The sequence below is a fragment of the Asticcacaulis sp. AC460 genome (assembly GCF_000495795.1).
GTDB lineage: Bacteria > Pseudomonadota > Alphaproteobacteria > Caulobacterales > Caulobacteraceae > Asticcacaulis.
In genome coordinates this window covers 1-222,417 of the sequence record NZ_AWGD01000032.1, presented here as the reverse complement: position 1 = coordinate 222,417, position 222,417 = coordinate 1, and the positions used below count along the sequence as shown (strand labels likewise).

At 57.1% G+C, this 222,417-nt stretch carries 196 protein-coding genes and 4 pseudogenes; 119 read left to right on the top strand and 81 right to left on the bottom strand.

Annotation, left to right across the window (positions count from 1 at the left end):
• The first annotated feature begins 11 nt into the window (after positions 1-11).
• Genes ABAC460_RS42375 through ABAC460_RS42335 form a run of 9 tightly spaced genes read left to right on the top strand, consistent with a single transcriptional unit; the run spans position 12 to position 10,825 of the window.
• Positions 12-3,158: a nitrate reductase subunit alpha gene (locus ABAC460_RS42375; protein ID WP_304412724.1), complete on the top strand. Its 3,147-nt coding sequence runs from the start codon at positions 12-14 to the stop codon at positions 3,156-3,158.
• Positions 3,155-4,687 (top strand): nitrate reductase subunit beta, encoded by a 1,533-nt coding sequence (narH, locus tag ABAC460_RS42370; RefSeq protein ID WP_023454899.1) that lies wholly within the window; start codon positions 3,155-3,157, stop codon positions 4,685-4,687. The genes ABAC460_RS42375 and narH overlap by 4 nt, the downstream gene beginning before the upstream one ends.
• A 2-nt stretch (positions 4,688-4,689) precedes the next feature.
• A complete protein-coding gene (gene narJ, locus ABAC460_RS42365) occupies positions 4,690-5,397 on the top strand; it encodes a nitrate reductase molybdenum cofactor assembly chaperone (RefSeq protein WP_023454898.1) in 708 nt (235 codons plus the stop codon).
• A 2-nt stretch (positions 5,398-5,399) separates the two neighbouring features.
• The gene (gene narI / locus ABAC460_RS42360) at positions 5,400-6,107 is read left to right on the top strand and encodes a respiratory nitrate reductase subunit gamma (protein WP_023454897.1); all 708 of its coding nucleotides are present in this window, start codon (positions 5,400-5,402) and stop codon (positions 6,105-6,107) included.
• A 4-nt stretch (positions 6,108-6,111) separates the two neighbouring features.
• The gene (locus tag ABAC460_RS42355) at positions 6,112-7,191 is read left to right on the top strand and encodes a peptidylprolyl isomerase (RefSeq protein ID WP_023454896.1); all 1,080 of its coding nucleotides are present in this window, start codon (positions 6,112-6,114) and stop codon (positions 7,189-7,191) included.
• A gap of 2 nt (positions 7,192-7,193) precedes the next feature.
• Entirely contained in the window at positions 7,194-8,390 is a 1,197-nt protein-coding gene (locus tag ABAC460_RS42350; protein ID WP_023454895.1) for a hypothetical protein, read from the top strand.
• Between the two features lie 9 nt (positions 8,391-8,399).
• The gene (locus ABAC460_RS42345; RefSeq protein ID WP_023454894.1) at positions 8,400-8,960 is read left to right on the top strand and encodes a hemerythrin domain-containing protein; all 561 of its coding nucleotides are present in this window, start codon (positions 8,400-8,402) and stop codon (positions 8,958-8,960) included.
• The gene (locus tag ABAC460_RS42340) at positions 8,957-9,568 is read left to right on the top strand and encodes a carbonic anhydrase (protein ID WP_023454893.1); all 612 of its coding nucleotides are present in this window, start codon (positions 8,957-8,959) and stop codon (positions 9,566-9,568) included. The genes ABAC460_RS42345 and ABAC460_RS42340 overlap by 4 nt, the downstream gene beginning before the upstream one ends.
• A 48-nt stretch (positions 9,569-9,616) precedes the next feature.
• Positions 9,617-10,825 (top strand): molybdopterin molybdotransferase MoeA, encoded by a 1,209-nt coding sequence (locus tag ABAC460_RS42335; protein ID WP_023454892.1) that lies wholly within the window; start codon positions 9,617-9,619, stop codon positions 10,823-10,825.
• Here ABAC460_RS42335 and mobA read toward each other — a convergent pair.
• The 6 genes from mobA to ABAC460_RS42310 form a co-directional block, all read right to left on the bottom strand.
• A complete protein-coding gene (mobA, locus tag ABAC460_RS48555) occupies positions 10,803-11,405 on the bottom strand; it encodes a molybdenum cofactor guanylyltransferase (RefSeq protein ID WP_023454891.1) in 603 nt (200 codons plus the stop codon). The two genes, ABAC460_RS42335 and mobA, sit on opposite strands and share 23 nt — an antisense overlap.
• A gap of 51 nt (positions 11,406-11,456) precedes the next feature.
• Positions 11,457-11,957 carry a cyclic pyranopterin monophosphate synthase MoaC gene (moaC, locus tag ABAC460_RS42330; RefSeq protein ID WP_023454890.1) on the bottom strand — a complete coding sequence of 167 codons (501 nt, stop codon included), beginning with the start codon at positions 11,955-11,957 and terminating at the stop codon, positions 11,457-11,459.
• Positions 11,954-12,427: a molybdenum cofactor biosynthesis protein MoaE gene (locus tag ABAC460_RS42325; RefSeq protein ID WP_023454889.1), complete on the bottom strand. Its 474-nt coding sequence runs from the start codon at positions 12,425-12,427 to the stop codon at positions 11,954-11,956. The genes moaC and ABAC460_RS42325 overlap by 4 nt, the downstream gene beginning before the upstream one ends.
• Positions 12,424-12,672: a MoaD/ThiS family protein gene (locus ABAC460_RS42320; RefSeq protein ID WP_023454888.1), complete on the bottom strand. Its 249-nt coding sequence runs from the start codon at positions 12,670-12,672 to the stop codon at positions 12,424-12,426. The genes ABAC460_RS42325 and ABAC460_RS42320 overlap by 4 nt, the downstream gene beginning before the upstream one ends.
• Entirely contained in the window at positions 12,669-13,331 is a 663-nt protein-coding gene (locus ABAC460_RS42315; protein ID WP_023454887.1) for a hemerythrin domain-containing protein, read from the bottom strand. The genes ABAC460_RS42320 and ABAC460_RS42315 overlap by 4 nt, the downstream gene beginning before the upstream one ends.
• A gap of 214 nt (positions 13,332-13,545) precedes the next feature.
• Positions 13,546-13,974, bottom strand: a complete 429-nt coding sequence (locus ABAC460_RS42310; RefSeq protein ID WP_155914716.1) for a hypothetical protein — start codon at positions 13,972-13,974, stop codon at positions 13,546-13,548.
• Positions 13,975-14,454: 480 nt separating this feature from the next.
• On the opposite strand from ABAC460_RS42310, the gene moaA reads away from it, so the two are divergent.
• The 11 genes from moaA to ABAC460_RS0125040 all read left to right on the top strand — a co-directional run bounded on the left by moaA (position 14,455) and on the right by ABAC460_RS0125040 (position 29,948).
• Positions 14,455-15,447, top strand: coding sequence for a GTP 3',8-cyclase MoaA (moaA, locus tag ABAC460_RS42305; protein WP_031237266.1), 993 nt, complete (start codon positions 14,455-14,457; stop codon positions 15,445-15,447).
• Between the two features lie 72 nt (positions 15,448-15,519).
• Complete coding sequence (locus ABAC460_RS42300; RefSeq protein WP_023454884.1) at positions 15,520-16,389, top strand: universal stress protein; 870 nt, start codon at positions 15,520-15,522, stop codon at positions 16,387-16,389.
• Between the two features lie 215 nt (positions 16,390-16,604).
• Entirely contained in the window at positions 16,605-18,596 is a 1,992-nt protein-coding gene (locus ABAC460_RS42295; protein ID WP_023454883.1) for a ribonucleoside triphosphate reductase, read from the top strand.
• 4 nt (positions 18,597-18,600) lie between these two features.
• The gene (locus ABAC460_RS42290; RefSeq protein WP_023454882.1) at positions 18,601-19,314 is read left to right on the top strand and encodes an anaerobic ribonucleoside-triphosphate reductase activating protein; all 714 of its coding nucleotides are present in this window, start codon (positions 18,601-18,603) and stop codon (positions 19,312-19,314) included.
• 15 nt (positions 19,315-19,329) lie between these two features.
• Complete coding sequence (hemN, locus tag ABAC460_RS42285; RefSeq protein ID WP_235075841.1) at positions 19,330-20,802, top strand: oxygen-independent coproporphyrinogen III oxidase; 1,473 nt, start codon at positions 19,330-19,332, stop codon at positions 20,800-20,802.
• 545 nt (positions 20,803-21,347) lie between these two features.
• Complete coding sequence (locus ABAC460_RS42280; protein ID WP_023454880.1) at positions 21,348-21,773, top strand: hypothetical protein; 426 nt, start codon at positions 21,348-21,350, stop codon at positions 21,771-21,773.
• Between the two features lie 69 nt (positions 21,774-21,842).
• On the top strand, positions 21,843-24,371 hold the full coding sequence (locus ABAC460_RS42275) for a type IV secretion system DNA-binding domain-containing protein (protein ID WP_081716639.1): 2,529 nt from the start codon (positions 21,843-21,845) through the stop codon (positions 24,369-24,371).
• Between the two features lie 3 nt (positions 24,372-24,374).
• Positions 24,375-27,815: a MobF family relaxase gene (mobF, locus tag ABAC460_RS42270; protein ID WP_023454878.1), complete on the top strand. Its 3,441-nt coding sequence runs from the start codon at positions 24,375-24,377 to the stop codon at positions 27,813-27,815.
• A gap of 96 nt (positions 27,816-27,911) precedes the next feature.
• A complete protein-coding gene (locus ABAC460_RS42265) occupies positions 27,912-28,166 on the top strand; it encodes a hypothetical protein (protein WP_023454877.1) in 255 nt (84 codons plus the stop codon).
• Between the two features lie 72 nt (positions 28,167-28,238).
• Positions 28,239-28,658, top strand: coding sequence for a MucR family transcriptional regulator (locus ABAC460_RS42260; RefSeq protein ID WP_023454876.1), 420 nt, complete (start codon positions 28,239-28,241; stop codon positions 28,656-28,658).
• An 18-nt stretch (positions 28,659-28,676) separates the two neighbouring features.
• Positions 28,677-29,948 (top strand): DUF1173 family protein, encoded by a 1,272-nt coding sequence (locus tag ABAC460_RS0125040; protein ID WP_023454875.1) that lies wholly within the window; start codon positions 28,677-28,679, stop codon positions 29,946-29,948.
• Positions 29,949-30,161: 213 nt separating this feature from the next.
• Here the strand turns inward: ABAC460_RS0125040 and ABAC460_RS0125035 are convergent, their stop codons facing one another.
• A complete protein-coding gene (locus ABAC460_RS0125035) occupies positions 30,162-30,449 on the bottom strand; it encodes a helix-turn-helix domain-containing protein (protein WP_162150341.1) in 288 nt (95 codons plus the stop codon).
• Positions 30,450-30,975: 526 nt separating this feature from the next.
• On the opposite strand from ABAC460_RS0125035, the gene ABAC460_RS42255 reads away from it, so the two are divergent.
• The 11 genes from ABAC460_RS42255 to ABAC460_RS48550 all read left to right on the top strand — a co-directional run bounded on the left by ABAC460_RS42255 (position 30,976) and on the right by ABAC460_RS48550 (position 46,940).
• The gene (locus tag ABAC460_RS42255; protein ID WP_023454873.1) at positions 30,976-31,734 is read left to right on the top strand and encodes an ImuA family protein; all 759 of its coding nucleotides are present in this window, start codon (positions 30,976-30,978) and stop codon (positions 31,732-31,734) included.
• Positions 31,649-33,172 (top strand): DUF6504 family protein, encoded by a 1,524-nt coding sequence (locus ABAC460_RS42250; RefSeq protein WP_031237259.1) that lies wholly within the window; start codon positions 31,649-31,651, stop codon positions 33,170-33,172. Before ABAC460_RS42255 ends, ABAC460_RS42250 begins: the two co-directional genes overlap by 86 nt.
• A 2-nt stretch (positions 33,173-33,174) precedes the next feature.
• Positions 33,175-36,402 (top strand): error-prone DNA polymerase, encoded by a 3,228-nt coding sequence (locus tag ABAC460_RS42245; RefSeq protein WP_023454871.1) that lies wholly within the window; start codon positions 33,175-33,177, stop codon positions 36,400-36,402.
• Between the two features lie 177 nt (positions 36,403-36,579).
• Positions 36,580-36,837, top strand: a complete 258-nt coding sequence (locus ABAC460_RS42240) for a hypothetical protein (protein WP_023454870.1) — start codon at positions 36,580-36,582, stop codon at positions 36,835-36,837.
• Positions 36,838-37,165: 328 nt separating this feature from the next.
• The gene (locus ABAC460_RS42235) at positions 37,166-38,368 is read left to right on the top strand and encodes a DNA cytosine methyltransferase (RefSeq protein ID WP_023454869.1); all 1,203 of its coding nucleotides are present in this window, start codon (positions 37,166-37,168) and stop codon (positions 38,366-38,368) included.
• An 87-nt stretch (positions 38,369-38,455) separates the two neighbouring features.
• Positions 38,456-39,382 carry an Eco29kI family restriction endonuclease gene (locus ABAC460_RS49210; protein ID WP_200863694.1) on the top strand — a complete coding sequence of 309 codons (927 nt, stop codon included), beginning with the start codon at positions 38,456-38,458 and terminating at the stop codon, positions 39,380-39,382.
• Positions 39,366-39,845 (top strand): very short patch repair endonuclease, encoded by a 480-nt coding sequence (locus ABAC460_RS49205; RefSeq protein ID WP_369794126.1) that lies wholly within the window; start codon positions 39,366-39,368, stop codon positions 39,843-39,845. The genes ABAC460_RS49210 and ABAC460_RS49205 overlap by 17 nt, the downstream gene beginning before the upstream one ends.
• Positions 39,838-42,189, top strand: coding sequence for an ATP-binding protein (locus ABAC460_RS42225; protein ID WP_023454866.1), 2,352 nt, complete (start codon positions 39,838-39,840; stop codon positions 42,187-42,189). The genes ABAC460_RS49205 and ABAC460_RS42225 overlap by 8 nt, the downstream gene beginning before the upstream one ends.
• The gene (locus tag ABAC460_RS42220; RefSeq protein WP_031237255.1) at positions 42,186-43,862 is read left to right on the top strand and encodes a DEAD/DEAH box helicase family protein; all 1,677 of its coding nucleotides are present in this window, start codon (positions 42,186-42,188) and stop codon (positions 43,860-43,862) included. The genes ABAC460_RS42225 and ABAC460_RS42220 overlap by 4 nt, the downstream gene beginning before the upstream one ends.
• A gap of 529 nt (positions 43,863-44,391) precedes the next feature.
• The gene (locus tag ABAC460_RS42210) at positions 44,392-45,534 is read left to right on the top strand and encodes a PIN-like domain-containing protein (protein WP_031237254.1); all 1,143 of its coding nucleotides are present in this window, start codon (positions 44,392-44,394) and stop codon (positions 45,532-45,534) included.
• A gap of 281 nt (positions 45,535-45,815) precedes the next feature.
• Positions 45,816-46,940, top strand: a complete 1,125-nt coding sequence (locus tag ABAC460_RS48550; RefSeq protein WP_023454862.1) for an HNH endonuclease — start codon at positions 45,816-45,818, stop codon at positions 46,938-46,940.
• 386 nt (positions 46,941-47,326) lie between these two features.
• Here ABAC460_RS48550 and ABAC460_RS50230 read toward each other — a convergent pair whose 3' ends face one another.
• The gene (locus ABAC460_RS50230) at positions 47,327-51,541 is read right to left on the bottom strand and encodes an nSTAND3 domain-containing NTPase (protein ID WP_023454861.1); all 4,215 of its coding nucleotides are present in this window, start codon (positions 51,539-51,541) and stop codon (positions 47,327-47,329) included.
• A gap of 748 nt (positions 51,542-52,289) precedes the next feature.
• Here ABAC460_RS50230 and ABAC460_RS42200 point away from each other — a divergent pair.
• The 13 genes from ABAC460_RS42200 (at position 52,290) to ABAC460_RS42150 (ending at position 60,957) form a co-directional block, all read left to right on the top strand.
• Positions 52,290-53,345 carry an ArsO family NAD(P)H-dependent flavin-containing monooxygenase gene (locus tag ABAC460_RS42200; protein ID WP_023454860.1) on the top strand — a complete coding sequence of 352 codons (1,056 nt, stop codon included), beginning with the start codon at positions 52,290-52,292 and terminating at the stop codon, positions 53,343-53,345.
• A gap of 48 nt (positions 53,346-53,393) precedes the next feature.
• Positions 53,394-53,726 (top strand): ArsR/SmtB family transcription factor, encoded by a 333-nt coding sequence (locus ABAC460_RS42195; protein ID WP_031237251.1) that lies wholly within the window; start codon positions 53,394-53,396, stop codon positions 53,724-53,726.
• Positions 53,687-53,920, top strand: a complete 234-nt coding sequence (locus tag ABAC460_RS49900; RefSeq protein WP_155914714.1) for a hypothetical protein — start codon at positions 53,687-53,689, stop codon at positions 53,918-53,920. The genes ABAC460_RS42195 and ABAC460_RS49900 overlap by 40 nt, the downstream gene beginning before the upstream one ends.
• On the top strand, positions 53,920-54,426 hold the full coding sequence (locus ABAC460_RS42190; protein WP_023454857.1) for an arsenate reductase ArsC: 507 nt from the start codon (positions 53,920-53,922) through the stop codon (positions 54,424-54,426). Before ABAC460_RS49900 ends, ABAC460_RS42190 begins: the two co-directional genes overlap by 1 nt.
• Positions 54,426-55,121, top strand: coding sequence for an aquaporin (locus tag ABAC460_RS42185; RefSeq protein ID WP_023454856.1), 696 nt, complete (start codon positions 54,426-54,428; stop codon positions 55,119-55,121). The genes ABAC460_RS42190 and ABAC460_RS42185 overlap by 1 nt, the downstream gene beginning before the upstream one ends.
• Positions 55,118-55,540 (top strand): arsenate reductase (glutaredoxin), encoded by a 423-nt coding sequence (gene arsC, locus ABAC460_RS42180; protein ID WP_023454855.1) that lies wholly within the window; start codon positions 55,118-55,120, stop codon positions 55,538-55,540. Before ABAC460_RS42185 ends, arsC begins: the two co-directional genes overlap by 4 nt.
• A gap of 22 nt (positions 55,541-55,562) precedes the next feature.
• Entirely contained in the window at positions 55,563-56,255 is a 693-nt protein-coding gene (gene arsH, locus ABAC460_RS42175; protein WP_023454854.1) for an arsenical resistance protein ArsH, read from the top strand.
• A 17-nt stretch (positions 56,256-56,272) separates the two neighbouring features.
• Complete coding sequence (locus ABAC460_RS42170; protein ID WP_023454853.1) at positions 56,273-56,785, top strand: arsenate reductase ArsC; 513 nt, start codon at positions 56,273-56,275, stop codon at positions 56,783-56,785.
• A gap of 8 nt (positions 56,786-56,793) precedes the next feature.
• Positions 56,794-57,771: a thioredoxin-disulfide reductase gene (trxB, locus tag ABAC460_RS42165; protein ID WP_023454852.1), complete on the top strand. Its 978-nt coding sequence runs from the start codon at positions 56,794-56,796 to the stop codon at positions 57,769-57,771.
• Positions 57,772-57,928: 157 nt separating this feature from the next.
• Positions 57,929-58,228, top strand: a complete 300-nt coding sequence (locus ABAC460_RS42160) for an AbrB/MazE/SpoVT family DNA-binding domain-containing protein (RefSeq protein WP_023454851.1) — start codon at positions 57,929-57,931, stop codon at positions 58,226-58,228.
• On the top strand, positions 58,228-58,599 hold the full coding sequence (locus tag ABAC460_RS0125020) for a type II toxin-antitoxin system PemK/MazF family toxin (RefSeq protein ID WP_031237245.1): 372 nt from the start codon (positions 58,228-58,230) through the stop codon (positions 58,597-58,599). Before ABAC460_RS42160 ends, ABAC460_RS0125020 begins: the two co-directional genes overlap by 1 nt.
• A 323-nt stretch (positions 58,600-58,922) precedes the next feature.
• Positions 58,923-59,909, top strand: coding sequence for a glycosyltransferase family 2 protein (locus tag ABAC460_RS42155; RefSeq protein ID WP_031237243.1), 987 nt, complete (start codon positions 58,923-58,925; stop codon positions 59,907-59,909).
• A 55-nt stretch (positions 59,910-59,964) separates the two neighbouring features.
• Positions 59,965-60,957, top strand: coding sequence for a hypothetical protein (locus ABAC460_RS42150; RefSeq protein WP_031237242.1), 993 nt, complete (start codon positions 59,965-59,967; stop codon positions 60,955-60,957).
• A 326-nt stretch (positions 60,958-61,283) separates the two neighbouring features.
• On the opposite strand, the gene cueR is transcribed toward ABAC460_RS42150, so the two are convergent.
• Positions 61,284-61,730: a Cu(I)-responsive transcriptional regulator gene (gene cueR / locus ABAC460_RS42140; RefSeq protein WP_023454846.1), complete on the bottom strand. Its 447-nt coding sequence runs from the start codon at positions 61,728-61,730 to the stop codon at positions 61,284-61,286.
• A 13-nt stretch (positions 61,731-61,743) separates the two neighbouring features.
• Positions 61,744-64,248 carry a heavy metal translocating P-type ATPase gene (locus tag ABAC460_RS42135; RefSeq protein WP_023454845.1) on the bottom strand — a complete coding sequence of 835 codons (2,505 nt, stop codon included), beginning with the start codon at positions 64,246-64,248 and terminating at the stop codon, positions 61,744-61,746.
• Between the two features lie 231 nt (positions 64,249-64,479).
• Between ABAC460_RS42135 and ABAC460_RS51225 the strand changes: the two are divergent.
• A pseudogene (locus ABAC460_RS51225) lies at positions 64,480-64,620 on the top strand (helix-turn-helix domain-containing protein); the annotation flags it as partial.
• On the opposite strand, the gene ABAC460_RS51075 reads toward ABAC460_RS51225, so the two are convergent.
• Positions 64,621-64,746, bottom strand: a complete 126-nt coding sequence (locus ABAC460_RS51075; protein ID WP_006270749.1) for a hypothetical protein — start codon at positions 64,744-64,746, stop codon at positions 64,621-64,623. It lies immediately after the preceding pseudogene.
• Positions 64,747-64,826: 80 nt separating this feature from the next.
• Between ABAC460_RS51075 and ABAC460_RS42130 the strand changes: the two genes are divergently transcribed.
• The 5 genes from ABAC460_RS42130 to ABAC460_RS42110 all read left to right on the top strand — a co-directional run bounded on the left by ABAC460_RS42130 (position 64,827) and on the right by ABAC460_RS42110 (position 68,785).
• Entirely contained in the window at positions 64,827-66,152 is a 1,326-nt protein-coding gene (locus tag ABAC460_RS42130) for a type II toxin-antitoxin system HipA family toxin (RefSeq protein ID WP_023454843.1), read from the top strand.
• A 165-nt stretch (positions 66,153-66,317) separates the two neighbouring features.
• Positions 66,318-66,515, top strand: coding sequence for a heavy-metal-associated domain-containing protein (locus ABAC460_RS42125; protein WP_023454842.1), 198 nt, complete (start codon positions 66,318-66,320; stop codon positions 66,513-66,515).
• A 69-nt stretch (positions 66,516-66,584) separates the two neighbouring features.
• Positions 66,585-66,908 carry a copper-binding protein gene (locus ABAC460_RS42120; RefSeq protein WP_023454841.1) on the top strand — a complete coding sequence of 108 codons (324 nt, stop codon included), beginning with the start codon at positions 66,585-66,587 and terminating at the stop codon, positions 66,906-66,908.
• 65 nt (positions 66,909-66,973) lie between these two features.
• Positions 66,974-67,648, top strand: coding sequence for a DUF2231 domain-containing protein (locus ABAC460_RS42115; protein WP_023454840.1), 675 nt, complete (start codon positions 66,974-66,976; stop codon positions 67,646-67,648).
• Between the two features lie 57 nt (positions 67,649-67,705).
• The gene (locus tag ABAC460_RS42110) at positions 67,706-68,785 is read left to right on the top strand and encodes an acyltransferase family protein (RefSeq protein WP_023454839.1); all 1,080 of its coding nucleotides are present in this window, start codon (positions 67,706-67,708) and stop codon (positions 68,783-68,785) included.
• 259 nt (positions 68,786-69,044) lie between these two features.
• Here ABAC460_RS42110 and ABAC460_RS0125010 read toward each other — a convergent pair whose 3' ends face one another.
• Positions 69,045-70,163 carry a copper resistance protein B gene (locus ABAC460_RS0125010; RefSeq protein ID WP_031237239.1) on the bottom strand — a complete coding sequence of 373 codons (1,119 nt, stop codon included), beginning with the start codon at positions 70,161-70,163 and terminating at the stop codon, positions 69,045-69,047.
• Positions 70,160-71,989, bottom strand: coding sequence for a copper resistance system multicopper oxidase (locus tag ABAC460_RS42105; protein WP_023454837.1), 1,830 nt, complete (start codon positions 71,987-71,989; stop codon positions 70,160-70,162). The genes ABAC460_RS0125010 and ABAC460_RS42105 overlap by 4 nt, the downstream gene beginning before the upstream one ends.
• A gap of 280 nt (positions 71,990-72,269) precedes the next feature.
• Here ABAC460_RS42105 and ABAC460_RS42100 point away from each other — a divergent pair, with 280 nt between their 5' ends.
• The 7 genes from ABAC460_RS42100 to ABAC460_RS42065 all read left to right on the top strand — a co-directional run bounded on the left by ABAC460_RS42100 (position 72,270) and on the right by ABAC460_RS42065 (position 80,376).
• On the top strand, positions 72,270-72,560 hold the full coding sequence (locus ABAC460_RS42100) for a hypothetical protein (RefSeq protein ID WP_155914713.1): 291 nt from the start codon (positions 72,270-72,272) through the stop codon (positions 72,558-72,560).
• The gene (locus tag ABAC460_RS42095; protein WP_023454835.1) at positions 72,557-72,997 is read left to right on the top strand and encodes a Spy/CpxP family protein refolding chaperone; all 441 of its coding nucleotides are present in this window, start codon (positions 72,557-72,559) and stop codon (positions 72,995-72,997) included. The genes ABAC460_RS42100 and ABAC460_RS42095 overlap by 4 nt, the downstream gene beginning before the upstream one ends.
• Positions 72,994-73,563 carry an RNA polymerase sigma factor gene (locus ABAC460_RS42090; protein WP_023454834.1) on the top strand — a complete coding sequence of 190 codons (570 nt, stop codon included), beginning with the start codon at positions 72,994-72,996 and terminating at the stop codon, positions 73,561-73,563. Before ABAC460_RS42095 ends, ABAC460_RS42090 begins: the two co-directional genes overlap by 4 nt.
• Positions 73,564-74,124: 561 nt before the next feature.
• Complete coding sequence (locus tag ABAC460_RS42080) at positions 74,125-75,357, top strand: TolC family protein (protein ID WP_023454832.1); 1,233 nt, start codon at positions 74,125-74,127, stop codon at positions 75,355-75,357.
• Complete coding sequence (locus ABAC460_RS42075; RefSeq protein WP_023454831.1) at positions 75,354-76,835, top strand: efflux RND transporter periplasmic adaptor subunit; 1,482 nt, start codon at positions 75,354-75,356, stop codon at positions 76,833-76,835. Before ABAC460_RS42080 ends, ABAC460_RS42075 begins: the two co-directional genes overlap by 4 nt.
• Positions 76,832-79,981 (top strand): efflux RND transporter permease subunit, encoded by a 3,150-nt coding sequence (locus ABAC460_RS42070; protein WP_023454830.1) that lies wholly within the window; start codon positions 76,832-76,834, stop codon positions 79,979-79,981. The genes ABAC460_RS42075 and ABAC460_RS42070 overlap by 4 nt, the downstream gene beginning before the upstream one ends.
• Positions 79,978-80,376, top strand: coding sequence for a copper-binding protein (locus ABAC460_RS42065; RefSeq protein ID WP_023454829.1), 399 nt, complete (start codon positions 79,978-79,980; stop codon positions 80,374-80,376). Before ABAC460_RS42070 ends, ABAC460_RS42065 begins: the two co-directional genes overlap by 4 nt.
• A 124-nt stretch (positions 80,377-80,500) precedes the next feature.
• Here ABAC460_RS42065 and ABAC460_RS42060 read toward each other — a convergent pair whose 3' ends face one another.
• Complete coding sequence (locus ABAC460_RS42060) at positions 80,501-81,598, bottom strand: acyltransferase family protein (protein ID WP_023454828.1); 1,098 nt, start codon at positions 81,596-81,598, stop codon at positions 80,501-80,503.
• A 276-nt stretch (positions 81,599-81,874) separates the two neighbouring features.
• On the opposite strand from ABAC460_RS42060, the gene ABAC460_RS42055 reads away from it, so the two are divergent.
• The 8 genes and pseudogenes from ABAC460_RS42055 to ABAC460_RS42030 all read left to right on the top strand — a co-directional run bounded on the left by ABAC460_RS42055 (position 81,875) and on the right by ABAC460_RS42030 (position 90,931).
• Positions 81,875-82,228, top strand: a complete 354-nt coding sequence (locus ABAC460_RS42055; protein WP_023454827.1) for a four-helix bundle copper-binding protein — start codon at positions 81,875-81,877, stop codon at positions 82,226-82,228.
• Position 82,229: 1 nt separating this feature from the next.
• A pseudogene (locus ABAC460_RS49195) lies at positions 82,230-82,909 on the top strand (IS256 family transposase); the annotation flags it as partial.
• Positions 82,910-83,601: 692 nt separating this feature from the next.
• Positions 83,602-86,034 (top strand): heavy metal translocating P-type ATPase, encoded by a 2,433-nt coding sequence (locus ABAC460_RS42050; protein ID WP_031237235.1) that lies wholly within the window; start codon positions 83,602-83,604, stop codon positions 86,032-86,034.
• Entirely contained in the window at positions 86,031-86,819 is a 789-nt protein-coding gene (locus tag ABAC460_RS49190; RefSeq protein ID WP_200863693.1) for an MFS transporter, read from the top strand. Before ABAC460_RS42050 ends, ABAC460_RS49190 begins: the two co-directional genes overlap by 4 nt.
• A 39-nt stretch (positions 86,820-86,858) precedes the next feature.
• The gene (locus ABAC460_RS42045) at positions 86,859-87,602 is read left to right on the top strand and encodes an HAD-IIB family hydrolase (protein ID WP_023454825.1); all 744 of its coding nucleotides are present in this window, start codon (positions 86,859-86,861) and stop codon (positions 87,600-87,602) included.
• Between the two features lie 21 nt (positions 87,603-87,623).
• The gene (locus ABAC460_RS42040; protein WP_023454824.1) at positions 87,624-88,709 is read left to right on the top strand and encodes a type II glyceraldehyde-3-phosphate dehydrogenase; all 1,086 of its coding nucleotides are present in this window, start codon (positions 87,624-87,626) and stop codon (positions 88,707-88,709) included.
• Positions 88,699-90,000 carry a glycoside hydrolase family 130 protein gene (locus ABAC460_RS42035; RefSeq protein ID WP_023454823.1) on the top strand — a complete coding sequence of 434 codons (1,302 nt, stop codon included), beginning with the start codon at positions 88,699-88,701 and terminating at the stop codon, positions 89,998-90,000. The genes ABAC460_RS42040 and ABAC460_RS42035 overlap by 11 nt, the downstream gene beginning before the upstream one ends.
• Positions 90,001-90,202: 202 nt before the next feature.
• Positions 90,203-90,931 carry a Crp/Fnr family transcriptional regulator gene (locus ABAC460_RS42030; RefSeq protein WP_023454822.1) on the top strand — a complete coding sequence of 243 codons (729 nt, stop codon included), beginning with the start codon at positions 90,203-90,205 and terminating at the stop codon, positions 90,929-90,931.
• A gap of 21 nt (positions 90,932-90,952) precedes the next feature.
• Here the strand turns inward: ABAC460_RS42030 and ABAC460_RS42025 are convergent, their stop codons facing one another.
• Positions 90,953-91,852, bottom strand: a complete 900-nt coding sequence (locus tag ABAC460_RS42025; RefSeq protein ID WP_023454821.1) for a universal stress protein — start codon at positions 91,850-91,852, stop codon at positions 90,953-90,955.
• A gap of 276 nt (positions 91,853-92,128) precedes the next feature.
• Here ABAC460_RS42025 and ABAC460_RS51220 point away from each other — a divergent pair, with 276 nt between their 5' ends.
• The 12 genes and pseudogenes from ABAC460_RS51220 to ABAC460_RS41975 all read left to right on the top strand — a co-directional run bounded on the left by ABAC460_RS51220 (position 92,129) and on the right by ABAC460_RS41975 (position 100,610).
• On the top strand, positions 92,129-92,614 hold the full coding sequence (locus ABAC460_RS51220; protein ID WP_023454820.1) for a heavy metal-responsive transcriptional regulator: 486 nt from the start codon (positions 92,129-92,131) through the stop codon (positions 92,612-92,614).
• A 9-nt stretch (positions 92,615-92,623) separates the two neighbouring features.
• Complete coding sequence (locus tag ABAC460_RS42015; RefSeq protein WP_023454819.1) at positions 92,624-93,370, top strand: Bax inhibitor-1/YccA family protein; 747 nt, start codon at positions 92,624-92,626, stop codon at positions 93,368-93,370.
• A gap of 35 nt (positions 93,371-93,405) precedes the next feature.
• Complete coding sequence (locus ABAC460_RS42010) at positions 93,406-93,903, top strand: hypothetical protein (protein WP_023454818.1); 498 nt, start codon at positions 93,406-93,408, stop codon at positions 93,901-93,903.
• 8 nt (positions 93,904-93,911) lie between these two features.
• Entirely contained in the window at positions 93,912-94,241 is a 330-nt protein-coding gene (locus tag ABAC460_RS49185) for a DUF2933 domain-containing protein (protein WP_081716637.1), read from the top strand.
• A gap of 2 nt (positions 94,242-94,243) precedes the next feature.
• Entirely contained in the window at positions 94,244-94,912 is a 669-nt protein-coding gene (locus ABAC460_RS42005) for a methyltransferase family protein (protein WP_023454817.1), read from the top strand.
• A gap of 52 nt (positions 94,913-94,964) precedes the next feature.
• On the top strand, positions 94,965-95,237 hold the full coding sequence (locus ABAC460_RS42000; RefSeq protein ID WP_006270843.1) for a metal-sensitive transcriptional regulator: 273 nt from the start codon (positions 94,965-94,967) through the stop codon (positions 95,235-95,237).
• Positions 95,238-95,248: 11 nt separating this feature from the next.
• Positions 95,249-95,380: pseudogene (locus ABAC460_RS51250) on the top strand (hypothetical protein); the annotation flags it as partial.
• 18 nt (positions 95,381-95,398) lie between these two features.
• A complete protein-coding gene (locus ABAC460_RS41995; protein ID WP_444551272.1) occupies positions 95,399-97,846 on the top strand; it encodes a copper-transporting P-type ATPase in 2,448 nt (815 codons plus the stop codon).
• A gap of 53 nt (positions 97,847-97,899) precedes the next feature.
• A complete protein-coding gene (locus ABAC460_RS41990) occupies positions 97,900-98,520 on the top strand; it encodes an L-2-amino-thiazoline-4-carboxylic acid hydrolase (protein ID WP_023454815.1) in 621 nt (206 codons plus the stop codon).
• Positions 98,507-99,040: an SRPBCC family protein gene (locus ABAC460_RS41985; RefSeq protein WP_023454814.1), complete on the top strand. Its 534-nt coding sequence runs from the start codon at positions 98,507-98,509 to the stop codon at positions 99,038-99,040. Before ABAC460_RS41990 ends, ABAC460_RS41985 begins: the two co-directional genes overlap by 14 nt.
• A gap of 179 nt (positions 99,041-99,219) precedes the next feature.
• On the top strand, positions 99,220-99,417 hold the full coding sequence (locus tag ABAC460_RS48545) for a hypothetical protein (protein WP_023454813.1): 198 nt from the start codon (positions 99,220-99,222) through the stop codon (positions 99,415-99,417).
• A gap of 716 nt (positions 99,418-100,133) precedes the next feature.
• Complete coding sequence (locus tag ABAC460_RS41975; protein WP_023454810.1) at positions 100,134-100,610, top strand: DUF305 domain-containing protein; 477 nt, start codon at positions 100,134-100,136, stop codon at positions 100,608-100,610.
• Positions 100,611-100,621: 11 nt separating this feature from the next.
• Here the strand turns inward: ABAC460_RS41975 and ABAC460_RS41970 are convergent, their stop codons facing one another.
• The 5 genes from ABAC460_RS41970 to ABAC460_RS41950 all read right to left on the bottom strand — a co-directional run bounded on the left by ABAC460_RS41970 (position 100,622) and on the right by ABAC460_RS41950 (position 104,651).
• Positions 100,622-100,828, bottom strand: a complete 207-nt coding sequence (locus ABAC460_RS41970; protein ID WP_023454809.1) for a hypothetical protein — start codon at positions 100,826-100,828, stop codon at positions 100,622-100,624.
• A 256-nt stretch (positions 100,829-101,084) separates the two neighbouring features.
• A complete protein-coding gene (locus tag ABAC460_RS41965) occupies positions 101,085-101,501 on the bottom strand; it encodes a hypothetical protein (RefSeq protein ID WP_031237226.1) in 417 nt (138 codons plus the stop codon).
• Between the two features lie 5 nt (positions 101,502-101,506).
• Complete coding sequence (locus ABAC460_RS41960; protein WP_023454807.1) at positions 101,507-102,652, bottom strand: cysteine desulfurase family protein; 1,146 nt, start codon at positions 102,650-102,652, stop codon at positions 101,507-101,509.
• Complete coding sequence (locus ABAC460_RS41955; protein ID WP_031237223.1) at positions 102,649-103,914, bottom strand: MFS transporter; 1,266 nt, start codon at positions 103,912-103,914, stop codon at positions 102,649-102,651. The genes ABAC460_RS41960 and ABAC460_RS41955 overlap by 4 nt, the downstream gene beginning before the upstream one ends.
• Positions 103,911-104,651, bottom strand: a complete 741-nt coding sequence (locus ABAC460_RS41950) for an MBL fold metallo-hydrolase (RefSeq protein WP_023454805.1) — start codon at positions 104,649-104,651, stop codon at positions 103,911-103,913. The genes ABAC460_RS41955 and ABAC460_RS41950 overlap by 4 nt, the downstream gene beginning before the upstream one ends.
• A 195-nt stretch (positions 104,652-104,846) precedes the next feature.
• Between ABAC460_RS41950 and ABAC460_RS41945 the strand changes: the two genes are divergently transcribed.
• Together ABAC460_RS41945 and ABAC460_RS41940 are read left to right on the top strand one after the other, a co-directional pair.
• Positions 104,847-105,443: a metalloregulator ArsR/SmtB family transcription factor gene (locus ABAC460_RS41945; RefSeq protein WP_200863692.1), complete on the top strand. Its 597-nt coding sequence runs from the start codon at positions 104,847-104,849 to the stop codon at positions 105,441-105,443.
• Between the two features lie 116 nt (positions 105,444-105,559).
• Positions 105,560-106,003 (top strand): methyltransferase family protein, encoded by a 444-nt coding sequence (locus ABAC460_RS41940; protein ID WP_023454803.1) that lies wholly within the window; start codon positions 105,560-105,562, stop codon positions 106,001-106,003.
• A gap of 89 nt (positions 106,004-106,092) precedes the next feature.
• On the opposite strand, the gene ABAC460_RS41935 is transcribed toward ABAC460_RS41940, so the two are convergent.
• Both ABAC460_RS41935 and ABAC460_RS49895 read right to left on the bottom strand, forming a co-directional pair.
• Positions 106,093-106,422, bottom strand: a complete 330-nt coding sequence (locus ABAC460_RS41935) for a YnfA family protein (RefSeq protein ID WP_023454802.1) — start codon at positions 106,420-106,422, stop codon at positions 106,093-106,095.
• 32 nt (positions 106,423-106,454) lie between these two features.
• Positions 106,455-106,724, bottom strand: coding sequence for a hypothetical protein (locus ABAC460_RS49895; RefSeq protein WP_155914711.1), 270 nt, complete (start codon positions 106,722-106,724; stop codon positions 106,455-106,457).
• A gap of 94 nt (positions 106,725-106,818) precedes the next feature.
• Between ABAC460_RS49895 and ABAC460_RS48530 the strand changes: the two genes are divergently transcribed.
• Positions 106,819-107,214: a MerR family transcriptional regulator gene (locus ABAC460_RS48530; RefSeq protein ID WP_023454801.1), complete on the top strand. Its 396-nt coding sequence runs from the start codon at positions 106,819-106,821 to the stop codon at positions 107,212-107,214.
• A gap of 154 nt (positions 107,215-107,368) precedes the next feature.
• On the opposite strand, the gene ABAC460_RS41925 is transcribed toward ABAC460_RS48530, so the two are convergent.
• From ABAC460_RS41925 to ABAC460_RS41865, 13 genes are all read right to left on the bottom strand, one after another.
• Positions 107,369-109,777, bottom strand: a complete 2,409-nt coding sequence (locus tag ABAC460_RS41925) for a heavy metal translocating P-type ATPase (RefSeq protein WP_081716636.1) — start codon at positions 109,775-109,777, stop codon at positions 107,369-107,371.
• Between the two features lie 184 nt (positions 109,778-109,961).
• Positions 109,962-110,387, bottom strand: a complete 426-nt coding sequence (locus ABAC460_RS41915; RefSeq protein WP_023454798.1) for a hypothetical protein — start codon at positions 110,385-110,387, stop codon at positions 109,962-109,964.
• Positions 110,387-111,316, bottom strand: a complete 930-nt coding sequence (locus ABAC460_RS41910) for a cation diffusion facilitator family transporter (protein ID WP_023454797.1) — start codon at positions 111,314-111,316, stop codon at positions 110,387-110,389. The genes ABAC460_RS41915 and ABAC460_RS41910 overlap by 1 nt, the downstream gene beginning before the upstream one ends.
• Positions 111,316-111,639 (bottom strand): DUF190 domain-containing protein, encoded by a 324-nt coding sequence (locus tag ABAC460_RS41905; RefSeq protein WP_023454796.1) that lies wholly within the window; start codon positions 111,637-111,639, stop codon positions 111,316-111,318. The genes ABAC460_RS41910 and ABAC460_RS41905 overlap by 1 nt, the downstream gene beginning before the upstream one ends.
• Before the next feature lie 63 nt (positions 111,640-111,702).
• The gene (locus ABAC460_RS41900; protein WP_031237214.1) at positions 111,703-114,942 is read right to left on the bottom strand and encodes an efflux RND transporter permease subunit; all 3,240 of its coding nucleotides are present in this window, start codon (positions 114,940-114,942) and stop codon (positions 111,703-111,705) included.
• A 2-nt stretch (positions 114,943-114,944) separates the two neighbouring features.
• Positions 114,945-116,099 (bottom strand): efflux RND transporter periplasmic adaptor subunit, encoded by a 1,155-nt coding sequence (locus ABAC460_RS41895; RefSeq protein WP_023454794.1) that lies wholly within the window; start codon positions 116,097-116,099, stop codon positions 114,945-114,947.
• The gene (locus ABAC460_RS41890) at positions 116,096-117,352 is read right to left on the bottom strand and encodes a TolC family protein (protein WP_023454793.1); all 1,257 of its coding nucleotides are present in this window, start codon (positions 117,350-117,352) and stop codon (positions 116,096-116,098) included. The genes ABAC460_RS41895 and ABAC460_RS41890 overlap by 4 nt, the downstream gene beginning before the upstream one ends.
• Positions 117,353-117,418: 66 nt before the next feature.
• A complete protein-coding gene (locus ABAC460_RS49890; protein WP_155914710.1) occupies positions 117,419-117,892 on the bottom strand; it encodes a hypothetical protein in 474 nt (157 codons plus the stop codon).
• 97 nt (positions 117,893-117,989) lie between these two features.
• Entirely contained in the window at positions 117,990-119,081 is a 1,092-nt protein-coding gene (locus tag ABAC460_RS41885) for a flavin-containing monooxygenase (RefSeq protein WP_023454792.1), read from the bottom strand.
• Between the two features lie 162 nt (positions 119,082-119,243).
• Complete coding sequence (locus ABAC460_RS41880; RefSeq protein WP_023454791.1) at positions 119,244-119,498, bottom strand: hypothetical protein; 255 nt, start codon at positions 119,496-119,498, stop codon at positions 119,244-119,246.
• A gap of 190 nt (positions 119,499-119,688) precedes the next feature.
• Positions 119,689-122,853 (bottom strand): efflux RND transporter permease subunit, encoded by a 3,165-nt coding sequence (locus ABAC460_RS41875; protein ID WP_023454790.1) that lies wholly within the window; start codon positions 122,851-122,853, stop codon positions 119,689-119,691.
• Positions 122,854-122,862: 9 nt separating this feature from the next.
• Positions 122,863-124,143: an efflux RND transporter periplasmic adaptor subunit gene (locus ABAC460_RS41870; RefSeq protein WP_023454789.1), complete on the bottom strand. Its 1,281-nt coding sequence runs from the start codon at positions 124,141-124,143 to the stop codon at positions 122,863-122,865.
• Complete coding sequence (locus tag ABAC460_RS41865) at positions 124,143-125,435, bottom strand: TolC family protein (protein ID WP_023454788.1); 1,293 nt, start codon at positions 125,433-125,435, stop codon at positions 124,143-124,145. The genes ABAC460_RS41870 and ABAC460_RS41865 overlap by 1 nt, the downstream gene beginning before the upstream one ends.
• A 646-nt stretch (positions 125,436-126,081) precedes the next feature.
• On the opposite strand from ABAC460_RS41865, the gene ABAC460_RS41855 reads away from it, so the two are divergent.
• Positions 126,082-127,143: a DMT family transporter gene (locus ABAC460_RS41855; protein WP_031237213.1), complete on the top strand. Its 1,062-nt coding sequence runs from the start codon at positions 126,082-126,084 to the stop codon at positions 127,141-127,143.
• A gap of 161 nt (positions 127,144-127,304) precedes the next feature.
• On the opposite strand, the gene ABAC460_RS41850 is transcribed toward ABAC460_RS41855, so the two are convergent.
• Positions 127,305-127,709, bottom strand: a complete 405-nt coding sequence (locus ABAC460_RS41850) for a helix-turn-helix domain-containing protein (protein ID WP_031237212.1) — start codon at positions 127,707-127,709, stop codon at positions 127,305-127,307.
• Between the two features lie 61 nt (positions 127,710-127,770).
• Here ABAC460_RS41850 and ABAC460_RS41845 point away from each other — a divergent pair, with 61 nt between their 5' ends.
• Positions 127,771-127,971, top strand: a complete 201-nt coding sequence (locus ABAC460_RS41845; protein WP_023454784.1) for a hypothetical protein — start codon at positions 127,771-127,773, stop codon at positions 127,969-127,971.
• A gap of 155 nt (positions 127,972-128,126) precedes the next feature.
• Here the strand turns inward: ABAC460_RS41845 and ABAC460_RS41840 are convergent, their stop codons facing one another.
• From ABAC460_RS41840 to ABAC460_RS41830, 3 genes are all read right to left on the bottom strand, one after another.
• Positions 128,127-130,049 (bottom strand): cytochrome c/FTR1 family iron permease, encoded by a 1,923-nt coding sequence (locus tag ABAC460_RS41840; protein ID WP_023454783.1) that lies wholly within the window; start codon positions 130,047-130,049, stop codon positions 128,127-128,129.
• A gap of 99 nt (positions 130,050-130,148) precedes the next feature.
• Complete coding sequence (gene lspA / locus ABAC460_RS41835) at positions 130,149-130,637, bottom strand: signal peptidase II (protein ID WP_023454782.1); 489 nt, start codon at positions 130,635-130,637, stop codon at positions 130,149-130,151.
• Positions 130,634-131,278, bottom strand: coding sequence for a cation transporter (locus ABAC460_RS41830; RefSeq protein WP_023454781.1), 645 nt, complete (start codon positions 131,276-131,278; stop codon positions 130,634-130,636). The genes lspA and ABAC460_RS41830 overlap by 4 nt, the downstream gene beginning before the upstream one ends.
• Before the next feature lie 37 nt (positions 131,279-131,315).
• Here ABAC460_RS41830 and ABAC460_RS41825 point away from each other — a divergent pair, with 37 nt between their 5' ends.
• Positions 131,316-131,768 (top strand): MerR family transcriptional regulator, encoded by a 453-nt coding sequence (locus ABAC460_RS41825; RefSeq protein ID WP_155914709.1) that lies wholly within the window; start codon positions 131,316-131,318, stop codon positions 131,766-131,768.
• Positions 131,769-131,869: 101 nt separating this feature from the next.
• On the opposite strand, the gene ABAC460_RS41820 is transcribed toward ABAC460_RS41825, so the two are convergent.
• Entirely contained in the window at positions 131,870-132,259 is a 390-nt protein-coding gene (locus tag ABAC460_RS41820) for a hypothetical protein (protein ID WP_023454779.1), read from the bottom strand.
• Between the two features lie 150 nt (positions 132,260-132,409).
• On the opposite strand from ABAC460_RS41820, the gene ABAC460_RS41815 reads away from it, so the two are divergent.
• Entirely contained in the window at positions 132,410-132,730 is a 321-nt protein-coding gene (locus ABAC460_RS41815; protein ID WP_155914708.1) for a hypothetical protein, read from the top strand.
• Between the two features lie 3 nt (positions 132,731-132,733).
• Here ABAC460_RS41815 and ABAC460_RS41810 read toward each other — a convergent pair whose 3' ends face one another.
• The 18 genes from ABAC460_RS41810 to ABAC460_RS41725 form a co-directional block, all read right to left on the bottom strand.
• Positions 132,734-135,652, bottom strand: a complete 2,919-nt coding sequence (locus ABAC460_RS41810) for a conjugal transfer protein TraG N-terminal domain-containing protein (protein ID WP_023454777.1) — start codon at positions 135,650-135,652, stop codon at positions 132,734-132,736.
• A 7-nt stretch (positions 135,653-135,659) separates the two neighbouring features.
• Complete coding sequence (locus tag ABAC460_RS41805; RefSeq protein ID WP_235075837.1) at positions 135,660-137,051, bottom strand: conjugal transfer protein TraH; 1,392 nt, start codon at positions 137,049-137,051, stop codon at positions 135,660-135,662.
• Between the two features lie 10 nt (positions 137,052-137,061).
• The gene (locus ABAC460_RS41800) at positions 137,062-138,015 is read right to left on the bottom strand and encodes a conjugal transfer protein TraF (RefSeq protein ID WP_031237209.1); all 954 of its coding nucleotides are present in this window, start codon (positions 138,013-138,015) and stop codon (positions 137,062-137,064) included.
• Positions 138,012-139,880, bottom strand: a complete 1,869-nt coding sequence (gene traN / locus ABAC460_RS41795; RefSeq protein ID WP_023454774.1) for a conjugal transfer protein TraN — start codon at positions 139,878-139,880, stop codon at positions 138,012-138,014. The genes ABAC460_RS41800 and traN overlap by 4 nt, the downstream gene beginning before the upstream one ends.
• Positions 139,881-140,600, bottom strand: a complete 720-nt coding sequence (gene trbC / locus ABAC460_RS41790; protein WP_023454773.1) for a type-F conjugative transfer system pilin assembly protein TrbC — start codon at positions 140,598-140,600, stop codon at positions 139,881-139,883.
• A complete protein-coding gene (gene traU / locus ABAC460_RS41785) occupies positions 140,590-141,630 on the bottom strand; it encodes a conjugal transfer pilus assembly protein TraU (protein WP_023454772.1) in 1,041 nt (346 codons plus the stop codon). The genes trbC and traU overlap by 11 nt, the downstream gene beginning before the upstream one ends.
• Positions 141,627-142,268: a type-F conjugative transfer system protein TraW gene (gene traW, locus ABAC460_RS41780; RefSeq protein WP_023454771.1), complete on the bottom strand. Its 642-nt coding sequence runs from the start codon at positions 142,266-142,268 to the stop codon at positions 141,627-141,629. Before traW ends, traU begins: the two co-directional genes overlap by 4 nt.
• Positions 142,268-142,699, bottom strand: a complete 432-nt coding sequence (gene lepB / locus ABAC460_RS41775) for a signal peptidase I (protein WP_023454770.1) — start codon at positions 142,697-142,699, stop codon at positions 142,268-142,270. The genes traW and lepB overlap by 1 nt, the downstream gene beginning before the upstream one ends.
• 67 nt (positions 142,700-142,766) lie before the next feature.
• Positions 142,767-143,237, bottom strand: coding sequence for a TrbI F-type domain-containing protein (locus ABAC460_RS41770; protein ID WP_023454769.1), 471 nt, complete (start codon positions 143,235-143,237; stop codon positions 142,767-142,769).
• Positions 143,230-143,532 carry a hypothetical protein gene (locus ABAC460_RS41765; RefSeq protein ID WP_023454768.1) on the bottom strand — a complete coding sequence of 101 codons (303 nt, stop codon included), beginning with the start codon at positions 143,530-143,532 and terminating at the stop codon, positions 143,230-143,232. The genes ABAC460_RS41770 and ABAC460_RS41765 overlap by 8 nt, the downstream gene beginning before the upstream one ends.
• A complete protein-coding gene (locus ABAC460_RS41760; RefSeq protein ID WP_023454767.1) occupies positions 143,516-146,266 on the bottom strand; it encodes a TraC family protein in 2,751 nt (916 codons plus the stop codon). Before ABAC460_RS41760 ends, ABAC460_RS41765 begins: the two co-directional genes overlap by 17 nt.
• Positions 146,267-146,273: 7 nt before the next feature.
• The gene (locus ABAC460_RS41755; protein ID WP_023454766.1) at positions 146,274-146,717 is read right to left on the bottom strand and encodes a TraV family lipoprotein; all 444 of its coding nucleotides are present in this window, start codon (positions 146,715-146,717) and stop codon (positions 146,274-146,276) included.
• Positions 146,714-147,547 carry a DsbC family protein gene (locus ABAC460_RS41750; RefSeq protein ID WP_023454765.1) on the bottom strand — a complete coding sequence of 278 codons (834 nt, stop codon included), beginning with the start codon at positions 147,545-147,547 and terminating at the stop codon, positions 146,714-146,716. Before ABAC460_RS41750 ends, ABAC460_RS41755 begins: the two co-directional genes overlap by 4 nt.
• Positions 147,544-148,872, bottom strand: coding sequence for a TraB/VirB10 family protein (locus ABAC460_RS48525; RefSeq protein ID WP_023454764.1), 1,329 nt, complete (start codon positions 148,870-148,872; stop codon positions 147,544-147,546). Before ABAC460_RS48525 ends, ABAC460_RS41750 begins: the two co-directional genes overlap by 4 nt.
• Positions 148,869-149,585: a type-F conjugative transfer system secretin TraK gene (locus ABAC460_RS41740; protein ID WP_031237204.1), complete on the bottom strand. Its 717-nt coding sequence runs from the start codon at positions 149,583-149,585 to the stop codon at positions 148,869-148,871. The genes ABAC460_RS48525 and ABAC460_RS41740 overlap by 4 nt, the downstream gene beginning before the upstream one ends.
• Positions 149,585-150,184 (bottom strand): type IV conjugative transfer system protein TraE, encoded by a 600-nt coding sequence (locus tag ABAC460_RS41735; RefSeq protein WP_023454762.1) that lies wholly within the window; start codon positions 150,182-150,184, stop codon positions 149,585-149,587. Before ABAC460_RS41735 ends, ABAC460_RS41740 begins: the two co-directional genes overlap by 1 nt.
• 3 nt (positions 150,185-150,187) lie before the next feature.
• A complete protein-coding gene (gene traL / locus ABAC460_RS41730; protein WP_006270802.1) occupies positions 150,188-150,469 on the bottom strand; it encodes a type IV conjugative transfer system protein TraL in 282 nt (93 codons plus the stop codon).
• 117 nt (positions 150,470-150,586) lie between these two features.
• A complete protein-coding gene (locus ABAC460_RS41725) occupies positions 150,587-150,931 on the bottom strand; it encodes a hypothetical protein (protein WP_023454761.1) in 345 nt (114 codons plus the stop codon).
• A gap of 587 nt (positions 150,932-151,518) precedes the next feature.
• Between ABAC460_RS41725 and ABAC460_RS41720 the strand changes: the two genes are divergently transcribed.
• The 13 genes from ABAC460_RS41720 to ABAC460_RS41665 all read left to right on the top strand — a co-directional run bounded on the left by ABAC460_RS41720 (position 151,519) and on the right by ABAC460_RS41665 (position 169,122).
• Positions 151,519-151,944 carry a hypothetical protein gene (locus ABAC460_RS41720; RefSeq protein ID WP_023454760.1) on the top strand — a complete coding sequence of 142 codons (426 nt, stop codon included), beginning with the start codon at positions 151,519-151,521 and terminating at the stop codon, positions 151,942-151,944.
• The gene (locus tag ABAC460_RS48520; protein ID WP_023454759.1) at positions 151,941-152,774 is read left to right on the top strand and encodes a transglycosylase SLT domain-containing protein; all 834 of its coding nucleotides are present in this window, start codon (positions 151,941-151,943) and stop codon (positions 152,772-152,774) included. Before ABAC460_RS41720 ends, ABAC460_RS48520 begins: the two co-directional genes overlap by 4 nt.
• Positions 152,775-152,901: 127 nt before the next feature.
• On the top strand, positions 152,902-154,140 hold the full coding sequence (locus ABAC460_RS41715; RefSeq protein ID WP_023454758.1) for an AAA family ATPase: 1,239 nt from the start codon (positions 152,902-152,904) through the stop codon (positions 154,138-154,140).
• A gap of 12 nt (positions 154,141-154,152) precedes the next feature.
• Positions 154,153-155,202, top strand: coding sequence for a ParB/RepB/Spo0J family partition protein (locus ABAC460_RS41710; RefSeq protein WP_023454757.1), 1,050 nt, complete (start codon positions 154,153-154,155; stop codon positions 155,200-155,202).
• A gap of 261 nt (positions 155,203-155,463) precedes the next feature.
• On the top strand, positions 155,464-156,594 hold the full coding sequence (locus ABAC460_RS41705; protein WP_023454756.1) for a replication initiator protein A: 1,131 nt from the start codon (positions 155,464-155,466) through the stop codon (positions 156,592-156,594).
• Positions 156,595-157,081: 487 nt separating this feature from the next.
• Entirely contained in the window at positions 157,082-158,020 is a 939-nt protein-coding gene (locus ABAC460_RS49180; RefSeq protein ID WP_081716635.1) for a toprim domain-containing protein, read from the top strand.
• Positions 158,021-158,053: 33 nt separating this feature from the next.
• Positions 158,054-160,105, top strand: a complete 2,052-nt coding sequence (locus ABAC460_RS41695; RefSeq protein WP_023454754.1) for a ParB/RepB/Spo0J family partition protein — start codon at positions 158,054-158,056, stop codon at positions 160,103-160,105.
• Positions 160,106-160,247: 142 nt separating this feature from the next.
• Positions 160,248-164,495, top strand: coding sequence for a strawberry notch family protein (locus ABAC460_RS41690; protein WP_023454753.1), 4,248 nt, complete (start codon positions 160,248-160,250; stop codon positions 164,493-164,495).
• Between the two features lie 83 nt (positions 164,496-164,578).
• On the top strand, positions 164,579-165,481 hold the full coding sequence (locus ABAC460_RS41685) for an ArdC family protein (protein WP_023454752.1): 903 nt from the start codon (positions 164,579-164,581) through the stop codon (positions 165,479-165,481).
• A 746-nt stretch (positions 165,482-166,227) separates the two neighbouring features.
• The gene (locus ABAC460_RS41680) at positions 166,228-167,145 is read left to right on the top strand and encodes a DUF2493 domain-containing protein (RefSeq protein ID WP_235075836.1); all 918 of its coding nucleotides are present in this window, start codon (positions 166,228-166,230) and stop codon (positions 167,143-167,145) included.
• Between the two features lie 103 nt (positions 167,146-167,248).
• The gene (locus ABAC460_RS41675) at positions 167,249-167,545 is read left to right on the top strand and encodes a hypothetical protein (protein ID WP_023454750.1); all 297 of its coding nucleotides are present in this window, start codon (positions 167,249-167,251) and stop codon (positions 167,543-167,545) included.
• Between the two features lie 91 nt (positions 167,546-167,636).
• On the top strand, positions 167,637-168,488 hold the full coding sequence (locus ABAC460_RS41670; protein ID WP_023454749.1) for a restriction endonuclease: 852 nt from the start codon (positions 167,637-167,639) through the stop codon (positions 168,486-168,488).
• Positions 168,489-168,540: 52 nt separating this feature from the next.
• Entirely contained in the window at positions 168,541-169,122 is a 582-nt protein-coding gene (locus tag ABAC460_RS41665) for a hypothetical protein (protein WP_023454748.1), read from the top strand.
• Positions 169,123-169,381: 259 nt separating this feature from the next.
• On the opposite strand, the gene ABAC460_RS41660 is transcribed toward ABAC460_RS41665, so the two are convergent.
• The gene (locus ABAC460_RS41660; RefSeq protein ID WP_023454746.1) at positions 169,382-169,630 is read right to left on the bottom strand and encodes a hypothetical protein; all 249 of its coding nucleotides are present in this window, start codon (positions 169,628-169,630) and stop codon (positions 169,382-169,384) included.
• Between the two features lie 616 nt (positions 169,631-170,246).
• On the opposite strand from ABAC460_RS41660, the gene ABAC460_RS41655 reads away from it, so the two are divergent.
• Both ABAC460_RS41655 and ABAC460_RS41650 read left to right on the top strand, forming a co-directional pair.
• Positions 170,247-170,675, top strand: a complete 429-nt coding sequence (locus ABAC460_RS41655; RefSeq protein ID WP_031237195.1) for an antirestriction protein — start codon at positions 170,247-170,249, stop codon at positions 170,673-170,675.
• Positions 170,676-170,894: 219 nt separating this feature from the next.
• Complete coding sequence (locus tag ABAC460_RS41650) at positions 170,895-171,620, top strand: phosphoribosyltransferase family protein (protein WP_162150339.1); 726 nt, start codon at positions 170,895-170,897, stop codon at positions 171,618-171,620.
• Positions 171,621-172,183: 563 nt separating this feature from the next.
• On the opposite strand, the gene ABAC460_RS41645 is transcribed toward ABAC460_RS41650, so the two are convergent.
• Together ABAC460_RS41645 and ABAC460_RS41640 are read right to left on the bottom strand one after the other, a co-directional pair.
• Positions 172,184-172,807 (bottom strand): type IV toxin-antitoxin system AbiEi family antitoxin domain-containing protein, encoded by a 624-nt coding sequence (locus tag ABAC460_RS41645; protein ID WP_023454743.1) that lies wholly within the window; start codon positions 172,805-172,807, stop codon positions 172,184-172,186.
• A gap of 95 nt (positions 172,808-172,902) precedes the next feature.
• Entirely contained in the window at positions 172,903-173,589 is a 687-nt protein-coding gene (locus ABAC460_RS41640) for a hypothetical protein (RefSeq protein WP_155914707.1), read from the bottom strand.
• 476 nt (positions 173,590-174,065) lie between these two features.
• On the opposite strand from ABAC460_RS41640, the gene ABAC460_RS41635 reads away from it, so the two are divergent.
• Together ABAC460_RS41635 and ABAC460_RS41630 are read left to right on the top strand one after the other, a co-directional pair.
• The gene (locus ABAC460_RS41635) at positions 174,066-174,473 is read left to right on the top strand and encodes a single-stranded DNA-binding protein (RefSeq protein WP_023454741.1); all 408 of its coding nucleotides are present in this window, start codon (positions 174,066-174,068) and stop codon (positions 174,471-174,473) included.
• A gap of 98 nt (positions 174,474-174,571) precedes the next feature.
• A complete protein-coding gene (locus ABAC460_RS41630) occupies positions 174,572-175,162 on the top strand; it encodes a DUF6927 domain-containing protein (protein ID WP_023454740.1) in 591 nt (196 codons plus the stop codon).
• 16 nt (positions 175,163-175,178) lie between these two features.
• Here ABAC460_RS41630 and ABAC460_RS48515 read toward each other — a convergent pair whose 3' ends face one another.
• A complete protein-coding gene (locus tag ABAC460_RS48515) occupies positions 175,179-175,928 on the bottom strand; it encodes an SOS response-associated peptidase (RefSeq protein WP_023454739.1) in 750 nt (249 codons plus the stop codon).
• A 305-nt stretch (positions 175,929-176,233) separates the two neighbouring features.
• Between ABAC460_RS48515 and ABAC460_RS51065 the strand changes: the two genes are divergently transcribed.
• From ABAC460_RS51065 to ABAC460_RS41615, 3 genes are all read left to right on the top strand, one after another.
• The gene (locus ABAC460_RS51065; RefSeq protein ID WP_255346544.1) at positions 176,234-176,365 is read left to right on the top strand and encodes a hypothetical protein; all 132 of its coding nucleotides are present in this window, start codon (positions 176,234-176,236) and stop codon (positions 176,363-176,365) included.
• Between the two features lie 482 nt (positions 176,366-176,847).
• Positions 176,848-178,263 carry a tyrosine-type recombinase/integrase gene (locus tag ABAC460_RS0124980; protein WP_023454735.1) on the top strand — a complete coding sequence of 472 codons (1,416 nt, stop codon included), beginning with the start codon at positions 176,848-176,850 and terminating at the stop codon, positions 178,261-178,263.
• A complete protein-coding gene (locus tag ABAC460_RS41615; RefSeq protein ID WP_023454734.1) occupies positions 178,250-179,449 on the top strand; it encodes a tyrosine-type recombinase/integrase in 1,200 nt (399 codons plus the stop codon). Before ABAC460_RS0124980 ends, ABAC460_RS41615 begins: the two co-directional genes overlap by 14 nt.
• Before the next feature lie 127 nt (positions 179,450-179,576).
• On the opposite strand, the gene ABAC460_RS41610 is transcribed toward ABAC460_RS41615, so the two are convergent.
• The 11 genes from ABAC460_RS41610 to ABAC460_RS41555 all read right to left on the bottom strand — a co-directional run bounded on the left by ABAC460_RS41610 (position 179,577) and on the right by ABAC460_RS41555 (position 200,922).
• Positions 179,577-180,950, bottom strand: coding sequence for an IS1182 family transposase (locus ABAC460_RS41610; RefSeq protein WP_023454733.1), 1,374 nt, complete (start codon positions 180,948-180,950; stop codon positions 179,577-179,579).
• Positions 180,951-181,144: 194 nt separating this feature from the next.
• Positions 181,145-182,233: a hypothetical protein gene (locus ABAC460_RS49885; protein ID WP_155914706.1), complete on the bottom strand. Its 1,089-nt coding sequence runs from the start codon at positions 182,231-182,233 to the stop codon at positions 181,145-181,147.
• Positions 182,234-182,567: 334 nt separating this feature from the next.
• Positions 182,568-185,159, bottom strand: coding sequence for a hypothetical protein (locus ABAC460_RS41600; protein WP_023454730.1), 2,592 nt, complete (start codon positions 185,157-185,159; stop codon positions 182,568-182,570).
• The gene (locus ABAC460_RS41595) at positions 185,156-186,664 is read right to left on the bottom strand and encodes a hypothetical protein (RefSeq protein ID WP_031237188.1); all 1,509 of its coding nucleotides are present in this window, start codon (positions 186,662-186,664) and stop codon (positions 185,156-185,158) included. Before ABAC460_RS41595 ends, ABAC460_RS41600 begins: the two co-directional genes overlap by 4 nt.
• Positions 186,665-187,307: 643 nt before the next feature.
• Positions 187,308-189,944, bottom strand: coding sequence for an AAA family ATPase (locus tag ABAC460_RS41585; protein ID WP_023454727.1), 2,637 nt, complete (start codon positions 189,942-189,944; stop codon positions 187,308-187,310).
• Positions 189,941-191,065 carry a metallophosphoesterase family protein gene (locus tag ABAC460_RS41580; RefSeq protein ID WP_031237186.1) on the bottom strand — a complete coding sequence of 375 codons (1,125 nt, stop codon included), beginning with the start codon at positions 191,063-191,065 and terminating at the stop codon, positions 189,941-189,943. The genes ABAC460_RS41585 and ABAC460_RS41580 overlap by 4 nt, the downstream gene beginning before the upstream one ends.
• Before the next feature lie 103 nt (positions 191,066-191,168).
• Positions 191,169-194,237, bottom strand: coding sequence for a type III restriction-modification system endonuclease (locus tag ABAC460_RS41575; RefSeq protein ID WP_023454725.1), 3,069 nt, complete (start codon positions 194,235-194,237; stop codon positions 191,169-191,171).
• A 10-nt stretch (positions 194,238-194,247) separates the two neighbouring features.
• Positions 194,248-196,110, bottom strand: coding sequence for a site-specific DNA-methyltransferase (locus ABAC460_RS41570; RefSeq protein WP_031237185.1), 1,863 nt, complete (start codon positions 196,108-196,110; stop codon positions 194,248-194,250).
• Positions 196,111-196,121: 11 nt separating this feature from the next.
• Positions 196,122-196,829: a DUF4391 domain-containing protein gene (locus ABAC460_RS41565; protein ID WP_023454723.1), complete on the bottom strand. Its 708-nt coding sequence runs from the start codon at positions 196,827-196,829 to the stop codon at positions 196,122-196,124.
• The gene (locus ABAC460_RS41560; protein ID WP_023454722.1) at positions 196,826-200,098 is read right to left on the bottom strand and encodes an SNF2-related protein; all 3,273 of its coding nucleotides are present in this window, start codon (positions 200,096-200,098) and stop codon (positions 196,826-196,828) included. Before ABAC460_RS41560 ends, ABAC460_RS41565 begins: the two co-directional genes overlap by 4 nt.
• Positions 200,099-200,304: 206 nt before the next feature.
• The gene (locus ABAC460_RS41555) at positions 200,305-200,922 is read right to left on the bottom strand and encodes an HTH domain-containing protein (protein WP_155914705.1); all 618 of its coding nucleotides are present in this window, start codon (positions 200,920-200,922) and stop codon (positions 200,305-200,307) included.
• Between the two features lie 75 nt (positions 200,923-200,997).
• Between ABAC460_RS41555 and ABAC460_RS41550 the strand changes: the two genes are divergently transcribed.
• The 7 genes and pseudogenes from ABAC460_RS41550 to ABAC460_RS48510 all read left to right on the top strand — a co-directional run bounded on the left by ABAC460_RS41550 (position 200,998) and on the right by ABAC460_RS48510 (position 207,334).
• A complete protein-coding gene (locus tag ABAC460_RS41550) occupies positions 200,998-202,554 on the top strand; it encodes a recombinase family protein (RefSeq protein ID WP_023454720.1) in 1,557 nt (518 codons plus the stop codon).
• Entirely contained in the window at positions 202,551-203,453 is a 903-nt protein-coding gene (locus tag ABAC460_RS41545) for a plasmid partitioning protein RepB C-terminal domain-containing protein (RefSeq protein ID WP_031237179.1), read from the top strand. The genes ABAC460_RS41550 and ABAC460_RS41545 overlap by 4 nt, the downstream gene beginning before the upstream one ends.
• 3 nt (positions 203,454-203,456) lie before the next feature.
• The gene (locus ABAC460_RS41540; protein ID WP_023454718.1) at positions 203,457-204,374 is read left to right on the top strand and encodes a plasmid partitioning protein RepB C-terminal domain-containing protein; all 918 of its coding nucleotides are present in this window, start codon (positions 203,457-203,459) and stop codon (positions 204,372-204,374) included.
• Between the two features lie 378 nt (positions 204,375-204,752).
• Positions 204,753-204,890, top strand: a complete 138-nt coding sequence (locus ABAC460_RS50225; RefSeq protein WP_162150338.1) for a hypothetical protein — start codon at positions 204,753-204,755, stop codon at positions 204,888-204,890.
• A pseudogene (locus ABAC460_RS51215) lies at positions 204,862-205,152 on the top strand (Arm DNA-binding domain-containing protein); the annotation flags it as partial. The gene ABAC460_RS50225 and the pseudogene ABAC460_RS51215, both read left to right, overlap by 29 nt.
• Positions 205,153-205,161: 9 nt before the next feature.
• Positions 205,162-206,073 carry a tyrosine-type recombinase/integrase gene (locus ABAC460_RS41535; RefSeq protein ID WP_162150337.1) on the top strand — a complete coding sequence of 304 codons (912 nt, stop codon included), beginning with the start codon at positions 205,162-205,164 and terminating at the stop codon, positions 206,071-206,073.
• Positions 206,060-207,334 carry a tyrosine-type recombinase/integrase gene (locus ABAC460_RS48510; protein ID WP_023454716.1) on the top strand — a complete coding sequence of 425 codons (1,275 nt, stop codon included), beginning with the start codon at positions 206,060-206,062 and terminating at the stop codon, positions 207,332-207,334. The genes ABAC460_RS41535 and ABAC460_RS48510 overlap by 14 nt, the downstream gene beginning before the upstream one ends.
• 82 nt (positions 207,335-207,416) lie before the next feature.
• Here the strand turns inward: ABAC460_RS48510 and ABAC460_RS41525 are convergent, their stop codons facing one another.
• Together ABAC460_RS41525 and ABAC460_RS49175 are read right to left on the bottom strand one after the other, a co-directional pair.
• Positions 207,417-207,653 carry a hypothetical protein gene (locus ABAC460_RS41525; protein WP_023454715.1) on the bottom strand — a complete coding sequence of 79 codons (237 nt, stop codon included), beginning with the start codon at positions 207,651-207,653 and terminating at the stop codon, positions 207,417-207,419.
• Between the two features lie 255 nt (positions 207,654-207,908).
• On the bottom strand, positions 207,909-208,679 hold the full coding sequence (locus tag ABAC460_RS49175) for a DMT family transporter (protein WP_235075835.1): 771 nt from the start codon (positions 208,677-208,679) through the stop codon (positions 207,909-207,911).
• A 386-nt stretch (positions 208,680-209,065) separates the two neighbouring features.
• On the opposite strand from ABAC460_RS49175, the gene ABAC460_RS50905 reads away from it, so the two are divergent.
• Complete coding sequence (locus tag ABAC460_RS50905; protein ID WP_023454712.1) at positions 209,066-209,443, top strand: hypothetical protein; 378 nt, start codon at positions 209,066-209,068, stop codon at positions 209,441-209,443.
• Between the two features lie 185 nt (positions 209,444-209,628).
• Here ABAC460_RS50905 and ABAC460_RS41510 read toward each other — a convergent pair whose 3' ends face one another.
• The 5 genes from ABAC460_RS41510 to ric all read right to left on the bottom strand — a co-directional run bounded on the left by ABAC460_RS41510 (position 209,629) and on the right by ric (position 213,172).
• A complete protein-coding gene (locus tag ABAC460_RS41510; protein ID WP_023454711.1) occupies positions 209,629-210,375 on the bottom strand; it encodes a sulfite exporter TauE/SafE family protein in 747 nt (248 codons plus the stop codon).
• Positions 210,366-210,764 carry a SirB2 family protein gene (locus tag ABAC460_RS41505; RefSeq protein WP_023454710.1) on the bottom strand — a complete coding sequence of 133 codons (399 nt, stop codon included), beginning with the start codon at positions 210,762-210,764 and terminating at the stop codon, positions 210,366-210,368. The genes ABAC460_RS41510 and ABAC460_RS41505 overlap by 10 nt, the downstream gene beginning before the upstream one ends.
• Positions 210,761-211,870 carry an FAD-dependent oxidoreductase gene (locus tag ABAC460_RS48505; RefSeq protein ID WP_023454709.1) on the bottom strand — a complete coding sequence of 370 codons (1,110 nt, stop codon included), beginning with the start codon at positions 211,868-211,870 and terminating at the stop codon, positions 210,761-210,763. The genes ABAC460_RS41505 and ABAC460_RS48505 overlap by 4 nt, the downstream gene beginning before the upstream one ends.
• Before the next feature lie 109 nt (positions 211,871-211,979).
• Positions 211,980-212,516 carry a molybdenum cofactor synthesis domain-containing protein gene (locus ABAC460_RS41495; protein ID WP_023454708.1) on the bottom strand — a complete coding sequence of 179 codons (537 nt, stop codon included), beginning with the start codon at positions 212,514-212,516 and terminating at the stop codon, positions 211,980-211,982.
• A gap of 2 nt (positions 212,517-212,518) precedes the next feature.
• Positions 212,519-213,172, bottom strand: a complete 654-nt coding sequence (gene ric / locus ABAC460_RS41490) for an iron-sulfur cluster repair di-iron protein (protein ID WP_023454707.1) — start codon at positions 213,170-213,172, stop codon at positions 212,519-212,521.
• 1,062 nt (positions 213,173-214,234) lie between these two features.
• On the opposite strand from ric, the gene ubiT reads away from it, so the two are divergent.
• From ubiT to ABAC460_RS41470, 4 genes are read left to right on the top strand one after another with little or no spacing between them, the layout of a single operon-like run.
• On the top strand, positions 214,235-214,750 hold the full coding sequence (gene ubiT / locus ABAC460_RS41485) for a ubiquinone anaerobic biosynthesis accessory factor UbiT (RefSeq protein WP_162150336.1): 516 nt from the start codon (positions 214,235-214,237) through the stop codon (positions 214,748-214,750).
• Positions 214,740-215,744 carry a ubiquinone anaerobic biosynthesis protein UbiU gene (gene ubiU / locus ABAC460_RS41480; RefSeq protein WP_023454705.1) on the top strand — a complete coding sequence of 335 codons (1,005 nt, stop codon included), beginning with the start codon at positions 214,740-214,742 and terminating at the stop codon, positions 215,742-215,744. The genes ubiT and ubiU overlap by 11 nt, the downstream gene beginning before the upstream one ends.
• The gene (gene ubiV / locus ABAC460_RS41475) at positions 215,744-216,631 is read left to right on the top strand and encodes a ubiquinone anaerobic biosynthesis protein UbiV (protein ID WP_023454704.1); all 888 of its coding nucleotides are present in this window, start codon (positions 215,744-215,746) and stop codon (positions 216,629-216,631) included. The genes ubiU and ubiV overlap by 1 nt, the downstream gene beginning before the upstream one ends.
• A 53-nt stretch (positions 216,632-216,684) precedes the next feature.
• Positions 216,685-217,869: an NnrS family protein gene (locus ABAC460_RS41470; protein WP_023454703.1), complete on the top strand. Its 1,185-nt coding sequence runs from the start codon at positions 216,685-216,687 to the stop codon at positions 217,867-217,869.
• Between the two features lie 113 nt (positions 217,870-217,982).
• Here the strand turns inward: ABAC460_RS41470 and ftrB are convergent, their stop codons facing one another.
• Positions 217,983-218,753 carry a transcriptional activator FtrB gene (ftrB, locus tag ABAC460_RS41465; protein WP_023454702.1) on the bottom strand — a complete coding sequence of 257 codons (771 nt, stop codon included), beginning with the start codon at positions 218,751-218,753 and terminating at the stop codon, positions 217,983-217,985.
• 323 nt (positions 218,754-219,076) lie between these two features.
• Here ftrB and ABAC460_RS50505 point away from each other — a divergent pair, with 323 nt between their 5' ends.
• The 3 genes from ABAC460_RS50505 to ABAC460_RS41450 form a co-directional block, all read left to right on the top strand.
• Positions 219,077-220,399, top strand: coding sequence for an MFS transporter (locus ABAC460_RS50505; protein ID WP_031237168.1), 1,323 nt, complete (start codon positions 219,077-219,079; stop codon positions 220,397-220,399).
• Between the two features lie 12 nt (positions 220,400-220,411).
• On the top strand, positions 220,412-221,818 hold the full coding sequence (locus ABAC460_RS50500; protein ID WP_023454700.1) for a NarK family nitrate/nitrite MFS transporter: 1,407 nt from the start codon (positions 220,412-220,414) through the stop codon (positions 221,816-221,818).
• 2 nt (positions 221,819-221,820) lie between these two features.
• Positions 221,821-222,417, top strand: a 597-nt coding sequence (locus ABAC460_RS41450) for a molybdopterin-dependent oxidoreductase (protein WP_023454699.1), incomplete at its 3' end; no start/stop codon positions are given.

Genomic DNA, 222,417 nt, shown 5'->3' with positions numbered 1-222,417 from the left:
CGGCGATGTCGATGGTGTCCTACGCGGCCGGCGCGCGCTATCTCCAGCTTCTGGGCGGTGTCTGCGGCTCGTTTTACGACTGGTACTGCGACCTGCCACCTTCGTCACCGCAGACCTGGGGCGAACAGACCGATGTGCCGGAATCGGCCGACTGGTACAATTCAGGCTTCCTGTTGCTGTGGGGATCCAACGTCCCGCAAACCCGCACACCTGACGCACATTTCTATACCGAAGCACGTTACAAGGGCGTCAAGTCGGCGGTCATCTGCCCTGACTATTCAGAAGCCTCGAAGTTCGGCGACATCTGGCTCGCCGTCAAGCAGGGCACGGACGCGGCACTTGGCATGGCATTCGGCCACGTCATCCTGAAGGAGTTCCACCAGGACCGTCAGGTGCCGTACTTCCGCGATTACCTGCGTAAGTACTCCGACATGCCGATGCTCGTCCGACTGATTAAAAAAGATGGCTACCTCATTCCAGAGCGCCTGCTGCGCGCCTCCGATTTCATCGGCGATATGCACGAGGCCAACAACCCCGATTGGAAAACCGTTGCGATCGATGAGACGAGCGGCCAGGTCGTCGTGCCGCAAGGTTCGATCGGCTTCCGCTGGGGCGAGGACGGCAAGTGGAACCTGGAAGAAAAATCAGGTGCCGGTGAACCGACCTCCCTGCGACTGGGCCTGAACGGCGTCCATGACGAGGTCGCCGGTGTCGGATTCCCCTATTTCGCCAATGCGGCGACCGTCGGTTACGCCTCGACCGACCATCCCGACGTCCTAGTGCGCAATGTCCCCGTCAAGCGTATGGCGCTGAAAGAAGGCGATGCCATAGTCGCCAGCGTATACGATCTGTTCCTGGCCAATTACGGCGTCGATCAGGGCTTCGGCGGCGACTTCATGCCGGAGGATTTCGACGATCCGCAGCCGTATTCGCCGGCCTGGGCCGAAAGCATCACGACGGTTTCGCGCGACAAGATCATCGCCGTGGCCCGTGGCTTTGCGACCAATGCCGAAAAGACCAATGGCAAGTCCATGATCATCATCGGCGCTGCGATGAACCACTGGTTCCACATGGACATGAACTATCGCGCCGTTATCAACATGCTGGTCATGTGCGGCTGCGTCGGTCAGTCAGGCGGCGGCTGGGCGCACTATGTTGGCCAGGAGAAGCTGCGTCCACAGACGGGTTGGGCGCCTCTGGCCTTCGGCACCGACTGGGCCAAACCGCCCCGTCAGCAAAATGGCACGTCGTACTTCTACGCCCATACCGATCAGTGGCGCTACGAGACTGTATCGACCAGTGAATTGTTATCGCCGACCGCGCCAGAGGGCGACTGGAATGCGTCCCTGATCGATTACAATGTCCGCGCCGAGCGCATGGGCTGGCTGCCATCCGCGCCCGCCCTGGAAACCAATTCCCTGGAAATCGCCAAGGCGGCGGAAGCAGCCGGCATCGACACAAAGACCTATGTCGTCAATTCCCTGAAGGACCGGTCGCTCAAACTGTCGTGCATGGACCCCGATAATCCCGTCAACTGGCCGCGCAACATGTTCGTCTGGCGCTCCAACCTGCTTGGCTCGTCCGGCAAGGGCCATGAATATTTCCTGAAGCACCTACTAGGCGCGTCCCACGGGGTCCAGGGAAAGGATCTGGGCGTCACGGGCGAGCAGAAACCGATGGATGTCGTCTGGCACAAGGATGCGCCGGAGGGAAAGCTCGATCTCCTGGTAACGCTCGACTTCCGCATGTCAACCACGGCGGTCTATTCGGACGTCGTTCTGCCGACAGCGACCTGGTACGAAAAGCATGACCTCAACACCTCGGATATGCACCCCTTCATCCATCCCCTGACGGCAGCTGTCGATCCGGCATGGGAGGCACGTTCCGACTGGGCCATCTTCAAGGGCCTGGCCAAAACCTTCTCGGACATCGCGCCGGAAGTCTTGGGTGTCGAGCGGGACGTCGTCCTGACCCCCATCCAGCACGACACAGCCAGCGAAATGGCGCAGCCTTTCGATGTGCAGGACTGGTACAAGGGCGAATGCGAGCCCGTCCCCGGCAAGACCATGTCGCAGATCACAGTGGTCGAACGCGACTACCCAAATCTCTATAAGCGCTTCACCTCGCTCGGACCGCTGCTGGCCAAGACAGGCAACGGCGGCAAGGGCATCTTCTGGGAAACCGGCCACGAGGTCCAGTTGTTGAAGGAACTCAACGGTGAAGTGACGGAAGAGGGCATCAGCCACGGCCTCGCCAAAATAGAGACCGATATCGACGCCTGCGAAGCCATCATGATGCTGGCGCCTGAAACAAACGGGGAGGTGGCGGTCAAATCCTGGCGGGCGCTTGAGAAACAGACGGGCCGCGACCATGCCCACCTTGCCTTGCCCAAGGAAGACGAGAAGATCCGCTTCCGCGATATCGTCGCCCAACCGCGCAAGATCATCTCTTCGCCGATCTGGTCCGGCATCGAGAGCGAGCATGTCTGCTACAATGCCGGCTACACCAATGTCCACGAACTGATCCCGTGGCGCACCCTGACCGGGCGTCAGCAGCTTTATCAGGATCACCTGTGGATGCGGGCCTTTGGCGAAAGCCTGTGCGTTTACAAGCCGCCGGTCGACATGAAAACGACCTGGGTCAAGGGCGGGAAGAGCAACGGCGAGGCCGAAATCGTCCTCAGCTTCATTACCCCGCACCAGAAATGGGGCATCCACTCGACCTATTCCGACAACCTTCTGATGCTGACGCTCAATCGCGGCGGGCCGGTCGTGTGGATATCGGAAACCGACGCGGCCAAGGTCGGCATCGTCGACAATGATTGGGTCGAGGTCTTCAATTCCAACGGTGCCCTGACGGCGCGCGCCGTCGTGTCGCAGCGGATGCGTGAAGGCACGCTCTTTATGTACCACGCCCAGGAAAAGATCATCAATACGCCGGGCTCGGAGATCACCGGCCAGCGCGGCGGCATCCACAATTCGTGCACACGCATTGTCCTGAACCCGATCCACATGATCGGCGGTTACGCCCAGTTATCCTACGGGTTCAACTATTACGGCACGGTCGGTTCCAACCGCGACGAGTGCGTCGTCGTGCGCAAGATGAAAAAAGTCGACTGGCTCGAAAAGAAGCTCAGCAAGAAGGAACAGGCACAATGAAGATTCGTGCGCAAATCGGCATGGTGCTCAATCTCGACAAGTGCATCGGCTGCCACACTTGCTCGGTAACCTGCAAGAATGTCTGGACCAATCGCGAAGGCGTCGAATACGCCTGGTTCAACAATGTCGAGACTAAACCCGGCATCGGCTATCCCAAGGAGTGGGAAAACCAGAAGAAGTGGCACGGCGGCTGGACACGCAAGGCCAACGGCAAGATCGAGCCGCGCATGGGCGCCAAATGGCGCATCCTGTCGAAGATCTTCGCAAACCCCGACCTGCCGGAAATCGACGACTATTACGAGCCCTTCGATTTCGATTATGGCCACCTGCAGACGGCGCCGGAAATGAAGGCCTTTCCGACCGCGCGGCCGCGTTCGAAAATCACCGGCCAGCGCATGGAAAAGATTGAGTGGGGGCCGAACTGGGAGGAAATCCTGGGCGGCGAATTCTCAAAGCGCTCCAAGGACGTCAATTTCGAAGGCATCGAGAAGGAGATGTACGGCGCCTTCGAGAACACCTTCATGATGTACCTGCCGCGTCTGTGCGAGCATTGCCTCAATCCGACCTGCGTCGCTGCATGTCCGTCGGGAGCCATTTACAAGCGCGAGGAAGACGGCATCGTTCTGATCGACCAGGACAAGTGCCGCGGTTGGCGGATGTGCGTTTCGGCCTGTCCATACAAGAAGATCTATTACAACTGGAATTCGGGTAAGTCGGAGAAGTGCACCTTCTGCTTCCCGCGCATCGAGGTCGGCCTGCCGACCGTATGCTCGGAAACCTGCGTCGGCCGCATCCGTTATCTCGGCGTCCTGCTCTATGACGCCGACCGTATCGAAGCGGCGGCCTCGGCGGACGAAAAGGACCTCTATCAGGCCCAGCTCGATGTCTTCCTCGATCCGCACGACCCCCAGGTCATCGCCCAGGCGCGGCTTGACGGTATCCCTGAAGCCTGGCTCGAAGCGGCACGCTTCAGCCCTGTTTACAAGATGGCCATGGACTGGAAGATCGCCTTTCCGCTTCATCCGGAATACCGGACATTGCCAATGGTTTGGTATGTCCCACCCCTGTCGCCCATCCAGGCGGCCGCCTCGGCCGGCGCCCTCGAAATGGACGGCGAAATGCCCGACGTCAAATCGTTGCGCATCCCGGCCAAGTACCTGGCGAACCTGCTGACCGCCGGTGTCGAAGCGCCCGTCATCACGGCGCTTCAGCGGATGATGGCGATGCGGATGTTCATGCGCGCCAAGACCATCGACGGCCGCATTGACGCCGCAATTACCGAAAAGGTCGGCTTAAGCGTCGCCCAGGTCGAGGACATGTACAAGATCATGGCCATCGCCAACTACGAGGACCGCTTCGTCATTCCGACGGCCCACCGCGAAGTGGCGGAAGACGCGTACGACCTGCGCGGGTCCTGCGGCTTTACCTTCGGCAATGGCTGTTCCGGCGGCCAAACCGAGGTCGGGCTGTTCGGCAAAATCAGGAAGCCCAAGGCCGTTCCGATGGCTGCCAGAGCGAAGGATCTGTAATCATGGCTTATACCTATCAAGGCCTGGCCCGGCTGCTGGCCTATCCGACTGAAGACATCAAGGCGGACGCCGAGGCTATCCGTGACGTTTTTAAGCTCGAAGGCATGTTGAATGCCGGCGTGGTTTCGGACCTGTCCAAATTGATCGACGATCTTGGCGAAGGCGACCTGTACGATTTGCAGGAGGCATACATCGCCATCTTCGACCGGACGCGTTCCTTATCCCTCAATCTATATGAACACGTCCACGGCGAAAGCCGCGAACGCGGTCAGGCAATGGTGGCTTTACTGGAGCTTTATCGCAGCCGAGACCTGGAACTGTCCGCCAACGAATTGCCGGACTTCCTTCCGGTCTTCCTCGAATTCCTGTCGACCATGGCGCAAGCCGAGGCCGCATCATTCCTGGCTGAAGCTGTGCACGTCCTCGAAGCCATGGGCGCGCGACTGAAAAAGCGCGACAGCAAGTACAAGGCTGTCTTCGACGCGCTCGTCGTGCTCGCGGGCGTCCGCGCCGAAGCCCATGTCCTGGCCGCCCTGCTGGCGGAACCGGAAGAAGACCCGGACGACCTGGAGGCGCTCGATAAGACCTGGGAGGAGACCGCCGTGACCTTCGGTCCGGGTGAGGCCGGCTGCCCGAAGGCCGAAGCTCTGGTCGAAGCCATGCGTTCAACGCCTGCCGTCAAACGGTCGGCTGTCGCGGGAGGCTTGTAGTCATGGAAATCCTCAACAGCTTTCTGTTCGGAGTCTATCCGTACATCGCCCTTTCGGTCTTGGCCCTGGGTTCGATCCTGCGGTTTGACCGCGAACAATACACCTGGCGCTCGGGCTCTTCCCAGCTCCTTCGCCGCAAGCAACTGGTGTTGGGCTCGGTACTTTTTCACCTCGGCGTGCTTGTAATTTTCGTCGGGCATCTCGTTGGTCTTTTGACCCCCATCGTGGTCTTCGACTATCTCGGAGTGCCGCACGGTGCCAAGCAATTTCTGGCCATAGTCGCTGGGGGAATTGCCGGCGTTTTCGGACTGGCCGGCGCGCTCATTCTGCTCCATCGCCGCCTGTTCGACGCCCGGATCCGCAAAACCTCGAGCTTCGCCGATATCGCCATTTTGGCCTTACTGACCCTTCAGCTATGCCTTGGCCTGGCGACCATTCCCCTATCAGCGCAGCATCTCGATGGCTCGGAAATGATCAAGTTCATGACATGGGCCCAGGGCATATTCACCTTCAAGGCTGGCGTCGCCTCCCACGTTGCCGACGTGAACCTGATCTTCAAGGCGCACCTGGTCCTGGGCCTGACGATCCTTCTCGTTTTCCCGTTCACACGTCTCGTCCACATGCTGTCGGCGCCGATCTGGTACCTCAATCGCCGCGGCTGGCAGCTGGTCCGCACGCGCCGCGACATCTCCGACATCCGCAGGAAGTAAACTCATGGCATCCCTTGTTATCGAAGGCGTCGAAATCCCGGAACAACTGATCCGCGACGAAATGCCCAACCATCCTGCGGCGACCTCGGCGGAGGCTCACAAGAACGCGGCGCGCGCCCTGGCCATCAAAGCGTTGTTGCTCAATCGGGCAGCCGAGTTATTGCTTACGCCCGAGCCCGAGCCTGACGAAGCCGGTCGTCTGGAAACTGCGGAAGAGGCACTGATCCGGCAGGTTTTTTCGCATGAATTGACACCTCAGGTGCCGTCCGAAGCGGAATGCCTTCGTTTCTATGACGCCCGGCCGGACAACTTCTTCACCCCCGAGCTTTATGAAGCGTCGCATATCCTTGTGCTGGAGTCATCGCGCGAACTGGCTTTCGATCTGGTGAAGCAATTGCTGGCCGATCAAAGCGGTTTTGCCGGCCTCGCCAGGTCTCTGTCCGTTTGTCCATCGGGCCAGATTGGCGGGTCGCTCGGCCAGCTCCAGCGCGGAGACCTGGTGGCCGAAGTCGAAGAAGCCCTACTATCGACACCGGTCGGGGCGATTTTCCCCGAACCCGTTGCCTCACAGTTTGGCTGGCACATTCTGCGTCTGGACCGCCGTGTCGTACGTCAGCGCCTGCCGTTTGACGCCGTCAAGGCCAAGATATTGATGCATCTGGAAAGCCGAGCCTGGATCGCCGCCTCGGCGAAATATGTCGAAGGCTTGCTTGACGCCTCGAAGGCCAAGGGCGTTGCCCTTCGGCTGGGCGAGGCCGGTGATATCGAAAGGCCCAGCCTTTCCCTCGGTGGACTTGTCGACGACGATCGGATGGCGGCGAGAATCGAGCCGTGGCTGGCCGCCGTCGATCCCGATCTGTTGTCCCGCGTCCGTGCGGCTTCTGAAGCCCAGGGCAAGTCGGTCGTCGAACTCGTGCGCGGCGAGGTCCGCCATTTCCTCGATCATGCCGACGATGAAGCCTTCACGCAACTGGTCTCGGCGGCGCAAGGGTCGGACGATCCGATGCTGGCCAGCGTCGCCTGTATCCTGAAGTCACGCCTGACGCCACCTAAACGCAACTTCACGCTCATCCGGAAGTCCTGACGATGCTCACCTCCACAGCCGCCCTTACCGTTCTTGCGAGCCTTATTGCGCTCGCCCCGCCGGCGCTTGCAGATGATAACGGCAAGCTGATCTTCAACAACCGTCTACGCTCCGAGACGGTTGATCAGGAGGGCTTCGTCCGCGACGCGGAGGCTCTTACGACGCGGTTGCAATTGGGCTGGCAATCACCGCAATGGGGCAAGTTCCGTGTCCAAATCGCCGGGGAAGCCACCTATGCCCTGAACGAAAGCTATAACAGCACGCTCAACGGCAAGGCCGCTTATCCCACCGTCGCTGACCCGGAAACGGACGAAGTCAGCCGGCTCAACGTGACCTATAGCGGCTTGCCGAAAACCGAGATCACGGCCGGGCGCCAGACCATCGCTCTCGACAATGCACGTTTTATCGGTGATGTCGGTTTCCGGCAGACGGAACAGACCTTCGACGGCATCAAGGCGGTGACGACCGCTGTTCCAGGTGTCACCTTGACCTATGCCTGGGCAGGCCAGGTCAACCGCATCTTCGGTCACAAGAGTCCGCAGGGGCAGTGGGACGGCAATGTCCACATCCTCAACGCGGCCATGAAGACGCCTTTGGGCGCGCTCAGCCTTTACGACTACGTGCTCAATTTCGATAATGCGGCGTCAGCCTCGACCGGGACCTACGGTGCGCGGCTGACGGGCGGGGTCAAGGCGTCCGAAAAACTTGTCTACACATACACCGCCGAATGGGCGCGCCAGAGTGACAACGGCCGCAATCCGATGCACTTCAGTGTCGATTATGCGGCGGTGAGCGGCGGCCTGACGCGCGGCCCCCTGTCGGCCTCGCTGGCATTCGAGCGACTGGGCAGTGGCAACGGAGTGGCGTTCCAGACTCCGCTGGCGACACTGCATGCCTTTCAGGGCTGGGCCGACGTCTTTTTGACCACACCCAATGACGGCATCGACGATACCTATGCTGGCCTCGGATGGACGCTGTCGCCGGGTGGACGGATCAAGTCCGTCAAACTGACGGCCGTCTATCACGACTATCGCGCGGCGCGCGGCGGGGCGCGATACGGCAGCGAGTGGGATGCCGGCATGACCGTTGCGCTCGACAAGCGCTGGAGCGCCGGCGCCAAGGTGGCCATGTTCGACGGGCGTCAGTCCGCCATGGCAGACCGTACCAAGGTTTGGGTGAATCTCGACTACAGCTATTGAGGAATCGATATGACACATATGCCGGATTTCGAACCGGAACTGGGCATTGAGAGCATTCCGGAAGCCCTCATCAGTGAGCCGCTCAACTGGCTGTTTGCCGAACATTACAGGCACAGGCAGCTCTGCAAGATCATTGAAGGACTCGTGCGAAATGGCATTTACGACGAGGATCGGCTAACGCTCGTCATCGAGTTTCTGCAGCACGATCTGCCGCTCCACGTCCTTGATGAAGAGGAAGATTTGTTTCCGCTTTTGCGCAGACGCGCGCAGCCGGAGGATGATGTCGAACGGATCTTGGGAATTCTGGCGTCGGATCATCGGGCGGACCAAGAGCGCGTCTGCAACATCCTTGTTGGCTTGGAGCAAGCGAAAGCAGCACGAAAGCCGCCCTCGTTTGATGCGAATCTGCGCGCTTTGCTGACGGAATTCGTCGGCCTGGAACGCCGTCACGTTGCCCTGGAGAATGCCATCGTGATTCCGATTGCGCGCCTGCGGCTCAAGGCGGAAGACCTCGAGTCACTAAGTGAACGTTTGGCTGCTCGCCGTGGAAAAGTCATGGGCAGCCAATGAATGACCCTATCATTTCGCGTAATCTGAACTGGGTCGTTCATCGGACGCACGACGACCCGGAGATTTTCCGGCGGCGCGCATCCATTGAAACCAAACGTCTGTGGATCGGTTGCAGTGACAACGCGTCTGCCACGCTTGAGACTGGCGCTTTCGAGGAAGACGGCTGCCTTGTTTATCGAAACCTTGGTAACCAGGTATCACCGCATGATTTTGGGCTCATGGCCACGATCGAGTATGCGCTTCACATCGTGAAGATTAACGAAATCGTCGTCTGCGGTCACTACCGCTGTGCCTGTCTCAAAAGCGTTATTCAGAATGAACCTCCGAGCCTCTCGAATTGCTGGTCAGGCCCTATCCGGGTCATTTTCGACGAGCGCCGTCGTCAGTTCGAAGAGATTGTAAGCGAAGATGCTCAAATTCAGAGCTTATGTGAGTTGAATGTCCGCATGCAGATCCGAAATCTGCAGGAAAATGTGTTGATCAGACCGCTCCTCGCGACCGGTCGCATCCGACTGCAGGGGCTTATCTGGTCGCCGCGCGACGGACTTCTTCGGGATCTCGGAGCTGGAGTTTCCAAGCCGAAAAAGTCGAGCAAGAAACGGGACTGACGGTGGAACCGTCCCTTGAGGCGCCACAGTCCAGCGAGATATGAAATTATGACACCGATCACTATGAACGATGCGATAGAGATCGTCGTTTCCCACTCACCTGCCGTGAGCCGGATATCCAAAGGTCTTCGACACGCCTTCGGACGCGTCGCCGCTGAAGACATAGATGCGCGCCGCGACCAGCCACCTTTCGCATCGTCGGCAATGGACGGATACGCGATTATCAAACCGGACGCGCCGTCCGGCTGGGAAGATACGTTTGTTGCCGTTGGCGAGAGCCAGGCAGGCGCTCGCTTTCGCGGTGTTCTGGCAAAGGGTGAAGCCGTCCGAATTTTCACCGGGGCGCCGGTGCCCGAAGCGGCGACTGCCGTGGTTCTGCAGGAAAACGCAATCGTAGCAGACGGCGGGATAAGGTTTGAAAAGGACGCCAGTACCGACAAACCGCATATCCGGTCACAAGGGCATGACTTCCATCAAGGGGACATTCTCATCACCGCAGGTGAGCGACTGGATGCTTGGCGGCTGGCGCTTGCGGCTGCCGCGGGGCGCGGTTCGCTTTTGCTCGCAAAGCGACCGAGGATTGCGATCCTGACCACGGGAAACGAACTCGTACCCCCAGGCGGTGAGGCGGGGACAGATCAGATATTCGAGTCGAACTCTGTCGCCTTATGCAGCCTTGTCACCCAGTGGGGAGGAAAACCCAGAGTTCACGGGATCGGGCCTGACGACGCGGAAGTCTTGATTGGTCGAATAGCGTCTATTGACGCAGATCTTATCGTGACGGTAGGCGGCGCTTCGGTCGGTGATTACGATCTGGTGAAACCCGCGCTCGCCCGTCTTGGCTTTCGGGCACTATTTGAGAAGGTCAATGTACGGCCTGGTAAACCTACATCTTTCGGACGATTGCAGGATGATCGGCTAGTTTTGGGATTGCCCGGCAATCCGGGGGCGTGCCTGACAATGGCCCAGCTATTGTTGAAACCGTTCATCAGGGCAGCGCTTGGGCAGGCGCGTGACAGCGCGTCATGCCTGCCATTGGGTTCGGCCGTGCCGGCCAACGGGCCGCGCGAGGCGTATCTTCGCGCACAGCTGGCATGCAGTCCCCAGGGCCAGACGGTCGTACATCCATTTGCTGATCAGGATTCGGCAATGATCCGCAATTTTGCAGAGGCGGACGTTTTGATCAAAAGACCAGCGAATGCCCTCTGCGCCGATATCGGTGAGTGTGTTCCGGTCATCCCGCTTGAGCGACTTTGACCGGTGCATTCAAATTGACGAATGCCCTATCGTCATCGATCTCGATCCTGCGAGTTCGACAGTCAGCTAGAAACTGCATGACAGATAAACCGCCGCTCTCGCGCGATGTCTCCAGCGCCGCCTCCAAGGCCAGTCGCAGAGCGATACTCCAGGCAGCGCAGAGCGGATAGTCTCGCGCGCCGTGAAAATAGGTCACGTCTACGTCTTGTCCATGGCTGTCCAACAACGTCCCAATCATGTTCGAGGGAAGGTTCGGCATATCGCAGGGGGCGGTTATGACAACGTCCAGGCCCTGACCTTGTGCTGTCAACATCGCGGCATGGACGCCACTCAGTGGGCCAAGCCCTTCAAATCGCGGTGTATCAAAGCACAGGCCGATACCCAGTCGCGCCAGTGCGCCGGCCAGGGCGGAGTTTTGCGGTCCCGCATTCAAGATAAGTCGGGACGCCTGGGGGCGGAGCGCATCAAGCACCCATTCGATCAACGGGCGGCCGTTGAAGACGTAGAACGGTTTGTTCCCCCCGATTCTGCGCCCAGCACCTCCGGCCAGGATGACCACCATGCCTTGCTGCGCAATCATGATGGGACGATCGCGATGCAGACGAGCGAGTGATCGCGGCTCCGTTGTCTGTCAGTCACATTGCTGGACCGCTGTAAGGTAGGGCAGTCCGGAACGCCCGCCGGATTTCATGACGACCGCCAAACCCTCAATCCTCATATGTTTGTCGACCGCCTTCAGCATATCGAACAGGGTGAGGGCGGCGACGCTTGCCGCGGTCAAAGCTTCCATTTCTACGCCGGTTTGTCCGTTCGTCTTTGCTTCCGCCAGGATGTCAAAACCTGGAAGACTGGGATCGAGGTTGATTTCCACTGTTACCTTGGTCAGCGCAATTGGATGGCAAAGCGGTATCAGTGTGGAGGTTTGCTTGGCCGCCATTATGCCGGCGAGCTCGGCGGTCGATATGACTGATCCCTTCGGAGTGCGGTTGTGACGGACCAGATCGAGGGTCTTCGACGAACAAACGAGGCGGCCGCGTGCGATCGCCGTTCGGCTGGTGATCGCCTTTTCCGAAACATCCACCATCTGGGCGCGGCCCTTCGAATCGAGGTGGGTAAGGTCGTAGGCATTCATGCAGGTATACTCCAGCGTTGCATGTCCAAGGCATCCTTCGGTGTCGGTTCGACCCATTGGTTCAGGTGCGGTCCGCATTCGCGTTTCCACAGCGCTGCATTCGACTTGAGTTGATCCATCATGAAGTCGGCCGCCTCGAAAGCGGCACGCCTGTGCTCGCTTGCGGCGGCGACGAACACAACGGCGTCGCCGGCTGGAACCTTTCCACAGCGATGGACGGCCGAAACGGCGAGAACATCGAACGTTTCGCGCGTGGTCTGAGCGATGCGATCAATGGATGCTTCCGTCATGCCCGGATACCAATCCAGGAAAAGGTAGTCGACCTGCTGCCCTTTGAAGTCCGGGCGGACAGAACCGGTAAAAGTCACAATCGCCCCGGCGTGCCCCCAGTCGCGATGAAACTGCTGTGCGGCGTCGACGGGTTCGAAGGGTTCAGACACAAGCGATGTGGAAATGATGTTTGGGTTCATCCGCCGGAAAACACCGAAAAAAATGCGATTTCGTCCCCTTCGGACAGGACAAGGTCCTCCCGCGTCGTGACTTGATTAACGCTCATGTGTATCGCGTCGGATTGAACCTGGCCGAGAGCCAAAGGCGCTTCGAATAGCGAATCGCGCAGCCTGTACAGAGTTTGACAATCGCTCGCCAGGTCCTGACGGAGCCTGCGTTGGCGCATGATATCCGCCATACGGCCAAAAAACAGAACGTCGATCATGCCGCACCTCCGGACTTCATGTATCGGCTGTAAAGCACGGTATTCTCGAGGTGCATGTGAAACCGCATTTCGCAGTCGATCACCTGGCATGAGCTGTAGAGCGTCCTCCAGGATTTCGGTGCCTTCGGTGGCGGGGTAAAATTGCCGGTCAGCCGGGCAATTGAATCGAGTTCTTCACAAAGCTCATCATGTTCGGTGATTGCCCGCAGGACCGGGAAGCGAAGATTATGCCGCGGACTGAAGAGAATTGCGGGAAAAACAGTGTCTTGTTCCTTCTGTTGATGCTCTTCGGCAAGGTCCACCAGCGTGGTCAAGTGGGCAGCCATTCCGTGAGGGACGCCCGGGTGGTCCGCGAAAGCCGCTTCTACCGAGCGCGCCAGATGTAGCGCGGTCTGCAGATGGTTCAGGTGGACGCGATGATAGCGTTCTTGGACGTAGTCTATCAGTCCACGTTGGTTTGTTGGAACCTTCTGAGGGTCTAAAGGCATTTCGGACAGTTGCGCTGTTAGTTCGTCCAGGTTCAACTTACGCGCTGTCGCGGCTTGCGAAAGGGTAAGGTTACCGGATCGATAGTGATCGATCCCGTATTCCCGCAGGATGGCGATAGCACCGGGTCGTGTGTCGACAAGTTCATGAATGAATGCCGAAGTGATGTTCATATCGGGTACCAACAATGAGAACGTTTCGCGACTATTGTTACAATCCACCGGGCAGATGTCCTTGGTCGTGGATCAAGCGTTCGCGCCATTTTTGCCGCTTTCACTCTTGATCAATATCATTCGTCCCGCGGCGGCGCTTTCGCGTGCCCGAAAGGGCAAAGCGCGGTTCGCGATCAATGACCCGGCAAATGCAGGGGGACGCGGGAGCCCTGTTTCAAGTCGCGTCGGGCAGTGACGTGCGAAAGTCCTCCCACCAAGGCAGTTTCATCCCGAGCCGCAAGCCGCACTCGCTCAGGGCCGAACAAATGTTCAAAATTGTTTTGCCCGCGATGCCACGGTGACGAAGAAGCGCTTTTTCGGTCATCGTGCACAGATCGCCAGTAAATCGCAGCCGTTCATGATTGAACGCTTCTTGAACCCGGGGGGGCCACTTCGAGTAGTCTATGGGACGGGCCAGAACGTCGCGCTTGCTGTAGAATTCGCCTTCCAGCCTTTCGACCTCAAGCGTGTATACAACAGCGGGCGGTAGCTTGTTCAAAGCCAGAAGTTTTATAAGTTGCTTGCCATCGGATAGTTGCGAGCGTCCAACGACAGCGCAATCGAGCAATACACGTTCAATTGCGGAGTTCACCTGCCTCTTCATGATCCGATCTCCCTTGCGAGCCAACGCAGCCAATGCAGGCCCCCTTTGTCAGGAGGGTGCGGCACAGTTGCCTCAATGCAAGATAGCGCAACGGCCTGCTAAACATTTGACAATCATCAACTAAGGAAGGGCATTCGATCGGCGAGGCGATTTGACGCGGGAGATACATAATAGTGCTGTCGAAATGACGGCTAAGCCCCGTTTGCTTATGCGTTATCGGCAGTCCTCCGTATGGCGCGCTCCGCGAAGGCCATTTTGTTTCGACGCGATCGCTGGTGTCCGCACTTGATAAAGCTCAAGTGGTCATAGCGGACCCGTCAATAGAGCTCGTGTGGTTTCATCCTATATCGTCATGGTGAAGCCGGGAACGAGGTGACTGACACCTTTCGCCACCCGTGGCAGCAGGAAACGGGCAATCGTCCGCATCTGTTGGTCACGGTGGCGAGGAAGGCGCGGCTTTCCGCTTTTGAGGATGTTCTGATGGCCTTCGAGGCTCACAACCTTGCCGATGGGTTCGGCCGGCGTTTCTCCTACGTCCGTTTGTCCGTCACCGAAGTGTGCAATTTTCGCTGTACCTACTGCCTGCCCGATGGATGGAAGAAAACCGGCCCCCTTAGCTTTCTCACTCCGTCAGAGATCGCGAACCTGGCCTCTGCCTTCGCCGGAGTCGGTGTCACCAAGTTTCGACTAACCGGAGGAGAACCGAGCGTTCGCCCTGACCTTATCGATATCATCGCCAATCTCGCGGCGGTCGATGGAGTCAAAAAGATTGCCATGACGACGAATGGCTGGAACCTTGATCAACGCGTGAACCGCTGGCGGAATGCCGGCCTGAGTCACCTCAATGTCAGCGTCGACTCCCTGGACCGGGAGACATTCCGCACTATTACCGGTCACGACAAGTTGCCGGCCGTCATGGCAGGCATAGACACGGCACTTGGCCTCGACTTCGCGGCCGTGAAGATGAACGCCGTCCTTCTTAGGAGCACTGCCAACACGGGCTTCGACACCTGGGCCGAATTCGTTCGCGAAAGGCCGGTCGCGGTCCGATTTATCGAATTGATGCGGACAGGTGATAACGCCGAATATTTCGCGGCGAATTACGTCAAGGGCAGCATTGTCACGGACTGGCTGGAAGAGCGGGGCTGGGCGCCACAGGACAAACACAAAGATGGAGGTCCGGCAGTCGAATATGCCCATCCGGACTATGCCGGTCGTATCGGGCTGATCGCGCCTTATGCGGCGGGGTTTTGTGACGGATGTAATCGGTTGCGCGTCACCGCACGAGGCAAGCTGAGACTTTGCCTGTTTGGGGAGGGCGGCTGTGATCTGCGCGATCTTCTTCAGGACGCAGAGGACAAAGAGCCCCTTACACGCCGTATTGCACAGGCGCTTTCAGGCAAGGCCGCGGGGCACCGTCTGCATGAGAATTTGCCCGGCGACTTGCTCCATCTGGCGCAGCTCGGCGGCTAGGTTCCGGCTGTTTTCTGCCCCAACGGCAGGCTGAAGGAGCCACTTTCGAAGGCTTTGCAAAGAGGTGAACCTGTGACCGGACTGAAATCGATACTTTGCCTCTTTGACGGAGACGAAACGCAAGCTCCAGCGCTCGATTTTGCCTTGGCTTTATGCGTTCGGCACAAGGCATTCCTACATGTTCTGCATGTCACAGAGCCGATTGATCCTTATCTCGAACTGAATTCCGCACAGGAAGCGAATGTGGTGGACTCTCAAAGCCATATTTCCGATCAAATCGCGTGGGTGGTGAGAATGCGTGCGCAAAAATTTGGCGCAGCCCTGTGGCGAGGACATTTGAACTCGAGAGAGTTTCACGAAATGGGCGTCGGTTACGAAGCCCTGACGGGATATGTCGAAAAGGTCGTTCCTCGGGTCGCTCGCACAAGCGATATCGTCATATGCTCCAAAACGCCGGCAAAGAAAGACGCGGCGTCGGATGTCTTCATGAGTACACTCATGCGCTCCGGAAGGCCTGTTCTCCTCGTCAAATCCTATGGCAACAGCGCCGATCCCGGAATGCTTTTCGATCAGGATGTTGCCGTGGCGTGGGACCGCAGCGTGCAAGCCACGCGTACGATTCATAATCTCCTGCCGTTTCTCCAAGCCAAGGCGAGACTTCACATTATGTCCGTGGCCGAACAGAACAAGAAGATCGACGTCCGTGACGATCCGGCTGTTATGTACTGGCTGAAACGCCACGGATTTGTTCCAACGCTCCATCTGATGGCGCAAGGAGACACACCTGTAGGCGAACTCTTGCTGGCGAAAACACGGGACGTCGGGGCAGGGGTCCTTGCCGCAGGAGCCTATGGGCAAAACGCTTTGGTCGAGAAACTGATCGGTGGCACGACGATCGATCTATACAAACAGGCTCATGTTCCACTGTTTCTGACTCATTGACCGCCACCCATCCAGGCTCGACACCTGAGCGACCGTTTTGGTGCCGGTGCGTTTAGCGAATGTATGCGCGCAAAAGCCGCGAGAATAGCTGCGCGATTTTGCCGGTTCGTCGAATAATTTCAATCAGGGGATTGACGCCTGTCAAATGCCTCCCGACCAATCAACATATAGTGGCCCGAGTGTTTACCCACCCCATATTTTGATTGGAAACCTCCATGGCTGACAGCGATAGCGGGCTGCGCGCCCTCGAATTCGTTCTTTCTACACAGCCGGAAAAAATATTTCCGGAAGCTCTGGTCGACTGCAAACAAACCGTCGAGGAATATGTTCTGCGGCAGGATTGGCGCGTCAACGCCAATGCCAATACGTCCTACAGTAATGCCGGCCTTATCAATAACGCCGCAGGCAAGATTATTGCGAATTACTGGCTGGACCATGTCTACGCTCCGGATGAAGCGCGGGCCCATCGTCGAGCCGATCTGCACATTCACGACCTGGACTGTCTGACAGGATATTGTGCGGGGTGGAGCCTGCGGGCCTTGCTCGATGAAGGCTTCAACGGTGTGCCAGGCAAGGTGGCCAGTCGGCCGCCGCGTCATTTCCGGGAGGCGCTTGGCCAAATGGCTAATTTCCTCGGCATCCTGCAGTCCGAATGGGCCGGAGCCCAGGCGTTCAGTTCGTTCGACACCTACCTGGCGCCTTATGTGTTCAAGGACCAGCTGTCATTTGGAGATATAAAGAAGGCCATCCGGAGTTTCGTTTACAATCTGAATGTTCCCGCGCGCTGGGGGCAAAGTCCGTTTACGAATATCACCTTGGATATCACCGTGCCGCCGGACCTGCGTGACAACTTCCCGACGGCTGACACCCTGCATCTGTTCAAAGGTATCGAGGACGAGACGTTGCTGTCCGAAGCCAAACGGCGCGGCGCGGCCGCGCTTGAAGACATGAGCTACATCCATTTCCAACCCGAAATGGAGCAGATCGTCATCGCCTATTACGAAGTCATGACCGAGGGCGACGCACAGGGGCAACCTTTCACCTTCCCGATTCCCACCGTCAATGTCATGGAGGATTTCGATTGGGATAGTCCCGTGGCGACAGCGCTGTTTGAGAACACCGCCAAAATCGGCAGCTCCTACTTTCAGAACTTCATCGGGAGCCAGTACCGATTGAATGCTGCGGGCGAACGTGAGCCCAATCCGGACGCCTACGCACCGCATGCAGTGCGCAGCATGTGCTGTCGTTTGCAATTGGACCTGCGCGAACTTCAAAAAAGAGGCAACGGTCTCTTTGGCTCAGCTGAAATGACGGGGTCTATCGGCGTCGTGACATTGAATATGGCGCGTCTCGGTTACCGCTTTAAAGGCAACAGGCCGGGGCTACTGGCCGAGATCGAAATGCTTATGGATCTGGCACGGTCGTCATTGGAAACAAAGCGAATCTTCGTCCAGGAAATGTACGATCGCGGTCTTTACCCTTACACGCGTCGTTACTTGCCGCACTTCCGCAACCATTTCAGTACCATCGGCGTCAACGGAATGACCGAGATGGTGCGGAACTTCACCGGCGACGCCTACGATGTTACCGATCCGCGGGGTATCGCTTTCTGCCAGGACATTCTGGATGTCATGCGGGCACGCCTCAAAATCTACCAGGAAGAAACCGGCCACCTGTACAATCTCGAAGCCACGCCGGCCGAAGGGACGACCTACCGTTTCGCCAAGGAAGATGCCAAGCATTATCCGGGAATCCTGCAGGCCGGATTTGACGAAAACATCTACTACACCAATTCCAGCCAGTTGCCGGTCGGCTTCACTGAGGATCCGTACGAGGCGCTCGACCTCCAGGACGCCTTGCAGTGCAAGTATACCGGCGGGACGGTCCTTCACCTTTATATGAGCGAACGGATCTCCTCGGGAGAGGCATGCAAACGCCTGGTGAGAAAGGTGATCGAGAACTATCGGCTGCCCTATATTACCATAACGCCAGTCTTTTCGGTATGTGAGACCCATGGTTACCTCGCCGGCGAACAAAGCCATTGTCCGACCTGCCGCAAGGAGACGCTCGTCTGGACGCGGGTGATGGGGTATCATCGTCCCGTCGCCAGTTTCAATCTTGGCAAGAAGGGCGAGCACAGGGAACGCCTTCATTTCAAGGAAGGGGCTACGAGCCTCCCGTTATTCCGCTGCGAGGCCGCGGAGTAGGGCGATGTGGCGCAAGTTGCCGATCACCAGTTTGACGCCGTTCACCTTCCAGGACTACCCGGAGCACACTGCCTGCATCCTGTGGTTCTCCGGCTGCAACATGGCATGCGGCTATTGTCACAACCCCGAACTGGTGAAGGGCACGCTGGCCAAGCTACCCCACGAAAAGATCGAACGGTTTCTGGCCTCGCGCCGGGACCGTCTCGAAGGGGTCGTCCTATCGGGAGGTGAATGCACGCTGTCGTCGGCGTTGCCGCAATTCGCCGGATATTTGAAAAACCTGGACTTCAAGGTCAAGATTGACACCAACGGAACGCGTCCGGAAATGATCGCGGGACTACTGGATGCCGGGCTGGTTGATTTCATCGCGCTTGATTTCAAGGCGCCGGCGGTAAAATTCCAGGCCATCACCGGTATGTCGGCTTGGCCGGATTTCCTTCGTTCGCTTCGTTTGGTGGCTGCGGCGGCGACCGGCAAGGAATTGCGCACGACGGTCCATGCCGATCTGCTAGATCGCAGCGACATCGAGACGATGATCAGCCTTCTGGAAGACGTTGGATTCCGTGGCACCTTCGTCCTGCAGAACTTCAGGATGGGCCGCACACTCGGTAATCTCAAAGCCCCATCCCAGCGGCTGGATCTGACGGGCCTGGCCGGGGCGGGACTGGACATCCGGTTCCGAAACTTTCCGGAAGCGCATGGTCTTGTGGATTCGTAACGCGCTTGCTCTTGCATGAATGTTTTGGGTCGGTTGATTGATATTCTTGATTTTTCCGGGCGCCGGGACGTGCTGTGCTTGCGTCGGCGATTTGACGCGCTCCGCGCGGGACGGGACTCAATGCAAAGGTCGTGGCAAGAACAAGATGTGCAGCGCTTCCTCGGTAAGGAGGCGCCGCGGTATACTAGCTATCCGTCCGCTCACCATTTCGGCGCCATGCCGGCGGCGGCCTATGAAACCGCGCTTCAATCGCTACAGCCGCACCAAAGTCTCGGTCTTTACCTACACGTGCCGTTTTGCGAGCAGATGTGTTATTTCTGCGGATGCAATACCCACATCACGAAGCGATATTCGCCGGTCTCCGCCTACGTTGAAAGCCTGGTCCGGGAAATTCACATGGTAGGAGGGCTTCTGGCTTTTCGACCTAAGGTACATTCGATCCATTTTGGCGGCGGTTCCCCGGGGATTCTGTCGCCTGAGGACATGGCCGAGGTCTTCAACGCCCTAATGTCGAATTTTTCGATCGGGTCAGGCGCGGAAATTTCGATCGAACTCGACCCGCGGCGGATCACGTTGCCCAAAGTTCAATCCTATGTGGCAATGGGGTTTAACCGCGTCAGCCTCGGGGTTCAGGATACTAATCCTGCTGTTCAACGGGCAATAAATCGCGTTCAGCCGATCGAGCTCATCAAGGAGAGTGTCGATTTGCTCAGGTCGTATGGCCTAAAATCCATCGGAATGGATCTCATCTACGGATTGCCACTTCAGACGTTGGAGAGTCTGGCGGTCACCTTGGCTGAGGTTCGGCGTCTTGAACCCACTCGCATCAGCGCCTTTTCCTATGCGCACGTGCCCTGGATGAAGAAACATCAGACGCTGATCGACCGCGACACACTGCCGACGACCCAGGATAAGGCCGAATTCTTCATGCTATTCGACCAAACTCTTCAGGAGCAAGGCTATAGAGCCATCGGCATCGATCATTTCGCCTTCCCAGACGACGGCCTGTCCAAGGCGCTCGACAATCATACCTTGCGGCGCAATTTCATGGGGTATACGGACCAGCCGAATGACCGTCTGCTCGCGTTCGGCGCCTCCGCGATCAGTGAACTGGACGGCGGCATATTCCAGAACATTCCGCAGAGTACGACGTACCAGAACACGATCAACAAAGCAAAGTTCGCAACGAACCGGGGGTGGCTTTTCAGCGGCGAAGACCAGTTGCGCAAGGCGATCATAGCGGAGCTGATGTGCTATTTCGAGATCGATATCGGTAATATCCTTATCGATCATGAATTGCCGTTCGGCTATCTCGATGGAGAGTTGGCGCAACTGGGCGAGTTTAGTTCCGCTGGCGTAGTGACGGTCCGGAATCGCAAGGTCGTGTTTCATTCGCCCTTGAGGATGCTCGTCAGGTCCGTCGCCAGCGTCTTCGATCCGCATGCCGCCGACACGACGGATGATCATCGTTATTCCAAGGTCGCCTGAGCAGAGTTCGTCAATGCAAAATCCAGTCGACGGATAAATGACTTGCTCATGGTCCTTACCCATTCTTGATGCCGGCCAAAATCTGATTTCCCGATTTTATTTGGCCCTTAAAATTTGCGTCAGAGGGGCGCAATTTTGGCATTTTGCCCGGAATCGAATTCACCCCTTCTAAGTGGCTATTCTGTCACGTGAGCGGAACAGAACAAGAATTTGTTGACATGGAATGCCGGATCGGGCCATCAACGGACAAGATCAGGTGCCTGGCGGCTGGCGCAAAGCGTTGTATTTCCAGCCTTAAACAATGACCGAGCGTAACAGGTAATGTACGCGAATAGGTCTGTTTTTATTACACACCTTACGCCCACCCGGCGGTTGTCTAAGTCTTTGAAAGTTAAGCGAAAAAACAACACGTATTAGGCGTCATTCATGACGCCTATAAAAATGGACTGCTTCACGAAAATTCTCTTTACGCAGTGGAATCAATGCCTTAAACCTTTCATAGCAGGCGTCATCAATGACGCCTGCGAGGATTGAAAGGGAAGATAATGGCAGGAAAGCCATCAGGCCTGAATCGCAATGAACGATTCCAGCTACGTCTCGATGGTGCCACGCTGGACGCATTGAAGCGCAGGGCGGCGCGCGAAGAAGTGCCAATCAACCATCTGGTCGTTAGCATCCTGGAGCGCGAACTGGATGACACATCTCGGTATCACCAACAGATGGCCGCCAAGCAGAGCTTTATCAGCGCGGCGTGGCTCAATGTGATCGCCGCCCGGCTTCTTCCCGTAGACGTGCGAAAGGAGGTTTTGCGGTCAATTCAGGATCAGGCCAGCCGTGCATTCGGGGCCAATCCGGAGATACCCCGCGGCCTCCTTGAGAGCAAAAGCGCGGACGATTCCGAATTCGTCACAGAGCTATTCGAGTTGTTCGAGCGGTACGCCGAGAACCGTTGGAATATAAGGCCTGAGTAGGTGCGTGACGTCCTGATTTGTGGTATGGTGTTAGCCCCTCACACCTCCTAAAATCCGGACGACACCTCAATGGACGCATCTCTCACTGCGCAGAAGAAACGTCCCGAAAACAGCGCTGGCAGCGCGTGGCTTCGGGGCGGACAAACCATCGCACACACCGCTGACATGATCGTGGAGCTTTGGCGGAAGCTGCGATGGCTACTGCTGTTATGGGCCGTTGTCTGCTGGGCGATCGCCGACCATGCAGCTCCTAATGAAGACCAGGTGTATGCCGGCCTGCACGTCGTAGCGTGGCTCTACACGCACATCGGCGCACCCTTGCCTGACAAGTTGAATGTCCCTGACCCGGCTGGCGTCAGCCACGTCGTTGCCGCCAAGATGTACGACGCGCTGCCATTCGTGAACGCGGCGGTCGACCGCTACTTCGGCTACATGTGGCAGGGCTTCTGGCTTTGGCTGGTCGGCAGCATCGCCACCCTTACCCTGGTCTCCTATGCGTTCATCAGGTCGGGGATAGACAAGCTTGAGAGCCACGACATCCGTGGCCAGCAGATCGTTCCCTTGCGGACACTGCTCGAACTCATTGGCAGCTACAACCTCTCCAAGGCCCGCGACATCAACCAAGACACGCTGCGGGCTTTGTCGCTGCCGACGGCGAGCATCAAGAACGACCTTCTGCATCGAGCCTATATGAAAGTGCGCGACGTCGCCCAGGGATTTGCGGATGCGCGTGACGATGTCATCTCCATGTTCGGACGTGTCTCTGGGAAATCATCCAACACCGAAGGCGAGGTTCAAGCGCTTTTGACCGATGGCGATCATTACAATCGCCTGCTCGACGAGGTCCGCGCCAACTCAGACCTGCCACACGCGATCCTCAAGGATCGGCGCTGGGCGGAAGGCCGGCTGGACAAGCATCAGCGCGATATCCTGAATTGTATCGCGCACGAGGCGGCTGATCGCGGGCTACCCTTTTATGTTCGTCCCAGCGATTTCCGTCGGCCGACGATTGGCAAGGTGCCTTACCCCTATAAGGCTGAGTTCGAGCACACTCTGGTTGTTGGCGGCACCGGCTCCGGCAAGTCGGTGGCGATCCATGACACGATCGACAACATCAAACGTTGCGGCGACTCCGGTGTCATCTACGATCCTGAAGGTGAATTCATCCGAGCGCATTACCGCGAGGGCGTCGATCTCATCTTCAACCCCTTCGATATGCGCTCCGTCGACTGGTCGCCGTACATGGACCTGCATGACCTGACGCATTGGCAGTCGAGCGCCGCCGATCTCTTTCCAGACCCGAAGACGGGTGATCCCTATTGGACCCTGGCGACACGGACCATCTATTCCTACACCGGCTGGCTGCTCGGCACCAAGATGCGCAGCCGTGCCGGTCGCAACCCGACGATCAGCGAACTGCTGGCGCTCCTGGTTGGCCCGCACGACAAACTCTACGAGCACCTGAAGAACACACCGGCCGCCAACACCCTGGGTGAAAAAGCGGGCCCGAGGTCGGATAGTCTACGTTCCGTCCTGATCACGGGTGCGGAACGTCTCAGCCATCTCCTCGGTACCAAGGAGAACTTCTCGATCCGCAACTGGATCAACGATCCCAATCAAAGAGGCTTCCTGTTCCTGAGCGCTCCGGAGGACCTGGCCGCGACCATCAAACCGATCCTGGCGCATCTCTCGTCACTGACGATCACCGCGCTCCTGTCACGTGACCCGGAGCAGTCGAAGAAGACAACATGGATCATCCTCGACGAGTTCACCTCCCTTGGCAAAATGGACAGCCTGGCGGACTCGCCGGCGCGCTTGCGTAAGTTCGGCGGCTGCATGGTCGTCGGTATGCAGCAGGTCAGCCAGATCGAAGAGATTTATGGCGAGCCAAAGGCGCGCTCGATCGTCGGCCAGTTGCGTAACAAGCTGATCCTCGCCTGTAACGATCCGCGCACCGGCGAGTTCATGTCCGATCTCATCGGCAAGCGCGAAGTGCGTCGCATAGAGGAGACGACCTCTTACGGCGCCAACAATATCCGCGATGGCGTTGGCCTGGCGCCGAAGGATACGGTCGAGCCCATCGCCATGCCTGAACAGATCCAGCGCCTGCCGACACGCACCGGCTACATCATGTTCTCTCCGGGACAACAGGGCTCAGCCTTCCCGGTATCCCTGGTGACCTATCCGTTCGTCAAACGGCCGCACCGGGCGCCGTCCTTTGTTCCGCACAATAGGCAGAACCCGATCGAGATTCACTATCTCCAGCAGTTGTCTGCGAAGGATGAAACTCTGGGCGGTCTGATGACACCTCCAGAGGCGAAGGGGCTTCCAGGTGTCGAAGTGACGGGACAGCAGGATCTCGACAAGGAGGCGACACGTGATGACGTCGCCGATCTCGCGCCTGTCGAATCCGAAGCTGTGCGGTCGGCGCCGCACCAGGCGCTGGTCGAGGAAGGTAGCGTCACCGGGCTGACTGTCGAAGATGCCGCCGGGAAGAAGGCAGGCAGGACAGCCGTATTACCGCAAGCCGACAACCGGGCAATTCTCGACTCGTTGAACGACATGGTCAACGGGCCCGACCTGTTCAGTGGCATGTAAGTCATGTTGAGCGTGTCACGGATTGGCTCTCCCGGCGGAGCCGCGGGCTACTACACGAAGGAAGACTATGCGCGCAGCGGCAGCCTCGACATGCGCGATGGCGGCGCTGTTACCGAGATCGAGACGAGCGACGGTGTTGTCTCGTACTATGCTGTGTCTGAGGACGAACTGGGCACGCCGCTTTCCTGGGACGGGGAGGGAGCAAAAGAGCTTGGTCTGGAAGGTCCGGTTGACGAGGCCGATTTCCGTGCGGTGCTTTATGGGTTGAATCCCGATCCTGAAGGCGAGGCCATCAGCAAGCTGGAAGTCGCGTTGCGCGAGGCAGCTGAAAAGGAAATGGCGGAAACGGCCGGTGCACAGGAACAGCCGCAAGCCGACCCCATGGTCGACTACACCGCAGCACCAGAAGTCGATGTTCCGCCGGCGGTGCCCGAAGAAGACAAAGCCAGTGGCGCCGAACCGAAAAGCGCGTGGGCATCGATGTCGGCGGAAGAACGGATCAAGGCGGCGGAGGACCATCATGAAAAGCACGCCGCCGGCTGGGACCTGACCTTCAGTGCGCCAAAATCCGTGTCCATCGTGGCTTTGGACGCAGAGGGAGATACCCGCCTGCAGGAGGCTCATCGCCTGGCGGTCGATGCCGCACTCGGCTATATCGAGCAGCACTTCTCGGTTTATCGGGTCAGGGACGGCGATGGCGAACGCCGGGAGGAAATCAGCGGCAACCTGCTGATGGCGCGCACGACCCATACGCTTTCGCGCGCCGGTGATCCTAACCTCCACGACCATGTCATCGTCCTAAACGCCACCAAGGACGAAGATGGAACCTGGCGGGCGCTGGAGAGCGAACACATCTTCAAGCACATGAAGCTGGCCGGCGCCGTCTATCAGGCCGAATTGCGTAACCTGACCCAGGAGATCGGACATGATGTCCGTGACGGCGACACCTTAAATACGTTCGAAATCGCTGCCGTGCCGGCTGCCGCCTTGGCGCTGCACTCCAGCCGCAACACACAGATCAAGGCCAATATGACGGCGATGGAGGAAGACAAGGGCCGACAACTCACCCAAGCCGAGAAAGAGGCCGCTGTCCTGCTTGACCGGCCTGGGAAGGTCCAGCTTACCCGCGAAGAGTTGCAGGAGAAATGGGCGGCGGCGAACCAGTCGATTGGCCTGGAGGTCGGGGCGATCAGCCATGCGGCCAGGGACGCAGAGGCCGGCCTGGATCTGTCATTTACCAAGCCATCGCCGTTCCTCAATGCCATCGAGAGCTTGAAGGACTTGTTTCACGGCGGGAAGGGCGCCTTCCAACGGCCAGAAGAGGCTCTGGCCTATGGCCGGGAGGCCGCGTTTCACACCTCTACGGTCGCAACCCAGCACGACATGCTCTTCCGCGCCATCGTCGCCAATGGCAATCGCCTTCGTGCCAGCGACTATATCGAGACAGGCTTTTTCGACCGGCAGGAATTCCAGCAGGCTGACAGGAAGGTCCTGGCCGGCCTGACGACGCAGGACAATACCGACCGCGAAAAAGGCATCAATGCCCATATCCAGGAACGGTTCGGCAAGGCCAAGGGTTTTGAACCCGAGGCCGTATCAGAGAGTCTTTCCACCGAGGCGTTGAGCCGGCGCGGTATTGACGTCGCTTTGACAGATGACCAGTACAGGGCGGTATTTGTCGCTCTAACGAGCCGCGATGGCGTCGTGGCCATCCAAGGTTTTGCCGGAACCGGAAAGACAACGGCCTATGAAACCCTGGAAAGCGTCTATTCGGCTTTGACGGCGCTGGCTGACGCGCGCGCCGATCTTGCTCCGAAGACGGCGCCGGTGAAGGTCGCCCTGGCGAGCCAGCAGCAGCTTGATGATTTTCGCCAGATCGCGGGCGGTCTGAAGGGCGCAGCGCCGACCCACGCGGCCGTCAAGGAGCTATCCGATAAGAACATCCAGGCCGATACGCTTTCGTCGATCCTGTCACGCTATGATTTTGGCAAGACCAGCGCACCTGAAGCCCTGACCAAAATGCGCAAAGAGTTCAAGGGCGCGACCCTTGTTGTCGATGAGGCGTCGATGATGGGAAACCGGCAACTGGAGAAGGTCTTTGAGATGCAGACCGATCTCAAGATCGACAAGGTCATCCTGTCGGGCGACATCCGCCAGATCGCTTCGCTCCAGGCCGGCGCGCCCTTCAAGATGGGGATGGAGCACAATGAGCAGATGGCCAAGGCCGATTTGTCGACCATCATGCGCCAGAACGCCAACCCGACCCTGAAGGAAGCTGTCGTCGCCTTCGCCGAAGGAAAGTCGGCCGAGGGCATGAAGCGCCTGAAGCCCTTCATCCATGAACAGGGCAGGGGCGCCAGCGACGAAGTCATCGCCGACAAGGCATTCGAGCTTTGGAAAGACACGGGCGGAACTGGAAAGGTCGTCGTCGACACCAATAAGATGCGCGGCCTGATGAACAGTCGCATCCGGGGTGAACGTGTCCGCGAGGGCTCCCTTTCCGAAGACGGCTTCAGCCAGGCGACCTATCGCGACGCCGGCATGTCGAACCACGACAAGATGACCTCGCGGCTCTACCAGTCGGGCCAGACGCTGTACTTTTTTGCCAAGGTCGGAAAATTCAAGGCTGGCGACACGCTGACCATCTCGGCGCTCAATCATAAGCGCAATGTGCTTGAAGGGACAGACCGGGAGGGCAAGGCGGTAAAGATGGACATCAAACGCAATCTCGGCGGCCGGTCCGATGTGCCGTTCGGCGTCTATCAGCGCACGACCACTGAATTTGCCGTCGGCGAGCTGGTTCTATTCAACAAGACGGACAAGATGCGAGGCATCAAGACCAATGACGAATACCGGATCACCGGCTTCGATGACAAGGCTGTCCAGGTCCAGGCGAGAGACGGCAGCGACCGGAGCCTGAGCCTGCCGCGGTCCGATCCGCAGCTTGAATTCATGACCTATGCCTACGCCGTCACGGCGGATAAAGCCCAGGGCAAGTCGTTCGATAGCGTGATCGCCGTGCTGAAGGCGGCCGGCCAGGGCGATTTCGTCAACCATGCCCGCGCCTACATTATGTCGTCTCGCGCCAAGGAAAACCTGAGCCTGGTAACGGACAGCTTTCGCGACCTCATGCGCAAGGTCACCGAACACGATGGCATCAACCTCGTCGGCCTCAACAATCTGAGGCTGGATGATGTGATCAGGATGCCCAAGGGCTTTGGCGAAGAGGACAAGAAGAAAGACCCGATCGAAAAGGACCTTGTATCCGCTGAAAGCCTTATCAAGCCACCGGACCTAGTGGGCGCCAAATCCGATCTTGCCAATGTGGCGAAGGGATCGAAAGAGCAACCTGGCGACGCGGCACGGTACAAGACAGACGGAGCGATGGACATGGGCGACAAGCAAAAGGCCATGGAACGGCCGCAACCGGAGCGCAGCATGTAATCCTGATTAAAGCCCTGAATTAACGTATGTTTTAGATGTTGGAAACCGGACTTAAATCATCACGCGGTAGCATGATGTATCTTTTCGGAGGCCCCAATGCTCAACTATATCGTCGATCAGGTTGGAATCATCAAAACTATATGCCTGTTCGCCGGCACGATCCTGATGATCGGCGGGGCGCAATACCTGTCATTTCGTGAGACCTGCGCTCAGAACGGCTTCGAATGGAAGCAAAAGCCAGTCCGCAGCTTTCTGAGGCTCGTCGTAAAGCAAGAGCTGAACTACGCCCGCAAGATTCCAGCCATGATCGGCGCGATCTTTCTGGCAACCACCCTGGCCGTCTATTTGTGATTGACTTGGCGCCTCGCCGGTCTCACGGGTTTGATGGTCAGTCCCCTAACCCGCTGAAAAGCAAAGGCCCCTATGGAAAACAATCAGAAGCTCCTTGAGCATACCGCAGATATCATCTCTGCTTACGTATCGAAAAATCCCGTGCCAGGCGCAGACCTGCCCGGTCTGATCAAAAGCGTCCACGCATCGCTCAATCAGACCAGCGTGCCAGACGCACCTGTCGCCGAGGTGAAGGCGCCGTCCGTTTCCGTCAAGAAAAGCATCACCCCGAATTACTTGATTTGCCTGGAAGACGGCCGTCAGTTCAAATCCCTGAAGCGCCACTTGCAGAGCAAGTACGGCCTTACACCCGACGCCTACCGTGCGAAGTGGGGATTGCCCAAGGATTACCCAATGGTGGCGCCGGCCTATTCCGCCGCGCGCTCGGCCATGGCGAAGAGCATGCAATTGGGTGTGAAAGGTCGTCAGACCCGGGCCAAACGCAAAGCCTAAGACGGAAGAGGGGGGACCATGCGGGGAATTATGTTGTGTGACGGGCAGCTGGCTGAGAACGTCGATGACGCGACTCTTCAGGCGCAAATGGCTCGGCACTATGCCGGCTTCAAAGGCAAGCCGCCCTTATGTCTCTGCACCGACATCCATGTCCGGATGTACATCGCCAAATTCGGCGAGCGTTACCTGCTGAAACGCTGGCCCGGAAGTGGTCACGAGCACGCTGTTGTTTGCGATCGGTATGAAGCGCCGCCGGAGGCGTCGGGCCTGGGCAAGCTGATGGGTTCGGCGATCCGTGAGGACATGCTCACCGGCGACATCGAGTTGAAGCTGGGCTTCCCCCTGAAAAAGCAGCCGCGGACCGCCATTACCGCGGATTCGGTGGAAGCCCAAGGCCAGGAAAGCGACCTCAATGAGAGCGCCGCCGGCTCGACGAGCAAGGTGAGCTTACGGGCCGTGTTGCATTACCTCTGGGACCAGGCCGAATTGACGCACTGGAAACCGGGCATGAAAAACAAGCGCAACTGGTGGGTCGTTCAGAGCCGTCTACTCGATGCCGCTGCGCGGATGACGACAAAGGGGCTGCGGCTTCAAAAGCGGCTCTACATCCCCGAACCTTTCAAGCCCGAGGCTAAAGATCAGATCAGGTTGCGCCGGCGAGGGTTCTTTCAGTCCGTCGCAAGCCAAAAGGCCGCGCGTGAACTCCTCATGTTCCTTTTCGAGGTCAAGGAGATATCGCCGTCGCCCTATGGCTACAAGCTCGTCGCCAAGAATGTGCCCGACGATAATTTCTATCTGACGGCCGACCTCTACAAGCTTTTGCGCAAGCGCTTTGCCACCGAATTGGAAATGTTCGAACGCGCGGATGGCCAGTGTCATTTGGTGGCGCTCGGGACGATTTCGGTGAAGCCCAGCGGGATCGTCAATATCGAGGAAATGACGTTGATGGCGACGACGGGCGACTGGATACCCGTCGCGGATCAACAGGAGGCCGTGGTCGTTGACTATTCCGTCACGACCGGCCGGCAGTTCATCAAACCCCTGAAATACAATATGGGCGCCGGCCGGGCGCTGGCCGCGATGTTATATACCGACACGCCCGGGCAGCCGACTGCGCTCTATATCGTCAAGCCCGACGACAGTGACGTTTTAATTGAAGCGCGTCGGGAATTGCAGGACGCTGGTCGATCCTTAAGTGTCGAGTGGCATGTGTCGGACGATCCCATTCCGACGTTAGTTATTGACGCAATTCCGTCGGCCAGGTTTGAGCGGGATATGGCCAAGGCATAGTCGTGGTCACGGACTATTACCAGTTGGTCCAATACCCTGGCCCTTTGTGATCGCTTCAGGATAATTGACACTTGCAATTGCTGCGTTGCAGCATAAATTAGACTTGTTCGACGTTCTTACGTCGATGCCCTTCCTGGGCGTTTCCTCCCTGTAAACTTGGCCTAGCTGTGTAGCTGGGCCTTTTTTTTGGAATTCGGGGTCTAGACGTAAGCCTTAAACATCATTGTCGGCCGACGCCATGTAGCCGTCGAAAAAGAAGCGCATAGGCACTTTCAATATTCCGCCGATGTCATGGAGTGTGCTTGCCCTGATGCGCACCATCCCTTCCTCGAAAGCATGAATAACCGCCACCGGCATAAGGAGCCTGCGAGCCAGGGCGTCTTCTGAAAGTTTCAGCATCACCCGGCGTCCACGAATCCGGGCGCCAATATAAGCGTCAACGGTCGACGTTTCGGCCGGTTCAGGACATTTCTGGAGGGTCGCTCCCGGCGTCTCAATCATGACGAGGCTCATAGGGGGCTTTGTCGCGGTTCGCCCCCGCGTAAAGCCCTCCTCTGATCTTTGGAGATCGGGGAGTTAGAAAACCGGGTTTACTCGGTCCCTGTGGCCTTTAGCCGGGGCCTGTTGCATACGCCACAGGCTCCCCGACCATAAGGTCAAAGGAGGTTCGTGCCGAAATGGTCGGCATCAACCAATAAACCCGGGGCTTTCTACGACCCCAGTGCCGCGCGTACGGCACCGGGGAAACACATAGCGCAATCGTTTCGCTATTGCATCACCATTCCAAGCCAACCGCTCTCAACGAGGGTTCGCCCACTATTTTTTTGACAATGAAATCTGGGAATATAAGCCCTTGTTTTGATGGGCCTAACTTCTGTCTCAAGCCTCAAGACAATACCGCGTGACTTAAGGAGACGCTCAGCGGCCAGCTTGACTCTCGTTTTAAATGAGAACAAATAAAGAACATATTTCGTAAACGCAGGCGATTTTACGCCCATAAACCACTCCAGAAAGGACAATTTATGCCATGCCCCCCGCTGACGCCGCCGTCATTTCCGACCTCAGGCAACGCATCGAAGGCATTGGCGGTATCGCGGCCAGGACCAAGACTGTCCTCCCATTCGGCGTTCCTGGGATTGACCGGCGCTTACCCAAGGGCGGGCTTGCGCTCGGGGCCCTTCACGAGGTCGCCGGTGGCGCCAATGGAGCGGTAGACGGCGCGGCAGCGGCGTCCTTCGCCGCCGGGATCGCGGCGCGCACCGGCGGAAAGGTCCTGTGGTGCTACACGCAGGCCGACCTGTTCGCGCCGGCGCTGGCGCAATCCGGACTGGCCGAGGAGCAGGTTGTCTTTTTCGAAGCCAAGGACGAGGCGTCTATACTCGGCTGTTTTGAAGAAGCACTGCGGCACGGCGGCCTCTCGGCCGTCGTCGCGGAGTTGGCGGGCTTGAGCCGCGTATCGTCGCATCGCCTGCAACTGGCCGCCGAAACCTCCGGCACAATGGGCCTGGCCGTGCGCCGATGGCGCCGGCATGTCGATGCGCGTGATTTCGGCAATCCAACCGCGGCGTTTACGCGCTGGCGGGTGACAGAATTGAATTCAGCGCCCTTGCCGGTCCGCGGCGTGGGTCGCGCCAGGTGGCAACTCGAATTGATGCGCTGTCGGGGTGGTGAGAGTGCGGACTTTGAAGTGGAAGCGTGCGATGCCCAGGGTTTTATCGCTTTATCTTCCGACTTGGCCGACAGATCGGCTGCGACGGAAGCTTGGCGACACCGCGCCGCCAGCTGATATCCCGTTCGCCCTCAAAGGCTCGGACGGCCGGCGTCGCGTCATAACGGCCATTGATGAATTCGCCCGGGCCAACGGCATCTATGTTGGCATGCCGGTCGCCAAGGCAGAATCCCTGTTCGCTGACCTGGTCATCATGGATGCCGACCCTTCCGGCGACGCGGTCGCGCTGGAGAAGCTCGCCATCTGGGCTTTACGACTCTATTCTCCGATCGTTGCGACCGATCCGCCCGATGGCTTGGTTCTCGATATCCAAGGCGCCGCCCACCTGCACGGCGGCGAAGCGGGCTTGATCTCCGATGTCATCGCGCGGCTGGCTGACCTCGGCATTACGGCGTATGCGGCCCTTGCGGACACGTGGGGGGCGGCCCATGCTCTGGCGCGTTTCAGTTGCCAGACGACGCGGATCGTGGAACCCGGCGGACAAGCGGACGCGCTTCTGAAGCTGCCGATCGCGGCCCTGAGGTTGCCGGCAGAGATGACGCCGGACCTGCTGCTCCTGGGCCTGGACACGATCGGCGAATTGGCAGCCAAGCCACGCGCGCCGCTCACCCAGAGTTTCGGGCCCAAGCTGTTCCGTCGCGTCGACCAGGCCTTTGGCCGACTAGCGGAGCCGATCGAGCCAGTGGAGTCGCCGGCATTGATTTCGGTGCAGCGAATTTTCGCCGAACCCATCGGGGCGCCGGAGACGCTTGAGAAATATACCCGCCGATTGACCGATGCGATCTGTGACCGGATGGAAGAGGCCGGTCTCGGCAGTCGGCGCCTGGATCTGCATTACACCCGCGTCGACAACCGCATCGAGACGATCTTCGTGGCGACGGCCAAGCCTGTCCGCGACCCCAAACGGCTCGGTCGCCTGTTGTGCGACAAGATCGAAACCGTCGATCCAGGGTTTGGAATTGACAAGATGACTCTCACGGCCGCCTTCGTCGAGCCGCTGGTCCCGAAGCAGATCGGCGCTCAATATTCGGCGCCGCCGCGGCCGGATGTCGAAGAGTTGTGGGACACGATCACCAACCGCTATGGCCGGGAGTGTCTATACCGAGCCGTGTCCGTCGCGACCGACATTCCCGAGCGCGCCGTGAAGCGCGCATCTCCGACCTCGACTGAAGTCGGTTCAAAACGCAATGCTGGCTATCGCCGACCACAGCGGATCTACCGCAGACCCGAACCCATCCTCACTCTTGCCGCGCTGCCGGATCATCCGCCGCGCGCCTTCACCTGGCGGGGTCAACGCTACAGCGTGCTTTGTTCCGATGGGCCTGAACGGGTGCGCGGTGAGTGGTGGCGCAATGACAACGAGAAGGGCAAGGTCCGGGACTATTTCATCCTCGAAGTCGACAACGGTGAGCGCTTCTGGGCGTTCAGGGCCGGCGATGGCCAGCATGAAGGCACCGGCTCGTTGAACTGGTATCTGCATGGAAAGTTCGACTGACCATGCCGGATTACGTCGAACTGCAATGCGCCTCCTATTTTTCCTTTTTGCGCGGCTGCAGCGCGCCGGACGATCTGTTTGCGCAGGCCAAGGCCCTTGGCATGGAGGCCCTGGCCATTGCCGACCGCAACACTTTGGCCGGCATCGTTCGGGCGCATGTCGCCGCCAAGGAAACGGGCGTCCGCTTGATCATTGGTTGCCGCCTCGATCTTACAGACGGTATGTCGATCCTGGTCTATCCGGTCGAGCGTGCGGGATATGGACGACTCTGCCGCTTGCTTTCCCTGGGCAAGAGCCGGGGAGGGAAGGGCGCCTGTGATCTGGAGTGGTCGGACGTCGAAGATTTCTGTGACGGGCTAATCGCCATCTTCATTCCCGACGAGGCCGACGAACTGTGCTCCGTCCGCCTGCGCAAGTTCAAGCAGGTCTTCGCCGACCGCGCCTATATGGCTCTGACCTTGCGCCATCGGCAGAACGACCACATGCGCCTGCATGAACTCTCGAATCTCGCCTTCAAGCACCGGGTTCCGACTGTCGTCACCAATGATGTGCTCTACCATATCCATGAGCGCGCCATGCTGCATGACGTTGTGACCTGTATCCGCAACCGCTGCACCATCGACACCATGGGCGATCTTCGCCACCGGTATGCCGACCGTTTCCTGAAATCGCCGGAAGAAATGGGGCGGCTGTTTTCCGAATACCGCCAGGCCATGGCTCGCACGATCGAGATCGCCGACCGCTGCCGGTTCAGTCTGACGGAACTGGAATACCAGTACCCCGAAGAAAAGCTGATGCCCGGAATGTCGGCCATCGAGGCGTTGAAGCGTTTGTCCTGGGCAGGAGCCAAGTGGCGCTACCCGGAAGGCGTGCCCGACAAGGTCATCAAGCTGCTGAAGCACGAGCTGGATCTGATCGAGCGGCTCGACTACGCGCCCTACTTTTTGACGGTCAACGCTATCGTCCAGTTTGCCCGGTCGAAGGATATCCTCTGCCAGGGCCGCGGCTCGGCCGCCAATTCCTGCGTCTGTTACGTGCTGGGCGTCACCTCAGTCGATCCGGATCGCAACGACCTGCTGTTCGAGCGCTTTATCTCGGAAGAGCGCAAGGAGCCGCCGGACATTGATGTCGATTTCGAGCACCAACGGCGTGAGGAGGTCATGCAATGGGTGTTCAACACCTACGGCCGCAACCACGGGGCCCTGACGGCTGTCGTCACGCGGTTCCGCACGCGCGGGGCGCTTCGCGATACCTTGAAAGTCCTGGGGTTTCCGGAAGACACGATCAAGACCCTGGCCACGTCTATCCGGCACTGGCACTCGACCGGCTTCAGCGAAGAGGATGCGGCCGAACTGAATCTGAATACCAAGGACCGGCGCCTGAAACTCGCCTTCGAGATTCATCTCCTGCTGCTCGACGTCCCGCGCCAGCTTTCCCAGCATCCCGGCGGGTTTGTCCTGACCCACGATCGTTTGGACGAGCTGGTGCCGATCGAGCCGGCGCGCATGAAGGACCGCCAGGTCATCGAATGGGACAAGGACGATATCGACGCGGTCAAGTTCATGAAGGTCGACTGTCTGGCGCTGGGCATGATGTCCTGCATGAAACGAGCGTTCGATCTGCTGGGAGAGCACAAGGGCATCCATATCGATATGTCCTGCATCCCGCCGGAGGATCCGAAGACCTACACGATGATCCGCAAAGCCGATACCATCGGCACCTTCCAGATCGAATCCCGTGCCCAGATGTCGATGCTGCCGCGGACCAAGCCGCGCACTTTTTACGACCTGGTCATCCAAGTGGCGATCGTCCGCCCGGGGCCGATCCAGGGCGACATGGTCCATCCGTACCTACGCCGGCTCGAAGGTTTGGAGGAGGTGACGTTTCCGACGCCGGAGTTGGCCGCTATTTTGGGCAAGACGCTGGGCGTGCCTCTCTTCCAGGAACAGGCCATGAGGGTGGTCATCGTCTGTGCTGGCTTCACGGCTGGCCAGGCCGATCTCGTCCGCCGGGCGCAGGCGACGTTCAAGAAGACCGGCGGCATAGGTCCCCTTGCGCAGGACATTATCAACGGCATGAAGGGCAACGGCTACACTGAAGAATTCGCCCTGACCCTGGTGAAGCAACTGGAGGGCTTCGGCAGCTACGGCTTCCCCGAGAGCCATGCTTTCAGCTTCGCCATTATCTCCGAAGCGAGCGCCTGGATGAAGTGCCACCATCCAGACGTCTTCCTGGCCGCGATCCTGAATAGTCAGCCCATGGGTTTCTACGCGCCAGCGCAGCTCATTCGCGATGCGAAACTGCATGGCGTCGAAGTCAGGTGGTTCTGCGTCAACAATTCACGTTGGGACTGCACCCTGGAGCCAACCGAGCGCCCGGGCAGGTTCGCCGTTCGGCTGGGCTATCGCTTGGTCAAGGGCATCCGCAGCCAGGAGATAGCCGAGATGATCCTACGCCGTGGCGACCTGCCATATAAATCGATCCCCGATTTGTGGCGCCGAGCCAAGACCCCGGTCGCGACGTTGCGAAAACTGGCCAGGGCGGACGTGTTTGAGCAGGCTTTCAAGGTGTCGAGGCGCGAGGCTTTGTTTTCAATCCGGGCACTCCGGGACGACGCTCTGCCCCTGTTCGACAGCCTGCTCGACGAAACCGGCCGGAGCCTGTCCGAAATCGATCAGCCGGATATGGATTTCAAGCGAATGACCGACGGTGCCGAAGTGGTCGAGGACTATAACCAAGTCGGTTTCACCAAGGGCGCCCATCCGGTCGCCTTCCTGCGAGCGGACCTGAAAGAGCGCAGCATCATCACCTGCAATGAGGCGATGGCCTCAAAGGACAAGCGTTACGTCCAGGTCGCCGGCATGGTCAATGTCAGGCAGCGGCCGGGATCGGCCAATGGCGTCATCTTCATGACAATCGAAGATGAGACCGGCGATGCCAACATCGTGGTTTGGGAAAAGGTCGGGCTGGAATACAAGCGCGCCGTCTATGGCTCAAGCCTGGTCTTGATCACCGGCTATACCCAGAAGGAAGGCGACGTTATCCATCTTATTGCCCGCACCGTCGTCGACTTGTCGCATATGCTGGCCAGCGTCGGCGACCGTGACACGCCGCTTCAGGTGCCGCACCAACCAGGGGACGAATTCCGAAACGGTGGGCCAGGCGTCGATCCACGGGTAATGCGCGAGGGCAAGGCGCAAATTCAACACCGGAGCCGGGATTTCAAGTGATGTCAGTGAAAATTGGCGTCGAGAAGTTGAAAGGAAGAAGGGGAGGGGAAATCGATGTGAATTGGCCGAGCGGCAAGAGTGGCCAGGCTGTGTTCTTACCCGCACCCTTTTATATCTGCCGCCCTTGACCAAAATTGCATCGGCAGCAATACTTTAAACCAACTAGGAGCATGAACAATGACCGTGATAGTGGACATAGCCGACCGTTTGTATGACTATACGGACGAGGAAAAGGCAGCTGACGCGGTTGCGTCCTTTCAGACCGATATGAATATTGGCGATGAGGCGGTACTGGCAATCTGGCAGGACGAATCTGACCCACGACGCTCCGAATTGGAACGAAGGATATTCGACGCCGTAGATTTAAATGGTTCGACGAAGCGGGCCCGCGAGAGCGTTCCCGGTGGGGTGTCTCTGGTTATGGCCGATGAATAGGCTGACGAACGGATTGGATAACAGTGGCGTATAATTGCCACCCCCTCCCGATAGGGTTAAATTTGCTTGCTTCTGTTCTGTTTTTGTTCTATGTCAGCAGCGGTTTTTAATTGAACGGTAATTGATTCGATCCTAACGTGATCTGCCGCGGAACGCCGCGGATTGCAGCGAGGCTTTGAATTGGGCAAAGATGGCCGAGATGCGGAAAGAGTGACCACAACACTTTCTCGCAGGCAAAAAGTCGAACTCGACCGCTTGGCAAAGGTTCAAGGGGTGAAGGTCGCTTGGCTCGTCCGCCGAGCCGTTGAGAAGTTTTTAGAAGACGCCGATGGCGGCCCACGATTACCCCTTGATATACCTGGAGGCGAAGATGAAAAGCGCTGAACTCTTCGCCGGTTGCGGAGGCTTAGCTTTGGGACTTTCCCACGCGGGCTTCAAGCACAGCTATTTGGTGGAATTCAACAAGGAGGCAGTGAGCACTGTCTTGCATAATAAGCACAAGGGTGTCGCGCATATCCGCGATTGGCCAATGCACCTGCAGGATGTCCGCGACATTGATTGGCGGAGCTTGGGTGCGCTCGATTTAGTTTCAGGCGGCCCGCCTTGTCAGCCTTTCGGCATTGGCGGAAAGAAGCTTGGTCAGAATGATCAGCGCGATATGTGGCCGGAAGCAATTCGAGCAATTCGTGAAACCAAACCCCGATTTTTCCTGTTTGAAAACGTGCGCAATATCGCGGGACCAAGGTTTCGCCCCTATCTCGACTGGATAATCGCTCATCTGGCTCGCCCAGACATCGCCCGTGAGGCGAGCGAATCCCATGACGAGCATCGAGTTCGGCTTTTAGGATCCGGTAGCGCTGAGGATTATTCTGTTATTTGGCAGCTCGTTAATGCTGCGGACTTCGGCGCGGCACAGATTAGGCATCGAGTGCTCATATTTGGGGTTCGGAAAGACCAGGGCGTATATCCGTCACCAATGCCAGCGACCCATTCGCGTGATAAATTACTCTGGGACCAGTATGTTTCGGGAATATACTGGGACAGACACGGATTGAAAAAGCGGTATACGGCAACGATGCAGCAAGACCAAGTCCGAGTGGACCGATTGAGATATTTGGGAGTTGAGCCCGCAGGGCTTCCGTGGGTTACGCTTAGAGACGCCTTAAAAGGGCTGGGCGAGCCGAATGGGCAGCGTAACCACGTTTTACAGCCCGGGGCGAAAATATATCCAGGGCATACCGGTAGCCTCCTTGATTTGCCCGCGAAAGCTTTGAAAGCCGGCGATCATGGCGTTCCGGGTGGCGAAAATATGATGGTTAGGGATGACGGCTCTGTCCGATACTTCACAACTCGTGAGGCGGCAAGGCTTGTAGGGTTGCCGGACGACTATGAATTTCCAGGGGCGTGGTCCGTCAGCATGCGCCAACTTGGGAATGCCGTTCCATCAGAATTAGGGGCAGTATCCGGCCAGTGGCTTAAACAACAGATCGGCTCACCCAAAAGTGTAGCTTCAATGCGTCGCGTGGCGTAGGTTGCGGCAATGAGTCGAAAACGAGGTTGATCAAGCGCCTATTGTCGACGGGAAAGGTAACAACCCATGGCGCTAGCCCCGGATCGCTTGGCGATCAAGCAACTTGAGGATGCTCTTTCCGCAGTGTTGGCGCTTGGAGGCAATAATCCTCCGGCCCAGGTTGTTCGCCGGATCCGCGACGGGTTGGCGACACATGCGGCGGCCGTCGAGGCAGCGAGAGCTGCCACCGATCCTATTCAAATGCCGATGGTTAGCTTCGATCCAGCGGATCCAAAAGCAATTGGGCGCATGGTATCAATCGCGCTGCTTGCGCAGCCATTGGTTCGACTAGGATCTGTGCAGCCTGCCTATGGCTCGGGAGTTTATGCGATATATTATCGCGGCGACCATCCGCTTTACGCAGGCATAACGCGTACGGAGACGCCAATCTATGTGGGTAAGGCGGACCCAGCGAATGATGACGCTAGTACAGTTCGCGAACAAGGGGCCAAGTTGACAGGCCGCCTATTGGAGCATGCGGGTACCATAGCGACAGCCGCCACGTATTCCCCGCAACTGCCTGACTATTTATCACCCTTAAAGCTCGATGATTTTCTTTGCCGGCGCCTGGTATGTGCCACCAATGCCCAGCTAGTGGCAGAAAAGCATTTGATCCGAACGTTTTGGCCCATCTGGAATGCGGAAACAAAAGCTTGCTGGGGAATGAGCAAGCACGGTGATGCGGCAACGACCCGTGCCAATAAGCGTTCTCCTTGGGATGTTGTGCATCCTGGGAGGGCGTGGGCTCTTGATGAGCGCCTAGTCGACTCTCTGACGCCAGCCGAAATCCAGGAACGTATCAACGCGACTTTACAAAAAGTGCCGGCCAAACGCGATCACGCGGCATTGTTAGAGGAGTTATTGGAAGGGTTCCGGCAAGAAGGCCCGCCATTAACTGAGCCGGAGGTGCCTCCGGTGGGCGAAAATGTCGTGGGCCCGGAACTGAACGAGGCTGGCGGTGTCGACGACGTATGACACGGATTTAGCGAGAAGTGTGCATATGTCGCGCATACGAGGGCGCGATACCAAACCAGAAATGCGCGTGCGTAAAGCGTTGCACGCGGCAGGATTGCGATACAGGCTCCACGCAAGGGAGTTGCCCGGAAAGCCCGACATGGTTTTTCGGAGCCGACGGATGGCGCTATTCGTCCACGGATGTTTTTGGCACCAACATCCAGATCCAAGCTGCAAGCTGGCTAGAATGCCAAAGTCGAGGCTGGAATTCTGGCGGCCAAAACTTGAAGGCAACAGGGTTCGAGATGAAAAGACACGCGCCGCACTTGAAAGCAGTGGTTGGACCGTCTTGGAGGTTTGGGAGTGCGAGACAAAAGCGGGTGACTTAACGCGATTGATCGCAAAACTTCAAACTTCAATACCGCCGACCGAGGCGGAAATAAATCCCGTTTTGAAGACGGGACAAAGGCAAACAAATGAATAAGGAACTTGATCTCACACCTGCGCCGCGGGTGCTGCAGATGCTCGGTGAAATTAATCTCGAGCAATGGCGATGCCTGGCCGAGCTAATTGATAATTCCATCGACGGATTTATTGATGCCGCAAGGGCAGGCGCCCCCATAACTAAGCCTGAGATAGCAGTTAGCATACCGACCGCCGATACCGAGAGCGCACGTGTGTCCGTTAAGGACAACGGACCGGGCATGTCCCTAGAGACCTTGGAAAACGCTTTACGGGCGGGCTGGTCGGGCAATGATCCGCTGTCAAAGCTTGGGCTTTTTGGAATGGGATTCAACATCTCGACCGCGCGGCTCGGTATCGTTACCGAGGTCTGGACAAGTCGACGCGGCGATCCAGAGCAGGTTGGTGTTCGAATTGATCTGGACGAGCTCCGAGCGTCCGGAAATTACAAGGTACCCCGTCAGACTAGGGCTAAGTCGAACCACGAAGATCACGGTACCGAGATCGTTATTACACGGCTGAAACCCGAACAGCGCGGCTATCTGGCTCGTGCGAACAATCGCGCGACCATCAAGAAACATTTGGCCAAGACATATTCGGCTCTGTTGTCAAATTCAGAAGCGGGAGCCATCAGACTGATCCTGGGAGGAGCGAGGGTTATGCCGCTTCGCCCCTGTGTCTGGGATGCAAGCCGTACGGTCGAGCTTCCTGATGGTACAATGGTCGGGGCGGTCGAACAGTTTGATGTCGCTTTAGCCCCTCGGCGATATTGCGAGCATTGTATGCGTACGTTGACGAGCGATCAGGAGCAATGCCCTACCGGAAGCGCGCAATGCACAATCGTAGAGACGCCGCGAAGAGTGAAGGGCTGGGTCGGTCTCCAAAGATATTTGGATAAGACCGACTTCGGAATCGACTTCATCAGAAATGGCAGAAAGATTGAAATTGGGAGTAAGGACCTTTTCGTTTGGAACGATGGAGAAACTCAGGAGGTCGAGTATCCAATCGATGATCCGCGAAGCCGCGGCCGCTTCATAGGAGAAATCCATCTCGACCATTGCCAGGTAAGTTACACCAAGAACCGCTTCGAACGGGACGATCCAGCTTGGACAGAGATGATGCGCGTGGTTCGTGGCGAGGGTCCATTGCGACCCAATGCGGCGCGCCAAAAGGGCTTCGATGGCAACCAAAGCCCACTATACAAGCTGTTTCAAGCGTTTCGCCGCACCAGCCCTCAAGGCAAGAATGGTCTTTGGTCCCGGATTATGGTCGTTCAGGATAATGATCGCGCTCAGCAAATGGGAGGTTTCTTCGCCAATGCTGAAGCTGACTACCTGACGGACGAGCGTTGGTGGCAGCTTGTCGAGGAGCAGGACGCAAAGATTTTGGGAGACACCTCCAGCGGGGGCGACAATTCAGCGATTCCGCCAGGTTTTCTTGGTGGTGACGCCGATGCGGAAGGGCAGGACGGCAACGACGGTGACGACACGGCAACCAGCGGGGAAGAGGCTCCTGCAGTCAGCCCAATTATCCCCGCGCCGCCTCCCGCGAGGCGCCCGATTTTCGAGCTCACGCGAAAGTACGTTCATCCGACCTATCGCGCCGAGTTTGATGTAGAAGCCTTTGTCGTCGATCCCGCTGACCCGCAATTACCGACAGGTCAACCATGGGCGATCCGCTTGGATAATGTGGCGACGCGCACCTATTCGTATCTCGTCGATACGGCGCATGACGTATTTCGATCTTCAACAATGACGCCCTTAGACGCTTTGCTCGTTGATCTGACCTATCGCACAATCGAGTTTCTGCGCGGGCACAGTCAGGATGCGACACCAGCAAGCGTGCTCTCGGATTTTCGTGCCGAATACTGTCGTGACACTCGGTTAGACGAGCAGGAAATTATTGCACTTGCAGGCAATACACTGAGCGACATCTGTCGTTCCGTGGCTGGCCTCATGGGTGGAAATTCGGCAGAGGGTATGTATGGAGAACTAACTGATCGTGAGAAAGAAGGAATCGCACGCCGAATGGCTGGTCGAGGCGTTGCCGATCCAAGAGCGCTAATCGAGGACGGCCGATACTGGGATTATGCGGACGGCGGCACAGTTCGCCGGTTATTCTTGCGGCATCCCGAGTTATTTCTTGATGGAAAATACTGGGAGGATGCATATCACGTCCTTGACTTCGGGGCGGCCGAAGTAACGAACGAAGCCAAGGCTGCTACAGTCGCCCGTTACGAGGCTTATCTTGGCGACGCCATATGGCTCGCTGATCAAACGCCAGCGGATCTTGCGCGCGCCTCGCGTGATACTGTCATCCGAGCGACTTGCTCGCTTCGACTCCTAAGACCGGATGTTGCAGAGTGAGAGCAGAACCGTTCCTCCATACCCAACGACTGCTGAGGGGGCCATGGCAGGCCTTTGAGCGGGATGTCGCGCGACTGCTTGTATGCAACGGGTTTGAGGATGTTAGGCTAATTGGCGGATCAGGCGATGCGGGTGCGGATGTTCTCGGCGTAAAAAACTCCGAACTGTGGGTGATCCAGTGTAAATTCACTACGAACGGCTATCCTTCGTCAAACGCCGTAGATCAGGTCGGCGAAGCGGCACGTTACTATCAAGCTGATCGGCTCTACGTCGCCACAAGCCGCCGCGCAGGACCGGCGATGTATGCGGCGGTTCGGCGCTGGGCCGCGCTGGGTATAGAGATCGGCATTCTCGAGCCGGCTACGTTGCTAGAGATGGCGCGACGTAGTCCGGAATATCCGACCAGCAGACGCGATCTCCGCGACTATCAGCTTGACGCCGTCGATCGCTTTGTCGGCTCTTTGCGTGAAACCGGACGCGGGCAAGTTGTACTCGCGACCGGTCTTGGAAAGACGGTAGTCCTCGCTGAGAGCATCGCCCAGCTTTTTCGAGATGAAGCAATCCGCAGTGGGCGGGCGTTGGTGCTCGCTGGAACCAGAGAGTTGGTTGATCAGCTGCAAAGAGCTTTTTGGGACCAACTTCCAAAATGGGTCCCGACGCACCGTTTGATCGGGGGCGAATTTCCAAGTGAGTGGAATGGAATAACATTCGCGACTGTCCAAAGCGCTGTGTCTCGGCTGGACGATTTACCCGAATTCGGGGTCGTGCTGATAGACGAAGCCCACCATGTCGGCTCCGATACTTTTCGCCGGGTAACGGATAAAATGGCGGAGGCGATGATCGGCGGCGTCACGGCGACACCGTGGCGAGGCGACGGCTATGATATTGACCAGTTGTTGGGGCCGCCTGTTATTCGAATAGGTATCGCGGAAGGACTCAGACGGGGATTTCTTTGCGAGGCCGATTATCGGTTGCTCGCGGATAATATCGACTGGTCGTTTGTGCGATCACACTCACGTAATAGCTATTCAATCACGCAGCTCAACAAGCTGCTACTGCTACCAACGCGCGACGAGGAGGCGGCGCGAGCGATTCGGGAAACCTTCGACAAAGAAACTCGGCGCTCCGCGATAATATTCTGCTCTTCCGTGACTCATGCCAAAAGCTTCGCTGCGATGCTTAGGCTTTTCGGTTTTCGTGCTGAGCCGATAACCGGCGACATGACGTCGCGAGAACGAGATCGTACAATGGCCGCTTTTCGAAAGGGCTCGTTGGATGTCGTCACAACCCGCGACCTTTTCAATGAAGGTGTTGACGTGCCGGACGTTGATATGATCGTCTTCATGCGCGTCACGCATAGCCGACGGATTTTTGTGCAGCAATTAGGTCGAGGCCTGCGAATTAGTCCGAGGAAAAAGAAAGTTGTCATTCTCGATTTCGTGAGTGATCTACGCCGTCTTGCGGAGGTGGTCGAGCTTGAGAAGGCAGTCAGAGGGGACGTCGAGCGACTTCGTTTGCCCGGCGTAATCCAGTTTCGCGATGAGGGTGCCGGCACTTTCATGCTTGATTGGATGAAGGACCAGGCGGACCTATTCACGCGCGAAGGCGATCCTACACTTGAACTGCCCGCCTTTGATTTCCCTGCGCCTCATACACGGGGCGGAATTCAATGACTACTATTTCAACAGCCCTACGTGACGCATTAAGGGATACGCTCTGGCAACAATGCGACGAGCTCGGCTGGATGTCCCTCCAGGATGTCGAGCGTGCGCGCTACTACGAGCTTTGGACGCGAGACGCCTCGATTGGTGGGCAGTTGGCCCACGTGATGGATCCACGAAAAGTACGCGTCTACATCAAAGATTCCCTTGTAAAGCCATATGTTCGGGCGCGTTTATCCCTAAGCGAGGCCGAGGTCTGGCGGTTACTCGGGCTTACGAGTATTGACGCTGCGGTTCACACTTATATTAAGCCGCACGGTAGGAGGACTGAGGACGGCCGTGTAATCGGGTGGGGCCGGAGCCGGGATTGGAAATCCGTTTTGATGGCGGTTTTCGAACGCGGTCGGGCGAATAAATCATTTTCGTCGTTTGGCGTTGTACTCCTTGAGAGCGGGAAGACTGAGGCAGAGCGATCGCGCGGCCTCGTAAGAGAAGCCGCTCAACGACTCGGCATTGAAAAGCTTGCTTGGATGGAATGATCATGAGGGACAAATATCCAGGCTGGTATCCAAAATCGGCAGCCGAGGCCTCGGCACTTTGGGGCACTGCGATTTTTGTGCCCGATGCGAACGTCTTGCTGCACTGCCTCAGGCATCCAGCGGAGGTACGTGAGGAGCTCTTGAGGCTATTCGATGCGCTCAAGGATTCCCTCTGGGCTCCTTATCAAGTTGGATTGGAATTTCATCGCAATCGCTTGGATGTCGAATTTGGAGCGCAAGATACCTACGATGTCCTGATTAAAGACCAGGAAGCAACGATCGAAAAGGCCCGCGAGAGACTGAGGCAACTACGCGCTCATCCGACGATTAACGTTGCCAAGGAATTGGCCGCTTTGGATATGTTCGCAACGGATTTTCGAGCGCGAATGGCGGCCTCGCGTGCTTCGCATCCGACTGAAGAAATTGCAGCCGACGTCGCACGTCTCACCCAACTACTGGAAGGGCGGATTGGTGAAAAATGGAAACCAGAGCAACTGGTCGCCGTCAAGAAAGAGGGGGACGATCGTTACGCTAAAAAAGTTCCGCCTGGATACAAGGACGCGAAGAAGGACGCAGGTGAGTTCGATAAGTACGGCGATCTCATTATTTGGAAAGACATGATTGCCAAGGCAAAGGAAGAGAAACGGCCAATCATTTTCATTTCTGACGACGCTAAGGAAGATTGGTGGTGGATTCACAAGGGAAGGAAATTAGGCCCTCGCCCCGAATTGATCGAGGAGTTTCAAGCCGGTTCGGACCAAGATTTTCACATGTATGAATTTGGGCAATTCCTACACTTCGCGGCAGAGCGTTTTCCCGAAATCAAGGCCGGCGTTAATCAAGTTGAAAAAAGTCTACGGGACGACGAGCGCGCCAGGCGCAAACAAAGCGAAGCCGCCGAGGCAAGCCAGGCGCGAGCAAGGTTGGAGGAGCTCGAAGATGAAAGAGATCAAATCGTTGGTTTGCTTTCAGGTGCACCGGGAACAATGACGCCGATCGCGGCAACCGTTGACCGCGCATCACTCAGAGCCAGACTAAGCGAACTGAATGCCGAATTGGAGTCAACTACGCTGTCGACCGACCACTCCACGCCTTTGGCTCCCGAACAAGCGAGTGACCCAGCGGCCGGCGATCGAGATTCATGAGTGATTTTTTGCCACGTTTCCCACCCTTGCCACAAATCTATGCCATTCATTACAGCGGGCCTGGCCGGTTTTCTGCGTGAACCTGTTGTCTCTCAGCTCGGTGATATCGTCATCAGTTCTGTGAAGCAGCCTGAAGAGAGCACTGTGCGAGAAGACATTCTCATTTCCATCTTCGCGCAGGCGCACACCCTGTATCGCTCAACTGATCAGGAATAGGTACTAAAGCAGCGACGTCACCGGGGCGAGCGGTTTACCTCAGGTTCATTTGGGTTGGTAAGGATATGTTATACGGCATTCTGGACGACGACGGCGCTGGACACCTTGATGCAAAAGTGGAGCTGGAGGGAACTGCGGTGCTTCTGCATAGCCGTGGAGGCGCGGCAGGTGGTAGGCCGCCGCGAAACCCCGACTACCAAAAGGCGTTTCGCAAGATCATCTCCAGGCTGCGGGGGGAAGCCGCAGCCAATCCCGCAATAGACCGAATACTTCTGGACAGCACCGTTGGTCGCCGTCTGCCGGAAAATGAACGTGTACTTCTTGAGGTAGGCGAGCTTGCCCGACTTTCGAACGAGGAAGCAGCCGCAACCGCAGCACATAGAGCTAGGGGCATGGGGCAAGCACCCGACGCTAAGGGCGGAAACTCAACGAAAGCCCTTCGAATCGAGACCTTTGCACAAAATCAGCAAGATCTAATATCCCTCCTGCGCTTGGTGACATGGACTGACACTGTCGAGGCTGCGGCATCACACTCCCGCTTGGCGAACAGTGATCAGCGGCGGGTAACTGCATCCAATATCGGGCAAGCTGTCTTCCGCCTGCTATCGGGAGAGCTGCCGGCTCGCTTCGATTTGTCCAAGGATTATGATGTTCTCCTCGACGACGGCACGCGCCTAGCGCCAAAACAAGTCTTTGCCCTGGCGTTGGAGGAAGCCCTCAACATCGAAATACATCCGTCGCATTTCAGTGCCGGTTGGGGCCAACCTTGCTTCGATCTCATCCAGGCTGCTGGCTTTCGAATCGTGCATAAACGTAACGCCGGCGCCAATGACGAACAATTCAGCAACGAGCTAGCCACACGGCCACCCGACGAGGGCGACAAGGAAGCCGCCGAGGGCAACTTAAAGGTCGTCACGCACATTCGACGAGAGCGCGCGAGTGGTCTCGCTCAAAAAAAGAAAGCGGCATTCCTGGCAGAACACGGTCGTCTGTATTGCGAGCGTTGCCTACTAGAGCCCGCGAAAGTATATGGCGTGGCGGTTGGCAACGCTTGTATCGAAGTGCACCACGCCTCAGTGCAAGTAAAAGACATGGAGGCTGGCCATGTCACGAGGCTGGAGGATCTGCAATGCCTATGTGCCAATTGCCACCGGGTCACACACAAAGAACTGGCCAGTTCATGGCTTTGAAGGCGTGTCGAACTCGCGACAGAGCAAAAGTTACGCTAGAGAGGCGGACTCGTTCTTTCGGCGGTCGGTTTCTGACGCGTAGGGGGCCTTGGCACGCCTAAAGTCTTCTGTGTGCCGCCCTTGGCGTAAGAAGGATCTGAGCTAAATTGGCCGGTGATCGAGTGCGGTCTTCTGTAACGCCTTTAGATACCGCATTTTCCTGAAGCCGGTGGCCGGTATTCTTGAGGTCGGAGTGGAATAACACCTTTCCGCTCCTTTATCTCTAATCGGTGATGGCAAAGCGTTGAAAATGTGGCTGTTCTCTTGACCGATCTCCCGGATTCAGAATGTCGACTAAAGGCTCGGTGACGTCCCACGACAACATGAAGTCGCGTCTTGACACCCCGCTATTCCAGCCCGAACATTTCGGACGTTGTTATTATCGGTATCGTCTCCTGCCTCTTTACGTCGTCTGGATCAAAGTCTTTGTCACCTATATCAAGACCGGTTCGACCTCTCGCAATCCATTGCAAAAGCGGGACTACGTCGTCTTCGGATCCAGAAAAGAGGAGCCAGTTGCGTCCTGCTTCCGCCATCGGCCACCGCTCAAGTTTCGTTTGCGTGTCCGAAAGGTCTGGTTCGTCTATCCAAAGCGGGTGTTCGGCGGGCAGCAGGCTGTATCGAACTGCAAAGGCTTTGGCTTCGGCTTTTTTGTTGAACATCAGTAACGCTAGCGCCGTTCTGATTTCAGATCGGTTTGAACCGCGGAGGGCCGCGAGCGCGGACCCACTACTTTCATTTGCCAATAGGATACCGAGCGCACAAAGCGCGGGACCTGCAAGTTGAGGATCGATGTGATCGGCGGCGACCTCCAATTCTAGCCAGGGAGCATTCTCAAATTCAGCTGGATGCAGGGGAAGTCTTTTGATGATGGTCCAAGCTGCTGCATAACGGGCGGGATACAGGTTTTCGCCCTTGCCGCCGACCACCCGGTCATCTTGCAATAGACCCTTAAGTACCGGCCAAACTTCGACATGATCAAAATTTTCAAGTAGGCGCGTGAGGCGAGTATGCACCTCGACATCTTCTGATGAACTCGCCCTTCTCTTCAAAAATTGAATCACATGATCGACCATCTCGGGCGGCAGCGCGTCAAATTTTCCCAGGGCGGTCGCAGCGGCTTGCGCAACGGCGAACTTTGGCTCGTTGCGGATTTGGTGTTCCGGATGCCGCGAATAGTCTCGCGTATCGCCAAGCAAGGAAATTAAAATGGGGAGGCCTTCCGGCCAATGCCGTTGGCCTATCGTCTCGGCCAACTTTTCCCGTACAAGAGCGCTGACGTCATTTGCCAAGTTCAAAATTTCCGCAACCTCTGGGCTATCAGCTTGCGGAGCAAGATATTCCAGGGCTTCGCGCCGTACCTCGTAGTCTGGATGTTTCATCGCGCCGGCGATCATCGATCGGGCCTCAGGGCCTTGAACGAATGACAATGCCTTCATCGCCGCTGTCGAGTCTTGGACGTTGTCCGAAGCGAGCCAGTTGCCGGCCGTCTCTCGGACATCTTGACCTTCGGCCGCCGAAACAATCAGCATTAGACGCGCGAGCCGTCGCGGGCCGTTAGCGATCAAATTCTGGGCGACCGATGGCGGCAGCAGACGAAAGGCTTCAAGCGTCTGCTCATTGGGTAGTTCAAGGTAGTTCGCAAGTGCAAGCGCAACGGCTGCTCGCGCGTCGGCCGAAGCTGCCTCAACGATTTTCCTAGCGCACGCCGCCCTCTTCGTAGGTCCAATTGGCTGACCAGCGATTAAGGGGGCCAAGGTTGCAGCCTTGATCAAGTCGAGGGTCGGAAATAGCTCAAAAAGAGTGGCGTCGGATTGATCTTCGTCCCGCTCCAGCCAATTCAACGCTCTCAAGGCCGCTTCCTGGACGCCAGGACCGCCAGATGTCAATGCAGCAATGACTCGGTCCTTGGCAAAAGCCAAACGCCGATCACCAATCACCTGGATACCTATTGCGTGCAAATCCTCATCGTTGCCCGCGCACTCAAAAAATGCCTCCAGTTCTGGCGGTTGAATAGTGTTGGAATCTGTCTTCATCACCTCGGCCCAGAGGGGGATGATTTCGTCAGGCCTAACGTGGGTTTTGACCCACTCAAAACCTTCTCGCTGCCGTCTTCCCCGAACATAACCCTTGCCGAAGTGCCTTGGGGCAGGGCCAGCCTCATCGTTTTCGTCCAAGATGCGAAGCTGCACCGCAAAATCAAGCTCCCCTTGCAACGCTTTTCGACGGTTCTCCCGGTTGGCGGTGAGCACAATGTCAACGGCGCTTTCAAGTTCTTCGAATTGCGTCCAGACCTGTTGATAAGGGGTGCTTTCCCATATCAGTGCTCCTTGGGAAATCGTGTCGGCGCTCATAATAAAGGTCGGCGTATTGGCAACTTCGTTGCCGGCCTCCAGAAAGGCTTCCATCAGGTCGACGCCGAAGGGTTTTAACCACGGGAGAAATTGCTCGGCATCATAGTCCTGAGAACTAGCGGGCAGGACATGGGCCACGAAGCCTTTGAGCAATTTGCCGTCGGGGTCAGCCGCTAGGATGTCGCTTCGGTCAGAGTCGGAGACCGGCGGTGGCCGCCAGCCGAGATCAGCGAATCCCCCTTTCTTATCTTTTTTTGGTGCTCCACGTTCCAACCAGTGCACTAAACGGCCCAGCGCGGATCTCCCGCTGTTGTGCCAATTCGCGGCTTGCCAAGCCTTGCGAAACTGCGCGGGTGTAAGATCGGGAATGAAAAGTGCGTGGATAAGCAATTTGTCTATCGTGTCGAGGACGTCGGCGTCCAGTTCAACGCCACTGTGCTCCAAAGCCTTGGCTCCTGACACCAAGCGATACAACTCATCGTGCCATTCTGCTCCCGAACCGATCAAGTTCAGTATCGCGCGAGCTGCGGCGTTGAAGGTATTTTCGACGATCCGGGGAGAATTATTCAGCAAGGCTTCAAGGGCTTCGATTACCTTGCCATGCGCATTGTAGCTCCCATCCTCGCGGCTTGTGAACTGAGTTGGTGCCATGTAGGCGGCCAACTCATCCAAGTGGATGTCCGGCAAGCCGACGCGCTCGATTGCGCGACGGAGCGAGCGGAGTCTTCCAGGGGCCACATCTCTGGAAAAGCGCATCAATGCCCATAGCACTGCTGCACCACGCAAACCTGGGTCTCCAAACCCACGAACCTGGTCAGAAACGACTTGCTTACGGCCTTCTGTTTGCGCGCGATCGATTAGCTGACTGACGTCGGCGAATTCAGGGCGAGCTAAGAGTTTGAGTTGTCGGGTGAACCCATCCAGCTCCATGGGGCTGCGCAGTGTGTCCAGAACTCGCACTTCGTGTTCGCGAGCAAGGTCACGTTGCCAGCTGGCTGCATCCAAAAGCTTTCCCTCAAGAATTTCCCGTCTAGTCCGCTCGTCATAGGCCTCGTCATCAATAGTCACAGAGATGTCGGTCCAAATGGGTGCAGGGTTGCCATCCATGGCAAGACGGAACACCTCCGTTCTAGAGGTGATGACAAATTGCTTGTCCGGCGACGCTTTTCGGAGGAGAGCCGGCAGGTGCCTTGTCCAGCGCGCAGCTTCCTCACGATTTAATCCGGTTTGCCCCCAGGGATCGTCGAGATAGAAGAAAAATCTTCCAGCTTTCGCGAGAGCTTCCTCGATCGCTGCAATGCCGCTTGTCTCACGGATAACTTCGAATGGCGGCGTGGCGATGCGGCGATCATATGCGAGGCTTTTCGCCGTCAACGACTTTCCGTAGCCGGACGGGCCAATCAAAAGCACGGAATTGTAGCTTGCTAAAGCGCGGTCCACATCTTCGCGAGATTTCGGTTGAATATAGTGAGCTAGGTCCGCATCAGGATGAGGCAGGCCACCAAGGCCTTCGACCACCTTGGCAATGTCTGTCTTTCGCAGAGGGTCGGGAACTTCAAGAAACCGGTCCTCCACCAATTTTTTGAGACGCTCGACAGCTTCGCCGATCTTGTGGGAGGGCAAGTGGAGTTGGTGCGTAAGGAGTTTGCCAATGCGGGTTAGCACCTCTGTTGGCGTAAGCAGTTCGATAATTGCGAACCGGCCTGCAAGCGACGATTTATCGGCGTCATTTCTGAGATTGAGACTGGTGGGGAGGAAGGTTGGCAACGGGCGCCCGGCGGGCGTGGCTACACGGCCAGCGGCCAAGGCGGCATCGACGCTCGTGTTTGTTATAAACAGATAGCGCCGGTTGGGATTTTTCAAAAGAAGTGATTTCGCACGCTCCCGCACTGCCGGACCGCGCGAGCCGGCCTTTTCCTTGTCGTTGACGACGGCCGCAAACTCCTTTGCGCTCCAATGGCCAGCCCCCTTGAATTTGATCTGGACGTGAAGCTCCACGCTGCCGATGTTGATGTGCGCGTCTGCGTCCTCGGCCGGTACGTCCAGGCGTGCCTTTACGTCGTCGTGCGATGCAGGTTCGACAATGATTTCCTGTGTCGTCGCGCCATCGCCCCACATTAGTTCCAGGGCGATCCAGACCGTGACCAACTTCTGGTAATCGTAGCCGCGGTAGGATGGGTTCGCACCGCCGGTATCGTCCTCTTGCACGTCAGAGCCCTTATTTTAGCAATGCCACATCGCGTCAACGGACGCGGCCGGCGTGGTATTGAATCGCAACCCAAAGCAGATTTTCTACTTTGATCATAAATTGGCAATGGATCAATCTACCGTTTGAATTACATTGCTTTTTGGAACCGTACGCGCGGTTCTGGGGTGTTAGAAAACCCCTATCCGTAGCAGTTTGATGCCGGCTGATCCGGCAAAACCTCCTTGACCAATTCGGTCGGGGAGCCTGTGACGTAGTCCAGGCCCCGGCTAAGCACTAGTCAGCGGGGAGGTGAATGACAGCAATCGATCAACTTTCGAGCAAACTTCGCTCGACCGACGCGCAAGCCAGGGCAGGGCAGGGCAGGAGTTCAGCGCTCGTGGGAAAGGCCCTTGACGACGAGGTCGTCGCTTAGATTAAGTTCTCCCTTTGTCCGCTTATGCTACAAATCTGCACGTTCGGTTATCGCTGGCCACTTTGCTGCTCCCAGAGCTTAAGATCACCAGATTCTATAGGAGAGTCAGGGGCTTGTCAAAAGACGCATAATAAACACTCTGGGAAATTTGTTATAGCTTGACCTTACTGGAGGGGAGGGGGCGCAAACCTCCAAATTGGCTCGGCAACTACAAAAAATGGCAAATGGCGCATGGCTGAATTGCCGCATTGTTGTTTGATGAGTGGGCTGCGATAGTTGCCACTTGTTCTCCAATTGAGCCGAGAATCCTTCCATCAAATCAAAGGTACGCGCCCATGTCGGAGCAATACGACATTATCGTTATTGGCGGCGGACAAGCCGGCCTCGCGACAGGTTACTACCTTCGTCGCACGGGCCTCAGCTATCTGATCCTAGATGCCGAAACTCTGGCAGGTGGCGCTTGGCGCCACACGTGGAATTCCTTGAATCTGTTTTCACCGGCGGGTTACAGTTCGTTGCCAGGCTGGCCGATGCCGCCGAGTAACGGCACCGGATTTCCGACACGAGACGAGGTTTTGGACTACCTGACCAAGTACGAGGCCAGGTACACGCTGCCGATCAAGCGCCCGGAGCGCGTGACCGCGGTGCGTAAGGTGGCTCAAGGATTTTCGGTAGAAAGTGATCGCGCACAGTACACTGCACGTGCTGTCGTCAGTGCGACGGGAACATGGTCGCGTCCGTTCATTCCAGCCTACGTAGGACGAAACCTGTATTCCGGCTTGCAGGTCCACTCTGCCTCTTATCGCAACTCAGATCCGTTTGTGGGCCAGAGGGTGCTCGTCATAGGCGGCGGCAATTCAGGGGCACAAATCCTGGCGGAGGTGTCTCAAGTCGCCGATGCCAAATGGGTGACCCTCCACGATCCGTTGTTCCTGCCCGACGATGTCGACGGCAGGGTGCTTTTTGAACGCGCCTCGGCACGAATATTGGGCAAGGACCTCACCATGCCACAAGGCGGTCTGGGCGATATCGTGATGGTTCCACCCGTCCGCGAAGCCCGGGCGAGGGGTGTGCTGACGACCGTCAGACCTTTCACACGGTTTACACCGGATGGTGTCGTTTGGGCGGATGGCAGCGAAACCGCCGTTGATGCGGTCATATGGTGCACCGGATTTGGGCCAAACCTCGGCCATCTTGCGCCACTGAACGTCATTGGAGCCGATGGCCGTGTAGAATTGACGGGTCAGCAGGCGGTGAAAATGCCCGGCCTTTGGCTCACCGGTTACGGTAACTGGGTTGGGGCAGCCGCCGCAACCTTGATCGGTGCCGGGCGGATCGCCAGGCATATGGTTCCAGAAATAGTCCAGGCGCTCGCGGCATCGAATGCCTGAAGGGCATTTTGCCTTGCAATACATCCATATATCATGTAATCGCGATGTATGGAAAAGAAGCAATCCCTCGATGCCTTTGCTGCGCTTAGTCAAGAAACACGCCTTGATGTGTTCCGCCTGCTGATTAAGGTCGGACCGGAAGGTATGTTGGCCGGGGAAATCGGCGACGCGCTTGGCGTCAAGCAAAACACCATGTCTGCCAATTTATCCGTGCTGACCCACGCCGGCTTGATCCGCAACCTCCGTGAGGGGCGCTCGATCCGATATTTTGCCGATATGGACGGGGTGAGGGTGCTGCTTCAGTTCCTGATGGAAGACTGCTGCGGCGGCCGCAAAGAGATGTGCCAGCCGATCATAGAAGAAATTGCCTGCGCCTGCTGAGTTTAAAACCAGCGATCAAGCCGAAAGTGTTTGGTGCGACGATGGAGGGTAAAATGCGTTCAGAGGTCTCAAAACGTCGACTGCTGGTCTTGGGGGAGTGGCAGCAATCCGCGCTCAGCCCCGATGATGTTCCCCTGCCGGATAAATTGAAGGTCCAGGTCGAGATCTACTGGACAATGGATATTCAGCACTAATGGAAGCGACAGCCCTTATTTATAATGTCCTCTTTGTCTGCACGGGCAATTCAGCCAGGTCGATTCTGGCCGAAGCCATTTTGAACCAGATCGGGCAGGGACGCTTCAAAGCCTATTCCGCAGGGTCGCAGCCGCGCGGTGAAGTCAACCCCTATGCACTCAATATGCTCGACAGCCTTAATATTCCAACGGATGATCTTCGTTCAAAAAGCTGGGACGAGTTTGCGGGCCCAAGCGCGCCGAAGCTCGATTTCATCATAACCGTTTGCGACAATGCAGCAGGCGAAGTCTGTCCTGTGTGGCCAGGCCAGCCGATCACAGCCCATTGGGGCCTGCCCGACCCGGCTACGGCGTCAGGCACTGACGCGGAGATCAAACTTGCCTTTGCAGACGCTTTCAAGGTCCTGCGGAACCGCATATCTGTCTTCATGATGTTGCCGATCAAAAGTCTCGACAGGCTGTCGTTGCAAGCAAAGCTTTCCGATATCGGCAAGGACCAAGCCTAATGTTTTCTACCTCTCGTAAACTGTTCGCCGAATTTCTCGGCACGGCTCTGCTGTTGGCGATTGTCATCGGTTCCGGCATAATGGGGGAGACCTTGGCTGGCGGCAACACGGCCATAGCGCTTCTAGGCAATACGATTGCCACCGGCGCCGGCCTTGTCGTGCTGATCACTATTTTCGGACCCATCTCCGGCGCCCATTTCAACCCGGTCGTCACGCTGGCTTTTGCTGCCCGCCGCGACATCGGTGTCTTCCTCGCGCTGGCCTATATCCTCGCCCAGGTTGCTGGGGCCGTCGCCGGTGTCTACGCCGCCCACGAGATGTTCGGTCAGGCGATCATGCAGGTCTCGTTGAAACTCCGAGATGGACCTGCGCTGGCCTTTTCTGAAGGTGTTGCGACGTTCGGCCTAATGGCCACGATCTTCGGCTGCATCAAATTCAAGCCGGACTTCACGCCGATCGCCGTCGGGCTTTATATCACGTCCGCCTATTGGTTTACCGCGTCGACCTCCTTCGCCAACCCGGCCGTTACCTTTGCCCGCAGCCTGTCGAACACCTTCGCCGGCATCGCACCCCATTCCGTACCACTGTTCATTGCCGCACAATGCGTCGGGGCAATTGTCGGCGTCGTCGTCTTTTCCTGGCTTCTCTCTGAACAGAAGAACGCCAAACCGATCAATCCGAGTGCCGAGCTATGACCTTTACCATCTATCATAATCCCGACTGCGGCACCTCCCGCAACGTCCTGGCTGTCCTCGAAGCAGCAGGCTACACACCGACCGTGGTTGAATACCTGAAGACGGGGTGGACGCTAGACCAATTATTGAAGCTTTTCGCCCACGCCGGTCTTACGCCCAGAAGCGCGCTGCGCGAAACCAAGTCGCCTGCTAAGGACCTGGGACTGCTGGAGACTAGCGTGAGCGACGAGACCATCCTGTCCGCCATGCTCGAAGAGCCCGTTCTCGTCAATCGCCCGATCGTCGTGACGCCGAAAGGCACCAAGCTGTGCCGTCCGTCGGAGGTCGTTCTTGACCTGATCGACGCTTATCCGCCTGGGCCCTTCTACAAAGAAGACGGTCAGTTGATGATCGACGCGGAGGGCAAGCGCGTTGTCTGATCCCTTGAGCGATATGCCCCAAATGGACGAGGCCTGCTTTCAGCCCGTCGACCAGGATCAACTGCTGCGCCCCGAACGCGCCAGCCACGCGCCGCGTATCCTGTTGCTTTACGGCTCCGTGCGGCAGCGCTCCTTCAGCCGCCTGGCCACTCAGGAGGCCGCGCGCATTCTTGAAGCCTTCGGTGCGGAAACCCGCATCTTTAATCCGTCGGGGTTGCCGCTGCCGGACGATGCCGAACCAACGCATCCCAAAGTCCAGGAACTGCGCGACCTGGTGCAATGGTCCGAAGGCATGGTCTGGTGCTCGCCGGAACGCCACGGCGCCATGACCGGCATTATGAAAGCGCAAATCGACTGGATACCCCTTTCGATCGGCTCAGTTCGTCCGACACAGGGCAAGACCTTGGCCGTGATGCAGGTGTCAGGTGGCTCGCAGTCCTTCAACGCCGTCAACCAGCTACGCGTTCTCGGCCGCTGGATGCGGCTGATCACCATACCGAACCAGTCATCGGTCGCGAAGGCCTTCACCGAGTTCGATGACAACGACCGCATGAAGCCATCACCCTACTATGACCGGATCGTCGACGTGATGGAGGAACTGGTCAAGTTCACCCTGCTGACCCGCGACTGCGCTGATTATCTGGTCGACCGCTATTCCGAGCGCAAGGAAAGCGCCGAAGCCCTATCCAAACGCGTCAACCTGCGCTCAATTTAATCCGAAAGGCCGCACCCATGAACGTCCTGTTCCTTTGCACTGGTAATTCCTGTCGCTCGATATTGGGCGAAGGCACGTTCAACCACCTGGCGCCTGAAGGCTGGCGGGCCATGAGCGCCGGCAGCCAGCCAGCTGGCTATGTCCATCCGCGTTCCTTGGCTCTGCTGGAACGCGAAGGCATCTCGACGGAAGGATTCCACTCGAAATCCTGGGACGATCTCCCCGTTGTCCCCGATATCGTCGTCACCGTCTGCGCCAGCGCGGCCGGGGAGGTGTGCCCGGCCTACATCGGTAACGTCCTGCGCACACACTGGGGCGTTGAGGACCCAGCCCACGTGACCGGCACCGATGAGGAAATCGACGCCGCCTTCATGACGGCCTATCGGATTCTTCGGACCCGCATCGAGGCGTTTCTTGCTCTGCCGCTTGATGAACTGACGTCCAACAGGTCCGCATTCAAAGCCGAACTGGACCGGATTGGCACGCTGATGCCGGACGACCAGACGTCTCCAAACCTGCAAAGCGCTTAGGTACGGCTATGTCAAAAACCTTCCGCACCAAGTTTCTGGTCATCGGCGCCGGCCCTGCGGGGTATACGGCCGCGATCTACGCCGCGCGAGCCAATCTTGAACCCATCGTCGTTCAGGGAATGCAGCCGGGCGGTCAACTGACCATCACTGCCGATGTCGAGAATTTCCCCGGCTTCGCCGAAACGGTGCAGGGCCCATGGCTAATGGAGCAGATGGCGGAGCAGGCGATCAAGGTCGGTACGGAATTGGTCTATGACTTGATCGTTGATGTGGATTTCACGCAGAGGCCGTTCAGGTGCGTTGCAGATTCCGGTGACGTGTTTTTGGCGGAAACGGTAGTCATCGCCACGGGTGCCCAGGCGCGCTGGTTGGGTCTTGAGAGCGAACAACAATTCCAGGGTTTCGGCGTATCCGGGTGCGCGACTTGCGACGGCTTTTTCTACCGCGGCAAGGAGGTTGTCGTCGTGGGCGGCGGCAACACAGCAATGGAAGAGGCACTGTATCTTACCAATCACGCCACGAAGGTCACGCTTGTACATCGCCGGGGCACCTTCCGCGGCGAGAAGGTCTTGCAGGATCGCATTGCCACGCACCCAAAGATCGAGGTGATCTGGGATCATGTCGTTGACGAAGTGATTGGCGATGTGGAGCCGGCGCGCTCGGTGACCGGCGTGCAGTTGCGTCACGTGAAGACGGACGAGACGCGCTTTGTCGAAACTCATGGCGTTTTCGTCGCCATTGGTCACGACCCGGCAACGAAAGTGTTTCGCGGCAAGGTTGAGATGGACGAGGAGGGCTATATCCGGACAAAGCCCGATTCCACCGCTACCAGCGTCGCTGGCGTATTCGCAGCGGGTGATGTCAAGGATAAGGTTTTTCGTCAGGCCGTCACCGCAGCCGGAATGGGCTGCATGGCGGCCCTTGAGGCCGAGAAATTCTTGGCCACGAGCGAAGCTGCGCACTCACGCGCCCATGAGGCCGCCTGAGCGGGAGGTTTGTGAAGCCGTCCGCTGAACTCCACACTCACAACAAATTCAGGCTCGACCTGGCAAATTTACGGGAGAGTCGCATACGCTTCATGGGTTGAATTTTTGTTCAACTTGAATTATGTTGAACATTGTTAAACCGGAAAGGCGCCAGACGATGAGCCGTGCATTTGAAATAGACGAGAGCCGACCCATCACGGAGATCAAGTTTCGGAAGACAGGGGGCTCGCTGTCGGTAATTTGGCCGAGCGCCAATGCCGCTGCATTGCACGTCACGGACGGCTCGGTTGCGAAGATTGCTTATACGAAAACCGGTGAACAAGTCATTATTCCCGTGACCCAGGCGCGACGCAAATATTCTTTGACGGAGCTCCTTGCCGAAATGCCGGACCAAGTGGACCTGAGTAAGGACCATGCCGCTTGGGAGCAAATGCGTCCGGTCGGGAATGAAATCTGATGCCACCTGGTGTTAAGCACCCCAAGCGAGGGGACATCTGGCATCTGAATTTCTCGCCGGCGGCGGGCCAGGAAATGAAATATGAGCATTTCGCGATCGTGATATCCCCGGACGCCTATAACCGGATGACGAACCTGATCTACGTGGCGCCGATCAGCACCACGGCCAACCTGGCGCGCAATGTCGGCTTCCAGGTGTCGCTCTCCGGTGCCGGCACGAAGACGACCGGTGTGATCGACCTCATGCAAATCAGAGCCGTAGATTTCAAGTCGGCCGAGCGCAAAGTGTCATATGTCGAGAAGCTTCCAAGCTTTATCGTCGACGAGGTTTTGGAGAGGATTGCGCCAATTTTTATGACGGACGAAAACTAAAAAACCCGTCTAAGTGACTGATTATAAAAGATAATTTCCCATAATCTCTATTATGCGCGAAAAATCGAGATTCGGGCCGAGTGGAATTTCCCGTTTAAAACCAGATATTTAAGCCGCTTAAATAATAAACATTATGGGAAATATGATTTGTATTACACGCGATAAGAACCCTTCTCGCGTGTGATTGGAGGAGTCACAGACCGTATCTCGGCTAGTGCTGCGGCGTGTGCCTAATATTTCAGAAATGTTTCTAAGGGGAGTTGCCCCGGTACGCGTATATGGAGGAACAGGCGCGCCCGCACCTAAGCACCCGGAGAAACACCATGTCGGAAAACGTCCAAACATCGACGGGCGCGACTGATGTTTGTGTTATCATACCTACGTTTCGGCGACCCGACGGGTTGAAACGAGCGTTGGGCTCGGTGGCAGCGCAGGTTGGCTTAGATCAGATCAACTTAAGTGTAATCGTGTGCGACAACAGCCCTGACGCCGGGGCAAGGTCATTTGTCGAGAGCTACCCGATTCACTATTTCTTGAAATATGTCCACGAACCGAGACCAGGTGTTGCCAATGCCAGAAATCACGCGGTTGCCGTGTGTGAGGCCAACTACGTCGCGTTTCTCGACGATGATGAAGAAGCCCCGCAAGACTGGATTTCCAATCTTGTTCAAATTCAGGAGCGCTTTGCAGCTGATGTCGTGTTTGGCCCTGTTTATGCTCGCTTAAGTAGCCCCACTACCCGATATGACAGCTACTTTGCGTCATTTTTCTCTCGCATTGGCGCAGCAGAATCAGAAGTTCTTTCTTCATACTACGGTTGTGGAAATAGCTTAATCAGCCGCAATTGTATGATAGGTCCACAGCCCTTCTCTACCGAACTCAATGACTTCGGTGGAGAGGATGACCAGCTATTTCACCGACTTATGCAAGACGGGGCGCAATTTGCTTGGGCGGCAGATGCCTTTGTTTATGAGGACGTTCCCCCGTCACGAAAGCGACTTTCGTACACCCTTCGCCGGGCGTTCAACTTCGGACAGGGCCCGAGTTACACGGCAGCCAAGGCGGGCAAAACATGGTCGGCAGTCGCGTGGATGCTCAAGGGCCTTATTCAGGCGACTGTCATGACGCCTATCGGCCTAATTCTCCTGCTATTGAGGCGGCCCGAGGCTGCGCCCACACTGGATAAAGCGGTGCGAGGATTGGGAAAACTGATATGGTTTGTTTCCTTTCGCTTCTATGGAAGCGCTCTGCTATCAAAGCGCGATATAAATACTTCAAACGAAACTAAAACACTAAGTATATCTAATTGACACCCATGTCTTTGTGGCCTCATTATTTGGAGAATGGTTGCGAAATGCGCTCGGTATGCTTCATATTATGATAGGCTCAGAAAATGGGCAGGAACACTGCGTTCCTACGCATCCCCGAGCGAAGAAGCCGCGAAACGCAACGTTCTGGTGGTCTGATTTTTCATGGAGTGGCGGAAAACTTTGCATAAATAAAACCGCCATTCGCTTGGAGATCAGCGGCGCTTTATTTCAGGAATTTTTTAATTGGGTTCTGTACCTTGCGCTGCTTTACTTCGTGGCAGCTTGGGTTACTGTCGCGGGAAGGCACAAGAAAACCTTGTGGTTTGGGCCCGACGAGCCAAGGCCTTGGTACCTCATGCGTGGCGTCGCCATGTGGTCCGGCATAACGTTGGCGGACAGCGTCGATACTGCCGATGCCGCGGTATATTTCGATGATAGCACCGTAGGCTCGCCGCCTTTAGTTACTATCACGCCGCATTTCAATCATCGATGTACGGATATCAGTAAAAGCCGTGTCGCGGAAGTATTTGAAGAAGTATTTGGTTATCATCTATCTGTAAATCCCGCCGAGGTCGTCGGAAAGATTGTTGAAAAGCCTGAAAAAAACGGCGTGCATGGGGGCCGCATTGTCGATGGTCCGATGATGCCCAGGAAGGGTTTTACCTATCAGAAACTTATCGATACCCGTGGCGTAGACGGGAAATGTCGCGACCTGAGGACCCCGTGCGTCGGTGGGAATCCTGTTTTGGTTTGGATCAAGCTCAAGTCTCCAGAAGGCCTCTTTTCAATCAATAACGAAAGCGCATTTCTAAAGGCGCCCTCTGATATATTTTCCGAAGATGAGATGGTGAAGATCGCCGCGTTTTTGGCGCATATGGGACTGGACTGGGGCGGACTTGACATTTTGCGGGACCGATCAGACGGGCGCATTTACATTGTGGACGTCAATAAGACGGATATTGGTCCGGTTATCGCACTCTCTTGGCGCGATAAAGTAGCTTCAATGAATTTGCTATCGACAGCACTACACAACATGCTGTCTGCTTAGCGACAAAGCGGAATGCTCCTGGCGATGGGAAAAAAGCCAATGGTGTTTCGCCGGGGTCAGTTTTTCAGAACTAAATGGCGCGCCCAGCAAATTAATTCTGAACAGTTCGGCGCGTTCTCAGGTGCACGCCCTGCCCACCGAGAGAGGCCCAGCCGGCTATTGTGGTGGAGTGTGGTTGTGATTAGCTTGCACGCGGCCGTGATTTTTTGTCCTCCTGGCCGTTTGCAATCTGCTCTGACCTGGGATTTGAGGACCGGGATTGGAGTCGTCGTTGTCGTCAGCACGCTACTTTTTCTCAAGCTTTTTCTTATCCTGAAGCATAGGCATTAGGATTTTTTGTCCGAAAGGGCTCCGAAGCGATGTGCCGATTTCGCCGGCCCATGGGCGCCCGTGGCAATGTCGCTGAGGATTGGGCAGTCGGGACGATGATCGCCGGCGCAGCAATCTGCCAAGTGCTCAAGAGTGGCCGCCATCTCTTCCAGGTCGGTGATCTTCTTCCGGAGTGCGGCCACGTGGCCGATGGCCATTTGTTTGACTTCGGCACTTTGCCGCCCAGTGTCTCGCCACAAAGCCAGAAGATCGGCAATTCGGTCTACCGTAAAGCCAAGGTCTCGCGCGCGTCGCACGAAACGGAGGGTATGAACGTCCTTTTCGGAATACACGCGGTATCCCTTTTCAGAACGCTGCGCAGGCATGACCAGGCCCGTTTCCTCATAGTAGCGGATCATCTTGGCGGAAACGCCAGATGCCTTGGCAGCTTGTCCGATATTCATGTGATGTCTCCAGTCAGACGGCCGAAACGATGAAGGGGGGACGGAAACGCCTTAGCCGGAGCGCATTGCTGAGGACAAATACCGACGACAAGGCCATTGCCCCCGCAGCTATGACAGGAGACAGAAGCACTCCTGTGAATGGATAAAGCGTGCCGGCAGCCAACGGTATCAGCGCGATATTGTAAGCAAACGCCCAGAACAGGTTTTGGTGAATATTGCCAAGCGTAGCCTTCGACAAGGCAATGGCGTTTGGGACGCCTTGCAGGTTACCGGACATAAGTACGACATCTGCGGCTTCGATAGCCACATCGGTACCTGTGCCTATGGCTAAGCCAACATCCGCTTCGGCCAGTGCCGGGGCATCATTGATGCCGTCTCCGATATAAGCGCTCGCTCCGAATTGTGCCTTGAGACGGCGTACAGCGTCCAGTTTTCCTTGAGGCAGAACCTCAGCCACCACTTCGTCTATGCCGAGCGACTTGGCCACTGCGTTTGCGGTATGGCGGTTGTCACCCGTGATCATTGCGACCTTAAGGCCGAGGCTGTGAAGCGCTTTAATGGCTCCAGGAGTCGTCGGCTTGATCGGATCTGAAACTGCGACAATCGCGGCGAGCACACCATCAATAGCGGCGTAGAGCGGTGTCTTCGCTTCCTCCGACAGGGCGTTAGCCAATGTTTCAAACACAGCCGGCTCAAGACCCAGTTGGCGCATAAAGCGGTCGGCACCCACGTGAACCCGTCGCCCGTTTGCGGTCGCTGCAATGCCGTAACCCGTAACAGAGGAAAAATCGTCGACCGCCGGAATAGACAAGTTTTCATCCTTGGCGGCCTTAACGATGGCTTGTGCGACCGGGTGTTCCGATTTGGCTTCTGCGGCTGCCACAAGGGCAAGGACATCGTCACGATCGAAGCCATCGAGCACGTGCATGTCCGTCAGAACAGGCTTACCAAGCGTGAGGGTGCCGGTTTTGTCGAGCATCACCACCTTCGCATCTTTCAGCCGTTGCAGCGCATCTCCCTTTCGGAACAGGATGCCGAGTTCAGCCCCTCGGCCAGTGCCCACCATGATCGAGGTAGGCGTTGCCAGACCCATGGCACAAGGACAGGCAATAATGAGAACCGCTACGGCGTTTACCAGTGCGAATGTTAAGGCAGGCGACGGCGCCAGGGCGAGCCATGCGAAGAATGTCAATGCCGCCACGGCCATGACCGCCGGAACGAACCAAAGCGTCACCTTGTCGACCACGGCTTGAATCGGCAGCTTGGCCCCCTGCGCCTGCTCGACCATCCGGATGATCTGCGACAAAAGCGTATCATGGCCAACGGCGGTTGCCTTTATGGTCAGAGCTCCAGTTTGATTGACCGTGCCGCCAACAACAGTAGCACCATGTGCCTTTTCGACAGGCACCGGCTCTCCGCTGATCATTGACTCGTCAATGAAGCTCCGGCCGGTTAGCACTTCGCCATCCACCGGCACCCGCTCTCCAGGGCGGACCTCGACATGATCGCCTAGTTGCAGATCGACGACATCAATATTCGAGGCGATGCCATCTCGCACAATGCGGGCGGTCTTTGTCTGAAGGCCGATCAGGCGGTTGATGGCCTCGGATGTTCGGCCCTTGGCCTTTGCTTCCAGAAACCTTCCCAGTAAAATCAGGGTAACAATGACAGCGGCTGCTTCGTAGTAGACATTTACGGTGCCGCGCGGCAGCCATTGCGGGGCAAAAGTCGCGATAAGCGAGTAGCCATAAGCCGCGATCGTACCGACAGCGACGAGCGAATTCATATCGGGCGCCAGGCGAGACAATGCCGGAAGCCCTTTCTTGTAAAAGCGAAGACCAGGCCCGAACAGAACGGCAGTGGTAAGCGCAAACTGCAGCCACCAGGTCGAGGTGATGCCAATTGTCGCTTCAATGAGTGAATGCGCGCCGGGGATTAGGTGCGAGCCCATCTCGAGCGCGAAAACCGGAGCGGTTAGTGCAATTGCGATGGCAAGATCGCGCTTGAGCGCCTGTGTCTCGATTTCGCGGCGTTCGACCGCCTGGTCGTTAGCGGCGGCCGCCGCTTCGACCAGCTTGGCATCGTAGCCCGCTTCTTCAATAGCGTTAATCAACCTGACGGGATCGATATTTTGACTCAGTTCGACGTGAGCGCGCTCGGTAGCGAGATTGACCGATGCACGTGCGACACCCTGGACGCCCTGGAGCGCACGTTCGACGCGGCCCACGCAGGACGCGCAGGTCATTCCCTCAACCAGGAAATCCAGGGCGCTTGGCGCTGGCACCGCGTAGCCTGTCGATTCAATGGCTTCGATTAGATCATTTCGCGAGATAGCTCCCAAGGTCCTTACCAAGGCGCGCTCCGTTGAAAGGTTCACCTCGGCAGAGGTGACCCCTGCGACGGCCCGCAACGCCCTCTCGACCCGGCCAACGCATGAGGCGCAGGTCATACCTTCGATTTGTAAGGTGACGGCTTCTTCTTTGGAATTCAGCGTTGTTTCCATGACGCAGGCTTTCATTTTGCTTGTCCTGCATGCCTAAATAGAGGTTCCAATCATTGTAAGGTCAATAGGCGCTCGCTTTTTTATTGTTTGTAATATAACTCGCCATAAAAGGCGATTTATGATTATAAATGAATTTTATTCGCCAGACATGGCGATTTACATGATATAAGCAATTTTGGAGTATATATCGTCAAAAATGGCGAATTATGATCCATTCCCAATATTAATCGTCAGGATTGACGACTTATGAAGATTGAGCCGACCGTAACAGACGATGCAATTTTGAACGAAATCGGGCAAAGATTAGCTCAGCGTCGGCTAGACCATGGCTTGACGCAAGCTAGCCTAGCCGAACAGACCGGCGTTTCGAAACGCACGGTCGAGCGCCTAGAGGATGGCGAAAGCGTCCAGCTTGTCAACCTGATCCGGGTACTGCGGGGCCTCGACCTTGCGCACGGTGTGGAAAACCTGATACCCGCGCCAACTGTGCGACCGCTCGATGTCGTCGAGCATCAAGGGCATCGCCGAAAAAGGGTGAAACCCACAAAAACCGAAGCCAAAAGCAGCCGCCCTTGGTCATGGGGTGACGAAAAATGAGTACGACCGCCGAAATCATGATGTGGGGGACGCGTATCGGCGCCGTACGCCTCGGTGATGACAGTCCCTTTGCCGACTTCGAATACGATCCAGACTTCGTGCGCAGCGGCATCGAAATTGCGCCGCTCACCATGCCAATCAACCGGACGGTCTATCGCTTCCCGGATTTACCACTCAGGACTTTCCATGGTCTGCCAGGATTACTCGCAGATGCTCTGCCCGACAAGTTCGGAAACGCTATCATAAATGCCTGGCTTGCGACGCAAGGCCGCGCACCCGAGGGTTTCAATGCCGTTGAGCGCCTGTGCTACACCGGCGCGCGTGGCATGGGGGCGCTGGAGTTCCGCCCTACGAGCGGGCCACGGCAGCGGCAAAGCAAACGCGTCGATATCGATGCACTGGTCGGTCTAGCCTCAGAAGTCTTGCGCAATCGCCACGATCTGAGCCAGTCACTTGCCGCTCCCAAGCGTCAGCAGGCCCTTCAGCAAATCCTGAGTGTCGGCACCTCGGCCGGCGGCGCGCGCGCTAAGGCAGTGATCGCGTGGAACCCGAAGACAAATGAGGTGCGCTCCGGTCAGGTCGAAGCCGGCCAGGGCTTCAGCTACTGGCTTCTGAAATTCGACGGCGTATCCGGTAACCGCGACAAGGAACTCGAAGATCCGCAGGGTTTCGGCGCAATCGAGTACGCCTATTACCTTATGGCGCGGGCTGCAGGGATCAATATGACCGAATGCCGGTTGCTTGAGGACGGCCCTCGCCATCATTTTATGACGAAGCGCTTCGACCGGACCGATGGGGGCGCCAAGCTGCACATGCAGTCACTATGCGCATTGGCTCACTATGATTTCAACATGGCTGGCGCCTACAGCTACGAGCAAGCCGCGATGGTCATGCGACAAATGAAGCTTGGCCTGCCCGCGATTGAACAGCAATTTCGACGCATGGCCTTTAATATTGTGGCCCGGAATCAGGACGATCACGTCAAGAATATCGCTTTCCTGATGGACAAGTCCGGTCAGTGGGCCCTCTCCCCGGCTTACGACATAAACTATGCCTTGAATCCGAGCGGCGAGTGGACATCCCGGCATCAGATGTCGATGAATGGAAAGCTCGCCAGCTTCACACGTGAAGATTTCAAGACGTGTGGTTCCGTTTGTTCGATGAAACGCGGGCGCGCCGAGGCGATCCTCGCGGAGATCATCAACACTGTGAGCCGCTGGTCCGATTTCGCTCAACAGGCTGGGATATCAGACGAAAACGCAGCGGCAATCGGCGCCACGCATCGCCTTCATCTACTTGATAAAACAAGCGGCGGCGCCTGATCCGACCATGGCTGAAATTTCGACAGTCGGACCAATTGGCCAAGGCAGTAGCTTCGTCATCGCCAGCCCCGTCCTCTTCCGGCAAAAAAATATGCTTGTGGTCTTGACCTTCCAATAGTGGGAAGCCCCACATTACAGAATGAGCCCGGCAAAAGGAGAAAGCTCATGAAATATCACATCGAAACTATGGTTTGTGGCGGATGCGTCCGTAGTGTCACCAAAATCGCTCAAAACCTTGACCCAACGGCGAAGGTCGAGGCTGACGTCGTTGAGCGCACCGTGGAGATCTCGTCGGATCAGATGGACGAGATTACAAAAGCCCTGGCACTTGCCGGGTTTGAAGCAACCCAAATCGCCGCTTAAACACCTTGAGGGATTGCGCGTCGCGGCGCGTATATCCCACGGGTGGCAACAGTTCCAAGGACATAGAGTATGAAGAAGTTAATTGCAGCACTGGCGCTTGTGACCGCTATAGGCGCAACCGCCCCGGTGATTGTCATGGCACACGAAGGTCACAAGCAGGCCGCGGACTCGCAAACGGCCGAAGGCGCAGGCGTCGTGAAAGCCATTGATAAGGATGCCGGTACGGTGACGATTCAGCATGGTCCCATCAAGGCGCTGAAATGGCCGGCTATGACGATGAAATTCAAGGCGACGACAGAAGCTATCGCCTCTGCCAAGGTTGGTCAAAAAGTGCACTTCGTGATGAAGAACGACAACGGCCAGCCACTCGTAACGGCGATTCACGCGATGTAATTTCAGACCCAGGACCTGTAGGCCTGGGTTTTTCCTTTATACATCCGACACGTACGGAGTTCCAGATGGCCAAGAAAATCTTTCCCCTTGTCTCAGGTCTTCTTGCCCTCACCGGCATTCTAGCCTCGCTCCTTCTGTCGGCGCCGCCAGCGATGGCTCACAAAAATCAAAGCTCATCCAGCGCTTCAGCCGTTGCCGAAGCGAGTACAACCGTCAATAATCCGGAAGATGCCCCTATGGCGATGGCCTGGCCGACCGAGCCCGGCATGGGCATGGAGATGGACCACAAGAAGCCAAAAACATTCGGTGGGCGTCTTGTTTCGTGGCTCGGCGCTTGGCACCCCGCCGTCATTCACTTTCCGATCGCGTTGCTCCTGACAGTCGCTCTTCTAGAAGTGTTGGCCGCCGCTCGGAAAAAGCCGGTTTACAACGCCGGCAATAAAGTGTTGCTGGCATTCGCGACGGCAGGCGGGTTCGCCGCGGCCGCCCTAGGTTGGGCGAACGCAGGTCTGCCCGCGGCGGATGACGGTACAGCCCTCACTTGGCACCGCTGGATCGGGACTCTTATTCCCTTCGTCTATCTGTTGCTGTGGCGTTTGAAGCGACCAGCAGAGACAGCGGTCAACCAACCAAGCTCCCGGCTCTACGAAACCACCTTGGTCGTCGCTGTGGCGCTCATTCTCATCCAAGCATACCTGGGTGGCGATGTGACCCATGGCGCCGGGCACATGGCGTTCTAAGTCAACAGTGGCACAGTATAGACTATTCAAATTGCCACAGGGCGGCGCGTAAGACCGATGATTGCAGAACCGGCCTCCGTCACCAAGCAACTAGGACGATTGCATTGTCTCCGGGCAATAGCGGCGCTGGGAGTGTTCTACCACCACTTGGGGCAATTTGGTTCTGCGACATTCGATTCATCTACCGGCTTGCCAGCAAGCGGCCTTCTATGGACGGGCGTCGACCTTTTCTTCGTTTTGTCCGGCTTTTTGATGATGTGGACAACGGATGGAAAGACCGGCGGCTTTCGGGTAGGCCTATCCTTTTTTATTACCCGCGCCGCCAGGGTTTATCCGATGTATTGGATTACTCTCGCTGCTACCTACGGCTTTGCCTTATGGCTCCCTGCCGCCCTCTCCAATGACCAGCAATGCAGTGTTCCTTGCCAAATCACGCTGATACCGGAGCAAGGCGGGTTTTTGATCGGGCCAGCATGGACTCTGTCGTTCGAGATGGTGTTCTACCTCGTGTTTGCGATACTCCTAGTCCTTTCGCCGCAAGGGCGGATCCGCGCCCTTGCGGTCTGGACGATAATAGCCGCAGCCCTCGGTACCTTTATCACAACCCAGATCACCGTCGTCCATCACGTCTATACGCCGCTCGTTCTCGAGTTCCTCGCGGGCGTCTGGATTGCCGTTCTAATCAAACGGGGTGTGAGACTAAATGGTTGGCCTGGACTCGTTGCAGCTGGCGTCTTGCTCTTGGGCGGAGCGGCCCTGTTCAATGCTTTGTCGCCCTCACTGCCGTCGGGTGTCGCCGAATGGGTGCGAGTAGCTCTATGTGGCTTCCCCGCGAGCGTCATAATCTGGTGCCTTGCGTCCCGAGACGCAACCAAGCCACATTATCCAAGTCCAATCATGGCTAAACTGGGCAACGATTCCTACGCTATATATTTGGCTCATTGGCCAATAGTGGCAGTCGTTTCGACGGTTGCAAACACTTGGGCGATGCCGACTTTCCTGAGTTTTGTCATTTATTTGGCCGTCACCGTAGTTAGTACCTTATTGTTATCTCGAGCCCTGACAAATTATATAGGATCGCCGGCGCAAGAGTTCGCCAAGTCACTGACGGCATTGATTAAGAGACAAAGAGGCTAATTTGTAAAAACGACGCCTAGGTACCATGGAATTTTCACTATGAGAGCCGATCGTATGAAGGAGTATGAAGTATTGAGTCATAATTTACTCTACTACCCAGTTTGAACGGGATGACTGTGAACCTTTGTTCAAGAAAGCGGCTAGTATGGCGCGAAAATGATCCAATCCCTCCTAGCTTATGGCTTATCCGTTGCACGACCCACATGTTGAGCAGGAGCGGCTCTTGGAAAGCCAACCAAACGCTCCCGCCACACTCTGATCAAAACCAGGCTCGCAAGCCTATGACGACTTTTGTGGATTCAGGATTTTTCCCCGACAGTCGCACAAAGTCAGCGGCGTCACCGAACTTGCGTTCGTAAACGATCCCGATATATGGCGCGAATTCACGACGGATCTCGTAGCGTAAGCGCAAGCCGAGTTCGACACTCGAGAGGCCCGAACCGATCTCAAGTTCGGGAATGTCCTGGGCTGAGAAAGTCACTTCCGCGGAGGGTTGAAGGATCATGCGCTGCGTCAGCCGCAGGTCATAAGTACCTTTAGCACGCGCCAGAAGTTCGCCCTCGTTCGAAAGGAAGACGGCGCCCTCCACATCGAACCAATAGGGAAAAATACCTTCCGTACCAAGTGTCAGGTAGGTGCGCGACTGCGGTTCGAAATCTTGACGGATGCCCGCCTGAATATCGAAGTAAGGCGTGATCGCGCGCGAATAGAGAATTTGGACTTCAGCGTCTTCAACTCCGTCTTCGTTACTTCCTTCACCCTCTGACTTCACCACAAGGCGATGAATATCCCCGCCATACCGGAATTCCGTGTCCCATGCATATCCGCCATCGTCGGGCCGAAGCTCGAGCCTATCGAACATGACATTGGATAAGTTCATCGCGCCATGCTCCATATGTACCATATGACGAGCCTCGGCCATTTGGGCTGAGTCAAAATACCGGTCCGCCAAATGATCTGTTGCCGGCGGAGGCGGCGGTGTTTGCGGAATTTCTACCTCGGCGCTCGCCTCTTCGTTGCCGTGGTTCATGCTAGACAAACTCATTTCTGACATGTCATGGCCAGCATGAGCTTCCCCGTCCTTCGGAGGCATCTCTTGTTGAACTGAATTTGCCTGTGAAGTCTGCGACCTGTTTTCCGTGGGAACTGCTTGATGGCCGCTATGTGAAGTTGCTTGGGGCGCCGCCGGCAATTTGGTCACAGCCTTTTTCGGCGAAGGGGGCGGAGCTTTCGGCCTAGGCTTAGCATTGGCTTTAGGCTGCGGCTGCGCTGGCATTGTCATACCAGGCATGTTGCCATGCTGTGAATGATCCTGCATCGCCAGAGCGGGCGTTGCCAGGAATAGGGGGACGAGTGCTATCATTGCGACCCGGTTCATTGGGCGCCTCCATCGCGCGGACGCACCGCAAAGACCTGAAACATACCTGCATGCATGTGGTAAAGCATATGGCAGTGGAATGCCCAGTCGCCCGTCTCGGCAGTGAAATCCCACGACACCTTTCCTCCGGGTAAAACAGCCACGGTATGCTTGCGCGGCTTGTGATCCTGCGGTGCGCCGATCACCAGGTCAAAGAAATGTCCATGGAGATGGATTGGGTGGGCCATCATGGTGTCATTCACAAGGGTAACTCGAACCCGCTCACCGGTCGCAAAAGTATATGGCCCTGTTGTTTCGCTGAATTTACGTCCGTCGAAGCCCCACATGAAGCGTTCCATGTTGCCGGTAAGGCGGATTTCGAGGGCACGCGTCGGGGTGCGGGTGTCCGGGTTCGGCTCAAGCGCGACAAGATCCTTGTAAACGAGGACGCGATGCCCAACGCTTTCCAAACCTTGTCCCGTGTCACCGGTCCGATCCATAGGAATTGGCGAGATCGTCTGAACTCCAGGCCCTAATTTGATCTGGGGCGCGTTAGCAGGGTCTCGCATGGACATTTCCATGCCGCCCATGTCAGCCATTATGTCCGCCCCCCTGGGTTTCGGCGGTGCCATACCAGGCGGATGCACCGATGTCATTTCCATTGAACCGTGATCCATGGACATTGACGACATGTCATGCCCTGCCGTGTCCGCTCCACCTATGCTCATGCCGGACATGTCCATACCCATATCCTTCATCGTGGCCAGGGGGCGCTCACGCAGCGAAGGAACTGGCGCTGTCATTCCCAGGCGTGGCGCGAGTGTCGCCGCCCCCATCCCGGAACGATCAACAGCTTCGGATACAAGGGTATAGGCTTTGTCCTCGCTCGGCTGAACAATGATGTCGTACGTTTCAGCATTCGCGATCTGGAACTCATCGACTTCAACCGGCCGAATATTTAAGCCGTCGGCTGCCACAACTGTCATTTTCAGACCAGGAATTCTGACATTGAAGACCATTTGTGCGCCAGCGTTGATAAAGCGAAGGCGCACGCGCTCACCCGGCGTGAAAAGACCAGTCCAGTTGTCCTTCGGTCCGTGGCCGTTGATAAGGAACGAATAGACGGCCCCCGTGATATCAGAGGCGTCCGTCGGATCCATTAGCATCTTTGCCCATTCGATGCGCTCAGCCAGAGTCTGATCCTTATTGGCCAGTAGTCCCGCGATCGTTTGACGTTGATAATTGAAAACACCGGACTGCCCTTTCAAACGCTTGAAAAGGGTTTCGGGCCGAATGAAGCTGTAGTCGGAAAGAATGACCACATATTCACGGTCGAATTGTACCGGATCAGGATCTTTCGGCTCTATGATTATTGGACCATAAAGCCCTTCCTGTTCCTGTAAGCCCGAGTGGCTGTGGTACCAGTACGTACCACTTTGCTTGAGTTCGAACTCGTACTCGAAAGTCGAGTGTGCCGGGATGCCGGGAAAGGTTACGCCTGGGACACCGTCCATTTGAAACGGTACCAGGAGACCATGCCAGTGAATTGAGGACGTCTCGTCTAAGTGATTTTCCACAATGAGTTTGACGTTCTGCCCTTCCTTGAGACGAATGATCGGCCCTGGTAGCGTGCCGTTGATCGTTATGGCATTGCCAAGCTTTCCGTCGATCGGCCAACGGGCGCGTTCAAGTTTCAGCCGGATCTCAGAACCGGAAACAGTTTGCAGCGTGTGGTTCAATCCGGGCGTCGCGCTCCTCGCCCAGGACGGCAGTAACCCGCCGACCGCACTCGCCGTACCGAATATCGACAGGTTGTGCAGGAGCTTGCGCCGGTGAATATCTGTCATTTGGAGGTCCTAGTCAGGTAGGGAATGCGTTGATCCCTCTTTTGATAGTTACGTCTCAAAAGGCGGATGCCCTCATAAAAAAGTACATGTTAAAAATAGGTTGGAAAACAAGAATGCACGGCATTCCGGAGATAGCCTGCCCGAAAGCTGAAAACGTCATTTCCGGTGAAAAATACGGGTAACTTATGCGCGCTATCAGGCGTCTAGAAGTTAGAAGTACCTAGTATGAGGGATATTGCTTCGCTATGCGTATTATGTACTGGGAGGCGAGGACAAGCACATGAGTGACCGTATTGATGCGCTGTTGGCGCAATTGAAGACCCGGTCGATCGACCGATCGCTGGCGAATCTTGAACAAGACATCTCCCGAAATATCGAGCTTCAAAGGACTGAGGCTCGAACCGTCACGGTTCTTATGCCGCTTCGAGCGGCTTCTCTTGCACTTGCACTTGTAGTCGGTACAACAGCCGGCGGCGCGGTGGCCTTGTCATCCGAGATAAGAGACCATGCCGAGCCGTTTGACTCATCCTTGCGGCTCGCACCCTCAAGCCTCCTCGAAGGGTACCCATGACGCTCGCCCGCAGCATGATTGTCACTTTAGTACTGTCGCTCGTGGGAGCAGCTCTGGGAGCTTTCGGGGGGGCCCAGTACGTCATTCACAAAATGCAAAAGCCGACGCCGATGCATGAGCTTGTGCATCGTAGACTGGACTTAACAGATGAACAGACGCACCGCATCGCTGCAATGGAAGAGAAACATGCGGAGGTAAAGAAGGCATTGGAAACGGAGATGCGCGCCGCAAACGCCGATCTTGCCAAAGCATTCCAAGAAAAACACGCCTATACCCCTGAGGTTCAGGCCGCGATCGACCGGTTTCACGCCGCTATGGGGGACCTGCAAAAGGAGACGATTGACCATACCTTCGAAATGCGGTCGGTCCTCACGCCGCAGCAGGCTGTGGAATTCGATCAGACAGTCGTTAAATCTCTGACCGAAGAGCAAATGTGACTTCCGATGCCGAAGTTTCAGATGAGGAGCTAGCAACTTCAGCAGCAAGAGGCGACGACCGTGCGTTCAGCATTCTTGTCGGCCGACATAAGGAGGCCGTCTATCGGCTATTGCGCCGCTACAACGGTAATTCCGACGAGGCTTATGAAGCGGCACATGAAGCGTTTATCGCCGCGTGGAGGGCAATCCGTCGATATGATGCCCGTCGGCCATTTGGCGCTTGGCTAAGAACGATCGCCATTAATAAAGCCCGGGATCGCGGCCGCCGGCAGAAGGTGCGTAACCTGATATTCGGCACGAAGTCCTCTGATGACTTCGAAGTTATGAATGTTACTGATCGATCAATCAACGCAGACGATCGCCTTATCCTCGATCACGAAGTGTCGCAGCTCGAAAAGGCCCTGGCTCGCCTTCCGGCAAACCTCAAAGAGGCGCTCTTGTTGACGGCACTCGAAGGCTTTTCACAGAAACAAGCCGCCGAAATCCTCGGCGTCACCAGTAAGACGGTCGAGACGCGAGTCTACCGCGCCAGAAAATTGCTGGCCGAGAAACTCGGTGGAAAGTAAGAACAGGTTACATTCGGCATGCTCGGTGCTGGCTCATTGACTTTTAACGATTGAAATCTATCCTGGCGGACAATGTTAAAGGCTGTTCTCTACATCTTTGCCCTTCTGGGTCTTTTGATTTCGCCTGTAAGCGCACAGGCGGCCCAAAACGCGTGTCTCGAAATGAGTCAGCCGATGCAGATGACCATGGCAGACTCCCAAGCCCACTCGGATATGGCCATGCCATGTTGCGAAGACGAAAAGCCTACCAAGTCGTCGGATCAGGGCTGCTTTCAAAACTGCATCGCAATGTGCGGGATCAGCGCTACGTCCGACACCCACGTGCCTGTAAGTCTTCCGATTTTGCATATCGAACTCGTCGTTTTCACGCGTTCGCCTGTCAATTTCGATGCAGATGAACCGGCGCTCTTTGTGCCCCCTCCCCGCTTCCACACCTGAACTGTGTGCGGCCCTCGCCGCACCTAGAGCGCGCCGTCGTTCCTGAGCAGGCTGCCACCGCCTGCGGGAGGCTGCGCTTCCGTGGCCGACCGCCGCGCAACTCGATGTCCCAGGTGTTTTTCAATGCGAACCTCTTTCCTCCTGGCTGCGGGAATATCGATCCTGGCAGCGCCTGCCTTCGGCGAACCACTTACTTTTCAACAGGCGTTGACGCGTGCGGAACAGTCAGCCCCTTCCCTTGCCGCGAGAGTTGCGGAAATCGATGCGGCGACGGCCGCCTCTCGTTCCGTCGGGCGCTTGCCTGATCCAAAATTTCGCGCCGGTTTCGAGAACTATCCGGTTTCTGGGCCGATGGCCGGATCTCTATCGGGTGAAAGCATGACCATGCAGAGTTTTGGCATCATGCAGGACGTACCAAATGGCGCAAAACGCCGCGCCGCAAAGAAACAGGCATCGGCGGAAATTCTCTCAGCGGAAGCGGCATATGCGGTCGATGCCAGAGACGCACGCCTCAGCGCCGGACTCGCTTGGGTCGACCTATACTTTGCGAGGCGCAAGCTAGAGGCGCTGGATGAGGTCGAAAAAGCGATTGCCCCTCTAAAATCCACGGCAACCTCACAAGTCGAAGCTGGAAGCCTGCGTCCAGCGCAGTCGCTCGAAGCCGCAGAACTGGAAGCCGCTATCGCAGACCGCCGGTCCGAACTGACGGCCGAGGCCACGAAGGCCCGGGCAGAACTTATACGATGGACGGGTGATCCCACAGCGGACATCTCAGGCGAAGCCCCGCACTTTGAGATCGACCCCATCGCATTGCATGCAGGGCTAGGCCGCAACCCGAGCCTTGCGGCAATGAGCGCGATGACGGCACGCAGCGACGCTGACGTGGCGGCTGCTACAGCAGAAAAGCGCCCCGACTGGGGATGGGAGCTTAGCTACCAGCGTCGTGATCCGATCTGGGGCGACATGATCTCTGCTGGCGTTACCATCAGCCTTCCGTTGTTCTCGCAAAATCGCCAAGACCCGATGATCGAAAGCAAAGCGAAGCTCTCCACGCGCGCCCGCTACAATGAGGATGCCGCGCGCCGTCAAGTTGAGGCTCAGCTTCAATCCGACTTGGCCGACCACACAATGCACCATGAACGATTGGTTCGTGCACAGACGATAATATTGCCGCTTGCCCAGCAAAAAGCGGACCTTGAACTCGCAAGTTACGGCGCAGGTACAGCCAGTCTCGCAGATGTTCTTCGATCCCACATTCTGCTCGCCGAAGCGCGGATCGACGCCGTAACGCGGGAAGCCAACCTGGCTCGCAATAGCATCCGCATTCACTTTACGTACGGGGGCCACGAACAATGATCCGTAACATCACGCTCAGCCGGAAACAGATCCTCGCCTATGGGGTCGCCATTGCTCTCGTGTCTGCCGGCACAGGCTATGGGATATCACGACTGAACACGCCGAAGGCCCTCAACCTTACTTCAGAGGCCAGTGGTCGAAAAGTTCTCTACTGGTACGACCCTATGGTTCCGGGCCAGCACTTCGAGAAGCCGGGAAAATCGCCCTTCATGGACATGGACTTAGTGCCGAAATACGCGGACGAGGAGGCGGAGGCGGGCGGCGTCAAGATCGACCCTGTCCGTTTGCAGAACTTGGGCATCCGGCTGGCACAGGTTGAGCGCACGGACTTTGCCTTGGATCTTACGGTGCCGGGAACTCTCGAGTTCAATCAGCGTGACGTCGCTATCGTCCAAGCACGCGCGGATGGCTTCGTCCAGCGTGCATACGCCCGTGCGCCTGGAGACATAGTCGGCGCCGGCGCTCCGCTGGCTGATATTCTTATTCCGTCCTGGGCCGCGGCCCAGGCGGAGTATCTTGCGGTAAAGCGTACAGCTGATCCGGCACTCGAGCGTGCGGCACGGCAAAGATTGACTCTGCTTGGCATGTCTCAAGGACTGATCGATCAGGTTTCCCGTTCGGGGAAGCCCAACATAGTCGTGACTATTTCGACACCTGTTGGCGGAGCAATCCAAACCTTGGACGTCCGACAAGGCATGACAGTGAACTCGGGCCAGACCCTGGCCCAGGTTTCCGGCCTGTCCAGCGTCTGGCTGAATGCCGCAGTTCCCGAAGCCCTCGCGTCACAAGTCAGCTTGGGACAACCGGTTAAGGCAGAGCTCGCGGCGTTTCCCGGCGAGAGCTTCTCAGGAAAGGTGTCGGCTATTCTGCCGACCGCCCAATCGGATACCCGGACGCTCAGTGTCCGGGTTGAACTGGCCAACCGGAACGGACGTCTGCGTCCAGGCATGTATGCCACTGTACATTTTCCAGGAAACACTGCGACGGCTCTGAGCGTACCTAGCGAAGCCGTTATTCGCACCGGAAAGCGAACCATAGTAATGCTTTCAAAGGGCGACGGGCGCTTCGAGCCCGTCGAAATTCAGGTCGGCCGAGAGTCGGGAAATCGTACGGAGGTCCTCGCAGGGCTTACCGAAGGTGAAAACGTCGTCGCGTCGGGCCAGTTTCTCGTCGACTCCGAAGCAAATCTGTCGGGAATTTCCGCCAGGGCGATCCAGGATAGAGAAGACGTAGGGCAAGAAGCAACAGCAAAGGTCTTTACGGCCCAGGGCCGCATTGAAACGTTGACGACTGAACAAGTGACACTTAGCCACGGGCCTGTTCCGGCACTTAGCTGGCCTGCCATGACCATGACATTCAAGCTCGCCTCCCCATCAATTGCAACCGGCTTAAAGCGTGGAGATCAAGTCGATTTCAGCTTCGCTCAAAAGGCCGACGGGCCCGTTGTCGAAACCATGCGAAAGGGCACAGCACGATGATAGCTGGCATCATTCGTTGGTCGGTCGCCAACCGCTTCTTCGTGATCCTCGGCACGATTGCGGTCATCATCGCGGGTGTGTTCGCCATGCGCTCGACGGCCGTGGACGCCCTTCCGGACCTGTCGGACGTACAGGTTATCATCCGAACACCTTATCCGGGCCAGGCACCGCAGATTGTCGAGAACCAGGTCACTTACCCGCTGACAACGACCATGCTGTCCGTGCCCGGTGCGAAGACCGTACGCGGTTACTCGTTCTTCGGTGACAGTTTCGTCTATGTGCTGTTCGAAGATGGCACCGATCTTTACTGGGCGCGATCTCGTGTGCTTGAGTATCTGAATCAGGTCCAGGGACGGCTGCCAGCAAGTGCCAAGCCTGCCTTGGGGCCGGATGCAACTGGAGTTGGATGGGTATTCGAGTATGCCCTCATCGACAAAACCGGCCGCCATGACCTGTCTCAGCTGCGGTCTCTGCAGGACTGGTTTTTGCGATACGAACTCAAGAGCCTTCCTGGGGTTGCCGAAGTCGCCAGCATCGGAGGCATGGTCAAACAATATCAGGTTGTCCTCGACCCGGTGAAGCTTGCATCCTATGGCGTTACCCATCAGGAAGTCGTGTCCGCTATCCAGGGCGCCAACCAGGAAAGCGGTGGCTCTGTGTTGGAACTTGCTGAGGCGGAATACATGATCCGCGCCAATGGCTATCTCAAGTCTCTCGACGACTTCCGTGCGGTACCCGTCAAAACATCAGGCGGGCTGGCAATTACCCTTGGTCAAGTGGCGACGGTTCAAGTCGGCCCAGAAATGCGCCGAGGCATAGCAGAACTGAATGGTCAGGGTGAAGTCGCAGGCGGCGTGGTCATCCTTCGATCGGGTGATAATGCTCGCGAGACCATCGCGGCTGTGAAGCAAAAGCTGTCGGAATTGAGGAAGAGCTTGCCTCCTGGTGTCGAGGTCGTCACGACCTATGACCGCTCGCAGCTGATCGATCATGCAATCAGCAATCTCAGTGAAAAACTGATTGAAGAGTTCGTCGTCGTGGCCCTGGTTTGCGCCCTGTTCCTCTGGCATGTGAGATCGGCGCTTGTCGCCGTTGTCACGCTTCCAGTCGGCATCTTGCTTGCGTTCATCGTGATGAACCTCCAGGGGGTGAACGCCAACATTATGTCGCTAGGTGGCATCGCCATCGCCATCGGCGCCATGGTAGACGCGGCCGTGGTGATGATAGAGAATGCCCACAAGAAAATCGAGCACTGGGAACACGATCACCCCGGAGATCGACTCGAGGGTTCCGAACGATGGAGTGTTCTGACTGAAGCTGCTGTCGAGGTGGGACCGGCGCTGTTCTTCAGCCTGCTGATCATCACCTTCTCCTTCATTCCGGTTTTTACGCTCCAAGGCCAGGAAGGCCGCCTGTTCTCGCCTTTGGCATTCACCAAGACCTACAGCATGGCCGGCGCCGCCATCCTGTCGGTGACGCTGGTCCCTGTCCTGATGGGATATCTGATCCGTGGGCGAATTCCGAAGGAAGAGGCAAATCCCATCAATCGCTTTCTTACAAGCGTTTATCAGCCTGTGCTCGACGCTGCCATGAAGCATCCGAAAGCGACACTCGCTATCGCAGCTGTGGCATTTGCCACGACGCTTTGGCCCCTAAGCCGACTAGGCGGTGAGTTCATGCCGCAACTCGATGAAGGCGACCTGCTATACATGCCGTCTGCGTTACCCGGCCTTTCTGCCAGCAAGGCTTCTGAGCTCCTTCAACAGACCGACCGAATGATAAAGTCGGTCCCGGAAGTTGAAAGTGTCTTCGGAAAAGCCGGCCGCGCCGAAAGTGCGACGGACCCTGCACCCCTCGAGATGTTCGAAACGACCATCAGGTTTAAGCCCAAGGATCAATGGCGGCCCGGTATGACGCCGGATAAGCTCGTCGATGAACTCGACCGCGTGGTGAAGGTGCCCGGTCTCGCCAATGTTTGGGTCCCGCCTATTCGCAATCGCATTGATATGCTGGCGACCGGGATAAAGAGCCCGATCGGCGTGAAGGTTTACGGGGCCAATCTCTCAGAACTTGACCGAATCGCGCATCAAATCGAGAGTGTCGCCAAAACGGTGCCTGGAGTCAGTTCTGCCCTCGCGGAGCGCCTGACCGGCGGACGATATGTCGATGTCGAAATCGACCGGGCCGCAGCGGGACGGTTTGGACTCAATATCTCCGACGTGCAGTCCATTGTCTCGGGCGCCATTGGCGGGGAGAATATAGGCGAGACCGTCGAAGGATTGGCTCGCTACCCTATCAACGTCCGCTATCCGCGCGAGCTGCGCGACAGCCTTGAAGGCCTGCGTAATCTACCGGTGCTGACCCCCTCAGGTCAGCAGATCACTTTGGGTACCGTAGCACGGGTGGAAATCACCGAAGGCCCCCCCATGCTGAAGACCGAAAACGGACGGCCTTCGACCTGGATTTATGTCGACGTGCGTGGACGCGATCTGGCCTCTGTCGTCAAGGACTTGCAGGCAGCGGTCGCGGAAAACGTGCCGCTGGCTCCCGGCGTTTCTGTCGCCTACTCTGGACAGTTCGAGTACCTTGAGCGGGCCGTCGCCCGGCTGAAGATTGTCGTTCCGGCCACGCTTGCTATCATTTTTCTTCTGCTCTACGTCACTTTCCGGCGCTTCGATGAGGCGGCTCTGATCATGCTCACGCTTCCGTTCGCACTGACAGGCGGCATCTGGACACTCTATGTGCTCGGATATCACCAGTCTGTCGCCACAGGCGTAGGTTTCATCGCCCTTGCGGGCGTCTCAGCGGAGTTCGGCGTCATAATGCTGATCTACCTGAAGGATGCATTGAAGGCACGCGGACCTAATCCGACAATTGCTGAAATCGAAGCTGCGGTGCGTGAAGGCGCGCTCCTCCGCGTGCGACCAAAAGCAATGACGGTCGCCGTGATCCTCGCAGGTCTTCTCCCGATACTTTTTGGCCACGGTGCTGGGTCAGAAGTTATGAGTCGTATCGCAGCACCCATGATCGGCGGCATGTTGACTGCGCCGCTTCTCTCGATGCTCGTAGTGCCTGCAGGTTATCTGCTGCTGCACCGCCGGCGAGCAATCCGTTCTCCATCTCTCAACAAAAGGAGCCTTTCATGAGGGCGAAAATATTCACGACCATTTCGCTGCTTGGTCTACCCCTGCTTGTATCCGCGTGCAGTCCGAAGCCCGCGAACCAGGACACTGCACCTTCCATCGAAGCCGCGCCTCCCATGGACAGCATGGGTGACATGTCCGGTATGTCCGGGATGGCGATGGAGGCCGATGCGAAGACAGGCAGCGGCATCGGCACGATTACTGAAATCGACAAGACCGCCGGGACCGTAACCATCAGTCATGAGCCAATCCCCGCAGTTGGTTGGCCTGCCATGACAATGGCCTTCAAGGCCGACCCGGAGATTCTTACCAATGCCAAGGTCGGCCAGAAGATTTCTTTCGATGTTTCCGTAAAGGGCACTGACGCATTGGTCACGGCCATTCACGCTAAGAAATAGCGGCCCCTTATACAACCGTCGACCTGCGACGTAACCGCGCGTGACAGCACTTTCGAATGCTGCCACGCGCGAACTTATTCCCCCGTTGCTCGTGCCGAACAGTGTAAATTGGCCGAACGCGAATTCAGAACTCGATCCTGAGCCGTGACCGAACGTCGATGCGTCCCCATTTGAACTCGAAACGGCGCATCAAGTCGCGGGCGGGCCGTTCAACTAGATGATGGAGCAACATCGCAAGAGACACCACGCCGACGACCATCGCGATCCAAATCGCCAAAGGCATCTTTTGAGAATCGATGTCTGCAATCTTTTCCATGCCTTGGCTGAAGACCAACTGCCAAGGAATACAGATCATGTATACCGCAAAGCTTATTTCACCCAGATACACGAGGACGGGCGCCGACAGAAGACTGGAACCGTTTCTCGCGGAGGCCGCCAAACCTAGAATCAACCCGCCGCACGCCAGGACGCTGATATAGTCTGGCAGATTGAGCCATGTCGAGACGATGAGAAACCCTAGCGAACCGCATGAAAGCACAAGGGCTTGATTTTGAGAACGGGCTACGCCGGATCTCCACAATAGCCAAAGACTGCAACCGAGCGCGAAACAGGGCATTATTCGCAAGGCGCCCCAAAAGATGGTCGCACGGGTAAGCGAAAATCCTGCGAGAAAATCGAACCCGATGTAGAGCGCGACTAAGAAGGCAGCAGCGCCTGCAACCGCTAGTATCGGCCGCTGCCACAGTCTGGTCATCAAATATGCGAAGCCGGGAAATGTCAGGTAAGCGAACCATTCAGCGGAGATAGACCAGGATGGATGGTTCCAGCCGCCGTCCGGCGCCAGGCCCCACGCCTGGGTAAGAGTCAATTGAGCTGGGAGGGAGGACCAGACCAGTAGCTTGTCACCGGCCTGAATGCCTGCGGCAGCCAGCGCGGCAATAAGTAGGGCAAGTCCGGCAACGATCGCGATATGGACAGGATAGATGCGGGCCAACCGAGCCCAGATGAATTCCCGATAGTTGAAGCAGCCTTCCTTGAAACGTTCGAGATAGACGTGGCTCAGGATGAATCCGGACAAAACGAAGAACAGTTCGACACCTAGGTAACCTTTACCCACCACAGAAGGCATCGCAGACGCCAAGTTGGTCCAGAAATGGAATGCTACCACCCACATTGCGGCGAAGAAACGCAGACTTGTGAGCGGCTTGAGGTTCGTCGGCATCTTCTGTCTCAATTTGGTTCAAAAAGGGCGACGGTCTGTTCGCCCAAATGGGGAATGCAATTCTTGAACCGAAAGATTTGGCCGGATCAAGCAATGACGGGAGACCTGACCCGTTCGTCGCATTCTACCCTGCTACTGTGAAATCCTTCGAATTCCGTCTCTTTGGTCGGCGAACAGGCAACGACGAATACAAACGCATGAATTCTTTATAGGGATGAACCCGTCTGCGCGCGTAACGGATAAAGGGGCAGTTTATGAATCATCAAGGAGGCTTCAATGCCACACGACGACGCGCGCATGAATGAATGTATCCGGCTCTGCTGGGAATGCAGAAACGAATGTCAGACCGCTCTCTACCAACACTGCCTTACCATGGGAGGCGAACACAGCGGCAAAGACCACGTCACGCTAATGGCCGACTGCATTCAGGCGTGCCAGACCGCCGCGGACTTCATGACCCGCTGTTCCAAGCTTTACACGGCAGAGTGCGCGGCATGCGCCGACGTCTGCGATGCCTGCGCCTTGTCCTGCGAGCGGATCGGCGGCGACTTCATGATCCGTTGCACTGAAATCTGCCGTCGCTGCGCCCAGAGCTGCCGCGAAATGAGCAAAACGATGGAGATAGCGTAGCCGGCAGATCCAGTGCAACGGGTATCGTGAACGGACTTGGGACACGAGAGCAGGTCGGATCGACTTGTAAATACCTAAGTTGCGCAAAGGGAGCTACTTCCCGTCCTTCCTAGAGCCGCGGCGTACGGTCGAGAAGGCGCTGACGGCGGTGATCCAAGAAGCCTATGGGCAGGGCATATCGACGCGTTCAGTCGATGACCTGGTCAAGGCCATGGGGCTTCGGGCATATCCAAAAGTGCTGTTAGTCCGCTGATCAAGGAGATCGACGAGCGGGTCAACGCCTTTCTGGCAATTCCATCGAAGACGAATGGCCCTATGTCTGGATCGATGCATTCTTTGTAAAAGCGCGCGAAGGCGGCCGCATCGTGTCAACGGCGACGATAATAACCGTTGGCGTCAATACCGACGGCCGGCGCTAGGTACTGGGTGTCGCCAACGGCCCATCGGAAGTAGAAACCTTCTGGAAGGGCTTCCTGCGGTCGCTCACCGACCGTGGCCTGCGGGGCGTCAAGCTGGTCATTGCCGACGCCGCAAAGGGCTGCGCGCAGCAGCCAGCAAGATCTTCCACGCCACCTTGCAGCGCTGCATGGTGCATTGGATGCGCAATACCCTGAACATGTCACCACCAAGCAACAAGCCGCCGTCGCCGCCATGACAACAACCATCTTCGCAGTTGAATCTCCAACGTACCACTTGATTGCGGTCAAATACAAACCAACGGCGCACCTCTAAAGTAGCACTGAACTCGGACAAGAGGTCTGGGCCAAACAACGTTTATGAACGCAAGCGTCCATAGAAGGCAAACAACTGAAACGGACTGATCTCCTTTCGAATCCTGCCTGGCCCAGCGAACCCGCAGTTTTTCGAGATCTAAAATCGTCCCTGGGAACGTCTAGTAGGTAGTTTCCGGGACTTTCCAGTCCTTTGCGTAAATGGGAACTTCTACAAATCCAAATACCCGATCGTTCAGGCATTCCCGCCCGATGAACATATAATTGTTGAGACATGACATGACTGACCAGATTCCCGCAAAAACCGACAATCCCACAACGCATGAATGCTGCGGAGGCGCACTACCTAAACATACTCCGGAGGAGGTCGCTGTTACCCCGGCAGCCATCTCTCAGACTCCTGTTGCGGCGCCCGAAGAATTGCCTCCGGCGAAAAAAGTCAGCGGATCTTGTTGTGGCGGGTCGGATAGCCATCAACATGCAAAACCTTAAACACGTTGACCGATCTGCGCAATTAAGCCGGAGCAAGGGCGTCCTTGCGGGCCTCAGAGACGCAGGATGGAGTGGCGGCGACGTTCAATCGTCCGGCGCGACCGCACCTCAACCCAGACATTCATTTCTGCACACACTTGAGAAAGCTCCATGACCACAAGCACAGTTGAAGTCGGCAATCTCTTTTCAATCCTTAGTGCACGAGGCATTGAAAAGCGGCTGACCCGCTTGGTAGGCGTCAGCCGCGTGTCGGTTAATCTGGTGTCAGGATCGACAACAATAGACTACGACCTTGCCAAAACGAGTCTTGAGGCGATCAAGGAAAAAATCGAAGACTGTGGCTTTCATTGTTCGGGCGAAGCTCTTCCAAACCATCTTTGTGCAGACGGCGCACCGTTGACACCGAGCCCGAAGGCAGCCTCCAATGGAACCGTACCTCACCCGAAGTCGACGGGGCATGCCGACATAAGTGGCATGGACATGAAGCCTGTCGACTCGAAGGGCAGACCTGAGCCTGCCCAAGCGGTCAAAAGTGATTCAATGGCCAAGGAGATGGGTCACGGCGCCGGCATGGACATGGAATCTATGGTTCGCGATATGCGCAACCGATTCTTCATAGCGCTCGGGTTCAGCCTGCCCATATTCGTGTTTTCACCCATGGGTATGGATTTCATCAAGGTTGCCCCACCCTTTGGGCTTCGTTTGGATTTCGTCCTGTTCTTCCTGGCAAGCGGCGCCATCCTTTACCCAGTGTGGCCCTTCGTTGTTGCGGCGTATCGGGCAGTTCGCAGCGGGGTGGCCAACATGGCCGTTCTTGTCGTTCTCAGTGTCGGCACAGGATACATATTCAGCATAGGCTCTACTTTTTTTTACGGCGGTCAGCAGTTCTACGAGGCATCAGCAATCCTGCTTGTCTTCATCCTGCTTGGCCACTGGCTCGAAATGCGCGCCAGAGCGGGGGCCTCGGAGGCTATTCGCGCGCTCATGGATCTCGCGCCGCCAATGGCGACGGTTTTGCGTGACGGCAAAGAGCAAGAAGTGCCAACCTCCGAAGTCCTTTCAGGCGATACGGTTGTTATAAGGCCCGGCAACAAAATCCCTGTCGACGGGGAAGTGCTCGAAGGCTCGTCCCAGGTCGACCAATCCATGCTCACCGGAGAGTCTATGCCCGTCGCCAAGGCCGTCGGTGACACCGTCATCGGGGCGACGATCAACAAGAGCGGCACTTTCAACTACCGGGCAACCAAGGTTGGCGCCGACACGGCGCTGGCTCAAATCGTCAAGCTTGTGCAGGAAGCGCAAAACTCGAAAGCACCCGCTCAGCTTCTTGCTGACCGCGCCTCTCAGTGGCTTATCCTTGCGGCGATCGTTGTTGGCCTACTCACCTTTGCCGTCTGGTACTGGTGGATGGGTCAGCCCCTGTTATTCGCGCTCAGTTTGACGATCACGGTGTTTGTAATTGCCTGCCCTGACGCGCTGGGTCTTGCCACGCCGATGGCTATTATGGTCGGTACCGGCCTGGGCGCAATGAATGGCATCCTGTTCAAGAACGCTTCCGCCCTTGAAAATGCAACAAAGCTCAACATTGTCATCTTCGACAAGACTGGCACGCTGACCATGGGCCAGCCGGAGGTCGTCGACCTGATCGTCGCAGATGGATCGACTGAAGATAAGGTTTTGTCCGCCGCGTCGGCCGTTGAAGCCGGATCGGATCACCCCCTCGCCCAGGCCATTCTTCGCCGTGCCTCGAAGATCAAGGCGCCGAAGGCCAAGGATTTTAAGAATATCGACGGCAAAGGTGCCCAAGCTGAGGTTGAAGGGTCGACTGTGTTGCTTGGCAATCAACTCCTGATGAAGGAGAACAAAATTGATCTTGGCGACCTCGAAGCTAAATCGCAGGAATTGCAAGGCGCCGGTCGTACCGTCGTCCATCTGGCGACTGGCGGAAAGTTGATCGGCTTGATCGCAATAGCCGACGCTGTCAGGCCAACTGCCGTGGACGCGATCAAGGCGCTTCGCGCCCGAGGTGTCGAAGTGGCCATGCTCACAGGCGACAACAGGGCCACAGCAGAGCGTATCGCAAAAAGCCTCGGAATAGAGACTGTGTTTGCCGACGTTCTTCCCGGTGACAAGGTCAGCAAGGTAAAGGAGCTTCAGGCAAAAGGGAAGAAAGTGGGCATGGTGGGCGACGGCGTCAACGACGCCCCCGCTTTGACGCAGGCTGATGTCGGATTTGCCATAGGGGCCGGCACGGATGTCGCTATGGAAAGCGCCGACATCGTTCTGATGAAAAGCGACCCCTTCGATGTCGTTGGCGCCATCGAACTGTCCCACGCGACGCTAAGAAAAATGCACCAGAACCTGTGGTGGGCCGTTGGCTACAACATCATCGCGTTTCCGCTGGCGGCAGGTGTACTCTACCCATTTCTGCTGGGACCGAGTGTCGCTGCCCTTGCCATGTCTGGCAGTTCGGCGCTGGTGGCCATCAACGCCCTTTTGTTAAAGCGAACGAAGTTGACTGGGATCAGGCGCTCAGCCGCCAAGCTTCCATCTCGCGCTACCTTGTCAAGTGCCGCGGGATGACTGGGACTGATGCAAAATCCGGTGCGCCCCTGGCAACCCTCGCGGCATTGATGCGGTCGCTTTTTCTCTTCGCACCGCTATGGGGATATTTGTCTGACCGATTGGGGCGCCGTACGATACTGTTAGCGGGCTTGGTCGGGTTCGGTGCGACAACAATCTCTTTCTCCTTCATTCAAAACTTAACAGTAATCTACGCCGAACGCTTCCTTAGCGGCATGTTCGCAGCCGCAGTCACACCAGTTGCTTTAGCTGCGGTTGGGGCGGGATCGTTCGCAGTCCCTCTCTTGTGGACTACAGGGCTTGCTGTAACTGCGGCAGCCGCTATTTTCCTCTCTGTCCCAATAGCGACGCCTTTTGCAAGCGATTCACCTGCATACGCTTCACCTCACGCGACCACGCCATGGCTCATACCCAAGCTGCTCTTCATTGCCTTCTTGGTTTCTGCAAGTGTCAGCGTCTTTGAAGTGGGTTTGGTGCTGGTACCTGGAGCTTACAGCTCTACGTTGACGCTTGTGGTAATCGCCGCCGTGGCGTCGAGTGCCGGTATTCTTTCGTCTATCATCACCTATTGGATATCGAAGAAGGCTGGCAAGGCGAAGGGGGCGCAGCTTGGAAGACGATCAGCCGCAGCCAGCCTGGGCGCGGCCGTTGCTCCCTTATTGGCGGCGTATTGTTCGAGCTTTTTCCCTTGCCAGGCGCGCCATTCTTTCTCTTCGCTGCCCTATCGGGCGGGTGCGTCTGGCTCGTTTTCATCCTGCTCCCCCCGCTTGGCGGCTGTCGCATGATCTGGAGCCTCCAATGAAACCTGATTCCGGAGTTTCACGATGAAGAAACTCGTCGCCTTCGATCTCGACGGCACCCTTGCGACCAGCAAGCAAGCCATAGATGCCGAAATGGCTCAACAGTTAGTTGAATTGCTCGAAATTCTTCCGGTTTGCGTTATTTCTGGCGGTGACTGGCCGCAATTTGAACGTCAACTTCTTGGCCCTTTGCCTGCGGGATCTGCCTTCAACCAACTTTTTTTGATGCCCACCTCCGGCACAAAACTCTATCGTTTCAAAGGCGGCTGGACCCAGTGTTACGCGGAGCTTTTCAATGCCGACGAACGCCGGCGCGTGATTGAGGCGCTGACTAGTGCCATTGCCACAACGCTGGTAGCGGAAGACCTAGCCTGGGGCGACAGAATAGAAGATCGGGGTAGCCAGATTACATTTTCTGGCCTAGGCCAGCAGGCGCCGCCCGATGCCAAAGCGCAGTGGGATCCCGACATTCGCAAGCGGACCAAGCTCAAGGCAGTCTTGGACGAGTTGCTTCCCGACTACGCGGTTCGCATTGGTGGTACGACATCGGTCGATATCACCCGGCCCGGGATAGACAAGGCGTATGCTATCAGAAAACTGCAGAGCCTTAGCGGCTTCGACATTTCCGAAATGCTGTTCATCGGTGATGCGCTCTATCCGGGCGGCAACGACGCCCCGGTTCGTGATGCCGGAGTTGCTACTATCGCCGTTAGGGACATCATCGAAACCAAACTCGTGATGGATACTATACTGAAATTCTTCAATTAATTACAGACCGGTCAAAACGTTATGGACAATCAGACCAAAATTCGTGTCGCCGTTAACGGATACGGTGTCATTGGAAAGCGCGTTGCCGCGGCGATAGCCTTACAGGAAGATATGACGCTTGTCGGCATTGCCGACATCGGTGCCGATTGGCGCCTAAGGGTTGCAAATCGATCCAACATACCCCTCTTCGGAGCGACGACGGACCACGTGCAAAACATGCGGCGCGCCGGCCTTGCGGTTGCTGGTAACCTCGATGACCTCATTGAAGCCGCCGACATTATCGTCGATTGTACACCCAAGGGTATCGGTGCGAAAAACTCAGACACCTATCGTCGATTGGGCAGGCAGTTCATCGTGCAAGGAGGCGAAGCGCACACGGTAACCGGACATTCATTCGTTGCAGAATCAAACTATGGGACCGCACTCTGCCGCCCCTCTACCCGCGTCGTTTCGTGTAATACGACCTCGATTGTTCGAACACTGACGGCACTCAAACAGGCCGGGCTGTTGCTTCGAGCGCGTGGAACCTTGATGCGGCGCGCGACCGATCCTTGGGAAAGCGACAAGGGAGGGATCATGAACACCCTCGTGCCGGAGCCCGAAATTCCGAGCCATCAAGGGCCGGATTCGCAAAGCGTCGATCCAGAACTCGATCTTGTAACAATGGCTGTCAAGGTTCCTGAAACCATCGGACATCTGCATTATTGGTCGGTGAAGATGACGCGCATGGCAAGCAAGGACGAGGTTTTGCAAGCCTTTCGCGCGTCCTCGCGCATCGCGACCGTTCGTACGGTCGACGGTTTGGGGGCTCTCAACTCGATAAAGGAGATGATGGCCGACCTTGGCCGGCCGCATGCAAACCTTTACGAAGTTGCGCTCTGGACCGATATGCTGCGCGTCCAGGACGACGAACTTTTTTACGCCTACATGGTAGACAATCAAGCCATCGTCATTCCCGAAACGATCGACGCTATCCGTGCACTTGGCGGCAAAACAGCCGACGCCAGCGTCTCAATCGCAAAGACAAACGCCAGCCTTGGCATCGGCGATATCGAAGCCATATTTAACAACGCAGCTGCAATGGATGGCGGCTCTCATGATAAATGATGATTTTATATCACGCTCGCCGATCCTGCTGCGTCCGGATTCGACACGCGTTGTTATCAGGACCTTCGTGCCAGCGGAAGATCCGCCGGGTTATCTATCGACGGACCGCCCGCGTGCGCAACGTATCGCTGACAGGGTGCTGACATTAAGCGATACCGATTGTAGGGACGAACTGACGAATGTGACCAACAACCTGGCCGACCGTTATCGTGATGTCGAGCGCACATTGATACGTCGATTTCACAATATAAACGGAGTCTTCATCGATCATTGCAGCGTCTCGAACGAACAGGCACTTCTGATCGGCGCCTATTTTAGCGAGGAATATGCCTTTGAGGCAGCCGCGCTGTTCAACCCAAGTATTGTTCCGCATCCAGACCAGGCAGGTGTGCCAGTTGGCTCGCTGCGCTTTGTCCTGTCACTTCGGGCCGTCGGCGAGGGACATGTGTCATCGGTTACATTTCGCACTGGCATCTGCGGACCTGATGGCGCTGTCGCGGTCGATGTTCCCAGAACGCAAGCAATAACGCCACGGATCGAATACATCCCCGGCGGCGAACCCAACGACCCAGGGGTCCGCCTCTTTTGCGATGAAAGCCTGGACCTTTCTGAAATCGTCATATTTCCCGTCACATCCAGCCAGCGACATGGGATTGAGGATGTCCGATTAGTCAGGTTCGTCGACGAGGACGGGAGCACGACCTATTTCGGCACCTACACGGCATTCGGCGGTCAAAATATCCGCCAGGAACTTTTGCGCACAACAGATTTCGCCACGTTTGAGCTTATCGCCCTCCGCGGCGAGGCGACTGCGAACAAGGGCATGGCCCTGTTCCCCCGCCGCATCAACGGAAAATACGCGATGCTTGGGCGCCAGGACCACGAAAGCATTTGGCTTTTGACCTCTGACGACCTCTACCACTGGCAGGGTGGAACGAAAATAGTATCGCCACGCTGGCCATGGGAATTTATCCAGATTGGGAATGGGGGTTCACCGATCGAGATCTCCGAGGGATGGCTGGTAATTACCCATGGCGTCGGCGCGTTGAGGAACTACGCAATCGGTGCCTGCCTCCTTGACAAGGAAGACCCTACGAAGGTCCTGGCCCGAGTGCCCTATCCCTTACTTCGGCCAAGACCTGAAGAACGCTTCGGTTATGTGCCGAACGTTACCTACACCTGTGGCGCGATGGTCCACGGCCGCACCCTCGTTCTCCCTTATGCGCTCGCCGACAGCTTTTCTACGTTTGCTACAATGCCACTCGATCAGCTTCTTTCTGCAATGGAGTAAATGAACTGCCCCAGTGCACTCCATACAACTGTATCAAGGTGTTAGACGCGTCGAGACTTTTTCCCAGTTTCCGGGAGGCGAGTCATAAAGTTTTCAGGGGTGAAATCTTATAAGAAGCGTGAGCTTATGCAGATGGCATAGACATTGGTATGTCTCGATTCCTGTTTTAGGATTTTGTCTGGAGCATCCGGGAAGGATTATAGTGAATCAAGGTATTGAGGCCCTCAAGGCCTTGCCAATATTCGCTGACTTCGGCGGGGAAAACTTGGCAATTCTGACGTCAAACAGCCGAGTTCGCCAATATCCGAGCGGTCATTACCTCTACATGCACGGCGACGACATCAAGAATTTTAAGATCGTCTGCCGGGGAACCATTCAGGTTTTTCGCGAAACCCCAGACGGCCACGAAGTCACCAGTGATATTTTAATAGCCGGTGATTGCATCAACGCCGACGAAATCATAGCCAGGCACACGGCGCATATGACCAATGCAAGAGTCGTCGATGACGCGATGGTATTGGAAATTTCAATATCCTGGATGCGTCTGCATTTGAAAGATTTCGACCAGTTAGCTCCGCGTCTGCTCCAAGGCCTGTCCGAACGCTTACGTGAGTCGCAAAAGGAGGCCGTACATCGCTCCACTATGTCAGCGACGCAGATTGTCGCCTGCTACCTTCAGGGCCTTTGCGTCCTCTACGACTTTGATCCACAGGGTTTTGACCTTCCCTACTCAAAGACACTAATCGCGTCGCGCCTCCACATGGAACCGGCCACTTTTTCGCGAACCCTACAAAAGCTTAAAGGCGTTGGCATTTCGGTTACCGGCAACCATGTAGCCTTCACCAATTTGCACAAGGCCGGCCATTTTGTTTGCGACGAGTGCTCTGTTTCAGCGGAATGCCCTACTCATCAAGCTCTTGCCGCGGTTTGAGGCGGGCGAAGCCGCGACAGGTTAGTGAGACAAAAAAACGGGGATATTTGCATGTTTAAGAACATGATCGGTGGCGCCCCCTAAAATCATCTCCCCTACATGGCTGTGGCCATAGGCACCCATGACGAGCAGGTCCGCGGCCAGGCTCTGGGCCTGAGCCAAGATAGCCTTCCCAGCGCTTTGGCCATTGAGCTCGACCTTTAGCATTTCTGGCAGGACCCCGTGTAGTTGTAAGTAACCTGTCACTGCCGCTTCAGCCCGATTGTCGGGCCAGTCGCCATGTTCGCTCAGGGTGAGGAGGTAGACCTGCTTGGCCCGTCTCATTAACGACAATGCGTCATGCAAAGTCCGCGATGCGGCCAGGCTGCCATCCCATGCAACGACGACGGTCTCGGCATAGGCAGCGGTCGTGGCCTTTTCGTGCTTGGGTGCAGGAATCATTAAGACGGACCGGCCGGTGTCGAAAAGAGCTGACAGGGTAGTTTCCAGCTCACCGCCAGGGCCGTTATCATATCCGATTACGATGAGATCGGTGAAACGTCCTTCGAACGCCAAGCAATGCTTCACCGTAGCGGAGAAGGTGCGAAATAAGACACGGGGCAACGGCAAGTGAGAAATTTGCGTGCCGATATGGTCGAACGGCATATCAAAGCTCGCCGTGCATTGTTCAGCTCGGCTTCGAGCGCGGAGCGCTTGTTCTTTTGCGCTTTCATCCAGTCGATCGAGAATTAAGCCTTCGCCCATTTCCAATAAACCGTAGCCCCAAAAGCCATATACCTGTGTGTACGGGTCAGGCGGAGGTGAGACGTGCAAGATATGCAACTCGGCGCGGTTGGCTTTGGTCAAGCCCAACGCTGTATGAAGGGCATTCCGCTCGTAGGTTTCACCTTTGAACACGCAAAGAATGGACTTGATAGGCATGATTTTACTCCTCGCATAAGAGGATTGTAGCGCGGGCAGCGAAATTGGCATTGATCCCGGTCAAATCTGAACGCAGTTGCTCGTCAAGGCACGGTCAGGGGCCAAGACCGTCAATAGCTGAACGCCAATGAGTGGTTTGGCTTCATTCAAATATGGGTTGACCGCGCGAGCCCAATATCAATTTAAAATCGAATGACTTGATTGCAGTCAAATACTCCCCGCTTGCTGGAGCCTAACCTAAACCTCGGACTTCAAACCAAGGTGCAAGGTGCCACGATGACTAAGCGCTTCAGTGACAGAGTTACAATCGGTAAACTCGCGGAATCATGTGGAGTGAGTGGCGACACCATTCGCTTCTACGAACGCTCGGGATTGCTTCAAACGGATACCCGCTCAAGGGCGGGCTACCGACTCTATGATACTGAGAGCATACGGCGCCTTAAGTTTATAAAGCGGACAAGAGATTTAGGGTTCAGCCTCGATGAGATCCTGCAAATCCTGGCCCTAAGGTCCGCAGACGACGCAACTTGCGGCCAGATGCTGGAACTTACCCAGCGCAAAATATTGGACGCACGGACGCGTGTCAGCGAGCTGGCACACATTGAGAGAGCCCTGACGAGGCTTGCCGAAACGTGCCCCGGCGGGGACACGCCGATCGGCCAATGCACCATTCTCGACCAACTAGACCCTGGCGACGACCTGGCAGGTTCTAGCGACGAAGATACCGATCATTCCAGCAGTCGCACTTGCCGCACTACTTAGGAGGACATGATGCCGCAGCACACCATCCAAAGCGCCATTGTCTCACCGCTAGCACTTATCGACGCCGATCTGCGGGCCTACATGCTCAAAATTTACCTGTATATGACGGGAGGCCTCGTTCTTACGGGGGTAATCGCACTGTTTTCTGCGCACTCTGCGACCGTTTTGCACGCCATGTACAGCTACCAAGGCACCGCAATTGTCGGCATGAAGCCCCTGGCCTGGGTTGTCATGTTCGCGCCGCTCGGCCTTGTGATGTTCCTCAGTTTCGGACTGCAACGCATGAGCCTGCTCACCGCTCAATTGAGCTACTTGGTTTATGCTGCGGTGATGGGGCTGTCGATCTCGACAATATTCCTCACCTACACCGGCGAAAGCGTAGCCAGCGTCTTCTTCATCACGGCCGGCACTTTCGGGGCCATGAGCCTCTACGGCTACACGACCAAGCGCGACCTCGCCGGCCTTGGCTCGCTCCTGATGATGGGGCTGATCGGGGTGATTACCGCATCAGTCGTCAATCTGTTTCTAAAGAGCAATGCCCTGCAGTTCGGGATCTCCATCATTGGAGTCCTCGTCTTTATCGGCCTGACGGCCTACGACACCCAAAAACTGAAGCTGCTGTACGCAACGCTCACCGACAAAAGTGAAGGCGTGGGCAAGATCGTTATTTTGGGCGCCCTCACCCTGTATCTCGACTTCATAAACCTCTTCCTGCAGCTCCTCTACCTTTTCGGTAATCGGCGCAAAAGCTGGTGACCCCCATCCTTAATCCCAACCTCTGGAGACATCTTATGAATATCAACTTTCGATCGCTTCTGCTGGCGTCTGCACTCGTCCTTTTTACCGGAGTCGTCCAGGCCCAAACCACGACGCCGGGAAGCACGTCGATGCCTATGACCGGACCCATGACGGGTCCCATGACAACGCCTCCAGCGATGCCGATGGCACCGGGCGGCATGTCTGACATGAAAGCTCATATGGGCGACATGCAAAAGCATATGGGGGAAATGGCTGCCAAGATGCAGACAATGGACGCCCAGATGCAAAGCATGACCACGAACGAAACCAGCCCCGCCAAGCGTAAGAAGATGATGGCTATGCACGCCGATATGGCCGCCCAGGTGCAAGACATGCAGAAGATGCAGGCCATGATGGGCGACATGCCGTGCATGAAAGATGGCCAAATGGGTATGATGGGGAATCAGGACGGCGCCATGCCAGCCCAGTCGTCATCGTCTTCATCGGCATCGACTGACGCTGATCACACTATCCGTCATCCTGCCCATTAGGTGTCTCTATGAAAGCGCAACATGACTCCCAAACCGGCGGTAGCCTCAAGAGCTGGCTCTTTTCACGAACCGGCGCGGCCACGCTCCTATGCTTGGCCGTCCTCGGCTTCCTGATCTACAAAGGTCATGGATTACACCTGCTGGGCTTCTTACCTTGGCTACTGATCCTGGCGTGCCCACTGATGCACATCTTCATGCACGGCGGACATCATGGCGGTCATCACCCTCACAGCAACGAAGAGTCGCCGGGCGAACTAAAAGCAGTTGCTCCAGCAGATGGTACCTCAACGGAGCATCAACCGCGTTCGGACCCCCACCATAAACATGAAGGGCACTGACCATGGACCAATCCAATTCTGACCCTGCATACGGCCTTTGGTGGCTCGTCATCATCAATTCCGTCATCTTCATAGGCTTCGCCTTTAGCTTCTTTAAGCCGCAAACCAAGACTGACTGGCGGAGTTTAGGCGCGTTTTCAGCGTTCATTATCGCGCTCTTCGTGGAGATGTACGGGTTCCCATTATCGATCTTTGTCTTGTCTGGCTGGCTTGCCACGCAATATCCAGGCGTCGATTTCCTGTCGCACGACAATGGCCACCTGCTTCACACGCTTTTCGGAATGAAAGGAAATCCGCATTGGGACATCTTTCATATCCTCAGTAGCGTGTTCATTTTTGGTGGCTTCATAATGCTGTCCAATGCATGGCATATCCTGTGGAAGGCACAACGAGGCCATGGCCTCGCCCGCACCGGCATTTATGCCAGCATGCGCCATCCGCAATATGTCGCCTTCGTGATCATCATGTTTGGCTTCCTGCTGCAATGGCCGACCCTGCCTACGCTGGTCATGTTTCCGATCCTCATCTTCATGTACGTGCGTTTAGCCCTGAAAGAGGAAAAGACGTCTGAAGCCGAATTCGGCGACGACTGGCGGCGCTACGCTGCGGTTACGCCCAGGTTTTTCCCCCGGTTCGGCTCAAATGCAGGCAAGCTGTCGCCCCGGACTTGAATAATACCCCTACCGGGTATATATACCAGGTAGGGGTATATTTGAGGCCATAATGTCCGAACATCCGTCGCATTCCGAACAATTGCCGAGATTGAACCGCGCCGCCGGCCAGATCGAGGGCATCAAACGAATGATCGGCGAAGGCCAGTATTGCGTCGACATCCTCACCCAGCTTCGCGCCGTGCGCAGCGCTCTAAAGACCATCGAGCTTAGCGTATTGGAAACTCACATGAAGTCGTGTCTGACAGATAGGTGCTGCACTGGCGAAAAACAGCGCGACGACCAGATCACCGAGATCATGACGCTGCTCAAGAAATACGAATAGGAAGCCAGACCATGGACGACACACACGATGCTGGACCCAGCAAATCAGGCGGCTGCGGATGCCGATCCAGTTCGGTCAACGCCACGGAACCGGCTATCTTTACCTGTCCCATGCACCCGGAAATCCAGCAAAATGGACCCGGCAATTGTCCGATTTGCCATATGACACTGGTTCCCGTCGCGGCAACTGACGCTGTTGCCGACAAAGGCGAAGGGGCCTCATGCTGTCATTCGACAGAGGCACAACCCACAGAACCGGTCACCGACGCAGCGGCTAAATACACCTGCCCGATGCACCAGCAAGTTCGTCAGGACGGTCCAGGGAACTGCCCGATCTGCCACATGACGTTGGTCCCCGAAAGTGGGCCAACCGCCTCCAGCGACACTAAGTCCTGCTGTCATTCAGAGTCAGTTACGGCACCGTCGGCCATCTCGGCGTCTTCCGAAAAGAGCCCTCCGGCCAAGTCTGCGCCTATCGCGGGAAATGCCGGCGAAACCGTCGTCTATACGTGCCCCATGCACCCCCAGGTCCAGCAGAGCAAGCCCGGCAACTGCCCGATTTGCGGCATGACACTGGAACTAGCCGGCGTCGCCCTGTCCGACAAACCCGACCCGGAACTCGTCGACATGACCCGCCGGTTCTGGATTGCAACCGCCTTGTCGGTCCCTTTGCTGCTCAAGGTGATGGGTGAACACTTCATTCCGTGGATCCACGAGAACTTCAACAACGACTTGGCGCGCTATGCCCAACTCGCGCTGGCGACGCCCGTGGTCATCTATTGCGGCTGGCCCTTCTTCGTCCGCGGCTGGCAGTCGCTGAAGAACCGCTCGCTGAACATGTTCACTCTGATCGCGCTCGGCGTCGGCGTCGCCTACGTCTACAGCCTGGCCATCACACTGTTCCCAGCGGCCTTCATGGCCTTCACCCGCCAGTCGATGCCGCCGGAAGTCTATTATGAAGCGGCAGGCATCATCACGACCCTGGTTCTTCTCGGCCAGGTCCTGGAACTCAAGGCCAGATCCCAGACCAACAGCGCCCTGCGCGCCTTGTTCGACCTTGCGCCGAAGACCGCCCGCCTGATCGCTGAAGACGGCTCAGAACACGACATTCCGGTCAGCGATGTCAAGGTCGGGGACCGGCTCCGTGTTCGCCCCGGTGAGAAAGTCCCCGTCGATGGCGTCGTCGTCGAAGGTGCCAGCGCCGTCGATCAATCGATGCTGACCGGGGAGTCTTTGCCGGTTGAGAAACATGCCGGCGACAAGGTTACCGGCGCGACCCTCAACGGAACCGGCGCCCTGGTCATCCGCGCCGAGCGCGTAGGCCTCGAAACCATGCTGTCGCAGATCGTGGCCATGGTCGCTAAAGCGCAACGCTCGCGCGCCCCCATCCAGCGCATGGCAGATATCGTCTCGGGCTGGTTCGTGCCGATCGTCGTTGCCATCGCTGTCGTCACGGCGGTTGTGTGGGGCGTTTGGGGGCCTGAGCCCAAACTGGCCTATGCGCTGCTAAACGCTATTGCCGTGCTTATCATCGCTTGTCCCTGCGCGCTCGGTCTAGCCACACCCATGTCGATCATGGCCGGCACCGGCCGCGCCGCCAAGGCCGGCATCCTCATCCGGGACGCGGCAGCGCTGGAAACATTTGAAAAGGTTGACACCCTTGTCATCGACAAGACCGGCACCCTGACCGAAGGCAAGCCACGACTGATCAAGGTCTCAGCGCTGGAGGGCTTTTCTCCGGATCGGTTGCTTCAGCTCGCTGCCTCGCTTGAACGGTCCAGCGAGCATCCTCTTGCCCAGGCCATTGTCGATGGTGCCACCGCTAAGACACTGACCTTGTTCGACCCTCAGTCATTCCGATCGGTGACCGGTAAGGGAGTGACCGGCCTGGTCGACGGCCAAACGGTCATCCTGGGTAATGCAGCCCTTTTGGAAGAGGCTTCCGTTGCCTCCGGTGTTCTTGAGGCTTTGGCCCGTCCGTTCCGCGACGAAGGCCAAGGCGTCATGTATATAGCCATCGGCGACAAGCCCGGAGGCATCATCGTCGTTGCCGATCCAATCAAGGCGACTACGGTTGAAGCGCTCAAAGCCTTGAAAGCCGAAGGTCTCAAGGTCGTCATGCTGACCGGCGACAACCTGGTCACGGCCAAAGCCATTGCGGTCAAGCTCGGCATTACCGATATCGAGGCCGATGTCCTGCCGGCGCGAAAAGCCGAGGTCGTTCAAAACCTGATCGCTAATGGCGCAAAGGTTGCCATGGCGGGCGACGGCGTCAATGACGCACCGGCGCTGGCCTCCGCGACGGTCGGTATCGCCATGGGCAACGGCACGGATATCGCCATGGAAAGCGCCGGCATCACCCTGGTCAAGGGTGACCTCCTGGGCATCGTCCGCGCCCGTCGCCTGAGCCATGCGGTGATGAACAATATCCGCCAGAACCTGTTCTTTGCCTTCTTCTATAATGCTCTGGGCGTGCCTGTTGCTGCCGGTATCCTGTATCCGTTCTTCGGTCTGCTTTTGTCGCCGATCATCGCCAGCGCGGCCATGGCCTTCAGCTCCGTTTCGGTCATCGTCAACGCGTCAAGAATCAGAGGAGTAAAGCTGTCGTGACCCGCAATGGCACCGCGTCTTCTCCAGTGACGTTGGCGACTCGGAGTCAGAGCTTGCCTGCCACCGCCATCGATCTGCAGAAGATCACGACGCCACTCCTTTTGCATATGCTGCGCACGGAGATGCGATTCCCGCTGATCTTCCTGCTCAGATGCAAGTTGACGCTCGGCCGCTTCAAAAAGGGCATCGATCCTCGCTTTCCGGCGGAATTCGTCAAAATCATTGCCCTGCCTCTATGGGTCTACATCAATCTGAAGGCAGCCATCGGCCAGGACAAAGCCTTCGAGATCATGCGCGTCACCATCCTCACCGGTGGCCTGGCGCAATGGAATTTCCAGTACCAAACGACGAGCGTGGAACGCACCTTTGCCAATCTGTGCGATCTCGAAATTCAGGTCAACAAGGCCGGCTTTACGCGCTGGAACACACTTAACGTGGTTGAACGGACCGACAAGCGTTTCGAGATAAAGATTACGCGCTGCTTGTACCACGAGGTTTTTACCGCCATGGGCGTTCCCGAATTGACGCCGATCATATGCCAAATCGACAACGCAGCGTTCAATTCATACCTGCCGGATCAGGTTACTTTTAACCGCGGAGGTCCGGGACACCGAATCGCCGACGGAAGGTCGGCGTGCAACTTCATCTGGGAGGTTGCAGATGGCCGGGGTTGAGACAACGAAGGGGAGCTACGGCCACAGCCGGGAAGCAAGCGTAGACGTCGCGGCCACGCCTGATCTCGTTTTCGCGCACATGGACGACCAATCAAAATTGGGAAGTCATATGGAAAAGCCGTCCATGATGATGATGGGCGGCCGGATGACCTATGAGTTCGACGCAGCCAAGGGACAGGCCGTGGGATCGGTCATCAAGATGGGTGGCGGGTTCCTGGGCGTCAAGCTGTCGGTCGAAGAGGTCATCACCGTACACGACCCACCTCGCCGCAAGGTCTGGGAAACGTGTGGCCAATCACAGATTCTGATCATCGGAGCCTATCGCATGGGATTCGAGATCACGCCAGCCAAGGGCGGCAGCCATCTTCGGGTATTTATAGACTACAATCACCTGACTACGTTCTTCGGCGGCATTCTCAGTCTGTGTTTTGCCTCGATTTACGCGCGCTGGTGCGTTAGCCAAATGGCTTCGGATGCCAGAAGGGCCTTTCTGCCTCGGTTGAAGCCGGTCGCCGATTGATCATGAGACAACGAGCCGGGCAAAGTTCACTTCTCAGTGAAGGCAACGGGCCTATACTTTCATGCTGAAGCGCTGGACATGTATTTGGTCGATGTTGGTGTTTGTCTTCGTGACAATCGCCGCGCCCGTGCTTGCCCAAAACATGCCGTCCCGGGACGCCGCTTCTCGCCACCGGGTCCGTGCTGGTCGTGTCCGGTCTAATCAACAGCTACTTTCTCATCGGTCTCGATCATGTCGGGCAGATATTCCAGTCGCCCTACGGCGTCCTGCTCGCGGTCAAGCTCGTGATATTCGCCGCAATGCTGCCACTTATTCAGGCCTGGGGAATAGCGCCGCACGGCGGCTGGAATCGCCTATCCTGGTCGATCTCGGCGTAGTGGTTTGCCTATCTGACCTTCCCGGTTTTCGCGACGGTAGCTGTCGCCCTCTGGGCGAGACCTTTCGTGGCCACAGGAGACGCATTGGTGTTGCTCAGTGCCCTTTACTTGATCTTTCCCCTGTTCGCAGGATTTCCGCTTACCGAGGCCACGATGCTCTGGTGTGCCCTCCGCATCGAGCCTTGTTTCGCGCTGGGCTGCGCCGTGTGCCTAGTCTGGCGATCCGGGAGGATTTCATCCATTCAAATAGCTTTGGCGATGGCCGCGGTTGGATTGACGGGTCTGGTCACGACCGTCCTGCTTCATGGACCCGACCTAGCCACCGTAATATTCTGTGCAAACTTGATCCCGGGCCTCGGCCTGGCGGCGCGCGCGGGCTCCTCGGTGCTTTCACAAGGCTAGCTGGTTTATCTCGGAGAATTCAGCTTCGTCATCTATATGATCTGCATCCGCTGGCAGTTGATTTATGTCGAGGGCCTGCAGAACGTGGCGAACCTCAGTCCGGATGCGATGCCGCCATGGGCCTGGGTGGGAATGGTCGCGGGCGTCGTTCCCACAGCGATGGCCCTACATCACCTCCTCGAGTTGCCGGCACGACACCACATGCGCCTACTCAAGTTTTCCAAGTTCCGGCCGGTTTCACCGGCACGCACGGCGGTCAATTGACCTGCGGGATCACCGCTGACCAACCTTAACAACCCAACGGAGAAATCACCATGGAGTCGCATTCAGATCACAAATCGCCTTCCCATTACACGAAATTTTGGATTTCGCTCGGCGTAAACGCCGTACTCATGTTCATCCTGATGTTCGTAATGGTCGACACTTTCGCAGACGTCGTACCTAACATTAATTTCATCTACATGGCGCTCGTCATGGCAGCACCGATGGGCATCATCATGTTAGCATCCATGCCGATGATGTATGCCGACAAGAAGAAGAACGTGATCTGTTATGCCGTCCTGGCCGTTCTGTTTGTCGGCAGCTTTGCGTTTATAAGGAATCAGACTTTTGTCGGCGACCAAGGGTTTCTGGACTCAATGATCCCTCACCACTCTGGCGCAATACTGATGTGCCGCAAAGCCAAGATCGAGGATCCGGAAGTAAAGGCGCTTTGCCTGGGCATCGAGAAATCGCAGCATCAGGAAATCGACCAGATGAACGCCATTCGGGCAAGGCGTCCAAAGAACTGATTGAGGAACGTTTATTCGCTTTCGGCCAAAGCGCGCACGAGGTCTAAAATCTTGCGCCGGTGTTTGGCAACCTTGATGCGCGGAAACGCTTCTGCAAGTTCAATTCCTTCCGTCATGAGAAAGTCATGAACGAATTTCTCTGACGCGCTTTCGATGAAGCCGCCGGCGTGTTCACCCTCACCGAAACCCTCAAAGAAATACGGCACCGGCGCCTTCAAGGCTTAGGCTATTTTCCGGCCCAATTCGTGTTCATGTTTTGTCTGCTTATGCTACAGATATGCACGTTTCGTTAGCGCTGGACTATCTGGCTGCAACAGCCATTGATAACTTGCTGAGGTACAACCGTGCAGATCTCTCCTCTCGAACGCCGCTCGCTGCTTTTTTCCGCACCGGCTTTGCGTTATTCCTGGCAGCTCTGACCTGGGCCGCGCCGCAGCTTAGGAAACCGCTCATCAGTTTGGCCGGACTTGTCGGCTAATGGCCGGCGAAGGTGACGGAGACCCTGGCCACAGCGCCGTCGAGCGATCCTACGAGCTGGCGGTTGATGGGAAGTTCCTGTGTGTTCGAAATAAGTCGACCTAGCTGCCTCAGCCGAAAAATCCCAAGGGAGAACTCCATCAGGACATCGGGTTCTATAACTTCGACAACGCCCGCAACGAGGTGGTTTTTCGCTAGTTTCACAGCGAGGGTTTCGTCAATCAGTACATTGCCCAGGCGGCGAACCTGGCGTCTGACGAAATCACGTTTGAAAGTGAGCAGCTCGAGAATATACCTGCAGGCTACAAGACGAGAGAAACATACCGCTTTACCGCCAGTGACCGGTTCGAGGAAATATTCGAGATCGCGGAACCCGGCGGTGAGTTTCAGGTTTATTCGCACAACGCCTTGCAAAGGATCTAACCGCAGATCACTTTCGTAACCTGGGCAATAGCGAGGACAATTTCCGCTTCCGTCGTTTCGACGCCGACCGAAAAACGGATGGCCCCTGCCGCCCTCTCGGGGGATATGCCCATGGCACCCAGGACACCGCTTACGGTTTCGTTTTCGCTGTGACAGGCCGAGCCCGCTGAAGCGGCAACGGTATCATTCAGTGACGCCAGCAAACTACGCGCATTTGCGCCTGGAAACGACAGGTTCAACGTGTTGGGGAGACGTCGCAACGGGTGACCATTCAACTGCACCATTGGCAGTAAAACGCGCAGCCCGTCGTGAAGTAAATCCCGCATACGCCGCATGTGCGTCATTCGGACGGTCAATTCATCCGTTGCCAAACGAGCGGCCTCACCTAAGCCCACGATGAGCGGCAAATTCTCCGTTCCAGGTCTTTGCCCACCTTCATGACCTGCGCCGTAATCCAGGGGCAGCAGTCGCGTCGCCGGATTGCGTACCAGAGCACCCACGCCCTTGGGGGCATAGAACTTGTGACCTGCGAGGGTGAGCATATCGACACCTAGATCGTTAACCCGCACAGGCAATTTCCCGGCGGATTGAGCGGCGTCGGTATGAAAAACAATCCCTCTGGGTTTCAGAAAACCTGCAATGTCTTCGATCGGCTGGATCGATCCTGTCTCATTGTTGGCGTGCATGATCGAGACAAGGCCGGTTTCCGGTCGCAGCAAAGCGGCAAAGGCGTCCAGACGCACGCAGCCGTATTCGTCCACCGGAGCGATCGAAAGAATGAAGCCTTCACGTTCAAGAGCCTTTGCCGGCTCCATGATCGCCGGATGCTCGACAGCGCTGATGATGATGTGGCGACGACTCTCCGGCAGGCTACGCGCAACGCCGATCATCGCCATATTGTTGGCTTCGGTGGCACCGCCCGTAAAGACGATCCACGAAGGATCAACTCCGACGAGTGCTGCTACCTGTCCCCGTGCTTTCTCTATAGCGTCGTGGGCCAGTCGGCCCTGAAGATGGGACGATGACGGATTGCCGTAGACGCCCCGCCAATAGGGTTGCATGGCATCGACGACTTCGGCGGCGGCAGGCGTGGTCGCATTGTAGTCGAGGTAGATGAGGGTCTCAGGCGCTGAAAGCATCATGCCGTCTTTCTGTCGGTTGGCCGTTGATGCGTTTCGCGCATTCTGACAGCGGCGATGACACCCGATAAAAACGTCACGATGGCAACGGTCCAGACAGCTGCCGCTAGGCCGAAGACATCCGCAACCACTCCCGACAGGATAGCTCCGATGGCGTAGCCCATGTCCCGCCATAGCCGGTAGACGCCGACCGTCGAGGCCCGCCAACCAGGATGGACAACGTCACCGATCGCCGCCAGCAAGGTCGGATAGACCATTGCGGTGCCCAATCCGATCAGGACGGCGGCAACAGCGAAAGCCATGAATGTGTGGCCTATAACAACGACTGCGATTCCGAGTGCCTGCAACCACATGCCGGAAACAATCAAACCCTTGCGGCCGATCCGGTCCGACAAACCGCCGGTGAAGAGCTGGCCAAGGCCCCAGACGGCCGGGTAGGTCGCCGCTAGGATACCGATTTGCGCAAGACTCAGACCGGCGGCGGCAAAGACGAGCGGGAACAGCCCCCACGCCATGCCGTCGTTGAGATTATTGACCAATCCCGCCTGCGTGATCGACGAGAGATTGCGATCCTTGAATGTCGTCAGCCAGAAGATTTGAGCCTGCGAGGGTGTGTCTTCAGCAGTCGCCTGTCGCGCTTCCAACTTGGCGAAAGCGATGGTTTCGCGCACCAGCAAAATTGATAGGAACAGGCCGGCGACCGCAAAGGCCACGCCGAGGTAGAAGGGCTGCGGCCTCAGGCCGTATCGCGCCGCGATCCAGCCGGTGGCCAGTGCCGAAAGACCGACCGCAAGATAACCTGCGAATTCATTGATTCCCATCGCAAGGCCACGTTGCTTTGGACCGGCGAGATCGATCTTCATGATCACCGTCGTGGACCATGTCAGCCCCTGGCTGATGCCGAGGAATAGATTGGCGACCAAAATCCACGCCCAGGACGGCGCCCACATCAAAAGAAACGGCACGGGCACCGCGACCAACCATCCTATGACCAACACGATCTTCCGGCCATATCGGTCGGAAAGGCGCCCGGCCATGTAGTTCGTCAGCGCTTTGGAGATGCCGAAGACAACGATAAAGGAAAGGATTGCGGTGTGCGCCGACAGCTTGAAAACGTCCTCGGCCATGGCGGGCAAGATACTGCGTTCCATCCCGACCATTGCCCCGACGAAGGCGTTGATCAGCACGAGAAGCGCGAACTGAGGCCAGTTCGCGCTCAGACCCAAAGCAATGGGCTTTTGGGATAAAGACGGCGTGAGGTTCACGCGGCAACCAGACCAAGGTTCAGGGCGACAAGCCGATCCATATCGTCAGGGCGTGGCGGTATCTGTGCGGTCAGCGCCGCGACAAAGGCCTGTTTGTCCATGCCAAGGAGCGGGTTCCAGCGGGTTTCAAACCCTATAGTCGACGATGGCTTTCCAGACAAATCGGCCCCGCATGGGCTGCCAGACTGGTGACCAGGAAAGATTTCCATATCATCCGGCAGGACAAGCAACCGGTCATGCAGGCTTTGCCACAGAACGCCGGCCATCTCCACTTCCCGGCCCGCAAGATCGGGACGGCCAACGGAGCCGACGAAGAGCGTGTCACCGGTCAAGACGAACCACGGGTCCTCTCCCCGACGCAAATCGGTCACCAAAAGACAAAGGCTATCTGGCGAATGCCCCGGCGTGTGCAGAACCTTCACCTGCGTGTTACCCGCCGGAATGATCTCACCATCTTTCAGCGGCGTGAACTCAAAGCCTGTCTTGCCGAGATTACTTTCGTGCAAAGCGTAGGCAGCGTCAGCCGTTTGCGCCAGTTTCGGTCCGCCCGACAGATGATCGGCGTGGATATGCGTGTCGATAACATGGGTGATCGCCACATTCAGCTTTGCGGCCTGATCGACGTACCAGTCCTCGTCTCCGGCCAGGACATCGACGGCAATCGCCTTGCCTTTGCCGGCACAGCCGAAAAAATACGACAAGGACGCGTCCGCATTTACACGTTGTCTGAAAAACATGATGTCTCCGATGGGGCGAACGTAGGAGGGCAGATAAAACCATCTTTCCTAACATTCTAAGATATGTTAGATTGATTTATAGTTGCAACGCGATTTTCAGTCAAGGCGCCTTCATTGCAGACACCTCTCACAGACACGTCATCCGCGCGCCCGCAGAACCGTCAGATAAAGGATATGCTCTACGGGCAGGTCGCTATGATCGGCAAAGCGGCCGCGAGCCCGAAGCGTCTGGAACTGATAGAGTTGCTCTGTCAGGCGCCCATGACGGTGGAGGCCCTGGCGCGAGAGGCGCAGATCAGCGTGAAGCTGGCCAGCGCGCACCTGAAGGATCTGAAGTCTGCCCGGCTTGTCGATACGGAACGACAGGGCAAATACGTCATCTATCGGCTTGCCAGTGAAGACGTTGCCCGTTTTTGGGTGACAACAAGGATGCTCGCCGAAGCAAGGCTTACGGAACTTAAGGATGCGCTGGAAAGGTTTGCCGGCGCAAGCGACGAGTGGGAAGGCGCCTCGCGCAACGATCTGTTGGAGCGCGCAGCCGCCGGTGACATCATCGTCATAGATGTGCGACCTGAGCTTGAATTCCAGGTGGCGCACTTGCCGTTCGCTCGCTCATTGCCCTTGGCCGAGATTGAAGAGCGCCTGAATGAACTGCCGCGGGACCGTCCAATCGTCGCCTATTGCCGCGGTCCCTTCTGTCTCATGGCTAAAGATGCGGTCAACATGCTTCGCGCCAGGGGGTTTGACGCCGTGAAACTCCGTGACGGCGTTGCGGAATGGGCCGCCCCCTGACAGGTTGACGCGGTTCCGCTCGACATCGATAAAACAATTCGGTCGGTTGTAACCGCGCCTACGCCCTGTGCGTACTAAAGGCAGGATCTACAACCCTGTCGGTCGGGAGAGCCAGAATGAAGATTTTGCCGCCGCACCTGTTTTATGGATCGATCGTGGTGATCATTGCCCTGAACCTGTTCCTATCCGGTCTTAGGCCGTTGCCGGCACCGTGGAACTGGGCTCTGGGTCCGACGCTATTTCTTCTCGGTCTCGGCCTTAACCTGCCCTCCGCTCGCCTGTTCGGGACGGTCAAGACCAATCTCATTCCGTACAATGATCCGAATGTGCTCGTGACCGCAGGCTGGTTCCGTTACACCCGCAATCCTATGTATCTGGGGTTCGTGGTGATGCTTTGCGGCGTCGCCATCGGTCTGGGGGAAATTTACGGCTACCTCGTTCCCGCCATCTTCGCTGTCATTATCGATCGTACCTTCATCCGTTTTGAAGAAAAGGCGATGTCCCGCGTTTTTGGCGCCGCCTATGACGAATACCGCCGAAAAGTCAGAAGATGGATATAGGAGTCAGGCGTCTTGGTGACATGACATTCACCAAAACCCGAACCCTGGTCTAAAACGGTCGCCTGCAATTAACACCTCAGTCCATACGCCTAAATTTGCCCGCGGACGCCGAAAAGAATGACAGCCGATCCGATCAGGCACAATACGAGGCCTGCCATATCCCAGCGGTCGGGGCGCTGATGCTCGACCAGCCACAACCAGATCAGCGACGAGGCGATATAGATTGCTCCATAGGCAGCATAGGTTCGGCCTGCGGCGGGCGAATCGACGAGAGTCAGCAGGTACGCAAAGAGAATGAGGCTAGCGATCCCGGGTGCAAGCCACCACGCGGATTTGTGCAGTTTCAACCAGGCCCAGAACGAAAAACAGCCTGCGATTTCGAAAACGGCGGCGAAGCCATAGATCAGAAGGGTTTTCATCTGATGGTTCTGCCTCACCGATGAAATCTTGTCTATTTGCATCCGCACTTGCCGGTGGCCGAGCAAGCCGTCTGACCGCACGAGGACGTCCGCTTCGTCCTCAACGCCTTGATCGCGTAATAGGAAATGACGACAACCAACATGGCAAGCGCGCCGCCGCACAATATCGTTTCGAGGCTTAATGGGCCTCCAAAGAGACTGATGCCGAACAGGGAAACCCCGGCCAAAGCAGGAATAAAAATGAGTGCCGCGCAACAGGTGAGACATGCGACGACCAACCCAATTACTGTTTTTTTGATCATGGTTTACTCCAATTTTGAAGACCGGATGGACTTGAGATAAAATCCATGCATCCTCAAGTTACTTTAGGTTCAACACCTATTTTTTGAGGGACTCATGATTTCGATTGGTGAACTGGCAAAGCGCGCGCAATGCACGGTCCCGACAATCCGCTATTACGAATCTGTCGGCCTTCTTCCTCAACCACAACGTCGCGAAGGCGGGCACAGGGCCTACAATCGTAAGGATCTCGCGCGCCTGATCCTCATCCGCCGCTGTCGCGACATCGACATGCCGCTCGACAAGATTAAGGAACTTCTGACGCTGGAGGCCAATGGCAAACCCTGCCAGGAAACCGTCGATTTCTTCTCGGTTCAGCGCAATGCGATTAAGGCGCGAATTCAAGCGTTACAGGAACTGGACTTCACGCTGTCGCTCTATGTCGAGAATTGCCAGTCGGGGTGTATGCAGAATAAAGCACCTTGTCATATCTATGATGAGATCGCCCAATAGACCTAGGTGGCGAGTACGCCTTGAAACGATTAGAAAGGTGAGAACCTATTCCAATGCTGGCTGTCAGAAGCGCGGCTTGCTCGTCCATGGTTGCGGCGGTCGGCGTGACTGAAAGCCCACCCAGCCTGGCCGTGGAGCCAAGCGACAATTCAATCTAATGCGGTGACTTGGCTACCTCGACACGGCGCAGCAGTCGCAATCCGTTCGCGACGACAAGCAGGCTGGCACCGACATCGGCGAAAACCGCCATCCACATAGTGCCAAGGCCGGCAAGTGTGATGACGAGGAAGACCGCCTTCAATCCCAGTGCAAAGCTGATGTTCTGGACCAGGATCGCGCGTGTCTTTCGCGACAGGCGCACGAAAACGCCGATCTTGCGGAGGTCATCGTCCATCAGAGCGACATCCGCGGTTTCAATGGCCGTATCCGTGCCCATGGCTCCCATGGCGAAGCCGACATCCGCTTGAGCCAGAGCGGGGGCATCATTGATACCATCCCCGACCATGCCGATCTTGCCGTCTTTGGCAAATTTCTTGATGGCTTCAAGCTTGTCCTCGGGCAGCTGATCTCCAAGCGCCTCGTCGATCCCGACCTCTTTCGCGATCGCTTGTGCCGTATGTACGTTGTCGCCCGTCAGCATCACGGTTTTGACCCCGAGCTCGTGCAACTCGGCGATCGCGACGCGGCTCGATTGCTTGACTGTATCCGCAACAGCGAACAGCGCCAGGACAGTCTTGTCATCGGTGAGAACGATGACCGTCTTGCCCGACTTTTCGAGTTCGGTCAGCCGAGCTTCCAGTTCCGGACTGCACAGGCCGCGTTCGTGCGTCAGGCGGTGATTGCCTAGATGGTAGGTCGTATTATCGATACGACCTTTGGTCCCCTTGCCAGGCAGCGCCTCGAAGTCGGCGACGTCGGGCAGTTTGACGCCCTCCTCTGCCGCCTTCTTTGCAACCGCCTGGGATACTGGATGGTCGGAGCGGCTGGCCAGGCCTGCCGCCAATTCGCGGTAGCGCTGCGGGTCACCATCAGCCAAGGCGACGAAGTCGGTCTGAACAGGCTTTCCGTGAGTGATTGTGCCGGTCTTGTCCAGCGCGAGCCATTTGAGCTTGCGTCCCTCCTCCAAATATACGCCACCCTTGACAAGGATGCCGTTCTTCGCGGCCGTAGCCAGCCCGCTGACGATCGTCACAGGTGTCGAGATGACCAGGGCACACGGACACGCGATAACGAGCAAGACCAGTGCCTTGTAAATCCAGGCCATCCAGTCGCCACCCATGAACAACGGCGGGAGAATGGCGACGGCAAGGGCGATGGCGAAGACGATGGGTGTATAGATACGGGAAAATTGATCGACGAAACGCTGGGTCGGCGCCTTAGCCCCCTGGGCGCTTTCGACTGCGCGGATGATCTTCGCAAGCGTGGTGTTCCCGGCTGCGGCCGTAACCTTATATTCGAACGAGCCGGATTCATTGATCGTACCGGCAAAGACCTGATCCCCCTCGCCTTTATCGACCGGCAGGCTCTCACCTGTAATCGGAGCCTGGTTTATGGTTGAGCGGCCGTTGGAGATTGCGCCGTCCAGACCGATGCGCTCACCAGGTTTGACTCGCACGATAGCGTCGAGCGCTACGTCCTTGACGTCGATTTCTTTCCAACTGCCGTCGGCTTGTTTGACCGTCGCCGTTTCGGACGTCAGCGACATCAAACCCTGGATCGCATTGCGCGCCCGGTCCATGGACTTCGCCTCGATCAGTTCCGAGATAGCGAACAACACCATCACCATGGCGGCTTCGGGCCATTGCCGCAGGATCATCGCGCCCGTGACTGCAATACTCATGAGCGCATTGATATTGAGGTTCAGGTTGGCGATCGCAATCCAACCTTTTTTGTAGACCGGCCAGCCGCACACACCGACGGCAATGAACGCGAGCACAGCTGATATAGCCTCCGGCATGCCCATCCAGTCGACCGCCTCGGACGCAATCGCGGCGACACCCGCGAGCGCCAGTGGCCACCAGGGCTTTGCGGGTTCCGGCGCCAGGGCCGATATCCCTTCAGATGCGGTTGCCTGATCCAGAACCTCCGGCTTGAAGCCGAGCGACCGGATCGCCTCCAATATCCCGTCGAGCGCTGCGGGCTCATGCACGACCGTGAGTACACGCTGCATCAGGTTGAAATTCAAACCCTTGACAGTTTTCATTCCCCCAAGCTTGTTGTCGATCAAGGTTTCTTCTGTCGCGCAATCCATCTGCATTATGCGAATTGCCGTGGTCGTTCCAGCGGTGGAACTGGCGACTTTTACAGGCGTCCACCCAGGTGCCGCGGCTTTCGTCGAGCAGCAGCCGTCATCCTTTTCGTGTGCCGAGTGATCGTGACCCGCATGTCCACCAGGTTCCTGCGAGATGGCCTCGACCTCGTGACCGTGAGCCTTGTGATCATGGCCTGCATGATCGGCCGCCACTTTTGCCTCAACAGCGCGTGTTTGTTCGCTGTCCTGATCGTGATTGTGGGCATCTTGCGGACCAGATGTTTTGCTATGATCGTGGGGTTGGTCAGTCATAAGTGACTCCATGGGTCGTCGTATTGATTGAAACCCGCGAGGGGCTGGAGGCATCGCCCCCTGATGCCTCAGAGAAATTTCCAGGCCAAGCCTGCGGGCCGGCGCGCTAAGAAAGCCATTCGTTTTGAGGAATACGTTGGGAAACCTTGTTGATCGAAGGCCCCAGCTTCCCCGCGCTCTACCATCAAATCGGAGGGCTGACGGATTCGCGGGTCATGCGTTCACACAAGTCTTTTGTGCGCTGGATATGACCTTCCGCCTTAACCCCGTACCGTCTGCTCTTTTGCGCTAATAACTCACCACACTCGGTTGCCAGGGCTTTGGCATTTTCCGGCGTCGACTTCCGCATGTCGCGGCAAAGCGCCAGCATGTCTCTCACTTCGGGCCCGGGGTTGTTCTTCATCTGGCCGCGCCTCCTCGCTCCCGAGTTTTTATATTCGATTGAGTTGTAGGTCGGCCATTCGGCCTCCCGATAACAGGCGTAGCCAAGGATGGTTCGGGATTCCTTGTCCGTTTTGCCTGCGAGCTTTTGATCCAGAGACGTCGGGGCCGCGGTTACACAGCCCGTCAACAATGCCGCTAGGGTCATGGCAATAATTGCATGCTTCATTATACGTGCTCCTCTAGCGGACTGCCTATATGTTCAATTTCAATTTGGAAGCTGGCGTGTTTGATGTCGTGTTCGGCCGCGACACTATGTGCTACTTCCAGCAACTCAGAATCCTGGGGCCACACTTCGACCAGTAAATGCGCGGTCATACTGTGTTGTCCGCTGGTTATGCTCCACACATGCAGGTCATGGACACCCGTGACACCCTGCAAAGCGAGTAGGTCTGACCTGAGCTTTTTCACGTCAATTCCCGAGGGGGTACCTTCGAGCAGGACCTGAGTGCTATCGGCGAGGAGTTTCCACGTCCTTGGCAAGACCCAGAGGCTGATCAGGACTGCCAGAATGGGATCGACCTGTTTCCAGCCAGTGTAATATATAATGGCGGCGCCCGCGATAACCGCAACGGATCCGACCATATCTGACAGGACCTCCAGATAGGCCCCTTTCATGTTGAGACTGCTGTCGCTGGCACCACGCAAGACCTGCATGCTTATCAGGTTGATGATGAGACCGATTGCAGCGAGGATCAGCATGCCGCCAGTTTGGATTTCCGGAGGTTTCTGGAAGCGTTGAACCGCCTCATAGAGAATATAGATCGCGACGACAAAAAGGAGCAAAGCGTTGAACGCTGCGGCGATGATTTCGAAGCGGCGATAACCATAGCTTCGCCGGTGATCCGCAGCCCGCTTACCGATCTTGATGGCTACAAGGGCAAGGACAAGGGCCATGACGTCGGTGAGCATATGAGCCGCATCCGACAACAGGGCCAGGCTGTTGGTCACGAGGCCGCCAATGACTTCGGCAATCAGAAAGGTGCCGGTCAATGCGACGGCAATCGTCAGCCTCTTTTCGTTGGTCGTGCCCCCCGCATGGCCGTGCGCGTCTTCACTACCGTTCGCCCTTTCACGGTGCCTGTCCTTCTCCTGCATTACTTCCCTCCGCCAAATACCAAGACCTCGACGGCTTCCATCGTGATGAGTCCTATGCCGGTGACATCGGAAATCGAAGCCACAAATGCCCGCAGGCGATCCTCCTCGTCGACGATTTCGATGACGAGCGCCTGATCGTCCTCAAGCACATGGCGTGTGCGCAGATGAGCGGACTTTCCGAACCCGACAAGGGCCTGCAACACGGTCGCCCCGGACATCTTGGCGTCTCGGGCACGCGTGGCGATCACAGCAAAGACTTTGCTGTCGCCGAAGTATGCGCTTTCACTGGTGTAGATTCTGAGCAGCTTCATGGTTTGGCTCATGATGTGTTTCCTTCCAAAAGAGAGTTGCGCATCCCGGCGACAGCGCCGGGATGCGCTTCGCACTTACTCCGCGGGTGTTTGAACGATAGCCGGTTCCTTCTTGCGACTTAGGCGCTCGCCAAGGCCAAGAACTACCTGGGTGATGGCGGGCAGAACCAGAAGCGTCAGGGCGGTCGCGGTGACCAACCCGCCGATGACGACAACGGCCAGAGGCTTTTGGACCTCGGCTCCCGTCCCTGTACCGATGGCCATCGGGATAAACCCAATTGCGGGCACGAGTCCCGTCATGATGACCGGACGTACCCGTTCGATCATGCCTTCGGTGATCGCCTTGCTTAGCTCCATACCGGCCTCGATACGCTGGCGGATACTGCTCATAACGACGAGACCGTTGAGGACGGCGACCCCAGACAAGCATATGAAGCCGACGGCGGCTGAGACCGAGAAGGCGATACCCGTCATGGCAAGGGTGAAGACCCCACCTGCCAGAGCCAGAGGTACGGCGGTGAAGACGGAAAATGCCCGCCCGATACCGCCGAGCGCCATGTACAGCAGCCCGAAGATCGCCAGAAAGCAGATAGGCACGACGATCGCAAGACGATCAGACGCTGCCTTCAGGTTCTGGAACTGACCGCCCCATTCGAGAAACGATCCGGTCGGCAGCGCGACTGCTTCGACCTTCGGCAAGGCCTCGGTGACGAAGGATCCGACATCGCGGCCGCGAACATTGGCCTGGATGACGATGCGGCGTTTGCCGTTTTCACGCGAGATCTGATTGAGACCCTCTGTAAAACGGAATTGCGCCACCTGGCTAAGCGGTACAGAGCCGCGGGCATGGCCAGCCTCTTCCGGCAACATGACTGGAAGGGCCTTGAAGGCGTCGAGATCATCACGACTGACCTGAGCCACCCGAACGACGACGTCGAAGCGCCTGTCCCCCTCGAAGACAAGGCCGGCTTCTCGCCCGCCCATCGCCGCCGCGACCGTATCTGCCACCTCCTCGACTGTCAGACCGTAGCGCGCGATGGCACTGCGATCAAACTGGACGTCGAGTGTCGGCGAACCGTCGGTTTGCTCTGCCTTGACGTCCTCAGCTCCCGAGACCGACTGCAGGGCGCTGACGATTTTCGCGGCCGATGCGCTCATCTTGTCGAGATCGTCACCATAGAGTTTGATGGCGACATCACCCCGTACACCAGCAATCAGTTCGTTGAAGCGAAGCTGGATCGGTTGGCTCAGTTCGTAGTTCTGACCAACCAGGGCGCTCGAGCGCTTTTCAATACGCTCAACGACCTGGGCTTTCGTCGTGACGCCCTTCGGCCAATCCTTCTCCTCTTTGAGGATAACGAAGCCGTCGGATATATTGGGTGGCATCGGGTCGGTGGCCACTTCCGCAGTGCCGGTCTTGGAAAACATCATTTCCACTTCCGGCAGACTGGAGACCGCTTTCTCGACGCCCTTCTGCATATTCAATGACTCCTCAAGAGAGGTTGAAGGGATGCGCGATGAGGCTAATGCGATGTTCTTTTCGTCCAGTTGCGGGATGAACTCCTGGCCCAGGAGCGTGAAGACGAACCCGGAGACGGCGAAGATTCCGATGCCTGCAGCGATGAAAGGCCACGGTTTGGCAACAGCGCTATGAAGAACTGGTTCGTAGGCCGCCTTGATCTTGCGGATGATCCAGACTTCCTTTTCCGTTACCTTGCCACGGATCAGCAGAGCGACCATGGCAGGTACGAAGGTGATGGACAGCACGAACGCCGCCGCCAGGGCCAGGATCAGCGTGATTGCCATCGGCGAGAAGGTCTTGCCTTCGACGCCGGTGAAGGTAAGCAGCGGCGCGAAGACCAGAAAGATGATTGCCTGGCCGTACACGGTCGGCTTGATCATTTCCTGCGTCGCCAGGGTCGTCTCTTCAAGCCGCTCGCGAAGATTCAGGACCCGGCCCTCATGGTGTTGGCGTTCTGCCAGCCGGCGCAAACAGTTTTCGATGATGATGACGGCGCCGTCGACGATCAGACCGAAGTCGAGGGCACCGAGGCTCATCAAGTTTCCCGACACCTTCATGCCATTCATGCCGATCGCCATCATCAAGAATGAAAAAGGAATGATCAGGACGGCGATGATGGCCGCGCGGACATTGCCGAGCAGCAGGAACAGCGCCGCTGCAACAAGGATTGCACCTTCCAACAGGTTTTTCTGAACCGTGTGAACCGTTGCATTGACCAGTTTGGAGCGATCCAGCGTAGGTGTCACCTTAAGTCCAGGCGGCAGCGACTTCTTGATGGTATCGAGCTTTTCACCGACCGCCTTGGCGACGGTGCGGCTATTTTCACCGATCAGCATCAGCGTGGTGCCGATGACGACCTCGTGGCCGTTCATGCTGGCTGCACCCGTGCGCAGTTCGCCGCCCAATCGAACAGTGGCGACGTCCTTGACAGCAACAGGAAGGCCGCCGCGCGTGGCGATGACGGCCTGGTTGATCTCGTCGAGCGACCGGATGCGCGCATCGGCCCGGACCAGATAGGCTTCCCCTCCCCGATTGAGGAAGTTGGCGCCAACGGAGATATTGGCCGCCTCCAGAGCCTTGGCCAGTTCCGAAAAGGATACACCGTAGGCGCTCAGCTTTACCGGATCGGGCTCGACAATATATTGCTTCTCGAACCCACCAATTGAGTCGACACCTGCGACACCTTTTACCGTACGTAGTTGCGGCGAAATAATCCAGGTCTGCACGGTTCGGAGATAGGCCGCTCGTGAGACTTCATCTGTCAGGCGGTCGCCTTCGGGGGTAAGGAAGCTCCCGTCCGATTGCCAGCCGGGCTGACCATCGACGATCTTTGCGCCCTTGCCGTCGGGATTGGCGTAGTCGATAGCGTACATGTAGACTTCGCCAAGACCAGTCGTAACGGGGCCGATCTGAGGCTGCGTGCCCTCTGGCAGGCTGTCACGGGCCTGGGCAATGCGTTCGCTGACTTGTTGGCGCGCGAAATAAAGGTCGGTACTTTCGCTGAAGATCGCCGTGACCTGCGAGAAACCATTGCGGGACAGGGATCGTGTCGTTTCAAGGCCGGGGATGCCGGACAGGGCCGTCTCGATCGGGAATGTCACCCGCTTTTCGATTTCGATCGGTGACAGGCCTGAATCGAGCGTGTTGATCTGCACTTGCTTGTTGGTGATATCCGGCACGGCGTCGATCGGCAGCTTTGTCAGTTGCCAGGCGCCAAACGCCCCGATCATCAGGATGATGAGCACGACGGCCCAGCGTGCGCGCACGCTGAGGGCCATTAAGTTTCCAATCATGGCTATTCCTCCTCAGCCGCGCCCTTGCCAAGCTCTGCCTTCAACGAGAAGGCTTTGCTGGTGGCAATGGACTGACCGGAGGTCAAACCCGACGTAATCTCAGCCCGGCCGGCGCTGCGCTGTCCAACCGTGACAGGCGTGACCTTGAAGCCGTCTTTCGTGCGAACGAAGACAACGTCCTGGCCATTTACGGATTGAACGGCCTCCTCCGGAACAACAATGGCCGTCGATTCACTCGTTCCTTGCGGAAACAGCCTTGCTCGTACCGAAAGGCCGGGTTGCAATTCGCCACCCACTACATCCAGCACCGCTGTCGCGGCGCGCGTTTCGGCATCCAGAGCCGGGGTCACCGATCGTACACGCGCTTCCATGGTTCGGCCGTCCGGCAAGGCGATAACAGCTCGGTCGCCGACAGCGACTCTTTGCATGTCGGACGAACTGATTGCCGCCTCTACTTGGACAAGGTTTGGGTCGGATACACGGAACAACTCGGTCTCCGGCTGCACAAAGGCGCCGAGGCTTGCCATGCTGGCCGTTACGCGCCCCGAAATCGGGCTCGCGACAATGACACCATGTCCGTCACTTGTGATGCGAGCAGCCGAAGCCGCTGATTGCGTTCGGGTCACTTCTGCCTGGGCCGCGGCGGCTTCGGCTTGCGCTCGTTCATAATCAACTCGGGCCGAGACACCTTGGTCGAGCAGGGATTTCTCACGGGCGAGGTTGGCCTGGGCCACATTTGCCCTTGCGATCGCTGTCGTCCGATCGGCTGCGATCTGACCGGCATCACGGCTTTCGATCAGAGCCAAGGCCTCTCCGGCCTTAACCGGATCACCCAGACGTTTGTAGATACGTGAGATAGAACCAGCCGCTCGCGCGGTAAGCGAAGCCTGACCGTTCGGTGTTGCGACAACCTGAGCCTGGGTAATGATTTCGGAGGAAAGTCCGCCCGCTGTGACAGTCTCGACGCTGATCCCGGCCGTTGCAATTGCCTCCGGGCTCAGCTTGAGTTCATCCGAAGGCTTTTCATCTTCGGCCACGATTGCGGTACTAGCAGGCGTTTTGTCGGCAGTACAACGCGCCAGTCCAAAGCCGCTCAAGCCAGCCAAGAGCACAGCTGCGAGGGCGCCACCATAAAGGTATCGGTTATTCGATTTCACGATTGGTCTCCAAAGGGGGCGACGCCACGCAGGCGCGCGAGTTCAGCTTCGGCACTCAGACGATCTTGTCTCGCCTTGAGAGATTGATTTCTGGCATCGGTAAGGGTCCGACGGGCATTGAGAACTTCACTGAGCGGAAGTTTGCCAGCTTCGTAGCCAACGCGTGTAAGCCGATAGGCTTCCAATGCCGTGCGTTCGCTGTCCTGTGCCGATTTGACCCTGGTAACGGCAGCGTAAAGGCGACCAGTCGCGGATTGAATGTCTGCTTGCGCATCGAGGCGCGCGATATTGACACGCTCGTCAGCCGCTGAAAGCTCAGACTGCACGGCACTGATATTGCCGCGATTTCGGTCGAATATCGGGAACGGGACCGATACACCGCCAACGAACGCATTCGAGTCGTCGGCCGCCAGCCGGCGGACGCCCACCGAGACCGTTACATCCGGCGACGATCGTGTCTGCTCAATGCGAACGCGCTTGGCAACCTCGGCACGTTCGGCCTGGGCGACGAGATAGCCTGGGCTGTTCAATGGGTCGGCGGTTGGGATCGGCTCGTCAATGTCGGCATGAGCCAGGAGACTCACGGGGATGGAGGTAAACGGTACCGGCGAGTCGACCAGGGCTGTAAGTCGTGCGAACGCACCGGTGCGAGCGGCTTGCGCCTCATCGACGTCGGCACGGGCAGCCTCTACAACCGAGCGGGCTTGGACCGACCTGAGATCGGCTTCCTTGCCAGCTTTGACGAGTGCATCGGCCACGCGGGCATCATCCTCAGCCAAGGCGAGGGAATCGCGGGCGAGCTGCAAGCGGATATCAGCAGCCTCCGCATCGGCATAAGCCTGGGCGAGGTCGAAGGCGAAGTCGGCACTGACCTGGTTCGCTCTGGCGCGGGAAGCCTCGACACCCGCATCACCTGCGGCAATTCGTGCACTTCGCTTTCCGCCCAGTTCAATGGTCTGTTCGACGGCGGCCGTCGTTTCAGCGCTTTGATTGCCCGAATAGGAGCCCTTGCCGCCAAAATTCTCGACATTCAAGCTCACACTCGGATTGAGCCAGGCGCGAGATTGCCGTGCCAGGCCTTCGGCCTGGCCGACAGTGGCCTGCGCCTCCCGCAATCGAGGGGATGCCTGAGCTTGTCGTAGCAATTCGTGAAACGCCGGCGCCGGGTCGGCCAGCGCGCGCGAAGGAATGAGCAAACTTGTGCCCGCCCCGAGGAGAAGCGCACTAAGCGCCCCTCCAAATTTGAATGTCATGATTGGAACCTCTGGAAAGTAAAACCGAGGCACCCGCAAGCGGGTGCGAGCTTGAAAGCGTCTCGATTAGACTTTCGGAGGTTGGTCGGCGCTGGACGCAGCTGCGGTTTTCACCGCAGGTTCGTTGCTCGGTCCAAATACCCCCAGGCGATCCAAAATTGCGCAGTCTTGATAGAAATCCGGCGCAAGGGCACTAAACTGCGAATCGCCGTAATGATGGTGATGCAGTCCAAGCATCCCCTTTTCCCCGTCAGATTCAGGAGCGGAAGAGCAGAGTTCAGCTTGGCTTACGCACGTCGCCCACCCGCCATCGGGAAGCGCTGTTTCACCATGCGACATGTGGGAGTAGTTCAGCACCTGGGCTTGGGCCGCAGACATGTTCGCCCACATCGTCATAGCCAGTAAGACAATAACGACATACGCACGAATGCGAGCCAGACAAGATTCGGATGCCATATTCACGTTGTGAGAATCGATACCGATTGATCTAATGTCAAGTGATGATTTGTCAAAACAGAACAATCGACCATATTTCGACAAGTAACACTATGCCTGAAAACGTTATAATATTTCGTTACATCTTTACTGTTCGAGTAAGCGGCTGCCCATTGGCATTCTGACAATCGGCGACCGAGGGTCATTGCCCGGACTTTCTCAGGTCCTCATTGATTTTGGCGATGATGAATTCGGCGTCGTCGCCGACACCACCTATCAGACCCGAGGCCCAGTTTCGCTGCCAGGGCCGGCCCATATAAAACAATCCTTCAGCAGGCGAAACGCCATCCGTGTGAATGGGATTGCCATTCAGATCTTTTGAGCCAGGAACATCGATCCAAGATGAACGGCGGCCATAGCCTACGGCCCAGATGACTGTCCGGACAGGCTGGGACGAACCGTCCTGAAAGCCAGCCGTTTCTCTGTCAGCCGTGACAAGTCTCGGTTTGAGTTTGATACCAGACACTGCCAACGCCTTCAGACTGCGAACGCGGCCAGGTATCGGGTCCATTCTCATCATCCATCCGCCAATACCAGATTTGCGTGGCGCGCTTAAGAAGCCTGCCAAATCCATCCATTTCCAGATATTGCGCCCCAGAAAAGTCTCCGGAAAAAGCGTCCTCTTCCTCCCACTCGCTAAGGTCACGTCGTGGCTGTTATGAAGTTCTAAGGCAATGTCCCGACCGCTTGCACCATCACCGACAATGAGGACAGCTCCTTTTGGCACCTGCAGTGGATTGCGATAGGCCTCGACCGTTATCTGCTTCACCTTGCTTGAAAAGCCACCGGCTTCTTTCGGGACGATGGCCTTTTCAAACGTGCCCGTTGCAACGATCACCGATCTGGCAAGAATGCGGCTTGTGGTGGACAAAACGGCTTCGAAAAGCCCCACCGGAGTTTTTTTGAGTTTGATCACCGACGTCTTGAATGTGATCGGTAACTCAATCGCCGCCACATAGCGTTCCAGATAATCAGCGTACTCATCGCGCGATGGAAAACCGTTCGGATCCCCGTCAAGAGCCAAGCCAGGCAGTGCACTCATATGTCTTGGGGTGAACAGGAGCAGGGAGTCGTAGCGGCTTCTCCAACTATCGCCGATGCGGGAACCTCGTTCCAGGATTCGGAATTTCAGACCGGCTTGTTTTAGGTGGTAACCGGCCGCAAGGCCTGCTTGGCCTGCACCAATGACGAGCACGTCGAGAACTGTCGGGATTAGATTGAGCGCTCGGGTCATGGCCTATTCTGTGTAATCCTGCTCTCCGCGTAAAGTCGATGCGATGTCGTGAAACGCAGAAGGTGGCGGGGTAGAGACATGCCGCTTTCAGATTCAAAGTGTCAAGGCGCCCGGCAATTCGATGTCCATCGTGCACGAACCTGCCGCTTTAGACACCCCAAGTCAGTTGGTCTTACAATCCGGTTTCGGGCCGTTCTGATCCGTTGTGCTTTCTTCCTTAGCACAACTCGATGCCGGCTTGGGCTGGATTGGGACCTTGATGATCTTGTAAAATTTGTCACGCGGCGCAGGAGAACTTTTCACGGTTTTCAAAGTGTAGCCCTTCGCTTCCGCCGTGGCGTCAGGAGTCGTGCAGGCCGTGGTCGTCAATAATAAAGCGATGATTGCGGAGGGGACGATAAGTTTTAAGGTTCGCATCGGAAACTCCTTTTTGGTTCAGGGTCAAGCGATCGGGATTGTTACTTGGTTCGAAATTTCAAGGTTTTGTAAAAGGCGGCATCAGCTCTCTTACGATTAGATCGCCCGCCGTGATCACCCAAAACAAAACTTCGGTCGAGAGAGATGTGCTGAGCGAAAAAGCGCATCCCTCCCGCCAAAGCATCAGGGTCTAGATTTCTTCGCGCTCAATCGCGGTTTGGGGACCTTTTTTGCGCCCATAAACCAGCCGATAGAGTGCCGGCAGGACCAGCAGCGTCAGGAGCGTCGAAGACACGATGCCGCCGATAACGACAGTTGCCAGGGGCCGTTGAACTTCCGATCCGGCTCCGACATTGAACGCCATCGGGACGAAACCAAGAGAGGCGACCAGTGCGGTCATCAAGACGGGTCTCAGGCGTGTAAGGGCGCCCTCAAAGATAGCCTCGTCCAGTGTCCGCCCATCCTTGATCAGTGATCGGATGAAGGTGACCATCACCACCCCGTTCAGCACAGCGACACCGGAAAGGGCAATAAAGCCCACCCCCGCTGAGATAGAGAGTGGGATACCTCGAAGAGCCAAGGCTATGACTCCGCCGGTCAGGGCCAGGGGCACTCCGCTGAACACGATGAGGGCATCCTCGATATTGCCGAAGAGCATGAAGAGCAGCCCAACGATCAAGATGAGCGCGATCGGTACGACGATCTGCAAACGTTGCGTTGCGGAGGTCAGTTGCTCGAACGTGCCGCCGAAATCGGCCCAGTAGCCATCGGGCAGCTTGACGTCTTCGTCGACTTTGGTCTGGAGTTCGCCGACGAAGGAGCCCAGGTCACGTCCACGCACATTCGCGGTGACGACGACGCGGCGCTTGCCATCCTCTCGGCTGATCTGGTTGGGGCCGACGACCATATCGATGGTCGCGACTTCCGACAGCGGTACGAAGCCGGTCATGCCCGATGTATCACCGGTCGCTCCTCTAACTGGCACCCGCAGGCGCCCGATTTCGGAGACATCGGCCCGGATATGTTCCGGGAGACGAACAACCACGTCAAAGCGCCGGTCGCCTTCGAATATCTGTCCAGCCTCAGTCCCGCCAAGAGCGGTCGCAACCACATCCTGAATATCCGAGATATTCAGTCCGAGACGCGCCATGGCCTGACGGTTGGGTGTTACCTGAAGGACAGGCAAACCCGTAACCTGCTCGACCTTGACGTCCTGGGCGCCCGGTATCCTCTCCATGACTTCCTGGACCTCCTGACCACTGGCCAAGAGTTTATCCAGATCGTCACCATAGATCTTGACGGCAACGTCAGAACGCACGCCGGAGATAAGCTCGTTGAAGCGCATCTGGATCGGCTGGGTGAACTCGTAATTGTTGCCAGGAATCTTCTCGACGGCTTCCTGGAGACGAGCCACCAACTCGGCCTTTGGCTCCTTGGGGTTCGGCCATTCCTTGCGGTCCTTCAGCATGACGAAGGTGTCGGCCACGCTGGGCGGCATGGGGTCGGTCGCGACCTCCGCCGTGCCGAGTTTGGCGAATACCCGGTCTACTTCGGGAAACTGCTTAAGTCTGGCCTCAAGCGCCGACTGCATCTTGACTGCCTGGGTGAGGCTCGTGCCGGGAATACGGAGCGCGTGCAGGGCCACATCGCCCTCATCGAGATTCGGAATGAATTCCGCGCCAAGGCGGGTCGCCAGAAGTCCTGAAACAACCATCAGGACAACAGCCAGCCCAATGACGATAACACGCGTCTTCAAGGCCATTTTCAAGGCGGGCTCGTACATGGCACGCGCGCCACGCATGAACCAGCTTTCCTTCTCCTGAACTTTCCCCGTGATGAACATGGCCACCATGGCCGGGACAAACGTCAGGGACAGAAGCAGTGCCGCCGTCAGGGCCGTGACGACCGTAAAGGCCATCGGGTGGAACATCTTGCCCTCGACGCCTTCAAGCGCGAAGATCGGCACATAGACGATAGTGATGATCAACACCCCGAATAGGCTGGGCTTGATGACCTCATCGCTGGCCTTGGCGGCCAGGCTGAAGCGTTCGTCCTTGGTCAATAGTCGGCCAAGATTGTGCTGGGCTTCGGCAAAACGGCGTAGGCAGTTTTCAATGATGATAACGGCGCCATCGACAATCAGGCCGAAATCAAGGGCACCAAGGCTCATCAGATTGCCCGATACCTTGTTCTCGACCATGCCCGTAATCGTCATCAGCATAGCGATCGGGATGACGGCCGCTGTAATGATAGCCGCCCGGAAATTGCCGAGCAGCAGGAACAGGATGACGATGACGAGAAGCGCGCCTTCGGTCAGGTTTTTCTCGACCGTGTGGATCGTGCGCTCGACGAGGTCGGTACGGTCGTATACCGCGACGGCTTGAACGCCGGCCGGCAGTGCCTTGTTAGCCGCTTCCAGCTTTTCGGACACCGCTTCGGCCACGGTACGGCTGTTCTCGCCGATCAACATGAACACGGTGCCGAGCACCACTTCCTTGCCATTCTGCGTCGCCGCCCCTGTGCGGAGTTCTTCGCCAAGGGCCACGTCCGCGACATCGCCGACGCGAATAGGCACGCCGGAGCGGGTTTGAACGACGATCGACGCCAGATCCGCCATGGTCGCAGCCTGGCCGGGAACACGAACGAGATATTGCTCGCCTTCCTTCTCGACATAGCCGGCGCCTTTGTTGCCGTTATTGGCTTCAAGGGCTGCAATGACATCTGCCATGGTCAGTCCGTAAGCCGACAAGCGGTCTGGCAGGGGCGTCACATGATACTGACGCTCAAAACCGCCGATGGTGTTGACCTCGGTAACGCCTGGGGTGTTGCGTAGCTGGGGCTTTACGACCCAATCCTGCAGCGTGCGCAGGTCCTCGGAATTCCAGGGCGTACCATCGGCTTTTACGGCGCCTGGCTTTGCCTCGACCGTGTACATGAAGATTTCGCCAAGACCGGTTGAGATCGGGCCTAATTGAGGTTCCGTTCCCTGAGGCAGCTGGCTCTTGGCCGACTGCACACGCTCGTTGACCAGCTGACGCGCGAAATAGATGTCTGTCCCGTCCTTGAAGACGACCGTCACCTGACTGAGGCCGTAGCGCGAGAGTGAACGCGTATATTCAAGGCCTGGGAGGCCCGAGATTGCGGTCTCGATAGGGTAGGTTATCCGTTGTTCGGCCTCCAGCGGCGAGTAACCCGGTACCTCTGTGTTGATCTGGACCTGGACATTAGTGATGTCTGGGACGGCGTCGATCGGCAAACGCTGGAAATTAAAGATACCCAGCGCGCAAAGTGCGAGCACGACGATAAGGACGATCCACCGGTGGCGGATCGACTGGTGTATGATTTTTTCTAACATGTCGCCCTCCTAGTGGTCATGGCTGGCGCCGGACTTTTCGATGTCCGCGCGGATGAGGAAAGCGCCCTGGGTTACATAGACTTCGCCGGGATCGAGGCCTTCGAGGACTTCGGTCCACTCCGGTGTCTGACGACCAAGCTTCAGCATACGGACTTCGTAGGTATTTCCGACCTTCGCAAAGACGACCTGAAAATCGCGGAAGCGCTGGATCGCATTTGTCCGGACCGCCAACGGCACGTCCTGCGCACCGACTAAGAAGCTGCCTTCGACGCCGAGACCTGCCCGGAAGTTGGCGGCCGCGCCGGCTGGAAGTCGGACATGCGCCATTACAGTTTGGGTGGTCGGGTCCGTACTGGGCAGGAGGGACTCAACTTTCGCCATCAGCTTCGTCTCGCCAGAAAGCGTGCGAACCTCGACGTCTTGTCCAACCTTTATCCGTTCGGCATCGCGGGGGAAGACAAAGAATTCGGCGTGGAGTGCGTTCGGGTTTGCGATGACGTACAGGGGGCTGTCATAGGCGACACCCCCGACGCTGGCGTTCTTTTCCATAATCACGCCGGAGATGGGTGAAGGGATGGAATAGGTTTGCAGGCTCTCACTCGATTCGACACGGGCCAGAACCTGCCCTTTTTTGACCGTCTGCCCCAGCTCGCCGGTCATCGACATGATCCGGCCCGGATACCAGGCCCTGACCTCGCTCTTGCCTTCCGGGGTAATCTCCACCCGGCCGGACATATCGATACGCTCCGCCAGGACCGCGGGGCCAGCGGCTTCGGCCTGGACGCCTGCCGTCACGGCAGCTTCGGGTGCAATCGTCGTGCGGCCTTCGTAGGAGGCGTATTTCCAGCTCGACTCTTTGCCGGCATAGGTTGCCTTGATGGCGACATCGAAAGAGTGCGGCTCACGGACGACGCCCTGTCCGCGCAGAAAGTCACCTTCGGGCGCAAAGCTGAAGGTGTCGACCTTCCCGCCCAGGCGGGTAAGCACAGTCGTCACGGCGACCAGTTTTGGGTCGACCGGCTTTTTCTTGAGGTAGGGATAGAAGCGGAATTCGGGCTCGACCCCATCTTCATAGATCGTGACCTCTATGGCGATATCGCCGTTCTCAAGCAGACGGCCACCGTGAGGTCCCTTGGCGGCCTCTTCGCCCTCTTCATGTCCTGCTTCCTCGTGGCCGTGTTCGTCTTTGGCCGCTTTTTTGTCGCCGCAGCCAGCCATGCCCGTCAAGGCAAGAGCGGCCACACCGGCCAGCCAGAAGCGTCGGTTTACAGAGTTATGTTTGCGGATCATTAGTTCGTTTCCTGAACTGGGATAAGCGGAACCCACTGGCCTGCCAGACGTTCGCGGCGGGCGCGTTCCATATGGAATGATTTGAGAATTTCGATGCGACGTTCCTTGGTTGAGATGAGTGCGTCCTGCGCACCGATCACGTCGCGATAGCTGAAGCCGCCACGCATGAAACCTTCACGAACCTGGACAACAGCCCGCTCCAATTGCGGGATGACTTCCTCATCGATCCGACGGACCTCGCCAGCGGAACTGATGAGCCTCGGCGTGATCGCACCGATATCGCGGGCACGGATCCGGTCAGCCGCTTCGATATCCGTAGCGGCTGCCAAGGCTTCGGCACGTGAACGTTCCACCGCGCCGCGATTGGTATCGAAGCGACCGAGTGGCAAAGACCCGCCGACGACAAAGGCCACGGCCCCATCGCCCTTGAAATGGCGAACACCTGCTTCGAACGTCGGATCCTGGACGCTTCTTGACGTCTCCAGTCCGATTTGCGCCGTTGCCACGCGTTGCTGCGCGCGCAGACGCTCAAGTTCCGGTGTCTCCATTATGGTCGGAGTGATGCCTGCGGCGCTCGTATCTTCGAGCCATGAAGGATCGAGATCGAAATCAACCGTCCCACCCCAGTAGGCCGCCAATTGCGCCTTGAGTTGCGCGGCGCGCTGCCTGGCTTGATCAAGCGTGATTTGCGCGCTCGCGACGTCGGCATCCGCCAGTGAACCCGCGAATAGAGGATCGCGAGCGGCCGCTACACGGCGTGTGATCTCGTTCCGGGTAACCTCGGCGAGCTTTAGACGCTCTTCCGCGACGCGCACCTCGGCCTCGGCCACCACGGCTTCGATCCAGACCACTTCGACTTCCGTCATCAGATCCAGTGATCGCACCCGTCCCTCTGCGACAACCAGATCGCGTTGTGAGGAAGCAACATCGACCCGGGCTTTGCGTTTGCCGCCACGCTCAAGTGTTTGCTGATAGCTGAGCGTCGTTTCTGTGCGGTCGATGCCGTTATACGGACTTGAACCCAGGGTATTCTCGACCTGCAGCCCGAGAGTGGGATTGGGCTTCACGCCGGCCTGGCGAATATTGCCCTCGGCGGCAGTCAACCTTTGTGTGGTTGCGGTTCGCGCCAGATCGGCTTCAGCCGCACGCGTCATGGCGACGGATAGTGGCAGAGTTTCAGCGTAGGCCGAGACGCCGGCGATCGCCCATATCAGGGCAAGGCTACCTGAAAGCACGATTGTGCGCAGGGGGGCCGACTTTGCGCAACTATGGCGCAATTTGGGGGATGTCATGTTACTCTCTCGCGGTGATTTCTGAGTGCGCGGCCAAGGCCGACGCGGTTGCGTTAGGCGAGGCTCAGAACCCGCGGAGGTTGGTCGATCGTGGCGGTAGAATTGTCCGGCAGTCGATGGGACGCCCCGGGCCAGAGGACTATGGATGCCGAAATAGGCGGCAGGACGGCCGCCTGGGTGTCGGCTACAGTTCCGGAATTGGTTTCATTGAAATGGTGGTGATGGTCCTGGTTCGAACCGCCAGGCTCGTCCGTCAAAGCCTGCACATCGATATGACCCGTGCATCCATCAACATTGCCATTGCAAGGGGCTGACCAGCCGCCATCGGACGCACTTGGATCACCGCTGCTCATATGGTCGAGTATCGCAAGATCGGATTGGACCGAGACAAATGCCGCATTAAGTGTCGCCGCCATACATAGTATGGCGGTGAAGGCCCAAAGGCGCGACAGAAATGTCTTGCGAATGAATTCCATCTAAGTCCGACTCGGGATCGGCATCTGCCGTTCCCTGGTTCGATTACTCACCTACTATGCTTTAAAAAAAATGAACAGCCCTTGCAGTCCAACCATATACAAGGCTGACCGATCGGCGACGGGACGGGTTGCCGGGTGACAATCTGAACCCACTGGAGTAGATCTGGGCTATGTCCTCAGCATCACCTATGTGGCCGGGCGTTCCCCTGGCCCTTACATCAGCGGCCCTGTTCGGAATGAGTACCCCGCTGGCCAAACTCCTCCTCGGCACAGTCGATCCGTGGTTGCTCGCTGGGCTCTTGTATCTGGGGGCCGGTCTGGGCTTGGGTGGGCTTCAGCTGATACGCGCCATAGGGAAAAAGCGTAACGACGAGGCGCCGCTTCGCCGTTCAGACTTTCCGTGGCTCGTGGCAGTGGTTATTTCTGGCGGCGTCGCAGGTCCCCTTATGCTGATGCTAGGCTTGACGAACACCTCGGCCGCAAGCGCTTCCCTGCTTCTGAATCTCGAAGGTCTTGCGACAATGGCTATTGCCTGGCTCGTGTTTCGCGAAAACGTGGACCGCAGGCTCTTACTCGGGGCTTTCGCTATCCTAATTGGGGCTGTCGTTCTGTCATGGAAGGGCGACGCCAGACTTGATACAGGCGGCCTGTTGATCGCGGGCGCATGTCTGGCCTGGGGGATCGACAACAATCTCACGCGCAAACTGTCGTCCGCCGATCCGGTCAAACTGGCCATAATCAAGGGTCTCGCCGCAGGCTCAGTCAATTTAGTATTGGCTCTAGCTATGGGCGCCAAGTTGCCGGGCGCGGTCGTCCTGCTCGGCGCCGGCATCGTCGGATTTCTGGGCTACGGGGTGAGCCTTGTCCTCTTCGTGTTGGGCTTGCGTCATTTGGGCACAGCCCGAACCGGAGCGTATTTCTCGCTGGCGCCCTTCGTCGGCGCAATTTTGGCCGTTGTGGTGCTGAAGGACCATGTTTCCCTTCAACTGATTACCGCGGGCGCATTCATGGCGATTGGCCTTTGGCTGCACCTCACTGAGCGACACGAACACCTTCACGCTCACGAACCGGTGGAGCATGAACATCGCCATTTGCATGACGAACACCATCAGCACGCCCACGGGCCCGGTGATCCTGAAGGCGAACCCCATACCCACCGGCACCATCACCTGCCGCTAACGCACAAGCATCCTCATTTTCCTGACTTGCATCACCGACATCGACACGAGTGATTGACGTGTCGTTTCAATGGCTTTTGCCATCGAATACTGTGCCGCTGCTCGCAATTCGAAATTACTCGGGCATCGAACGCGCTTAAGCCTGGCGGCAACGCCACTTTCGCAAGCACGTTGTAGCCTGCGGTCACCGCCGCTATCTTTCTGCATACCGCCGTCTATCGATCGTCCGCAAGCGAACGTACTAAATCCAAAACTTTGCGACGATGTTTTGCAGACTTAATGCGAGGAAAAGCCTCCGCCAGTTCAATGCCTTCAGCGGTCATCAAAAAGCTATGAACAGATTGCTCTGAAGCGCTTTCGCTGAAGCCGTCGGGGTGTTCACCCTCACCGTATCCTTCGTAGAAATACGCGACTGGCACCTTCAATGCTTTGGCTATTTCGAAAAGCTTTGATGCGCTAATGCGGTTCGAACCCCGCTCATACTTTTGTACCTGCTGAAAAGTAAGGTCGAGGTGTTCTGCCAAGCCGTCTTGGCTCATTCCAAGAAATTTCCGCCGCATTCTGACACGCCCCCCGACATGGAGATCAACTGGATTGGGGGCTTTGTCATCAAACGCCATCACATGCTCGCTTCTCAACTGGAAAAGATAGTTTCTCAATGTGGCCACTGGAACGTGGCGCATGGAGAAACGGTTTTGGTTCGATCTGCAAAATATGTACCGTCTACCGTTGCAGTTGAACTACGGTACGGGCGAAGGCCTGACGGGCTTGGAGAACGATCGCATCTATATCGGCTCCGCCGACAGTTCGGTCAACAATCCTTCTCAAGTAAGCCCTTGGTACGGCACGCCCAATATCATTGCCGCGTTTTTGGGTTCGTAGTCATTCGGAAGCTTGATGATAAGCGCCTCGTTCTCAATCGACGCCGGGCACTTGCGGATGCACTTTTTGTCGACGGCGAGTTGGCGGACGGAAATCTCCAAACCTTTGGACTATTGCTTGGACCTCGCTTAACAAGCGGCTGGCCAGCGTGCCGATCACGTCGTGGCTGTTTTGCTGTTGTACAGGTATCCGCCTGCGATGATACCCGCGATTACCAGTTGAGCACCAAGTCCTTCCAGCGTCGGGTAAATCCCCAGGATTTCGACGCGGGGGAAACCTGCCATTGGATGAATCGGCATATAACCTGCTTCTTGAAGTGCAGACACCGCCTTCCCGATCAGCACGACCGCAAGGACTGAGATCAGCGCCGAACTGTACGCGAAGAATTTTCCAATTGGCAGGCTCCGGCTAAAGCGCACCATGGCCCAGCCAATAACTGCCAAGGCAAGGATTGCCGATAACGCGCCTCCGATGACGGCAATGCCGTTGCCCCGACTCCAGATGGCCGCGTAGAATAGAATGGTTTCAAAAACTTCGCGATACACGACAAGGAACGACAGGCCGAACAGGAACCAGGCTGATTGTTTGTTCAGAGCATGGGTGAGTTTGTCGCGGATATAGCGCTGCCAGGCATCGGCGTTGCTTTTGCCATGCATCCAAATGCCAACCCAGACCAGTACCACGGCCGCAAAGAGCGAGCCGAACCCTTCCGTGAGTTCGCGGCTCGCACCGCTGACGCCGATTGCAAAAGTCGCGATTGCCCAGGTGGCGCCGCCCGCCACCAATGCGGCCACCCAGCCGCCATGGACATAGGGCAGCACGTCCGTGCGTTCGGCACGGCGCAGGAAGGTGATCATCGCCAAGACGATCAGCAGCGCTTCAAGACCTTCGCGCAAGAGGATGGTGAACGCTCCGACGAAGCTCGATCCGGCAGAAGTACGGCCGGGTGCAATCACCTCCTCGGCTTGGGAGAATAAACCTTCCAGCGTCTTGGCCTGCTGGCGAACGGTCGCGACCGGCGCTCCTTGTGTGATCCCAGATCGCAAAGCGCCCATGGCCTCCTCGATGCGGATCATCAGGGCTTTGTCATGCGTGGCAAGGACTGCCTCCACCGGTTCGAACCCGTCGAGATAGGCAGACAGTGCCAAGTCGTTCGCAGCTTTCCGATCGCCGCGCTCGTAGGCTGCAACCGCTTCCTGCAATCGCGCCTTGCTCAAGGCCAGAGAACCCGTCGACGATGGCACCACGGCAGACGGGTTGCGCCGTAGATAGGCGACCAGAGCATCTGCTTTCTCATCCCCTACTTGCGCCCCCATCGTCGCAGGCGTGGTGCTTACGAGCCTTTCAAGGGTAACGTCCGGATGCAGCGCTGGCTCGTCCTGCCATATACGTTCTCCCTTGGAGGATTCCGGAAAGGCAATGGAGCCAACATAGAAGGCCAGCGCCCAGCGGTCCTGTGGTGGAAGCTGCGAGAAACTCGGCATACTGGTTCCGTCGATGCCCTGTTCGATCACCTGGTACAGACCGAAGATGCTGCGCTCACGCGCCCGGCCGTGATCGTTGAAAGCAATTGGCGGCGGGTCGAGCCGTTCCGACGCAGGCCCCTTGCCGTCACCCGTCGCGCCGTGGCAACTCGCACAGGTTTCGGCATAGAGCACATGGCCACGCTCCCAATCCGGCGGGAAGGCCGGTGCGAGGGGCACCGGATATGCCGTGATTAGTGCTTGTGCCAACTCGCGCGCTTGAACGGCGATGATGTCCGGAGCGTCTTTTCGGTCGATGGCCTGTTGCAGCGAAGTGGCTTTCGTCAGCAATACGGGTTTTTGGGACGTACGGCGGAGCCCTTCGATGCGTGTCTTGGCCGAGCGAGCAAACTCGGTCATTTCCGCATATTCCGCCGCGTTCGTCACCTTCCCGTCCGAGATTGCTTCCCGATAATCGACTGCGATGTAATCCAGCAGACGCCAGGCGACCTGGGCGTCGTTCGTCTCCGCTGCCCGCGCTTGCGCCGCACCGACGGCAAGGATCAAAGTGCAGCAGAGGATCGAAAAAATGCGTAGCAGGAGGGAGGTGGGCATAAATGGAGTAACTTTCCGAACGTTCGCTTTGGCGGCGATAACACCTCCAGCCACTGTAGATGCAAGTGATATTCAGCCGCAAACCATTTTCCTACACGATCAGGTCCGCTCATTGTGAGGGGGCGTGGTGTGGAACAACGATAAATAGAGCATGATCATCACACCGAAGAAAATGGCGCTATCGGCAATATTGAAGGCTGGCCAGTGATGCCGCCCCCAATGCATGTCCAGCCAATCAACTACCGCGCCACGCCAGAGACGGTCGAGCACATTTCCCACCGCCCCGCCCAGGATCAACGAATAGCCGTAGGCGTTTAACGTGCTTGGGCGGCGCGCTATCAGGACTCCTAGAAAAACTGACACGCCCAGACCGAGCGCGGTAAAGAACCAGCGCTGCCAGCCCGGTTGATCGGCCAGAAGGCTGAAGGCGGCGCCGGGATTGAGCGTGTGGACCAGATTGAAAATGGGAAGGATTTCGACTTCGCTGTGGAGCGGAATCGTCGCCACGATCATGGCTTTTGACACTTGGTCCAGCAGGATGGTACCAACCGCCAAGGAGAAAGGCTTTGCCACATCGGAAAGGTTCACTTGGAACCGCCTGGCTTCAATTCCTTCATCGCGCCGGTGACAATTTGATGGGCAGAATGGAGGAACAACACCGCAATGATACCGGCCACAATCAAATCCGGCCACGCGCTCTTCAGCCAGAAAACCAGGCCAGCCGCGATAACGACGGCGATGTTGGCCAACGCGTCGTTTCTACTGAAAAGCCAGACAGCACGGGTCTGGGCGTCCCCGTCTCGGAACTTGGCAAGTACGAGGGCGGCCGTCACGTTCACCGCCAACGCAGCTATGCCGATGCCGCCCATCAACTCCGCTTCCGGCGGTTGGGCGTGGGTCACGCGCCAAAGGGTGTTGACAATCACCGCTAGCCCGAGACAGCCCAGGAATATGCCTTGAGCAAGGGCAACGCGGGATCGGTAACTGGCCGTCCATGACAACGCCAGCAAGCCAATGAGCGTAATCGAACCGTCGCCGAGGAAGTCGAGCGAATCTGCCTTCAACGCCTCGCTTCGAGCAAGGAAACCACCAATAACCTCGATGATCCCGAAGCCGAGATTGAGCAGGACGACAATCCAGAGAGCCTTGCGATAGGCCGGATCGCGTTCGGCGCGATTGCTGTCACCCGTGCAGGAACAGCAGGCCGTTTTTTCAGGTGAATCGCTCATGCAACTGGTCTAGAACCTCCAGCAACTGGAGGATCAAGTGAAAAATCGACCGACGATGGCGAACACGACGCATTTCACGATCGGGGTCCTGGCGCAGGCCACGGACACGAAGGTCAATACCATCCGCTTCTACGAGGAGATTGGATTGATGCCCGAACCGGATCGCACGAGCTCGGGGCGACGAGTTTACCTAGAAGATGATCGCAAGCGCCTGACATTCATCCGGCATTGTCGTAGCTTTGGCTTCTCGGTCGAGGTGGTCCGGCAATTGCTATCGATGAAAGCCGGTGACGCCGGCTCCTGCGTCGCGGTGGCCGACTTAGCCGTGGAATTTCGGCATGAGATTGATCGCAAACTCGTCGCCTTGCAGATGATAGGGCAGGAACTCGACCGGATGATTGGTGCGTGCCCGCTGGGGGGCTTGTCCGATTGCGCTATCCTATCGGGTTTGGAAAGTGATATTGCGGGCGCGAAATTGACGAAGCCGTAATTCAGCCGAGTCAGAAAACTTCGTAAATTCGCATTGGTCTGAGATTTGGTAACCGGCTGATTCTATATCAGTTCGGTCGATCTTTCGGTCCACTCGCCTCCTCAAATGGGCCTTTGCTGCGGCACGGCCAATATCATCGCCGCGTTTTTGGGTTCGTAGTCATTTGGAAGCCTGATGATAAGCGCCTCGTTCTCAATCGATGCCGGGCACTTGCGGATGCACTTTTTGTCGACAGCGAGTTGGCGGACGGAAATCTCCAAACCCTTGGACTTCTTGTCAACGACTTCCCAGCCCGATGACCCAACGGCTACCAGACGCAGGCGCTTCTGACCCGCCGCAAGGCTGACTTGAACCTTCACCCGCTTGTCTTTCCATTTCAACCGCTCGAAAATCCTGGGTTCGATTTGAATGGCCAGGCCGGATGGCTTCGCCAAAATCTTCACCGTCATGTCCAAATCCTCGTTTGGTAGCAAATCAGCAAAATCAAACATTATATCTCCTTCGCAATTGTTCCTTGTGGCCAGCATGTTCAAGCAAGCCACTGATTCTAAATTTGTTTCTCTCGGGACGATGAAATCTCGCCTTGAAAATTTCCGACCGCTCGGCTAAAGAACAAACCATGATTTTTGAAGGGGGAAGCGGTGACGGACAATCTTAAAAATGCCAATGCTGATCCCTCGAATGGCGGCCCTCACCTGCTGGCCGGTGCAATCGAATTGACCCCTGAGGCACGGGCGATCTTGACCAAGCAGGTCAATCGAAAGATCGTTTGGGGATACAAGTTCGCCAAAGCCGGACTTTTTGTACTCTGCGGCCTTCCGCTGCTGGCATCACTTTTCTTCGGGTACGGCATCGCCACAACCGGCATCGACAACGTTGGCCAGGGAATGTTGGCCATTGGACTGGTCGGAGGCCCGGCAGCGCTCGCTTGGTTTCTGTCTCGGCTTGTCGCAAGATATTGACGATCATTTTTTGTCCTTTGGTTTGAGGCCGACGGCTTTGGTCAGCGCTTGGTAATTCTTCTGCCCGGCCGAACCGACCTTCCCAAGCGTGTCGCCGGTCTGCTTCGTGATGTCGATGTGTTCTCGGACCTGCTGACCGCCAAGGTCCTGTTGCCCCTGTTGCACGTCAGAGTTCACCTGCTTCGCTGTCTTCTGCGCATCGACATCACGGGCCGCGAATGCTGCAGCCTGGGGGCTTTCCGCAAGCAAGGGCACCGAGCCTGCACTCCAACCGCTATTTGATTGATGAGGTGGATCGGGCGCGCCGCTGTCGCTCGCGCCCCCGAACTTTCGACTCGGGCGCGGCTTTTTCGATGGGGTATCCGCTGCCCCTGCCCCGGGACGAAGGCCCGCGTCGTTTGAGACGGTTCGGGTCGCCTCGGCTGCGGAGATTAACACCGGGTCCTGCGCCAGGTGGTTGTTGGCAGGCGTGGCGGCGCTTTCGTATTGCTTCGCCAGACTGTCGGCCTGAAGGCCGTTAAATTCTTCAGCCAGCGCCATGCCCTTTTGCAGGTCCTGTGGTGTCGCTCCGACCCACAACGACCGGGCATCCGACACGGTCATGCCTTTGTCCTGAAGCATCCAGTTAAAGAAGGCCGTGCCTTGATTGCCGGTAACCGTCTCGGAGCCATTTCGGACCTTGGTAGCGTCCTCGGACAGACGGGTGCCGGTCGCGTGGAGCTTGGTCGCCGTGTCCGTGATGGACTGCAGCGAGCTGAATGTATTGGAGTCGATGTGACGGGCACCGTTGTCAGTTGTGTGTGATCTGTCGAAAGCCGACCGGGCCGCATCGGTGCTGACACGGTTGTGCGTATTGGTAATGTCGGTCGAAAGCGTATTCATCAGGGAGTAGCCGCGATCATTCGACTTGGACTGCGTCGCGGTCGTGCTGGCTTCCTTGGATGCCTCCCCCCTCACCCCGGCCTTGGCATCCGCGCGTACTTCGGCGACGCCGATGTCGCCCTTCACGCCAGCTGAAGCTTCAAGACTCGAATAGACGCTGGCAGCCGCTCTCGTTGCTTCAGCATCGGCCTCCCCTTTGCTCATATGGTGGCTGGTCTGATAATACTGCGACAGTTGCTGAAGGTCGCTGATAAGGCGCCCTGACGAGGCCTGCTCCTCGCTCGACATGCCCGACATGTTGACCGTGTTGTTGCTCCAGCCACGGAAAACCTCGTCCGTAACGGCTTTGGACCGCGTCTTGCCGACGCTGACAGAATCCGTCAGTGCCTGGCTTTGATCCAGATAGCTCTGTGAGGATTTGGCCAGGGACTCGCCGTAGCCCCTCTGACGGGCCAGATCGAGGGCGCCACTACTGAGCGCCGCATTGGCGATATTCAGGCCGTTTCCGTAACGCGTCATCGTGACGCCATCGGCGCCAACGACGGTCGAACGGGCGCGATCTTCGTACCGGCTCGTCACATGCTGGTTGGCGTTTTCGTTGTCCCAACTGTGGTTGCCAACGGCTGCATTTCCGAGGGACCAGTTGCCGGAGGTCAGCGAGGACGAGGCGCTTTCGGCGCCCGAACGGAAATTGCCCAACAAGGCTTCGCCCTGGGCGCCGACTGCCATGGCTCCTTTGGTCAACAGACCGGCCAGGACCGGGATCATCAGCATCATCGAGCCTGCGAGCGTACACACATCCTGGTTGGCTTGGGCGGAGGCATCGAGTGTCAAGGCATTGAAGACGTGCGTGTCGCCGGCGCCGAAGGTCGCGGCCGCCGTGTGCGCGAACGCGTTGGCCATCATCACCTTGTGCAGGATGACATACATCGGTCCCCAAAGCTGGAGGTAGAAGAAGCCGGCGAGATAGCCCTTGGCCATGGCCGGCCCCAGCTTGGGCAGCAGGAACAGCGGAAAAATGACCGGGAAAATGCCGATGAACAACAGCTCGATGACGATCTTCAGGTTGACGACCGCCTTTTCGCCAATCACGCCGAGCAGCTTTTGGGTGTTCTGTGTCTGAAGCTCGGCCATGGTAGCGCCGAGCACGCCGCTTGAACTCCCCATGTAGCCTTTGAGGCTGTCGTTTAACATGTTGCGCACGACGGCCTGTTTGATGATCGTCGTAGCACTCTGGCTCGAACCGATGGCTGTCGTGACGACATTTGAGACGTTCGCCTGTTCGGCGTTCATGTTGGCCTCAGCGACCTCCGGATCGACAGACGCCACCAGGTATTTCTGGATGTTGGGCAAATCTGTGCCGAGATCTACGCCGACCTGGGTGGCGAAGTCCGCGCAGTTCTTAAGCGTGGTCGAACCATCGGCATTTGTGTAGGGTCCCATCCTGGCCGGGTTTGGTGTTGCAGTCAGGGTCTGCCACATGTCGGCCGATTTGCTCAAGGCATCGATCTGAACCGTGTTGTCCGCTACGTCGTAAAACGCGCAGTCCTGCATATAACCACGCAGATTGAGCGCCGTGCGCTGATCGCTGGGTCGTAGGGTATTGATCTTGGCGAACATTTTCGCGCCGAAGATCATGCCATGTTTGGAGAATTCACCGTCGACCGGATCGGCAAAGGCCGTCTCGGTCAACTTGATGATCCGGTCGCCAATCTGGCTGATCAATGCAGAAGAGGCGCCCACACCCAAGGGAACATTGGCGACGATCGGATGGACGACACCCGGGTTCAGCCGATCCTCGACCTGGATGCTGACCTTGGGCACCCACAGCACGCCGTAGATGACGACCGCGAAGATATACCATCTCAGGATCGTGCCGACATTGAAGTCGGTCACGGCCTTGACGATGCCCATGGCTACGCCGAGCACCAGGGCCAGCCGGATCAACGAATCCATGGCATTGGCGCCCGACATCAACGCGACTGCGTTGAAGATGTCGTGGTAAAGGTCCCCGGAACCGTAAGATCGGAACTCCCACATATAAGACCTACCCTGCCGACTTGGTGCTGGTGTATATGATGGACTGGGCAAGCCGCGAGGTCGTGTCGGCCGCGATGTCCTCCTCGAACATGCGCGTGCGCTGGATCAGTTGCTGGACCGCAGTGATCCGATTCTCGATCAGCTGCTGGCGCTGGTCCAGGCGACCAACGATATCCCGCAAGCTCGCCCGCCAGGCGGACGTCGATTCCGCGTCCGTACCGAGGACATTGCTGGATGCGACCGTGACCTCATGCAGGTTTCGTTGGATCCACCCGATCAGAACGTCCGTCGCAATGGCATCGGCGTATTTTTCCATCTCGGCGGCGGCGAGTTCCTTGTTCGCCGCCACCTGAACCGAGGCGATCTTGTAAAGCGGGATGGTCGCCAAACCGAGAAAGTCGATTTCCTGGGTGTTCAGCGTCTGCTTGTTGATGATCTTCGTCACGATCGAATTGATGATGGTGGTCACCTTGGCCTTCAGGCCAGTGACATTGACGGTATCGCCGTAGGCGACCATGTTGAGGCAAGGATCGTCGGCGCAGTGATGGATCCTGATGGTCCCGCCGTCGAGAAGCGCCGTGATCATTCCGTCGCTGTCCGCATCGGCGGCGAAGGTTTGCATCTGAGTTTGACCATCGTCATCGATATGGATGACGGTTGTGCCGGTCAGCGTCATCAAGGTTTCTGCGAGTTGCTTGTCCCCGCCCAGGAGTGGGTGCTTCATGATCCCCTCCCAGGCGACGTTGCGGTTATAGGCCTGCTGCTGCCTTTGAGCGTCTGACGCCGACCCGATGGTCGACTCCGCCTCCCCGCCGAAACCGCAGGCGGCCCGTGCCGCCGCCTCATCGACATATTTGCCATTGGCCAGCCCGATCTCCATGCAGGACTTCAGGGCGCCGGACGGCAAGGCGTTGACCGCGCCGTTCACGAGCTGCTGGGCAGCCTCGCAAGATCCGATGGCGCCGAGATTGGCCTTCTGGATGATGTTGAACATCTGCTCGATCTCGTTGCCGAGCAGTTCGGACAGGCTCTTGACGGCCATTTGAAACAGCAGCCCGACCGCGTTCTGCGCCACTGCTTTGAAGGTGGCGATAATCTGATCGGTGTTGATGAAGGAGAAACTACCGCCATAGACGTCGATGCCACCGCAGCCGGCCTTCACCGATGGCAGGGAAACGGCCGAAATCTGCGTCGTCGTCTGGGGCGACCGATAGGAATAGTTGCCGAGCGTGTAGTATCCGGCCTCCTGGCCCTTGTAAGCGGAGGGGCCAGCGCCGTTCGAGCTGGAGAGGCTGTCGTTCCAGAACGAATTCATCGAGCCGTCGACATTGGCGGAGGCCGGCGTGACAATCAGGAGCAGGTAAGAAATGAGGGTCACGAAGAGCATCAGTTTTTTCATCGTCATTCCCTTAAAAATCCTTGCCTGGTTGTGTCGCGAGGGTCACGAACAGGCGGTCGGCCAGTTCATCGACCGTAAGCAAACCGGCGCCGACATAGGTCAGGCAGCCCCTCGGGCTTTCGCATGGCCGCAATGTGATCTGCTTGCCGTCCGTAACCGTGATCGAAACCGGCCTCGTGTTGCCATGCGCATCCAGCGATGGTTTCTGGTAGATCAGGTAGGCCGGCGTGACCGGATCCGTGATGCCCCAGGCCTTCAACTGGCCCCGGTCCGCCACGAAGTTAGGAAACTCCGGGTTCGGCGCTCCGTCCGCCGAGATTGGCTTGACGACGACGCCGAACCTCTGGCCGAACGCTCGCACAATAGGAGAAGCTGCCCTGCACGGCCCGCATGAGCCGCGATAAATGTAAAACAGGCCAATCTGGTCATAGGCGCCGCGGAAGAACAGGTCGCGGTCCGTATTGCGCGTATCGACCCATTCGGTCTTTGCGGCCGTGCTGATCGGACGTTGCAGGGTGTAATCGAGGCTCGGATCGGACCAGATCAGGCGGCGAACCGTGTCGGCGAACAGCCCGGACTTGTCCATCGTCTCCTGCTGGAAAGCATAGTATCGGCGGATGTTCTCTTCGGTCGGGTTCCACACCGCGACAAGGCGGGCATGCTCCATGTCCGCCTTAAACTTTTCCGCCGCCGCCATGTCCGCTTCGTCACTCGACACCGGCGATCCTGGATTTGCGTTCGGGGATCGCACCTGATCCGGATCGGTGTCGCAATAGAACCAGGTACCGAGCTGACGGGCGCAATAGTCGCTGCCTAGGCCGGCTTCGGCCTTGCGACCGGCCGACGCCGGCGATGCTTGGACGGGTAGGTTGGTTTGAGCCTGCACCGCAAACGGCAAGGCGATGAATCCCAAGGCCACGCCCAGAACCGCCAGCCTCAGGAGCTGATGTCGAATAGCTGTCATTTCTCGGGCGTCCTCGACGTGTTCATGGAATTGATGGACGCTGTGATGGCGGCAACCGTCGAGTTGGGGTCGTTGTCGGCGAGCTGGGCCAGCTTGTCGTCGTAGAAATCCGAGAAGTCGACGTTCGAGAGATCGATCTGCTGAAACTGGCTAACCGAGAAGCCGCCGCATTGTGGATTCTTCGCGTCGCCCCACGATAAGCCCAACTGGCTGTGACCCGCCTCCTCGACGATCCGGCCCAGGACCGAGCCGTAGCAGCAGTAGGTCATCTTCTTCATCAGACAGCCGAACAGACTTTTGTTGGAGCAGTAGGTGCCGATGTAGTGGCAAGCCTTCTTCTTCTGTTCAGCCGCCAATTTTTTCTCATCAGCGTTGCAGCTGGTAAGATTTGCGTCGAGGAGGAGCCCGGAATCCTTGCAGCAGTTGGAAAGCCCTCCGATCGATTTGCCGCACTTAAGCCCGTCGCCGCCGAAGATGGTCAGGGTGCCGCTGGCACCATAGCTGCCCGATGCCTCCTTGAGCGCATTGATCGCGCTCAGCGCCTGGGGAAGGTCGTTGTCGGGATCGTCAGCCGTCGCGATGATCGCCGTGCCATTAACCCAGCTGGCATCGCAGATCGCGCCCGTCGCTGAAGGCGGTGTTGCGACCGCGGCCTGGCAGGCATAGACGTAGTCGTAGGTCTGACACGGCGACGACCCGTCATAATTCGGATCGATACAGTTCTGCTCCTTCAGGACGCATCCGCCTGGGACCTGGCAGTCGCTGCCGGTACTGGCGACGCTATCGCAGGAATAGGTGAGGGTCGATTTCAGGCAGAAGTCAGCCGGCAGGGCCAGGGCGGCCATGATGTCCGGTACGTCGCTGGCGTGCTGTGTGCAGGTAGAGGTCCCAAGGGAGCAGGCCGGGTTACCCGTAAACGCCGCGCAGGCTGTCACGTTCAGGCCGTTGTCGACATAGCCGGCATTGGCGCAGGTATAGGTGACGGTCTTGGCCCCGCAGGTACCCGAGGCCTCATCGATCCAGGAGGTGCAGATCTCAGAGGACCTGGTACAACCGGTATCCGCACGCTGAGCCGAACAGGTATCGGCCTTGCGGCCAAGGTACGTTATGCCGGTAATTCCGGTATAGGCAGTCTTGCAATATTGCAGATAGTTGGACGTCGAGCCTATCTGTTTCGGAGGCGCGCAGTTGCCGGCGTTGATCTGACTGATCATGACACCGCAACCGATGCCAGTGTTGAGACCGCCTGGCCCTGCGAAAATCACGCATTGATGGGCCTCGGTGAAGGCGCCGATGTTGGCATAGCTGGCCTGTGCCTCGTAATAGCTATCGGTCTGGCAGGTCCGGGTCGCAGAGGTGAGCGCAATGTCTTGATAGGTTTGGCAGACTTGCGATGTGGTCACGACATTATTGCCGGACTCGCAGGTGTAGATCGTTGCCTGGTCCGTTCCGCCGCCCTGGGCGTGGCAGGTCGTCGACGTCGTGCCGGTCACGCCACCCGCCGATGCCGTCGGGTCATTGGCAACGCCGAGCGCGCCTTTCACCCATGCCGCGTTTTCGCTCACCGGATTTGCTGCGACATAGGCATTGCTTTGGACAATGGCCGGTTTCATGACATTGGTCGACGAGGCGACTGCGCCATCGCGTTGCAGCGTCGCGACCTCCTCCCCCGATTTCGCCTGAAGGTCGTTCGCGGCACCCTGATAGCCCGGCATATTCGCAGCTATGTCATTGTTGACCGCCGCACTATTGGCGCGGTCGAGCGCTGTCTGAAACTCGGCCAGGTTCGGCGGCTGGTAGGTTTGGGCCAGCGCCTGAGAGACAAATACCAGCAACAATAGGGCCGTGGAGGCAAGACAGCGCATCTAGTCCCCCATCCTCGAAAGTGCTTTGGCCGCCACGTCAGGCGCTGCCGTGCCCTTATCGGCCAACAGGCGAAGGGCCTGGCCAAGGCTGACATTGCCCCGGACGACATCGAACGGCACGTCCGGGCGGTCACATTCGATCCCCTCCTCGCACGGCTGGACCTCATCGGTCGCTGCGATGAATGAAGGCACCCGTTCGACATGGTATTGCTGGAACACTCGGGGATCGATGATCAGCCCGGCGGGTTCCCCTTCGACAAAGACGCCTTTGAGGGCAGCCTGCGTCTTGGTGAAACTGCCATCCAGCAAGCCGCGGATAACGAGCACCGCCTGGGCCTTTTCGGCATCGCGGGCCAACTGGCGCAACGAGGCCTTGGGCATGGACAGGCTGACCGCGATATAGACGACGCCTTCGGAAATCTCGTCGCTATTGAGGTAGGGATCGACCTGGTATTCTTTGGCGAGGAAGGTTACGCCCCGCCGGATGCGATCGCGATTGCCATCGTTGAGTGCCCGGGCGTCCTGAGTGTACTGCTGTGCCCTGTCCATAGTCGCTCGCGGATCAATGCCCGTGAGCGTCCCCTTCAGAGCATCGGCGCGCGACTGCGCCTGATTGACCAGGTCCTCGACCGTCGGGCTCGTCACAGCCTGTGCGAAGACGTACTCACCGAGGATAGCGGCAACCACGCTGGCGATGATGATGATTGGCTTAGAGCGCACAGCAATTCCTCTTCCGCCAGATAAGGAACCCCAGGTCTTCACCCTTCACCGGATAGACTTTGCCAGCCTCGTAGGGCACCGTGCTCTTGCCGATGGCATTGCAGGCGAGCCGCCCCTTGTGCGCCACCGGGTAGATCTCCTGGTAGCGGTACTGAAGCTTGTCCATGGTCGGCTGGATGATGGGCGCGCACAGGCTTAGCGACCCACGCGTTCCGAAGGCCAACAGTTCCCGGTGCATTTTCGCAGTGAAGCGTTCCGCGACCTGAAGGGCGCCAGGAAGCGCACCGTATTGCCCCGTCACCTGCCCCGTCATCGGATACAGCGATCCCTGGCAGCCAGCGCACCAGAACATCTGCTGGATCGGCCGGCCTGTAGCGGTTGCCGCAACACAGTCTGCCGCGCAAGCCATGACAGCGATGGGGTTGGAGAACAGGAAGACTTCCGGATTGATGATGGCCGCCAGCTCGTCGCTGTTCCACAGCGGGTCGAACTCGGTGATGTAGGCAACGTCGAAGCTACTTTGCTCCATGCAGACGAAGTCGGTCAGGATCTCCATCCAGGCCAGGAGCGGATAGACATAGTAATGAACATGGTAGGCGGTTCGGTCCCCTCGCCCGTCGCTGTTCTGGACGCTGGTCTTTTGTCCGTAGCCTATGCCCGGTGAGATCGAGACGCCGCCGAGATTGACGAAGCAGAACGGCTTTTGCGTCACATCCATCAACCGGTGCGGCTCCCAATAACCGACCTCCAGACCAACTCGGGGAACGGGTGTGCCGCAAAAACATATCGGCGAACTGGGGTTGGGCGCATCCGGGCGCGTTCCCTTGAACAGAGGAATGCCACCGACCGACAAGGGAAACATGCAATCCCAGCAAGGACCGGTGATCGGATTTACAAAACGGCCGGCGCAGTGCCGGGTGGCGTCAGCCGGAGACGCCGCGACGGCGGCGCCCGAGGCGAGACCTATACCCAGCAACAGCAGGACGAAGGCGATAGACCGGACGCACAGCTTTGCGAGGTTCCAGATCATGGCCGCACCTCACTGATTTTCAGGACGTTACCCTGACGCTCGACGGTCGCCGGCACCTGGGTAATGCCGAATTTCTGGACGAGAATGCCCTGCTGGTCGAAATAGACTGGCACCTTGTTGGCCCGCATCAACTTCATCGGCGCGCCGCCAGTGAGGATGATAAGCGTGCGCTCGGCGCCGAGCTTTTTGCGGATAGTGAGAGCGAACTTAACCTCGGCCGGGTCGCTGCCATCAATGAAGACAAGGGTTTTGTTGTAGGTCGGCAGTCGCTCCAGGGGATTGATCCGCTCGCCCGCGTGGGCGAAAACACGTCCGTTCTGATCGGCGAAATCCCGCGGCACGACGATCGATGGATCGAACAGCCAGGATTTTGGCGTGGTTGTGTGCACGACGCCCTGGACCGCGGGGGGCTCTTCGATATGGCGCCGCGCCGTCGCGGCAAATTGCCGGTTCAATTGGTCGATCCGTCCCGACTGTTCAGCCTTCTTCAGCTTGGCGCCAAGCATTTTCAGCAGATCGACCTCAGCGATGTCGAAAGTCTCGCCATACGTGCCAAGGTCATTGGCATGCGAGAGGCCCTGCCCAGACAGCGCCAGGACGACAACAGCAACGGTAATGAAACGACCGATGATCCGCATCACATCACCGGATAGGCGCGGCCAACCAGGCGCGAGGTGTTGATGAGGCCGATCATGGCGTACCGAGAATCGAGCGAATCCGTGCTGGGCGTGACCATGAAATAGTGGCCGGGCGGGATGGTGCCCGGCTGAGACATCGCAGCGGGATGTCCGGCCTTGTCTGTGGGCTTTGCTATTCCAACCGACCGGCCATTTACGAAGAATTCCCGGCCCTTGACGGTCACGACATCGCCGGGGACGCCCACCACATGCTTGGTGAAGCGAAAACCGTCGGGATAATAGGGGTTCGGCGGCGCCACAAATTCGAAAAACTGGTCGCGAACGGGTGTCGTGTTGGACTTGTCGATGAAGAAAGCCCAGTAGGGCAGGCTGTCCGTCTCGTTCAAAGCAAGCTGATAGCGGTTGCCGATAGCCCCGCCCAGATTGGACAAGACCGCGGTTGCAACGATCGCCCATAGGATTAGGCCCGCCTTCCGCTTCGTGAGCTTGGGCTTAAGACTACTGGGCCAGGTTGAGTGCGGCATTGCCGGTCCCTCCCATGGTCAGAGCACCCGACTTAAGCGCCTGGTCGACGGCGCCTGAGACCTGCGGCGTTAGATCCAGGCTGTCTCCGGTCAGAACGCACTCGCGCGCGAAAACAACCATGCCTTTTTGCTTCGCCGATTGGGCGAGCAACTTCTCGGTCGTCGCCAGGAAGATGCGAGTCTTCAGCTGGATCATTTCCGGCGTATTGGAAGGATCGGCCGCGAATTGCTGGCCGTATATCCGGCTTAACTGCGTGACGGAGACAGTCGCGATGACCGGCGGCTTGTTCACCTCGATTTTCCAGAAGAGCCCCGCCATGACGAACAGGTTTACGACCAGGAGGCAGACGCCGGCTTCGCCAAGCGAAACCTTCAGGCGGAACCTTGCCTTGGCCAGACCTGCAAGCGTGGGCGGTGCTACGGGTGAGTCATGAAAATCAGCCATTGATGAGCACCTGTTTAGGCCGGCGCGCGATGACGACGATCAGCAGATTGAGGGTGAAGGCTATGGCCAGAACCAGGTTGATGGGGATGCGCGCAACGTCCGAGGCGCTCTCGTAATGGCGCAGGAAATTGGCCGTCTCGTGCATCCAGGAGTCGACCCGCAGTCCGAATACCAGCAGGGTTTGGACGACGCTGACCGTGAATGTGATGGCCAGGCTTTCCAGATGATGCCCGAAGTCGACGTCACGCAGGACACCGATCAGAACGGCGGGCAAGGATTTAGGCTGCGTCGGCATCGATCAACCCCATGGCACTATACTGTTTGCGGATGAAGGCGCGCCGGTCTCGCTCCGACATGGCCAGATAGTCGTCGACGAGCTTCTTGATCGGCTCAAAACCCAGCAGCATCCTCGCGTATTCGATGTCCTTGTCGGTGAAGCGGCTCTTTGTATCCTCTTCGAACGCGACCCGGCGAACGGCCTCAGCGACATCCAACCCCTGCTTGATAAGGTTCTGCACCGCGAAGAGCGTGTCCGGCTTCGTCGAATAAAGCGTCAGCGAGAAGCGATCGAGCACCAGCCTGCCAAGAGCCTTGAACGCCGGTCCGCGAATGAAGGCTTCCGAAAACTCGCCTTGGGAGGTGCGCAGGGATCGCATGACCGTCAGGTCGCCGGCCGAGGCCTGGAGGATGCCTTCCTTCTCGAAGGCGGCGATGGCCTCTTCCTTCAAGCGCAGAATGACGTTCCAGTCGCTGTTGTTGATGCAGGCGCGGCCGCCAGCCGTCTGCTGATAGTCAGCGAGGGACTGCGTGCCCGTGATCAGCGCCCCGCCCTCTTTCCGGCACCGGCGCGCGAAGCCTTCGATGTAGGGCCCTGCGGCGCCATCGCCGAGCAATTGCCAGGCTTCGTCGATGAACAGCGCCTTTTTCAGCGACCGGCCGCCGTGCTTCATGCGTTGGCGGATCAGCATGAGCAGGCCAAGGATGACCGAGGCCCTGAGCTCCTTCTTGCTCTCGATCGGCGACAGCTCGAAGACGGTGAACGGGTTGGTAATGCTCAAGGAGCATTGGCCGTTGTAAAGCGCGCAATAGGAACCACCCTGGATGTATTCCGACATCGAAAGCTTCATGTTGCGGCCCATCTCGCCTTGGGTCCGCTCAAGGTGATTTGCGACGCCATCAATATCGCCGTCGGCGCCGCGCTCTTCCCAGACGGCGTTGACCGACTGTGCGATGGCGCCGATTTCCTCTTTCGACGTATCTCCGCTGCCGCGCGCCATTTGCAGGACCAGCGCCCGGATGGCCTCACGGCACTCGTCCTTGTATTCCTCGTCGGCCTCGGCCAGTGCGTGATCGAACATCGAGAACGGATTGAGGCAGAGCCCGGAATTCAGGGTGAACTCGATGAACTGGCCCTGTTGGATGCGGCAGGTGTTCTCGAACGACCGCCCGTCGTCGAGCACCATGACGTGGGCGCCAGCGCCGCGCAGGCCGCCCGCCATGTCCTGCATGAAAACCGATTTGCCGGAGCCGGAACTGCCAATGACCGAGACATTGTGGTTGCCGCCGCCCGAGCCTTCCGCTTCGTTGGCGAATGGGCTCCAGAAGAAGGGCTGCCCCTTGCGGCCCAGGAGCAGCATGTGCGGAACGTCGCAGCCTGTCGTCTCGCCCTGCAGCGGCGCCAGGAGCGCCATGCAGCTGGTCGGCATAAGTTTCAGTCGCTGGAGGCTGCGGAAGTCATCGCAGAGCCCCTGCCCCATCGTCAGAGGAAGGCACGCCAGAAGCGTCTGCAAATGCAGCACGTCGTTCCGACTGAGGCCAAAACCGGCATTCGCCCAGATGGATTTCAGATAGCGTTCGGCCTTCTCGCCTTCGCCCAATGGCGTTATGGAGGCGACGTACAGCGACATTTCACAAAGTTTGGCGCCCTTTGAGACTTCGACATTGGCATGGTCCCAATCGGCGGCCGCCAGCGCTACGTTCGGAAAGAACTTGCCCGTCGGCCCCGCCGCCTGCTGGCTGGCGCGCATGGCCTTCAACTCGGTGTGTGACTTGGTCTTGTCGTAGGTCCAGGGAGAGAAATACAAAACCGTCAGGTTGGAACCCATCGGCTGGAGTTGCGCATTGAAAAAATCGCCGATCAGCGATCCCACCACGCCCTGGTGGCAGATTTCGGGGTATCGTTCCGCCGAGAAGGTGCGGATTTCGAACCGCTCAGTTGTGGCCTCATCGGTTACTGGACCAGTCTTTCCGAAGGCATCGCCCACGAACCAGGCCGAAGTCGTAAGACGTTCCCGGTAATGCGTAAGTGTCGTGTCCCGCGCCACCGCCTGCTCACGGATCGTCATTTCGGGGTCGTAGGGCGGTGTCTCCAATCCCAGGCCACTGGTCGGATTGAGGACCGCCCGCAGAAAGCTGAGCAATTCGTTGGGCCGGACCACGGTCACCGATCCCCCGAGGGATTTGAAGGTGCCGTCAATGGTCTGATGCAGATCGTGGAGCGCCTTGCCCGCTTCGCCGGCAGCACTTCCCTTGAGCTCGAAGGCCAAATAGATGCGGTAATCGCGGACGAACATCGGCGCGCTGCGCGACATCGACGACCACACACCCGACTTCAAGTGCTGCCGGCGATGGTGCGCCAGTTCGACGAACACGCCGCCGCCGGCCGAACGCGCTTTCGCCCAGCGATCCAGTATCCACCCGACCTTGGGCGAGGACCAGTTGATGATCTGGACGTGGATACCTTCCGGCAGGCTATCGTTGAAAATCTGGGCAATGATGTCGTGCTTCGCCTCGGTCAGATCGCCAAGCGGCGTGACCTCGAGGATCAGGCCGGCGGTATCGTCTTGCTGGTACAACTGGTGGACGCTGTCCCAGGACAGATAGGGCAGCTTGGCCGCGAGAGACGGCGGTACGTCGCGGTCAAGCGCGGACATTGGCTCCGGCAGATCATCCCAGAAGATACCGCGCGCCAGCCTGTGCGCCTTGGCACGAATGCCAGCCATCATGCCGTTGAAATCCGATCCCCGCATGGCCGCCCTATTCCTTCTCGGGCGTCGACGCCGCCGCCGGCAAGCTCGCGCCCGGCTCCGGCGAAGCCGCAACGGGCACCGGCGGCGCGATCCACCATTGGGCCTTGCGCATCACCGCATAAACCTCGGCTCGGTCGTGATAGTCGCCCTGCGCGTCCACGTAAGGCGCGAGGAGGATCCGCATCGTCTGGTCGTATTCGCGGCGGGGCGCGTCTTCCCGCGTGACCGACGTCGGAGCAGGTGCATCCCACCAATTAGCGAGCCGGGCCCCAAAAATGGCGGTTCGAGGCACTTGCTTGTCCTGGCCGGCCGACCTGTTGTCGATCTCATGGATCGAGGCGCAGGTTTGATTTCCAACCGCCCGGCACGACCAGCTTTGGGACGTGGTACTTGTGCTCGCACAGGCGGTCAGGACAAGCGGCAGAGCGAATAGCGCGATGACCTTGGTCATGATTTGGCTTCCCCAAAGGCCTTCAGAGCGTCCAGGGCGAGGTAACCCTGGTTGACGGTGCCATCGGCACGGATGATGGTGGGCGTGCCGGAAACGCCATGCGCCTGCGCAAAGCGCGTATTGGCCTCGACGGCCGCGGCTGCCGCGGCGCAATCCGATCCGGTTTCAATTTTGCCGGAGGTGTAAGCTTTGATGGAGGCAGCGGGCCGGTCCTTCGCGCACAACACGATCCGGGCCTTCGTGGCGCTCTCCTCACCCAGAATGGCGATCGGATACTCGGTCACCTCAATGCCCTTGGTCGTTGACAGTTCGGCGAACAGCATGCGGCAGTAGCCGCAACTGAAGTCGGAGAAGACCTTGATCTTGATGGGTGCGCCGGGATTATGGATGACGGCGTTGGCGAGCGGCAGGTCGACGTCAAGCTTGGCCAGGGCAGGAACTTGTGGCGCTGTGCCCTTGGCCGGTGCCGAGGTCACCTTGTCCGTGGCGAGGTCCAGCGCGGCCAGCTGTTTCAGCCGTTCGTCGGTCAGGTCGAGCTTTTTTTGCAAGTCGATCAGCGAACCGACGACGATGAAACGTCCGTCGCGCGTGGCATAGAACAGGTTCTTTCCGGCGGTCACCTCACAGAGCCCGTCGACGGCGGTGTCGCAGTTGATCGACGTGATCCGGGTGTTGGGGAAATCAGCCTGTATCCTGGTTTGGAGGCTGGTGGCGTTCTGCGGCAGGAAAAGGACGCCGGCGACGACGACCGCGATCGCGGCGGCGCCGAAGAGGCCGATGATACCCAGGGTTTCCCGGTTCAGTTTCGTTTTGGTCCAGGCGGGGATCATTTCGTGCTGCCTTTATTCGTAAAGCGGAAGCCGTCGAGGAAGACCAACTCGACATCCATGCCGGTCGGCATTTCGATGACGGGTTGATACTGTTCCGCGCGTTTGATGTAGTAGTCGGCGAGCATCGAGGAGGCATTGCCAACGCCTGTGCCCAATGCGTCCTGCGCTATCTGGGAGGACGATAGCGGTACCGTGGCGAGACTTCCGCCCGAACCCGTCGTGGTGATGGCGGTCTGGCTGCGCTGGACATTGGTGCTCATGGCCTGGCCCAGGCCCTGGAGCGTCCCGGCGACCATTGCCTTGCCGGCAAAGTTGCCTTCCCGCGAGACAACGCGCCCTCGGACGCCGGACTTGCCCATATAGGTGACATAGCCGTCGACCTTCGAGACCAGGGTATGGTTGCCGTCGACCGCACAGGTGATCTTCTGAAGCTTGATATAGACCTTTTCGCTCGACAGCTCCGCGAACGCTGCGCCATTCACCAGGCAGCCGTTCAGGTTGCTTGTCTGGTATTTGCCGTCAGCGCCCACGCCAATGGCGCTGCCCTCGATCCGGAAAAGTACCGGCTTGGGATCGGCCGTCGACGCGATGCCGGTCTGCATATCGACGCCGACGAGAACCTTGGCCAAGACATACGAATTCGGCGCGACATACTGGGAACTGTCGTAGATACTCACCTTGTCCGTGCCGGCACCGTCTCCAGCTGTGCCTGCGGCCGCCGTTGAAGCCGCCGGGGCCGCTTCAAGGCTATTTCCGACCGTGAGGAGCCGGATGGACCGTTTGGGCGCGCCAGCCCCCTCCCCTGCCGTGGCCGCGCCGGCGAAAAGCGGTGACGCTGCACTCTGAGCGGGGGGAATAGAGGCAGCGTCACCTGGCGCCGGGGTTTGCGAGCCCGTCTGGTTGTAGGCTGCGCCCCGGCGTGTTCTGGGTACATAGGTTTGGACAGGGGGGTCGTTGAGCACGACTCCCGGCTGTCCGAGCATCTGGTTCTGGCTGGTCAGTTGGGCGTTCTGATCCATAGTCGTTTGCAGTTGCTGTTGCAGGTCGGCCATCTGGCCGCGCAGCTTCGTATTCTCCGCCTCAGGACTGATTGCGGCCGGTGCTGCAACGTTGGCCGTGGCCAGGCTCCTTTGTTCGAGCGCCTTTTGCTGCACGGCGGCTGCGCCCGCCGGCTTCTTGAAATTCATCATGTAGAAAACCAGAGCGCCGAGGACAGCCGCCGCGCCGACGATCAGAAGCCAGCGAAGGTTCTGCCCTCGACGGGCCTGGACGTTCGGATTGCCGATGTCATCGACGGACTCAGGGATCGGGTCGGGAATACTCACTGGGCCTCCTCCGCGATGTAGACCCGCGCACTGTCGCCCGGTTTGAGCATCTCGTGGCTCACACCGGCGGCGATCACATGTTTGACGAGGAACTGCTCGGCCTTCAGGTCTTGGGGAACCGTATCGCGATTGGTGACGTAGAGGACGATGCCGCGGATGCCGGCAGCGCGGTAGTAGCCAACGGTCCGGATTTTGAGGTGCGCGGTTGTCTCGCCCTCGTCGTCGACTGGCGTGTAAGTCACGCCGTCAGTAACCTGGCTGTTGAACATCAATTTCATGAAGGCCGTGACGGTCTCAACATAGCCGTTGACTTTCAGCGAGGCCGCGCCCGTCTGAGCTGTCGCCTTTATTTCCGGCACGAGTTCGATCGTCCTGGCCGCCCCGTCACCCGGATGCAGCAGGACCTGGACCGTTTCACCCTGGTCGGTCGTAACAAACAGGCTGAAGGTTCGGCCGGCGGTATCACCATCGAAACCAACAAATACGTCGCCGGTGGCGGGATCGTTTTGCACGAGCAGCTGGGGCCCGGACGGGTCGTCGAGACTACGGACAGCCGTGATCTTCTCGCCCTGGACAAGCAGCCGCGACATCTGCATGGCCGAGACATCGACGGAGACCCTCCCGTCCTTGACTGAAATCACCTCTGCGCAGGCCAGGGAAGCGAAACAGGCGAGGCCGAAGACCGGTGCAGCGAATAGGAGTTTGGCTGTCATCACATGCCCTCCGACGTTTGTATGGGTTTGACCTTTTCGCCTTTGGCGTCTTTTGGATCGATTTCGGCGATCGACAGGAGCCGGACCAGGGTGCCGGTCTTGCTCCAGTGGAGTGCATAGATCTTCGGTTGGTCGTCGATCACCTGCGTCCCCTGCATGATCACCAGCCGCCCCCGTACCTCCGAATAAAGGTTCGAAGGGTCCTCGAAGAAATCGTCCGGGAAGAAGGCCTGGGAGGTGTGGGTAGCCTCGGCCCTGGCGCTTTCCTTTTCGAGCGCGACCTTCACCCCCTCGAAGCTCGCCGGATCCATGATCCTTTGGGCCTTGCGCTCGAAATACCTTGAGGTTTCCGGTGTTTTGTTGAGGAAGAGCCACGCGACATCACGCGACATGTCTTCGAGATATTCCGCATCAACATGACCGTTGGCGTCCAGGCTTGCGTCGGCCGGCAGGGTCGGGACGAGAATGATCCGGCTGCTATTCATCAGGCAAAGCGACAGTACGGCGGTCGACGTCAGGCTCAATGCCAGCAGTCCGCCGAGCACGACTGACCGCTGCGCGAAGAGTTGCCGTTCCTTTTGGGTTTTCTGGAAGTCCATGACCTATCCGACCAATAGGCGTTCATGGGACGCCGGCGTCTTCTTGAGGCCGAACGTGCTCGATGGCAGAAGCCAGTACGCCGCCCAGAGCAGCCGGTTGAGGTTGCCTCCCTTTTTGAGCCGGCGAAGCAGCCAAAAGCCGATCGCCGCAACGATAAGGCCCACGAGGAAATTGCTCACGATGGTCAGAACGACCAGCGGCGCCACGACCACGACCAGTTCGTCCGGTGTGAAAATGAAATAGCGCTCAGGCTCGTCGAGATGTTGGGGGATACGGGTATTCATTTGAACCAGACTTGATTGATCTGGCGCAGCATTCCCGTGCCGCGGCAGTCGTCATCGATTTACCGGCGTCACCGGCGCTGAGGAAAGGTGGGGAGGCCCTCGCCTCCCCTTTGCGACTTAGAATGTCGCGGTGGCCAGGGCGGTGACGATACCAGGACCCGTAGCGGCCGTGAGACCGATGCCGGCGGCGCCGGCGATCAAGCGCCAGTCAAACTTCATGACCAGGCCCACCAGGGCCGAAGCAATTCCTGCAACGGCCGCGAGTTTGCCGAGCGAACCAGTCGACCAGCCGGTGATCTTGGCCGTTGCGGCAGCGAAGGTGGTGTCAGTTCCGGCGATTGCGCTGCCGAACAGGGCGACACCGGCGACCAAGGCGCCAAGGAGAATGGCGTCCTCGACGATGTTCGTATTGTTGACGAGGTGGTTCCGCAGATCGGACGCCTGCGCGACAAGCTTTTTCATATGTGAGAGCCCCTTTGAGGTCAGATTTCAACGTACCCGCGAGGTACAGGGGAGAATTCTCATTTACTTAACTATTTGTCAAAGAACAAGATTCCGGAAAAAAGAGGTGTTCTGTCGGGTAATTCCGACCATGGCAGGTTTTTTCCTGCGCAAGCATGGGTTAATCCGGACGAGGCCGGGAAAACCTCGTCGGCAGCAGGAAATTATCTGCCCGATGCGGTATTGGCGTGTGAAATGATCCTTGTATGATTCGCATCAAAGTGCTTCGAACCGGCCGTAAATACTTAGAGTTCGTAACTACTTTGCCGGTCCAATGCTTGTGTATATCATTCTTCCTTTACGTAAGCGGAATAGCCCGGTCGCAACCCGAACATAAAAACTGGGTTCACTAAAACGACAGGTTGCGCTCAGGTTTTTTTTGATTTATGCGGTCGACTTTCTCAGTAACTTCAGTCCCAGTTCTCGCCAATCAGGCGAAATAGCGTAACAGTTTCAATTTGTTTCATCTGTTCTAACGCGTCGTCGAGTGGGTAGTGTTTTGCCTAGCTTCGCCGAGTTGATGTGGTATCCGGCAAGGGGGCGGTACAATGGTCGATCTATGGAATGTGCCCGAAGCCTTGTACACGGCGGACGTAATTACCGCACGCGTGGCGGAGGCTCTGCAGTACGCCTTTGCCCTTTTACAACAACCCCGCGCCGGTGGAACGTTTGTTCGGAAGAACTTAATTCGCGATCTCGGAATAAATAAAGATACTCTCAAGATTTATATTACTCCGGTCATGGACGAAAATTATAGGCTCATCAGCGGACCTACGAAGATCGAACTGTTCCACAATATCATGCTCGAACTTGGGGTGAAGCCCTGGCAGCTTTACGAGGCTGCGGAGACAAGCCATAGCTACCGTGAATTCATTCAGAAAGTTACGCGTATCGTCTTGGGAGACGTTGCTCACCCCGTTTCCGCCAACGACGAAGAGAGCCTCCCCTCGCCTGTCAAGCGTTCCAAACCATGAAATTGAAGGGCTGGCCAATTCTTGCTTTGACGCTGCTCTCCGGGTCTCACGCCGGCGCGGGTGCCGCGAGTTCGGCTGAACCTTGGGTTCACCTTCGCGATCCGGAAATTTTCCAGGCCGAAGTCCTACCGGGCCTTCTTGGTGAGTTGTCACTCGATCCAGACGTCAGGATTGCAGTAGCTAACGCGGGCCTGCGGATCTTGGCAGATGTACGTATTTCCAGAGACCTCTCGGTCAGCACCTTTACAAGGCAACCAAATGGTTTGGCGGCTTTGGTTGCGCGGGAGGGCTTCATTGCAGGTTTGGACCCGCGCTACCTAGTTCGTTTGGCCAACAGGGAAAGCCATTTCGACCCGTTTGCGGAATCGCCGACGTCGACTGCCGCGGGTTTGTTTCAGTTCACCGATAATACGTGGCTATGCAGCATGCGAGAATTCGGACCTGGTTTAGGAGTTGTTGGTAGCGACCAAATCTCGCAAAACCGTCGGGGGGTGTGTGAAACTTTGGCGCCTGGTGAGCGGTCTCGTCTGCTTTCGCTTCGTTCAGATCCCTTAGTAAGTTCCCGGATCGCGGCGGCGTTTTCGCTGCGAAATTATCGGGTACTGGTGTCTGCCTTGGGCCGCGCCCCTACCGTCTCTGAGTTATATACGCTTCATTTTTTCGGCGAAATAGATGGTCTCAGGTTCCTTAGGGCCATGGCGGAAAGCCCGGATGCGATGGCCTATCCGTTTTCTCCAGCCGGGGCGAAAGCCAACAGTAGGTTATTTTTCGGGAAGCACGGCCAGCCGAAAAAGGTCTTCGAAGTCTTCGAGAGTCTGAATCTGCCCTGAGTGAAAAGGAAAGTTTCACAGGCTGAACGCACCAACCCTTAACGCAGAATTAACCCTGTGGACTGCATTGAACGTAAAATGATAAGTTTTCCGCAAGAATCATTCAAATGCAAGATTGGGTAGCTAAATGAATGCAAATCGATTGAACGACCTGGGCCTTGATGCAAATCATATCGCGGAAGCGCAAAGAATAGGCAATCTGGCCGATTCGGGTGAAAAAATGGTCGAGCGTCTGCGTAAAGCCTCGTTCCTCCCTGGCTCCGAAAAGGCGCTGAATGTTCAACTCGGCATCCAAGAGGCTGCGGAGTTGTTGGGCTGCTCAAGCAACCGCATCCGTGCCGCCGAACAGGACGGTCGCCTCCCCGCTCCCCCTGAAAGTAAAAAGGGCCACCGTCGGGGTTATGATATGGAAGCCCTCCTGAATATGCGCAAGGTTTTGGGCGCCTCTCCCCAGCGCACGGCGGAGGATCAACCGGCAATAATCACCGTACAGAACTTTAAGGGTGGCGTAGGAAAATCGACCGTAACTACGCATTTGGCGCACTATCTTGCGGTTGCAGGATACCGTGTTCTCGTTGTCGATTGTGACAGCCAAGCCACGACAACCACCCTGTTTGGCTTCAATCCTCACTTTGCAATACGGCGTGAAGAGACCCTCTACCCATATCTATCGATAGAACCGACTCAGGACGACCTTCGCTATGCGGTAAAGTCGACGATCTGGCCGAATGTCGACTTGATTCCGTCAAACCTGCAAATGTTCGACGTCGAATACGAGCTGGCTGCCACTGGATCAGGCGGCGGCAGCACCCTTGCAGCCAGGTTCCGCAAACTGCGCAAGGGGCTTGCAGACCTTGCTCAAGATTACGACGTCGTCCTTCTCGACCCCCCCCCTGCCCTCGGAACGATTTCCTTGGCTGTCATGCAAGCGGCGAACGCCCTTCTGGTCCCTTTGGCCGCAACGACACCGGACTTCTGTTCAACGGTTCAGTTCCTGTCCATGATGAGCCAGGTTATTGAACAACTTCAGGAATCGGGCATCAGTGTCGAATATGATTTCTGCCGTCTAATTTGCTCTAAATTCAATTCCAACGACCCAAGCCACGCGATGGTGCAAACCATTATGGAACAGGCTTTCGGCCCCGCTCTTCTGCCGGTGCCTATTCTCGAGTCGGCCGAAATCAGCCATGCGGCCTTACGCATGATGACAATTTACGAACTTGAGCGTCCGATTGGTACGCCCAAGACCCATAAGCGGTGCCGCTCAAACATTGATCAGGCGATGGCGCAAGTCGAGCAACTTATCCGCCGGCGTTGGGGACGCGCCGAACTGGATAGGCCTGCCCAGCTTCTCGCCGCGAGTTAAGGAGATACGAGAATGTCCAAAAGGCAAGCCGACTACCTGTCGGCCTTACTCACCGAAGACACCCAGACGCCCACTGTCGAATCGGCACCGATTGTTGAACCCAAAAAAACAATGACCCTGTTGGCTCGCGAGTCCGCCCTTGCCAGGGTTGCGAGTGGCGAAGTCAGTCAGGTGACCCAACTCCTTCTGGACCCGGGCAAGGTGCGAATATGGAAAGGAAACCCGCGCCTCCAGGATCAATTGACCGAAGACTCCTGTCGCGATTTGATCGACGCGATCCTTGCGGAAGGCGGCCAAAAGGTCCCTGCAATTGTCCGTCGAGTTTCGGGCGATCCAGATCATGACTACGAGGTAGTCGCCGGATCGAGACGCCATTGGGTGATCTCATGGCTTCGAGCGAATAGCTACCCCGATATGCTTTTCTTGGCCCAAGTTCAAACCTTGGACGATGAGGCGGCATTTCGGATCTCAGACATCGAAAACCGGGCGCGAAAGGACGTGTCCGATTATGAACGAGCGCGCACTTACCTCCATGCACTTACTGAACATTACGGCGGCAAACAAATCCGAATGGCAGAGCGCCTGCGGCTGTCGAAGGGGTGGTTGTCAAAGATGCTTACCGTCGCCGGACTTCCCAACTGGATCGTCGGCGCCTTCGCGGCCCATACGGACATTCAGTTGAAGACCTGCTACCCGCTAGCGCAAAAGGTCCAAGGTATCATCCAAGAGCGTGATCCATCCGCGTTAGCCAAGCTCAAAAGTGTGGCGAAGGCGATAACTTCTGAACAGCTAGACAGAAGGGCAGCGGGACAACCCACCATCCAGGCAACCGAGGTTCTTTCCCGACTTTCGGCCGCAGATGTTGAAACCGCCCCTGACGAGGAATTGATTAAGTTCGATACGGCCGGGGGGCGCACTGCTCTAAGCGTCCTTTCGTCCAATAGAAATGGGGTTTCGATTCGCCTTCATGCGGGCTCAGGGGCGTCGGAAGCCGACCTTGGGCGCATGCTCAAATTGGCACTCGACACTCTCGAGAAGCAAGGCAAAGGACTGCGATTGTAGATGTTTCCCCGGGGAAACCGGTTAATGCAAAGTTAAATTACCGCCAACCTGGCTGGGAGCCCAACTCTATCGACGGCCTACCAACCAGTTGCCCGGGGGAGATATCTTCTCCGGTTAACCCTTACCCAGCACAGAAGTATGGCCCAGTAGTGCCGAGGTATTGCCTCCGGAGAATCAGTCTACGGTTCTCATGTTTCCCCGGGGAAACTGGTTAACGAGACAGTGTGATCATCTTCTGTAGGCTTAGAAAGTTGGTATGACATGGACATTAGCGAGAAGCAGGAACAGATCGACCTCTTTCTACCTTACCTCGCTGATCTTAACCTCCGCGACCAGCGCGAGGTCATGGAACGCCCGTTTTTCAGCCTGGCCAAATCAAAGCGCCTAAAGCCCATCGACTATACCTCGCCGGACGGCAAGACATGGGTCCACGTCTCAGCCAACCCCGACTACGGCATGGCGACAATCTGGGACGCCGACATCTTGATTTACTGCGCCAGCATACTCAACGATCTGAAGGAACGCCGTGCCAATGAGATTCCTCGCACGCTCAAGATTATGCCCTACGATCTCCTTCGCTCAATCGGCAGACCCATCTCAGGGCGCTCTTACGAGCTCTTGGGCGGCGCTCTAGACCGACTCCAATCGACCACCATAAAGACGAATATCCGTGCTGAACAACGCCGGGAAGCGACGTTCTCATGGCTCGATAATTGGAGCCAGCTTATTGACGCCAAGACTGAGAAATCCCGCGGCTTGAGCATCTCTCTTTCGAGTTGGTTTTACGACGGCGTCCTTATGAGCGGTGGCGTGCTTTCTATCGACAGAGCTTATTTCGATATAACCGGCGGCCGCGAACGCTGGCTTTACAAGGTCGTAAGAAAACACGCTGGCGGGGCCGGGGAGGAAGGGTTCGCCATTTCCCTCACCACCCTATTTGAAAAATCTGGTGCCGAAGGCCAGTATCGCCGCTTCAAATTTGAGATTGCCGCGATCGTCAGGCGAAACGACCTGCCGGGGTTTAACCTGGCCTTGATCGACGCCAAGACATCACGCGAACCGCTTTTACTCATGACCCGGAACTCTGCGGCCTGCGCCCCCCCCAAGCCCAAGGTGACTCCGATCCCGGCCAAGCCGTTGGTGCGGTTACAGGGGCCTGCATCCAGCACGCCTCTCAGAGAGCCGACCCAGCCTAAAAACTACCTGACAGACGAAACGCTAGAATATCTGCGTAAGCATTATCGCGGTTGGGACTTCCATGCCCTCCACGCGGAGTTTAGGGCGTGGATTCGCGAAGCGTCCGATAGAGAGCCCGAGCTATATCAGAGCGCCTTCATAGGATTCGTGAAGCGATATCACGAGAAGAATCGTTTTCAACTCGGCGGGCGTTGAGCATCTGCGTTCCCGAAGTGACGACAGAGCGAAGCCCAAATCTGCGGCTTTCATCCAGGATTGACTCTCACCGAATCGAATTGAACGTCTTTTCCCCGATCTTCGCGAAAACAGATTCAATTTTAGCCCGAAAGTCACCGACCTTCGACACATCAGGAACGCTCTCTGACACTTGGGGAACGATACCTCGACACATCGGGAACACCAGCCTTGATCTTTCGGGAACTATTCATCGACACATCAAGAACGCCACAATTTCATTACCTATTGTAAAATATAACGTTTTTGTCTATTTAGCGCCCTTTAACCTTCTAAACATCAATTTTAACCCTCTAACTAGGCTTTGATGTTTATTGATTGATTTTTTTAAGTAATTTGTCCCGAGCACGCTATCGCCATTAAACCCAACATCCTCAATGTCGGCCCTGCTGAGTTAAAAGGGCGGGGGAGGGCTAGCTTCCGTGAAAAAATCCATCGGAGGCACTTTATGAGTTTAGTTGATATTGTCAGAGCGAAGGGCGGAGACATCTACGCTGGCGGTCATCGAGCATCCATTCCTGCGCCTGGTCATAGCCCGACAGACCGGTCCGCTTCATTGGTGATAGGTCGAACGGGCCGTGTCGTTGCTTTCAGCTTTGGTGGAGCTACGCCATTTGAAATTCTTGATGACCTGAAGGCGAGGGGTCTTATCGACAGGGCAGGCTACCCTGGTGCGGGAGGGGCTTCGATACAGAAGCCTTCGTGCCCGTCGGACGGACAAAAACGAGGCGTCGCCGAAGATCTTTGGAGCGCCGGCGTCCCGTTGCCTGAGACCTCAAGCGCCAGGTATCTCCACGAATACCGAGCGATCGCGCGCGACCTGGTCAGGATAAAGAATGTTCTGCATAATCCGGCGTGTCGCGTGGCCGCCTATCAGCGCAACAGCCGGTTCACCCGGCCAGCACTTATGAGCCGGATCGTAACACCACAAGGTCAAACGACGGCGGTCGAGCTTACCTACCTCGATCCAACCGGCGACCGCGATGGCAAGCTGAAGCTCTCGCGCAAAACCGTCGGCGTTGTTCCGCCAGGAAGCTTTGTCCAGCTTGATGACCCAGCCTATGAAATGCTTGTGGCGGAAGGAGTCATGACGGCGCTGTCCGCCTCGGATTATTTTGGCCTTCCCGCCCATGCGCTTCTTGGCATTCGTAACCTGCGTGCCTTCCGGCCTCCGGCCTGTGTGCGCTCAATCCTCATTGCGGCTGACCGAGGCGTGGAAGGTGAGTGGGCAGCCGTAGCCCTACGCGAAATCCTTGTTTCACTTGGCTTAATGGCGACGGTGCATTTGCCGCCAGAACGGTTTCGCGACTTCAACCAAATGGCACAGGTCATGGGCCGGCGGGCAAAAGAAGAGGGGGAGGGAAGGGGGAGGGTGACTGGTCGCTGAGGATAGGCCTCACCCAGTTGATGGAGACTACCAATGAACCCTCAAGCATCCCAGCTGTCCCGCGTCGTCGTCGCCCTGAAGGATCTCGACATCGCGCCCGAAAATCCACGATTTCTGGAGCCGGCCGACGAATTGATCCCCGACCTCGCTCAGAGTCTGGCTCCCGATGCCGCCGGCCAATTGCTTCCGCTCCTGGTCCGTAAAGGCGGCAAAAAGGAAAAACCCTACATGGCGCTGGACGGTCGTCGTCGTTTGTTGGGCTTCCGAATGCTCCTGGAACAGGGCCTGATTACCAATGATCTCGAAATCACGACCGAGCTTTGCGAAACCCAGGAAGCGATCGCCGCGGCTCTTGTGACTGCCAATGGCGCCCGCCTGCCGGTCGGTCCCGCTGACAAGATCCTGGCCATCCGCGCCATGGCTGACAAGAAGTTCTCGGTCGACAAGATCGCACGAGGTTTGTGCATGGATCTGGCCGAAGTGAAGAAGTTTCAGGTCGTCTCGCGCGTCCACCTCGACGCCATCACGGCATTCAAGACCAAGTTCATCGACTTCAACACTCTCAAAATGATCGCGCGCATTCCAACGCTGGCTGAGCAGGAAGCGGTGATCAGCAAGGGCCGGCAGTACGGACACCTGAGCGCCGGCCAAGTCCGCGATTATCTTGATCAGGAGGGTTTGTCGGCCGCCTCGTCGATGATGAAGATCGTAGGCGTAGACGCCTACGTTGAAGCCGGCGGAAAGGTTTCAACCGACCTCCTGAACGAGTTGCCCGACATGTGCCTGGACACGCCCATTGCCGCTTCGCTATGGGCCGAAAAACTCCAACCGTTGCGGGATCTGTTCGAGGGATTGGGTATAACGACCTTGATCAATCCCGACAGCGACGCGCAACTTCCCGAAGAATTCGGCGACCCTGGCTATCGGTACAGCCGAAGCAAGGAGGAACGGGAGGCTCTTGCCGAGGCCCAGGCCAAATTGGCCACGGTTCGCGAAGCTTTGCCGCCGGTGCCAGAAGATGGCGTGTTTGAGGTCACCGGACTGGCGCCGTTCTGCAAGGCCCTGTTCGACCAGGAAGTTGCTCGTCTGGCCCCGATGCCGGTCCGGGCCGTCCTCATCGTCCCCGGCGACAGAACCCTGCTGGAATTCAAGTTTCACACCTACGTCGACGATATCAGCGCCTGGGAGGAATCCAAACGCGCAGCGCTTGATGCCACGCCAAAGGCAGAGCCGCGTGTCTTTGATACCGTTCCGGAACGAAAAATCCTGATCGACACCGACGGCGAGAGCAATGCCTTTCACCGCCTGGCCACCGAGATGGCCGTGCGCGGTTTACAGTGTTCCTTGGCCGGCTCGTTCTCAGCGGCGCTCAAACTGCAGGTCTGCAGCATGTTCGAACAGGTGGTTCTCTCGCAGCAGGGTAGCTACATCGACGACCGGGCCCTGAAGGTCAGCTACACGCGCAATATCCAGGCTGCCAATTACGGCGCAGTAGAAGGTCTGGACCAGGGCCTGGTTCAGCGCTTGCTGGAATTCAAGGATGCCTATGCCGAGACGGGACTGCGGCCCTACGCGTGGGTGTCCAGCCTGGCATTTGGGCAAATTCAGGAGCTTCTCGCCCTCACGACTGCGGCGAGTCTGTGGATCACGGAGGACGCGACCAATATGATCCGGAAGAAGGCACGGGCGCTGATGCAGGAGGTCGCCGAGGAGATCGACCACGACATCCGGACCCACTGGTTCCCGAGCGCTGATTTCTACGCAAAGTGCTCGAAGAAGCAGTTGCTCGGCTTTGCCGACCGTATGGGCTGTGAGGGCGACACCCTGGGGACGATGAAAAAGGCTGCGCTGGCCAGCTATATCGCGGAGCAGGGGGTTGCCCATCAATGGGTGCCTGCGGCGCTCAGCTTCGACAACAACGCGGAACTGGAGGCGGAAGATGATGCGGCGGACGCGGATTCGGACGATGCCGCGGGCGCAGGAAACGTTGAGTTGGAAGGCGACGAGGAATTGGAACCCGAAGAGGAGCCTGTCCCAAATGACGCCGTGACTGGAGGCGATGAACAACTGTCAGAGGCAGCATAGGCCCTGAACTATCCGGCCCTCGCTGTTCTGGCGGGGGCCAATTTCATGCCGGCGTTCGAATGGCCTGGTTGGCGAAAGAAGAGGGGAGGGAGGGGAAGGCTGATCTCAACCGGGCAAAGCCCAAGACCAGACGGAGTCAGCCATGAACAAGTCCCTTTCCCTTTTCGGCGCAACCACCCTCAGCAAATCGGCGGCCCTGTTGGGTGCGGCGCGAGCACTGCAACCCAGCCTGATGCGCGGCAAGGCGCTCGATCGCGGCACAGTACGTGATGCCATGAGTTTTTCCTTCATGGGCACCGACACCGAAGGTGTGTGGAACTGGAAAGACGCCTATGAGGCCATCGAAGTCGCGCAGGTTCTGCAGGTTCGCAAGGTCGCGTGCCAGGTGTCGCGGATCGAAGATGCGCCTCTGGACGTGGTTGAGGCGCTGGCGAAAATCTCCGTACTTGGCCTGACCCATTCGCGTCGGTCCGAGGAGCAAGTGGCCCTCGATCAATTCTCCACGCCACTCGAACTTGCTGCCCTGGCAATCCTGGCTGCCCAGATCCGGCCTGGGGATTTTGTCCTTGAACCTTCCGCCGGCACAGGCATGTTGGCCGTCATGGCGGAGGTCTGTGGCGCCAGGCTTCACTTGAACGAAATCGCCGCGACCCGCGCCGAGCTTCTCGACGCTGCCTTCGCTGGGTCGGACCGCAGCCGGTTCGACGGGAAGACGCTGCATGATCGGGTGCAAACCGCGGGTCAGTTCGACGCTGTCGTCATGAACCCTCCCTTCACCGACATCGAGGCGCATCTGCTCGGCGCCGGAAAATGTGTAGCCGATGGAGGACGCGTCTCAGCAATCGTGCCAGCTTCCTTCTTCGAGTCGCCGGCGTTGGGGCGCCTGTCACGCCTGTTTGTTATTCGCGCCACAATAATCCTGCCGGAAAATGCCTTCGGTAAACATGGCACAGGGGTCGAAACCGGCCTTTTTGTCTTCGATCGCGTCGCGCCAACGGAAGATAACGCTTCGATAATGGCCGCCGAGAGCCTGGCACATGCGCTGGAGGCAATTTCGGCCGTTCCCGCTCGCTTGACAGCCAAGGCACGGATTTTCCGCCCTGCGGGCTCTGTGGCGGCTTTTTCGGGTAACGCAGGAGCACGACCAACCGTCTCGACCCGACTATCCTTCCTCCAGACGACCGCCCTGGCGACCTATACGACAATCGATTGGGCTGGGATCGGTGACGATGTCGGCCTGTTCAGCGCCTATCGCGTCTCGCGGATGCAGCTTGCACCCTCGTTCGCCCATCCGTCTTCACTTGTTGAATCCTCCGCCATGGGTTCTGTCGCCGTGCCGCGGCCAACATACCAGCCGAAACTGCCCCCTATGGTGCTGACGGGTGGACTGTCTGACGCCCAGATGGAAACCGTCGTCTATGCCGGCCAGGCCCATTCTGAAATTCTGCCAGGCTTTTGGGCGCTGAATGAGCAAAAGACCAGTTACACAGCGGTGCCCGAGACCCACGAGGGCGGCTTTCAGCTTCGCAAGGGTTTCTTTCTCGGTGACGGTACGGGTGTCGGCAAGGGGCGCCAGATATCCGCGGTGATCGCCGACAATGTAGCAAACGGACGCCCAAAGGCCGTCTGGATTTCCAAGAACGACGAGCTGCTGGAAGACGCGCGACGAGACTGGTCGGCCATCGGCGGCGCGGCCAATGATCTCGTTTGCCAGAGCGCCTACAAGCTTGGGCAGCCGATCCGTATGGACAAGGGCATCCTGTTCAGCACCTACGCCACTTTGCGGGTGGCCGCTCGTCAGGAAAAGAAATCCCGTCTCGACCAGATCGTCGATTGGTTGGGGGCCGATTTTGACGGCGCTATTGTCTTCGACGAAGCCCACGAAATGGCGAACGCTGCCGGCGGCAAAGGCAATCGCGGCGCCAAGAAGCCGTCGCAGCAAGGCCTGGCCGGGTTGATGCTGCAATACCGGTTGCCGAATGCCCGGATCATGTACGTGTCGGCAACCGGCGCCACTACCCCGGAAAACCTGGCCTATGCCAGCCGTCTCGGACTGTGGGGATCGACCGAGGCCCCGTTCCTGACCCGGGAGGAATTTCTGAAAGCGGCGGACGATGGCGGCGTTGCGGTCATGGAACTGATTGCGCGCGAATTGAAAGCGCAAGGTCTTTATGTCGCCCGGATGCTCAGCTTCGACGGTTTGACGATCGATCCGTTGCTGCACGAGCTGACGCCGGCCAATATCGAAATCTGGGACGCCTGGGCCGAGGCCTTCGAAATCATCCATGCCAATCTCGACAAGGCTCTGGAGGCCATCGGCGTAGTCGACGGGGAGGGCAAGACCGCATCGGGTCAGGCCAAGGGCGCCGCCAAATCGGCCTTTGCCAGTACCAGTCAACGGTTTTTCAACGCGCTTCTTTGTGGATTCAAGACCCCGACGTTGATCCGAGCTATCGAGGGAGACGTCGAGGCAGGTTTGGCCTGCGTGGTTCAACTGGTGTCGACGAACCAGGCGGTCATGGAACGTCGGCTGGAAGCCGTGTCTCCAGCGGAGTACAACGACCTGCATATCGACCTGACGCCGCGTGATACCGTCACCGAGTATTTGCAGCACTCGTTCCCGACGACCTGTTTCGTTGAGACCGAAGACGATAACGGCAATATCAAGCTCGTGCCGATGACGGATAGCGAAGGCAATGCCGTTCATAGCCAGGAGGCGCTCGCCCTGCGTGACGAGCTGATCCTCAATCTGGCAACCCTACCTGGTGTGCCGGGCGTTCTTGACGGTCTGATCCACCATTTCGGGCCCGAGCGCATAGCTGAAATCACCGGCCGCGGCCGCCGTGTGATCCTGAAGGACGACAAGTTCGTTCTGGATAAACGCTCCGCCAGCGCCGCCAAATCCGAAACCGACGACTTTATGGGCGGCCGCAAAGACATTCTCGTGTTCAGCCAGGCGGGCGGGACCGGGCGGAGCTATCATGCTGACCGCGCCTGCGCCAACCAGAAGCCCCGGCGCCACTACCTCGTCGAATCCGGCTGGCGCGCTGACACAGCGATCCAGGGCATCGGGCGAACGCATCGCTCCAATCAAGTCTGTGCGCCCTGCTTCCGGCCTGTGACAACCAATATCAAGGGCGAGAAGCGGTTTCTCTCGACAATCGCCAGACGCCTCCACAGTCTTGGGGCGTTGAGTACCGGGGAGCGCCGCGGCGCCGGCAGCGGATTGTTCCGGCCGGAGGACAACCTGGAAAACGATTATGCACGCCGCGCCCTGTTGGCCTTTTATCAGGCCATGTACCAGGACAAGATCCCGAGCATGGGCATCAGCGACTTCGAGCGTAAAACGGCGCTGAAACTTCGCGACGACAGCGGGTGCCTGCTATCGAGCGAGGATTTGCCGCCCCTGCATACCTTCCTGAACCGGCTTCTGGCGCTGCGTATTTCCGACCAGGACGCTGTATTCGACGAGTTCGAAGGTCGTTTGAAGGCGATCTTGGAGCGAGCGGAAGCCGCCGGCGCGCTCGATAAGGGCGTTGAAGACCTTGTACCGCATCAGGTCGACCTCGTGAGTGATCAGGTTATTCGTACCGATCCGACAGGTGCCGAGACGAGGCTTCTGAAATTCGATGTCAAGGAGCGTCGGAAAATGACCCGTGTAGAGGATTTGAATTGGATCTTTGAGAACTGGCCCCGCAGCAAGTATGACTTCGTCTACAATCCGAAATCGAAGCGCATTGCCCTGCTGGAAAAAGGCGTCACCACGACCGACGACAACGATGGCCTGATCCCGGCCATTCGGTTGCACCGTCCGACAAAGCAGGACCTGGTGCGCGACGATCTGTTCGCTGAAAGCAACTGGGAACCCATCGAAGAAGCGGACTGGCGCAGCCTTTGGCAGGCAGAAATCGACGGGCTCGATCCGTTCGTTCATACTCAACTCAATCTCGTCACCGGTCTCTTGCTGCCGATCTGGAAGAACCTGCCGTCGAAGTCCTGCTATGTGAAGCGTTTGCGGGCGCCGGACGGCAAGCGCTGGCTCGGCCGAACCATGTCGGAAGCGGAAGCCCTGAAACTGCTCGACGTGCTGGGCGTGTCGGACGCCAAGCGCGAAATCGCCAGTCCCTTGGGCGCCCACGATCTGGTCATGCGCAATGTCGGCACCGTCAAGCTGGCAGGCAACCTCAATCTCAAGCGTTCGAAGGTCATGGACAGGCACCGTTTGGAGGTCTTCGGCAATACGAACGAGTACAGGCGTTTGCGTGACCTCGGCTGCTTCGTCGAGATTATCAATCACACCGCGCGGGTTTTCCTGCCCGTCGGCGACATGTCCGTGATGGGGGCCGTGCTGAAGTCCTATCCAGCGCAGGACTTGGTGCTCAACGCCTGATCGGGCGGTTGGGTACGGCGAAAGAAGAGGGAAGGGAGGTCTCCTGCGAGCCCGAATGATCGGGTGAAAGCAGGAGATTTCCAATGAATACCGCACTCGACGCCATCATCGACACGATCATCATCGAACTGGACAAGGGCGTCGCACCCTGGCGGCAGCCTTGGGCCAACGGTGCCCGGCCGGGGTTTCCGCTGCGCTCCACCGGCGAGGCCTTCAGCGGGATGAACGCCATCCTGTTGTCGATGCTGCAGGCGACGCGCGGTTTTGGCAGTGCCTATTGGCTGACATTCAATCAGGCCAAGGACCTGGGCGGCAATGTGCGCAAGGGCGAAAAAGCGTCCCCTGCCATCCTCTACAAGACCCGGACTATCGAGGGCGAGGCGGAAGACAAAGGTGATGATCGCGTCCTGCGCTTTCTCAAGACCTATTGTGTTTTTAACGCTGACCAGATCGACGGTTTGCCAGAGCTCTTCAAGCCATCGACTGCGCCGACCGCAGCTATGGAGCCGCTGGCGCAGGACATCGCCGGCATCATGGCGAATTTCCCGGTGCCGGTCACGCATGGAGGCAATATGGCCTGCTACGTCGTGGCGGAAGATATCATCCGGATGCCGCCGCGGGAGGCTTTTGCCAATGACGAATACTACGTCACCACGCTCCTTCATGAATTTGGCCATGCCACTGGCGCGAAGAGCCGCTTGAACCGATTTGCCGTCTATGAAGGCCGGGAGGACTACGCCCGGGAAGAGCTGGTGGCGGAGTTGACGTCGCATCTGACATCGCTTCACCTCGGTATAAATCCATCACAGTCGGTCTTCCAGGACCACATTGCATATCTCGGCTATTGGGCAGAGCTTTTGAAGGATCGACCGAACGAACTGCTGAAGGCGGCTGGAAAGGCGCAATTAGCATGTGACATGATCCTAAAATACCGCCACGGCGGCCAAAGCTTGGAAGATTTGTCGACGTTGCCCCTCGCGGGGTGATGTCTTGGGGTGCCAGGTCCTTGTGACGAGCTGGCTGCGTGCTGAAGCCTGCGCCTGCACCTTGGCGGAAGACCTTTGGTAAAAGGGCGGCTTGACGCCGCCCTTTCGCTCTTTGGCCAAAAACGACGGAGAAGAACCTCGCGGGATCTTTTCCATTAACCGCCGCCGCGGGCTCTCACACCTCAGACGGCGAAGATGACTTATGGGCGGGTCCCGTCCAAGTCAAGACCGTGGCGGGCTTCGGTTTGGCGGTGGCGTGGGTTCGATGATGACCATTGCCGGTGTCGTGGCGGGTGGCTGCATGTGTTCGACAGCCCCTTCAGCGGGTTGGCAGGATACCAGTATTCCTCCGGTCAGTCCTTTGATGACTGCTTGACGGCGGGCGTGTTGTTTCGGCGTGCCTTCATTGAACGAACGACCAGGTGAAGCGGCCTGCCGGCGCGGGATTTTTGTAGGGAACCGGCTTCCGTCACAGCGGGAAAGGCCGAGGCGGTTCGGTTTCGGCGGGTGACGATCGGAAGCGTGACGAAACGAAAAGAGCCCGGTGAAAAGCCGTTGGTCTCGCCTTTGATCCTGCAACCACTGCCACAGCGCCGATTTTTTGCGGGCAAGGGTCGAGACGAGCGCGCAAGCGCGCCCATTGCCCGAAAATCAGTCCGTGGCGGTCGTGGTGCAGAGGCAAGGCCAACGGCGGCCTCTCCGAGAAATCGGTTCTCTTACACCTTCGAAAGTCACACGCCATGAACATGTCCTCTCCTTCCTTCGGCCTTTCCCGCTATGACGCCGCCTGTACGCTTGCCTCTCATGAAATGTCCTATCCCGATCAGGCTGAAATCGAACACCTCGGCCTGACCGTTACCAATGAAGTCCTCGACGTCTTTCTGAACACCGCCCTGGAAGACCATCTGCCGATCATCATGGAAGGTCTTATCGGTGGATTGCACAGCGCCATCCTGCGGATCCAGCGCGAAGCGGATCGCTCTCACGATGACATGCGCCGGCTGATCCGCGACTTCGATGGCAGCGAGATCAAGGATGTCGAACTTCAGGACGCCACGCGCAGCTTCAACCGAGGCGAGGCCGCAGTGATGATCATGGAGGTCATGCGCGACGCCGCCAATGAAAACTATACCGCCCAAACGGGTGAAGTCTGGACCCCGTGGCGCGGTTCGGCGAAAAATCACGCGACGACCTATGCTCAGATCGAAGTGAAGGAAGCCCTGCGCGCGAAGGATCGACGTGAACAAGGCCTGGCCGATCCTGGCACCGAGGTCGTCGTATTCCGAGGTGCACCGAAAGCCAACCGCGTGAACGACGCCAATCGCATCTATGACGCCTTGAACTGGGCGCTATCCCAATTCCCGAACATGCAACTGGCGACAACCGGCAATCTCGGCGCCGAACAACTGGCCCTCAAATGGGCGCGTGACAAGAAGATCAAGACCATCCTGTCCAAGGCCAATTTCGACAAATTCAAGGGTGCCGCGCCCTTCAAGGCCAATGACGATCTGTTGTTACTTGATCCGGTCCTGGTGCTGACCCTGGAATGTACGCTGGAGCCTGTCACCGAGGAAGAGCACCGCCCGTTTGGGCCTGCCGCCAATATCGGTCAAAAGGCCCGCGAAAAAGGCATCCGCACCATGCAGGTCACGCCGAAGAAATAGCAGCGTCAGCCCCAGGTTTCGGCCTGGGGTATTTTTTTGGATCGCTCAATGGGGAAAAGGAAGGGGGAGGGCGCCGGTCGATGAGTTTCATCGGAGATCGGAAATGGCCAAGGCAATCGCACTCTACAAAGGCGGCACGAACGTCGATATCGAACATGCGGTCCGGGAGGACGGCACGGTTTACAAACGATATCGGCGGATGACGTCCTACGGTTTGAAATGGACGGCGTGGACATCGACGGGCCGGCATATCGAGGTGACCCCGGAATTTGCACCCCAGCCTGCGATTAGCACTGGCGTCGCCATTTTGTCCCTGGTCAGCCAGCAGTCCCGCCTCAAATCGCATCGCTCGATGTTCGGCGCCGGCGGTGAATTGAAAATCCGGCTGCCAAGCGCATGATATCGCTTCACAATTTCTGATGCGTAGTTAGTTTGTCGTCTGGTGGAGTCTCTCACCTTTGCCACATCGACCTTCTCTCACAGGTATTCAAATGGCCAGACGTAAATCGCCCGATCTCGCGGATTGGGTGCGCGCGCTTAGCGTCGTTCCACCCTTTATCACTCTGCCGGTTGGCATCATCGCCTATCTTGTCCTGCATTACTTCGCCATGAAGACGGTGGCTGTGGGGGCGGGGTCGGCGGAAACGGCGGCTGCGGACGCGGCAACCGCCACTGTTTTGCGGGCTCTGGCGCTCGTGTTTCAATACCTGATCCCTTTCGTACTCGGCATGTCCGGGCTGTTATGGCTGGTTCGCTGGTTCGAGAAACGACGGGTCCGTAAGCTGGCCGATGCGGCCGGGTCGAGCGAGGTCCTGGCGTCAATATCTTGGGCCGACTTCGAGCGAATCGTCGCTCACGCCTTCACCAAGCATGGCTTCGACGCCCAGTTGACGCCAGAAGGAGCCGACGGCGGAATAGACGTGGTCCTGCACCGCGGCGAGCAGAAGTTCCTCGTCCAGGCCAAGCATTGGCGCGCCAAGGCCGTCGACGTCGAGACCGTGCGGGCGCTGTACGGTGTGATGCACGCCGAGGGTGCCGTAGGCGCCTATGTCGTAACGTCGGGCGTGTTCACCAAGGCGGCCGGCGACTTTGCCAAGGACAAGAGCATCTGGCTTTACAACGGTCAGAGGCTTCGGGACCTGCTGAAACAGGGGCGCGATGCGTTGCCTGGTGGCAATCTGACACTCGATCGACTGCCGGCCCGGGTTGGGGAAGGGGTGGAATGTCCCCTCTGCGCATCGCCGATGACATTGAGGATTGCGAAACAGGGTGGCCATCAAGGCGAGCGGTTCTTCGGTTGCACGACCTATCCGGATTGTGCGGGACTGCGGCCGGTCGATTGAAAGGAAAAGGGCAGGGAGTGGAGGGCGTAGATTTCGCTTCAGGAGAAAGCCCATGACAGACTATGCCTCGCCCACCGTCGTCCAAACCTCAATTCCGAAGGCGGACATGACGCCCCTGGAGCGCTACCTGCTGGCACGAATTTTCGATGAAGACGACGAAGGTGAGACCGTCTTCCTTTCGTCATGCGGTTCGCCCAACGACACCTTGGAAATGCCTCTGGGTGAGTTGCGGGCAGCTTTTTCGGCCAGCCAGGGCATTGGAAGTTTAGCGCTGGATCTGGTGGCGGTGAAGCTGGACGAATGGCAGGGGCTTGCCGACGGCGACGAGGTTCAGCTCGATCTCAGTATGAAGTCCTATGAGTTGGTGCTGCAGGACATCGTCAAGCGGTCACCGGTTCTGGCCCGTATCGAGGTCGTGACCTCCTATACCTGCACGAAGATGCGGCGGGATGGGTTCGGCGGCGCGGCAATGGCGATTACCGCCGGCGAAGTTCGCTTTAAAAGCACGGACGATATCCTCAACGATTTCCGGACGGAGGACGATGCACAGCCGGGGAAGTGTTCGCGACCTTCGCCGTCCAGTCGTTGCTTCGGTTATCCGAGGACGCTGTGCGTTGTCAGTTGCCGGGCATAATTGAAACCGATCCGGAGCTTGGTGTCGCGGTCGATGAGGTGACGGCGGCGGATATCCGCGCTGCTTGCAAACAGGTGGCTGAGGTCTCTGACCTGGCCGACGAAAGGGGATTTGCCGAATAAAAGGCGGCGGTTCTGGCGATCCGGCTGGCGAAGGAGAGGCAGGCGTTAGCGTAAACCTGCTCTGCCCTATTTAGGTATTGGCTCTCGGGAAACCTCGGGAGCCAATTTTCTGTTCAGATGTTGCGGGCAGACATCTCTTAGACGGGGTTCATTTCATCGAAGGCGGCTTGGTATCCCGCAGCGAACGCTTCGGCGGGATCGGTAATGTCACGGGCGACGACGAACATCAGATAGGCAAAGCCGGCCGCTGAAGGAGACATAACGCCCTTTTCGTCTTCGAACACGAAGCCCAGTCTCTGACATTCATGCAAACCGCCAAGCCGCTTGATCAGTTGATTGAGCGTGGTGCCGGTCTCAATATCGAAGGTGTTGTTGGTGTCTGCCATTTGGAATTTATATCATACCGAAAGCGGGTTTCCAACCTGGCGAAGGCAGGGTGGGCGTTGCGTCCGACTGCGTCGGCCGCCGGGCTCGTCGTCTGCGATGGAGCCCCGGAAGGTCGGGTCTCCACCCTTCGGGCTCGATCCCTAACGCGGTCCTGACGGCGAGGACGTGACTTATTCCGAAAATCAGGCTCATCTGGCTTCTGAGGCAAGAACTTGACACGGGCCACTCTTCTCCGGGTATGCGCAAGTGTTCGGTGAGGGGAGGGACAGTGAGGTGTTCCTCCCCAAAACCCATGTCTTCTAACGGTATTGTGACCGAATTGACGGCATATGGCTTTGATGTAGCCACGAAGGTGAGCTACCGTTTCGTTCTCGCCGGATTCACCCCCCCGAAACCGGCAGAGTTCAGATGGTCACCCTTGCCCCCCAAGGGTGACCATTACTCCTCTTACATTTTTTTGATATGTGGTGCTGCTGATGCAAGGTGTTTGCACCGCGAGGGAGCGTATCCGGGTCATTGCGCGGCGGGCGAGGGGCTTCGCTGGGTGGTGCCGGCGATTTAAAGAAATGGGCAGGGAGGGGGAAGGTGTCTCAAACCTTCAAATGGAGCCCTGCCATGACCCCGAACAGCCAGACCTCGCCCAATGCGACATTGACACCCCTCCCAGAAGCCCGGCGGATGGAATTTCTTCCCAAGCTCTTCGGGACGTCGCTGACGATTATCGGCGAGAATTCCGTCTACACCTTCATGGAACAGCTCTGTTCCGACTATAATGGCGGCTTCTGGCAGTTCTTTGAAACCGACGATGGCGCACTTTACATGGCCCCGGACGGACCTGCTCGGATGAAGCTGGCGTGGGACGGGAACGGCTTCGAAGGCGAGATGTCGAACGATGCAGCCGGCATTATAGCCACCCTCTTCGCCCTGTCCCATATGTCGATGGCTTTCAGAGGCGCCGATCAACTGGCTGAACATTATCATCGCCTGCTGGATTTCGCGGCCGAGCACGAGGACTCAAGGATGATTTTCGCGGCGATCGACTGACCGGACGCGGTCCTGAGGTTGTCTCTCGGAGGTCGATGCGATATACGAATCCATCACCTATGAACGAGTGACGCCTTTGGGCCATACGGTGAGCCGCCGGTTAATTCCGGTCCTCAGTGAGGCAAAAGGGTATCTCGTGCGAAGCTTTGGTTTCAAGGATAGGCCCTGCGGGGCCTTTTTCTTTTTTCGGGCATGAACAGACCTCTTGGGAACGCCGCGTTGGGACTCAACATTACTGAAGACAAAGTTGTTGAGTTCGACGACAGCCATCAAAAGCGTGTCGACACCTCGTTCGAGAGCAATCCGCGTGTGGGCAAGGTTGGCCAGCTAAAGGTCTATCATCTCCTCCGCCGCAACAAGACCGGAGACCAGGACCGGGATGGCAACCCCCTGATCTACGCCCTAAAGGAAATGTACGGATATCGGATCGCGCCAGTCGATCGCCAGCGGTTCATCGAGCGTGCCGCCGCGGTGCTTGAGCGAATCAACGATCAGATCGCGGCAGACTTCATAATGCCGGTGCCCTCCAGCAAGCCTTTTTGCGCGGAATTCGCGCAGATTGTGGCTGACGTAACCGGCATCCCCTATCTGGACTCAGCTTTCATCCGTAAGCGCACGGTCGGCGAAATGTTGGCCCAATACGGCGATAACGTGCCTAAGCAGCTCAACAAGTCTGCCAGCACCAGATACAAGGCACTCATCGCCGGTTGGAGAGATGCCCATGCCCGCCAAATGGTCTCGATGAAGGATATTGATACGAAGATCAGGCCACATTTCGATCCGTTGGCATTGACGGAAGATGTTCCCAATATCAAAGGGGCCCGTATCATTATCGTCGATGACTTGATGTCGAGCGGGTCATCGCTTACATCCACATGTAATGCCCTGGCCTCGACGGGCTGTAGCGTGCCGGCTGCGATCTGTTTCCTCAGTGGATTGTCGTAGCCATCACGAAAGGCTTATTTATCTTGACTTTTGGGCTGAATTAGCACATATTCCATCCCAGTTGGGCCGCAAGGCCCTGACCGTGCTTACGCCTCACGGTCAGAAAACATAAGGCATGGCGCAAGCTGTGTAGGTCCGAGCGAGCACTTGGTAGGGTCGTCCGATAAGCGGAGAAATCTACTAGACTAGGGATCGGTTAGTCAAAATTCTAACGGGCAGAGGTCTTCGGATCTCTGCCCGTTTTAGTTTCTCCTCCATGTCATTCAGGTGTGCGATCCCCCGGCATTAACCTTTCGTTAATACTTTCTAAGGCCCTTTTGCCAAGCCATTGAATCGATGACACATACTTCACGGCCGCTGCGCCGAGGGTATCAAGCTGTTGAACGGAATCAGCTTTTTACCAAGTTTCCGGTGTGTGTTCCCCCGATGGCGAGTACGGTTTGGAACCTCAGAAGGCCACCCCATTTTCATCACCAAGCATATGAGCGTTGCCGGCCGGAGTTGTTCTTACGTCGGCGGCCATGCGCTTGATCCGGACGGGTTGGAGCAGGTTACTGACGGACTTAGCCATGGCAGGTCATTGCCTCCAGATAGGGATGTACCGTTTTCCACACCCGGCCGGCCATAGCAGCTTCGGCAATCTGAGCCGGTGTGGCCTTTCGGCTAGCGAGGGTCTGCCGCAGGCTTTCTACGGCTGCGGATCGGTCTATCAGTTTGGGATGCCTGAAAATGTCGGCGAGGGTTTTTGCAATCCCATAGATTGGAACGCTGACCCCCGAAATCATATGCTGTTCGATCCCCTGATTGAGATAATTGGCGCCGAGCCGGACGAAGTGGATCGGAGGATAGCTGAGCTTCGGCGCCCAATCTTTTGATCCGATCGCCAGCCAGACCTTACGCGGCATTTGGTCGGTGACGCCGTGATAGGCGAGGGCGGACAGCATGGCGATGATGCCCTTGGGGACGAGCCGTGACGCTTCGGCCAGGGACTGTTCACCCTCGACCTCGCCGTCGCTTTTCTGATAGAGGCCTCGAGCGACACGCACCAGATCGCCACGCTCTACCGCCCTGGAGATGGTCGTAGCGTCGATACCGAGCTTACGCAGTTCGAAAGCACGCACGAGGGGTTGGCTGGCCAGTGCGCTTCGAAGTCGCTCGTGTTGGGTGCTGTCGGGTGCGGATATCATGTTACATAAGCTAACACCAAATGATGTTCTATCCGAGGATATGTAACATCGAGTAAAACCGTCCCAAACGATATATGAGCGCGACTATCGGGCCATCATGCGGTCTGTGGTTGGGCCTTAAGCTCGCTTACCCATTCTTCGACGTCTCTGGCGATATTGAGGTAGTCCACCAAGTAGATTTCAATGCAGACGTTCATGATCTCCAAGGCGATTTCTTTGCGTTGCCGGTTGGTCTCAGGCTTGGGGCCGAACGTCACGTAACCTGGGTTTGGGTCAAGCTCTGAGTAGTGGGACGCCACGCCTTGATGGTTCGGATGTGCCAGTTCGCACAGGCTTTCAAAGCTCATCTTGAAGGTGGCATTTTCCTTTGAGAAGTGTTCGATGAAGGTCATTACATTGATCGGCTGCGGATAGTCCATTTCGCCGTCGATACTGTGCTGCATTTTCACGCCAACAATCATCCGGTTCAGGACCTCGGTCATTTCTGCCGGATCTGTGGTGTTGCGGGTTGCCAGCATTTTGATCAAGCGGTGTTGCATGGCCATGTTTTCCATCACGGCCCGGACCACCAGAAAAGCAGCCACGACATTGTCGGCTTCCAGCAGCATGACGGCTGAGTTCAGCAGTTCGTCGGTGCGATGAAACAGGCTTCCACGTAGAAGCAGCACCTGGAATGGCCGCTTGGTCAGCACGCCAAGAGCTCTGATTGAAACTTCTTGCGGCGCGTAGCTACCGAAGCCCGCCACCAGTGCCTTAATTTCTTGAAATGATACCTGAGTCATGGCTGGCAGCGTATGCCAAAGCCACCAACTCTTCAATGAAGGCGTTCTAGTCGTCGCGCTTGGTTCACGGCTTTTCTATCAGCGTCACAATCAAGCTTGTTCGTCCGTGTTCAGAACGGTGGCGAGGGCGGGCCGGGGACGGGGGCATGCGCGAGCTTACAACAGGTGTCCATCGGCATAGGCCAGTCTCGAAGTCAGCCGTGCGAAGGTGTGCGATGAGGACAGAGGGTGCCAAGGCGTCTCCGCGAGACGAAGGGCCGTGGCCGAATGCCTTGGGCAGCGGGGTCGATGACCTCAATCAAATGCGAAATGTAGTCCCGCTTGGCAGTGCCACAAGGGCAAGCCCTCCTCCACTGCGTTGCGGCCCTGCGGGTGTGGCCCAGCCTGAGGCGCGGGAGCGGACATACGCATGATTGCGGTCGATCCGCAGCCCAAGGGGATTAGCCCCGAAGGTTTTCATCTCAAGGAGACTTCTCATGTCCACCGCTTCCTTCACCACCCTGATCGCAAACGTCGGCCGCATCGATCCCACCAAGACCTTCGGCGATGACCGTCAACTGGCAACCCTTTCTGTCGCCGTCAGCCGCAAGTTCAAGGCCCGAGGCGAAACCGTCGAAGAAACCGACTGGTACACTGTCAAGACCAACCTGCCGCACCTGATCAACATGATCGAGAACCACATCAAGAAGGGCGACCAGATCATCATCTCCGGCGCCCAGTCGCACAAAACTTTTGAACGTCAGAACGGTGAGAAGGGCATGGCCATCGAGATTTTCGCCCACGCCATCCAGTTCAACATCTCGAAAAAGGCTGATGCCAAGGACGGCGCCAACGAAGCCGGCCAGCAACACAACCAAGACCTCGACGACGAAATTCCGTTTTGAGGACGGTTCACCGGATCGGCCAGGGAGGTGCGGGCTCGTACCTCTCTGACACCGGCTTCGACGTTCAACGGTTTCAATTTCTCTAAAGGAGCACGGCCATGGGCTGGCTTTTCATGCAACGACTGGACGGCCACAAAGGCCCCAAAGAATACCTCGATGCCCAATTCACATACAGGAATGATCAATCCCAACTCCGCGTTCTCAGGTCCACTCTGGTCAACCGGCGCGTCTATTATGCCGCCGCCGAACGGATCTTAAACGCCGACAATACGCGCGTGGTTTTCGCCATCGTCTGTCTGGTGAAGTGGACGCCTCGTGCCCGTGACGGTTATACCTTCGGCTACAAGGACATGGATGAAACCGTCGGACCTTGTGAGCGGGATTGTCCGGCCGGCATACTCGATCTGCTGACACCTACTGAATATCCCTACGCCATCAAATGGCGGGAGGAATGCCGAGCCAATCTTGCAATTCGGGCGATCCAGGCGAAAAAGCCAAAGCCGAAACTTGGCCAGAATCTGATCCTCGCGGACCCGATGGGCTTCACCGATGGTCAAAAGCTCAGTCGTTTCCGAGTGACAATCCTGCCAAGGCGCCGCGGTTTCGTCTACCAGTCTCTGGAGAACGGGAGGTTCTATCGGATGCCAAAATTGGCAACTGTCGATTATCGCCTGGAGGCACCGGGGTAGGGGCGATCTGCCGGTGTCAGAGCAGACTGTCCTGTTCCGTCGCCGGCGCCTTTACCTTCGGCTTTCTGGGAGCGGCCGGCTCTTCGACAAAGTCGGATGGCTTGAAACGGAAGGTGCCTTTGGGTGCGGAGGGCCAAACTTTTTCGCCATCTTCGTTTGGGACGGGGTCGATGCTGGCGACGGGTTTGCGGTCGAGCCACAGCTTGATCTCATCGCCAACCAGGGTGACAGGCTCGCGGGTGTGATAACCGGTGAGGTCGTCGCCGGCGGCTCGGGTCATAAGTGTGAAGCTCTTGATGGTGACACCATCGGCCAGGGTTGCAGTGTCCCAGATCCCGGCAAAAACCATTTCGTGGTTGTCGGCACGGAGGATGTCCTGGCGCTGTTTCTTTTTTGCGTCGTGTGGATGAGGGCCGAACCATTCCCAGAAATAGTCGACAGGCACCACGCAATGACGGTGCTTCATGGCGCTGCGGAAAGTGGGTTTGTCCGCAGCTTCTTCGATCTTAGCGTTGAACGAGGTGAGCTTGAAATCCGCCAGGTCCTTGTTGAACCAGTTGGGGATCAGGCTCCACCGCATGATCTCGACTTCGTAGCCGTCGGGTTTTCCGTCGACCAGGCGTTCGTGGATCACTGGGTAATTGTTCGTCGGCCGGATCTCGGACTTTTCATAGAGTTCGCGCTGGGGCGGTTCACGGCCGAACATGCTGAGAAGCTCATAAAGCTCAGCCCAGTTGTCGACCTTTGGTTTGAAACGTCCGCACATGAGGCACCTCGTCGCTAGCTGGCAATCTTATGCGCGAGATCGGCATTGTCAAACGATCGAGGCGCTTGGGGGCCATCGCCATACAGTCGGATGGCGGTGTCATCAAGATCATATGGAGTGTCGAGCTGGTCGCTCGCCACGGGTCTCTCAGCATTATTGAGCGGCCATCTTACCAGATCACCCCACCTGTCAACGGCTTTGCCGTTTCCCTCGTCTTCGACCTGAAGGTCTTGCCTCGGTGACAGGAGGGGACCCCGATCTGGACGCCAGCCTTATCAACAATGCTTCAGATAAGGATCACTGCCATGTTCAACGAAATGTCCACTCCGACCGTACCCTACGATCAAGATGAACGCTTTGAAGGTATCGACGAACTTGTGTCAGCGCTGGAAGCGAAATGGCTCGAAAGTGCAAAAGCTGCAGCGAATGCCGAGTAGGGTAAGCCCATCAGCCAAACGGCTGGTGGGTCTTTTTTTGGCTTCGGCGGATGCTGAGCTGGTCCATTGGTAAGAACCGGTTGTCTATTTCGCGGCCATTTGCTCTCTGCAGTGAGGCTTGCCCATCTGGCGGTCGCCTTTTCCTTCGACGAAGCCGGAAATCCACGACAAGTCATCAACGCCTTGCGGTTGGATCATCGGCTTGCGATCGTAACCGGCATCATATCCAGCTCTAAACGAGTCGGCGTCTATTCGAACGGCTGGGGACTTTGTCATACCAATATATTGCAACGAATTTTTGCAACGCGCAACTTGTCGAGCATCTTGCCGAATGCGTTATTAAGTGAGGCCGGCACACCTTAACGCCTAGGGGCGCGGCCCGAAGGGCAACAGACTTGGTTCTCCAGACGTCTATAGGGCGGCGACCCCAGGATAGACGCCCCGACCGTGGGCCCCTTTGCGAAAGGGGAGTGGGGGCACCGTTGAGAAATGAGCTGTTTCATAGGTTGGCAGTCATCAGTGAATTCCCAGGCAATCCGCTCAAGACCGAACCCAAAGCGCAAACAATCGACAATAAGAGGATGGATCAAGAAGTGCTTTTTAGATGCACACCTTACGCCCTCTCGGCGGAAATAAAGCCTAAAAAGCATTTAAAATTAGTAGGATACACAGAAAACACAAGCCGGAGTGAGCCGCTTTCCCGCGGCCATTCTGTCGCCAAAAATAAAGTCCCTGCCAGAAAAAAATCTCAGAAAATTCTGCTCACCGGGACGGTCGCGAGGAGGAAATGCGAGGGCGAGGACCTTCATATTTGGGATACCGAGCTTCCCGGCTTTGGGTTGCGATTCAGATCTGCCGGTAGCAAGCGCTGGTTTCTGAGATACGTGGAACGCGGTCGCGCCCGCGTCTGGACTATCGGCAAAGTCACTGACATTTGTGCCGAAGACGCGAGGGAAGCCGCTCGAAAGCGGCTTCGAGATGTGGCACTACTTGGGTTGCCAAAAAAGCCCATGCCGGTGAACGCGGCAGTGAAGGTCTCCACCTTTGCAGACCTCGTGGAGCACTTTCTCGCTGACCGCCCATTCGCTTGGAAGCCCTCGACGGAGTACGCCAACAAGCGGGCGCTCAAGGTTGTCCTGCTTCCGTATTTTGGGTCGATGGCAGTTGATGCCATACGCAAGCAGGATGTCTTGCGATGGCGTGACACGCGGGCGGAGCGCTCCGGGGCATTCAACCGGGAAATCGCTGTCCTAAGCGGTGTCATGCAATATGCCGAGCAGTTGGGCCTTCGGAAGAGGGGTTCAAATCCTGCCCGCGGGACACCGCGTTTCAAGCGGGAGGAGATACAGCGTTTTCTTGAACCCGCAGAATATCGGCGCCTCCACCTTCGTTTGAGCGAGAACGACAACGTCATCATGGTCGCCGCCATGCGCCTGCTTATGCACACGGGGGCGCGATGCGGCGAGATATCGAACCTGCGGTGGGGCGAAGTCTCCCGTGAACGGCTTGAACTGGCCGATAGCAAGACCGGCCCGAAGTCGATCCTGCTTAGCCGCCAGGCCAGAGCCATTTTGGACGGCCTACCGCGTGGCGGAGATGACGCGCTTGTCTTTTCGGGAAGGAAGGGACAGCCAGCGAACCTGAGCAAGTGGTGGGCGGACTTTCGATCCACAGCAGGCCTGCCGGATGTTCGCCTTCACGACTTGCGCCACAGCTACGCGTCGATAGCCATACAGAACGGCATCAGTCTTGAACCCATAGGTCGCCTGCTTGGCCATGCGTTGACGGAAACAACGGAGCGATACGCCCACCTGACCGACCAGTGCATTATCGAAGCGGCCGAGGTTGTGGGTGCGTCCGTTTTCCAGCTTATGGGGTGGTCAAATGAAACTGTATGATATCGACCTGAGCGTCCTCGATCATTTATTTCTCGAAACTCCTGCTCCGCGAGCGCCGGCCAAGCGAAAGTGCAAAGAGGATGCGCAACGGTGGACGACATGGTTTCCCGCCCAGCCAGGTTTTGGCCTTCGCGAATATGCATCCGGCCGGAAGATATATATTGCCGAATGTCCTACGCCCACGGGACGCCGGACTATCACAATAGGCAATGCCAATGTCCTCGACCGTCGCACGGCGCTCAATATCGCCCGGCGCTGTATCTATTATTCCGAGGGCTCGGCCAACCCCGCTGACGAACGCAAACGCATCCGCCGAACGCCGATGTTCCAGGACTATCTCAACGACTATTGGGCCGTCATGTACCCTCAATGGAAGCCCGCGAGCCAACATACGGAGGATAAGTACCGGAGGCTTTATCTTGCGGATGCGTTCCTCGACAAGGGCGTCGATGAGATCACCTATAACGACGTCGCCAAATGGATGGTCGAGAAGACGAGGAAGGGCTCACCGGGGGCTGTGAATCGAGCGTTTCAGCGCCTAAAGGCTGCGCTAAGAAAAGCTGAGGATTGGGGCTATCGGCCCGAGGCCAGCAATCCATGTCGTGGTGTCAAAGCAAACCCCAGACGTAAAGTGGAGCGATTTCTAAACGAGCAGGAGTTCGCGCGTCTCGGTGGGGCAATACGCGAAAGCAGTATAAGCCGGCCGATGCACAACGCCGCACTCTTGCTTCTTCTGCTGACAGGTTGCCGTAAGGAGGAGATCATCGGCCTGACCTGGGGTGAGGTAAAGGGCGCGCGCATTTATCTTGATGACACCAAGACCGGCGCTCGCGTCGTCCATCTTTGTTCCCAGGCGCAGGGTATTTTGAGCGGTCTGAAGCGTGGCAAGCCAACCGACAGGGTTTTTAAAGGACAATATGGCGGCGGTATTTCAACAGACGACTACTGGAAGCGCATCCGAGACGACGCAAAGCTTGGCAAGGTCCGCATACATGATATCCGACACAGCTACGCCAGCCTCGCGGCGAGGAAGTCCCTGCCTCTGCCAACGATCCAAAGATTGCTTGGCCATGCCAGCATCGATAGCACGGCGCGATATACGCATTTCGATGACGAGCATTTAAAAGGAGTCGGACAGAAAATCAGTGATTTGATCGAAAGTGCGATGGCCGGGGCGCGAAGTTAAGATTGCGTCGAGGTTGCGCACCGGCCCCAGGTATCTCTTCCGGAGTTGGCCGATATCGTTGAAAAAGTCGCTGTTGTAGTCGATCTGAGGTCTGCTGCAGCGATGCCGCAGTTGGCACCGCCGCTTCTCAGGCCAGCTGCGGTCTTAGCATCGGCACCACCTTTGCCAGTTTCCTCAGGTTTTGGGCTGTGGCTGCCAGTAGGAACTCATCCCTGGCACCGTTCGGACCACGCAATCGCAGCCGGTCGAGCCTGAGGATGCGTTTGAGGTGGGCAAACAGCATCTCGACCTTCTTCCGTTCGTTCCGGGAGGTCACATAGGCATCGGTCTTAGCGATGTCCCTGGCCATGTCTCTTGCGCCCTCATGGATCGAGCGCGGGATCTTCCGCGCCTGGGTCTTTGGACAGCACCGCGGCTTCATATCGCAGACCTTGCAGTCCTTGGTGCGGGCAAAGTAACGCATAAATCCATTTTCATCGATCGCTGGGCCACCCTGTCTTTGGCTTGGTAAAAGCACCTTGCCTTCCGGACAGCGGTAGAGATCGTTGTCATGATCGTAGATAAAGTCAGCGCGACTAAAGGTGCCATCATCGCGTCGCGAGTGGTCGATGACCGGGATGTGCGGCTCTATGCCTTTGTCATGGACAAGCCAGCTCAACATCTCGGCGGCGCCATAGGCAGCATCCGCAGCCAGCTTCTCAGGGTACAGGCCAAAGCGTTCATCGACCCGATCGATCATCGTTCGTACGGCGCCGACTTCTGCCTGGCGGATAGCGCGCGAGGCTTCGACATCGACAATGACAGCGTGCTTCAGGTCGATCAGGTAGTTTGTGGCGTAGGCAAAGAAGGCATGTCCCTTTGCGGCGCCTGTCCACTGCGCGGCAGGATCGGACTTCGACACGAACTTCGGCTGCACCTCGCTGGCCTTGCCCCACGCTGCGTCATCCAGGACCTCGAGATATTCCTGCACGGACCTGCGCGTTGTGGCCAGCGCCTGCCAGTCGACCTCATCGGAGGCCGCCGCCGAGCGCTGTTTGTTGGCATCCGCCTTAATCAGGCTGGCATCGGCAGCGAAGCCGTCGCCACCCACCAGGCCTTCATCGATGCAGCGCTGAACCGAAACCTCGAACAGTTGGCGCAGCAGATCGCTGTCACGGAAGCGGCCATGCCGGTTCTTCGAGAAGGTCGAGTGATCAGGCACGGCATCTTCCAGATCCAGACGGCAGAACCAGCGGTATGCCAGGTTGAGATGAACCTCTTCGCACAGCCTGCGTTCCGACCGGATGCCGAAGCAGTAGCCCACCAACAACATGCGGATCATCAGCTCAGGATCGATCGATGGCCGGCCCATCTCGCTATAGAAAGGCCGCAGGTGTTCACGGATGCCGGACAGGTCCACGAACCTGTCAATCGACCGGATCAGATGGTCGGCAGGGACATGGCGTTCGAGGTCGAACCCGTAGAACAACGCCCCCTGCATAATCGTCCGCTCGCCCATCATGGCCACATCTCCTTGCTGACCAAGGAAATGAATCAGGACTTCAGCAAGACCGCAATGAGAACTTTTTCAACAGTATCGGCCCGATGCGGAAATATTGCGTCGGAATCGCTTGCAGAAAAGCGGACACATATATGCTAACTTCTGGACGGCTACGTGACCGATTCCAAACATTTGTCGACATTACATGTGCGGATCTACATGAGGCTTTCGAAGTCACGTAAATACATGACAGAGCCTTGTCCCCAGCCGTCAGCCTTAGTCAAGACCAATGGACGGAGTGAAGCCCAAGTCCAGAACACCGCTTTTGCGTATTCCTCTGGCACACTGGTAGGCAAAAGTGCGTTCTTGAGGAATTCAGGAAATTTTTCTCGTTTGAGGTATCGAATGTGCCAATAGACGGTTGCTGTCAGGCTGGCATGCTCCATGATCTGCGCCGCGTGTGCCGGATCTCGAATTCCCTGGAACCGGCCTTCCACGTCTGGAAGGTCGAAAAGACCAAGGATCTGTCGTATTGCAATTCGCATACGGTAGGCAGGCTTCGGATGAGATCCGAAAGGTGCGGAGACAGCACCCGCGTCGGTTTCGTTGTGCAACCTGAGAAATGTGCACATGAGACTTACAACGAAGCACCAAAGCTTTGATGGCGTTAGTCCGCTTCCTGCCGACAGGCTTGATATCAAGAATAGTGTAGCTTCATGGTCAGCGGCCAGCTCTAGAGCATGGCGTATTGAAGCATGGGCCCCTGATAATGGTGTTGCTCCGTTAACCGGGAGCTCTGAAAGGCTGCTTCCATCAGGACCATCCTTAAGCCCAAGTAATTGGGCCTCGCATTCTCCATGATGTTGAAACAGATGTGCTTGCTCATGGGCGTACAGCCATGTCAGGCCAAAAACCTGAATATCTATCTTTGCGTCTTCTACGCTCAGTCCCACTGGAAGAGCTTGTCGACGGCCATCGAATGATAGCGCTTCGAACAGTTCATCGTATTGAGGTTTGGAGAATTCACGAACGCAGAATTGCGGGAGGAGAAAAGCGTCCCTGTAAGTTTCTACCGAAACACCATAATTGAACGTGATCTCATGGGTTCCGTCTGACCGGATGGAAGCGACCGCGTTGAAGTTGAGTTTTTCGGACCACAGCACGGTAAGCGTTCGAGCATTTCTGGCGTAAATTTTATCGGAAAGTCTCGTTTTCGCGTTGTCGATTATCTCAGTTCCGATCGCTGTGACGACTGGAAGATTGATAAAATCTTTTTCACGTTCCCTTACTTGACGTGCGTCCAAAGCCGTCCCTCCCCATATAGTTCGCTACTTTGCCTAGCGTGGTTAGCAGTACAATGGAATGGTTCTCATGCGGATTGCGGCGTTGCCCTAGTCGTTGATTCGCTAAATTGGAGAGTTGAGTGTCAATCGGCGCCGAAAAAGGACTCCTTTTTGTGCGTGCCCTGAGCGGCGAGAAGCGGAACCGCCCCATTGCTTACGATTCACTGCTGCAATCGGCTGTGAAGGACGAGGAGCTGAAGCTAAGAAGAACGACTAGCGCGCGATCTTCTCGGCTGCCGCACACGCGCAGCGCGCGGTTGAGTTCTTGCGTCGTGGCGGAGGGGGAAGGGCATCTTCACGCTGCGGGGTGAAGATCGTAACCGATCGCGTGCATCAAGGAGAACAGCTGTCCTTTGACGTTGTCGGAGACGCCGATATTGACCTTCAGAATTTCCTGAAGCGGAGCCAGATACTTCGTTTGCACGAGCATCTTTGCGCTCTGATCGATGGGCAGAAGCGTGAACTTTTCCGCCGACTTCTTGTCGGCCATGGAAAGCGTGCAATAACCGCGTCCGATCTGCCATGTCAATGCGCCAGCCGACAAACTCTCCCGCGTGCACAGGGCCGCAAGTTCGAGCTGGGTGTATTTTCCGAGAGCGTTTGCGATTGTCTCGAACGCATGTCCATCCCGCACCCAGTTCACCCAGAGGCCAAAAAGCGCGCTTCGATCCTGTGAGGGTAACAACGTGTCCGCGATGTTCTGCAGTTCTGTGAGGATTTGCTCCTGCGTGCCGCCTTCCGAAAGCCATCGATACTTCGCGGCGAGCGAGGCAGCGGCGAAGCGAAACTGCTTGGCCTCCTGATCCGCGTTGTGCCAATCGAGCATGCACCACAGAGTCATTGCCGCAGACAGCCTCGGTGAGTGCATCTCACGAATGAAGCGGGTCTGCTCCTCGACTTCAAGCGCGGATATCCGCATTGGGATGAGGCCGCTTTTGCCGTCCGCACCAAAGAACAGCGCGCGCCACAGCGATAATGTCTGCTCGCGGTAAGTGGCAGCGGGGAGGTTCCCGTCGCTGCGCGCCATGGTCATCAACATCGAGAGAAACCCGAGGTCACGCGCAAGCTCCGGCGCAGTGCGGCTTTCCACGAATGCCGGTTTCGCAATCGACTCTACGATTTTCTTCAAGAGCCGCACGACCCTTAGGCCAAGCTTTGCCCGGTCCTCCTTGTCTTCGGCGTCTTTTACTTCCTGAGGCTTTGCGTCTTCGTCTAGATCGTCACCATCTTTGCCTCCGCCATCTCCGGGCAGTGGTGATGGGCGAGGTGTTGGGGCTTGGCGCGTTTCAAAGAACGCCGCGAACAGAGCGAGCGCATCTCTTTCTCCGTACCCAATCGGCACAGTGGGATTGAAAAGTGACGGTGGCCGCCCAAAGCCTTCGGAGTAGATATCGTCCTCCGTGAACGGGATCGGATCAGGGTCTTGCTCGTCATCGCTTGCACCGGCGCGTCCGCCCCCTGCGGGCTTTCTTTGCGTATGGAGATCAAACAGCTCCAGGATTCGCAAATATTCAGCGCCTGTCAGAGAGCCGCGCGCGGCTGCATCATCTAGCTTGTCTTTGAGCATTCGCTCAGGCGCGGCCATCCGCAACGAACGTTCGTCATCGATCCAGCTCGGCGCGGAGACCACGGTCTCTCCATCGGCGGCGATGCCTTGCAAGGAAAGCGAACGCGCCGTCCCCTCGATTATGAAGTCTGCACTACCGTCCTTGAATGCCTTGCACTCAATCAACGGCGCCTCTGGCGTGGGTGGCATCATAAACAGCCGGGCAAGGGGCCTCGCAGACTTAAAGCGCACCTCCAGGTGCGTACCCTCCCTGCGCGCGGTCATAATCCGCAGATCGGGCGACTCCAGCTCCCAATCATCGGAAAGTGGCGTCATCGGTAGGTCAGGTGGAGCGTCGTTGATCGTGAAGCCATCGAAGAGGTCTGAAACCTCTTGATCATCGGCCATTGTAAGAGCCAGTAATTCAGCATTCCCCCATTCGTGTGTGGCAAGCAGTGCCGCTCTTGAACAGTTTGCGCTGCCGCTCGCTATGACCGTTCTGGTCGCGGAGCGGAGCACATAGGCCTTCGCATGGAGGAACTTCTTGCGGCTCTTTTCAGAGAGCGCTTCGATTGTCTTGAGGCGAACAGACGCGGGGAGTGTTTTGGCAGCGCCAGCAGCTAACCCCGCACGACCTGGCTGCATCAGTACATTTAATCCCTGCGGCGCAATCGATGCTAAGGACTTGAGCGCCGCACCCTCGTCATCGAAATAAGGGCTGAGCATATCGATCGATTCGATGTTCTCTCCCGTGAAAGCGAGAATCTGATCGAGCATGGTTACTTCGGAAGGCGTGAACGCGAGTCCGAAAGTCGGTGGCAGGCTCCCTATCCATAAGTTCTTGGGTTCGGCGTAGGCTCCGGACGTATGGCTTCGAAGTCGCTGCGCATCTGGGACGAGCGCCAAGATGCGTTCTAGGTAATCCCGGAAAGCGGCGATCTGTCCTCCACCATCGCCAGGGTGGGCAAAGTCGGACCAGATTTCTTGGTTCGCGCTCCATCCTCCATGAGTGATATTGCCACTTCCTACGGCGAGGACAGCGTTGTCTTCACCGCACAAGAAGAGTGCTTTGGGGTGGAAGCGCCTTGCGGGTCCAAGTTCGACGGGTACGACGCGGTAGCGGGAGCCAAGCTTGGAAAGAAGCCCGACTTGCGAGCGATAAGAATTGGCGGCGCAAGCTGCATCCGCAAAGATGGTTAATTGAGGGGAGCCGATCTCGCGGAGTTTGGGAAGTAGGATCGATTCCACGAAGAGAAAATCGATGTTGTGCGTCAGGACGACAGCGGTTGTAGCTTTCTTTATTCCGCTGCAAAGGCGGTCGATGACGTTGAATTCGTTCACGCCGCCTCCACCCGCATTAGCCTCCCGTTATGACCCTTCTTGAACACACCGATATCGGTCAGAATGCCAATCGTGTTGTCGAGACGACTACCGCTGTTGCCTGCACGGCTTTTGTTGGCGGTAAGGCGCAACAACTCGCCATCAGTGAAGAAGCGCAGCGAACATTTTTGGCCATTAGACATTTTGCGCAAAGTCACCTGCAGATGTGGGACGATCGCGCAACGCTCCATCAACTCATGAAGTAACGCCTTAAACGGCACTTCGGTTGAGCCCTGAGCCATCGCAAGTGCGAGGTTGCTGATCTGGCTGACATCATTGGTTGCGTCAGGTCGCCGGAATGCTCTCGTCTGGGCTTCGATGGCCGCGAGGAGAGCAAACGCCATCAACATTTTGTCGGGGGACGGCAGGTCGTTGAGGATATCGAACGGTAGGGCTGCATCGAGCATGAGGTTTGTCGGGACCGACGTTGCCGCCTCCTTCCCCGAGCCTTTCCAAGCGTCTTTGGCGGCGGGCCACAACTGCATGAGGCGACCATCATGCCTGGCCTCTCGTTCAACTGTGTCGGTGATTTCAGCAGGTGCCGCGTCTCCAAAGTCATTGAGCACACCGCAGACCGCTGAAAGAAGTAGCTCCAGCGTGAAATGCTGGCGACGGCGCCACTCATACTCCGCCCAGGAGAGGGACGCTTTGTCTTGCCGCTGGCCTTGGCTGCAGGCCTTGAGATTGTTGGCCAGTACGCGGTTGGCTGAAAGCGAACCTTCTGCGGTCCAGCTGTCGATCCACTCCAACGTCTGCGCGAAGCTCTTGTATCGAGTCTCCACAATAGCTTTGTGTGGGTGCGAAGCTTCCCACGGGTTCTCAAAGGCATGGCGCAGGATTTTCGATTCTTCGTCGTCAACGGAAAGGCTACCCAAGGAAAACTCAGCAACAGCCAGCGCGGCTAATTCCGGCGTTACATCGCCGCCCTGAAAAAGGAGTGTTAGAAGCGGTGATCCATTGAGACCCGCATTCCGCGCCGCCCACAGATCCTGTCCGCGCTGTGTCAGACGATAGGGAACCGACTGCGCCGAAGCGCCATCATCAAGGAGCCCGACGCCTTTGCACGGGTTGTAGTAGATGTTGAGGATGCGGCTATTCTTGGAGGGAGGCAGCGGCACCGCCTGTCCTGCCTTTAGGGCGCGCAGCTTGTCGGCGAAAACATCACTACCGAGAATAGCGCCGCCGACCTTTCCTGTCGGATCGACTTGCGAAGCGGCGTTAATCAGGAATTCGACCCGAGTGAGGTAGTTGTTTAGGTCATGGGCAACGAACGAGCCATTCGCTGCGATGGTCGTCTTGTAGAACTCATTGATGGCCCAAGGCAGGATGGAGAAATATCGGCCGCGCGCCGAAACCGTCGTGATGCCGTTGACCAGGTTTGCTTCGATACCCTGATCGAGCGCGCGGACGCCAAGAATATCGAGGCCCTGCGTGTCCTCGAGTATGTCGGCATTCCAAAAGAGCATGCGCTTCGTCGTCCCCCACAAGTCCAAGGTGTACCGTGTTTCGAGTTCGCCTTACCACGGGAATTGTCGTTTCCATAAGACAAAAGACCGCGTGACTATCGAGGAAGGGCCGCTCCGTCACAAGCTTATATAACGACACGCGCCAATTGTGTAAGGTTGAGGCAGAAGGGGGCGAAGGCATGGGAAATTTTCAGCGAGACGGGTCGATCAGCAACAGTCACGTTGGTCGTGCCTTTGAGTTGCGAGCACAGCAAGCGCTTCTACGGGAAGGCGTTGCGGTCGAAATGAACCACAAGGTTCCGTGTGGCTTGGGCAATGTCCGGAAGAATCACGCCTTTGATCTAGGATCGGACAACCCCAAGATCATCGTGGAGTGCAAATCACAGACTTGGACCGTGAGCGGAAACATACCCAGTGCCAAAATGAAAAACTGGGCGGAGGCAATGTTCTACTTCCAGCAGACTACCACAAAATCTTCCTGGTGGAGCGGAGCCTGCGTACAGGCAAGGTCGAGTCACTCTTGGCGTATTTTCGTCGAACTCAGGCGCACATAATTCCACCCTCTGTGGAATTCTGGGAGCTTGCACGCGAAACCGATGAATTGATTATATTCTAAATATGGACGAGCTTCGCACGGAGCCGGCTATTCAATCATAATTCGGTTGGCTTTCAATGGCCTATATGCGGCGGTTCTGCAGCTTAGTATGATCACTTGCATTCGTTTTGCCGCGTCCCCCAAGATGTCGAGCATAGTTTCGAACCGGTCATCATCTGCAAACACCAAGGCGTCATCGAGTACCAGAGACGCTGGCTTGCCCTTTTCCAGAAGCAAATCTGCAAACGCAATGCGAGTCAGCACCGCCAACTGCTCCTGCGTGCCCTTACTAAGGTGCGCAGTCGCTTCAGTGCGATCGCCGCGGATCAGTGATTGAGGGATGTAATCCTCCCCGAATGCCATATTCGCATTTGGGATTAACTGTTTTACATACGGGGCGACCTTTTTGGTAATCGGGGCCAGGTACCGTATAGACGCCTCCTGCTGTGCAACCTTTATGACATTGGAAAGCAGGCTCAAGACCTCGGCCTCTTCAGCAATTCGATCTCGTTTGGCTATCACGGCGTCGAGGAGCTCCGAAGCCTCTATCGCGCGCGCAGCGGGGCCCTTGCCCCCCAGGTCCTTTGCTTGCTGCTCCAGCGCACCAATCCGCCTGGTAAGTTCAGGCCGTTCATCCGCCATCGCCTTGATTTGTTTGTTCAAGTAGTCGCGCTTCTTGGTCAACGCTGAAAGGTCAAAACTCTCAGCGGCGCGCTTGAACTGGTCATGCTCAAGGATCATCCGCCCCTCATGGGACTTTGCGTGCGACAATATCTCGGCAAGAGCAATTTCGCTGAGTTCGGAGATCTCTGACCTGGCTTCGGTACTTAGCCTGTCGATATCGTTTTGCGTCGGCACCATGTCGCCAGAAATCCTGGCCTCAGCTATTTCCGCTTCTTGTAAGGTCTTTTGCGCGGCCTCTCGTCTTCCCTCTGCTCCAGCAAGTGCTGACTGGGCGTCCTCATAGGCTTGGATCTCTTTGGTATCGTCCGTTCCAACATCGGCAAATAATTTGCTATCTGGACGCTCAAGCGCGCTTAGCGCTCCGCGCAGTGCATCGAGGCCTTCGGCAATTTGTAACTCGGCATCCGCTGGGCACGCATATTGAAGACGCGCATTTAGCTCATCGTGCTTTCGCTCAAGATCCTGCCTTGAACGAGCAGAGAGGTGAGCTTCCGCCAAGTTCGCGACATCGAGCTCTCGCAACAACGAAGACATGTCACTTTCCGCAGCACCAAGTGCCAAAAGCGCCGATTCACCTCCCTGAGGAGGCTCGATGGTTATCTTGCCAAGCCCCGCCAGCTCAACAGTTTGCTCGTCAGCAAACAAGGCTTCATAATTGGGTGAAACAACGACGCCGTTGACGCGTATTTCAGGGGCCCCAATTTCAAAAAGCATGCGCAGATGCACGGCGCCGGCTGCCGCCTTGACCTTGAGGGTCTGTATTTTCCGATCCGCGGACTCTAGCGAGTCAATTGCCTCCTTAGAAATTTTGTTTTGAGCTAGGGTGGTGGCAACGATCCCGATTTCCTTCGCGAGCAATTCCGCGGCATCAAGCCGATCGAATGCGATAGCCAAGGATTTGGCGCGCCTTATTTCACCTCGGCGAGCTTCCGCAGCTTGTCGGGCGCTTGCTGTTTGGACAGCCACTAAGCGGGCGGCGTCCAAAGCGGCATTGGCTTCGGCAGCAGAAGTTCGCGCACGATCAACCGCTTCGATACTCTCCTTGGCCTTAATTTCTTGCCCGCTCAGCCGTTTCCTTGCAGCCTCAAGTTCGGTCTGAAGTGTCGCACGGCGTGTCGCGCGCTTTTCCAAGGCGTCGTGCGCACCGGTAGCTTCTTTGAGTTTGAGTTCGGCGAGTTGCAGAGCTGAATGTGCGACTTGCGCGCCCTGTATATCTTCGTTCAGCTGCTTAATTTGAGCTTCGCGTTCAGGGTCGTTTAGATCACGATTTAATCGTCGAAGAGTGTTTCGGTTACTTTCGAGGGCATCAAGGATTGAGCCGAACTCGCCCAGCTCAATTCTAGCCGCCTCAGCCTCCGCTTCGGAATCTTCGACCTCTCTTATAGCTTCAGCATACTTTTTTGTGGGCTTTCCGCTTGCGGTCAAAAGCTCACTGAGGCTTTTCTCTATGGCCTCGACGATAGCCGTAGTCCGACGGCCACCAGTGACAGTTCCGACCTGCCCCGCGAGCACTTCCTCCAAAGTCCGCCTCGCCGTTTGTCCGGGAGCGTCGAGTGAAAAAGACTGGCCTTGCTCGACCCAAAGTAACCCGAGGGCACCACGCGAGTCCCAATCGGCCCCGCGGTTGCCTGGTCTTGAAAACCCGAGCAGCGACTGCAGGTGTTCCTCCGCCTGATCGCTCGTGAATCGGCCGTCGGGGCCTTCCAGAACGACCTCCGGTTTTTGAATAAAGCGCTTACGGAGCTTGTAAGTATTTTTGCCGACCTCAAACGTCATCTCAACGGTCGGCGCAACATCATCACTGTGCGGCCTAAAAGATTGAATCCATTCGCTCTTCGAACCATGCCGCTCGAACAATACTGCTCGCATGGCTTCCAGAATAGTCGATTTACCGGTCTCATTTGGTTCGGCGAGCAGGTTTATACCGGATGAAAACCCATTTAGCACCAAGGGTTTGCGAAATTTTCGAAAATTTTCGATAGAAACGTCGCGGATGATCATTCGCTAACTCCACGACGCTGCAACTTCTGTTGTTCAATGTAGAGACGTTCTAAAGCCGATGCCGCCCTCCGTCCCACCATTCCGTCGGCCGCAGCCATCGAACTTAAGCGCTCCGCCACCTCGCGCAATACACCGTTTAAGTCGATATCCGCCATATCATCGTCTGTGGGCCTAACGAACAAATCGCCGGCCTGGAGATCGAGCCAACGAATCTCATGCGCAAACTCATTTTCAAGGACGTTCCGAACCTCGGCTCGATCCGAAAGTGACACAAGACCTGACAGTTTTAGGCGAGCTACCAAGTTGCGTCGATCAACTTCAGGGGCGAAACCGTTGAGTTCCCGCAACAAGTCAGCGCCGCTACGCAAATCCCAGGTTTCCGACCGCCAAAAATAGCGACCAGTCGGGATTTCAACGACATCGGGCGCCTCCTTCTGCGACACGTCCACAAGAAGGGCCATGCCCGTTACCTCACGTCCAAAGTCATCGGGCTCAGGCGTGCCGCAATAGTGGGTGTAGGCGTCGATTTGTCGACGCCCATGCCAGTCGCCTAACGCCAGATAGGACAGTTTCGCCGTCTTCGCGCGATCGACGGCAATCAAGTTATTCGCGGTCTGAGTGCTTGAGAATTCAACAACCGGCCCATGAGCCAGTCCAATTCGGAAAGCCCTTTCCGGCGTTTCGCCGGAGTCAAACCACGTGGTTGGATCATCGATTGTGCGCTTGTACAGCAATGGCGCCGGCAGCACCCATAAACCATCCAACACTTCGAACGGTGTTGGTTCCAATGCTGTCAGAAGGTTTTCAGGTGCGTCGTTCTTCAACCGAGACCAAAGACCGTCTGACCGCGCGGGATCGTGGTTGCCCGGCAACAAGACCCATTTGACCCGTTCAGCGGCTTTCATCCGAGTTAGGGCTTGACGATAGACGCGATCACCCGGCTCAGGGCTATCAAATACGTCGCCAGCGACTAAAACCACCTTAGCATCATTCGATTGTGCCGCTTTGGCGAGAGTGTCGATCACATCTAGCCTGGCATCCTGAAGTGCGGATCGCGCTTCTTCGGGGGCGCGACCAAATGGCTTACCCAATTGCCAGTCAGAGGTGTGAATAAACCGCAAGAGCCCCTCCCAAGTAATAGTCACCCGTAGTTAGAAAGCCCTACAGCTATACGTCGCATACGGCAACTAGGTATTGGAGGCCACCCCTTGCGGCCAAATTGCTTTACACGGTCAGGCTAGATCTCGGCTTATCTCCGGCTCCTCCGACGATATCCATTAGCTTCCCGTAGTCCGTCACGACATCGTATTTTACTCGATCCTCAGAAACCTTGTTTCCGATTTCATCGAAAAACTTTCTGGCGCAAGCAATCTTGGTGTTTTCAATTTCACGAAGCTTCATTGACGACATCGTGCCTTTCGTTTCCGCCACAAAATAGACGTGCCGGACACTACCTTCTTTGAAGGAAATGGCCCAATCGGGGTTATAATCTCCAACCGGCGTCGGGATCAGGAAACCTCGGGGCAATTTCGCGTAGACCACCACTTCGTTACTCGTGTCGATTTCAGCGACAAAGCGCCTTTCGACATCGGAATCGGTGACTACATAGTCATAGATATGGTTCTTGAGCTTGGCGCTCGCCTTTGAGAAATCTTGCCCGGTCTGATTGGCGGTGAAAATGTCGACGTCATAGCGCTCGGTCAGGCCGTCGTAGGCAAGACGCTCGATCACCATCGTCGCCTTCTGCTCGGCGATGATCCGGGAGGCCTCCGAGATGAAATGCTCGGGGTTTTCCTTAAACTGACCAAACACGGCCGGCGCAATTCCTGTCAGGATTTCCGCGACCGTCATGCGCGTAAGCTGCACAAGTTCGCCGATTTTCCCGATCAGATCGTACTTCACAAGCGAATAGACGGAGCCACCCCGTTCAGTCGCGGTGTTTGTAACTTGGAACCCGTCGCCAGCCCGCAGCTGCTCATCGCCAATTTCGTCAGCCTGGATGCCCGTCTGAACCGTATATTGCAGCGGCGTCACTCTCAGCTGACTGTCCAGTGCGCTCACGCACTTGCGAACCAGTTCGTCGGAATCAAACTCAACCCGGTAGACCGCCCTCTGGTTGATCCGCGACCACAGCGCCTGGAATTCCCTCTTATCGAAATTGGCGTTTAGCGGATTGGTCTTTGGCTTGCGGCCGTCGTCAATCTTCGGCAGCTGAGCGTCACTGAAGACGCTTTCAATGAGCTGGAACACCTGGTCGGCGTAGGGCTTCAGGTCTTCCGGCAACGTCGCGAGCGTTCCGGTCGCCTTGGCTTCATGATACGGGCTGGCAACCTGATCGGCGTCATCGGTATAATCGTTCTTCACGAGATACCGATAGATTTGCTTGGCGAGAGCCGGACTGACCTCGACGGGGCCACTGGGAGTGGCAAACGTCTTGCCCGTGAAAAAGGCCTCAGTCGCCTTTCGTGGCCGGGAGGAAAGCGTCTCAGCGATTTCCTTTTGCAGACCCGCGACGAAGTCCTTGTAACTCTCGCTAGCGACGACGGTCAGCACATTGATGTCGTGAACGATAGCCGGTTGATCCATGCGATCGCCGTTCTGATTGACCGATAATCGCAGGCCGCGGCCCACCTCCTGGCGACGCGAAATCATGTTGTCGCTGTGCTTGAGCATGCACATGACGAAGACATTGGGATTGTCCCAGCCCTCGCGCAGCGCCGAGTGCGAAAAGATGAAACGCACGGGCTCGTCTTGCGACAGCAGGCGCTCCTTGTTTTTTAGGATCAGATCATAGGCGTCCGTATCGTCCGAGAGCCCTTTGTCCTCACCGGTTTTTTTAATGTCGGGATCGACCAGACGCTTCTGCTTGTCGATCGCGAAATAGCCCTCATGAACCTTGGAAACCGGGTCGCGTTCAAGGAAGGCACGGTACTTCTCGTTATCCAGCGCCAGTTCAGCCAGATATTCGGCTTTGAGCAGGCCATATTCCTCCTCGAATACGCGTGCGTAATCGCCCCTTTCGTCGGCCTGGCTATAATCCCGGTACTTCACTACCTCATCGATGAAGAACAACGAGAGCACTTTGATGCCCTGAGCAAAAAGCTGCTTCTCTTTGTCGAAATGAGCCTTGATCGTTTCACGGATCTGGATGCGCCGGATGTCGCGTTCGGATACGTCCCCCGTTGCCTCACCAGCTTTCAGCACGATGCCATTGGTAAACTCTACGGTGTCGTTGTTGTAGTCGATCTGCGAGATGGTGAACCCGTCACGGTACTGATCCAACTCGCCAGACTCCGAAAAAAGATCGTCCCTAAACTCCAGTCGCTTAAGCTGGCGTTTGATCTCGCCAGACTTCAACCGCACCTCCAATTCAAGACGGGCGAGGGGGGCCTTTTGGGAAATCTCTATTGCTTCAAGATACAGGTAGGCATTCGTCCCCGCGAGGCCTCGGGTTTGAATGCCGCGCACTGCAATCTTCTTCACCAGCTTCTGGTTATAGGCATCAAGCGCGTCGAGCCGATGTATGCGATTGTGCTGCGTCTTATGTGTCGCCGAATAGCGCAAAATCGCCAGTGGCTTGAACTTCGGCAAGGCCTCCATCGTCGCCTTGCCTTCCATCTTTTGCGGCTCGTCGAGGATCAAGATGGGGCGGTTCGACGCGATGACATCGATTGGGCGGCGTGACTGAAAGGCATCCAGCTCATCGTAAATCCGGCGATTGTCCGCGCCCTTGGCGGCAAAGGCCTGGATATTGATGACCATAACGTTGATGCCGGCGTCGGACGAGAAGCTCTCCAGCTCATGGAGCCGCTTGGAATTATAGATGAAAAATCGGGCCTTCTTGCCGTAGTTTTCGGTGAAATGGTCAGCCGTAATCTGAAGCGACTTGTAGACGCCTTCACGGATGGCGATCGAAGGCACCATGATAATGAACTTCGACCAACCATAGCGCTTGTTCATCTCGAAAATGGTCTTGATGTAGCAGTAGGTCTTGCCTGTGCCGGTCTCCATCTCGACATCGAGATTAAACTTGCAGCCCGCGCTGACCACCAGCTTGTCGGACAACGGCAGGTTCTGGCGCTTTTGCACATCGCGAACGTTGGCCAACACCTGGGGTTCGGCCAACTGAAGATCGGCATTCTTGAATCCTTCTTCGAAGGCGCTGGTTTGCGCCTTCCGGCCGGGGTCGATGCGATAGCTTGTGCCACTCACGAGTGGCTGCCCCGCGAAACAGTCGACGACCGACTCGACGGCATTGGTCTGGTAGGGATGGACCTTGAATTTCAGCTTCATAGCCTTCTCCTCAGATCGATTTCACATCGGTGCCGGGCGATAGCTGGCGGAAAATCTGTTCGACGTTGACTTTCACCGCGTCGGATACAAATCCGGTATCACGAAAAACAACACGTAGGGGCTCCCGTCCAGCCAATTCCTTGACCAAATCCTCGGTCAGGCCAGTGTCGAAGCACGCGACAAGGGCGTTGTCGTCGACGAAAAATACGGTCTTACCAAGCACGATCTCGGGACGGATGGGGAGCGTGAGGTCGACGCCCCAATCGACTAGCACCTGGAACAGCAGATCCTCAGCCGTTCGGCCATCCTTCACATTATCCACCTTGTCGAGCAGGTCAGATTGCTTCAACTCGTCGGGTCGATAGTACACATCCTTCATGTTGGAGGCGTCGAGTTTCAGCACACGGAACCCTTTGAGGTCCTCGCCTTCAGCCTTGAATTCCTCAATGACGTTGAGCAGCCGCAGCCGCCCCATGTCGAATATGGTCTTCATGCGGGCTTCAGGAATAGGGAGAGGTTCCGCAATCTGCACGCCGATGAAGCGCCGGTTTCCGCCGTCCATCTTGTTCTGCTGAAGCACTGCATGGGCCGTCGGAGCGCTGCCGGAGAAGAAATCCATGATTATGGCTTTTTCTTCCGGCTTGGTGGCTAATTGAACGATGCGTTGAACAAGTTCGACAGGCTTGACAGAATTCAAGACATTTTCTGTGTGCTCGAACGGAACGTATTTTAAAAGAGTCTTCTTGGCATCTTGGGTGTGACCGACATCATCATAAAACCAAAGGGTTTGTGGCGTCCGACCGGAGGACACTTCGGACAGAAATTTCTTTACAGCCGGCGAATTGTTTCCGTCTTTTCCCCACCAGATGCGATTGTCTTCATCAAGTTCCGCGAATTTTTCTTTGCTGATACGCCAGTAAGTCCCAGTTGGCGGGCCGGAAATGACCCTGCCGGACGGCGTCGTGACAGGATAGACACCCGCGTCATAAGGGTTGCGCGCGGTCATGTTCTCCGCTTTCCACGGCCCACGATGATCGTTGTCCAAGTTCTTGTAGCGTGCCTCCATTTCTTCCGTTCGAGGCAGTGGATTTGGAAACCATACTTCCTTGTTTTTGGCGAAAACCAGAATAAAATCGTGATCCTCAGAAAACCAGTTTGCAGAGTTCTTAGGCGCATAGACCTTCTGCCAAATGATCGTGGCGACAAAGTTTGAGTCGCCAAAAATCTCGCTTCCAATCTTTCGAAGACTATCGACCTCGTTGTCATCGATCGAAACAAACACTACTCCGTCTTCAGCAAGCAGTTTTTTAGCCAGACGCAGCCTTGGATAAAGCATCGAAAGCCAATCCGAATGAAACCTGCCATTTGCTTCAGTGTTGGCCACTAGCCGCTTGCCATCATCATCCACCTGCCCAGACAGATTTAGATACTCTCCGGCCCTCTTGGAGAAATCGTCGTCGTAGATGAAGTCCCTGCCTGTATTATACGGAGGATCGATATAAATCAGTTTGACTTGACCGAGAAACGATTCTTGCAGAACCTTGAGAACTTCAAGGTTGTCGCCTTCGATCAAAAGATTGTCTGACAAATCGAAGTCGACGCTTTGATCCCTATTAGGTCGCAACGTCTTAGCTACGGGCGAATTGGCTGCCAACACAGCCTCACGCTTTCCTGGCCAATCAAGTCGATACCGCTCCTGCCCGCCCTCGACGATTTGGTCGCTCAACTCCTGCCGCAGTTGGTCAAAGTCCACGGCGAGCCGAACTTTGCCGGTTTCGTCGGCCGCCTCTGTCACGCAGCTCGGAAAGAGATCGCGGATCTTCCCGATATTGTCCTGCGTAACATCTGGCGTGTGCATTTTGAGCTTGTCCATCATCTCTTCCTTTACTCGCTTGCTGCGGGCCGGCGGCCGTCCGCCTTGGCGAGCTTATCTTGCTGAAGTTCGGCCAAGTGCTGCTTGGCCACGCGTAGCTCGGCATTGATCGCCACGCGCCTGTTGAATTGCTTCTCCCGGTCCAGTCGCACCTTGATGCGTTCGACCTCTCGGGTCTTGGCGCGGATCGCTTCCACGCGCGCTACCCGAGTCTGGATGTCCTCGTCCGGAGCTGCTTGCTCCGGCATTAAGGCACTGAACATTTGCTCGTAAAGCGCGCCAAGATTTAGCGAAACCGGAAGCGGTTGGCGCGGCCCCGCTTCTTCGTCCCAACCGCTCTCGAAATACTCGCTCACCACCCATTTGGTGGAATCCGCCTCGCTCGGTCGCTTGAAAGCCGCGACCGCCTTCCGCTTGCCGGACCAGGTCAACTCGAAAATCAGCGGGAATGGAATCGCTCGATCGATGGCGCGCAGCACGTCGAGGTCCAGCTCTGGCCTCCGCAGGCTGACGCTGAAAATCTGAATTTCCGAAACTGAGCGCGTGGCGGCCAGATTGATCGTCTCGGGTGCGAGCTTGAACTTCCAGACGACCTGATCGACCTGGGTAATGAAGAGGTCTTTCAGTGCGGCGCCCGCGCCCGTATGTTCGTAAATCTTGTTTTTGGGCAAAACTCGGCCGAAGGCGGCGGCCTTGGGATAGTCGAAGAAGCCTGTCATCCGGTCGCCTCCTCGATCACGAGGAAGGCAATCAGCTCAAAATCATCGAGACCCGCAATGGTGTGAACCAGGGCCGACGTCCGTCCGCCACTGAACAGGCTGTCGAGGTCCTTCTCTTCCTTCACGTCGATCATCGAGCGGATCGCGGCGCTCAAAAGGTTGGAGCACTGCTCCATTTTACGTCCATCCTGCGTCCGCTCGTTGAATAGCCGGCATACATCCGGGACCGGGTCCGAACGTCCCTTGCAGCTTGAGCGGATAAGGTCGAGCAGACGCTTAACTTGGGTATGGTCGACGATGATCTCGCCGTCGTTGCCGATATAGACGAGATAATAGGGATGCAGACGATTCTGCTGGTTGACGTTCACGCTGTCGTGGATGTTTTTCAGCGCAAAGATCACGCCCGGCATTAGGCCGACGGTCTGATTTGCCGGAACCACGGCGTGCATGCCATTTGGCAGTTGATCCAACTCGCCATTGACCTTGATATAGTTCAGCAAATCCATCCGGAAATCGTTGAGGCCGAGGTCAGTGATCGAAATTCCGGTGCGTACATCCTCAAGTTCGATGACCTCTTCCTGAAGGCGCTGGAGCTGTTCCTTGCGGTAAGCGATGTCGCTGCTCTTGGAGGTCAGGACGTTGTCGTCCCCGGTGGCAGTAACGTCGGCGATCATCATGCGGTTTTCGACCCGCTCCTTGAGGTTGATATACTCGTCCAGAGAGATGTCCGGCCAATAATTGACCAGCTGGATCTGGCCGTTCGGAGAGCCTATGCGGTCAATCCGCCCAAAGCGCTGAATGATGCGCACGGGATTCCAGTGGATGTCGTAATTTACCAGATAATCGCAGTCCTGAAGGTTCTGTCCTTCCGAGATGCAATCGGTGCCGATTAGGATGTCGAGTTCGGCTGGCTCCTCGGGCATGATAAGATGCTTCTCCTTGGATCTCGGCGAAAACAGTGTGAGGACCGACTGGAAATCATAGCTCTTTTTTAGAGTGGTCTTGGGGGCGTCGGACCCGGTCACCTTGGCAGTATGGAGGCCGTTGGATTGTAGGAGTGCCGGCGCCAAGTTGGCATAAAGGTAGTTGGCCGTGTCGGCGAAGGCCGTGAAGATGATGACCTTGCGGTTCCCCGGATTGAGCGGCGCAGCGAGCTTCCCTGCAATAATGCCCTTCAGATGCTGGAGCTTCGCATCATCGTCTGGACCAACCAAGTCCATGGAGGTGGTCAGTTCCCGGATCAGAAATAGATCTGCTTCCAGGTCGTGCTTCCACGACGGCACATCCATATCCGACAAACTGATCTGAACCTTCTTCCCGACGGTAAATTCGTCGGCGCCGTCCAGATCGTCGTCGTCATCATCGAGTGAAACATCGGCCAGAAGGTCGCTGACAGTCTGAAAACCGCCAGAACGCTCGAAGCTGGCGATAGCGTCCAGCGTCCGAGTGATGTTTCCGCTCAGCGCGCGAAGCGTGAGCCTGAAGGCCTCGACGGAACTTTCAAGTCTCTTCAACAAGTTCGTTGTCATAAGCGCTTGCAGACTGCGCTCGCGATCGGCCTGGCGCAACCTGCCTCGTCCGCCTTCGACCTGTGTATCGTAGATTTCTTCGTATTTTCGCAGGCGACTGGGCAGTATGTAGCCGATGGGGGCGTAGACGGCGAGTTTCAACACCGACAGCCGAGCAAAAATATCATTGAGCCCTAGGACATCAGCGCGGCTGGTTATCGGACACTGATACGACAAAGGTTTACGCCGTTGCGGAAACTTTCCGATGTCTTTGGTGTCGTAGAAAGTCTCGATGTGCTTACGCGATCGAGCAATCGTCACCGCGTCCAGAAGTTCGAAGAAATCGAAATCGAGCGCTTTCAGGATAGCTGCTGCAGTGCGCTCCTCGGCGGGAAGATCGGTCCAGGCGTTGAACGCCTTTTGTGCGCGCCGGAATATCTCCTCGATGCCCGTCTTTGCCTTCAAATTCCTACTGAGGGTCTCTGACTCCCCTTCATAGGCAAGCGCCAGCTGGTTTCGCAGATCGTTGAATCGGTTGTTGACCGGCGTCGCCGACAACATGAGAACCTTGGTTTTCACGCCGTCGCGGATCACCTTGTTCATCAGCTTCTGATAGCGCGTCTCTCGGTCTTTATAGACATCGTTATTCCGGAAATTATGGGACTCGTCGATAACGACCAGGTCATAATTACCCCAGTTGACGCGATTCAGCGGAATACCGAATGACTCGCCGGACGTTCGCGACAGGTCTGTATGGCAAAGGACGTCGTAGTTCAGCCGGTCCTTGGCAAATATGTTGGTCTTGAGGTTGGTGTTGTAATTGCGCCAATTGTCGGCCAGCTTCTTGGGGCATAACACCAGAACCGCGCGATTGCGCAGCTCATAGTATTTTATGACCGCCAGAGCCGTGAAGGTTTTGCCAAGGCCCACGCTATCGGCAAGAATACAGCCATTGTGGGTTTCCAGCTTATTGATGATACCCGTCACGGCATCCCGCTGATAGTTGAACAGCTTATTCCAGACTTGGCTATCCTTGTAGCCAGTGAGATCATTGGGCAATGCATCCTGATTTACCTCTTCCAGAAAATCCTGAAAGATGTTGAACAGAATCTGAAAATACAGGCGTTCAGGTGCGTTCTCTTGATAGACGGATTCGATGTGATCGCAGATGGCCGCGGTGACGTCCTTCAACTTTTCGGCGTCATTCCATATTTGGTTGAAGAGTTGAAGGTAGACGTCAGTGTGATTAGGCTCATCGACGCGCGTCACTAGGTTGGAGACTGCGCTGCCTTTCTGGTAGCCGAGATCGACCGCCGTAAAGCCACTGATCGGCATGTACGCGGCATCAACCCCATTAGCTGCAACGTGAACGAACTGCTGCATCGATGCGTTGGTCGAATTCGACTTGAAGCGAGCCTTCTTACGAATCCAATCTGCGCACTCCCTCGCGACGGCGCGCTGCGTCAGCTTGTTCCGCAGTTGGATTTCGAATTCCGTGCCGTAAATGCCGCTCTCGCTGGAAGACTTCGGAATAAAAAACTCGCGTCTTTCTTTTCGAAGACGGTCGGTCACATCAGTCGGCACGAACGTCGGGGACGTGAATATAAATTGCAGGCTGTCAATTTTCGAAAGTTCGGTCTTGAGCGCGTCATACGCATAAATCGAAAAACACGATGCAGCGATTTTCAACCGCGTGCCTTTGCTCATCGCCTCTTTGAGGTCGTCGCCGAGGAGATTCGATGTATTGTCGATTATCTTCATTTAGAATTAGAACCTGGCAGCCAAATCGCTCTAGTTTTAAGTAAGTAGCTAAAGCGAAACGGCTGAATCCGCAAGGAATAGTGGCGGAAGTTCACCGGTAAGCGTCACACCGTAGGTTGCCATCATTCTGCGATAAACCGCTGACGACCAAATTGATATCGATCCATCCGAGGCGGGCATAACTGCCAGCATGTTCTTGTTTCAAATCACTCATAGTCACCATCGTCACGAACAGCGACGCGGTATTGACCGCTTCGCTTGCTACCAACGAAAATTATTCGACGCGTGCGTTTCAAAATTTCGATGTCACGCCAAGCCGTTCTCACACCGACCTTCCAGTAGGTTACGATATCAGCTGCCGTGACGTTCGGATCAGTTTCCAGCTTTGAGATGAACCACTGCTGGCGTTGGTTGAACAAAGAGGTAAAGCCATTTGGCGGCGCCATACTGCCATTTTTACTGACATTTCGGGCCTGAAAAACCGGCATTTGGTTTGGTATTTTGCTCGCGTTGGCCGGCGTGGCGCGGGAAGCGAAAATGCCATATGCGTCCAAAAGGAGCTCACCGCCAATCTGCATCAAAACGAAGCGTAGGATTGTTGGCGAGGAACGCGCAAGCAGCAATAAGTATCTGGCACCAGGCACATTTTTTCCCTGATACCAGTTCGTAACCGTCGAAATTCGAGCGCCTGTGATTTGAGCGATTTGCTTCACCGCCGAACTCATTACCCCGAAATCTTCACGTAGGGCCGTCGATACAAATTGCGCCAATTCCCGGTCCGGGCTTTGCGATACCGATTTTCGCCCTGTTTTTCTTCGGGACATTCTCCTCTCTCCCGCGATAAGTTTATGTCGTCGCAAAAGCGGCCTGGCATAGTTTCGGGATCGAGGAAGACGATCATGGATAATTGGACATCAGAGAGCGCACCCGCCGAACGACGCAGAGCGGCGATGTACGTCAGAATGTCGACCGATCACCAAAAGTACTCGACTGAAAACCAAGCCGACGCGATCCGCGAATACGCTGAGCGCCGTCAGATCGACATAGTCAGAACCTACACCGATGCGGGTAAGAGCGGATTAAGCCTTGGCGGTCGCGACGCCCTGCAATCTTTGATCCAGGATGTCGAACACGGCGGTGCTGGGTACACGATGATCCTGGTGCTCGATGTCACGCGGTGGGGACGTTTCCAGGACGCCGATGAGAGCGCGTTTTACGAATACCGCTGCAAGCGCGCCGGTATAGACGTTCAATACGTGGCCGAGCAGTTTGAGAACGACGGGAGCCCTGTTTCAACTATTGTCAAAGGCGTGAAGCGGGCTATGGCTGGGGAATACTCAAGGGAATTGTCCAGTAAGGTCTTCGCCGGACAGTGCAGGCTGATCGAGCTTGGATTTCGACAAGGTGGCCCCGCCGGCTATGGTCTTCGCCGGGTGCTGTTAGACGAGCAGCGGCAGTTGAAATCCGTTTTGAAACGCGGAGAGCACAAGTCTCTTCAGACTGACCGGGTGATTTTGGAAGCGGGTCCAGCCGACGAAGTTAACACCGTCAAGTGGATTTACGCGGCTTTCACGGATGAGGGACTGCGTGAGGCGGCCATTGCCGCCAAGCTGAATCAGCAGGGCACATCGACCGATTTAGGGCGCGAATGGACGAGGGGAGTCGTTCACACCATCCTAACAAACGAAAAATATATCGGGAATAACGTCTTCAATCGCCGGTCATTTAAATTGAAAAAACGGCGCGTGGTGAACAGTCCGGATATGTGGGTCCGATCGAACGGCGCCTTTGCGGGCATAATCGATCCTTCGGTCTTTTATACAGCGCAGGGCATTATCCGTGAACGTGCCCGTAAGTTTAGCGATGATGATATGTTGGCGCGCCTACGTTCACTGCATGACAGGCAGGGATGGCTGTCCGGTATCCTGATCGACGAAACGGAGGACATGCCATCAAGTTCTGCCTATGCCTATCGATTTGGCGGCCTGAGTCACGCCTACAAGCTTATTGGATATGATCCAGGCCGCGACTTGTCGTTCATTGAAGACAACCGCCATATTCGCCGCATGCATCCGGATATTGTTTCGGGGGTTGTCGAGCGTATCACCAACCTTGGCGCCCGTGTTCGCACCGATACCGATACCGATTTTCTTATCGTCAATGAAGAAATCAAAGCGTCGATTGTGATTTCCCGCTGCTACGCGTCTGCCACTGGGCATAACCGATGGAAGCTTCGACTGGATGCGGGACTAATGCCTGATATCACCATTGCTGTCCGTCTGGCCGCTAACAATCGTGACATCCTGGATTACTACCTTCTTCCCTCCATCGATATCGCGGCTTCCACGCTTCGTTTTGCAGAAACCAATCCGCTTGCGCTGGATGCCTATCGCTTCGATGACCTTGAAGTGTTTTTCATGCTGGCAGAGAGGGCGGCTTGGCCGGTTGCCGCATGACATCGGCCAATTTTCATGCCTCGGGAACCATCCAAACCATCCCGATTGACCGAATTAATGTTCTCAATCCGCGGGCAAGAAACCAAAAGGTGTTCTTGAACATCGCGCAAAATATGAAGGCCGTGGGTCTCAAACGTCCGATCACGGTGACGCCATGCAAGTCTCGGACGCCGGGAAAAGACTATGACCTGATATGCGGGCAGGGCAGGCTTGAAGCATTTATCGCCAGTGGATTGGCAGAGATACCCGCCATGATTATCGAGGCAAGCGAGGAGCAGGCCTTGGTGATGAGTCTCGTTGAAAATCTGGCGCGGCGCCGGCACAGGTCTTCGGACATCTTGCAGGGGATAGAGGTCCTGCGGAGCAAAGGTTATGACGCATCCGCAATTGCAAAAAAGACCGGCTTGAGTTGGCAGGTCGCAGATGGAATGCTGCGGCTGATGGACAAAGGGGAAGAACGATTGTTGGCGGCCGTGGAAAGCGGACAAATGCCAATCTATCTCGCAATCCGCGTCGCCGAAAATCCAGCCGATGAACAGAAGGCGCTCCAGGAGGCCTACGATTCCAAGCAGCTCCGAGGCAACCGTTTGCTCACCGTCAAGAAGCTCATCGATACGCGCCGCCAGCAGGGTAAAATGTTTAAGAGCGGTTCAAGGAGCCGGCGAAGTAGCGAAGGCCGGCCCGTCTCGGTGAACGACCTGGTCAAGATTTTTCAGAAAGAGGTGGATCGTAAGAGGCTACTTACCCGAAAGGCTGACATCGTCGCTACACGCCTTGTTTTCGTGACCAATGCCCTGCGCACTTTGATGCGGGACGAGCATTTCGTGACGCTATTGAGAGCCGAAGGTCTTAGCACTCTTCCCAAGCCGCTTGCGGCACTAATGGAAAAAAGAGGGTAGAGCATGCCTCGGAAATCATCGTCCGACCCGCCGGTATCGGGCCGCATCATCGCAGGTTTCGAACTTGAAACGGTACTCATCGCGATTGGCAACATCATCCCCACGAAGGCAACCTCGCCAAAGACCCTGAAAAGTCACAAGTACCAACAAATTGTCGCATCTATCCGTGCCGTCGGCGTAATTGAACCGCCAGCCGTCAGTCGAAACGTGGAAAACCCGACGACGTTCTTTCTCCAGGACGGCCACCTCCGGCTGATAGCCCTTAACGAACTTGGCGCTACGGAGGTTCAGTGCCTAATCTCGCTCGACGACGAGGGGTTCACTTACAACAAGCATTTCAATCGGCTGTCACCGATCCAAGAAAACAAAATGATCCAAAAAGCTGTCGATCGTGGCGTTTCCGAAGCCGTGCTCGCCGAGGCATTTTCGATTAATGTGAAGCGGATTATTGAGCGCAAGAATATGCTAGACGGCATTTGCGCCGAGGCTGTCGAGCTCTTGAAAGATAAGATGGTCGCTCCGAAAACATTCCCCGTCTTGAAGCGAATGTTGTCGCTTCGTCAGGTCGAAGCTGCCCAGCTAATGAACGATGCCGGTGTCTACACCAAGGCCTATGCCATGGCGTTACTCGCTGCGACACCGCGACCCCAACTTGCCCATCCTGAGAGGCCCAAAAAGATCAAGGGGCTCGATGAAAAACAGATGGCGAGAATGGAAGCTGAGATGGAAAGCCTTCAAGGTGAATATCGTTTGATCGAGGACAATTACGGCACGGATGTCCTGAATTTGACGTTGGCCAAGGGATATTTGAGCACCTTGCTGAACAACATAATGATCGTCAGATATCTCGCCCAAGGCCATCCGGAGATTCTCAGCGAGTTCCATCGTATTTCCGAGATAAGTAGCCTTCCCACGTCGTAGCTTTAGATTTGTAGCCCCGACCACCTCCATCATTAGGTAATGGCGCGGGCTATCGGTCGGCTTTCGCCGAATTTTTCGCGTCGGCATCCATTCTGCAAACCACCTGGAGGCGACAGACTCGAGCATGGCGGTTACGTACGCCCCTGACGGAATGTGGCGTGTGTAGCCGAGCGCGTTGGCTTTCCGCCACGCTGTGCCAAAACGGCTTCCGTGGCACATTGGCAATCCGGGGTGTTTATGCGGCTATTCTGTCGCCAGCGCGGAACAAAACATGATTTCTTGACTTCCCAAGGCGAATTTGATTCACTGCCAAGTGGGTTCAAGCCTCGCCGGCTTACGCTAACCCATTGAAAAACATAGCCCAACAGGAACAGCAACGTGACGGAAATTGTGAGCGAGGAATGCTCTTTTTTGAGCACACCTGACGCCCTGCTCGGCGGCCTGATCTTTGAAAAGATTGATCTTTTCGAAGCTCAGGAGGTAAAAAGTGCTTTTGAATCGGGTGTCTCTGGATGACCATGTTGTCACGGAAATTGGTAAGGATAAACCGCAAAAACTATATCTGACGGGCCACGTCGCAAGGCGAAGATGCGAGGAGGACGAGACCTGTCTATGGGACACGGAACTACCCGGCTTCGGTCTTCGCCGTTACATAACGGGACGCAAGAGTTGGTTCCTCAGGTACGTTGAGCGTGGCGTGGCCCGCAATTGGACAATTGGCGATGTAAAGCGGGTTTCCGCTGAAGACGCGAGGGAAAGGGCGCGCAAGCGGCTTAAGGAGGTCGCCTTGCGCGGCCTGCCGACCCGGCCAAAGCGATCGAAGATCGCCGCCAAGGTCGCAACCTTTTCCGAACTGGTCGAGCAGTATTTCGAAGATCGGCCGTTTGCCTGGAAGCCATCTACCGAAAAGACAAATGTCCATAGCATCCACAATGTGCTCGTCCCGGCCTTCGCAACTATGCAGGTCGCTGCCATCCGCAAACATGACGTCTTGCGTTGGCGCGATGAGATGTCGGATCGCCCAGGGGCCTTTAATCGGGATGTCGCTCTCCTTAGCGGGGTCATGCAATATGCGGAACGGCTTGGCCTGCGCAAGCTGGGCTCCAACCCGGCGCGTGGCGTGCCACGGTACGCAAGGGAGCCGCTGCAACGTTTCTTGAATACTGCGGAACTGAAGCGGCTGCACTGCCGCCTGGCCGAATGCGCCGATATCTACATGGTCGCCGCAATCCGGCTGTTGATCCATACCGGTGCCCGATCGAGCGAAGTTGCCAACCTGACCTGGGGCGAAATATCCGACAGTCGGCTTGAGCTTAGGGATAGCAAGACCGGACCCAAATCCATCCTGCTGAGCCGGCAGGCGAAGGCGATCCTGGAGACGTTGCCGCGTGGGGCCGACGACGAGCTCGTCTTCACAGGGACGAAAGGGCAGACGGCAAACCTTAGCTATTTCTGGTCGAAGTTCCGCAAAAAAGCCGGCCTGCCAGATGTACGATTGCACGACCTGCGCCATAGCTATGCATCTCTCGCCATTCAAAACGGTATCAGTCTCGATGCCATTGGCCGTTTACTTGGGCACGCCCTGACGGAGACGACAGAGCGCTATGCGCATCTGTCAGATGGTTGCATTGCGAATGCCGCAGAAAGACTGGGTGGCTCAATCGTGAAGCTGATGGGGTGGCAAAATGACGGCTGCTGAATTTAGCTACGAAAGTATGGACGAGCTTTGTGCGAGAGTGGCCGCGTTCGGCCTGCTAACGGTTACCAAGTCTGAACTTCCCATAGCACCTGACCGCCAGGTCCGCCCTCCTATGCGAAGGTCTGCGACTCGTCGGAAGGCGGTCCCGGCCGTCGGGCGAAACTCCGTACCGGAGCGCCAGACGGTCTGGTTCGAGGAGCAGCCTGGTTTCGGAGTTCGCGAATACGCCACCGGCCGCGAGATGTTTATCGTCCAGTACCCGGCGGTAACTGGCAATCGCACGATCACGATTGGCAACGCTAATGTCATCGACATGCAGACCGCGCTCGACGTCGCCCGGCGCTGCATTTATCATTCTGATCCGGACCGGAACCTGGCCGACGAACGGAAGCGAACGCGGAAGCTGCCGATGTTCCAGGACTATCTCGATGACTACTGGAAGGTCATGTGGCGTCAGTGGAAGCCGAGCAGCCAACACACCGAGGACAAATATCGCCGCCTGTATCTTGCCGATGCCTTTGTAGACAAAGGTATCGACGAAATCGCTCATGAAGATGTCGCTAAATGGATGGTGCAGTGTACCCGCCGAGGCGCGCCCGGTGCGGTCAATCGGGCTTTTGAACGTTTGAAGGCGGTCATGCGCAAGGCGGAGGATTGGGGACTTCGGCCCGAGGGAAGTAATCCTTGCCGTCTGATCAAGGCGAACCCGCGCCGCAAAATGGAGCGATTTCTAAACGAGCATGAGTTTGCCAGGCTGGGCCAGGCCATTTCGGCGAGCCGAGAACGGCGCCCGGCGCACTGTGCGGCGCTATTGCTCATCATGCTGACCGGCTGCCGGAAGGACGAAATCGTCGGACTGACATGGGGAGAAGTGCGCGGTTCACGCATCTATCTCGACGACAGCAAGACCGGCGCGCGCATTGTCCATTTGTGTTCCCAGGCAAGAGATATTTTGGCCGGAATTAAACGTGGAAAGCCTACGGACCCTGTCTTCATGGGGCGATATGGCAAAGGCATTGATCTCGATACCTATTGGGGTCGCATGAAACGGGAAGCAAAGCTGGGTGTGATCCGGCTTCATGACCTTCGGCACAGCTACGCAAGCCAGGCGGCCCGTCTGTCACTTCCATTACCGACCATCCAGCGGCTGCTGGGCCACACCAGGCTGGACAGCACTGCTAGGTACACGCATTTCGACGACGGACACCTCGTCGATGTTGCACAGCAAATCAGCGACCTGATTGACGGAGCCACAAATTGAGGAATTTGGATCAGCAGAATGTTGTGCTCGTTGCCGACGGGGCAATTTTGAAATGTCAGCTATATCCTCGCCTCGAGGCGCCTCAGCTACGCAGGATCGATCGTCCACCTATCTCCACCATCTGGTAGCGGCCCAGAGGCAAATGAGAAGCGATACCATTTTCGCGACGTAATTCGAGGGCGGAGACTTCGCCGGAAGCTAGGCGCACAGCGTCACGCTCGCGAAGCGATTGCTTTTCGTGAGCGCGCTCAATCGGGTCGAACTGGTATTCGCTTAACTTCATGGCGCTCACACTAACCAGATCGCATTTAAATTCCATTCTATGAGCCTTAACCGATCTGATCACTTGAGCCAAGGTCGTTGCCGGCACCATAGCAGTTTGACTGGAGTGTTTGAACGCTCACCCTGTCTAGGCCGCCCGCTCGCGTGGAACGCGCCGGTGACCGATGGCACTTTGACGCGCATTGACCGAAGCTTGTTGACGAGTCTCAAGCGCATTCGATGCCCGAGTAATTTCGAATTGCGAGCAGCGGCACGGTATTCGACGGCAAAAGCCATTTAAACGACACCTCAATCACTCGTGTCCATGTCGGTGATGCAAGTCAGGAAAATGAGGATGCTTATGCGTTAGAGGCAGCTGCTGGTGGCGGTGGGTATGGGGTTCGCCTTCAGGATCACCGGGCCCGTGGGCGTGCTGATGGTGTTCGTCATGCACGTGGCGATGTTCATGCTCCACCGGTTCGTGAGCGTGAAGATGTTCATGTCGCTCAGTCAGGTGCAGCCAAAGGCCAAGCGCCATGAATCCGCCGGCGGTAATCAGCTGAAAGGAAATATGGTCTTTCAGCAGCATAACAGCCAGAATTGCGCCGACGAAGGGCGCCAACGAGAAATAGGCTCCGGTTCGGGCTGTGCCCAAATGACGCAAGCCCAACACGAACAGGACAAGGCTCACCCCGTAGCCCAGAAATCCGACGATGCCGGCGCCGAGCAGGACGACCGCGCCCGGCAATTTGGCGCCCATAGCGAGAGCCAATACTAAATTGACTGAGCCTGCGGCGAGTCCCTTGATAATCGCCAGTTTCACCGGGTCGGCCGACGAGAGTTTGCGCGTGAGATTGTTGTCGATTCCCCAGGCAAGACATGCACCCGCGATCAGCAAGCCGCCTGTGTCAAGTCTGGCGTCGCCCTTCCATGACAGAACGACGGCCCCAATCAGGATTGCGAATGCGCCCAGTAAAAGCCTGCGGTCCACGTTTTCTCGAAACACGAGCCAGGCAATCGACATTGTCGCAAGGCCTTCAAGATTCACAAGCAGAGAAGCACTTGCGGCCGAGGTGTTCGCCAAGCCAATCCCAAATGTATCGGAGCCGTGAACAGAACAGCATCATGTATGTGCTGAGATACCGGTTTCGCTCGTAAGGACTTGAGCGGGCTGGTCGTACGGCAGACCTTGGGATTGTTCCCAGTCGCAGTCGCCGGATAGCCATGCCCGATCCGTTACCCTTCCTAGACGAACGCTTTGCCGCCGTCCCGCACAACACCGCGCGGGCGTGGCGTCAGGCCATCGCCATCGTCGCCAGGTCTCCTGTCGCAAAGCGATTGGGCTCACCACCTGTTGATCGAAGGCGCCACCCTGGTCGACTGTTTGGTCAGGGCGGCGGGCCTTGACCGGCTGAAGCTGCAAGCCGCGACTGAGCTCCGGGAAGACCTGCACCGGCGGGTCGATAGCTGATGTTCGAAAACGTATCTTGGTGCGCCACCAAGCCCGATGGCCTCAACCGTCCCATGATCACGCTGTCGGTCATGCTCGCCACAGTGATTCAGGCCCTTGACGGCACTATCGCCAATGTCGCCCTGCCGCATATCCAGGGCAGTCTCAATGCCTGCCAGGACCAGATCACCTGGGTGTTGACCTCCTTCATCGTCGCCGTTGCCATCGCCACGCCGGTCACCGGCCCTCTACGACGCGTGCTGACGGGCAATGAAGCGCCTCCTGCTCCGATCCACAGCTTCGTGGCAAACCGGCTTCTGCCGCGCCGTGCCACAGTGTTCATGGACTTCATGGCTGACGTATTCGCGGAGATCGATTCATTGAACTTAGCCGCCTGAACGGCTCTCTGCGCCGTTCGCTTTGCAAGCTGGCATCTCGGACGCAACACACCGCCTGCTTCGGCCACCGTATCCAGCCGCAGATAGGGAGACGAGCGTCTGGATGCTGCCGACACGGCCCGCCTCGACTTCACTACGCGGCCGGGACGTGTTCACATATCAAACCAGATTAATGGGTCCTGAGCCTAGGTCAGCACGAACTTGGCGGCTGCGATTGTAAGTACCAGTGCTAGTACTCTCTGTATTGCCTCAGGTCGCAGCCATTTGATGGCAAATTGCGTGCCCAAGATCGCGCCAAGAAGCGCGCACGGCACCATGTAGGACAACTCCTTCGGTAGAGAGCTTATCGAGTGAAAATTGCCCGCAATACCTGCAACGGAATTCGCGAGAATAAATGGTGCCGAGATGCCCGAGGCTTGGCGCGTTCCTGTCCAGCCAAAGAAAAGCAAAAGGGGTGTTAGAAATATTCCGCCGCCGGTGCCGCTCAAGCCGGACAGCAAACCGACGGCGCCGCCGACCAAGAGAGCGGTATAAGGGGAGGGGGTTCGGATCAGCTGTTGCTCGTTCTCTTTCGGCTTGATGAACAGCCTTAGGGCGGCAGCGAGCAGGACCATTCCAATAAGCACCCGATACAAGTGATCCGGAAGTCTTACTGCGCCGCCGATAAATGCTAGCGGAACCGATGTCACGACAAAGGGCGCAAGAAGCTTCCAGTTGATCAGCCCCGCTCTTTGTAACCGGACCGTTGCGAAACCCGCGACAAGAATGTTCAGCACGAGTGCCGTTGGCTTCATGATCGCTGGAGACAACCCAAACAACGCCATTGCGGCCAGATAACCCGATGCCCCTGCATGGCCGACCGCCGAATACAGCCCGGCGGCCATGAAAATCAGGGCGCACAACATCAGTAACTCGTTGGCGCTCAAATCCATTTGCTAGCCCACCCAAGCGGATGATGCAGCAAAGCGGTGCCGACAATATTGGTGTAGGTAATCACCGCCATTATCAAGCTCAGACACCGTACGTGCAATTTCAGGGAAGAGCGCATGGCCGCCATTCCGAAGGCGATATAAAGAACAACGAGCCCAAGCTTGATGCTCAGCCACTGGTTTGCGAAAATCTCGGCCGGAAGAATGACTACCAAAGTAAGTCCAGCCATGAGCAGGACGCAGTCGATTAGATAGGAAGCGGTTCGGAACGGCCGAGCGCGAGGCCACGTGGCACCAAGCAGAGCCGAAATGGCGCGAATCACAAAATATGAGCCGCTAAGTATCACAGCGCATACGTGTACCGACAAGACGACCGGATACAGGCTCGTCATTGGATTGATACCGATCCACCAGCCTCCTCGGGCAGTCTGATCGGCGGAACGTTGAGAAGGCCGGTGAAGAGCTTGGCATACGAGTCGGGCTCACCACGGATCAGGTTTACCACGCATGCCGCCATGACAGGTGACAGCAAATAACCATGGCGATAGAGACCATTCAGCCGCAATATGCGCCCGTCGGCCTCGCTGCGGATTTCAGGGAGAAGGCTCGGATAAGCAGCGCGTAAGCCGCTGTGCAGGGCGACGATACGTGCGTCGTAAAATGCCGGAACTATGTCTGTCGCGAATTTTAGCAAGGTCATCGCCGACGATACTCTGACCCGCCACTCGGTCTCATCCGCATGGGCAATTGCCGTGGCACCGATGGCGAATTCACCGCCCGGCCGTGGCACGATGTAGAATGGCGTATCAGGCCGAATTATCCGAAGCGGCCGTTGGAGATGCACGTGCGGGCAGTGAATGATGACGATTTCGCCCTGAACGGCGAATAGGTCTTGGTCGATTCCCGGCACGAAACCCCGGCAGTCGATTACACGATCGTACTCCTGAGCCAATTGGGCAGGATCGGCGGAACGAACCCGAAATTTGCCGTCCAAGTCTTGGAACGCCTCGAAGAGTGCTTTCAGGGTCTTGTCAGGAACCAGGTGTGCTTCCCGGGGTAGTAGCACGCCGCTGTCGAAAGACTGGGCAAGATGCGGCTCGAGTGTTTTGATGGTGTCAGCGTGCACGAATTGCCACGCATTGGTGTCGTCGCCAAGTGAGTTGGCGAAAGACTGAAACTCCGTGGCATATTCCGGGGCGCAAACCACCAGGCTGCCATTCTCAAACAGGCAATCCGGGTATGCGTCCCCCAAAAGCACTTTCCACAGTTCAATGCCTCTAAGCCCGGCCCTCACATAATCGCTGGGCAGGAGTTCACATTCGCTGAACGGCGCCAGCATCCCGCCGGCGATCGCGCTGGTGTTTTCAGTAGGAAAGGGGTGCCGATCGAGCAGGGTGACGCGGTATCCGGCCATTTGGAGCGCAAGCGCCGCCGTTAGTCCCGTGACACCGGCACCGATGACGGCAATGTCTTGAGAGGAAGACGACGTCGCAAACATAGATTCAAGCCGATAAAAAAGGCGGAGGTGGCGGATTCCGACGCCACCTCCAGTTACACATACCGATAGACCGACGGGCGGCCTCCAACTGTGGTACGTGCGGGACAGATCAAGGACAGATGCCGCGATATCTGGGAATTTGACCAACGAGCGAACATGGACGGAACCGACTGTCGAGTTCCAGCGCAAGAACCAGGTCCCATCCGTCGCGGCAAGCGCCGGTGGACCCCGGCAGGCAGAATATGAATGTGTCTCTCGCCTGGCCGGCAAAGCTTCGGGATTGCAGAGTCGCGACGCCGACCGTCGAAAGGCTGGCCGTGTGGAAGACCACGCTGAACCCTTCCATCTCCCTTTGACACAAGGGGCGAATGGCTTCCGGAGTCAGGTCTCGCGGGGCAAACCCAGTCCCACCGGTTGTCAGGATGACATCCGCGCAACCGTCATCGAGCCAAGCATTGACCTGGGCCTGAATGGCAGCAACGTCGTCCGTCACTATCGCGCGACCGGCCAGGACATGTCCGGCCGCGGTCAGGCGTTCGACCAGAAGCCCTCCGGACGAGTCCGTTTCCTCGTTGCGTGTATCCGATACCGTTAGGACGGCAATGTTCAAGGGGTAGAAGGGGAGGTCGGCATTTATGCCCGCCATGATCAGGACCCGCCGCTGAAGCGAGGAAAGAGGATGTTGTTTTCCAAATGCATGTGCATCCGGAGATCGGTATCGAGCTTTTGACAGGCGGCATACAGCGCGCGCCAGGTCGTGCAGGCGCCTGGGGGCGGAATGAAGTCCGTCGTGAGCTGGCCGAGCGTCTCCAGTTGTTCGCCGAGGTCTTCATGGTCCATCAGCATGCGGCCAATCGGGAAGGAGAGGTCGAATGGTGCATCATTGAGCATGGCCGGGAACAGCATCTGCTCTTCCTTATGCTGATGTTCTTCCAGCTCGTGGGCCATCAGGGCGAGAAGGTCCCCCAGGCCATGCGGACATTCCGCAGCTTCACGGTGAACGGCTTCGACGCGTCTTGCCATCCGAATGGCTTCCGGGAATTCCCTGAGATGCACTTCGTGATAGCGCGTGAGGATGTAGGGAATAAGATCGTGCGTTTCGCTCGGAGCATCCGCATCCTCACCCTGAAGGGCATCGAGTTCACTGATAACCGCGCCAACATCTACGCCGCGATGTTCCGCCGCCTCCTTCAACGGCACGCCGCCTTTGCAGCAGAAATCGATCTTATGGCGTCGAAATACCGCCGTGGCGCCGGGCAACTCAACGGCAATGTCACGGACCAATTGATCTTGTGTCGTCATTTTGAAACTCCTTCAGCGTCTGCATACGCCGGGCGACGTGCGCACGCATTGAAGGTGGTCAATTGCCCCCTAAACCCATTTCAGGCGTTCGCTTGATATTTTTGACCGCCATTGCGGAGCTCTGCCGGCTGTCTTTGTCGCAGTTGACATGACAGGCTTGGATCCTGGTCCGGAGCCATCAGATGAAGATAACGGTCGTCACGGTTTGTGCGGTATTGTTAGGCATTCTGGCCCTGGGTCTGTGCGTGAATGCCCCGGCACAAGCGTCCCAGGGGATTGCGAGCCGGGTCGATCACGTTACGGCGCACGGAAATGGGCACTGCCATCCGGACGATTCGGGACCCCAGGCGAATGGATGCATACTGGCATGCGCCGTGATCGCAGCAATCGCTCCGCAGTTCACTTACATTCCGCAAAGGGAACCCGCACGGTTTTACACGCTGAAACTCGAGAGGAGCGGATGCGCGGCCAAACCCGCAGCGCCCCCTCCACGAAGCTTTTGGCAAAGCAAGACATCTGTCAAATCAATCCCTCTAAATGGAGTTTTCCAATGAAACGTACTTTTATCATTACCACCCTGTTCGTTCTTATGTCGGCATCAGCCGCCTATGCGGCGGCACCGAATGCCCTCGATGGAACGATAAAGGCTTGCTGTGACGCGATTGTCGCCTGTTGTGACGCGCCGTGTTGCGACAAGTAATCTAATCCGAACGGTTCGCACACGGAGAACGCCCGCGCAGGCAAGCGCGGGCGTTCTCTTGCCCCGCCATGATTCAGAAAAAAACTTGGGATGCAGGTTTGATAAACTTGTTTGCTTGAGGTGCGAAAGGCGGGCTTGTTGATCCCGCCGAATGGCTGCCAGCCAGCGCATCTGGTTCACCTGGAGCCGGACTCCTGCGGACCGGTAATCGGCCACTTTTAAGCGATGATGTCTTGTAGATCTTCGAAACCGTCCTTGTTTCCGATTTCATGTACTAACCCTGCCCGGCGAAACCGGGCGACTGGACCCGACGCAATGCTGACCCAATGTTCACCTTCCCAGCCTGTCCCGACGGTGGCCACATGATATCGGCAATCGTCGACGGCGCGCTCGGCTTCGCACCGCTTCGCGACATCGTCTTCCTTGCCGGTTGGCCGCTGGAGCACCGGCTCACTCAGGCGGTCCGCAAGCTCGCGGAACGTCGCCCCGAGTTGTTTGGCCGCCTGGGCCGTTTCCGCACTGCCGTCTATATCTTGTCGCCCAATGAATTGCCGTTCGCCTTCCGCCTCATGCCGGACGCTACGCAAGCGACGGTCAGAATTGTCCCAGCCAAATCACCCGGTCCAAGCAGCGTGCGGATTTCAGGTCCGCTTGCTACCCTCATTGGTCTGTTCGATGGATCATGTGACGCCGATTCCAGCTTTTTCTCCCGGGCGATTGTCGTCGAAGGCGCCACGGATGCTGCCATGGCCCTGCACAACACGTTGGAAGCGGCCGAACTGAAGCCCAGTGACATCCTTGGTCTACCATCTCCGTTAAGCGGTTCGTTCGATGCCTTGACGGGCATTCTGTTACCGCGGCTCGCCCATGTCGGTTAAGCAGCAGAAGCTTGAGCTCGTCTGTCCCGCCGGGTCGGCTGCAATGATGCGCGCGGCTGTCGAGGCCGGGGCCGACAGCGTCTATTGCGGTTTGAACGACGAGACCAATGCGCGCAATTTTCCCGGCCTGAACCTCGATGCAGCCGAACTTCCCGATGCCGTGCGGTGGATGCACAACAGGGGCGCACGGCTTATGCTGGCAATTAACACATTCGCCCGGGCGGGCGGAGTTGCTGCCTGGCAGGAAGCGGTCGATACGGCCGCCAAGGCGGGCGTGGACGCTATCATCGCCGCCGATATCGGCGTGCTGGCCTATGCTCGGGATACTTGGCCAGGCTTGCGATTGCACCTCTCGGTCCAGGCTGCGGCGGGGACAGCACAGGCCATTGGCTTCTACGTCCAAACCTACGGGATCAAGCGCGTTGTGCTTCCGCGTGTTTTGAGCGTCGAAGAAATTGCGAAACTTGTGCGGGCGGTTGATGTTGAAGTCGAAGCCTTCGTCTATGGCGGACTCTGCGTTATGGCGGAGGGGCGTTGTGCGCTCTCGTCCTACGCAACGCCTGGGTCCCCGAATCTGTCCGGCGTGTGTTCACCGCCGGAGTCGGTCAATTATCATCAGACGGGCGCATCCGTTGCGGCCAGGCTAGGCGCCTTCGCCATCGACCGGTTCGAGCCAGGCGAAGCGGCCGGCTATCCGACCTTGTGTAAAGGACGCTTCGTCGTCGACGATAAGATCTCTCACCTTTTCGAGGACCCTGTCAGCCTGAATGCGATGGATTTGTTGGAAACGTTCCGAAAGATTGGCGTTGCCGCCGTCAAGATCGAAGGCCGTCAACGCGGAAAGGCCTACGTCTCCCGCGTCGCTGATGCGTTTCGACAGAGCATTGATGCCATCGAGGCTGGCCAGTCGACGGCGCCATTTGCGTCCCTCCTGGACGGGCTTGCCGAAGGGCAGCGCGAAACCGCAGGTGCGTATCGAAAGACGTGGCGCTGATGGAGTTGGCTCTAGGTCCCCTGCTATTCAATTGGTCCGCCGAGCGGATCGAGCACTTTTACGCCGAAATCGCCGACGAATCGGTCTTTGACCGCGTCTATCTTGGAGAGGTTGTCTGCTCCAAACGTATGCCGTTTCTCGAGCCTGCACTGGTTCGGTCCGCAGATCGGCTGGCGGATGCCGGCAAAACAGTTGTCTGGTCTACCCTGGCCTTGCCTGCCACCGAGCGCGAACAAAAACTGACGCGGGAACTGGCCGACTTCGATGGCGAAATCGAAATCAACGATATGTCCGCGGTCTACGCGCGTTCGGGGCGGGCCTTTACGGTGGGCCCGTATCTCAACGTCTATAACGAAGCGGCCCTTGCGGAAATGTTGTCGTTTGGCTGCGTTCGGCTATGCCCGAATATCGAGCTGTCACTCGACGCGACTGCGCACCTTCATAGGGTGTCTCCGACCCTGCCAATCGAGCTTTTTGCTTTCGGGCGGCTTCCCTTGGCGCTGTCGGGGCGCTGCTACCACGCAAGAGCCGAAGGCCTGCACAAGGACGCTTGCCAGTTCGTGTGTGACAAGGACCCCGATGGTCGAACGATTGCGACGGTCGAGGGCGCGGACTTCCTGGCGATGAACGGGGTCCAGACCATGTCGCACGGGCTTCATGTTGCTGCCGTTCAGGTGTCGAGCCTGCGGGCTGCGGGCGTTACCGCGCTCAGGCTCAGTCCGCACAATGTCGATATGCTTGCTGTCGCCGCGGCTTTTTCCGCCTTCTTGAGCGGGCGGATCGAGGCGCATGAACTTTTGTCGGGCCTCTCCGGGATCGGCCTGCCGGGACCACTTATAAACGGTTATCTTTATGGTGCACCGGGTCATATGGCGATGCCGGCATGATCCCGCTTCCCAAATCATCACTCGATAAGTCTTAGCGACTCAAGGAGGCTAATGTGGCGACGAGCGCGCAGCAAATGCGATCCTATGACGGGCATCCCGTCCTTAGCGCCGGCTTCAGGCCATTCTTCCTGGCGGCTTCCGCATGGTCGGCCCTGATCGTTCCGATTTGGATCTGGTTTTACAGCGGGCATGGCGTGGGCGTCTCGATGAGCTGGCATGCCCATGAGATGGTGTTCGGATATGTCGGTGGAATTGTCGGTGGCTTTCTTTTAACGGCGGTTCCGAACTGGACTGGAAGATTGCCCGTCACCGGACTGCCGTTACTCGCCTTATTCAGTCTGTGGAATTTCGGCCGGCTGGCGATGGTGCTTCCGGCCTGGTCGGGGGTTGCGGCGATGGCTGCGGATTGCGCTTTCCTGGTTGTTTTCGCGGCCCTTGTGTGGCGTGAAATTCTAACGGGCCGCAACTGGCGCAATCTGCCGGTTGCCGTCATGATCACCGTGCTCGCTATTTGCAACATCGCCTATCACGCGGGAGCGGGCATGGCGTCCATACGCATCGCGCTTGCGGTTATCCTCACGCTCATTTCTCTTATCGGCGGCAGGATTATTCCAAGTTTCACGACGAACTGGCTAAAGAAGCAAAAAATTGCCAGTCTTCCCGCCGCATTCAGCAAATTCGACTTGTTTATCGTGATTTTGACTGGAACTTCGCTTGTGGTGTGGGCAAGCGATCGTCTGGATGTCGTGGCAGGATGTCTTCTCTGTGCGGCCGGCGGCTTGAATATGGTTCGCCTGGTGCGTTGGCGGGGACTGTCTACCTCCGGTGAGCCGCTCGTCTGGATTTTACACATAGGGTATGCGTGGCTGGCGATCGGATTGCTGCTCCTTGGCATGGCGACCCTGCATACTGCGTCCGGCTTCGGACCAGATGTGTCTCAACAGAGTGGTTTGCACGCGCTTACTGCCGGTGCCATCGGTGTGATGACTTTAGCTGTCATGACCCGTGCGAGCCTTGGTCACACTGGTAGGCCACTCGTCGCCGACCAGGGCACCACAATCCTTTATCTGCTGGTCAATCTTGCCGCTGCCGTCCGCGTGCTTGCAGGCTTCGCGCCCCAGTTCTACCTTCCAGGTCTTGTCGTTTCGTCGCTCCTTTGGACCGGTGCTTTTGGTGGCTTTTGCATCCTTTATGGTCCCGCACTCCTGAAACCACGCTGGCGCAGCCCTGACGTTTAGCGGCGTGCGTGGCGCTGCATGACTGCATCGCCGCGCACGAATGTTACGCGCTGGAGCTGTCACCTTATTCGGAAGGTCTTGGAGAATTTGTTGCATCCGAAAAGACGGCGCGATTAAGCGGCTCCGGACAGGCAGTTTGCAGGCGGCCACATTTCCTTTGCAGCTTTCCCCGTCAGGCCCGCACCTGGAGGCGCGTGATTATCGAGAAGCGGGTTGGGCTTGGCCAGACGTTTCAATGGTACCGGCCGCGTGATTTTAACCTCAGGACCGTTGACCTCGACCCCATAGTCCGCAAGCGACGCAAATGCACGTGACAGGTTTTCTGCCGTCATGCCAAGAAGTGAGGCCAACGTCCTTTTTTCGTGCGGTAGCGTAATGATGGCCGCTCCTCCCTGCCTGACCTGCTGGGTGAGCAGATAGTTCGCCAGGCGTTCGGCGCCATTGCGCAGCTTTTGGTTTTTGATGGAACGCACCAGGCCGCGATAGCAGCCAGAAACCTCCCGCGCCACTGCCACTGCAAAAATGGGGTCTTCGTTCATGATACGCCGGAAACCTTCAGCGGGAATCATCAGTATCTGGGACTTTTCGAGTGTCCGCGCCGACATCAGCGCGTTCGCATCCAGTACGACAGCAGCAAGGATGAATGTCGAGATCGGCCGAAGGATTGCGAGGGTGGTTTCTTTGTCGTTCCAGGTCCCCTGCAGTTCCACCGAACCTTCCATAAGTATGTAAAGAAAATCGACCGGATCGCCTTCGTACATGAGCGTCGTGCCGCCGGGGAAATTCTGCAGATAGGCTCCGGAGGTCAATTCATTGAACCGTGCTTCTGCCATTCCGGAGAACAACTGCAATGTACGGATACGCTCAAGATCGGCGGTTCTCATATTCAGACCTTTCAGCTAATGCTGTTACCGCGTCAAACTGCGTTCAAGCTTGATAAATGTCAATCAAGTGAAAGTGCGTACGTATTTATACGTAGTCAAATTCTCGTAAGCATATATAAAGTCTAATTGCTTGATAATAATCAACTGAGCAGCATATATTTGCTAAATATGCAGTATTTTTGCCATGTGTTCTTATTCATTGGCGATGAAATTGCGCCGAATGACGACAGTGTCTGGATCAATTGATCAATGTCAAGCGTAGTGGTGTCACCATGAAGTAATCGATAGGCGCGTCCTAAAGGGCGTCCAATCGCAGGTTTGACATGCCTAAAGCTTCAGAAACCAACGCTCCCGGCGCCTCCATGGCGCTCTGGGCAAGCACAGTGTCCTTTACCGCCTGCTTCGCGGTCTGGACAATTTTCGCCATCATCGGCGTCAAGATCAAGACGGATCTTAATCTAACCGAAGCGCAATTTGGTCTGCTGGCCGGAACGCCCATACTGACGGGCGCGTTGTCGCGCGTTTTCCTGGGCGTATGGACGGACCAGTACGGCGGCCGTGTTGTCAACCTGATCGTTATGCTGGCGGCGGCGGCGGCGACGTTCTTATTGTCTTTCGCCGAGACCTATCCGCAGTTTCTCCTGGCAGCTTTGGGTGTCGGTATTGCCGGCGGCGGCTTTGCCGTAGGCGTCCCGTACGTATCGCGTTTTTACCCGAAGGAAAAACAAGGCACTGTCCTCGGCATCTTTGGAGCCGGCAATATCGGTTCCGCCTTTACCAAGATCGTCGCCCCCATTGTCATGGCCGTATATGGCTGGACCGGCGTGGCGCAGAGCTGGGCCGCTGGCCTTGCTGTCATCGGCCTGATTACCTTCTTCATTACGCGCGACGATCCCGACCTGGTGGCCCGTCGAAAGGTCAAGGCCAAGCCGGTTCCAATGTTGGCCCAGCTTGAGCCGCTGAAAAATCAGCAGGTCTGGCGCTTCGCTCTTTACTACTTCTTCGTGTTCGGCGGCTTCGTCGCCCTGGCCCTTTGGCTGCCGCACTACCTTGTTGGTGTCTATGGGCTCGATCTGAAGACCGCTGGCCTATTCGCCGCAGCCTATTCGATCCCCGCCTCGCTGTTCCGCGCCGCCGGTGGCTGGCTGTCGGACAAAATCGGCGCGCGCAAGGTCATGTACCTGACCTTCGGCATCAGCCTCGTTTGCTGTTTCCTGCTTGCCTATCCCCCGACGAGTTATGTCGTGGACGGCGTTCATGGTGAAATTCGCTTCCGTTTGGCGACTAGTCTTGTCCCCTTCACCGTCATCGTCTTCGTACTTGGCTTCTTTATGAGCCTCGGCAAGGCGGCGGTCTACAAGCATATCCCGGTCTATTACCCCGACCGAATCGGCGCCATCGGCGGCCTGGTTGGCATGATCGGGGGACTGGGCGGTTTCATCCTGCCGATCGCCTTTGGCTTCCTGAACGATATCACCGGCGTCTGGACCAGCTGCTTCATGCTGCTCTTCATCCTGGTCGGCATCGCACTCCTCTGGATGCACTTCGCCATCCGTCGGATGGAACAGGCCCGCTTCCCCGGCATGGCGAACCTTCCCGAACTGCCCGAACTGGCCGGAATGGGCCAGGCTCCTTCCGCCAAATAAGGAAACGCTGACATGGCCAATCATGTGCTTAAAGAATGGAGCCCGGAAGATCCCGGCTTCTGGTCGAAAACCGGCCGCGGTATCGCAGCGCGCAATCTGTGGCTTTCCGTGCCTAACCTGACCCTGGCGTTTGCCGTGTGGATGGTATGGTCGATGGTGGTCGCCAAGCTGAAGCTGATTGGTTTCGCCTTCACGACAGATCAGCTGTTCTGGCTCACTGCCTTGCCGGCACTTTCCGGGGCAACCCTTCGCATTTTCTACAGCTTCGTCGTGCCCATCTTCGGCGGCCGGCTGTGGACGGTACTGACGACGCTTTCGCTGGCAGTTCCCGCGATCGGCATCGGCATCGCAGTGCAGAACCCGAACACGCCCTATATTGTCTTCGTCGTTTTGGCCCTGCTGTGCGGATTTGGCGGCGGCAACTTCGCCTCATCGATGAGCAACATCGCCTTCTTTTTTCCCAAGAAAGAGAAGGGCAATGCGCTCGCTATCAACGCCGGCTTCGGCAACCTCGGCGTCAGCCTGATGCAGTTCGTCGTGCCAGTCATCGTTGTCAGTGGCCTGTTCGCACCGGTCTTCGGCGCGGGCCAGGCTGTCCATGACAAGGGCATCGAAAGCCAGCTTTATCTACAGAACGCCGGCTTCATCTGGGTGCCGTTCATTGTCGCCGCGGCAATCGCAGCCTGGTTCGGCATGAACGACATCGCCAGCGCCAAGGCTTCGTTCAAAGCCCAGTCCGTAGTTTTCAAGCGCCGCCACAACTGGATCATGTGCTGGCTCTATCTCGGCACCTTCGGCTCGTTCATTGGCTTTTCAGCGGCGTTTCCGCTGCTGATGAAGACCCTCTTCCCTGATGTGAATGCCCTTCAGCTGGCCTTTCTCGGGCCACTGGTCGGCGCCAGTTCCCGCGCGCTCACGGGCTGGGTGTCCGACAAGTGGGGTGGCGAGAACGTTACCCAGGTCACCTTCATCGCCCTGATTGGCGGCGTCCTCGGCGTTCTCTACGGCGTCGGCGGCTTCGGCGGCGCCTCATCCTTCCCTGTTTTCTTCGCGGCCTTCATGTGGCTGTTCTTCTGGACAGGCGTTGGCAATGCTTCGACCTTCCAGATGATCCCGGCAATCGTCCGCGCCGACATGCCGCGCCTGATGCCGCAGGCGGATACCGCCCAGCGTCTTAAGGCCTCGGAAATGGAAGCCGCGGCGATCATCGGGTTTACCTCGGCATTCGGCGCCTATGGCGGCGTCTTCATCCCGATGGCGTTCGGCCAATCGCTGAAAGCCTCCGGCACCCCCGTCACAGCACTCTTCTGCTTCCTCGCCTTCTACGTCAGCTGCGCGCTGATCAACTGGGCCGTCTACGCCCGCAAGACGTCCTTGCTGAACGCCAGCAAGAGCACCAACCTGTCCCCGGCGGAATAATCATGTCACATACGCTCGACCGTCTCGCCTTCTTCAAGCGCAAGACCGAACTCTTCTCAAAGGGCCACGGGGTCCTCAACGACGACGACCGCACCTGGGAAGACGCCTATCGCGACCGCTGGCGGCACGACAAAATCGTCCGCTCGACCCATGGTGTGAACTGTACCGGCTCGTGTTCTTGGAAGATCTACGTCAAGGGCGGAATCGTAACCTGGGAAACCCAGCAGACCGACTATCCGCGCACACGACCGGACCTGCCCAATCACGAGCCCCGCGGCTGCGCGCGCGGCGCGAGCTATAGCTGGTACCTCTATTCCGCCAACCGTGTGAAGTATCCCTTGATCCGGTCACGCCTGCTGAAGATGTGGCGCGAAGCTCGAGCGAAACTGTCTCCAGTGGCAGCGTGGGCGTCTATACAGTCCGATCCGAAGAAACGCGATTCCTACACCAAGATGCGTGGCGCCGGCGGCTTTGTCCGGGCAACATGGGAGGAGGCCAACGAAATCATCGCGGCCGCCAACGCCTACACCGTCAAGACCTTTGGACCGGACCGCATCTTCGGTTTCTCGCCCATCCCGGCGATGTCGATGGTGTCCTAC

What these genes read in the sequence shown, in the direction of transcription:
- ABAC460_RS42375 (WP_304412724.1), top strand. Translation starts at nt 12, where the DNA reads ATGGTGTCCTACGCGGCCGGCGCGCGCTATCTCCAGCTTCTGGGCGGT.
- narH (WP_023454899.1), top strand. Translation starts at nt 3,155, where the DNA reads ATGAAGATTCGTGCGCAAATCGGCATGGTGCTCAATCTCGACAAGTGC.
- narJ (WP_023454898.1), top strand. Translation starts at nt 4,690, where the DNA reads ATGGCTTATACCTATCAAGGCCTGGCCCGGCTGCTGGCCTATCCGACT.
- narI (WP_023454897.1), top strand. Translation starts at nt 5,400, where the DNA reads ATGGAAATCCTCAACAGCTTTCTGTTCGGAGTCTATCCGTACATCGCC.
- ABAC460_RS42355 (WP_023454896.1), top strand. Translation starts at nt 6,112, where the DNA reads ATGGCATCCCTTGTTATCGAAGGCGTCGAAATCCCGGAACAACTGATC.
- ABAC460_RS42350 (WP_023454895.1), top strand. Translation starts at nt 7,194, where the DNA reads ATGCTCACCTCCACAGCCGCCCTTACCGTTCTTGCGAGCCTTATTGCG.
- ABAC460_RS42345 (WP_023454894.1), top strand. Translation starts at nt 8,400, where the DNA reads ATGACACATATGCCGGATTTCGAACCGGAACTGGGCATTGAGAGCATT.
- ABAC460_RS42340 (WP_023454893.1), top strand. Translation starts at nt 8,957, where the DNA reads ATGAATGACCCTATCATTTCGCGTAATCTGAACTGGGTCGTTCATCGG.
- ABAC460_RS42335 (WP_023454892.1), top strand. Translation starts at nt 9,617, where the DNA reads ATGACACCGATCACTATGAACGATGCGATAGAGATCGTCGTTTCCCAC.
- mobA (WP_023454891.1), bottom strand. Translation starts at nt 11,405, where the DNA reads ATGATTGCGCAGCAAGGCATGGTGGTCATCCTGGCCGGAGGTGCTGGG.
- moaC (WP_023454890.1), bottom strand. Translation starts at nt 11,957, where the DNA reads ATGAATGCCTACGACCTTACCCACCTCGATTCGAAGGGCCGCGCCCAG.
- ABAC460_RS42325 (WP_023454889.1), bottom strand. Translation starts at nt 12,427, where the DNA reads ATGAACCCAAACATCATTTCCACATCGCTTGTGTCTGAACCCTTCGAA.
- ABAC460_RS42320 (WP_023454888.1), bottom strand. Translation starts at nt 12,672, where the DNA reads ATGATCGACGTTCTGTTTTTTGGCCGTATGGCGGATATCATGCGCCAA.
- ABAC460_RS42315 (WP_023454887.1), bottom strand. Translation starts at nt 13,331, where the DNA reads ATGAACATCACTTCGGCATTCATTCATGAACTTGTCGACACACGACCC.
- ABAC460_RS42310 (WP_155914716.1), bottom strand. Translation starts at nt 13,974, where the DNA reads ATGAAGAGGCAGGTGAACTCCGCAATTGAACGTGTATTGCTCGATTGC.
- moaA (WP_031237266.1), top strand. Translation starts at nt 14,455, where the DNA reads ATGGCCTTCGAGGCTCACAACCTTGCCGATGGGTTCGGCCGGCGTTTC.
- ABAC460_RS42295 (WP_023454883.1), top strand. Translation starts at nt 16,605, where the DNA reads ATGGCTGACAGCGATAGCGGGCTGCGCGCCCTCGAATTCGTTCTTTCT.
- ABAC460_RS42290 (WP_023454882.1), top strand. Translation starts at nt 18,601, where the DNA reads ATGTGGCGCAAGTTGCCGATCACCAGTTTGACGCCGTTCACCTTCCAG.
- hemN (WP_235075841.1), top strand. Translation starts at nt 19,330, where the DNA reads ATGAATGTTTTGGGTCGGTTGATTGATATTCTTGATTTTTCCGGGCGC.
- ABAC460_RS42280 (WP_023454880.1), top strand. Translation starts at nt 21,348, where the DNA reads ATGGCAGGAAAGCCATCAGGCCTGAATCGCAATGAACGATTCCAGCTA.
- ABAC460_RS42275 (WP_081716639.1), top strand. Translation starts at nt 21,843, where the DNA reads ATGGACGCATCTCTCACTGCGCAGAAGAAACGTCCCGAAAACAGCGCT.
- mobF (WP_023454878.1), top strand. Translation starts at nt 24,375, where the DNA reads ATGTTGAGCGTGTCACGGATTGGCTCTCCCGGCGGAGCCGCGGGCTAC.
- ABAC460_RS42265 (WP_023454877.1), top strand. Translation starts at nt 27,912, where the DNA reads ATGCTCAACTATATCGTCGATCAGGTTGGAATCATCAAAACTATATGC.
- ABAC460_RS42260 (WP_023454876.1), top strand. Translation starts at nt 28,239, where the DNA reads ATGGAAAACAATCAGAAGCTCCTTGAGCATACCGCAGATATCATCTCT.
- ABAC460_RS0125040 (WP_023454875.1), top strand. Translation starts at nt 28,677, where the DNA reads ATGCGGGGAATTATGTTGTGTGACGGGCAGCTGGCTGAGAACGTCGAT.
- ABAC460_RS0125035 (WP_162150341.1), bottom strand. Translation starts at nt 30,449, where the DNA reads ATGATTGAGACGCCGGGAGCGACCCTCCAGAAATGTCCTGAACCGGCC.
- ABAC460_RS42255 (WP_023454873.1), top strand. Translation starts at nt 30,976, where the DNA reads ATGCCCCCCGCTGACGCCGCCGTCATTTCCGACCTCAGGCAACGCATC.
- ABAC460_RS42250 (WP_031237259.1), top strand. Translation starts at nt 31,649, where the DNA reads ATGCCCAGGGTTTTATCGCTTTATCTTCCGACTTGGCCGACAGATCGG.
- ABAC460_RS42245 (WP_023454871.1), top strand. Translation starts at nt 33,175, where the DNA reads ATGCCGGATTACGTCGAACTGCAATGCGCCTCCTATTTTTCCTTTTTG.
- ABAC460_RS42240 (WP_023454870.1), top strand. Translation starts at nt 36,580, where the DNA reads ATGACCGTGATAGTGGACATAGCCGACCGTTTGTATGACTATACGGAC.
- ABAC460_RS42235 (WP_023454869.1), top strand. Translation starts at nt 37,166, where the DNA reads ATGGCGGCCCACGATTACCCCTTGATATACCTGGAGGCGAAGATGAAA.
- ABAC460_RS42225 (WP_023454866.1), top strand. Translation starts at nt 39,838, where the DNA reads ATGAATAAGGAACTTGATCTCACACCTGCGCCGCGGGTGCTGCAGATG.
- ABAC460_RS42210 (WP_031237254.1), top strand. Translation starts at nt 44,392, where the DNA reads ATGAGGGACAAATATCCAGGCTGGTATCCAAAATCGGCAGCCGAGGCC.
- ABAC460_RS48550 (WP_023454862.1), top strand. Translation starts at nt 45,816, where the DNA reads ATGTTATACGGCATTCTGGACGACGACGGCGCTGGACACCTTGATGCA.
- ABAC460_RS42200 (WP_023454860.1), top strand. Translation starts at nt 52,290, where the DNA reads ATGTCGGAGCAATACGACATTATCGTTATTGGCGGCGGACAAGCCGGC.
- ABAC460_RS42195 (WP_031237251.1), top strand. Translation starts at nt 53,394, where the DNA reads ATGGAAAAGAAGCAATCCCTCGATGCCTTTGCTGCGCTTAGTCAAGAA.
- ABAC460_RS42190 (WP_023454857.1), top strand. Translation starts at nt 53,920, where the DNA reads ATGGAAGCGACAGCCCTTATTTATAATGTCCTCTTTGTCTGCACGGGC.
- ABAC460_RS42185 (WP_023454856.1), top strand. Translation starts at nt 54,426, where the DNA reads ATGTTTTCTACCTCTCGTAAACTGTTCGCCGAATTTCTCGGCACGGCT.
- arsC (WP_023454855.1), top strand. Translation starts at nt 55,118, where the DNA reads ATGACCTTTACCATCTATCATAATCCCGACTGCGGCACCTCCCGCAAC.
- arsH (WP_023454854.1), top strand. Translation starts at nt 55,563, where the DNA reads ATGGACGAGGCCTGCTTTCAGCCCGTCGACCAGGATCAACTGCTGCGC.
- ABAC460_RS42170 (WP_023454853.1), top strand. Translation starts at nt 56,273, where the DNA reads ATGAACGTCCTGTTCCTTTGCACTGGTAATTCCTGTCGCTCGATATTG.
- trxB (WP_023454852.1), top strand. Translation starts at nt 56,794, where the DNA reads ATGTCAAAAACCTTCCGCACCAAGTTTCTGGTCATCGGCGCCGGCCCT.
- ABAC460_RS42160 (WP_023454851.1), top strand. Translation starts at nt 57,929, where the DNA reads ATGAGCCGTGCATTTGAAATAGACGAGAGCCGACCCATCACGGAGATC.
- ABAC460_RS0125020 (WP_031237245.1), top strand. Translation starts at nt 58,228, where the DNA reads ATGCCACCTGGTGTTAAGCACCCCAAGCGAGGGGACATCTGGCATCTG.
- ABAC460_RS42155 (WP_031237243.1), top strand. Translation starts at nt 58,923, where the DNA reads ATGTCGGAAAACGTCCAAACATCGACGGGCGCGACTGATGTTTGTGTT.
- ABAC460_RS42150 (WP_031237242.1), top strand. Translation starts at nt 59,965, where the DNA reads ATGCTTCATATTATGATAGGCTCAGAAAATGGGCAGGAACACTGCGTT.
- cueR (WP_023454846.1), bottom strand. Translation starts at nt 61,730, where the DNA reads ATGAATATCGGACAAGCTGCCAAGGCATCTGGCGTTTCCGCCAAGATG.
- ABAC460_RS42135 (WP_023454845.1), bottom strand. Translation starts at nt 64,248, where the DNA reads ATGAAAGCCTGCGTCATGGAAACAACGCTGAATTCCAAAGAAGAAGCC.
- ABAC460_RS51075 (WP_006270749.1), bottom strand. Translation starts at nt 64,746, where the DNA reads ATGCTCGACGACATCGAGCGGTCGCACAGTTGGCGCGGGTATCAGGTT.
- ABAC460_RS42130 (WP_023454843.1), top strand. Translation starts at nt 64,827, where the DNA reads ATGAGTACGACCGCCGAAATCATGATGTGGGGGACGCGTATCGGCGCC.
- ABAC460_RS42125 (WP_023454842.1), top strand. Translation starts at nt 66,318, where the DNA reads ATGAAATATCACATCGAAACTATGGTTTGTGGCGGATGCGTCCGTAGT.
- ABAC460_RS42120 (WP_023454841.1), top strand. Translation starts at nt 66,585, where the DNA reads ATGAAGAAGTTAATTGCAGCACTGGCGCTTGTGACCGCTATAGGCGCA.
- ABAC460_RS42115 (WP_023454840.1), top strand. Translation starts at nt 66,974, where the DNA reads ATGGCCAAGAAAATCTTTCCCCTTGTCTCAGGTCTTCTTGCCCTCACC.
- ABAC460_RS42110 (WP_023454839.1), top strand. Translation starts at nt 67,706, where the DNA reads ATGATTGCAGAACCGGCCTCCGTCACCAAGCAACTAGGACGATTGCAT.
- ABAC460_RS0125010 (WP_031237239.1), bottom strand. Translation starts at nt 70,163, where the DNA reads ATGAACCGGGTCGCAATGATAGCACTCGTCCCCCTATTCCTGGCAACG.
- ABAC460_RS42105 (WP_023454837.1), bottom strand. Translation starts at nt 71,989, where the DNA reads ATGACAGATATTCACCGGCGCAAGCTCCTGCACAACCTGTCGATATTC.
- ABAC460_RS42100 (WP_155914713.1), top strand. Translation starts at nt 72,270, where the DNA reads ATGAGTGACCGTATTGATGCGCTGTTGGCGCAATTGAAGACCCGGTCG.
- ABAC460_RS42095 (WP_023454835.1), top strand. Translation starts at nt 72,557, where the DNA reads ATGACGCTCGCCCGCAGCATGATTGTCACTTTAGTACTGTCGCTCGTG.
- ABAC460_RS42080 (WP_023454832.1), top strand. Translation starts at nt 74,125, where the DNA reads ATGCGAACCTCTTTCCTCCTGGCTGCGGGAATATCGATCCTGGCAGCG.
- ABAC460_RS42075 (WP_023454831.1), top strand. Translation starts at nt 75,354, where the DNA reads ATGATCCGTAACATCACGCTCAGCCGGAAACAGATCCTCGCCTATGGG.
- ABAC460_RS42070 (WP_023454830.1), top strand. Translation starts at nt 76,832, where the DNA reads ATGATAGCTGGCATCATTCGTTGGTCGGTCGCCAACCGCTTCTTCGTG.
- ABAC460_RS42065 (WP_023454829.1), top strand. Translation starts at nt 79,978, where the DNA reads ATGAGGGCGAAAATATTCACGACCATTTCGCTGCTTGGTCTACCCCTG.
- ABAC460_RS42060 (WP_023454828.1), bottom strand. Translation starts at nt 81,598, where the DNA reads ATGCCGACGAACCTCAAGCCGCTCACAAGTCTGCGTTTCTTCGCCGCA.
- ABAC460_RS42055 (WP_023454827.1), top strand. Translation starts at nt 81,875, where the DNA reads ATGCCACACGACGACGCGCGCATGAATGAATGTATCCGGCTCTGCTGG.
- ABAC460_RS42050 (WP_031237235.1), top strand. Translation starts at nt 83,602, where the DNA reads ATGACCACAAGCACAGTTGAAGTCGGCAATCTCTTTTCAATCCTTAGT.
- ABAC460_RS49190 (WP_200863693.1), top strand. Translation starts at nt 86,031, where the DNA reads ATGACTGGGACTGATGCAAAATCCGGTGCGCCCCTGGCAACCCTCGCG.
- ABAC460_RS42045 (WP_023454825.1), top strand. Translation starts at nt 86,859, where the DNA reads ATGAAGAAACTCGTCGCCTTCGATCTCGACGGCACCCTTGCGACCAGC.
- ABAC460_RS42040 (WP_023454824.1), top strand. Translation starts at nt 87,624, where the DNA reads ATGGACAATCAGACCAAAATTCGTGTCGCCGTTAACGGATACGGTGTC.
- ABAC460_RS42035 (WP_023454823.1), top strand. Translation starts at nt 88,699, where the DNA reads ATGATAAATGATGATTTTATATCACGCTCGCCGATCCTGCTGCGTCCG.
- ABAC460_RS42025 (WP_023454821.1), bottom strand. Translation starts at nt 91,852, where the DNA reads ATGCCTATCAAGTCCATTCTTTGCGTGTTCAAAGGTGAAACCTACGAG.
- ABAC460_RS51220 (WP_023454820.1), top strand. Translation starts at nt 92,129, where the DNA reads ATGACTAAGCGCTTCAGTGACAGAGTTACAATCGGTAAACTCGCGGAA.
- ABAC460_RS42015 (WP_023454819.1), top strand. Translation starts at nt 92,624, where the DNA reads ATGCCGCAGCACACCATCCAAAGCGCCATTGTCTCACCGCTAGCACTT.
- ABAC460_RS42010 (WP_023454818.1), top strand. Translation starts at nt 93,406, where the DNA reads ATGAATATCAACTTTCGATCGCTTCTGCTGGCGTCTGCACTCGTCCTT.
- ABAC460_RS49185 (WP_081716637.1), top strand. Translation starts at nt 93,912, where the DNA reads ATGAAAGCGCAACATGACTCCCAAACCGGCGGTAGCCTCAAGAGCTGG.
- ABAC460_RS42005 (WP_023454817.1), top strand. Translation starts at nt 94,244, where the DNA reads ATGGACCAATCCAATTCTGACCCTGCATACGGCCTTTGGTGGCTCGTC.
- ABAC460_RS42000 (WP_006270843.1), top strand. Translation starts at nt 94,965, where the DNA reads ATGTCCGAACATCCGTCGCATTCCGAACAATTGCCGAGATTGAACCGC.
- ABAC460_RS41995 (WP_444551272.1), top strand. Translation starts at nt 95,399, where the DNA reads ATGACACTGGTTCCCGTCGCGGCAACTGACGCTGTTGCCGACAAAGGC.
- ABAC460_RS41985 (WP_023454814.1), top strand. Translation starts at nt 98,507, where the DNA reads ATGGCCGGGGTTGAGACAACGAAGGGGAGCTACGGCCACAGCCGGGAA.
- ABAC460_RS41975 (WP_023454810.1), top strand. Translation starts at nt 100,134, where the DNA reads ATGGAGTCGCATTCAGATCACAAATCGCCTTCCCATTACACGAAATTT.
- ABAC460_RS41960 (WP_023454807.1), bottom strand. Translation starts at nt 102,652, where the DNA reads ATGATGCTTTCAGCGCCTGAGACCCTCATCTACCTCGACTACAATGCG.
- ABAC460_RS41950 (WP_023454805.1), bottom strand. Translation starts at nt 104,651, where the DNA reads ATGTTTTTCAGACAACGTGTAAATGCGGACGCGTCCTTGTCGTATTTT.
- ABAC460_RS41945 (WP_200863692.1), top strand. Translation starts at nt 104,847, where the DNA reads ATGATCGGCAAAGCGGCCGCGAGCCCGAAGCGTCTGGAACTGATAGAG.
- ABAC460_RS41940 (WP_023454803.1), top strand. Translation starts at nt 105,560, where the DNA reads ATGAAGATTTTGCCGCCGCACCTGTTTTATGGATCGATCGTGGTGATC.
- ABAC460_RS41935 (WP_023454802.1), bottom strand. Translation starts at nt 106,422, where the DNA reads ATGAAAACCCTTCTGATCTATGGCTTCGCCGCCGTTTTCGAAATCGCA.
- ABAC460_RS49895 (WP_155914711.1), bottom strand. Translation starts at nt 106,724, where the DNA reads ATGATCAAAAAAACAGTAATTGGGTTGGTCGTCGCATGTCTCACCTGT.
- ABAC460_RS48530 (WP_023454801.1), top strand. Translation starts at nt 106,819, where the DNA reads ATGATTTCGATTGGTGAACTGGCAAAGCGCGCGCAATGCACGGTCCCG.
- ABAC460_RS41925 (WP_081716636.1), bottom strand. Translation starts at nt 109,777, where the DNA reads ATGACTGACCAACCCCACGATCATAGCAAAACATCTGGTCCGCAAGAT.
- ABAC460_RS41915 (WP_023454798.1), bottom strand. Translation starts at nt 110,387, where the DNA reads ATGAAGCATGCAATTATTGCCATGACCCTAGCGGCATTGTTGACGGGC.
- ABAC460_RS41910 (WP_023454797.1), bottom strand. Translation starts at nt 111,316, where the DNA reads ATGCAGGAGAAGGACAGGCACCGTGAAAGGGCGAACGGTAGTGAAGAC.
- ABAC460_RS41905 (WP_023454796.1), bottom strand. Translation starts at nt 111,639, where the DNA reads ATGAGCCAAACCATGAAGCTGCTCAGAATCTACACCAGTGAAAGCGCA.
- ABAC460_RS41900 (WP_031237214.1), bottom strand. Translation starts at nt 114,942, where the DNA reads ATGATTGGAAACTTAATGGCCCTCAGCGTGCGCGCACGCTGGGCCGTC.
- ABAC460_RS41890 (WP_023454793.1), bottom strand. Translation starts at nt 117,352, where the DNA reads ATGACATTCAAATTTGGAGGGGCGCTTAGTGCGCTTCTCCTCGGGGCG.
- ABAC460_RS41885 (WP_023454792.1), bottom strand. Translation starts at nt 119,081, where the DNA reads ATGACCCGAGCGCTCAATCTAATCCCGACAGTTCTCGACGTGCTCGTC.
- ABAC460_RS41880 (WP_023454791.1), bottom strand. Translation starts at nt 119,498, where the DNA reads ATGCGAACCTTAAAACTTATCGTCCCCTCCGCAATCATCGCTTTATTA.
- ABAC460_RS41875 (WP_023454790.1), bottom strand. Translation starts at nt 122,853, where the DNA reads ATGTTAGAAAAAATCATACACCAGTCGATCCGCCACCGGTGGATCGTC.
- ABAC460_RS41870 (WP_023454789.1), bottom strand. Translation starts at nt 124,143, where the DNA reads ATGATCCGCAAACATAACTCTGTAAACCGACGCTTCTGGCTGGCCGGT.
- ABAC460_RS41865 (WP_023454788.1), bottom strand. Translation starts at nt 125,435, where the DNA reads ATGACATCCCCCAAATTGCGCCATAGTTGCGCAAAGTCGGCCCCCCTG.
- ABAC460_RS41855 (WP_031237213.1), top strand. Translation starts at nt 126,082, where the DNA reads ATGTCCTCAGCATCACCTATGTGGCCGGGCGTTCCCCTGGCCCTTACA.
- ABAC460_RS41850 (WP_031237212.1), bottom strand. Translation starts at nt 127,709, where the DNA reads ATGGCGTTTGATGACAAAGCCCCCAATCCAGTTGATCTCCATGTCGGG.
- ABAC460_RS41845 (WP_023454784.1), top strand. Translation starts at nt 127,771, where the DNA reads ATGGAGAAACGGTTTTGGTTCGATCTGCAAAATATGTACCGTCTACCG.
- ABAC460_RS41840 (WP_023454783.1), bottom strand. Translation starts at nt 130,049, where the DNA reads ATGCCCACCTCCCTCCTGCTACGCATTTTTTCGATCCTCTGCTGCACT.
- ABAC460_RS41830 (WP_023454781.1), bottom strand. Translation starts at nt 131,278, where the DNA reads ATGAGCGATTCACCTGAAAAAACGGCCTGCTGTTCCTGCACGGGTGAC.
- ABAC460_RS41820 (WP_023454779.1), bottom strand. Translation starts at nt 132,259, where the DNA reads ATGTTTGATTTTGCTGATTTGCTACCAAACGAGGATTTGGACATGACG.
- ABAC460_RS41810 (WP_023454777.1), bottom strand. Translation starts at nt 135,652, where the DNA reads ATGTGGGAGTTCCGATCTTACGGTTCCGGGGACCTTTACCACGACATC.
- ABAC460_RS41805 (WP_235075837.1), bottom strand. Translation starts at nt 137,051, where the DNA reads ATGAAAAAACTGATGCTCTTCGTGACCCTCATTTCTTACCTGCTCCTG.
- ABAC460_RS41800 (WP_031237209.1), bottom strand. Translation starts at nt 138,015, where the DNA reads ATGACAGCTATTCGACATCAGCTCCTGAGGCTGGCGGTTCTGGGCGTG.
- traN (WP_023454774.1), bottom strand. Translation starts at nt 139,880, where the DNA reads ATGCGCTGTCTTGCCTCCACGGCCCTATTGTTGCTGGTATTTGTCTCT.
- traU (WP_023454772.1), bottom strand. Translation starts at nt 141,630, where the DNA reads ATGATCTGGAACCTCGCAAAGCTGTGCGTCCGGTCTATCGCCTTCGTC.
- traW (WP_023454771.1), bottom strand. Translation starts at nt 142,268, where the DNA reads ATGCGGATCATCGGTCGTTTCATTACCGTTGCTGTTGTCGTCCTGGCG.
- ABAC460_RS41770 (WP_023454769.1), bottom strand. Translation starts at nt 143,237, where the DNA reads ATGGCTGATTTTCATGACTCACCCGTAGCACCGCCCACGCTTGCAGGT.
- ABAC460_RS41765 (WP_023454768.1), bottom strand. Translation starts at nt 143,532, where the DNA reads ATGCCGACGCAGCCTAAATCCTTGCCCGCCGTTCTGATCGGTGTCCTG.
- ABAC460_RS41760 (WP_023454767.1), bottom strand. Translation starts at nt 146,266, where the DNA reads ATGCGGGGATCGGATTTCAACGGCATGATGGCTGGCATTCGTGCCAAG.
- ABAC460_RS41755 (WP_023454766.1), bottom strand. Translation starts at nt 146,717, where the DNA reads ATGACCAAGGTCATCGCGCTATTCGCTCTGCCGCTTGTCCTGACCGCC.
- ABAC460_RS41750 (WP_023454765.1), bottom strand. Translation starts at nt 147,547, where the DNA reads ATGATCCCCGCCTGGACCAAAACGAAACTGAACCGGGAAACCCTGGGT.
- ABAC460_RS41740 (WP_031237204.1), bottom strand. Translation starts at nt 149,585, where the DNA reads ATGACAGCCAAACTCCTATTCGCTGCACCGGTCTTCGGCCTCGCCTGT.
- ABAC460_RS41735 (WP_023454762.1), bottom strand. Translation starts at nt 150,184, where the DNA reads ATGGACTTCCAGAAAACCCAAAAGGAACGGCAACTCTTCGCGCAGCGG.
- traL (WP_006270802.1), bottom strand. Translation starts at nt 150,469, where the DNA reads ATGAATACCCGTATCCCCCAACATCTCGACGAGCCTGAGCGCTATTTC.
- ABAC460_RS41725 (WP_023454761.1), bottom strand. Translation starts at nt 150,931, where the DNA reads ATGAAAAAGCTTGTCGCGCAGGCGTCCGATCTGCGGAACCACCTCGTC.
- ABAC460_RS41720 (WP_023454760.1), top strand. Translation starts at nt 151,519, where the DNA reads ATGGTCGATCTATGGAATGTGCCCGAAGCCTTGTACACGGCGGACGTA.
- ABAC460_RS48520 (WP_023454759.1), top strand. Translation starts at nt 151,941, where the DNA reads ATGAAATTGAAGGGCTGGCCAATTCTTGCTTTGACGCTGCTCTCCGGG.
- ABAC460_RS41715 (WP_023454758.1), top strand. Translation starts at nt 152,902, where the DNA reads ATGAATGCAAATCGATTGAACGACCTGGGCCTTGATGCAAATCATATC.
- ABAC460_RS41710 (WP_023454757.1), top strand. Translation starts at nt 154,153, where the DNA reads ATGTCCAAAAGGCAAGCCGACTACCTGTCGGCCTTACTCACCGAAGAC.
- ABAC460_RS41705 (WP_023454756.1), top strand. Translation starts at nt 155,464, where the DNA reads ATGGACATTAGCGAGAAGCAGGAACAGATCGACCTCTTTCTACCTTAC.
- ABAC460_RS49180 (WP_081716635.1), top strand. Translation starts at nt 157,082, where the DNA reads ATGAGTTTAGTTGATATTGTCAGAGCGAAGGGCGGAGACATCTACGCT.
- ABAC460_RS41695 (WP_023454754.1), top strand. Translation starts at nt 158,054, where the DNA reads ATGAACCCTCAAGCATCCCAGCTGTCCCGCGTCGTCGTCGCCCTGAAG.
- ABAC460_RS41690 (WP_023454753.1), top strand. Translation starts at nt 160,248, where the DNA reads ATGAACAAGTCCCTTTCCCTTTTCGGCGCAACCACCCTCAGCAAATCG.
- ABAC460_RS41685 (WP_023454752.1), top strand. Translation starts at nt 164,579, where the DNA reads ATGAATACCGCACTCGACGCCATCATCGACACGATCATCATCGAACTG.
- ABAC460_RS41680 (WP_235075836.1), top strand. Translation starts at nt 166,228, where the DNA reads ATGTCCTCTCCTTCCTTCGGCCTTTCCCGCTATGACGCCGCCTGTACG.
- ABAC460_RS41675 (WP_023454750.1), top strand. Translation starts at nt 167,249, where the DNA reads ATGGCCAAGGCAATCGCACTCTACAAAGGCGGCACGAACGTCGATATC.
- ABAC460_RS41670 (WP_023454749.1), top strand. Translation starts at nt 167,637, where the DNA reads ATGGCCAGACGTAAATCGCCCGATCTCGCGGATTGGGTGCGCGCGCTT.
- ABAC460_RS41665 (WP_023454748.1), top strand. Translation starts at nt 168,541, where the DNA reads ATGACAGACTATGCCTCGCCCACCGTCGTCCAAACCTCAATTCCGAAG.
- ABAC460_RS41660 (WP_023454746.1), bottom strand. Translation starts at nt 169,630, where the DNA reads ATGGCAGACACCAACAACACCTTCGATATTGAGACCGGCACCACGCTC.
- ABAC460_RS41655 (WP_031237195.1), top strand. Translation starts at nt 170,247, where the DNA reads ATGACCCCGAACAGCCAGACCTCGCCCAATGCGACATTGACACCCCTC.
- ABAC460_RS41645 (WP_023454743.1), bottom strand. Translation starts at nt 172,807, where the DNA reads ATGATATCCGCACCCGACAGCACCCAACACGAGCGACTTCGAAGCGCA.
- ABAC460_RS41640 (WP_155914707.1), bottom strand. Translation starts at nt 173,589, where the DNA reads ATGACTCAGGTATCATTTCAAGAAATTAAGGCACTGGTGGCGGGCTTC.
- ABAC460_RS41635 (WP_023454741.1), top strand. Translation starts at nt 174,066, where the DNA reads ATGTCCACCGCTTCCTTCACCACCCTGATCGCAAACGTCGGCCGCATC.
- ABAC460_RS41630 (WP_023454740.1), top strand. Translation starts at nt 174,572, where the DNA reads ATGGGCTGGCTTTTCATGCAACGACTGGACGGCCACAAAGGCCCCAAA.
- ABAC460_RS48515 (WP_023454739.1), bottom strand. Translation starts at nt 175,928, where the DNA reads ATGTGCGGACGTTTCAAACCAAAGGTCGACAACTGGGCTGAGCTTTAT.
- ABAC460_RS51065 (WP_255346544.1), top strand. Translation starts at nt 176,234, where the DNA reads ATGTTCAACGAAATGTCCACTCCGACCGTACCCTACGATCAAGATGAA.
- ABAC460_RS41615 (WP_023454734.1), top strand. Translation starts at nt 178,250, where the DNA reads ATGAAACTGTATGATATCGACCTGAGCGTCCTCGATCATTTATTTCTC.
- ABAC460_RS41610 (WP_023454733.1), bottom strand. Translation starts at nt 180,950, where the DNA reads ATGATGGGCGAGCGGACGATTATGCAGGGGGCGTTGTTCTACGGGTTC.
- ABAC460_RS41595 (WP_031237188.1), bottom strand. Translation starts at nt 186,664, where the DNA reads ATGCTCTTTTGGAATGCCGACATACTCGAGGACACGCAGGGCCTCGAT.
- ABAC460_RS41585 (WP_023454727.1), bottom strand. Translation starts at nt 189,944, where the DNA reads ATGATCATCCGCGACGTTTCTATCGAAAATTTTCGAAAATTTCGCAAA.
- ABAC460_RS41575 (WP_023454725.1), bottom strand. Translation starts at nt 194,237, where the DNA reads ATGAAGCTGAAATTCAAGGTCCATCCCTACCAGACCAATGCCGTCGAG.
- ABAC460_RS41570 (WP_031237185.1), bottom strand. Translation starts at nt 196,110, where the DNA reads ATGGACAAGCTCAAAATGCACACGCCAGATGTTACGCAGGACAATATC.
- ABAC460_RS41565 (WP_023454723.1), bottom strand. Translation starts at nt 196,829, where the DNA reads ATGACAGGCTTCTTCGACTATCCCAAGGCCGCCGCCTTCGGCCGAGTT.
- ABAC460_RS41560 (WP_023454722.1), bottom strand. Translation starts at nt 200,098, where the DNA reads ATGAAGATAATCGACAATACATCGAATCTCCTCGGCGACGACCTCAAA.
- ABAC460_RS41555 (WP_155914705.1), bottom strand. Translation starts at nt 200,922, where the DNA reads ATGTCCCGAAGAAAAACAGGGCGAAAATCGGTATCGCAAAGCCCGGAC.
- ABAC460_RS41550 (WP_023454720.1), top strand. Translation starts at nt 200,998, where the DNA reads ATGGATAATTGGACATCAGAGAGCGCACCCGCCGAACGACGCAGAGCG.
- ABAC460_RS41545 (WP_031237179.1), top strand. Translation starts at nt 202,551, where the DNA reads ATGACATCGGCCAATTTTCATGCCTCGGGAACCATCCAAACCATCCCG.
- ABAC460_RS41540 (WP_023454718.1), top strand. Translation starts at nt 203,457, where the DNA reads ATGCCTCGGAAATCATCGTCCGACCCGCCGGTATCGGGCCGCATCATC.
- ABAC460_RS48510 (WP_023454716.1), top strand. Translation starts at nt 206,060, where the DNA reads ATGACGGCTGCTGAATTTAGCTACGAAAGTATGGACGAGCTTTGTGCG.
- ABAC460_RS41525 (WP_023454715.1), bottom strand. Translation starts at nt 207,653, where the DNA reads ATGGAATTTAAATGCGATCTGGTTAGTGTGAGCGCCATGAAGTTAAGC.
- ABAC460_RS50905 (WP_023454712.1), top strand. Translation starts at nt 209,066, where the DNA reads ATGTTCGAAAACGTATCTTGGTGCGCCACCAAGCCCGATGGCCTCAAC.
- ABAC460_RS41510 (WP_023454711.1), bottom strand. Translation starts at nt 210,375, where the DNA reads ATGGATTTGAGCGCCAACGAGTTACTGATGTTGTGCGCCCTGATTTTC.
- ABAC460_RS41505 (WP_023454710.1), bottom strand. Translation starts at nt 210,764, where the DNA reads ATGACGAGCCTGTATCCGGTCGTCTTGTCGGTACACGTATGCGCTGTG.
- ABAC460_RS48505 (WP_023454709.1), bottom strand. Translation starts at nt 211,870, where the DNA reads ATGTTTGCGACGTCGTCTTCCTCTCAAGACATTGCCGTCATCGGTGCC.
- ABAC460_RS41495 (WP_023454708.1), bottom strand. Translation starts at nt 212,516, where the DNA reads ATGGCGGGCATAAATGCCGACCTCCCCTTCTACCCCTTGAACATTGCC.
- ric (WP_023454707.1), bottom strand. Translation starts at nt 213,172, where the DNA reads ATGACGACACAAGATCAATTGGTCCGTGACATTGCCGTTGAGTTGCCC.
- ubiT (WP_162150336.1), top strand. Translation starts at nt 214,235, where the DNA reads ATGATATCGGCAATCGTCGACGGCGCGCTCGGCTTCGCACCGCTTCGC.
- ubiU (WP_023454705.1), top strand. Translation starts at nt 214,740, where the DNA reads ATGTCGGTTAAGCAGCAGAAGCTTGAGCTCGTCTGTCCCGCCGGGTCG.
- ubiV (WP_023454704.1), top strand. Translation starts at nt 215,744, where the DNA reads ATGGAGTTGGCTCTAGGTCCCCTGCTATTCAATTGGTCCGCCGAGCGG.
- ftrB (WP_023454702.1), bottom strand. Translation starts at nt 218,753, where the DNA reads ATGAGAACCGCCGATCTTGAGCGTATCCGTACATTGCAGTTGTTCTCC.
- ABAC460_RS50505 (WP_031237168.1), top strand. Translation starts at nt 219,077, where the DNA reads ATGCCTAAAGCTTCAGAAACCAACGCTCCCGGCGCCTCCATGGCGCTC.
- ABAC460_RS50500 (WP_023454700.1), top strand. Translation starts at nt 220,412, where the DNA reads ATGGCCAATCATGTGCTTAAAGAATGGAGCCCGGAAGATCCCGGCTTC.